The organism is Citrobacter sp. RHBSTW-00944, assembly GCF_013615435.1.
GTDB classification, from domain to species: Bacteria; Pseudomonadota; Gammaproteobacteria; order Enterobacterales; family Enterobacteriaceae; genus Citrobacter; species Citrobacter braakii.
Map to the genome: position 1 here is coordinate 3798598 of NZ_CP055418.1, position 230686 is coordinate 4029283.

Consider the following 230686-nt stretch of genomic DNA (forward strand, 5'->3'; position numbering starts at 1 on the left):
GGCATGGATGACGGTCGAGAATATCGATCTTAAAACCATCGGTTTCTTTTCTCTGGTCGGCCAGGCCTACGTGTTTAAGTTCCTCTGGTCTCCGCTAATGGACCGCTACACGCCGCCGTTTTTAGGTCGACGCCGTGGTTGGTTGCTGGCAACTCAGGTGCTGTTACTGATTTCTATCGCCGCGATGGGCTTTCTGGAGCCTGGCACGCAGCTACGCTGGATGGCCGCGCTTGCGGTGGTGATCGCGTTTTGCTCGGCATCGCAGGATATCGTCTTTGACGCATGGAAAACCGACGTGCTACCCGCCGAAGAACGCGGCACCGGCGCGGCTATCAGCGTGCTGGGCTATCGTTTAGGGATGCTGGTTTCCGGTGGGCTGGCTCTGTGGATGGCCGACCGCTGGCTGGGCTGGCAAGGAATGTACTGGCTGATGGCGGCGCTGCTGATACCTTGCATCATTGCTACCCTGCTAGCGCCCGAACCGACTGATGCCATTCCGGTGCCCAAAACGCTGGAGCAAGCGGTTGTGGCCCCGCTGCGCGACTTCTTTGGTCGTAACAACGCCTGGCTAATTCTGCTGCTTATCGTTCTGTATAAGCTCGGGGATGCCTTTGCCATGAGCCTGACTACAACCTTTTTAATCCGCGGCGTCGGATTTGATGCGGGTGAAGTTGGCGTGGTGAATAAAACGCTCGGACTGCTGGCAACCATCGTTGGCGCGCTGTACGGCGGGATCCTGATGCAACGCCTTTCGCTGTTTCGCGCATTGCTGATTTTCGGCATCCTGCAGGGGGCGTCGAATGCGGGCTACTGGTTATTGTCCATCACTGACAAACACATGTTCAGTATGGCCGCCGCCGTCTTCTTTGAAAACCTGTGTGGTGGCATGGGTACGGCAGCGTTTGTCGCCTTATTAATGACGCTGTGCAATAAGTCCTTCTCAGCGACCCAGTTCGCTCTGCTCTCCGCGCTTTCAGCCGTTGGTCGCGTTTACGTTGGCCCGGTAGCAGGTTGGTTTGTCGAAGCGCATGGGTGGCCAACGTTTTATTTGTTCTCTGTGTTTGCCGCTATCCCCGGCCTCATACTGCTGCTGGTTTGTCGTCAGACTCTGGAACATAGCTGGCAAAATGAGAGCTTCATTCCGCGCACGGAATTTCGTGGCGCGTACAGTCTGGCATTAATGACGTTGGTTGTGGGCTGCTGTCTGCTGGTGGTTTGGCTGCTGCTGTTAACCATGAACGCGCTGGATTACACCCACTTCTCCTTCCTGCCGGAACTGCTGGAAATCTCGGTGGTGGTCGCGGTCTGCGGGGTCGTTTTTGGTGGATTGCTGGATTATCTGGCACTGCGCAAAACCCGCCTGGCGTAAAAATCCACATTAATATCGCCGTTGTAATCACCCTGCGTAATTATAACGGCTAAATAAACAACAATTACTAAAAATATTATTTGTTATTTTGTGCGCCAAAGAATTTGGAAATTATTGACGCCTTTTATATATACTATTTCCCTTACTCGATTCAGCCACTACAGATTTATTTTTTGTTCTTCAATTGTCTTTTTATTGATAATCAATTGTTAAACAATTGTTTTATTTTCGTATTGGTTATACCAATTACCCTCAGCACGTCTCCCGCTTGCCCGCTTTCGTTATAACGTGATGTTGCAACAGGTTCTTAAAGTCAAAACGACATATATTGCAACATATGTGACATGCCCGGCAGAACCCAGTAACACAGATCCAAGGATGTTTACAGTAATGTAACCTTCCCGTAAAATGCCCTCACACTTTAAACGCCACCCGGTCCCGTGGAATTGAGGTCGTTAAATGAGACTCAGGAAATACAATAAAAGTTTGGGATGGTTGTCATTAATTGCAGGCACTGCATTACTCAGTGGCTGTAATTCTGCGCTGCTTGACCCTAAAGGACAGATTGGACTGGAACAACGTTCTCTGATACTGACGGCATTTGGCCTGATGTTGATTGTCGTTATTCCTGCCATCTTGATGGCTGTTGGTTTCGCCTGGAAGTATCGTGCAAGCAATAAAGATGCGAAGTACAGCCCGAACTGGTCACACTCCAATAAAGTGGAAGCTGTGGTCTGGACGGTGCCGATCTTAATCATCATTTTCCTTGCCGTACTGACCTGGAAAACCACTCACGCTCTTGAGCCAAGCAAACCGCTGGCGCATGACGAGAAGCCCATTACCATTGAAGTGGTTTCCATGGACTGGAAATGGTTCTTCATCTATCCGGAACAAGGTATCGCTACCGTGAATGAAATCGCCTTCCCGGCGAATACTCCGGTTGAGTTCAAAGTGACGTCCAACTCCGTGATGAACTCCTTCTTTATCCCGCGTCTGGGTAGCCAGATTTATGCCATGGCCGGTATGCAGACTCGACTGCATCTGATCGCCAACGAAGTCGGTACTTATGATGGTATCTCCGCAAGCTATAGCGGACCAGGCTTCTCCGGTATGAAGTTCAAGGCTATCGCAACAAAGGACCGCGCCGAATTCGACCAATGGGTTGCTAAAGCTAAACAGTCCACGAACACCATGAGCGACATGGCTGCGTTCGAAAAAGTGGCTGTGCCAAGCGAATACAACCAGGTGGAATACTTCTCCAACGTGAAACCAGATTTGTTTAAAGACGTTATTAACAAATTTATGGCTCACGGTAAGAGCATGGACATGACCCAACCCGAAGGTGAGCACAGCGCACACGAAGGAATGGAAGGCATGGACATGAGCCACGCGGAATCCGCTCACTAAGGGGCCGAGGAAGAATACGATGTTCGGAAAATTGACGCTGGATGCAGTGCCGTTCCATGAACCAATTGTCATGGTTACGATCGCTGCCATTATCATCGGTGGTGCGGCCTTACTGGGCCTAATCACTTACTTCGGTAAGTGGACCTACCTGTGGAAAGAGTGGCTAACTTCGGTTGACCACAAACGCCTTGGCATCATGTATGTCATTGTCGCAATCGTCATGTTGATTCGTGGCTTTGCCGACGCCATCATGATGCGTAGTCAGCAAGCGCTGGCTTCTGCAGGTGAAGCGGGCTTCCTGCCACCTCACCACTACGACCAGATCTTCACGGCTCACGGCGTGATTATGATCTTCTTCGTGGCAATGCCATTTGTTATCGGTCTGATGAACCTGGTGGTTCCGTTGCAGATCGGCGCACGTGACGTTGCATTCCCGTTCCTGAACAACCTGAGCTTCTGGTTCACCGTTGTCGGCGTAATCCTGGTTAACCTGTCTCTGGGCGTGGGTGAATTCGCACAGACCGGTTGGCTGGCGTACCCGCCACTCTCGGGAATAGAGTACAGTCCAAGCGTCGGGGTCGATTATTGGATATGGGCAGTCCAGTTGTCCGGTATTGGTACAACCCTAACCGGGATCAACTTCTTTGTGACCATCATTAAGATGCGTGCGCCAGGAATGACCATGTTCAAGATGCCGGTATTTAGCTGGGCATCGCTGTGTGCGAACATCCTGATTATCGCGTCTTTCCCAATCCTGACGGTTACCGTCGCGTTGCTGACCCTGGATCGCTATTTAGGCACCCATTTCTTTACCAACGATATGGGCGGCAACATGATGATGTACATCAACCTGATTTGGGCCTGGGGCCATCCGGAAGTGTACATTCTGGTTCTGCCGGTCTTCGGTGTGTTCTCCGAAATCGCTGCAACCTTCTCACGTAAACGTCTGTTTGGTTACACCTCACTGGTGTGGGCAACCGTGTGTATCACCGTTCTGTCGTTCGTTGTTTGGCTGCACCACTTCTTCACCATGGGTGCAGGCGCTAACGTAAACGCCTTCTTCGGTATTACCACCATGATTATCGCCATCCCGACCGGGGTGAAGATCTTCAACTGGCTGTTCACCATGTACCAGGGTCGTATCGTATTCCACTCAGCGATGCTGTGGACGATTGGCTTTATCGTTACCTTCTCAGTCGGCGGCATGACCGGCGTACTGCTGGCGGTTCCGGGTGCGGACTTCGTGCTGCACAACAGTCTGTTCCTGATTGCGCACTTCCATAACGTTATCATCGGCGGCGTCGTATTTGGATGCTTCGCAGGTATGACCTACTGGTGGCCAAAAGCGTTTGGCTTCACGCTGAACGAAACCTGGGGTAAACGCGCATTCTGGTTCTGGATCATCGGCTTCTTCGTGGCGTTTATGCCGCTGTATGTGCTGGGCTTTATGGGGATGACCCGTCGCCTCAGCCAGCAGATTGACCCGCAGTTCCATCCGATGCTGGTCGTTGCCGCCTGCGGTGCCGCACTGATTGCATTGGGTATCCTGTGCCAGCTGATTCAGATCTTCGTTTCTATTCGCGACCGCGAGCAGAACCGCGACCTGACCGGTGACCCATGGGGTGGTCGTACGCTGGAGTGGGCAACCTCTTCCCCGCCTCCGTTCTACAACTTTGCCGTTGTGCCGCACGTTCACGAGCGTGATGCCTTCTGGGAAATGAAAGAAAAAGGTGAAGCGTACAAGCAGCCTGCGCACTATGAAGAAATTCATATGCCGAAAAACAGCGGTGCCGGTATCGTCATTACCGCTTTCGCAACACTGTTTGGTTTCGCCATGATCTGGCATATCTGGTGGCTGGCGATTGCAAGCTTCGCAGGCATGATCATCAGCTGGATTGTGAAAAGCTTTGATGAAGACGTGGATTACTACGTGCCGGTCCCGGAAGTCGAAAAACTGGAAAACCAGCATTTCGATGAGATTACTAAGGCAGGGCTGAAAAATGGCAACTGATACTTTAACGCACGCGACTGCCCACGCGCACGAACACGGGCACCACGATGCAGGCCAGACCAAGATCTTCGGATTCTGGGTCTACCTGATGAGCGACTGCATTCTGTTCTCTATTCTGTTTGCAACCTATGCCGTTCTGGTGAACGGCACCGCTGGTGGCCCAACAGGTAAGGACATTTTTGAACTGCCGTTCGTTCTGGTTGAAACATTCCTGCTGTTATTCAGCTCTATTACTTACGGCATGGCGGCGATCGCCATGTACAAGAACAACAAGAGCCAGGTTATCTCCTGGCTGGCGTTGACCTTCTTGTTCGGTGCCGGATTCATCGGGATGGAACTCTATGAATTCCATCACCTGATTGTTAACGATATGGGTCCGGATCGCAGCGGCTTCCTGTCTGCGTTCTTCGCGCTGGTCGGCACGCACGGTCTGCACGTCACCTCCGGTCTTATCTGGATGGCGGTGCTGATGGTGCAAGTTGCTCGTCGCGGCCTGACCAGTACTAACCGTACCCGCATCATGTGCCTGAGCCTGTTCTGGCACTTCCTGGATGTGGTGTGGATCTGTGTGTTCACTGTTGTTTATCTGATGGGGGCGATGTAATGAGTCATTCTAACGAGAGCGGCGGCGCATCCCATGGCAGCGTAAAAACCTACATGACAGGTTTTATCCTGTCGATAATCCTGACGGTTATTCCGTTCTGGATGGTCATGACAGGTTCTGCCTCTCCTGCCGTCATTCTGGGAACTATTCTGGCAATGGCAGTGGTACAGATTCTGGTGCACCTGGTGTGCTTCCTGCACATGAATAGCAAATCTGATGAAGGTTGGAACATGACAGCCTTTGTCTTTACTGTGCTAATCATCGCCATCCTGGTTGTGGGCTCCATCTGGATTATGTGGAACCTTAACTACAACATGATGATGCACTAAGAGCGGCGATTATGATGTTTAAGCAATACCTGCAAGTAACAAAACCAGGCATCATCTTTGGCAACCTGATCTCGGTGATTGGGGGATTCCTGCTGGCCTCGAAAGGCAGCATTGATTATCCCCTGTTTATCTACACGTTGGTTGGGGTGTCACTGGTTGTGGCGTCGGGTTGTGTATTTAACAACTACATCGACAGGGATATCGACAGGAAGATGGAGAGGACCAAAAACCGCGTGCTGGTTAAAGGTCTGATTTCCCCTGCGGTCTCGCTGGTATACGCCACCCTGCTGGGTATTGCTGGCTTTATGCTGCTGTGGTTTGGCGCGAACCCTCTGGCCTGCTGGTTGGGGGTAATGGGCTTCGTGGTCTATGTGGGCGTCTATAGCCTGTACATGAAGCGCCATTCCGTTTATGGCACGCTGATTGGCTCACTCTCCGGCGCTGCGCCGCCGGTGATTGGCTACTGCGCCGTAACCGGTGAGTTCGATAGCGGTGCGCTGATTCTGCTGGCTATTTTCAGTCTGTGGCAGATGCCGCACTCTTACGCGATTGCGATTTTCCGCTTTAAGGATTATCAGGCAGCCAACATCCCGGTACTGCCGGTGGTGAAAGGTATTTCGGTCGCGAAGAACCATATCACGCTGTACATCGTGGCGTTTGCTATCGCCACGCTGATGCTAACCCTGGGCGGCTATGCTGGTTATAAATACCTGATTGTTGCTGCGGCGGTGAGTGTCTGGTGGTTGGGCATGGCGCTGCGCGGTTATAAAGTGGAAGATGACAGGGTCTGGGCACGCAAGCTGTTCGGTTTCTCCATCATCGCCATTACCGCGCTTTCCGTGATGATGTCCGTTGACTTTATGGTGCCAAACTCGCAGAACCTGCTGACTTACGTCTGGTAACGATCTGCTGATACGAAAAGGGTGCCTCCGGCACCCTTTTTTATTGGCAGGGATGTTATTCAGTCATAAAGCCATTTCCCCGCCTTTGCTGACTCTATAATCATCTCTACTGTCAAAGGCTTTAATTCAATTTCAGGAGGATCTTTTTTCCAGAAAGGGTATTCTTGTTCAATATAATTCCTTCCATCAAAGTTCGAATATTCAATATCAAAATGCTCAAATAAATCAGCTAAAAAATCATATGCATCTTCCGGAATAAACTGAAAATCATCCTCCAGGGTCCATTCTTTCGTGACCTGCTTAAGACCAGGCCTAAACCAACGTTCCCTGATTGGGTAATTCTTCATGATGTACTCAATAACTTCAGCTTCATAATTTCTCATCAGAAAGATGTCCACTGTATGCGATCTTTGGGTCGTGCGATGAGGTTGTATTTATCGCGGGTATGTTTTGTCACCGCGAACAAAAGCACGATTAACTGAGCATGCCCGACAAAAGGAACCCAACGGCCTATGTAAGTTGCTATTTGGTTTGTTGGAACCATCTTCAATTTGGAAAACTTCCCCATAGGAGCGTGTAGTCTTAAACCAAACGGGAACCGAGCCCCTTTCAGAAGTTTTCTACATAGAATTGATGCAATACTAGTGCCTGGAGTGTTCGTGGCTGCTGATAGTTTTCCTTTGACAGGAATAAATGGTTGACCGATCAAAACCAGCATAACAGCGTCCGTGGTGATACCTAATGAATCTGCCAACTGCTCAATGAATATCAAATCAAACAGTTCACCCGACGTTACGTTAGCGTGACCATGATACCAATAGGTTCCATTCGCCTCTTCAGTTGTGTCCATTCAATCCCCCATTATGCCGTCTGCCGGTCATTCCATGCGTCGGTATAGATAATGTTCCCGTCGCAATGCTTCCAGGTGATTTTTTCGTAGCGTAATTCTATGGTTTCAAGATGGTTATTATTCATGTCCTCTGGACCAGCCATCGAGGGAGAAACGGAGACAATCCGCACCCCTTCCAGAAACATATTGCAGTATTCAACTTCCTGACCGGCATCATTGATTTTGTACCAACGAATCTCTGCAGACTTAAGATTCTGACCAGAAGCGACAGCTTTGTATAAATACGGGCTGGAGTAGTCAAACTCTTTGACGATCATCATCGGTGAGTGTTGGCGTGTGCCTGTTGGCTTGCCTGTACCGTTATCAGTGGGAATAGACAAATTGTGATGAAAGCCTTTAAATTCAATACTGTATTCTCTTCCTTTTACATCACACCCGCCCTTAATCAGCGCACCACCATCGTCATAAATCCACATATTGCCCGGAATCGCCATTTTCCTTTTCCCTCTTTCCATTAGAAATAACCACCAAAAGACTACACCTGTAATTATCGCAAGTAAATTAGTTGCAGTTGTAATTATTTCAATTTTCCCACTACACAATTCCACATATCGTAGAGGTTTACCGCACTCCTTCCCCGCTTTACACTAGGCGCGAAATTAATACAGAGGTGGGAATGAACGATTACAAAATGACGCCCGGTGAGTTGCGCGCCACCTGGGGTTTAGGGACCGTATTCTCGTTGCGCATGCTTGGCATGTTTATGGTTCTGCCGGTTCTGACCACGTACGGTATGGCGCTACAGGGTGCCAGTGAAGCGCTAATTGGCCTTGCCATTGGCATTTATGGTCTGGCGCAAGCCGTGTTCCAGATCCCCTTTGGTCTGCTTTCTGACCGCATCGGTCGTAAGCCGCTTATCGTCGGCGGGCTGGCGGTGTTCGTTCTCGGCAGCGTGATTGCCGCCCTCTCCGATTCAATCTGGGGCATTATTCTCGGTCGCGCTTTGCAAGGCTCTGGCGCGATTGCCGCCGCCGTGATGGCGCTGCTTTCCGACTTAACCCGTGAGCAAAACCGTACCAAAGCGATGGCGTTTATCGGCGTCAGCTTTGGTATCACCTTCGCCATTGCGATGGTGCTAGGACCGATCGTTACCCATGCGCTGGGGCTACACGCGCTGTTCTGGATGATTGCAGCTCTTGCAACCACCGGCATCGTGCTGACTATTTGGGTCGTTCCCAATAGCACCAGCCACGTGCTGAACCGCGAATCTGGCATGGTAAAAGGCAGCTTCAGCAAAGTGCTGGCTGAGCCCAAACTGCTCAAGCTCAACTTTGGCATCATGTGTCTGCACATTTTGTTGATGTCCACTTTCGTCGCCTTACCGGGCCAACTGGCGAAAGCCGGTTTCCCCGCCGCAGAGCACTGGAAAATTTATCTGGTGACGATGCTGCTGTCCTTTGTTTCCGTGGTGCCGTTCATCATTTACGCAGAAGTGAAGCGGCGGATGAAGCGCGTATTCCTCGCCTGCGTGTTACTGATCCTTATCGCAGAGATTGTATTGTGGAGCGCTAACGTGCGTTTTTGGGGGCTGATTGCAGGCGTTCAGATATTCTTCCTCGCCTTCAACCTGATGGAGGCCCTCCTCCCCTCGCTTATCAGCAAAGAGTCTCCGGCTGGCTATAAAGGCACGGCGATGGGCGTTTACTCCACCAGCCAGTTTCTTGGCGTGGCGATTGGCGGTTCGCTCGGCGGTTGGGTGGTCGAAATGTTTGATGGTCAGGCGGTATTCCTGGCCGGCGCGCTTCTGGCGGCAATTTGGTTGTTGGTGGCAAGCACAATGAAAGAGCCGCCGTATGTCAGTAGCCTGCGAGTGGAAATCCCACCTAAGATTGCCGCAGATGACACCCTTAAGCAGCGTCTGCTGGCTAAAGAAGGGATAAGCGAAGTGTTAATTGTTGCGAAAGAGCATTCGGCTTACGTGAAAATCGACAGCAAAGTGACAAATCGATTTGAGGTTGAACAGGCCATCAGCCAGGCGTGAAGAGAGCCAGATGGCGACTATCGTTTGAGCCGGCCTACAAATAGCGTGTGCAACCTGTAGGCCGGATAAGCGTAGCGCCATCAGGCATTACGACTTAATCGCGGAAGTTCTTAAACTGGAACGGCTGGCCGAGATCGCCGCCGCGAACCAGCGCCATAACGGATTGCAGATCGTCACGCGCCTTGCCGGTCACGCGGATTTCTTCGCCCTGAATCTGCGCCTGCACCTTCAGTTTGCTGTCTTTGATCAGCTTAACGATTTTCTTTTGCACCGCGCTTTCAATGCCCTGTTTCAGCTTAGCTTCAACAAACCAGGTTTTACCGCTGTGCACGAAGGTTTCTGGTACGTCCAACGAAGTGCCTTCAATACCACGTTTCAGCAGCTTGGCACGTAAAATATCCAGCAACTGATTGACCTGGAAATCAGACTCGCTTAGCACCTTAATCGTCTTATTCGACTCGTTCAGCTCAAAAGTCGCTTCAACGCCACGAAAATCAAAGCGTGACTCCACTTCGCGGCTGGCGTTATCTACCGCGTTACGGGCTTCCTGAAGATCAACTTCAGAAACAATATCGAAAGATGGCATCTTTTCCTCTCCCTTCATTTTTGATGCGAAGCATAATACCTGCAAAGTTACACAACAGACAGCGCTATACTAGGCTGTATCCTTTAATTGTACGTGGTACTGATACCTGCGAACAATAATGGGGTACGGCCGATATGGATTAACACCTGGTGATGTTGCAGGTGAGGAGGAAGAATGAAAATTACCGTACTGGGATGTGGAGCGTTAGGACAGCTTTGGCTAACCACGCTGTGCAAACATGGACATGAGGTTCAGGGGTGGCTACGCGTACCGCAACCCTATTGCAGCGTTAACCTGATCGACACGGATGGGTCAGTATTCAATGAATCCCTGACGGCAAACGACCCCGATTTTTTGGCGAAAAGCGACCTGTTGCTTGTCACTCTGAAAGCCTGGCAGGTTTCTGATGCGGTCAAAGGCCTGGCCTCCATTCTGCCTGACACCACTCCCATTCTGCTGATTCACAACGGTATGGGGACGATTGAAGAGTTGCATAACATTAAGCAACCTCTATTGATGGGCACCACAACCCACGCGGCACGCCGTGACGGCAACGTGATCATTCATGTCGCTCAGGGAACAACAAGGATTGGTCCGGCGCGTGAACAAGACGGTGATTTCAGTTATCTGGCTGAAGTCCTGCAAGAGGTGCTGCCGGACGTCGCCTGGCACAACAATATTCGCGCTGAGTTGTGGCGTAAGCTGGCCGTCAACTGCGTCATTAACCCGCTGACCGCATTATGGGATTGCTCAAATGGAGAGTTACGCCATCATCCTGAAAAAATAGCGCTCATCTGCGAGGAGGTGGCGGCGGTCATTGAACGCGAAGGCCACCACACATCAGCAGATGATTTACGCTATTATGTTGAGCAAGTGATTGACAGTACGGCGGAAAATATCTCATCAATGCTGCAAGACATACATGCCCTGCGCCATACTGAGATCGACTACATTACCGGTTATTTGTTAAAACGCGCCCGCGCGCACGGCATCGCCGTCCCGGAAAATGCCCGCCTGTTTGAAATGGTTAAGAGAAAGGAAAGTGAGTATGAGCGCTCAAGCACTGGTATGTCTCGCCCCTGGTAGTGAAGAGACCGAAGCGGTCACCACTATCGATCTGCTGGTTCGCGGCGGAATTAAGGTCACGACTGCAAGCGTTGCCAGCGATGGCGGCCTGATGATCGTGTGCTCACGCGGCGTAAAACTACTGGCGGATGCGCCATTAGTGGAAGTTGCTGATGGGGATTTCGACATTATCGTGCTGCCCGGCGGTATTAAAGGCGCCGAGTGTTTTCGCGACAGCCCTCTGCTTGTCGAAACCGTGAAACAGTTTCATCGCTCCGGGCGCATTGTCGCGGCAATTTGCGCCGCTGCCGCCACAGTCCTCGTCCCACACAATATTTTCCCCATCGGTAACATGACCGGTTTTCCGGCGCTGAAAGACAATATTCCCACTGACCAGTGGCAGGATAAGCGCGTCGTATGGGATCCGCGCGTCAATCTGTTAACCAGCCAGGGACCGGGAACCTCAATCGATTTCGGTTTAAAAATCATTGATCTCCTGGTGAGTCGCGAAAAAGCTTACGAAGTGGCATCACAAATGGTGATGGCTGCGGGAATTTATAACTACTACGAGTAAATATGCTTACCGGATGGTTTCAACCATCCGGTAAAATATTTAAAACCAAGGCACTCCGCTCATAACGTTGCTATAAAACAACATTCTTCCCGCCAGTTCCCCCGTCGCCATTAATACTACCCACACCCAACTCTGTTGGCCGTAGTTCAGGCGCGATATTCCCCACACAGCAACGCAGATACTGGCAAATAGCTGCCACCATAGCAGAGGACTTGACGCATCAGCGCCAGGCACATGATAGCGAAACCACAACCCGCCTGCCGTCAACACGATTCCAATTACAATCCCTGCATTGCATGTCGTTGAAGAGGATTTATGCCAATAGCCACCGGCCACCGCCACACTCATAAAACCCAGCAATACTGCCGTTGCCAGGAAGCCAAGCGGCGTAGCTATGGTATGCCAAAGCGAGTGCAGCGCCATTTGGTAATACACCTGAGACGTCACAAAGATTGACACCAGGCCAACAAGCGCAGTCACACCACCCAGAAGATTCGCCCCTGGATGCCCAGGCTTGAGCCAACATAACGCTAACCAGCAAAATATCACGGCATTCAATACTATAAATGCCACTACTTCCCGGCTCAGCCAAGATATTCCCAACCCTGCCATTGCACGGTATGCGCCTGTAGGTGTTCCCAAGTGTGCAAGGGATGCCAAAGAACCCAGCACAGTGATGACCCAAAATAACAGCGCCAGCCGACGATATTCTTCAGCATTGAATTTCAGCGTACCAAAATTCTGACACAACGTTAGTGCCAGGACACCACCAATCCCCCATTGAGCAAAGACCGTAAAAAAGACTAATGGCAATTCATAGTGTTCCATTTCTCTCTCCTCAGTCCCGTGGCGCGATAATCACAATATTGGGCTTACTGATATTGTGATCAGGTAAGTTGTAGCGCTTCTCTAGTACCGTCCATTGGGTGGTATGCTCTTTGCGAAGATCTTCTATCTCGCCAAATCGTAAAACCCCCGCGGGACAAGATTCGACACAGCGTGGTTGTAAACCTTCATCCAGGCGTTCCGCACACAAATTACATTTACTGGTTTTTCCCTCTTCCGCATCGTAAACCGGTGCACTCCAGGGGCAGGCCATAATACACATCCGGCAACCGATACAACGTTCGTGGTCCTGTACAACAATCCCGTCAGCTCGTTTGGTATAAGTCCCGGCAGGGCACACTTTCATGCACTGAGGGTCATCGCAATGGTTACACGACATGCTGATAAAGGCTTGAGTATTAGGTTCATCTGTATTGTGCTCACGCACCCGCCGCCACAACACACCAAGCGGCGTCATATTTTCTGATTTGCAGGCCATGCTGCAGGTTTTACAGCCATAGCAGTTTTGCATATCAATAAGAAATCCATACTGTTTCGTCATGATTATGCCTCCCTTCTCACGTCAACTAACGTACTGTTACAACAGTGTCCATTGCCCAACAACTCGACCTGATCGTTGGTGACGTGGCTACTACTTCCCCCCTGTTGCTCCCACCAGCCGTTATCCAGGCTCACAACTCCCCGTTTTATATGCGTTGTAACATCGGCAATTGCTCTATGCTCTCCACGATGATTGAAAACAACAACCCACTCTCCGGCTTGGATCTGACGATTATGGGCATCTTCTGGATGAATCATAACGTTCGGGCGATTACGCTGAACCTCGAGGATCCATTCATTCATCCCGTGGCTCGAATGTACGCTACGTGCCAGTTTGCGCTGTACCGCCATTAACGGATAGTGGCTTGCCAGTTCAGGTGAACCTTTCACTGACTCTTTCACCTGTTTCCAGGTTACCACCGGCAGGAAGTCTTTTTTGGCCCACTCCTCGATATAAAAATGCGCCTTTCCAGTTGAGGTACGAAACTGCCCATCCTTAAAGGGGATCCAGTCTTCTTTAACGGGGCATACCGGCCCTTTTTTTAACATCTCACGGGTGATACCCGACCCTTTGAGGCAAGTATCAATGTAATGTTCAATGGGCTGATTAAAGACGTCTCCAAATCCAAAACGCTCGGCCAAGCGTGCGAAAATCCAATAATCCGGTTTAGCTTCTCCCGGTGGTTCCACCGCTTTCTCCATCAGTTGTACATAGTGGCTGCGTACCCCCGCCATTAAACTGACATCTTCAAAAATGGTCGTCACAGGCAGCACCAAATCGGCATACAGTGCAGACGAACTCATCAGATTGTCCGCCACCACGACAAATGGCACTTTTTTAAAGGCTTCTCTGACCTGATTTGTATTCGGCAACTGCGTCATCGCCCCCAGTGTCATGTTCCACCAGAATTTTATTGGATGAGGTTTTTCGTTAACGATCCAGTCCCCAATTTTAGAAATGGGGATCGATGGAATTTTGGCAGCATTTGGCGCAGGGGGGATAATGGGCGAAAATTTCGCCATTTGCCTGACCCCCCCCGCATCACAGACCCCTGCACCAGGCTTACCGATATTGCCGGTTATCAGCGCCAGATAAAATTGGCTGGCAGCAACATAAGTACCAAACTCAGTTCTCTGTGCACCAGACATATTCTGAACTATCATCGCAGGTTGCGTGGAAGCATAGTCTCTCGCCAGGCGTAATACCGTTTGCGCAGGCACATCCGTTTCCTGCTCAACTTTCTGTGTCGTCCAGGGCTTCGCCTGCGCCCAAACGTTATCCAGTACGGTAGTAAAATCGCTCCCGTTGGGCAGTTCATCATTTAGCAATGCAGGAAGAACGCCCGGCACATCATGTCGCTTCACGCTTTGTGTCAGAGTATCAAACACCAGATAACTGTCTGCATCATGCGGATCGGCTCGCATTAGTTTCTGCTTAGCATCCACCAAATAAACTGCGCCAGTATGTTTTCGCAGAAAATTCGCATCATAGCGCTTCTCCTGCATAATGATGTTGATCATCCCTAGTGCCAGCGCGATATCCGTTCCCGGCACAATAGGCACCCACTCATCCGCTTTTGCTGCGGTTTCGTTAAACCGGGGATCGATTACCACCATTCGCGCTCCGTTACGCTGCGCATTTGAATAATCTTTGAAGTAAGCATGCATCGTAACGGCCGGGTTGTTCCCCCAGCAAAGGATATAGCGACTTTCCTTTATTGTGTCGCGGGTATCAGCATACCGTAAGCCCACCATTGGCATCATCGCAGCGGTGACGGCTGCGCAGCATAACGAACCAACATGTTTTGTCGATCCACCAAGATAATCAAAAAATGCCTTCCCCATATCATTTTTGATAGAGTCCATATTCCCTGAAGCTGCTGTTAGCAACAGGCCTTTATTGCCATCGGTAGCGATCGTTTCTCTGATTTTCTTTTCAATAAGCTCAAGCGCGGCATCCCAAGAAATCGGCTTAAATTTTCCTTCACCTTTTTCTCCCGTACGCAGCAAGGGTTGCGTCAGTCGTAGCGGGTGATACACCCATTTCGTTCGGCTAATCCCTCGTAAACAACATTTCACGTTAAAGCCTTTTGTCGCTTCAATTTTCATCAAACGCTCTTTCCAGACATATGCCGTCAGGTTGCAATGCAAACATTCCATTGCACAGGTCGAACGAAATGTCTGGTAATCCGATTGCTGCAGACGAAACCGAGGCAGCGGTGCGCCATTGACCTGACGCAACCCTAGAAAGGTTGGACCTAATGAAGCCAGCCCCACCACACCTAGCCCTTTTAACAGGGTTCTTCTTTTTAAACGTATATTGCTCAAAGCATCCATGATCTTTCCCCCAATGAAGTCCATCATTAGTGAACTAAAATTCACTAATAATTAACTTGAGGTGAGTCATGATCTAATCATTTAGAGGTAACGATCTTTTTGAACTATGAAAGCAGCACTGCTTTCTGAACTCAATGATATAATCGAGGAGTATTTAATAAGAGAACGCATATGACTGAAACATCACAAGGGATTAATTCGGTTGATATAGCCGTCAGCATTTTGACATTTGTCGCCAGTCAGAATGGTCAAGCGAGGGCAATCGATATCGCTACTGGGTGTGGTTTGTCGAAAAGCCGTTTACATAAATATCTTATCTCACTTTGTCGCACCGGCATGCTATGCCAAAACGAAAAAGGGCTTTACTGCCTGGGAACAACCACACTGCAACTGACTGGAGGCCAAACCGGCGCACGCGATGCAATTGACGAGCTCAATACTATGCTGGTCACTTTTCGCGATACCTTTAACCACTCCACCGGGGTCGTCGTTGCTTCTGAAAATGGATTAATACTCAAACACTACAATCGCAGCTTTCGAAACGTCGATATCGATTTTCTGCCCAATACGCAGGTTCCACTTCATGCCAGTGCTGCTGGGCAAATTTTTATGAGCTTTTCTGATTATCAGGCGCAAAATCTGGCGCAGAAACAGTTGATTAGACAAATAATATCGCAGGGATACGCCGTGCGTTACAACCCAACTCAGGGGATCCCTGGAGCGCAATCTATCGCTTGTCCGCTTCAGAATAGTAAAGGTGAGCTCATTGCAATTGCTGTAACAATGGGTTTTTTTAGTGCCGAAGCCATTCCGCAAATTGCCAACCAACTGGTCAACAGCATCGCATCACTTCAGCCACAAGATTAGCGCAGCCCCGGCGCATAAAGCCGGGGCAGGCCTCAATTATGGGCGATATACCTTCACGTTTTCAAAGCCCTGCTCGCGCAGATACAGCGCCTGCAGACGGCTCATCACTCCGCGTTCACACCACAGCAGCCAGGTTTTACTCTGGTCCAGATCGCCGAATTTGGTGCTCAATTTGTAGAACGGCAGAGAAACGACGTCCACACCGTCAACCTTCAGCGGTTTGTCATCCTGTTCATCCACAGAGCGGATATCCAGAATCACATCGTTCGGGCCGAAGCCGCTCACGGTTTCCACTTCCACCACGGTCTGCTGCGTCTGCTGGGCGATATCACGAATATCGATATTGTTCGCTTCTTCAACCACTTTATCGAGGATAGAGAAATCGAAGTTTTCTTCTTCGGCCTCAATCTTCGCTTTAATCGCTTTCACCGTCGGGCTTTTTGAAATCACACCGCAGTATTCCGGCATGGTACGGGCAAAGTCCTCAGTACCAATTTCACGCGCCAGATTAATGATGTGCTCCTTATCATGGGAGATAAGCGGGCGCAGGATCAGGGTGTCAGAAACGTTATCGATCAGGCGCAGGTTGGTCAGCGTCTGGCTGGACACCTGGCCCAGCGCTTCACCGGTTACCAGCGCCTGTACGCCGTAGCGCTCAGCGACTTTCGACGCTGCACGTACCATCATACGTTTAAGGACCACGCCCATCTGACCGTCGTCGACTTTCTCCAGGATCTCGCCAACCACCGGCTCAAAGTTGATCGCGACAAAACGCACGCGATGCGAGCTACCAAAGCGGTTCCACAGATAATGCGCCACCTGGCGAACGCCGATTTCATGCGCTGCGCCGCCGAGATTAAAGAAGCAGTAGTGCACGCGGCAGCCGCGACGCATCAGCATATAGCTGGACACGCCGGAGTCGAAACCACCGGAAATCAGCGACAGTACATCTTCCTGCGTCCCGATCGGGAAACCGCCAATACCTTCATAGCGGCCTTTAACCAGCAGCAGACGGTCGTTTTCGATTTCAAGATTAACCGTCACGTCCGGCTTCGTCAGCTTCACGCGCGCGGATTCAATATGCTGGTTCAGTCCACCGCCAACATAGCGTTCCACCTCAATAGAGCTAAACTCATGCTTACCGCGACGCTTAACGCGTACGCAGAAGGTTTTGCCTTCCAGTTGATCGCGATACTGCACCAGCGCTTTCTCGAAAATATCGTGCATATCGGTAAACGGCACGTCTTCAACTTCGAGAATATGGTGGATCCCCGGAATACGGGTCAGCGCGTCGCGAATATCCAGGCGCTGGCTTTCATCTTTAGCGCGAACCTCAACGTGATCCCAGTGGCGGACAACGGCAAGGTCTTCATCATAGTGCTTTAAAACGTTACGAATGTTCCCTGTCAGAATTTTTATAAAGCGCAAACGCACAGATTGGCTTTTGATGGTGATTTCTGGGAACAATTTAATGATAAACTTCATGGCGGCAATGGTTCTTTGGCAAGTCTGAATGACTTGTAATGGAAAAAAATACAGCAGCCCATACCCTGCGGCTGCATCCAGGCGCGCAAGTATACCACCATCATGGTCATCCTGTGCACATCGCCTTACCATTGTGCGTTATTTGCTTATCAGTGCGAGTCCGTTACCATAGCCTTGTGCTGCCAATACAGAGAGTCAGACATTCATTATGCCGAAGAAAAATGAAGCGCCAGCCAGTTTTGAAACAGCGCTGAGCGACCTGGAACAGATTGTTACCCGTCTGGAAAGCGGCGACCTGCCGCTGGAAGAAGCGCTGAACGAATTTGAACGTGGCGTACAGTTAGCACGTCAGGGACAGGTCAAGTTGCAGCAGGCTGAACAGCGCGTACAAATCCTGCTGTCAGATACTGAAGACGCCGCCCTTACGCCTTTCACACCGGATAATGAGTAAATGGATTTTACGCAGCAGCTACAGGCTTGCGTTGAGCAGGCCAACCAGGCACTGAGCCGTTTTATCGCGCCATTGCCCTTTCAGAACACTCCCGTGGTCGAAACCATGCAATATGGCGCATTATTAGGCGGTAAACGTCTGCGCCCGTTTCTGGTGTACGCGACCGGTCAGATGTTTGGCGTCAGCCTGAGTACGCTTGATGCTCCCGCTGCCGCCGTCGAGTGTATCCATGCCTATTCGCTGATGCACGATGACTTACCCGCGATGGACGACGATGACCTGCGCCGCGGTCTGCCGACCTGCCACGTAAAATTTGGCGAGGCTAATGCGATCCTGGCCGGAGATGCGCTACAAACGCTGGCGTTCTCCATTATCAGCGACGCCCCGATGTCGGAAGTTTCTGACCGTGACCGCATCGCGATGATCTCTGAACTGGCCCAGGCCAGCGGTATCGCCGGTATGTGCGGCGGTCAGGCGTTGGATCTGGACGCTGAAGGCCATCAGGTAGAATTGGATGCGCTGGAGCGTATTCACCGCCATAAAACCGGGGCATTGATTCGCGCCGCCGTGCGTCTGGGTGCGTTAAGCGCTGGCGATAAAGGGCGAGAATGCCTGGCAATACTCGACAAGTACGCAGAAAGCATCGGTCTGGCCTTCCAGGTTCAGGATGACATCCTGGATGTGGTAGGCGATACTGCAACATTGGGTAAACGTCAGGGTGCTGACCAGCAGCTTGGCAAAAGTACCTATCCTGCACTTCTGGGTCTTGAGCAAGCCCAGAATAAAGCCCGGGATTTAATTGAGGATGCCCGCCAGTCGCTAAGTTTGCTGGCCGCACAGTCACTCGATACCTCGGCACTGGAAGCGCTAGCGGACTACATAATCCAGCGTGATAAATAAACCAACATATCCCATGAGCTTGCGATGAGTTTTGATATAGCCAAATACCCGACCCTGGCGCTGGTCGACTCCACTCAGGAGTTACGCCTGCTGCCAAAAGAGAGCCTGCCAAAGCTTTGCGACGAACTGCGCCGCTATTTGCTCGACAGCGTAAGCCGTTCCAGCGGGCACTTCGCCTCTGGTCTGGGCACGGTGGAACTCACCGTAGCGCTGCACTACGTCTACAACACCCCTTTTGACCAGTTAATCTGGGATGTGGGACATCAGGCTTACCCGCACAAAATTCTGACCGGCCGCCGCGATAAAATCGGCACCATTCGGCAGAAAGGCGGTTTGCATCCATTCCCATGGCGCGGTGAGAGCGAATATGACGTACTGAGCGTAGGGCACTCCTCAACCTCCATCAGCGCAGGTATCGGTATTGCGGTTGCCGCCGAGAAAGAAGGCAAGGAACGCCGTACCGTTTGTGTGATTGGGGACGGTGCGATCACCGCAGGCATGGCGTTTGAAGCGATGAACCACGCGGGTGATATTAAGCCCGACATGCTGGTTATCCTCAACGACAACGAAATGTCGATTTCAGAGAACGTCGGCGCGCTGAACAATCACCTGGCGCAACTGCTCTCAGGCAAACTCTACTCCTCGCTGCGCGAAGGCGGGAAGAAAGTGTTCTCCGGTGTACCACCGATTAAGGAACTGCTCAAACGTACCGAAGAGCACATCAAAGGCATGGTTGTACCGGGTACGCTGTTTGAAGAGCTGGGCTTTAACTATATTGGTCCGGTGGACGGTCACGACGTGCTGGGGCTTATCACCACGCTTAAGAACATGCGCGATCTCAAAGGTCCACAGTTCCTGCACATCATGACCAAAAAAGGTCGTGGCTACGAGCCGGCGGAAAAAGATCCGATTACGTTCCACGCGGTACCCAAATTCGATCCATCCAGCGGATGCCTGCCGAAAAGCAGCGGCGGCCTGCCGAGCTATTCAAAGATCTTCGGTGACTGGCTGTGTGAGACCGCGGCGAAAGACAATAAGCTGATGGCGATCACCCCGGCGATGCGCGAAGGCTCCGGTATGGTGGAATTCTCACGTAAGTTCCCGGATCGCTACTTCGATGTGGCGATTGCCGAGCAGCACGCGGTGACGTTTGCGGCCGGTCTGGCGATTGGCGGTTATAAGCCGGTCGTGGCTATTTACTCCACCTTCCTGCAACGCGCTTACGATCAGGTACTGCATGATGTCGCCATCCAGAAACTGCCGGTCCTGTTCGCCGTCGACCGGGCAGGTATCGTTGGCGCAGATGGACAAACCCACCAAGGGGCGTTCGACCTCTCTTTCCTGCGCTGCATCCCGGAAATGGTCATTATGACCCCAAGCGATGAGAACGAATGTCGCCAGATGCTGTTCACCGGCTATCACTACAACGACGGTCCAACGGTCGTACGTTATCCGCGCGGTAACGCGGTGGGTGTTGAGCTGGCGCCGCTGGAACATCTGCCAATCGGCAAAGGCATCGTGAAGCGTCACGGGGAGAAAGTGGCGATTCTCAACTTCGGCACCCTAATGCCGGAAGCCGCTCAGGTCGCAGAGTCACTGAACGCCACGCTGGTTGATATGCGCTTTGTGAAACCGTTGGATGAAACGTTGATCCTCGAAATGGCAGCCCAACACGAGGTGCTGGTCACCCTTGAAGAGAATGCCATTATGGGCGGCGCTGGTAGCGGCGTAAACGAAGTGCTGATGGCCCATCGCAAGCCTGTTCCGGTGCTGAACATTGGCCTGCCTGACTTCTTCATCCCGCAGGGGACTCAGGACGAGGCTCGCGCCGAACTGGGACTTAATGCCGCCGGAATTGAGGCCAAAATCAAGGCCTGGCTGGCATAATCCCCTCCCCGCTCCTGCTATGCTTAACTCATCACGAGCATAGCAGGAGTGGATTAATGAAATACAACACCTTAGGAAAAACCGACCTACGGGTCTCCCGCCTTTGCCTGGGTTGCATGACGTTTGGCGAGCCCAATCGCGGCAATCACGCCTGGACGCTACCTGAAGAAAGCAGCCGCCCGATAATCAAACACGCTCTTGAAGGCGGCATTAACTTTTTTGATACCGCCAACAGCTACTCCGCTGGTAGCAGCGAAGAGATTGTCGGCCGCGCGCTGCGTGATTTCGCCCGCCGCGAAGATGTCGTGGTCGCCACCAAGGTTTTTCACCAGGTTGATGATTTAGCGGAAGGATTATCCCGCGCACAAATCTTGCGCTCAATCGACGATAGCCTCAGACGCCTGGGTATGGACTATGTGGACATCCTGCAAATTCACCGCTGGGATTACAATACGCCTATCGAAGAAACGCTGGAGGCCCTTAACGACGTAGTGAAAGCCGGTAAAGCTCGCTATATTGGCGCCTCATCCATGCACGCGTCTCAGTTTGCTCAGGCGCTGGCTTTACAGAAACAACACGGCTGGGCGCAGTTCGTTAGCATGCAGGATCACTACAACCTGATCTACCGTGAAGAAGAACGCGAAATGCTGCCGCTTTGCTATCAGGAAGGCGTCGCGGTGATCCCTTGGAGTCCGCTGGCGCGTGGTCGCCTGACGCGCCCCTGGGGAGAAACGACCGCACGTCTGGTTTCTGATGAAGTCGGTAAAAATTTATACTCTGAGAGCGATGAAAACGACGCGCAAATTGCCGCGCGGCTGACCGGTGTCAGTGAGGAATTAGGCGTAACGCGTGCGCAGGTTGCGCTGGCCTGGCTGCTGAGCAAACCGGGGGTGGCAGCGCCGATTATCGGCACTTCACGCGAGGAACAGTTGGATGAGTTACTTAATGCGGTGGATTTGACGCTGAAGCCGGAGCAGATTGCCGAGCTGGAAACGCCGTACAAACAGCATCCGGTGGTCGGATTTAAATAATCTGGCATTGCCCGATGGCGCGCGCTTATCGGGCCTACGAAACCGCCATCGTGTTTCCAGGCCGGATAAGGCGTTTACGCTGCCATCCGGCAAACCTATTTAAATGATACCTACCGGCCAGTGATGGCCGATAAAATACAAAATTCCGGCAGAGAGTATTCCGGCCACAATATCATCAATCATGATCCCCGTACCGCCATGCACGTTGCGATCGAACCAACGGATCGGCCACGGCTTCCACATATCCAGAATACGGAAAATCACAAATCCGGCGGCAACCCACTGCCAGTCGTGGGTCGGCAGCGCCATCAGGGTTATCCACATCCCGACAAACTCGTCCCAGACAATGCTACCGTGATCGTGCACGCCCATATCTTTCGCCGTTTGATGGCACAGATAAACGCCGATACAGATAGACAACATGACCACCAGTGAATACAGCTGCCACGGCAGAAACGTCATTAAATACCAAAAAGGGATCGCCGCCAGCGATCCCATCGTGCCTGGAACAATTGGGCTCAGCCCGCTGCCAAAACCGGTGGCCAACAGGTGCCACGGATTGCGCATACTCAGGCGGCTTTTGGCGACATCTTTTTTAAGGCGCGGCAAAATGGTCATATCCTTTCCAGTCGAACGTGACGGGTTTTCCGTCGTGCGTAAAGTGAATGCCTTCCACGTCCGCGCTCATCTGCCCAATGCAGGTAAACGATGCGCCGAGATTCCCCAGCGCCACGTCCAGTGCGCCACGGTTAATTTCCGGTACGGTAAAGCATAACTCATAATCTTCACCACCCGAGAGCGCCCAGCGCAGGGCTTGTTCCGGCTCAACGTGTTGGGCAAATGCCGTAGAGTATGGCAACGCATCGACGTTAACCCGCGCCCCACAGCCGCAGGCATTGACGATATGCCCCAGATCGGAAATCAGGCCGTCGGAAATATCGATAGCCGCACTGGCCAGATCGCGCAGGGCTTGTCCCTGCAAAATACGCGGCGTTGGACGCAGATGACGTTTAAGCAGATAGTCTGCGTCTTTTGCATCTGCCACCTGCAAGCGATCCTGCAAAATCGCCAGCCCGGCCGCGCTGTCGCCCGGCGTACCGGTCACATAAATCCAGTCCCCCGGTTTCGCACCGGAGCGTTTTAAGGCCCGTCCAACAGGGACGTAGCCGTGGATACCCAGCGTCATCGACAGTGGCCCACGCGTGGTGTCACCACCTATCAGCTGCATATCATAGTAATTGAGGAGTTCAAACAGGCCATCGCTGAAGGCTTCAAGCCAGGCTTCATCGACGTCAGGCAGCGTGAGCGCCAGCGTCAGCCACGCAGGATCGGCTCCCATCGCCGCCAGATCGCTCAAATTCACCGCCAGCGCTTTCCAGGCGAGATCGGTGGGATCAATGTCGGGGAGGAAGTGGTTGCCTGCCACCAGCGTATCAGTGCTGATCGCCAGCGTCTGTTTTTCAGGGATGTTCAGAAGTGCGCAATCGTCACCAATACCGGTTTCGACATCAAGACGAGACGTTCTTACGCGGTCAAAATAACGGGCAATCAGGGAAAATTCGCCGCATGCCATACGTTATGCCTCAGCAGAAAAAAAAGAAAAAGCCGGGGGCAGCGGAATCAAGTTCCACCATCCAGCCGGCCTCGGGATTACTTTTTGTTGGGGCGAATCACAGGTGCTGCTTTATCCAGTACGCCGTTCACGAATTTATGGCTGTCTTCAGCGCCGAAGGTTTTCGCCAGTTCAATCGCTTCGTTGATGGCCACTTTGTACGGCACATCACTACGTTTAGACAGTTCAAACAGCGCAATACGCAGCACGGCTTTTTCTACCTGACCCAGCTCTTCCAACAGACGAGACAGATAAGGCTTCATTAATCCATCCAGGTACGCGCTGTTAGTCGCCACCCCGGACAGCAGTTCACGGAAATACAGAACGTCGACATCTTTTACGTCCTGTTCCGCCAGGAACTGGTATTCAACATCAGCGATGTCGTTCTGGGACAACTGCCAGGAGTAGAGCGCCTGGACGGCACACTCACGGGCGCGGCGACGAGCAGCAGGTTTCACGGATTTCCCCTTACAAAAATCAGGCCTTGATGGCTTTCAATACATTAATCATTTCAAGTGCAGTCAGTGCAGCTTCTGCGCCTTTGTTGCCAGCTTTAGTGCCAGCACGTTCGATGGCTTGTTCAATACTTTCGGTGGTCAGAACACCGAAGGCTACCGGAATGCCACTGTCCTGAGCGACATGCGCCAGGCCATTGCTTGCACCGCCAGCCACATATTCGAAGTGCGCGGTACCACCACGAATCACCGTACCTAACGCAATCACCGCGTCGTATTTACCGGATTTTGCAAGTACTGAGGCTGCCAGCGGCAGCTCATACGCGCCCGGAACCCAAACGACGGTAATGTTTTCATCTTTAACCTGACCAATACGTTTCAGGGCGTCGATCGCACCTTCCAGCAGGCTGTCATTGATAAAGTTGTTGAAACGCGCAATGGTGATGGCGACGCGAGCGTCCGGGGTAGCAACGTTAGCTTCAATAATGTTCATATTCTTCCTTCGGATTCACTAGACCCCGCAGGGGGGCGGATTTTATCATAATAATCTGTGCGCTGCTTCCCTTTCGAACCGGGAGATCATGCGCCCACTAAATGCAGGCAAAGGTCCGGACCTACATGGCGTATTTCGTTGAATTTGAAATGGGGGGCGTCAGCCAGTTTCTCAAGGCCTGGAAGCACACATAATCCTCGTGCATCGCTGCCTAACAGTTTAGGCGCAACATACACGATTAGCTCATCGACCAGACCGGCCTGTAATAACGCGCCCGCAAGCGTTGGACCAGCTTCAACCCAAATGCTGTTAATTTGCTGCTTGCCCAGTTGCATCATCAGCACCACCAGATCCAGATGTCCGTTATGTTCCGGCACCTTCAGACTGCGCACCGTCTCCGGCCAACTACGAGGATCATCTTTTGTCCGGGCAATCCAGGTTTCTCCAGGCTGTTGCACAATACGGTGTTCCGGCGTGACCTGATTCTGGCTATCAACAACAATGCGGATAGGCTGGCGCAGATTTTCCTGCGGGTAACTCGCCTGGGTTGACTCCCCAAGTTCCGACCAACGCACGGTAAGCTGAGGGTCGTCAGCCAACACCGTAGCGCTGCTGGTTAAGATGGCGTGGCTTTGCGCCCGTAATCGTTGCACATCGCGACGCGCCTGTGGCGAGGTTATCCACTGGCTTTCACCACTGGCCATCGCCGTACGCCCATCAAGCGACGCACCAAGTTTAAGCTGCACGTAGGGGAATCCCGTACGCATACGCTTGAGAAAGCCTTTATTAAGCTGCTCAACCTCGCTCATCATCAGCCCGTGACTGACGTCAATGCCCGCCTGCTGCAAACGGTAGAGACCACGACCTGCTACCTGCGGATTGGGATCCTGCATCGCTGCAACCACACGTGACACGCCTGCGGCAATCAGCGCATCGCAGCACGGGGGGGTACGACCATGATGGCTGCAGGGTTCAAGCGTTACATAGGCAGTCGCCCCTCGCGCTTTTTCTCCAGCCATGCGCAGAGCGTGGACTTCGGCATGCGGTTCGCCCGCGCGGTGATGATACCCTTCACCGACGATCTCCCCATCTTTGACAATCACGCAGCCCACGTTGGGATTGGGGTGAGTGGTAAAACGTCCGCGCGCAGCAAGCTTCAGCGCGCGCGCCATGTACAATTCATCCTGCATGGCTTAGTCCTGTAGGCGAGCAATCTCTTCGCCAAATTCTTTGATATCTTCGAAACTCCGGTAAACCGAGGCAAAGCGGATGTAGGCGACTTTATCGAGTTTTTTCAACTGCTCCATCACCAGGTTGCCGATCATCTTGCTCGGCACCTCACGCTCGCCAGTCGCACGCAGTTGTGATTTGATATGATTCAACGCCATTTCGACGTCATCTGAGCTGACCGGACGTTTCTCAAGCGCTCTGAGCATGCCGCTGCGCAGCTTATCTTCATTAAAGGGTTCACGCACATCGTTGCTTTTCACAACGCGTGGCATGACAAGTTCAGCCACTTCAAAAGTGGTGAAACGTTCGTTACAGACCAGACACTGCCGACGGCGGCGTACTGAGGAGCCCTCGCCTACAAGACGAGAGTCAATTACCTTAGTGTCTACGGCGAAACAGAATGGGCAATGCATACGGCGTCCTGTCCTCAGTGGTTAACAGAAATCTATTTTACCCTGAACTGGCGTGACAACAAAGGCGCAGCGCTTTTGAGACAAAGGATCGATGCCTTCGTGCTCGGTGCGCACTACCATTATGCTATCGCGACAATGAAGGAAGTAATCACAATGACAAGACGTTACCTAAGAATTCTCCTGGTGGGAAGTCTCTTTAGTCTTAGCGCATGCGCACAGCAAAGCGAAGTACGCCAGATGCATCAAAGCGTTAGCACGTTGAATAAAGAGATGACACAGCTAAATCAGGAAACGGTAAAAATTACACAACAAAATATGTTGAATGCCAAATCAACCAGCGGAGCCTATCTGCTGCCGGGTTCCAATACACCAGCCCGACTGGACAGCCAGATTGGCATGTTACGGATGTCACTTGTCAATATTGCGCCGAACGCCGACGGCACGCGGCTCACATTACGTATTCAGGGTGAATCCACTACGCCTTTACCCGCCTTTAGCGCCACCGTCGAGTATGGACAAATTCAGGGCACCACGGATAACTATCAGGAAGCGAACGTTCAGAACCAATTGGTAACTGCCCCGGCAAGTATCCTTGCTCCCAGCGACGTAGACATTCCGTTGCAAATAAATGGCCTCTCTCCGGACCTGTTAGGATTTGTTCGTATCCACGACATCCAGCCTGTTAATCAATAAACTTTTTTGCGGGACGTTTTGTGCGTTCCGCAACATCACTCCGGCCCGTTTTGTTACTCACCTGACATAACCGATATTTCTGGTAAAACTTGGCAACATTCATGGGAGCCAGTACAATTCGCCGCCTAAAGTAAGCAAACGTGAACGCAATCGATTACGTAAATGATAGAACTGTGAAACAACACATATTTTTGTGAACAATGATTTTTATAATAGGCTCCGAAGAAACACGAAATATTTAGAAACGCAATTTGCGCCTTTTTCACTCCCGAAAGGGATTTCAAACAGTGGCATACATATGAAAAAAACATTACTTGCAGCCGGTGCAGTGCTGGCGCTCTCCTCGTCTTTTACTGCCAACGCTGCAGAAAATGACAAACCGCAATATCTGTCCGACTGGTGGCACCAGAGCGTCAACGTGGTGGGTAGCTACCACACCCGTTTCTCCCCGAAACTGAACAATGACGTGTATCTGGAATACGAAGCGTTTGCCAAAAAAGACTGGTTTGACTTCTATGGCTACATCGATATTCCGAAAACCTTCGACTGGGGTAACGGCAACGATAAAGGCATCTGGTCTGACGGTTCCCCGCTGTTTATGGAAATCGAACCGCGTTTCTCCATCGATAAACTGACCGGTGCTGACCTGAGCTTTGGTCCGTTCAAAGAATGGTATTTCGCCAACAACTACATCTACGATATGGGTGATAACAAAGCCAGCCGCCAGAGCACCTGGTATATGGGTCTGGGTACCGATATCGATACCGGTCTGCCGATGGGTCTGTCCCTGAACGTGTATGCTAAATACCAGTGGCAGAACTATGGCGCATCCAACGAAAACGAGTGGGATGGCTACCGTTTCAAAGTGAAATACTTTGTGCCGATCACCCAGGTTTGGGGCGGCCAACTGACCTACATCGGCTTCACCAACTTCGACTGGGGCTCCGATTTGGGTGATGATCCGAACCGCACCAGCAACTCTATCGCTTCCAGCCACGTCCTGGCGCTGAACTACGATCACTGGCACTACTCCGTAGTAGCGCGTTACTTCCATAACGGCGGCCAGTGGAAAGGTGGAGATACTCTGAACTGGGGCGAAGGCGACTTCAGCGCGAAATCTACCGGTTGGGGTGGTTACCTGGTCGTAGGTTACAACTTCTAATCCTGCCAATTTATCGCAGACAAGCCAGCTTAACCGCTGGCTTTTTTATGGCTGGTCTTCACAGCGTACTTTACGTAAAAAGTCACTTAGCGAGCGATCTGCAGATTCACGAAAATGCCTGTCGAGCGGCGTGATCTTCAGACACCGATCAACACGAAAGCAGCGATAATCGTCACGTTTCTCACACCAGGCAACCAGCAACCAGTGCTCACCCCAGAAAAATAGCCCCAGCGGCTGAACGTCGCGCCAGGAGAGATTCCCGGACTCGTCGCGATAATGCAGCGCCAGCACCTGCTGCGCCGAAACCGCGCGATGTATGAGATCAAAAGCACTGCGTGAATGCGGCTGATTGCCAAAATCTGGCGCGAAAACCCGCGTTTGCTCGGCTCTGCGCCGACACTCTGGCGGCAATATCGCCAGCACTTTTTCCTGCGCGGATTCCAGCGCCTGTGAGAGTGAATCCCCACCCCATGTTTTCAGCAACCGAATCGCTACCATTAACGCTTCTGATTCGCGATGCGTTAACATCAACGGCGGCAGATCAAACCCCGCCATTAAGCGGTATCCACTGCCCACTTCTCCTTCTATGGGCACGCCGGATAAAGAGAGATCGCGGATATCGCGATAAATCGTCCGTTCAGAAACCTCAAGACGTTCTGCCAGCAGCGCCGCCGTTGTCACTCGCCTGCCACGCAGGATTTGTACAATCTGAAACAAGCGGTCGGCGCGTCTGGTCATTTTAATCCTCAGTCCTGAAAATATTACACGGGTTGATGTAAACCAACGCGATTGCCTTCGCTGTCAGTAAACAGCGCAATAGTGCCAATATCCTGCCCCAGTTCGAGCGGACCAAACACGCACTGGCCGCCAGCGGTGGCGACGCGTTTAAGCGTTGCAGCCAAATCGTCCGTATGCAGATAAATAATAGCGCCCTGCGCTGAAGGCGTAATACCGTCAAATTTAGCCAGCGCCCCGCCGGGAGCGGGATCCTGATGTGGAAATACGGCCAGCTCCGCGCTGTCCATATTCTCACGACGCAAAGAAACCTGCATCACTGGCTCATAAAAAGCAATGGCGCGCTCCATTTGTGCCACGGGGATTTCAAACCAGCTAATTACGTTATTCATACTTCCTCCTGCCTGTGTGGGTAATCTCAGAAGGACTATAAGACAGGGCTACTGACAGCATACTGTCAGTAGTATGGCGACCGGAAAAGATAATGGACTGCTAGCAAATCGCAGGCAAAAAAAATCCCGACCTTGCGATCGGGATTCCAGTATCTTCACTCTTAATAGTTTAAGGCAGAATTGACGGTTGATCCGCCCCTTCTTTCTCAACCTTCTGCTGCAGCATGTGCTCACGCTTCATACCCAGCTTCAGCGCCAGCGCCGATGCTACGTAGATAGAAGATGCAGTACCGATGGAAACACCGATCAGCATCGTCAGCGAGAAGCCTTCCAGTACCGGACCACCGAACAGGAACAGCATCAGAATAACCATCAACGTCGTACCGGACGTAATCAACGTACGGTGCAGCGTCTGAGTCAATGACACGTTAAAGATTTCGTAAGGCGTACCGCGACGAATTTTGCGGAAGTTTTCACGAATACGGTCAGATACGACGATACTGTCGTTCAGCGAGTAACCGATTACCGACATCAACGATGCGACGATAGTCAGATCAATCTCGATATGGAACAACGACAGGATCCCAAGTGTGATAATCACGTCGTGCGCCAGAGCGATAACTACCCCTGCCGCCAGTCGCCACTCAAAGCGGAAACCGACGTACACCAGGATAGATATTAACGCCGCCATCAGCGCCATTGCACCGGTTTGCGCCAGGTCGGCACCCACGCTCGGACCCACGAATTCAATTCGCTTCACCGCGGCGTTTTGGTTGGTGGATTCGTTAATCACACTCAACACTTTGCTGCCCAGTACCTGACCGCCGTCTGCGCCTTCAGTTGGCGGCATACGCACCATAATGTCGTGGCTGCTGCCGAAGTTCTGCAGAAGCGGATCAACAAAGCCCGCTTTCTCCAGCGCATCGCGCATCACGTCCATATCGGCCGGTTTTTCCAGCGTGATTTCAATTACCGTACCACCGGTGAAATCGAGACCCCAGTTAAACCCACGTACGCCCATCACCACGATGGCCGCAATCAGCAGGAAACCTGAAATGCCGAAAGCCCAGTAGTCCCAGCGCATAAAGTCCCAGACTTTACGGCCGTGGTTCAATTGTTCAACAGTATATTCCTGTGCCACTTCGCACTCCTCAGATTGACAGCTTTTTGACGCGCTTGCCGCCATACAACAGGTTTACGATGGCACGTGTACCGACAATCGCGGTAAACATCGACGTCGCCACACCAATACCGGTAGTAATCGCGAACCCTTTAATTGCCCCGGTGCCAACTGCGTACAGGATAATGACCTTAATCAGCGTCGTAATGTTCGCATCAAAGATGGAGCTAAATGCACCCGCATAACCTTCATTGATGGCCTGCTGCACCGAACGCCCATTACTCAACTCTTCTTTGATACGTTCGTTAATCAGTACGTTCGCATCGACCGCGACGGCAAGGGTTAAGACGATCCCCGCAATCCCCGGCATACTCAGCGTAGCGCCCGGCAGCAGCGACATAATACCGACAATCAGTACCAGGTTAGCAATCAGCGCACTGGTCGCGATCAGACCGAACTTCTTATAGAAGAAGATCATGAACAGGATAGACACCACCAGACCGGCCAGACACGCTTCCAGACCCTGTTTAATGTTCTGCATACCCAGGGTAGGACCGATGGTACGTTCTTCAACAATCTGAATCGGCGCAATCAACGCACCGGCACGTAACAGCAGAGAAAGCTGACGCGCTTCGTTCGGGTTGTTAATACCGGTGATACGGAAGCTGTTGCCCAGGCGAGACTGGATGTTGGCGATGTTAATCACCTCTTCCTGTTTCACCAGCACTGCGCGACCGTTGGCATCTTTTTTACCGCTGTCTTTGTACTCCACGAACAGGGTCGCCATCGGCTTACCGATGTTGTCCTTGGTGAAGTTGGACATGATGTTACCACCCGCGCTATCCAGCGAGATGTTAACCTGCGGCTGATTGTATTCGTCCTGGCTGGAAGTGGAGTCGGTGATATGATCACCGGTCAGGATCACGCGTTTGTACAGCACAACCGGCTGACCTTCACGAGACTGTTTCACTTCCGAATCACCCGGTACACGCCCGGATGCCGCAGCAGACTGGTCAACGTTGGTGTTGACCAGACGGAATTCCAGCGTCGCGGTAGCGCCCAGAATTTCTTTCGCACGCGCGGTATCCTGAATGCCTGGCAGTTCGACCACAATGCGGTCAGCACCCTGACGTTGGACCACCGGCTCAGCAACACCCAGTTGGTTAACACGATTACGCAGAATGTTGATGTTCTGCTGTACCGCGTATTCACGGGCTTCGCTCAGGCGCGCATCGGTCATCACCGCACGCAGAGCATTGCTGCCCTGGCTGGAAATAACCAGATCCTGGTGACGCTTGCTCAGGTAAGAGATAGCTTCATCACGGGCGCTGCTATCACGGAAGGTGATGCTCAGACCGTAGTTATCTTCTTTGCGAACGGTAGTATAAGGAATGCCTTTTTCACGCAGATCGCTGCGCAGGCTATCGATATTTTGTTCCTGCAACTTACTCAGCGCGGTGTCCATATCCACTTCCATCAGGAAGTGAACGCCGCCACGCAGGTCAAGACCGAGTTTCATCGGTTCTGCGTGAATGGCTGCCAGCCAGCGTGGAGTTGCCGGTGCAAGGTTAAGCGCCACGACGTATTGATCGCCCAATACGCCCATTAACACTTCACGTGCGCGCAGTTGGGTATCAGTGGAGTCGAAGCGCGCAAGAATAGCACCCTCTTCCAGAGCCACAGACTTAGGTGTGATTTTATCTTCTTGTAACGTTTTCTGGACCTGGATCAGCGTTTGCTCACTGGCGGCGGCACCGCGCACGCCAGTGATTTGAACAGCCGGATCCTCACCATACAGGTTGGGAAGCGCATAGAGCAGACCGACGACAATAACGACGATCAGCATGACATACTTCCACAAAGGATAACGGTTTAACACGGCAGTTCCCTTTGGGAAAACAATAAATTACAGCGCCTTCATGGTGCCTTTCGGCAGAACGGCAGCTACGAAATCACGTTTAATAACCACTTCAGTGGTGTCGTTCAGCGCGATAGCGATGTAGCCAGATTCTGCTACTTTGGTCACGCGACCCACCAGACCACCGTTAGTCAGCACTTCATCGCCTTTCGCAATGGAGTTCATCAGATTTTTGTGTTCTTTGGTGCGCTTTTGCTGCGGGCGCAGGATCATGAAGTAGAAAATCAGACCAAACACCACCAGCATCAGAATCAGAGACATCGGGCTGCCCTGCGCCGGAGCACCTGTTGCCGCTACCGCATCAGAAATAAAAAAGCTCATTCAAATTCCCTCATTATTAAAATTAATCAACGTTCACAGGTGGAACTGGTCTACCCTGACGTTGGTAAAAATCGGTCACGAAGCTCTCTAATTTACCCTCTTCAATAGCCTTGCGTAAACCCGCCATCAAACGCTGGTAGTAGCGAAGGTTATGAATCGTGTTGAGTCGCGCGCCCAATATTTCGTTGCAACGGTCGAGATGATGCAAGTAAGCGCGCGAATAATTGCGACAGGTGTAGCAATCACACTCAGCATCGAGCGGACTGGTGTCGCTTTTATGTTTCGCGTTACGAATTTTTACCACGCCGTCAGTCACAAACAAATGACCATTACGGGCATTTCGCGTTGGCATCACGCAGTCAAACATATCGATACCGCGACGTACGCCTTCAACCAGATCTTCTGGTTTGCCGACGCCCATCAGGTAACGAGGTTTATCTGCCGGAATCTGTGGGCATACATGCTCCAGGATGCGGTGCATATCTTCCTTCGGCTCACCGACAGCCAAACCGCCGACAGCGTAGCCATCAAAGCCGATGTCTACCAGACCTTTAACGGAGATATCACGTAAATCTTCGTAAACACTGCCCTGAATGATGCCAAAAAGCGCATTTTTGTTGCCGAGGCTATCAAAACGATCCCGACTGCGCTTCGCCCAACGCAGAGACATCTCCATCGAGCGTTTAGCATAGTCCCAGTCGGCCGGATACGGTGTACATTCGTCGAAGATCATGACGATATCGGAACCGAGATCGTATTGAATCTCCATTGATTTCTCGGGATCGAGGAAAATCGGATCGCCGTTGATCGGGTTACGGAAATGCACGCCCTGCTCGGTAATCTTACGGATATCACCCAGGCTGAAAACCTGGAAGCCGCCGGAATCGGTGAGGATTGGCCCTTTCCACTGCATAAAATCGTGCAGATCGCCATGCAGTTTCATGATTTCCTGTCCCGGGCGCAGCCACAGGTGGAAGGTGTTACCGAGGATAATCTGCGCGCCAGTTGCTTCAACTTCTTCCGGCGTCATGCCTTTCACAGTACCGTAAGTACCGACCGGCATAAAAGCAGGTGTTTCTACTACGCCACGATCAAAAACCAGGCGGCCGCGGCGAGCGCGACCGTCTGTGGTATCCAGTTCAAATTTCATCTTAACTCCTGCGTCAGAAAAACAGTCCGACGTTTTAAATACTCATATCGCGGATTTATTCCCCGACACGCTCAGAAATAGCCTGCGGATTGTACGTGATAAACATCGCATCACCGTAACTAAAAAAGCGATATTCCGCTTTTACCGCTTCATGATAGGCGTGCATGGTGTTTTTATAACCAGCAAACGCGGAAACCAGCATGATCAGCGTTGATTCCGGCAGGTGGAAGTTGGTTACCAGGGCATCAATCACCTGATATTTATAGCCAGGATAAATGAATATTTGCGTATCGCCGAAAAACGGCTCGATAAGGTCGTTTTTGGCCGCCTGTGCCGCGCTTTCCAGTGAACGTACGGAGGTGGTGCCCACCGCAATCACGCGGTTGCCGCGCGCTTTCGCCGCCAGCACAGCATCAACGACATCCTGCGGCACTTCCGCATATTCGGAGTGCATGATGTGATCTTCGATGGTGTCTACGCGCACCGGCTGGAAAGTCCCCGCGCCCACGTGCAGCGTGACGAACGCCATTTCAATGCCTTTATCGCGCAGCTTAGCCAGCAGCGGATCGTCAAAGTGCAGACCCGCAGTCGGCGCGGCGACCGCACCCGGTTTTTCGCTATACACGGTCTGATACAGCTCGCGGTCGGCGTCTTCATCCGGACGGTCAATATACGGTGGCAGCGGCATATGGCCGATGGCGTTAAGGATATCCAGCACGCTGCGCTCGTCGTTAAACTCGACTTCAAACAGCGCGTCATGGCGTGCCACCATCGTTGCTTTAATACTTTCGTCGTCGCCCAGCAGCAGCTCGGCCCCCGGCTTTGGCGCTTTCGAGGCGCGAATATGCGCCAGAATACGTTTGTCATCCAGCATACGCTCGACCAGCACTTCAATCTTGCCGCCGCTGGCTTTACGGCCAAACAGACGCGCCGGAATAACGCGGGTGTTGTTAAAGACCAGCAAATCGCCAGGGTTGAGCTTATCGAGCAAATCGGTGAAAGTACCGTGCGTCAGCGCGCCCGTCGGCCCGTCCAAAGACAGCAAGCGGCAACTACTGCGCTCAGCTTGCGGATAGTGGGCAATCAGGGATTCGGGTAGTTCAAAGGTGAAATCGGTAACGCGCATGACACTGACTCAGACTAAAATAAGAGGCGGGTAGTCTAGTGCCGGGGCGTCCTCCCTGCAACCTTTACCCCTCAAGTTAAAAGACATAATCTATACACAAAATCATTCAAGATGCATCGAGGCGGCAACTGAATGAGTCCCCGGGAGCTTACTCAAGTAAGTGACTGGGGTGAGTGAAGGCAGCCAACAAAGAGGCAGTTTGAAGGATGAAGTGGATATGAATTTTCTTGCACATTTGCATCTGGCTCACCTTGCCGACAGCTCGCTTTCCGGCAATTTGCTGGCCGACTTTGTCCGGGGCAATCCGGAAACGCACTATTCGCCTGACGTGGTAGAAGGCATCTTCATGCACCGTCGTATCGACGTGATGACCGATAACCTGCCGCAGGTGCGTGAAGCCAAAGAGTGGTTTCGCAGCGAAACGCGCCGTGTCGCGCCGATTACGCTGGACGTAATGTGGGATCATTTTCTGTCGCGCCACTGGTCGGAAATATCCCCCGACTTCCCGCTGGCGGACTTTGTGCGCTATGCTCGCACCCAGGTGACCACTATTTTGCCTGAATCGCCACCGCGCTTTATCAATTTAAACAACTATATATGGTCAGAGAAATGGCTTGAGCGCTATCGGGACATGGATTTTATCCAGAACGTCCTGAATGGCATGGCCAGCCGCCGCCCACGACTCGATGCCCTGCGTGACTCATGGTATGACCTGGATACGCATTACGATGCGTTAGAGGAACGGTTCTGGCAGTTTTATCCGCAAATGATGGAACAGGCGCAGCGTAAAACCCTTTGACTACAGCCCGTATTAGCCGCCGGATAAGCAGTAGCCGCCATCCGGTAAAAGATTGATAGACAAAACCTGTCTCATTGATTGCCAGCGCCTCTTTGTCTTATTCCCGAACACTCTCTATACTGGCCCGCGTTGCGTTCCAAAAACCCCTTAACATTGCAGGAGAATTATATGGTACTGGTAACTCGTCAGGCTCCGGATTTCACAGCAGCTGCGGTACTGGGTAGCGGTGAGATCGTTGAAAACTTCAACTTCAAACAGCATACCAACGGTAAAACTACCGTTCTGTTCTTCTGGCCGATGGACTTCACCTTCGTTTGCCCGTCTGAACTGATCGCTTTCGACAAACGTTACGAAGAATTCCAGAAGCGCGGCGTGGAAGTTGTTGGCGTTTCCTTCGACTCTGAATTTGTCCACAACGCATGGCGTAACACCCCTGTCGACAAAGGCGGCATCGGTGCAGTGAAATACGCAATGGTTGCTGACATCAAACGCGAAATCCAGAAAGCCTACGGCATCGAGCACCCGGAAGCGGGCGTTGCTCTGCGCGGTTCTTTCCTGATCGACGCTAACGGCGTTGTTCGCCACCAGGTGGTTAACGATCTGCCGCTGGGTCGTAACATCGACGAAATGCTGCGCATGGTTGACGCACTGCAGTTCCACGAAGAGCACGGCGACGTTTGCCCGGCACAGTGGGAAAAAGGTAAAGAAGGTATGAACGCGTCTCCGGACGGCGTAGCAAAATACCTGACCGAGAACGTTTCCAGCCTGTAATTGGCATGAATCGTAAGAGGCCCGCAAATGCGGGCCTCTTTTATTGGTTTATGTCGGATTACCCTTTTTCACTTCACGCCAGATTCGCCACGCCATAAGCGCCAGTACGGCGACCCCAAGAATTAACGCCCCCCACACCAACAGCGTTTTCCACTGGCTTTGTTGCTCAGCTACTGACGTTGCCGTCAATCGCGCTTCACCACCAAGCGCCACGCTCTCCTGAAGAGTCGCCCACGGTAGATAATCTATCTCCTGCGATTTACGCAGCGACGCCGGGATCAGCATATCGAGACCAACATCTGCCTTTTTCGCCGCCCGGTTTCCCCACGCCAGCATATAAGGCCCTTTGCCCTGCGTATTAAACACCAGTTGATAACTGTCGCGCATGCCGCTCAACTCAGGCAGCCTCTCTGGCAACCGGGCGTTAATAGTCGTCATCCGGACGGCCTCAACCAACTGACCGGAAAGACGAATATCTTCCGCACTCCTCCAGTCCAGATTGTAAAGCATGGTTTTTGTCAGCGGCTGCCAGGGCTCTTTTTCAGCGCTGCGCCAGGCCAGTTCCACCGGTAAAACACCTTCACTTTCCAGATCGATGCGAAGCGAGGTCAGCGGCTGGGGCTGCGCCCATCGCCAGACGGCTTCGTCATCCGAAACCTTAATCCCCTGGGCTTCAATCACGATACGCTCGGATTCCGGCTCGCTGCTGGCCGCTATCGCGCTCACGCTGTTTAACGTCAGCGCCGGACTTTGCGAGTCGAGGATCACCAGCAGGTAACGAGTCGCCTCCGCAGAGAGCGTGAGACTGGCGCTGATGGTGTCCATTTTCAGGCGATCGTTATCACGCGTCAGATCCATTAACGGCGCATCTTCCTGCACGGGTCGCCAGTAGCGCAAATCACTGCTTGCATAAACCGAGGCTTTCCCCTGCCAGTTGCCCGCCTGCGAGTCCCAGTTCAGGCGTAACTGCGCCAGTGAAAAGGCATCTTTCGTCTCTTCCGGGAGCGTCAGTAAATAGCTCTGGCCGAGCGCTTTGACATCATCACTTTGCAAATGAATCTCAATGCCGCTCTTCGAGCGTAAAACAATAGCGTCTCCGCCTCGTTGCCCCTCCTCACGCGGCGCAACCGGTGACATATCAAGCGGGAAAAAACGCAGCGCCACTGCCTCTGGCGTAACGGGCTGGGTTTTCTGCGCCACCAGAGTAAACGGCACCGTCTCCCCCAGATGGTTAAAGACCCGGACATCGCGCAAATCCGCCCAGGCGGTACCCGGATACACCGCCGGAGGTAGCGAAACGCGATACCACGGCGATGTGCCCGTAGTTTCCAGCGTCACCCCCGTTACGTAGTCCGCCGGAGACTCTTTCACTTCATCGCTGCTTACCGCCGCGCCTGTCGCGCCCAGCAGTACGCTGCATAACACCGCTTTCATCCATTTCATTTTTCTTCTCCTGCTTTGGGCGGTAATGGTGAAAAATACCCGATAATCAACACCAGAATGGCCACGCCGATAAACGCAACCGCGCGCGCCAGACCGCCGCCTCCTGCGCTGTCCACCAGCATCAGTTTCACAATGACTATCCCCAGCAATACCGCGCCACACAGCCATTCCCGACGCGAGCGGCGCCGGGTCGCCCGCAGCATCACCACCAATGCCGCCAGCATCCAGAACAGAGCAAAACAGGTTTGAATCAGCCGTGAATCCCATAGTGCGTCTACACGCCACGCAACCTCGCCATACCAGGACAATGCGCGCAGCAGCACACCATTGAGCCACCAAAAGCTGAGCGCCATCAGCGCCACAACCGGCCATGGGCGACATACCGAAAGCTGCACCGGGAAATAGCGTTCAGACGCGCGATAAAACACCACCAGGCCCAGTAGGGCAAAAGCTGCGCCCTCTTCCAGCGGGTTGAGCAACGGCAGATAAGTCTGACGATAAACTACGCCATCTTGTAAATTGGTCAGCACGAGCAGACCGACCAGCACCAGCACAACGGGAACCATCGCCTGAACAGAATAGAGGGTAGGCCAGATGCGAAACGGCCAGATTTGTCGATGAACAGACTGATAAATCAGGAAAATAAGCAGCCCGCCAGCCGCCATCATCAGGCCGCTACCCCACGCAGCCCTTCCCCACGGCAGCCCCTGCGCGAACCAGAACAGCTCAACCGCGAGCGCCAGTAAAATCATCCATAAGAACGATAAATGCGCCAGTCTGGAAAGCATTGGCGGTAATATTTGTGCGTCACGCCAGAGCAGCGCTATCGCAACAATTAGCGCCGCGCACCAGGCCAGATTCGGCCAGCCCGCCGCAAAAATCTGCTGTACAGCGATCTGATACATCAGCATCACCAGCATCATCGGCCACAGCAGCCATTTACTGGCATCCAGCTCCCGCCACGCCAGGCGACCCGCGATACTTCGCCAGCCCCAGCTCGATACCGCCATTAATGCCAGCACGCCAGACAGTACCCACCGATCCTGTTTCAGAGCGAGTTGCGATGCCGCAACGAGCGCAACAATCCAGAAAACCAAACCACCAGCGAGTAGCGCCCAACTGCCCTGCATCCAAATGTTGCGCCATAGCCATGCGGCAACCAGCCAACTGAGGCTGAGCACGGCAAAAATCAGCATGACTGAGAGCGCGGTTGTTCCGTTCGCCAGCGCCCATAGCGCGCTGCCCACGGCCAGCACGAGCAGCGCCGTACCGCTATAACTCATGCGCCGCTGCTGCTGGTGCACGCCCAGCCAGAGGATCCCCAGACCTTCCAGCGCCCAGGCCATCGCCGTCCAGCGGGCCGAAAGCGCCAGCGGGATAGCGAGTGTCGTAAACGCCCCCCCCAGCGCCAGCGCCGCTAGCACCAGCGGCCTTCCTGAAGAAGGATAGCGACGCAACGCCAGCCAGGCTAACGCCAGATAGAAACCACCGTAGCCCAACGCGCTGAGCGCCGGACCATATCCCATATGCCGGGTAATGGCGTACTGCATGCCAAAACCGACCAGCGGCGGCGCAAACAGCAGTACGCCGTCAATAATCTGTTTGCCTTTTTCCTGCGCCCGGAGCGACAACGCCACGCTCAGCACGCCAAAAATAATCGTGTTGGCGATCAGGAACAGTTGGCAACTCAGGTAATACTCTGGTCGATAGTCCTCCAGGCCCCATACCCCGCCAACGCCGAAGGTGAACAGCAGGCCAAGCAGATTAAGCTCCCGCCAGTGCTGCCAGATGCTGATGGCGAGAATGCCGACCGAGAGCAGAAGATAGAATGAGAAGAGCGCGACATGACTGCCGCCGCCGGTGGAAAGCAACAGCGGCGCAAGATAACCGCCAAGACTTGCCAGCATCGCCAGGCTGAGCGCCTTTTGCAGAATAGCCAGCCCCACACTCGCCGCACAAATCACCACCAGCAGCGCAAATGCCAGCGTCATTGGCAGCATTTGCCACAGCCGGAACGCGCCAAAGACGGTGAGATAGAGTGCTCCGGTAGCTCCCCCCTGTAATATCAGCGCATAGATCGGTTGCTTATGCCGCAGCCGCCAGCCCAACGCCAACAGCACAATAGCGAACAGCGCGGCCGCCACCAGACGCAGCTCCAGCGGAAACAGAGAATGTTCGACCGTATAACGCAGCAGGAAAGAAAGCCCCAAAAACAGGAGCAAAATACCGAGCTTTGCCAACGGGTTACCCTGCATAAACCAGCGCACCAGCGATGACATTACCCCGCCAAAAGCAGAAGGCCGCTCGACGTCGGGCGTAGATACCGCCGCATTATCCGGCTTCGGCTGTGAAGCCCACGGGTTAACGGGCTCAGGCGGCGGCTCAGTTACTGGCTCCGGCGATACGCTGCTCATCGCAGCCGTTGGCGCATCGGCAGGAACAATATCTTTTGCTGCCATTGGCTCAACGGCGCTGGTCTGCGCCACACCGCGCAGCTCCAGCTCCTCTACCCGACGGCGCAAGACCACCAGCTCAGAACGTACAGCCGCACTGCGTCTGAATGCCACGATCGCGAGGCCAGGAACTACTACCAGCGCGAAGAATAATACAATGCAGCCAAGGGTTAGCAGCTCATCCATGTTTCCACCTTCACTGTATAAAGACAGACCAGAATGACACAAATTGTTGCAGTTGCGCCATATCGGTTAACACGATGAACCGCTTTTCAGAATAGACAATCAGCCCCTGCGTTTGGCCAGGGGCTGTGATGAGGGATTAAAACGCGAAGCAGGAGCAGCCAAGCGCGCCCCAGAAAGCCCGGTCATCTGACACCGGAATTGCCGATTTACGCGCTATATCATGCTGATGACCGTGTACGCCGCAGCTGCCGCAGCACTGGTGCATCTGCACCATTGCGCCAATTTTCGCCGTAGCAGGCGGCGCTGAGCGATAGTGCCCCGGCACTTTTACCACCGGCGACCAGTCAGGTACAACCGGGATGGCCGGCGGCGCCAGCGGAGTGAAATGCCCGGCCGCATACACCACTTTGCCATCGACAATGGTCATTACCGACTCTATGCCTTTGATCTCTTCTTCCGGCACACTGAAGTAATCTTTAGACAGCACCACCAGGTCTGCCAGTTGGTCTTTCTCGATGCGCCCTTTCTTACCCTGTTCGCTGGAGAACCAGGCGCTACCGGCCGTCCACAATTCCAGCGCCACATCGCGCGGCAGGCGATTGTTATCATCGTACATCGCCATCCCTCCCACAGTACGGCCCGAAACCAGCCAGTAGAGCGCTGTCCACGGGTTGTAGCTGGCCACGCGGGTGGCATCAGTCCCCAGCCCTACCGGAACGTCAGCCGCCAGCATTTTCGCCACAGGCGGGGTATGTTTGACCGCATCTTTGCCGTAGCGATCGACAAAATATTCGCCCTGGAACGCCATACGGTGCTGAACAGCGATCCCGCCCCCCAGCGCTTTTACGCGCTCGATATTCCGTTCGGTAATCGTTTCAGCGTGATCGAAGAACCAGTGCAGGCCATTGAACGGGATATCGCGATTCACCTTCTCGAATACGTCGAGCATTCGGCTGATGGATTCATCGTAGGTGGCGTGCAGGCGGAACGGCCAGCGGTGCTCCACGAGGTGGCGCACCACGCGCTCCAGCTCATCGTCCATACCTTCCGGCAGATCCGGGCGTGGCTGGAGGAAGTCTTCAAAATCCGCGGCCGAGAAGACCAGCATTTCCCCTGCCCCATTGGCACGGTAGAAGTCGGTCCCCTGCCCTGGTTTGAGCATATCGGTCCAGCGTTCAAAGTCTTCCAGTTCCTGCTGCGGACGCTGGGTAAACAAGTTGTAGGCGATGCGCACCGTCATCTGTTTGTGGGCGTGTAACTGCTCAATTATCTCGTAATCTTCCGGGTAGTTCTGAAAACCACCGCCTGCATCGATGGCGCTGGTCAGCCCGAGACGGTTCAGCTCGCGCATAAACTGCCGGGTCGAGTTGACCTGCATTTCCAGCGGCAGTTTTGGTCCTTTTGCCAGCGTCGAATAAAGGATCATGGCGTTGGGTTTGGCGATCAGCATCCCGGTTGGGTTACCGTTGCTATCACGCACAATCTCACCACCCGCCGGGTCCGGCGTCGCCTTGGTGTAGCCGACTGCTTTCAGTGCGGCACGGTCCAGCAAAGCTCTGTCGTAGAGGTGCAGAACAAAAACTGGGGTATCCGGGGCCGCTTCATTCAGTTCTTCGAGGATTGGCATGCGACGTTCGGCAAACTGGAATTCGCTCCAGCCGCCCACCACGCGCACCCATTGCGGCGATGGCGTTCTTTCAGCCTGCTCTTTGAGCATGCGTAGCGCGTCCGCCAGCGACGGAACGCCTTCCCAACGCAATTCCAGGTTGTAATTCAGACCGCCGCGAATGAGGTGCAGGTGCGAATCGTTCAGGCCCGGGATCACCGTATGCCCTTGCAGATCGACAACCTGCGTCCCGTCGGTGGCAAAACTCATGATGCGATCGTGGCTACCGGTCGCCAGGATCTTACCATTGGCGATCGCCACCGCCTCGACCTGCGGGTTTTGTCTTTCGAGAGTATGAATTTTTCCGTGAGTCAGAATCAGTGTGGCAGTTTGAGACATAACAATCTCCTGAGAAACCGGTCAGGCTTTTTTCAGCCATCCGGCAAACAGACGGGTTACGATGGGCATCCAGAACCAGACCACCAGCGCAACCACACAGGCATCATTGATCAGATGCAGGAGTAACGAGCCCTTCATGGCAGGCAGCACAATGCCGGTCAACCACGGCACCAGATTGGTGCTGGGAAAAATCACCAGCAGGGTTATCAGAAACTGTTTCCAGCGCCTGGGCTGACGTACATGGGGCGCGGGCGGCGTAAACCAGAACGCCGCTTCGGTGCGGATTTCAGTTTTATCCCCTTCCGCCAGCAGCGGGGCAATCTCTTCGACCAGCACGCGGCGCGTATCGGACTGGGTCCAGTTATACAGATGCTCAAGCGTGTCGAAGCGGATAATGATGTTCCACAGATTGTTGCCATCTGCTGGACGAATCACATTCGCCCCCAGATGACCGGGAAACTCGGCCGCCACCGGCATGATTTTCCCCAGCCACTGCTCATACCGCTGCGCTTGTTCAGGCAGCAGGGTGTGGGAAATCACCAACGTCACATGTTTGTTCTGCGCCATAAAGGGTTCCTTGTTGAGAGGAAACAGGCCCGCTTAGGCCACGGAAGCAATACACAAAATCATTCATGGCGCATCGAAGCGGCAAGATTGTGTATCCCCGGAGGCTGACAAAGTGAGTGACCGGGGTACGCAAACGAAGCCTACAAAGAGGCAACATGAAGGATGAGGTGTATTTAGGCTTTACGTTCCGGCGCGCCATGCACCATGGTGTAGGCGTAATCCACGCCCATACCGTAGGCGCCGCTGTGCTCACGTACCAGATCCATGACGGCGTCGTAGGTTTCTTTGCGGGACCAGTCGCGCTGGTACTCGAGAAGAACCTGTTGCCAGGTCACAGGTACGGCACCCGCCTGTACCATGCGGTCGATAGAACGCTCGTGGGCATCCACGGACGTGCCGCCAGAAGTGTCAGTTACCACATAAACTTCGTAACCCGCTTCCAGCGCCATCAGCGCCGGGAAAGTCAGGCATACTTCGGTCCACAGCGCGGAGATAATCAATTTTTTACGCCCGGTCGCTTCCACGGCTTTCACAAACGCCGCATCTTCCCAGGAGTTCATCGAGGTGCGTTCAATTGGTTTCACATCAGGATGAACCGCTAAGGAAGGTGCGAACAAGTTCCTGATATGAGATCATCATATTCATCCGGAGCGCATCCCAGAGGGACATCATGAGCCATCAACTCACCTTCGCCGATAGTGAATTCAGCACTAAGCGCCGTCAGACCCGAAAAGAGATTTTCCTCTCCCGCATGGAGCAGATTCTGCCATGGCAGAATATGACCGCTGTCATCGAGCCGTTTTATCCCAAGGCGGGCAATGGCCGACGGCCCTATCCGCTGGAGACCATGCTGCGTATTCACTGCATGCAGCATTGGTACAACCTGAGCGACGGTGCCATGGAAGATGCCCTGTACGAAATCGCCTCCATGCGCCTGTTTGCCCGATTATCCCTGGATAGCGCCCTGCCGGATCGCACCACCATCATGAATTTCCGCCACCTGCTCGAGCAGCATCAACTGGCCCGTCAATTGTTCAAGACCATCAATCGCTGGCTGGCCGAAGCAGGCGTCATGATGACCCAAGGCACTTTGGTGGATGCCACCATCATTGAGGCACCCAGCTCTACCAAGAACAAAGAGCAGCAACGCGATCCGGAGATGCATCAGACCAAGAAAGGCAATCAGTGGCACTTTGGCATGAAGGCCCACATTGGTGTCGATGCCAAGAGTGGCCTGACCCACAGCCTGGTCACCACCGCGGCCAACGAGCATGACCTCAATCAGCTGGGTAATCTGCTTCATGGAGAGGAGCAATTTGTCTCAGCCGATGCCGGCTACCAAGGAGCGCCACAGCGCGAGGAGCTGGCCGAGGTGGATGTGGACTGGCTGATCGCCGAGCGTCCCGGCAGGGTAAAAACCTTGAAGCAGCATCCGCGCAAGAACAAAACGGCCATCAACATCGAATACATGAAAGCCAGCATCCGTGCCAGGGGGGAGCACCCGTTTCGCATCATCAAGCGGCAGTTCGGCTTCGTGAAAGCCAGATACAAGGGGCTGCTGAAAAACGATAACCAACTGGCGATGTTATTCACCCTGGCCAACCTGTTTCGGGTGGACCAAATGATACGTCAGTGGGAGAGATCTCAGTAAAAACCGGAAATAACGCCAGAAATGGTGGAAAAAATAGCCTAAATAGGCTGATTCGATGTGTTTGCGGGAAAAAAATCGGCCCAGATCCGCGAAATTTTAATCAGCGAGTCAGCTTGGGAAGAAATGACCTACTTATTCGCACCTTCCCTAATTCTCGACGCACTTGATAAACAGGGTTCATTTGCCGCGGCGGCGGAATCGCTGTTTAAAACCCCTGCAGCACTCAGCTATATGATTCAAAAGCTGGAAAGTGATTTGAATATCGAGTTGCTTGACCGTTCCGGTCACCGGGCAAAATTTACCGACACCGGTCAGATGATGCTGGAAAAGGGACGTTTGCTGCTGAGTGCGGCAAAAGATCTCGAAAAGCAGGCGGTGCAGCTGAATTCAGGCTGGGAAAAAGAGCTGGCGATTGCGCTGGACGACTCCTTCCCTTTCGCCTCGCTGTTGCCCATTATCGATGAATTTCACGCGCTGAATAAGCAAACCCGCCTTAACTTCACCCACCATACGCTGGCGGGCTCCTGGGAGGAGCTGACGCATAATGGAGCAGATATTATTTTGGGGGCGATTAATGAACCGCCTACGTCAGCGGCCTGGTCCTACAAAATGCTTGGCACGCTGGACAATGTGTTTGTCGTTGCGCCTGAGCATCCGCTGGCCGCAGCACCGGATGGCCTGACTAACGAACAACTGTGCCTGCACCGGGCGATTGTCATTAGCGACAGCGCCCGCTTTTGTCATCCGTTACAAACCAATCTGATGGAGGAGCAGGCGCAGATTCGCGTTGATGATTTCCATAGTAAGGTGATGCTACTGCGGGCCGGCTTGGGCTGCGGATTTCTCCCCCGCCATATTGCTAACCCGTGGCTTGCCACGGGCGAGCTGGTGGAAAAAACGGTCATCTCATTTCGCCAAAAAGACGTGGCCTATATGGCCTGGCGCAATAACCGCGATGGACTGGCGCAGCGCTGGTGGCGGGAAACGCTGCTGGCAAGCCCGGATGTTACGCGCTTATATCAATGACCCATCCACACCGAGGCGGAAATCGCCGGCAGCGTCAGGATATCCTCGGCAAGCACGCCTTTGCCCTCCTGGTGCTGCCATTGGCTGACGCTCAGTAATGGCGAGGCAGGCAGGACCACTTCACAGGCGTGGCCACGGTTAATCGCCACCAATACACGCTGGCGGTTTAGCACGCGTACAAACACCACCACGTTATCCTCGGCGTAAATCACCTGACAACCACCATGGCGCAGCGCCTGGCTCTGGTGGCGTAATGTTGCCAGCCGCTGATACAACGCCAGCAGGTTAGCGTCCTGTTTTTCAGGCTGCCACGGGAATGGTTTGCGACAAAACGGATCGTTGTTCCCATCCAGTCCCACTTCGTCACCGTAGTAAATACAGGGCACGCCAGGCCAGGTAAACAGCCACACCACCGCCAACGGTAAACGTGCGACGTCTTTACCGAGCAGAGATTTAAAACGGGCGGTATCGTGGCTGTCGAGCTGGTTGAACATCCGCAACTGCTGCTGATGTGACAAACCCGCGCGATAGTTATCCATCCACGCCATACAGGTCTGGGCGTCAATGAATTGCGGATCGCATGAGATATCGGTATTGGCGAGAAATCCCCATATCGGGAAGGTAAAACCGCGATAGTTCATGGCGGCATCTTCCGCGTCGGCCTGCAACCATTGGCGCGCGTCGCCAAAATGCTCGCCCACCACATACGCCTCTGACTGGGTCTCTTTCGCCGCCTGCGTAATTCCGGCCACGTGCTGCAGGTTGTTGTGCGCACCACCGGCCTCTCCCAGCATATGCACCACGTCAAGACGCCAGCCGTCCATACTCCACGGCGCTTTCAGCCAGTGGCGAACGATGCTGTCTTCGCCGCGATAAATTTCATTCACCAGGCTTTCAGAGGAAAAGTCCAGCTTGGGCAGGCTGGAATACCCCAGCCAGTCGAGCGCGACGCCGTCGGCTGAGAAATGATACCAGTCGCGCCATGGGGATTGCGGATTATGGCACGCGCCATCCGTTCCCCGATTATGTCGGTCAAACCAGGCGTGTGAATCGCCGCTATGGTTAAAAACACCGTCGAGAATCAGGCGCATCCCCTGCTGTTGGGTGGTGTGACGCAGGCGCAGCAGCGCCCTGTCGCCGCCAAACTGCGGATCAACATGACGGTAATCTTCGGTATCGTATTTATGCACGCTCGGCGCGGTAAATACCGGATTCAGGTACAGCGCCGTGACGCCTAACGTTTTCAGATACGGCAGCTTTTCGCTGATGCCGTCCAAATCGCCGCCATAAAACGTGGAGCCACCGGCCTGGGCCGTAAGCGGTTCATCCCACTCGCGCCGCACAATATCGTGTCCGGCAGCGTGGTGGTAATAGACGTTATCCTGAGTCGCTTCACGCGACTGGCTGCGGGCAAAACGGTCCGGGAAAATTTGGTAAAAAATCTGATCGGCGACCCACTGCGGACCGTTATCCGGCACATCAACAGCAAACTGCTCCAGACGCGCAGGCGGAAAACGGCTGAATCCCTGCGGGGTGAACCACAACTGACGATCGAGCCAAAGTAATTTAAAACTATAGCGTCGACGAGGCTGTCCGCTGGAGAGATCGATCGCCGCTCTCCACGCGGTCACGCCCGGCTGCGGCTGGCTGCGTTGCTTGTGCATACCCAGCAAAATCTCTTCGTTATCGTTTTCTGCGCGTAGCGTCACCCGCTGGGGTGGATTTTCCCCCGCCAGCCATAATGTAATCGTCAGTTGATCTTTGTTTTGCTTAACAAATGGGGCAACCGGAAGGTGCCAGGCGTTCAACATCACGTATCCCCTTTGATGATAATGACGTCACCTTGCCATAGCGAAGTGCAGGATCACTCATCATCTTAACGTTTATTGGGGGAGGAGTGCGGGGGAGGAGAAAATTGCCGGGTAACATTAAGCTACCCGGCAAAAATATTACTGCGCTTCAGCCAGTTGGCGCTCGCGACGGCGCTTGAAAACCCAGCCGGCAAGCAGCAGGATAATCCACGCAAAGCCGACGTATAGCGAAATGCGGGTATCCGGATGATAGCCGATAAGCGCGATGATAAAGACCAGGAAAATCAGGCCAATGACGGTCGTCACAACCCCCCCCGGCACTTTAAATTTCAGCGCCTTAACCTCTTCCGGCGGCAGACGACGACGGAAAGCAATTTGTGACAGCAGGATCATAATCCACACCCATACCGTTGCGAAGGTCGCCAGAGAGGCGATCACCAGGAAGACGTTTTCCGGCATGATGTAGTTAAGATACACCGCAAACAGCAGCGCGATAGTCATCACCATCACCGTCACCCATGGCACGCCACGACGCGACGTCTTGGCGAACATTTTCGGCGCGCTGCCCTGCTCCGCCATACCATGCAGCATACGCCCCACGCCAAAGACGTCAGAGTTGATGGCCGACAGCGACGCGGTCAGGACTACGAAGTTGAGGATCCCGGCGGCAAAGGTAATCCCCATATGCTGGAACGTCAGAACGAACGGGCTACCGTCAGTGCCGACCTGGTTCCACGGGTAAATAGACATGATGACGAACAGCGTCCCCACGTAAAACACGAGGATACGCATCGGTACGGAATTGATGGCGCGCGGAATAGATTTTTCCGGGTCTTTGGCTTCGCCAGCGGTAATCCCGATAATCTCAATCCCGCCGTAGGCGAACATCACCATTTGTAGCGACATCACCATGCCGAGCCAGCCGTTACTGAAGAAACCGCCGTTGCTCCACAGATTATGGATACCGGTAGGCTGTCCGCCGTTACCAATCCCCCAAATGATGATGCCAAAACCGGCGACAATCATGATGATAATGGTGGCGACTTTAAAGAACGAGAACCAAAATTCCAGCTCGCCAAACACCTTCACGCTCATCAGGTTGATGGCGCAGATAATCAATACCACGCTGAGTACCCAAATCCAGTGCGGTACGGCCGGGAACCAGACGCCCATGTAAATACCAAAGGCAGTCACATCGGCAATGGCGACAATCAGGATTTCAAAACAGTAGGTCCAGCCGGTTATGTAGCCTGCCAGCGGTCCGAGGTTTTCCTGCGCATAGCGCGAGAAGGAGCTGGCTGCAGGGTTATGAACGGACATTTCGCCCAGCGCGCGCATAATGATATACGCCGCTACGCCGCCGATAATATAGGCCAGCAACACGCTTGGCCCCGCCATTTTGATGGCATCGGCCGAGCCGTAGAACAGCCCAGTACCAATTGCTGAACCTAATGCCATAAAGCGAATGTGCCGGGTGCTCAGCCCACGCTTTAGCTTGTTATTACTTTCCATCGATTCCTAACCTGTTAACACAATAAAAAACCACGGGGCCATGTTAATAGCCCCGTGGTTAAAACTTATTGTCAGTGATATTAGTGTGCGCTGGAGGTCACTTGTCGACCCGCTGCACGATCCCAGATAACTGCCAGGACCACCATCACGACTGTTGGCATCAACCACGCCAGCCCCTGCTCCGCCAGCGGTAAACGCTGGGTCCAGGCCGGTAACACGTCGCCAATTGCAGAAGCTTTAATGCCATCAAGGATACCAAAAATCAGGCTGATAAACATCGCAGGTGCAATGACGCGGGAAGAATTATGCCACCATGAGCGGGTAAAACTTAATACAACCAGTGCGATACATGGCGGATAGATAGCCGTCAGCACCGGAATAGAGATCTGAATCAGATGGCTCAGACCCAGGTTAGAGACCACCATCGAGAAGCCGCCGAGGATAAATACCAGCGTACGATAAGACAGTGGAACGTACTGGGCAAAGAACTCTGCGCACGCGCAGGTCAGGCCAACAGCGGTGACCAGACAGGCGATGAAAATCAACGCCGCCAGCAGGAAGCTCCCTGCGCCACCAAAGGTGTGCTGAACATACGCATGCAGAATTGCCGCGCCGTTAGCAGACTGATCGACCAGAATTGCGCTATCTGAACCCAGACGGAACAGCGCGAGATACAGCAGCGTTAAGCCCACACCCGCCATCAAACCCGCCCAAACGGTATAACGGGTCAGCAGACGCGCTTCAGTAACGCCACGCGAGCGAGCGGCGTTGACGATAACAATACCAAATACCATCGCGCCCAGCGTATCCATGGTCAGATACCCGTTCACGAAGCCATTAGAAAACGCCGCAGTTTGATAGGCTTCCATCGCATTGCTGATCGGGCCTGCTGGCCAGACGATTGCGGCGACAGACAGGACCACCAGCGCCAGGATTTTCAGCGGAGCCAGGAAATTACCAACCGTATCCAGCAGTTTGCCCGGATACAGCGAAACCAGAATCACAATCGCGAAATAGACCACGCTGTAGATAAGCAGTGGCAGCGCGGAGTCACCGGTCAGCGGTGCAATCCCGACTTCGAAAGAGACCGTCGCGGTACGCGGCGTAGCAAATAACGGTCCAACAGCCAGATAGCACACGGTCGCCAGCAGCAAACCAGCGACTTTACCGATAGGCGTGCTCAGTCGGTCCACACCACCACCGACTTTCGCCAGCGCGACAACGGTAAGTACCGGCAGGCCAACGGCGGTAATCAAAAAGCCAAAAGCCGCAGTCCAGACGTGTTCACCTGCCTGCAAACCAACCATTGGGGGGAAGATGATGTTACCTGCACCAACGAACAGTGCAAATGTCATAAATCCCAAAGCGATAATATCGCGCGATTTTAACTGATGGGTCATAAAGTCTTACTGCCTGTGGATGTGGTGTTGAAAATAATAAATTTTTGCCTTTCCCTGGGGGACAATACAGCGGCATTTTTGCTCAATTCCAGCGGGAAACACTCCCAGACTGGCGCGGCGAAGAATAGTTTTTCGATTTACCGCGTAAATGCAGTCGGTATGACAGCACCTGGAGCGCAATTTAAACGCTTATAACGTTTTAAAGCAAGGTGGGATCCCAAAACCAGAACAATATAGCGATATGAAAAATGGGGTTAGCACAAAACACCATTTCATGGAAAAAGGTATGGGTAATAGTTCGAACAAAAAACAACCAAACGTCGTAAAATTCAGGATGGTTATATTGACCGCATAGAAAAAGCCAGCTTGCGCTGGCTTTTGGAAAGATTATCTTACGAATGCGCCTTAACCGTTAATTTTGGCAATTAAACGTTCCGGGATCACGAAACTAAATCGCGTCCCAACGCCTAGTTCGCTTTCGATATTCAAGCGACTGTCGTGATGATGCAGCGCATGCTTAACGATGGCCAGGCCAAGTCCGCTGCCGCCCGTTTGCCGCGATCGCGCCTTATCCACACGATAAAAACGTTCGGTTAAGCGTGGAATATGCTCGGCGGCAATGCCTGGACCGTTGTCTTCCACGCAAAACTCCGCCCCCGACGCCACATGCTGCCAGCGTACGGTAATGTGCGTTCCCGCTGGCGTATGGTTCACCGCGTTGTAGACGAGATTCGAGATAGCGCTACGCAACTGCTCCTCGTTACCCCGCACGTTCAGGCTGTTATCAACATCAAAGGTAAACGTATGTTTTTGCTGGCTCAGCGTTTGCGCTTCGTGTTCGAGCACGCGCAGCATCATGGGCACATCGACCTTCTCATTCAGCAGTAGCGTCGGAGCAGCCTCAATTTTTGACAGCGTCAGCAGCTGTTTCACCAGCCCTTCCATGCGATACGTTTGTTCGCGCATGGTATGCAGCGCTTTTTCACGCGTCGTCCCTTCCAGCGGATGCTCCTGCATCATTTCCAGGTACCCTTGTAACACCGTCAGAGGCGTACGCAGTTCATGGCTGGCGTTGGCGAAAAAGTTACGTCGTGAACCTTCCAGTTGATGCATCTGGGTAACGTCGCGCGCCACCATCAGCAGTTGCTTATCGGTATAGGGCATCACGCGAATTTCCAGATGCCGTCCGGTATTGAGTACCAGATTGATCGGTCGGCTAAAATCGCGCGTTTTCAGGTATTGTGTAAATTCCGGGTAGCGCAACAGGTTAAGAATATTTTGCCCGCTATCGTCCGGCCAGCGCAGTCCCAGAACCTGCTGGGCCAGTCCGTTACACCAGAAGATACCGCCTTCTTCAGTGGTCAGCACCACCGCGTCGGGTAGCGATTCCGCCCCGCTGCGAAAACGTTTAATCAGATTACCCAGTTCACGACGGCGCTTTTTGTTGCGCAGTTGCATTTGATGCAGCCCGTACAGCAACGGCTCCCAACTGCCTCGCCCCGGCGGCGGCGTCATGCTTCTGTCGACCCATAGCCACCAGGACAAACGTAATAAATTCCAGAAATGCCAGATAAGCAGGCCCGTTACCGACGCCAGTAAAAACCAGGGCAGGTAACCGAAAAAAGCGCTAAGGATAAATGCCGGTATGCAGCACAGGATCAGCTCCAGTACCAACCTTTTCCATGACAATCGTTCTAGCAAACGTCTTACTCCCTATACGGCCTAATCCTTCAGGCCCTGATTCTTGTCAGTCAGAAGCGGGTTGAAAAACGATATCCCGTCCCGCGAACCGTCTGCACCATACGATCGTGTCCGCTGTGCTCCAGCGCCTTACGTAAGCGGCGGATGTGCACATCCACTGTCCGGTCTTCCACGTACACATTAGTTCCCCAGACATGATTGAGGAGTTGCTCGCGACTGTAGACACGCTCGGGATGAGTCATAAAGAAGTGCAACAGTTTGAATTCGGTCGGCCCCATATCCAGCGGATCCTCGCCGGTCATCACGCGATGCGAGGTGGGATCAAGGCTTAGCCCCTGCATTTCTATAACCTCTTCCACCGCCATCGGTGAAATACGACGCAGAACTGCTTTAATACGCGCCACCAGCTCCTTGGGAGAAAAAGGCTTGGTAATATAGTCATCCGCGCCGGTTTCCAGCCCCCGGACACGATCTTCCTCTTCCCCCCTCGCCGTCAGCATCATCACCGGGATATCCCGCGTCATCGCTTCGCGCTTGAGATGTTTAATAAACTGTAGACCCGAGCCGCCTGGAAGCATCCAGTCAAGCAGGACGAGATCCGGCCAGGGTTCATTGAGTTGGTTCACAGCACTGTCATAGTCTTCGGCTTCAACGGGTTGAAATCCGTTTTGCTCGAGCACGAAGCAGACCATTTCACGAATTGGAGCTTCATCTTCTACGACCAGAATACGTCTCGCCATGATTTGCCCTGTTTGTAATTAAATCGTTTGCCATCAATACAGTGCCATTATGCGTCAGTTTTATGACAGATTTATGAAAAGATAGTCCAGGTTTAACGCAGCCCGGCGAATTATGACAGCCCGGAGACAAGATATTCCCACTCGTGAAGGGTTATAATCCCCGCCATTGTTTTACCGTCATGGAACTCTTATGCGCATCCTTCACACGTCTGACTGGCATCTGGGTCAAAATTTCTACAGCAAGAGCCGCGCCGCCGAGCATCAGGCCTTTCTCGACTGGCTGCTGGAAACGGCACAATCCCAGCAGGTGGATGCCATTATTGTGGCAGGCGATATTTTCGATACCGGCTCACCGCCAAGCTATGCCCGTGAGCTGTATAACCGTTTTGTCGTCAATCTGCAGCAAACCGGCTGTCATCTGGTGGTGCTGGCAGGCAACCACGACTCTGTCGCCACGCTCAATGAATCCCGCGATATTCTGGCGTTTCTCAACACCACGGTGGTTGCCAGCGCTGGCCATGGGCCGCAGATACTGCCGCTACGCGACGGTACGCCGGGGGCGATCCTGTGTCCGGTACCTTTTTTACGTCCGCGCGACATCATCACCAGCCAGGCCGGGCTGACAGGACAAGAAAAACAGCAGCATTTACTGGGCGCAATTACCGACTACTATCAGCAGCAGTATCAGGATGCCTGCACGCTGCGCGGCGACCACAATCTTCCCATCATTGCGACCGGGCATTTGACCACCGTCGGAGCCAGTAAAAGCGACGCCGTACGTGACATTTATATCGGTACGCTGGACGCCTTCCCGGCGCAAAACTTCCCACCGGCAGACTACATCGCGCTGGGACATATTCACCGGGCGCAGGTTATCGGCGGCACGGAACATATTCGCTACTGCGGCTCGCCGATTGCCCTCAGTTTTGACGAGTGCGGCAAAAGCAAATGTGTACATCTGGTGAGCTTTGACGCGGGGAAACTCAGCGCCGTTGAAAATCTCACCGTGCCGGTTACGCAGCAGCTTGCGGTACTGAAAGGCGATTTAGCCGCCATTACTACCCAGCTTGAGCAGTGGCGCGGCGTGCAGCAAGAGCCACCGGTGTGGCTGGATATTGAAATCACCACCGACGACTACCTGCATGATATGCAACGTAAGATCCAGGCCTTAACCGAAGATTTACCGGTAGAAGTGCTACTGGTGCGCCGCAGTCGTGAACAGCGCGAACGCATTATGGCCAATGAACGACGTGAAACGTTAAGCGAGCTGAGCGTGGCAGAGGTTTTTGACCGCCGCCTGGCGCTGGAAGAACTCGAAGAACCGCAGCGTGAGCGGCTTAACCAGCTGTTTAGCGCAACCTTACAAACGCTTGCCGGGGAGGCTGAAGCATGAAAATTCTCAGCCTGCGCCTGAAAAACCTCAACTCCCTGAAGGGAGAATGGAAAGTCGATTTTACGGCAGAACCGTTTGCCAGCAATGGGTTGTTCGCCATCACCGGACCAACGGGTGCGGGAAAAACGACCCTGCTGGACGCAATTTGCCTTGCGCTGTACCACGAAACGCCGCGCCTGAATACCGTGTCACAATCGCAAAACGACCTGATGACCCGCGACACCGCGGAGTGTCTGGCCGAGGTCGAGTTTGAGGTGCGGGGCGAAGCCTACCGCGCATTCTGGAGCCAGAACCGGGCGCGCAATCAGCCGGAGGGCAATCTGCAGGTCCCTCGCGTAGAGCTGGCCCGCTGCTCCGACGGTAAAATCCTCGCCGATAAGGTCAAAGATAAGCTGGAGATGACCGCCGAGCTTACCGGGCTGGATTACGGACGTTTTACCCGTTCGATGCTGCTGTCTCAGGGGCAGTTTGCCGCATTTCTCAATGCCAAACCGAAAGAGCGCGCCGAGCTGCTGGAAGAGCTGACCGGCACTGAGATCTACGGCCAAATCTCCGCCATGGTATTTGAAAAGCACAAATCAGCGCGTACGGAACTGGAAAAACTGCAGGCCCAGGCCAGCGGTGTTGCGCTGTTAGCGCCAGAGCAATTGCAATCCCTGACAGAAAGTTTGCAGGTACTTACTGACGAAGAAAAACAATATCTTACCTGCCAACAAGCCCAGCAGCAGCACCTCAACTGGCTCATGCGGCAAAATGAGCTACAGGCGGAGATAAACCGCCACCAGCAGGCATTACAGGCTGCACTTCAGGCGCAGGAAGACGCGCAGCCGCAACTGGCGGCGCTGAGTCTGGCACTCCCGGCCAGAGCGTTACGCCCACACTGGGAGCGAATCCAGGAACAAACGGCTACGATTGACCGTACGCGACAGAAGATTCAGGAAGTGAATGCTCGCTTACAAAGCAGCTTAGCGCTGCGCGGACGTATTCGTCAGCAGGCACAAACGCAGTCAGCCGCTATGCTCGCCGGACAGCAAACGTTAACCGACTGGTTGAAGGAACATGACCGCTTCCGTTTGTGGAGTAGCGAACTGGCAGGATGGAAAGCGCTGCTGGCCCAACAGTCCGACGCCAGCGCCCAACTGCGCCAGTGGCAGCAGTTGCGGGAGAACGACACGCGCAAGCTCGATGCGCTGGCGCTTCCCACGCTGACCCTTTCGGCACAACAGGTAACGGAAGCGCTGGCGCAACATGTGCAGCTTCGTCCGTTACGCCAGCGGCTGAGTAATCTGCACGGGCAAATCGCCCCGAAGCAAAAGCAACTGGCGCAGCTACGCGCCACGCTTGTGCAGCGTCAGCAGGAGCTGGCCCAGCGCAATGCGGTGCTTACAGAAAAGCGTCAGCGCTATAAAGATAAAAATCAGCAGCTTGCCGATGTGAGAATCATTTGCGAGCAGGAAGCCCGCATCAAAGATCTGGAAAGCCAGCGGGCACTATTGCAATCCGGCATGCCTTGCCCACTTTGCGGCTCCACCACGCACCCGGCGATTGAGCGCTATCAAACGCTCGAACTGAGTGTGAATCAGACACGGCGTGAAGCGCTGGAAAAAGAGGTCAAAACGCTTGCCGATGAGGGTTCAACGCTACGCGGTCAACTCGAGGCGATAACCCAGCAACTTCAGCGCGATGAACGCGAAGTACAAACGCTTTCTCAGGAAGAGCAAGCACTTACTCAAGAGTGGCAGACCGTCACCGCCAACCTCAACGTGACGCTGCAACCGCAGGATGACATCGCCCCGTGGCTTGCCGCCCAGGAAGAGCACGAGCAGCAGCTTCACCAGCTGAGTCTGCGTCATACCCTGCAAGCGCAAATCACCGCACACACAGAGCAGATTACTCAGCTCCAGCAGCATATTGACCAGCGTCAGGCAACGCTAACCGCCGAGCTGGCCCGTCATGGTCTGTCCCTTCCGGCCGAGGGTGAAGTCGCCTCATGGCTGAGCGAACGGGCGAACGAAGCGCAAATGTGGCAGCAGCGCCAGAACGAACTGACTGAATTACAGGCTCGAATCGCCCAGCTTGCGCCGGTGCTGGAAACGCTGCCTGAAACCGATGCGCTTGGTGAAAACATTGAGAATCTGTCGCTGGAAAACTGGCGGCAGGTGCACGACGATTGCCTCTCTTTACAGGGGCAGTGGCAAACCTTACAGCAGCAGGAGACGCAGGAGGTTCAGCGCGCTGCAGAAATTCAGGCGCAGTTTGATACCGCATTGCAGGCCAGCATCTTTGCCGATCGCGACGCCTTTGTTGCCGCCCTGCTGGATGAAGAGACCTTTAACCGCCTTGAACAATTGAAGCAATCACTGGAAGGCCAGCGACAGCAGGCGCAAACGCTGCTTAATCAGGCGCAGCAGGCGCTGGCGACTCATCAACAACAGCTACCAACCGGGGTGGATCTCACGCTCACCGTGCAACATCTTCACGACGCGCTGGCACAACTCACCCAGCAGCTACGGGAGAACACCACTCGTCAGGGCGAAATTCGCCAGCAGCTCAAGCAGGATGGTGAAAACCGCCAGCAGCAGCAGGCGCTGATGCTCGAGATTACGAAAGTCGCACAGCAGGTCGAAGACTGGGGCTATCTGAACGCGCTGATTGGCTCGAAAGAGGGAGATAAATTCCGCAAGTTTGCCCAGGGGCTGACGCTGGATAATCTGGTCTGGCTTGCCAACAACCAGTTGACCCGTCTGCACGGTCGCTATCTGTTGCAGCGCAAGGCCAGCGAAGCGCTGGAGCTGGAAGTGGTTGATACCTGGCAGGCCGATGCCGTGCGTGACACACGTACGCTTTCCGGCGGCGAGAGCTTCCTCGTGAGTCTGGCGCTGGCGCTGGCGTTGTCCGACCTGGTCAGCCACAAAACGCGAATTGACTCCCTGTTCCTCGACGAAGGTTTCGGCACGTTGGACAGCGAAACGCTGGATACCGCCCTGGATGCGCTCGATGCGCTCAACGCCACTGGCAAAACTATTGGTGTCATCAGCCACGTTGAAGCGATGAAAGAACGCATTCCGGTGCAGATCAAGGTCAAAAAAATCAACGGACTGGGCTACAGCAAACTCGATAAAATGTTTGCAGTTGATGCCTGATAGCATCTCAGCTCCAGAAGGCCGGATATGCGCCAGCGCCATCCGGCACAGCACATAGCACGATCGTGAATACACAAAGACGGATATGAAATGGCATTCCACTTCGCTTATCCGCAAGCTATCTCTATTGGCGGCGAACGTTCGCCGCTATGGCGCACATCGTGCGTCTTTCTTGTTGGCAGGTGGTATGAAAAAAGTCATTTTCTCTTTAGCTCTGGGGACATTTGGGCTGGGCATGGCCGAGTTTGGCATCATGGGTGTACTCACCGAGCTGGCGCGGGACGTGGGAATTTCCATCCCTGCTGCTGGCCATATGATTTCGTTTTACGCTTTTGGCGTGGTGCTGGGCGCGCCTATTATTGCGCTCTTTTCCAATCGCTTTTCTCTCAAGCATATTCTGCTGTTTCTGGTCACGCTGTGCGTGATCGGCAACGCCATCTTCACCCTCTCCTCCTCATATTTAATGCTGGCGGTGGGCAGGCTGGTTTCCGGCTTTCCACACGGCGCGTTTTTTGGCGTTGGCGCGATTATCCTGTCGAAGCTGGCCCGTCCGGGAAAAGTCACCGCCGCCGTCGCGGGCATGGTTTCGGGTATGACCGTTGCTAATCTGGTTGGCATTCCCATCGGCACCTGGCTGAGCCAGGAATTTAGCTGGCGCTACACGTTTCTGCTGATAGCCATCTTTAATATCGCCGTGATGGTCTCGATAACTTTTTGGATACCCAACATCAGCGATGAAGCAAAAGGGAAACTGCGCGAACAATTTCACTTTTTGAAAACCCCCGCCCCGTGGCTCATATTTTCCGCCACCATGTTTGGTAACGCCGGGGTTTTCGCCTGGTTCAGCTACGTCAAACCGTACATGATGTTCATCTCCGGCTTTTCCGAAGCGCTGATGACCTTCATCATGATGCTGGTAGGATTGGGGATGGTGTTGGGAAATCTGCTGAGCGGTCGCCTTTCTGGCCGCTATACGCCGCTGCGTATTGCGGTAATAACCGACTTTGTAATTGTGCTGGCTCTGCTGCTGCTCTTTGCCTTTGGCGGGATCAAAGCCGCGTCGCTGATCTTCGCCTTTATTTGCTGCGCGGGCCTGTTTGCCCTGTCGGCGCCGCTGCAAATTTTGCTGCTGCAAAATGCTAAAGGGGGTGAGCTGCTGGGTGCGGCAGGAGGGCAAATTGCCTTTAATCTCGGCAGCGCAATTGGCGCCTGGTGCGGTGGTATGATGCTGACGCTGGGCTTTGCCTACAACTACGTGACGTTGCCGGCGGCGCTGCTGTCGTTTTCTGCAATGTCGTCGCTGCTGCTCTACGGTCGCCTGAAGCGCAGCGTATCCCGGATGACTCCCGCTGCCGGATAGCCTCTGCGCTACCCGGCAACGCGAACATTACTCCTGCGGCCACAACCAGGCCGCGCCGCGCACGCCGCTGGAGTCACCGTGCAGCGCCTTGCGTAGAGGCGTTTCGCACTCGCCGCCAAAGACAAACTGTTTAATCAACGTTGGCACGTTTTGATACAGTCGGTCGACATTGCTCATTCCACCGCCCAGCACGATTACGTCCGGATCGAGAATATTCACCACATGTGCCAGTGATTTCGCCAGACGTAGCTCGTACCGACTCAACGCCTGTTCCGCCTGGGCATCCCGGGCATTAACAAGACTGATAATTTCACTGCCCTTGAGCGACTTACCGCTCAGACGCTGGTAGTCGGTGGCAAAACCGGTTCCGGAAATGAAGGTTTCAATACAGCCTTGCTTGCCGCAATAGCAGGGCACTTCCTGCCGATAACGCAGTTCGTCTTCGTCCATCCACGGCAGCGGATTATGCCCCCACTCGCCCGCAGTACCGTTCCCGCCCGTGTGCGCCCGGCCGTTCAGCGCCACTCCAGCGCCACATCCTGTACCGATAATCACCGCAAACACGGTTTGCGCCCCCGCCGCTGCACCATCAACGGCTTCAGAAACCGCCAGGCAGTTGGCATCATTTGCCAGCCGCACTTCGCGATTCAGACGCGTACTCAGGTCTTTGTCAAAAGGTTGCCCGTTAAGCCAGGTCGAGTTGGCATTCTTCACCACTCCGGTGTAGGGCGAAATTGAACCGGGAATGCCCATCCCGACGGTTCCCGACTGCCCGGTGGCCTTTTCCGCCATCTCCACCAGCGCGGCGATGGTTTCTATCGTTTGCCGATAATCATCACGCGGCGTGGGCAGGCGATGGCGAAAAAGCTGTTCGCCTGCATCGCCAAGCGCGATAACTTCCGTTTTCGTACCGCCTAAATCGATACCTATACGCACTGTTTGCTCCTCTTCCCGATTAACAATGCAAGCATAGCGACAATTCGCTATCATGCCCGCTGGATTTAACGACAAGGCCGTGGAAATTATCATGCTGTGGTTCAAAAATTTAATGGTTTACCGTCTTAGCCGCGATGTTTCTTTGCGTGCCGAAGAGATGGAAAAACAGCTGGCATCAATGACGTTCACCCCTTGCGGTAGCCAGGATATGGCAAAAATGGGCTGGGTTCCGCCGATGGGATCGCACAGCGATGCATTAACGCATACCGCCAATGGCCAAATTATTATCTGCGCCCGCAAAGAAGAAAAAATTCTGCCGTCGCCGGTTATCAAACAGGCGCTGGAAGCCAAAATTTTCAAACTGGAAGCTGAGCAAGGTCGCAAACTCAAGAAGACCGAAAAAGACTCGCTGAAAGATGAAGTTCTGCACTCATTGCTGCCGCGCGCCTTTAGCCGTTTCAGCCAGACGATGATGTGGATCGATACCGTCAACGATCTGATCATGGTTGATTGCGCGAGTGCGAAGAAAGCCGAAGATACGCTGGCGCTGCTGCGTAAGAGTCTCGGTTCGCTGCCGGTCGTTCCGCTGACGATGGAAAACCCCATTGAGCTGACGCTGACCGAATGGGTTCGCTCCGGCACAACGGCACAGGGATTCCAGTTGCTGGATGAAGCCGAACTAAAAGCGATCCTTGAAGACGGCGGCGTGATCCGCGCGAAAAAGCAGGATCTGGTCTGCGACGAAATCGCCGTGCATATCGAAGCGGGCAAACTGGTCACCAAGCTGGCCCTTGACTGGCAGCAGCGCATTCAGTTCGTGATGTGTGACGACGGCTCGATTAAGCGTTTGAAGTTTAGCGACGACCTGCGCGATCAGAACGAAGATATTGACCGCGAAGATTATGCTCAGCGTTTTGATGCCGATTTCATCCTGATGACGGGTGAACTGGCGGCGCTGATTAAAAGTCTGGTGGAAGGATTAGGCGGCGAAGCGCAACGTTAAGCCGTAATTACCGAATGGCGGCACAATGTCGCCATTCGTCATTTCTATGCTTACAGATAGCGGCAAAGATAGGATGTTGGCTCTGCCACCTGCAGATGAAACTCGCTGTTGCCCGGTACGTTGAACACGTCCCCTGCGGCATACACCTTCCACTCGGTTTCACCCGGCAGCAGCACGTTCAGTGCGCCGCTAACGACAGTCATCTCTTCAGGCGCCGCAGTACTAAAGGTATATTCGCCTTCAGCCATCACGCCAACACTGGCGCGGCCAGTACTGCTGCTGGTAAAACCGATCGATTTTACTTTGCCGGAAAAGTATTCATTACTTTGAAGCATACAACTGGCCCTATCTCGTGATTAAGTTGAGAACCAATATAGGGGGCTGACGTTCCACCTGTCACGCAAAATTACGCCAACAGTTCCGAAGCCAGTCGGGCAATCAACACATTAGACAGAAGAACCGGGACATCCAGCGATTTTTGCAGTAAATCGCGATGGCGTTGATTGAACCCCAGACAATCCAGCATGATCACATCCGCGCCTTGCTCCAGCAGTTCTTTCCCGGCATCAATCAATTGTTGTTCGCTACCTTCGATCGGATTCGCCACGGCATACACTGGTGGAGTTTGTAACACCTGCCATTTTTGCGTCTGGGCTTTGAGCAATTCGGTGACGGGGACAATAACCCCGACCTGATGCCCATCGACAATCGAGGCCACCAGCGGGGGGATAATACGTAACGGCTCCAATAGAATGCTATTGCGGGCGGTCAGGCGAGCGATTGAGGCGGTACTCATCAGCAGGATCACGTCAAAGCCCTGGTTATCCAGCACCTCCACGATACTTTGCAGCGAGCGCTCTACCTTCTGGCGTGAGACATGCGCAAGTTGGTGGTCGCTGAGCAGCGTTAATAAAGGCTCGTCACCGGGCGAAACGCCGTACTCAGCCATCACATCTTCTCGCCGCATCTGTCCAAGCAGACTGTGGTGAGTAATGTGCTGTTCATCGATATATTCCGTCAGGAGCGGTAACACCTCACACATCGGCACCACGCCAATCGTGAGGATAGCCAACGACGCACTCATTTGTTGCTCCACCATCTTCTTACTTTGCTGTGAAATCCCGGGCAAGTGCCGGTTGCTGACCTGCGCTACAAATGCTCAAAAGCGTAGCAGTTGATCGGCGGTGTATTGTGTAAAGATTCCAAATCATTCCGGTACTGGATTGTTATTGCTTAATTTTCAATTTTAACTGTATACGGCGAAATTTAAGAAAATGTGATGAACGCCCGTCCTGGCACTTTTCAGACTCGTGCCAGGACGGTGCTTAATATCAGGTTTTATCGGGGTCTTCGTAGCGTTTTTTGGCATCCATGGCTTCCTGCGCAGAAGGATGCTCACTGATCAACGTATTCGGTTTAGGGTGATCGGCTCGAAGTTGATACCAGGTTACCGTCTGGCCTGGCGTCCCCTTTTCAACCGTAACAATGGTCGCTTGACGTGGGTAAGGTGGTTTTGTCGGCATAGTTCTTCCTTTTCACTGGATGAACATTAAGTATAGACACCGCCCTGTAACCGTGGCGCTGCCTGCGCCAGTATCTCAAGAATGTCTTCCACCACCTGCGCAGGTTTATGGGTGGCATCAACGATGTAGTGCGCAGCTTCACGGTACAGAACATCGCGCTGGGCGAGCACTTCCTGCACCTCTTCAGTCAACGGCTTACCGGTTAAGGTTGGGCGCAATCCCTCTTCAGGCGTGGCCTCCAGACGATCAACCAGTACTGATACCGGCGCGCTTAAATAGATAACCACGCCGTGGCTGCGCATGTAATGACGATTAAATTCGGTAAGAATGATGCCGCCGCCGGTCGCAACAACCGTCGCCGGGGCTGTGACGGCCTGCAGAGCGCTCGTCTCCTGGGCACGAAACCCTTCCCATCCTTCCCTTTCGACGATCTCCGCCACGGTCATCTGCACGTGCGATTGCAACCAGCGATCGGTATCGACAAACTGGAAATCGATAGCCTTCGCCAGCGCCATACCGGTAGTTGTCTTACCACACCCCCGGGGGCCGACAAGATAAAGAGGTTGCGTCATTACAGAAATTCCCCAGGGAGCCGCGAGCGAGCGGGATCTGATGCGGTTAAAGATATAATCATATCACCAAACTAGTACATCGCCAAAACGTAAAGAAAAAATTACATACAGGGTAGAGATACCTATTAACCCCTACTATAACAAGAATTCACCATGAATAAAGTGTAAATAATAAATTACACGTTTTATTTTCTGCGCTGTACTTCCAGCCACCACTTATCAAGCTCAGCAGCAAAATGCTGCCTGTCTCGTGGTGAAAGGCTGTCCGGCCCGCCGGTCTGAATACCGCTGGCGCGTAGCGTATCCATAAAATCACGCATCATCAGACGCTCACGGATCGTGGCTTCGGTATAACGTTCACCGCGCGGATTAAGCGCCGCCGCACCTTTTTCAATGACTTCTGCCGCCAGCGGGATATCCGCCGTTATCACTAAATCACCGGCACTACACTGGCGCACAATCTCGTTATCCGCCACGTCAAACCCGGCGGGAACACGTAATGTGCGGATAAACCGCGAAGACGGGACGCGCAAACTTTGGTTTGCTACCAAAATAAGCGGCATCTGCATGCGCTCAGAAGCGCGGTACAAAATATCTTTAATCACATTCGGACACGCATCGGCATCCACCCATATTGTCATAATTTCTCCCCACTGATGTGCAGTTGCACATTGTCGCGTGCTTTTACTTGCAGGCAAAGTGCTGTTTATCCTTCTGCACATATTCAATCCGCGCTAAGCTTAGCTTTCCCAGGTAAAACAATGAATATCACGCATAGGGAGTGACAAAATGGACAAGAAAATCGGTTTTATCGGCTGCGGTAATATGGGCAAAGCGATACTTGGCGGCATGATCGCCAGCGGCCAGGTTCTCCCCGGACAAATCTGGGTTTACACCCCTTCCCCCGATAAAGTCGCTGCATTGCACGACCAGTACGGTATTAATGCGGCGCAGTCTGCGCAAGAGGTCGCGCAAATCGCTGACATCGTTTTTGGGGCCGTAAAACCAGGCATCATGATTAAAGTGCTGAGCGAAATTACCTCCAGCCTGAACAAAGACTCCCTGGTCGTCTCGATTGCCGCTGGCGTCACCCTCGATCAGCTCGCCCGCGCGCTGGGCCATGACCGTAAAATCATTCGCGCGATGCCAAACACGCCGTCACTGGTGAATGCCGGAATGACTTCCGTCACGCCGAACGCCTTAGTCACGCCAGAAGACACGGCCGACGTGCTGAATATCTTCCGCTGCTTTGGCGAAGCGGAAGTCATTGCGGAGGCAATGATTCATCCGGTCGTTGGCGTCAGTGGTTCAGCCCCGGCTTATGTGTTTATGTTTATTGAAGCGATGGCGGACGCCGCCGTGCAGGGTGGCATGCCTCGCGCGCAAGCTTATAAATTCGCGGCGCAGGCAGTAATGGGGTCGGCAAAGATGGTGCTGGATACGGGTAAACATCCCGGAGAACTGAAGGATATGGTGTGCTCGCCTGGCGGAACCACCATTGAAGCGGTACGCGTCCTGGAAGAACGAGGTTTTCGTTCATCAGTGATTGAAGCGATGATTAAGTGCATGGAGCAGTCGGAAAAACTCAGCCGCTCCTGAGTTAACACCGCCGGACGTCAGGCCGCCGCCTCAGTGCGGTTACGTCCGGAATTCTTTGCTTTGTAGAGCGCCATATCCGCCGACTTTAACCATTCTCGATAATGCTCGGTTTCTGCGGTCAGCGGCGCAACGCCCACGCTGATCCGCAGAGCAACCTGCGGCGCGCAGGATAAACGCAGTTGCCCAAGTCGTTCGTGAACGCGAGACATCGCCGCAATCGCGCTGGTTGCCGGCGTGCCGCACATAATCACCGCAAACTCATCACCGCCAAAGCGCCCGATCACGTCGCTACCGCGTAAGGTCATCTGCAACTGGCGGGTCAGCGCGACAATCGCCTGGTCCCCAATGTCATGACCCCAGGTATCATTGATGCTCTTAAAATGGTCGATATCGATAATCAGTAACGTGGCGTCACGCTGGTAGCGGCGGCAATTATCAAATTCATTACGCAGTAACAGTTCCCAATGGCGGCGGTTGTACACCCCAGTCATGCCATCTCGCGTACTCATCACCTGTAAACGGCGTTTATGTTCCGCCAGCTTGATGACCGTCTGGTAGCTGACCCAGGCAAACAGCAGCGGATAAATCACCAGCACCGGCAGCGTCAATAGCACGCTAAGTTGAGTACTGCTAAAAGCGACGGAGATATCGGTTAACTGTAACGTCACCAGACATGAAACAATCATCAAAACGGCGCCTGCGATGAATATTCGCATCCCGCCTGCGCCCATCAGGTTGATGCAGATAATCATCAGCAGCGCCGTGGATGGCAACAGGTTTACGCCCATAATCCCTATCCACATACCGGCAAGAATGGCATCGGCTTTTAAGTTGGTAAATTCGCTATGCAGAGGATCGTCGGCTTTGCTGGCCAACTGCCAGGCCAAATGCGGCCAGACAAACGCCCATCCCACCAGTAATAGCCACCAGCCACCGGTAATGGGCTGAGCAACTAATACCGACGCGATAGGGAAAAACATCCCCCCCAATCCCACCGCTCGCGGCAGCCTGATTCGTCGGGCGAATCGCAGACCGGAACGTTGGTGGTCATTTTGATGAAGCGATAAAAATGCTTCATTCGGGACGACCTTCTTTTGATAAAAGTTTTCATCATTCATTGTATTTGGGAATATTCTGAAACAAATTTCCCAAATTATAGGAAGGGGTCTGGTGGCGGAAGTATGATATTTCGGGTGAGCGATTTTACCTGCTCACCCGTAAGTGCTACGCAGATTTCTTCAGGCAAGCGCTCATAAATTTATTACGATCATCACCTTTCAGAGACTGCTCCGTCGCCTTAACGTTACATTCACGCATTTTTTGCTGCTGCGGCGTCAGGCTCTTTTCCTCCGGCGCAGATTTACTGTTTTTCAGGCAATCACTCATATATGTCTTACGCGCATCCCCTTTTAAGGTCTGCGCCGTTGCCTGCTGATTGCAGGTGGTCATACGCTGTTGTTGCGGGGTTAAAGTCTTCTCGGCAGCACCGACGGTAGTTAAAAAAATCAGACCAAAAAGCAGCGTCATTAATAATGTAATTTTCATAGCATCCTTCTTTTCTGAACGACAACACACAGGTAAGTTTGGCTGCTAACGATAAAAATACCACCCGGCGGCAAAAGTATTGCCGCCGGGCGTCGGGTTATTTCAGTCCTAACGCCGCTTTCATGGTGTAAAACAGGTCGGTTTGATCGGTCAGGCCGACCACATTCGCCGCATGCGGGCCATAGGCTGCAATTCGCAGTTGGCTGCCGGTGTGCTCCTGAGATTCCTCTTCAGAGTTGCCGTAGCTGATGGCCATAACCGCGCCATCTTTGGTGTTCAGCGCCTGGGTCAGGCCTGGTGCTTTGGTATCCGGCGCGACAATCTGGCTGGCATGTGCGTGGTCAGCGGTTACCACCACCAGGGTGTTGCCATCTTTCTTCGCAAAGGCAAGCGCGCGCTGTACCGCTTCGTCCAGATCGACCGTTTCGCCAATCTGTCCGCACGGGTTGGCGGCGTGGTCCTGTTTATCGATTGACGCCCCTTCCACTTGCAGGAAGAAACCTTTCTCATTTTTGCTTAACAACTCAATCGCTTTATCCGTCATCTGCGCCAGCGTTGGCACGCTGTCGTCACGCTTTGGATTTGGCGTACAGGTCACAACCGGCTTATCCAGATTGCCATGATAAGACGCTTTCGGACCTTCCCAGCGCACGGGCATATTGCCATCAGAGAACAGGCCCAGCAGCGGTTTATCCTGATTAGCTTCGGTAATCGCCGCCAGCGTCGCGGTATCACTCACCATCTGATAACCGCGGGCCAGGGCTTGTTCACGCAACGTTTTACCCTGCCACTCGCCTGCCGCAGCGGTTTCCGCAAACGTTTTTGCCCCGCCGCCCAGCGTAACGTCAGCCCTGGCATTCAGTAATTGTTCGGTGATGGACCCTTTACCGCCTTTTTCCAGCGCATTGGTTGGGCATTTTTCACCTGTCACGCCTGGGCCATAGCACTTACGCGAAGTCACATGGGCAACCAGCGCCGCCGGGGTAGCATCCTGCAATTCAGCGGTAGAAACGTTGCCCGTTGCCAGCCCCGCCGCTTTTGCCATTTCAAGAATTGTGGCGTGTTCTTTTTCATGAATATCAACGCCCAGCGCACCATTATAGGTTTTCACACCGGTGGTCCACGCCGTCGCGGATGCCGCAGAATCCGTCACATAATCGGGTTTACCCGTTTTCTTATCCAACGCATAGTGCGTGTATTGTCCGGTCAACGGTAAAGCATCAATTCCTTTAAAAAAGCCGCCTGCGCCTTCGGCATAATTTCGCGCGGCCGTTATTTCTGAGTCACCCATCCCATCGCCAATCAATAAAATAATATTTTTGGCAGGTTTATCGCTCAGAGATTCGCGCAGAGCCGCCGTTTGATCGGCAGACAATCGGCGGGCGCCGCCCGGCGTGGTGATATCACCCTGAGCGGCACGATTATCCATAACCGCTATGGCAGAGGTTTCTGCATTAATAACCGGGGTAAACAGCAAAGGTAACAGGGCAATAGCGAGTGCGCTTTGTTTCACTTTATTTTCTCCATGTATAAATACGGTAAAATTAAAACAAAGCGACTATAAGTATTTGATGTGACACTTTTATGATAATTTGTGGATGACGCACCACGGATTACTCAAAACGCTTTTGGCACACTCTCGCCAGCGTTATGAACGTTGGTCAGAAACGCAGGCATACGGCCTTCTCCAGCCAAAGCCCCTTCAATTTGGCGAATAAATATTTGCCGATCGTTACACGTCATATTGCGCAGCATTTCGATGATTACCTGCTCCAGCGTTTCAACCTGCGCCGTCAGTTCTTGCGACTCTTCTTCTTTTTGGGCGAGCTTAAGTAACAACTCAGTAACGAGATTTTTCATTTACGTATTCCCTTAACCAAATATAGGCCACGTTATCATTAAGACTCACAACTGCCTAGAGGATGAAAGTTGTATTTTCATAAGAAATAAAACGTTTTGCGAAAACAATCACAACACAAAATAAGGGAGAATGAGTCTTAGCGCAGAATTTCTCCATATAAAAGGATAAAGGGATTAATAATCACCTGGATATATAAATGCATAATGATGGATTAACAACGCTGACGGGCAGCGTTGTTAATCAGGTACTCAGCGTGCGCAGCGCCGACGTCGCAACGCGATAGCCAGTTGCCAAATGTTGATAAGCACAATGCACGCCGTGGCAATAAACACCCAGCGAAAGCCCGCCATTGCCGAAACCGTTGCCCCCATTAATGGCCCGGCTACGTTGCCGAGATACATAAATGACTGGTTATAACCAAAAATGCGCCCGGTTATCTGGTCGCTGGAGTATTTCACCAGCAGCGTCTGCACCGCGGGCAACATCGCGCCATCGGCAAAGCCGAGCAGAAAACGTAAGATCCCCAACTGCAACGGCGTAGTGACCCATGACATGGCGAAAAACAACACGACGGCGAAGATTAACGTTGCCATTAAAATCCGCTCGGTCCCAATACGATCGCCTAATTTACCTAGCCGGGGCGCAGAAATCAGCGCCGAGATGCCCGGAACCGAAGCAATCAGCCCGCTGAGAAAAGCAATATTAGAACTGTCTGGGACCATTGATTTAATAAACAGCGCCAGAATCGGCCCAATTGAGCCGTTACACAACTGGATCACCATCGTAGTAAAAAACAGGCTGATCACCAGCGCCGGATAAGGCAGCGAGGCAAAGACGGCCTTCCCACTCAGGCGTTCGCTTTTTTTGATTGTCGGGCGCACACCTTCTTTGATTAAGAACAGCGTGACCAGAAAACTCACTACCAGCAAGGCCGCGGTAATACAGAATACCGCCCGTAAGCCAACGTGGTCGGCAATAAAGCCCCCCATCAGTGGTCCGCCAATAACGCCGCTAATTTGCGCCGTCGAGAGCGTACTCAGCGCCCACCCGCTGCGTTCGCGCGGAACCTGTGAGGCTACCAGCGCCATCGCATTGGGAATATAGCCAGACGTTAACCCCATGACCCCACGCAGCAGAAAAAGCTGCCAGACGTTAGTGGCAAAGGCCTGCAGTAAAATCGCAATCGCCATGCCCAAAGAGGCCCGCAGCAGCATCAGCTTGCGTCCTTTACGGTCGGCTAAACTCCCCCACATCGGAGAGACGATGGCTGAAATCAGGAAGGTGACGCTAAACGTTAAGCCGGACCACATTGAGAGTGCTTCATGGGAGCTTACCCCCAGTTGGGAGATATAGAGCGGTAAAAAAGGTAGGATTTGGCTGATTGCCAGGCCGGTGAAAAAGCAACCGAACCATACGGAAATGAGGTTGACTCTCCAGGATTCCATAGGGACTCATAACGATAAGTAGCTGAAAACTGTGATTAGCTTAACAAATTACTTAGCAAAATAAGGGTCCACAGGTGCGATATATCACAGTTTAGGATTTTATCTTCCCGCTCATCATATTTGTGATATACCTCACATCAACCCCACAATATCAGCAGGGGTTTATGCTCCGCGTCCGTTCTGCGCGTTTGCGCTTATCTGTTCCTCTGTTGCCCATCAAAACAATCTGCCAGAAGCCGAGGAAACCTGCGTTTTGTCGTGGTAATGTATGTGCTTTGCATTCATGGAATGGGTTTTTAAGATGGCAAAGTTGCGGGTAGGAATCGTATTTGGTGGTAAATCAGCGGAACATGAAGTGTCATTGCAATCGGCAAAAAATATTGTCGATGCCATCGACAAGACTCGCTTTGACGTTGTGCTGTTAGGTATTGATAAGCAAGGACAATGGCACATTAGCGATGCCAGTAACTATCTGCTCAATTCAGATGATCCAGCGCATATTGCGCTGCGTCCTTCCGCGACCAGCCTGGCTCAGGTCCCGGGTAAACAAGAGCACCAGTTGATCGATGCGCAAAACGGTCAGCCACTGCCAACGGTCGATGTTATTTTCCCGATCGTACACGGCACGTTGGGTGAAGATGGCTCTCTGCAGGGTATGCTGCGCGTGGCGAATCTGCCGTTCGTCGGTTCTGATGTCCTGGGTTCTGCGGCCTGTATGGATAAAGACGTGACCAAACGTCTACTGCGCGATGCCGGATTAAACATCGCGCCATTTATTACGCTCACTCGCGCCAATCGCAACCGCATCAGCTTTGCCGAGGTGGAATCCCGCCTTGGCCTGCCGCTGTTTGTAAAACCAGCCAACCAGGGCTCGTCCGTTGGCGTCAGTAAAGTGACCAGCGAGGCGCAATACGATCAGGCCGTCGCGCTGGCATTTGAATTCGACCATAAAGTCGTGGTGGAACAAGGGATCAAGGGCCGCGAGATCGAATGCGCGGTGCTGGGCAACGATCAACCGCAGGCCAGTACCTGTGGCGAGATCGTGCTGAACAGTGATTTTTACGCTTACGACACCAAATACATTGACGATAACGGTGCCAAAGTGGTTGTTCCGGCAGCGATCGCACCGGAAGTGAACGATAAGATCCGCGGCATTGCCATTCAGGCTTATCAGGCGCTGGGCTGCGCCGGCATGGCGCGCGTGGACGTTTTCTTAACCGCAGAGAACGATGTTGTGATCAATGAGATCAACACGCTGCCGGGCTTTACCAACATCAGCATGTATCCAAAATTGTGGCAGGCGAGCGGCTTAGGCTATACCGATTTGATCACTCGCCTGATCGAACTGGCGCTGGAACGTCATGCGGCGGATAGCGCGTTGAAAACCAGTATGTAAACCCGCCTGGATGCCTGATCGATAGCTATTGGGCATCCTTTGCTTCTTCTTCATCTTCCACGCGGCGACGGATAATTAATCCGGCCAGCCAAAAGCTAATCACCCACGTCACCAACCCCACCGCATAGGTCTGCCATCCCTGCGCTTCAAAACCCAGTAAGCCGACCACACCGTTCAGAATAAAGATGAGCCCAATAGCGAAGGCATAGTAGTGCCAGTCTCGGCGGATTTTAACAGGCAGGTTCATAACGGCTCCGGTGGAAATACAACGTGAAAGCGCATCCTCGCACATTTCCTCATAGACGTCTGTGGCCTGTGCGGAATTTCTGAAATGTAACTTGATTTCACTTAAGGTTACTTAATTGTGACAATCAGCAAAAAACCGAGATCCAGGAATAATCTCTACCTGAAATTACCATCATTCTGATATTGACATTGCCGATCACCTGTCAGACTCACTGTCAGTTCCAGGCATCACGTCAAAAAAGCAGGTTATTTCCGGAGGTCTTTATGGCTGATTTTACGCTCTCAAAATCCCTGTTTAAGGGCAAGCATCGGGATACCTCCTCCCTGCCCGGCAACATTGCGTATGCCGTATTTGTGCTGTTTTGCTTTTGGGCAGGCGCGCAGGTTTTAAATCTGTTGGCCCACGCTCCCGGCATCTATGAACAGCTGATGCAGTTGCAAATGCAAGAGACAGGACGCCCACGAGTTGAAATTGGCTTAGGCGTCGGTACCCTTTTTGGGCTGGTCCCTTTCCTTGCCGGAAGTCTGATTCTTGGCGCCATCGCGGCATTCGTGCGCTGGCGCCGCCGTCATCATAACGATGACTGACCCATACATTTCGCCAGACGATCGTCCACGCGTTTCGCAAACCACGCGGTGGTCAGATTACGTGTAATCTTCGGGCTTTCCAGCTGAATGCCTGGCAGCATTTCACGGGGTAGCGCTTTCCCAGTCTTCGCCTCCGCCAGCTTATAGACCTTCTCGTACAGCGCGGTATCCTCAAAGGCCAGGCTGTCACCTTTTTGCAGTTGACGGTGGATCTCACTCTCGCTCATCCCCAGCTTTCCGGCCAGTTTACGTACCGCCAGCTCGGTTTTGCCCGGCTCGCTGCTGCCGTAGAGAATCAAGTCACCATCCATCGCCAGCTTCACTCCGCTGGCTTTACTGACCGCATTCTGGAAAGCTGCATTGCGGCTGGCATACCATCCCGCATTGAAATCGGCGAAACGGAAGATTGGCGCGCTGTAATTCGCCGGGTAGTTAAGCAGATGATACGTACCGAACCACAGCCCACCGCGGCGGCTGAACACTTCCTGACGAACTGTTCCCGCCATTTTCCACGGATACCCATCGGCGTGCTGTTCGGCAAACGCGATACTGACCTGCATTGGCCCACCGGTATGTACCGGATTAAGCGAACCAAACAGCGTCTGCCCCATCGGTACCATATTGATAAAATCATCAAAAATGGCGCTAAGCTGTTTTTCCGTTTTCACCGTATCCAGACGCTCGCTGTAGCTTTTCCCCGTTGGCGAGTTAATCTTCAGTGCGGTATGCACCACAAACTGCGGGATATGCATACGCTCGGCGCGCCGGTCGATCTCTTTCCAGGCGATTTTACTTAAGTTTGGAACGGCCGGATCCGCCTGATAGTTTGACTCCTGTTGCGCAACCGCCAGCACCGAACAGATATTTTCAACCGTCGGCGCCAGCTTCTGGCTTTCAAACGTCTTCGCTAAATCCTGCGCCCATGCGTCCCGGTCTTTCACGCTGGCGGGCATTTTCTGGCGCACCACGCTCGCCACATCGACGGCTTTCTCCCCTTTTTTTAGCGGCTGCGCGGGTTGGCTACTACATCCCACCAGCACCAGAGCGGCCAGACCGGACAAGGGGTAAAGACGGGAAACCGTCGACATAACATCTCCTTTTTTATTAACTAAGCGTATGGGTAACTTCCTGAATATCCTGGCCATCAAGCTCACGTTCAAAGCTGCGCAGACGCTTATAAATAGACATCAGTTCGACTAACGTTGTCCAGGAGTTAATCAAATACTGGAACGAACCGCGCACCTGGCCAAACACGTTGGTGATTTGCGTCATCAGGCCGAGCGTAATCGTACCGGCAACAATCGACGGGAACAGCAGGAACAAGCCGAAAACGTTATCAACCTGCAGGTATAGAATGCGGGCGATATTGAAGTACATATAGTGAAAATAGAGGCGGAAGTAGTTCTGGCGCACCGCATGGAACAGTTCACGCACCGTCGGCGGGGTCGCACGATTAGCGTCATCTTCACCGTAAACCAGTTCTTTACGGTAGGCCGCTTCCACGCGCTGGTTTTTAAACTCCAGCCCCGGAAGTTTGATGCCGACTACCGCCAGCAAGCCGGTTCCCATCAGCGACCAGACAATCGCGGCAATCACCAGGCCATAAGGAACATGTCCAACAATGGGCAGGTCCGGCACATGGGCTGAGAGTGTGACCAGGACAGGTAAGAAGGCAATCAGCGTCATAATCGCATTGATAAAGCTGACCCCCATATTTTCAAGCGTGGAGGCAAAACGCATGGTATCTTCCTGCACACGCTGCGCCGCGCCTTCAATATGACGCAGATGCTGCCAGTGCGCCATATAGTGTTCGTTCATTGCGGTACGCCAGCGGAATACATAGTGGCTAACGAAGAAGTTGTTCATCACCCCAATGACCACGGCAATCAGCGCAATGCCAAGAAAGATGCCTACTTCATGATAGAACTGCTCAATCTTCACCTTATGCGGCGCACTCAACGCGGACTGAATCAGATCATAGAATGGCGCATACCAGGCGTTGACGGCGACGCCAACTTCAACCAGAAACCAGGTCACGAAAATAATCAGCGACGTGCCCAGTATGGACCAGTACTGCCAGCGGTGCGGGCTGTAGATAAACCAGAACAGCGCGAACACACCAACACAAAGGATGTAATACGCATAAAAAATCAGGTAATCCAGTGACCAGAATCGGGCCGCGCTAATCGGTACGTCTCCCGACGCGCCGGTAATATGCGCAACCCAGGCTCCCCCACCTCCTTGCCAGAATACAACGGCGACCAGTGCCCAAATAAATGCCGAAATAAAGAACGGCCCCGGCTTTGGGAAAAAAGACTTAAACATAGTGCTCTCCTGCTAACTTCTTATCGTTATGACGACTGCTGTGTATTTGCCACCGTGGAGTGCGGCGGCCAGACGGCTTACGCCCAAAAACACAAGCTGAAACCGACAAGTGTGACCAAAACCGCGGCACTTAGTTCGCACCCGGGTATGAAGAATTGTTTCTGTGATTTTCACACTCGACAACGTTCCAGCAAGTGCAGATTATCACAGCGTGAGATCACAAAAGCGAACATCCGTAATCCGGGAAACGCTCGCGTTTACTCATCGTTACGTTTTTCACACTATCATTGGCTGATAAGCGCTTTGCAATACGCCGATGAGTAGTATAAATACGCATACGCACGACATCCTTTTTCACTTTCTCTAACTCATGGACACCACCGTTGAAACGTAGTCTGCTTTTTTCTGCCGCGCTGTGTGCGGCGTCATTGACATCTGTCCAGGCGGCACAGCCTATAACCGATCCGGTCTTCGCCTCTGATATCGTCGATCGTTATGCCGACCATATATTTTACGGCAGCGGTGCTACGGGGATGGCGCTCGTGGTGATTGATGGTAACCAGCGCGTATTTCGCAGCTTCGGCGAAACACGCCCTGGCAATAACGTCCATCCGCAGTTGGATTCCGTTATTCGAATTGCCTCTATTACTAAATTAATGACCAGCGAAATGCTGGTGAAATTACTCGATCAGGGTACGGTTAAACTCAACGATCCATTGAGCAAATATGCGCCGCCTGGCGCGCGCGTGCCAACTTATCAGGGCACGCCGATTACGCTGGTGAATCTGGCGACGCATACCAGCGCGCTGCCGCGCGAACAGCCTGGCGGTGCGGCGAAGCGCCCAGTGTTTGTCTGGCCAACCCGTGAACAGCGCTGGAGCTATCTCTCAACCGCCACGCTTAAAACCGCACCGGGCTCGCAGGCTTCTTATTCCAACCTGGCGTTTGACCTGCTGGCCGATGCGCTAGGAACCGCATCCGGAAAGCCTTATCCGCAGCTGTTTGAAGAAAAAATTACCCGTCCGCTGGGGATGAAAGACACCACCTTTACCCCATCCCCCGATCAATGCAGACGCCTGATGGTCGCGGAAAAAGGCGCCAGTCCTTGCAACAATACCCTGGCGGCAATGGGCAGCGGCGGTGTTTATTCAACGCCCGGCGATATGATGCGCTGGATGCAGCAGTATCTCTCATCTGATTTTTACCATCGTAGCCAGCAGGCCGACCGTATGCAGACGCTGATTTATCAGCGTACGCAGTTAACAAAAGTGATAGGGATGGATGTTCCGGGTAGAGCCGATGCGCTGGGTTTGGGCTGGGTCTATATGGCGCCGAAAAATGGGCGACCGGGAATTATTCAAAAAACCGGTGGCGGCGGCGGCTTCATTACCTATATGGCGATGATCCCGCAGCAAAACGTCGGGGCATTTATCGTGGTGACCCGCTCTCCGCTAACCCGCTTTACCAATATGAGCGACGGTATCAACGATCTGGTTGCTGAGCTGAGCGGGAACAAACCGCAGGTTATTCCTGCATCCTGACTTAATACTCAAAAGGCAAACGGTTAATGCTCACCAGTTTGCCTTTATTCATTTCAATGTAACCACCTTTACGCAATGCCGCGAGAACCTCAGCGACAACTGAGCGTGAAATTCGCGTGCGTTGGTGAATATAGTTCATGACGCCGATACGCGAACGCAGTACGTCGTCCCATTTTGTCATGGATATCAGCGTCGCGCGGATCTGATCGTAGGAGTTATTGCCGATCAGTTGCAGATCGCGCAACTCAAACATGGAGTTTTGCCATGCCAGCCAGCAAAAGGCTTCACGCCAAAGCTGGCATTGTTCAATTATATTTATCGTTTGCGAAGCAGGCAGGTGGTATCCTGTACAATTACTTTCGGTTATTAATTTGTATTGTACATCTGTTTTCATCACGCCATCAGAAAGGCCCATAATAAAAGGTGCCTGTGCAATCCCGACCAGCACGCTTTCCCCTCTACGCAAGGAAACAACACCACTTAAAATAACGAAAGTATCATCACTATTAATATCACCGGAATAAATTATTTCTTTATCGTTCTCACACTCAAAGTGTTTACCATATTTCGCTAAACATTTATCAAGCTTACCAAACTCAAGAAGAGGTTTATTTGAAGATAGCATGTGCGCATTCCTTGCAATAAATGCCCGTCAAATCCGTGACGGGCATTATTCTAAATTAAATTACCTTTTATTTCTCTGCGAGAAAGTTGTTACCAGGTATATTTAACACCAACGTTTGCAGACCAGTCTTGATCGACATCACCGCCACCGAGGTAATTAGCATCGGTGTACGCGCTGAAGTTCTTGGTGAAGCTGAACTGAGTACCCAGCCCAACGCGTACCGCAGAACCTTCTACGCCGTTGTCGATAGAATCACCGTTTACATCAGAATCGTTGTTAGAGTCGTCGTAAACGTAGGCCAGTTTGAAGTACGGGGTCAACGCCTGGTCATCGCTGTAGGCGAAGGTATAACCTGCATCTACACCAAGTTCATAACGCATGCTGTCATAAGACTGACCGTCAACTTTCATGTCGTTGCTCAGTTTATAGTCATCACCAGACTGGAACAGACCGGATACGCTACCGTAAGGGGTTACGTAACCTGCGTCACCCAGCTTCAGGTCATAACCCAGTTTCAAGCCAAAGCCCCAGGCATCAGAAGAGGTGCTGCCATCAACATACTGACCGTTGCTCATGCTGGCAGACAGATCGTTGTTGAAGTGGGAGTAGCTTAAGTTACTGTCAACAAAGATGTTGTTCACAAAACGAGCAGAAGAGTAGATATAGGCAGTCTGGCTATCCTGATCTACCTGACCGGTACGATCACTCATGTCACCTTTCGCGAAGCCTGCCGCAGCACCGACAATCCACTTAGCGTTGTTACCATCGATTTTGGAATCAACACCGACCATGATGCCGTTAACATCCTGATCATAGTTAATGTTGCCGTTATCCGCATCGAAGCTGCCGCCGAAGTAGCTCACCCATGCACCACCGTTATCTACCAGGCCATGACGCGCGTTAGTCAGACGAGTACCAACGGTGTCTTGTTCCAGGTTCCAGATATTGGTGTTGGCAGACGGAATGCTCAGCGCCATGTTCGCGTAGTCGGTCAGCTCCATCTGCTGCAGAACAACGGTGTTACCCTGCTGCTGAGCCTGATAGGTGTAAGCACCCAGGTCTGCTTTGTTGGCTGCAGAGAAGGTTGCGGTGCTGTTCGTGTCGTTAACGTAGATCAGCTCGTTACCGTTGTAATCAGCAACAGAACCTGCGCCAGTGGCGTTATCGATGCGAACTTTATAGTTACCGGTTGCCGCTGCTACGTGATCACCGTAGTTATCAACTTCAGACTGATCGCCTGAGGTGTCGGAATCGCCGTTACCGTTGATAGTCAGATGACCATCAGAGTTCATCGCGATCACGCCATAACCGTAGTTAGCCTGGCGCGTATCGTTGGTACGATCGTTGGTCAGGTCAGCATTCAACACATAGTTAGCGCTGTTGATGTCGAAAACACCCGCATTAACATGGTTGTAAGCGTCGGTGTAGCTGGTCAGATTCAGGGTATCAACCTGCAGCGCGTTTCCGGTGCTGTTGCCCACATCCAGAACGCCGTTGTTGGTGACGTTAATGGTATTGGCATACAGCGCGGCATTAAGCACATTCCAGCCTGCAGAGACATCATCAGCAATCGTTACGGTACTGTTGTCAATAGACAGCGTATTAGTCGCAACACGACCATCTTCATTGATGTTCAGTGCGGAAGCACCGGTCAGAGTGATGGAGTCAGAAACCAGCGCAGAATCACCCACGTTGACAACGGAACCGCTGTTGATGCTCAGAGTGTCAATCAGAGAAGTTTTGGTGGTATCCCACTGGGAAGCGCCGTTCAGCGTCACGTTGAACAGACCGCTCTGATAAACGGTATTGCCAACCACATGACCATTTTCGTCATAAGAGGTTGTGTCGCTATCGATACCGTAGGTTGAAGAAGGCCACAAGCTGTTGGCAGCGATATCAATCAGCGTAGCAGTGGCTTCAGTGCCCTCAGCATAGCTTTCGTAAACGCCATCACCATCAACGTCAACCTGATGGACGGACATTGCCGCACCAACCCACTTGCTGCCGTGGTTCAGGGTCAGATCCAGACGGTCAGTACCATCCCAGCCGTTGGTATCCAGATCGGCATCGGTATCTCGGTAAGTATCAGCACCGTTCGGGAAGAAGTTCTCATCAAAGTTGCTGGAGAACAGCACATCGCCCATCAGCGTAGCGTTATCAAACGTGGCGGTGGTCTGCATCGCGTTATCTGCATCGGGATGAGCAATAACCGCCAATGCGATATCATTCGCGTTCCAACCGTTACCGTTGTAGTCGCTCGCATTGCTGGTGTTACCAAACCAGCCGGATCTTCCTTCATCAGACCAGGAACCGGAGGTCAGGGTAGAGTCGGTAACAGCGATAGTGTTGTTAAACACTTCGCCGCTGTTTACGCCGGTGATGACGGTATTATCGTCAATATCTTCCCACTCATAACCTTGAGTCAGGGTAATACCCGCAACGTGAGAGTTGTTGGTGATAGACAGATCAACTTCTTGATCCAGAGTGATAGCCGTACCCAGGTTATAAACGTCGACAACGTGCGTATCAGCCACGTCATTATAGGTACCGTTGTAGGTATAATGTTCGTAGTTGTCATCGATAGTGGAGTTGATGACGTTCATCGCCAGACGATCGTAGTAATAGTCGGTACCCGTACGGTTAGTACAATCCGTGGTCATACATTCGGATGTCACCATACCGTGAATGGTACTGTTTTTAATCGTCAGGCTGTTATAATTGCCGTTGGTTGACAGTCCATCATCCAGATAATAAGTAGAAATAACGCCGTTGACAGTAGCGTTATTGATTACCGGATAAATATCACCGTTATAAATACTATCAGTGCCGTAATTGTTCCAACCGACATAGCCATCGAAGTAAACGTCATCAACATGTGATGCGTCATTATAATGGGTGAACGTTGTGTACGTCGCCCCAGAAATATCAGTAGAAGCATTCGCCTGAGAAGTGATTGCCAAAGTACAGGCTAATGCTAATTGTGAGACTACAAGTTTCTTTTTCCATGTGTGCATTTGTCATCCCTCCTCAGGGACGTAATATAGTTGATCCATCAATTATCAATGCAAAGAAAACATTTTATGTTTCGCGGGGACGATTATGCGGTTTCACAAAGGAAAGGTTCAATTATTCTTTGCTAGTCGTCCGAAACCGGACAACACTACGAATACCCTCGCCTCTGACACAAAAGACAAAAAAACTCATTCTTTCAATGAAATATCTCACAAGATATTTCTGAAACATATAATTAATAAATAACTTAGCACTCACCTAAACAAATAAACAATAAATGAAATGGAATTATTTCCACATCTATAAAAATAAACGCATCGATATTTAAAATAATAAAATAGAAACAAACAAAATAATGAATATGAATAATTTGCCATAAATGTGAATAAATTGCTCTAATGATTCAGCCTTCCACCATGGAAAATCCAGATATAACGCCAACTTTCGTAAACCACCCACCCTCAGGTTCGGGTATACTACGGCCTTCGATTCCACAAACATCAGGCATACCATGACAGACCTAATCCAACGCCCTCGCCGCCTGCGCAAATCACCTGCGCTGCGCGCTATGTTTGAAGAGACAACACTCAGCTTAAATGACCTGGTGTTGCCGATCTTTGTTGAAGAAGAACTCGACGATTACAAAGCTATCGAGGCCATGCCCGGCGTGATGCGCATTCCAGAGAAGCACCTGGCGCGCGAAATTGAACGCATTGCGAATGCAGGCATCCGCTCGGTCATGACCTTCGGCATTTCTCATCACACCGATGACACCGGCAGCGATGCCTGGAAAGAAGACGGTCTGGTGGCGCGCATGTCGCGTATCTGTAAGCAGACCGTACCGGAGATGATCGTCATGTCCGACACCTGCTTCTGTGAATACACCTCGCACGGTCACTGCGGCGTATTATGCGAGCACGGCGTTGATAACGATTTAACCCTTGCCAATCTCGGCAAACAGGCGGTCGTTGCCGCCGCTGCGGGCGCAGATTTCATCGCCCCTTCCGCCGCAATGGACGGCCAAGTGCAGGCGATTCGCCAGGCGCTGGATGCCGCGGGCTTTACCGATACCGCGATCATGTCCTACTCCACCAAATTTGCCTCTTCTTTCTATGGCCCATTCCGTGAAGCCGCAGGTACCGCGCTGAAAGGCGATCGTAAAACCTATCAGATGAACCCGATGAACCGTCGGGAAGCGATCCGCGAATCGCTGCTGGATGAAGCCCAGGGCGCAGACTGCCTGATGGTCAAACCGGCTGGCGCATACCTCGATATTCTGCGCGATATCCGCGAGCGCACCGAGCTGCCGATTGGCGCTTATCAGGTCAGCGGTGAATACGCGATGATCAAGTTTGCAGCCCTCGCGGGTGCAATAGATGAAGAGAAAGTGGTGCTGGAAAGCTTAGGCTCGATCAAACGCGCTGGCGCGGATCTGATCTTCAGCTACTTCGCACTGGATCTGGCTGAGAAAAAAATCCTGCGCTAATCACTTTGTTGCCTAATGACGGCTTCGCTTTACCGGACCTACAGGTCGTAGGCCCGGTAAATGAAGCGTCTCCGATAATCATCCCGCCCGAAAAAACGGCTTGTCTCCCAAAATTGTCGCCCGGTGCATAATGCGCCGCTGGGGCAGATAATCCGCATTCGCATAATGCTGCGTCACGCGATTATCCCAAATCGCCACATCGTTGGGCTGCCAACGCCAGCGCACCTGGAACTCCGGTTTAGTGATATGCGCGAACAAAAAGCGCAGTAACGCCTCGCTCTCTTTTTCCGTCACATCGACAATTCGCGTGGTAAATCCTTCATTCACGAACAGCGCCTGCTTCCCGCTCACTGGATGCGTGCGCACCACCGGATGCAGCAGGGGCGGATGCTTTGCCACCGCCTCCAGCCAGCGCTGATGCTCCTCTGGCGTCTGGCGGTATTTATATTCCTGGAAGGATTTACGAAAATCATGCTCTGCCCGCAGGCCGCTCAGCAACTGGCGAAACGGCTCAGATAATGCGTCATAAGCGGCAATCCCGCTGGTCCACAGGGTGTCTCCCCCGGTCGATGGCAGCTCTTTTGCCGCCAGAATCGCGCCCGCTGGCGGCGTGTCGATAAAGGTCACATCGGTGTGCCAGTTGTCGTTATCCGGCGGATTATCGTTATGAGTATCCAGCACGATAATCTCTTCAACCCCTTCGGCATGCGGATAGACAGGGTGAATATGCAGATCGCCAAAACGCAGCGCCAGCGCCCGCTGTTGTTGCGGCGTAATCACCTGCTCACGCAGAAACACCACCTGATGGCGCAGTACGGCGTGATAAAGCTGTTCAAACTGATTATCGCTCAGCGGGCGCGTCAAATCCGCACCGGTGATTTGTGCGCCAATGTTCGGCCCCAGCGGGGTAATGCTCAGACGTTCACTCATTGTACTTCTCCATGCCAGGGCGTCAGGCGGCGCTGAAGCGCGCGCAGACCCAGTTCTAAAATAAACGCGATAACGGCAATCACCGCGATCCCCGCCAGCACCACATCCGTTGCCAGAAACTCACCGGCTGACTGCACCATAAATCCTAAACCTCGCGTGGCGGCAATCAGCTCTGCTGCCACCAACGTCGACCAGCCCACGCCAAGCCCGATACGCAACCCTGTGAGTATCTCCGGCAATGCCCCCGGCAAAATAACAAACCACAGCACCTGCGTACGGCTGGCTCCCAGCGACTGTGCGGCACGCACTCTCACCTGCTGCGCGCTTTTAACCCCCGCCAGCGCCGACATCGCTACAGGGGCGAAAATCGCCAGATAGATCAGCAGGATCTTGGAGGTCTCACCAATGCCAAACCAGATCACCATCAGCGGCAAATAGGCCAATGGCGGAACCGGACGATACAGTTCAATGATCGGATCGAGAATGCCGCGCATCGTCGGACTCAGCCCCATAGCGATCCCAACCGGAACGCCGAGCAGTACCGCCGCCAGCAGCGCGATAACAATACGCGTCAGGCTCGCCGCCAGATGCTGCCACAGCGTGGCATCCATAAACCCCTGCGGCCCGGCAATAACCATCAGTTTTTGCAAAACCTGGCCCGGCGGGGGTAAAAACAGCGGACTGATTAACTGCAGCGCCGCCACCGTCCACCACACAGCCAGAATGACGACCAGCGTACCGAAGCTTAAGGTAATCTGCCGCGAGAACGGCCAGCGCCAATTCAGCGCGCGCTGGCGACGGGGTTTATCATTAATCACCACGCTCATGAGAATGCCTCCCGTTGTTCAAAGACACGACCTAACACATACTCGCGCATGGCGATAAACTGCGGGTCGGACTTAATGCTGCGGCTCGGCTCTCCGGCCACAAAGCGACGAGCGAAATTCAGCGGCAGACGCTCCAGTACCCGGCCAGGGCCTGGCGACAGCAATACCAGCTCCGTTGCCAAAAAAACGGCTTCTTCAATATCGTGGGTAATCAACAGCACCTGTTTGCCAGTCTCATGCCACAACTTCAGCAGCAGGGTTTGCATCTGCTCGCGGGTAAAGGCGTCGAGCGCGCCAAAGGGTTCATCCAGCAACAACAGCTGCGGGTTGGCAGCCAACGCCCTCGCAATGCCGACGCGCTGACGCTGACCACCAGAGAGCTGCCAGATAAAACGTTTTCCCGCATCCTCCAGCCCAACTTTCTGCAACATCTCCCGCGCGATTCGTTGACGTTGGGGCTTCTCCATCCCCGCCAGTTGCAGCCCGAAGGCCACGTTGTCCTGCACGTTGCGCCAGGGCAGCAGGCCTTCGTTCTGGAACACAACCCCGCGCTCTGCGCCTGGACCTTCAACTTTGTTGCCCGCCAGCATAATGCTGCCATGCTGATACGGCACAAACCCGGCAATCAGATTTAACAGCGTGGTTTTTCCGCAACCAGAAGGTCCGAGTACCACCAGCAGTTCGCCACTATCGAGCGTCAGGTTGATATCTTCCAGCACCGGTTTTCCACCGTAGCTGGCGGCAAGATGAGAGATTTGCAGCATCAGCGCCTCCTTATTTATTGCACGAAGCGATCGGTCACATACTGGCTGTAATCCGTCGCGACGGCGGGGACTTTGCCCTGCTCTTTGAGGAACTGCGCGGTGTCGATAATCGCTTTATTCACCGGGCCGGTTAGCTCAGCGGTTTGCTGTTGTGCCGTCAAATAGGTGTTACCTTTCACCAGGCCCGGCACATCCGCCTCCGGTACGCCACTCAAACGCGACAGTTTGCTGATATTCTCCGGCTGCTTCAGCCATTCATCGGGATTAGCGATATAAGGCTGCTGGGCGTCGATGGCGCTTTTGGCAAAGGCTTTCACCACCTCAGGATGCTTTTCGGCAAAATCTTTGCGCACCACCCACACGTCCAGCGTCGGTGCGCCCCACTCGCCAACCTGCGATGAGTCGGTTAATACCTTGCCATCTTTTTCCAGCGCGTTTACCGCAGGCGCCCAGACATAAGCACCATCAATATCTCCGCGCTGCCAGGCGGCAATAATCGCGGGTGGCTGCAGGTTCACAATCTCCACCTGCCCTGCTTTGATACCCCAGTGTTTCAACGCCGCCAGCAGGCTGTAATGGGTAGTGGAAATAAACGGCACGGCAATGCGCTTACCAATCAAATCTTGCGGTTTACTGATGTTTTTCTTCACCACCAGCGCTTCAGAATTGCCGAGTTTTGACGCCAGTAGGAAAACCTCAATAGGCACCTGCTGGCTGGCAGCGACCGCCAGCGGGCTGGAGCCAAGATTACCGATCTGCACATCACCGGATGCCAGCGCACGGACGATGCTCGCACCGCTGTCGAATTTGCGCCAGTCAACGGTAGCCCCGCTCTCTTTAGCAAAGGTGTTATCCGCCTGCGCCACTTTAGCGGGTTCAGCGGAGGTCTGATAAGCAACGGTGACGTTCACCGCCTGTGCCTGAAATGCGATGAATGCCAGTGCGGCAAGTAGTGCGTTACGCGATGAAATAGCCATGATTGTCTGCTCCCCTGTCTTGTTATGGGGGCAGTATTTCGTTGCGGCACAATTTGATAAAGGAATTAAAAATTCTGGCTAATAGCGATCTGTTTTTAGAAAAAAAGCGGCAATGCTTAGCCCGGAAATGCATTTGATTGCAGGCCGGCAAATTATTGCGATTTTGTTACATTCGTTACATATCCGCGCCACGGGGATTGCCAGCGCGGCGCTGGCAGGCATCATAGATGCCATTGTCAGGCAAGAGAGCAAGATCATGATTCATGTTGTGCTGGTGGATGACCATGTGGTGGTGCGTTCCGGCTTTGCGCAATTACTCAGTCTCGAAGACGATCTCAACGTTGCTGGCCAGTACAGCAGCGCGGCCCAGGCGTGGCCAGCATTACTGCATGATGACGTCAACGTTGCGGTAATGGATATCGCCATGCCGGATGAAAATGGCCTGAGCCTGTTAAAACGACTGCGGGCGCAAAAGCCCGGTTTTCGTGCCATTATTCTCAGCATCTATGACTCACCCACGTTTGTGCAAAGCGCACTGGATGCCGGTGCCAGCGGTTATCTGACCAAACGTTGCGGACCGGAGGAACTGGTGCAGGCGGTACGATCGGTTGGTACGGGCGGGCATTACCTGTGCGCCGACGCGCTACGGGCGCTACGCGGCGGCGAACAGCCCGCGCAGGTACTGGAGGTATTGACCCCGCGCGAGCGCGAAGTGTTTGATCTGCTGGTCAAAGGCGACAGCGTAAAAGAGATCGCCTTCAAGCTCGACCTCAGCCATAAAACGGTGCACGTTCATCGTGCGAACGTGCTGGGCAAACTGCAATGCCACAGCACCATCGATCTGGTGCATTTTGCACTCGACCACCAGTTGCTGACGGGGCATTAATGTCACGCAGCCTTCGTCATTGGGTTATTTCTCTGTTTATTCTGCTGGCCTGGGGATCGGGCTGGCTGATGCTGTGGACGCTGGGGTTTTACCTGACCCACAACGGCCAGCAGGCAGCGCTATTCCTGCCGCACGGCGTCTATCTCGCCCTGCTAATCCTGCTTTCTCGCCGTTACTGGCCCGCGCTGGTACTGCCGCCGGTGCTGATGCTGTTCTGGCTGCACAGCGAGCAATTAGTGAATGGCTATATCCTGCTGGCTGCGCCGTTGATTAGCCTGATCCCGGCGAGTATCGGCCAGTCATACTGGCACCGCTTCCCCCTTTACTGGCAGCGCTTAACGCTGCTGCTGGCCGCGGTGACGATCACGTCATTGCTCAATACCCTCCTGCTTTCACCGTTTATCCAAAGCCCGGCAACGTTAATTGGCCTGGCATCGTTTACTGGTGGCGTACTGCTGACGCCGTTTGTCTATCTGATCTATGAATTTCTGCGCCAGCAGCACCGCTATCATTTGCTCGGACTGGATACCACCAATCCCCCCCTGCGTACCTCGCTTATCATCTGGTGTAGTCTGTTTTTCATTATCGGCATAGGTACCCAGATGGTGCTGTCACCGGAGATCGAGCGCCTGCTGCTAATCGTGGTGTTCTTACCAAACGTGGTGATGGCGTGGAAATTTGGCTGGCAGGGCGGCGTGTTGTCCGGACTGCTCGGCAGTATGATGATCACCATCGCCCGGCAAATCGGCGTCGGGTTCAGCAATTTACTGGAGTTGGAGATTTTCCTCGCCACCCAGGCGCTGCTGGGCATAGGGCTGGGGATCGCTATCAGCCGCCAGCAGCATCTGGCGCAAAACCTGCACCATTATCGCCAGCGTCTGGAAGCCGAACTGGCAGCGCGACGCGCGCTGACCGAACAACTGATCCGCACCGAGGAAAATACGCGCAAAAGCCTGGCGCGGGAGCTACACGACGAAATTGGTCAGAACATCACCGCCATTCAAATTCAGTCGCAACTGGTCAAGCGCGCGCCGGGTCGCGAGCAAACGCTTGAAGCGGCAAATCAGATCAACGACCTTGCCCGGCGCATTCACCACTCCACCCGCCAACTGCTGCGCCAGCTACGACCGCCCGCGCTCGATGAACTGGCCTTTAAAGATGCACTGCATCATCTGGTGAATGAATTTGCCTTTGCCGAACGCGGCATTCGCTGTTGGTTTGACTATCAGCTTGAAAATACGCCAGAAAATGAAACGGTGCGTTTCACACTGTATCGCCTGCTGCAGGAGTTGCTCAATAACGTCTGTAAACATGCCGACGCCAGCGAAGTGTCGATTACGCTGCGCCAGCAGGAACACCGCGTATTTCTGCACGTCGCTGACAACGGTGTAGGTATTCTCGCGGAGAAAATCCCCGGGTTCGGTATCCAGGGGATGCGTGAGCGGGTCAGCGCCCTTGGCGGCGAACTGACGCTCGAATCGAACAACGGCACGCGGGTAATTGTTAACCTGCCCACAAATTTGCAACAAATCAGCCGTTAACCAGGAAAAAGTCTTAGTCACTGCGGACTTTATCTCATCCCATTTTGCTTTCACTTTCCTATAGTCAGCACAAACGGAGGCTGCCATGCATGCACGTGCATCACGCGAAACAGACCAACAATACCGGGCGCTACGCCCCCGGCTGCTGATGTGTATGGTGATTGGGTACGCCGCGTTTTATCTGACGCGCAAAAGTGTTAACTACGTCCTCCCGGCGCTGCAAACGGATCTGAGTCTGGATAAAGGCGATATCGGCCTGCTGGGATCGCTGTTTTATCTGACCTATGGCCTGTCAAAATTCACCGCCGGGCTATGGCACGACAGCCACGGACAGCGCGCGTTTATGGGCATTGGCCTGTTTGCCACCGGCGTTTTAAACGTGCTGTTCGCCTTTGGTGAATCGCTGACGCTGCTCCTGGTGGTCTGGACGCTGAACGGATTTTTTCAGGGCTGGGGCTGGCCGCCCTGCGCCCGACTATTGACCCACTGGTACTCGCGCAACGAACGCGGCTTCTGGTGGGGCTGCTGGAATATGTCGATCAACATCGGTGGGGCCATCATCCCGCTGATTAGCGTCTTTGCCGCCCACTGGTGGGGTTGGCAGGCAGCCATGCTGGCTCCGGGGATAATCAGCATGGCGTTAGGCATCTGGCTCACCCTGCAACTGAAAGGCACGCCCCGGGAAGAAGGCTTACCCACGGTTGGGGAATGGCGGCAAGACCCGCTGGAGTTGCGTCAGGAGCAGCAAAGCCCGCCGATGGGACTGTGGCAAATGTTACGCACCACCATGCTGAAGAACCCGATGATCTGGCTACTCGGCGTGTCATATGTGTTGGTCTATTTGATCCGCATAGCGCTCAACGACTGGGGCAACATCTGGCTGACGGAAAGCCACGGTGTGAACCTGCTCAGCGCCAATGCCACAGTAATGCTGTTTGAAGTCGGCGGCTTGCTGGGGGCGCTGTTTGCCGGATGGGGTTCGGATCTGCTGTTCAGCGGTCAGCGTGAGCCAATGATTTTGCTGTTCACACTGGGGCTGATGGTCTCCGTCGCCGCGCTGTGGCTGGCGCCGGTGCACCACTACGCGCTACTGGCAGTGTGTTTCTTTACCGTGGGCTTTTTTGTGTTTGGCCCACAGATGCTAATTGGCCTCGCGGCCGTGGAATGCGGACATAAGGCGGCAGCAGGTTCAATTACTGGTTTTCTCGGGCTGTTCGCCTATCTGGGGGCCGCGCTGGCGGGTTGGCCGCTGTCGCTGGTCATAGAACACTACGGCTGGTCGGGAATGTTCAGTTTGCTCTCGGTTGCCGCTGTCTTTATGGGTTTATTGCTGATGCCATTGCTCATTGCGGGCATTCCCCCTTCTCTCAGTCAAAGGATAAAACAATGAAACTGACGCTTACCTCTACCCTAATTGCCTCCGCTCTGACGCTGGCAGCCTTCAGCAGTGCAGCTCAGGCGCAGGGTCGTCTGGTGGTGTATTGCAGCGCTACCAACGAAATGTGCGAAACCGAAACCAAAGCCTTCGGTGAAAAATATGATGTGAAGACTTCATTCATTCGCAACGGCTCAGGCAGTACGCTGGCGAAAGTGGATGCCGAGAAGAAAAACCCGCAAGCGGATGTCTGGTACGGCGGTACGCTGGATCCACAGTCTCAGGCCGGTGAAATGGGCTTGCTGCAGCCGTATAAATCACCAAACCTCGAACAAATCATGGAGAAGTTCCGCGATCCGGCAAAAGTGAAGGGCAACCTATCCTCGGCGGTTTATGTCGGTATTCTGGGCTTTGGCGTCAATACCCAGCGCCTGAAAGAGAAAAACCTACCGGTGCCAAAATGCTGGAAGGATCTGACCAAACCGGAATACAAAGGCGAAATCCAGATTGCTGATCCGCAAAGCTCCGGTACCGCCTATACCGCACTGGCGACCTTTGCCCAACTGTGGGGGGAAGATCAGGCCTTTGACTACCTGAAACAGCTCAACGCCAACGTCTCCCAGTACACCAAATCCGGCATTGCCCCGGCGCGTAACGCCGCCCGTGGCGAAACGGCTATCGGCATCGGTTTCTTGCACGACTACTCACTGGAAAAAGAACAGGGCGCACCGCTGGAACTTGTCTCACCGTGCGAAGGTACCGGTTATGAAATCGGCGGTGTCAGCATCCTGAAAGGCGCGCGCAACCTAGATAACGCCAAACTGTTCGTTGACTGGGTACTGTCGAAAGACGCGCAGGAGCTGGCGTGGAAGAAAGGTAAATCCTATCAGATCCTGACCAACACCACCGCCGAGACGTCCCCTAACTCGCTGAAGCTCGACGACCTGAAGCTTATCAATTACGACATGGATAAGTACGGCTCGACCGACGTGCGTAAAGCCCTGATCAATAAGTGGGTCAGCGAAGTGAAGATGGGTAAATAACCCCAGATTTGCGTTCATTTGCCGGATACGGCCTCAACGCCATATCCGGCCTGAAATACCGGAACCGCTATGTCACACACACTTGCACTCCATCCCGTGAAAAAACGGGATGCGATATTTCTTTGGATTTTACTCGGCTGGCTGGCGTTTGCCCTGCTGCCGAGCTGGAGCCTGGACTACGGTCTGCTGGAATCGACGCGCGAAGAAATTCTCGCCGCCTACGGCTGGTCACAGTTCAATATCAGTTGGCTCTGGTATCTGCTGCCAAGCCTGCTGCTGGTGCGCCCGTTCCATGAAGCCAGACGCGAACAGCGCAGCCGCCATTATTTTGACGCGGGCTGGGCGTTTTTCTGTATGGCGTTTATCGTCGCCAGCGCGACTATTGAGGGACGCGGCTTAGGCTATGCCACCATCGTGCTGTTTGTGGCACTTGGCGCGATCATGACCCTGGCGCTCACCCGTTTGGAATGGCTGGGCGGCGACCGTTTCGTCATCGGCTCGCTCACCGCGATTGTCGCGCTGATCGGTATTTTTATCGTCTGGCCAAGTATCGCTATTTTCATTCCGATGTTCACCAACGACGCCGGGGAATTTGCTCCGCTGGCGTTTATGAATGTGCTGTCGCAGGCGCATATCATTCAGGTGATCCTCAACTCGATTATGCTGTCGATTGCCGTCGGCGTCGGCTGTACCTTCTTTGGCCTGGTGCTGGCTATCTACACCACCCGTATTGCGAAACGCAGCGCCATTATCGGACGTATTTTCTCGATTCTGCCGATCGTCACCCCGCCGTTTGTTGTGGGTTTAGGCGTAACGCTGATGATGGGGCGCTCCGGTTACATCACCGAATTTATGGTCGAATGGTTTGGTTTGACCAACACCAACTGGCTGTACGGTTTTACCGGCATCTGGCTGGCGCAGGTGCTGGCCTTCACTCCGATGGCGTTTATGATCCTCGACGGGGCGATCAAAACCATTCATCCGTCGCTGGAGGAGGCGTCATACACCCTGCGCGCCAGCCGCTGGCAAACCTTTAACGGCGTGTTTGTCCCGCTGCTAAAACCGGCGCTGGCAAACGCCTTTTTAATTGTGGTGGTGCAGTCGCTGGCCGACTTCAGTAACCCGCTGGTGCTTGGCGGTAACTTCGACGTGCTGGCAACGCAAATCTACTTCTACATCACCGGTTCCCAGCTCGACTACCAGGCCGCCAGTACGCTGGGTGCCTTCCTGTTACTGTTCTCGCTGCTGGTGTTCTGCGTGCAGTACATGTGGATTGGTAAACGCTCGTACGTCACCGTTTCCGGTAAATCCTATCGGGGCGACGTGCAGCCGCTGCCGGTAACGCTGGTATGGAGCGTGGTCGCGCTGCTGGCGGTGTGGATTGCCTTTAACGCCCTGCTCTACGGCAGCATTTTCTACGGCAGTTTCACCGTTAACTGGGGCGTGGACTACACCCTGACGCTGGCCAACTTTACCAAACTGTTCGGTCAGGGAATGAGCGACGGCGCGTGGCCTTCACTGCTCGACACCCTGCTCTACGCCGGGATTGCCGCGCCGATCACCGCTATCTTTGGCCTGCTGATCGCATGGGTTGTGGTGCGTCAGCAGTTTAAAGGCAAAAAGACCATCGAGTTCACCACTATGCTGTGCTTTGCCGTTCCGGGCACCGTAGCGGGCGTATCGTACATTCTGGCCTTTAACAGCGCCCCGGTATACCTCACCGGCACCGCCGCCATCGTGATTATCTCAATGGTGATGCGTAACGTCCCGGTCGGTATCCGGGCGGGCATTGCGGGCTTAGGCCAAATCGATAAATCGCTGGATGAAGCCTCGCTCAGTCTGCGTGCCGGTTCCCTGCGCACCATTACGCACATCCTGTTGCCGCTGCTGCGCCCGGCGATCCTCTCAGCGCTGATCTACAGCTTTGTGCGCGCCATTACCACCGTCAGCGCCATTGTGTTCCTCGTCACGCCGGATACCCGCGTGGCCACGGCCTACATCCTGAACCGCGTAGAAGACGGCGAATACGGCGTGGCGATTGCCTACGGTTCTATTTTAATCGTGGTGATGCTGGCGATTATTTTCATCTTTGACTGGCTGATCGGTGAATCACGTACCTCCCGTTCAAAAGCCAAAAACCAGGCGTAATGGAGCGCACTATGACTCAGAAAAATTTCGTTGAACTGCGCAACGTCACTAAACGATTTGGCAGCAACACGGTTATCGACAATATCAACCTCACCATTCCGCAGGGGCAAATGGTAACGCTGCTCGGCCCGTCCGGCTGCGGTAAAACCACCATCTTGCGTCTGGTTGCCGGGCTGGAAAAACCGAGCGAAGGACAAATTTTCATTGATGGCGAAGACGTTACCCATCGTTCTATTCAGCAGCGCGATATCTGTATGGTGTTTCAGTCATATGCCCTGTTCCCGCACATGTCGTTAGGGGAGAACATCGGTTATGGCCTGAAGATGCTCGGCGTGTCGCGCGCGGAGGTGAAAACCCGCGTCAAAGAGGCGCTGGCGATGGTGGATCTGGAAGGATTTGAAGACCGCTTTGTCGATCAGATCTCCGGCGGTCAGCAGCAGCGCGTGGCGCTGGCCCGTGCGTTGATCCTCAAACCGAAAGTGCTGCTGTTTGATGAACCGTTAAGTAACCTGGACGCCAACCTGCGTCGCAGCATGCGCGACAAAATCCGCGAGCTGCAAAAGCAGTTTGATATCACCTCGCTGTACGTCACCCACGATCAAAGCGAAGCCTTTGCGGTTTCCGATACCGTACTGGTGATGAACAAGGGACACATCATGCAGATCGGCTCGCCGCAGGATCTCTATCGCCAGCCCGCCTCCCGCTTTATGGCGAGCTTTATGGGCGATGCCAACCTGTTCCCGGCCACCTTCAGCGACAGATACGTTGATATCTACGGCTATCATCTGCCGCGCCCACTGCACTTTAGCGATCAAGGCGAGGGCATGGTAGGCGTGCGCCCGGAAGCGATCACCCTCAGCGACCGCGGCGAAGAGAGCCAGCGCTGCGTGATCCGCCACGTCGCGTATATGGGACCCCAATATGAGGTCACGGTGGAGTGGCACGGACAGGAGATTTTATTGCAGGTCAACGCTACGCGTCTGCAGCCGGACGTCGGCGAGCAGTATTATCTCGAAATCCATCCGTACGGCATGTTTGTGCTGGCGGATGCGGCATAAAGTGTTACCCATGTTTCCGGTTCATACCGTATCGCCATCCGGCAAAAATGCCCGATGGCGGCTTACGTCTTATCGGGCCTGAACTTGAACTTTTAACGCGGCAATATCCGCAGGCGTGGTGCGACAGCACCCGCCAATCAATCGTGCGCCAGCGGCCTGCCACTGTGGCAGATAATCCGCCAGTTGCGCACAAGACTCACCGTGATGATGCCAGGTTTTGCTCGCGGCATCGTACTGCTCGCCCGAATTCGGATACACCACCAGCGGCAGCGCCGTTAAGCCGTGTAAATGCTGCAACGCAGCGGTGGTGTTTTCCAGCGCAATGCAGTTAATGCCTAACGCCACCACCTGCGGATAATCCGCCAGCAACGCGACCACGTCACGCAGCGGCGTACCGTCGCTCAGGTGCTCGCTGTCACGCAGAGTAAATGAGAACCAGGCACGCGCACGCGGGTACGCGGTCAACAGCGCAGCCAGTGCGCCAATCTCGACAAAATTCGGCAGAGTTTCGCAGGCCAGCAGATCGGCCCCGGCATCCAGCAATGCTTCCACGCGCGGGCGATGAAACGCCTGGAACGCCTCGGCGCTGCGCTGGTAATCGCCACGGTATTCAGAGCCGTCCGCCAGATACGCGCCGTAAGGTCCGACAGATCCCGCCACCAACAGCGTGCCCGCTTGCGGGTTCTCTGCCAGATACGCTTCACGCGCTTTACGCGCCAGCTCCACGCTTTTGCCAATCAGCGCTTTCGACTGCGCTTCATCCAGGCCACGCGCGGCAAAGCCCGCCGGTGTCGCCTGATAGCTGGCGGTGATCGCGCATTGCGCCCCCGCCCGGTAATAATCAAGATGCACTTCGCGGATAAGCTCCGGGTTTTCTACCAGCACTTTGGCTGACCACAGGCTGTCGGCTAAGTTACACCCTCGCGCTTCCAGCTCCGTCGCCATCGCGCCATCCAGTAACAGGACATCCTGTTTCTCAAGGAGAGCGCGTAACGGATTATTCTGCGACATGTTCTGGCTCCTGTTTTGCGTTACGGGGTTGAGTAAGGAAATATGCACCATAGCACAACGCAACAAACGGTAACCCGCACCACAACGCAATTCTCTGCGCTGGATCGAATGCCAGCCCTACACAGGCCACCAGGCACAACACAAATCCCAATACCGGCACCAGCGGATACCACGGCGCACGATAATGTAATGCACTCAATGCCTTACCCTGTTGCAGATGACGGCGGCGAAAAACAAAGTGCGAGGCGCAGATGCTCAGCCACACCGCCACCACCGCAAACCCGGAGATTGCCGACAGCGCGACAAATACCGTGTCCGGGGCCACCACGCTGGAAAACAGCGCCAGTACGCCGCCGAGCATACTGACCGACAGCGCCGTCAGCGGCACGCCGTTTTTCGTTACTCGCCCAAAACAGGCTGGCAGCGTACGTTCATTCGACAGCGACCAGAGCATGCGCCCGGAGGCATACAGCCCGGAGTTCGCCGCAGAAAGAATGGCTGTCAGGATCACGAAGTTAAAAATATCGGCGGCGTACGGAATACCTACCTTCTCAAACACCAGCACAAACGGGCTTTTCTCCACGCCCGCCTGCTGCATCGGGATCAGCGCCGCCAGCACAAACACGGTGCCGATAAAGAAAATAATCAGTCGCGCGATGGTGGTACGAATCGCCACCGGGATCACCTTGCGCGGATTTTCCGTTTCACCGGCGGCAATACCGATAAGCTCAGTTCCCGAAAAAGCAAAGTTCACCGCCACCATAGTCATCAGGATCGGTAAGCCGCCATGCGGGAACCAACCTTCCGCCGTGATATTACTCAGCCCCGGCGCGGGCGAGCCATCCTGCATCGGGATAAAGCCAAAAATCGCCGCCCCACCAAGGATAATAAAGGCGATGATAGTGACCACTTTCACCAACGAGAACCAGAACTCCCCTTCGGCAAAAAAGCGCGTGGAGATAACGTTCAGGCCAAAAATAATCACACAGAACACCACGCACCAGACCCATACCGGCACCAGCGGAAACCAGTACTGCATACAGAATCCGGCAGCGGTAAAACTCGAACCAAGCGCCACGGTCCAGGTCAGCCAGTAGAGCCAGGCCACGGTATACCCCGTCGCCGGGCCGAGATAGCGCGAGGCATAGACGTGAAACGCCCCGGTCTCCGGCATCGCGACCGACAGCTCGCCCAGACACTGCATAACCAGCCAGACCACCAGCGCGCCAATCAGATAGGCCAGCAGCGTTCCCGCGGCCCCGGTAGTGGAGATGATGTAGCCGGTATTGAAGAATAACCCTGTGCCAATCACGCCGCCTAAGGAGAGCATAATCAGGTGACGCGTTTTCATCGTGCGCTTGAGTGGCGCATTTTGTTGTGTTGTTTGCATATAACCTTCCAAACGTATGGACATCTAAACATCCAAAGAAGGTGTGTTATACCGCGTTTGTTAACACAATGCAAAGTCAACCCTGCACCAGACGCAGATGACCGCGCCGGGCGCTTAATATCGGGTGGGGGTTAATTATCAAATATAAAAAGGGCCGCCAGCTCATAACGCCTCCGTTGCCAGGCTTTACATAAACTCTGGCAACGTCATCGCCGGCTGGCGTTCACCCGGAAGTGGGAACCGTATCTCCCCACTCATACAACCGAACGATTGTTTATGAGCCACTGGTCGGGATCGGCATCTGCGATTTACGGCTCATCAGGAAAAATACCGCCAGCCCTGCCAGTAAAATGCCCGGCGCAGAAGCTGCCATCACGCCTACCGTTCCAGTGCCGAGCGCTAACATTTTTCCTGCCAGCAGCGGGCCGCTCATCGCCCCCAGACGCCCAACGGCGACGGCGGTACCCACGCCTGTCGCGCGGATCTGCGTGCTGTAAAACAGCGGAGCCAGCGCATACAGCACGCTTTGTCCTCCAGTGGCAAACATCCCCGCCACAAATCCAGCCATCAGCATACCGCTCAATGACGACACCGTCCCCAGCGCCAGCAGCGAAGCCAACATCCCGGTGTAGATCAGAAGCGACATGACCACCGGGCGCAGTTTGTCCATTAACGCCCCGAGAATTAACGTGCCGCTGGCCGCACCGATTTGCAGAGCAAACATCACGCCAGCCGCCTGCGAGGGCTGAAAGCCCTGCTCCACCAGCAGCATCGGCAGCCAGTTGATCAGCATATACACCACCAGCAGGGTGAAGAAATAGCACAGCCACAGCAGCAGCGTGGCTGTCGCGGTAGCAGGTGCGAACAGGGCGCGCAACGGCGCGGCGGCCACCTGTGTTTGCTGGGCATAAATCTGTGATTCTGGCAGCCAGCGCATCAACAACGGCACCAGCAGCAGCGGGATCACTCCGCCAACCCAGAACACCGTTTGCCAGGCGGCGGCCAGACCGCTAAACCCGAGCGCCGCCGCTAACGCCGCGCCAATCGGCACGCCACAGTACATCAGGCTCACCGCCGTACCGCGAAAACGCGGGCCCGCCGCTTCGGAGGTCAGCGCGATCAGATTCGGCAACGCCGCGCCCAACCCGACGCCGGTCATCAGACGGGCAAACACCAGCGACGAGAAATCCCAGGAAATCGCCGTCGCCAGCGAGAACAGACCGAACAGCGCCACGGAGGCAATAAGAATGCGCTTGCGCCCATAGCGATCGGCCAGCATGCCGCCCACCAGCGCGCCGGGCAGCAGTCCGAGAATGCCCGCACTGAAGATCCAGCCCATCTGCATTTTATCCAGCGCAAACGCCTGGGCGATACCGACGGCAGCGATCCCGGCGGCCTGTAGATCCAGCCCTTCCATCAGGGCAACTAAAAAGCAAAGCCCGACGGTTAACGTCAGGCGGTAAGATGTGGGGGTACGGGTAGTCATAAGATGTACCTCAGAGGTCACGATGCAGGTGAGTCGCGGCTGATACGTTGCCAGCCGCGTAATCATTTTTATTTGCTATTGCGCAGATCCAGCGCCACGTCGACGATCATATCTTCCTGGCCGCCCACCATTCGGCGTTTGCCCAGCTCAACCAGAATATCGACCGCGCTCAGGCCATAACGCGCCGCCGCCACTTCGCAGTGACGCAAGAAGCTGGAGTACACCCCGGCATAGCCCAGTGCCAGCGTTTCGCGATCCACCCGCACCGGACGGTCCTGCAATGGACGCACCAGATCGTCGGCGGCGTCCATCAGCGCATACAGATCGGTGCCGTGCTGCCAGCCGAGCTTATCCGCAGCGGCGATAAACACTTCCAGCGGCGCGTTGCCCGCGCCAGCGCCCATACCCGCCAGGCTGGCGTCGATACGGTCGCAGCCCTCTTCCACCGCGGCAATCGAGTTCGCCACGCCGAGGCTCAGGTTGTGATGCGCATGCATTCCGGTTTCTGTCTCCGGCTTCAGCACCGCTTTCAGGGCGCGGAAGCGGGCGCGAATATCGCTCATATTCATCGCCCCGCCAGAATCGACCACGTAGATACACGTCGCGCCGTAGTTTTCCATCAGCTTCGCCTGCTGCGCCAGATTCTCCGGCGTGGTCATATGGCTCATCATCAGAAAGCCGACGGTATCCATGCCAAGCTCACGCGCGTACTGAATATGCTGGGCCGACACGTCCGCTTCGGTGCAGTGGGTCGCCACGCGCACTACTCGCGCGCCGGCCTGATACGCGTTTTTCAAGTCATGAAGAGTGCCGATGCCCGGCAGCAACAGCGTGGCGATCTTTGCGTGTTTGACCACGTCTGCTGCCGCTTCAATCCACTCGAGATCGCTGTGCGCGCCAAAGCCGTAGTTAAAGCTGGAACCTTGTAAACCGTCGCCGTGGGCCACCTCAATGGAATCAACCCGCGCGTCGTCCAGCGCTTTGGCAATCTGGCGTACGTTTTCCAGCGAATACTGGTGACGAATCGCATGCATACCGTCGCGCAGGGTCACGTCAGAGATATAGAGTTTTTTACCGTTCATGCTGCTTCTCCTGCCTGACGGGTGAGTGACTGCGCCATCTGCTCAGCGGTCGCCAGCGCGCTGGAAGTCATAATGTCGAGGTTGCCCGCGTAGGCGGGTAAATAGTGCGCCGCCCCTTCCACTTCCAGATACACCGCGGTTTTCAGCCCGGAAAACTGACCAATACCCGGCAGATTCACCGGTTTATCCTCCGGGATGACTTCAAACTGGACGCGCTGTTTCAGGCGATAGCCCGGCACATACGCCTGCACCGCCGCCGCCATGTCATTAATCGACGCTTCAACTTCAAGCTGAGAGGCCGCTTCGCTCAACACATACACCGTGTCGCGCATCATCAGCGGCGGCTCAGCCGGGTTAAGTACGATAATGGCTTTGCCTTTGGCCGCGCCCCCCACCACTTCAATCGCCTTCGAGGTGGTTTCGGTAAACTCGTCGATATTGGCGCGGGTGCCCGGTCCCGCAGATTTACTGGCGATCGAGGCGATAATTTCGGCGTAATGGACTTTTGCCACGCGAGAAATCGCCGCCACCATCGGGATGGTCGCCTGCCCGCCGCAGGTCACCATATTGACGTTCTGCTGGTTAACGTTGGCCTCCAGATTCACCACCGGGACGCAGTACGGGCCGATCGCTGCGGGCGTCAGGTCAATCAGACGGATCCCCGGTTTTACGGCGCGCAGCGCGGCGTCATTTTTCACGTGCGCGCCCGCGCTGGTGGCATCAAACACGATGTCGATGTCAGCGAATTCTGGCATCGCAAGAAGCCCCGTCACCCCTTCATGGGTGGTGGCAACGCCCATACGCCGGGCGCGTGCCAGACCGTCGGATTGCGGATCAATCCCCACCATCACCGCCATCTCCAGACGTACGCCGTGACGCAGAATTTTAATCATCAAATCGGTGCCGATGTTGCCAGAGCCGATAATGGCGACTTTACGCTTACTCATGACTGACTTCCTTTTGTAACCGCCGCTGAAAAGGTGGCGGCAACTGAACCAATACCGTCGATATGGGCTTCAAAACGATCGCCCGCATTCACCGCCACCATCGGGCCTAACGCCCCGGTGAGAATAATGTCCCCGGCACGCAGCGGCTCGCCGAGGCTGGCCATTTTGCGCGCCAGCCACACGGCGGCGTTGATCGGATGTCCCAGACATTCGCTACCGCGCCCGCTGGAAACCTCTTCGTTATTGCGCGTCATTTTCATCGCGCAGTTTTTCAGATCTAATCCTGCCGGACGTTGTGCCGGGCCGCCGACCACATACACGCCACAGGAGGCGTTATCCGCCACGGTATCAACAAACTTGATCGACCAGTCGCGAATACGGCTGCCGACCACTTCCAGCGCGGGTAGCACCCACTCGATGGCGTTGTACAGCTCGTCAAAGGTGGTATCGGCATTGGGCAGATCGCGGTTCAGCACCAGCGCAATCTCCGCTTCAATACGCGGTTGTAGCACGCGGGCAAACGCAATGGTGTCGTTGTCGCCGTAGCACATGTCGGCGAACAGCGTGCCGAAGTCCGGCTGATCGACGCCCAGCTGCTGTTGCACTTTCGGGTGCGTCAGCCCCACTTTGCGCCCGACGACGCGACGCCCTCGCGCCACGTCATACTGCACATTGATACGCTGAATGGCGTAGGCCGCTTCGGCGTTATCCACGCCGATCAGTTCACGCAACGGGGCGATAGCGTCCCCTTTTTCCTCAGCCTGACGTAAATCGGCGGCTAACTGCTCAAGATTAAGATTCGTCATGTCCGTTCCTTAAGGGCGTGCGAGGAAGTTCAGCACCAGCTGGTTAAAAGCATCCGCATGTTCCCACTGTGCCCAGTGCCCGCAGTCGCGGTAGATGTGCAGCTCAGACCCGGCAATCCCGGAGAGCAGGCGCAGGCCGGCGTCCATCGGCACGAAGCGGTCGTTGCGTCCCCAGACAATCAGGGTCTGGGCTTTGATTTCCCCCAGGCGCGGGCTGAAATCCGGAAACTGTTTCGGGTTGGCTTCAAGGCTGTGGACAAAGTTTTCCAGGTGATCGCGACGCGACAGCATGTTATTCAGACGCGCCTCAAACAGCGCCTCGGTCAAGTCGCTGGTGTCGAAGACAAAGATCTCCATCATCAGCTTCAGGTTCTCGATGGTCGGTTCGCGGTACAGCTGATTCAGGCGCTTGATGCCTTCGGTCGGCATCGGGGTAAACAGGCTCATGCCCCCCGTCCCGCCGCCCATCAGCACCAGCTTGCCAACACGCTCCGGCCAGCTCAGGGTGAACGCCACGGCACTGTGGCCCCCCATCGAGTTGCCCAGCAGATGGATTTTCTGAATATCCAACTGATCGACCACGCTTTTCAGGATGCGAGCATTAAGATCGGATCGCGAACCGCGGTTAACGATGCCATCGCTTTTGCCCCAGCCAGGATAATCCAGCAGGATCACCCGGTATCCAGCCTCCACCAGCGGATCGATATTGCGGCTGAAGTTCGCCCAGCCCGTCGCACCCGGACCAGATCCATGCAACAGCACGACGGTCTCTTCGCCCTGCCCACAGTCATTGAAATGCACGCGCAGCGTTTCGCCTGCTTCCTGCACCTGCAGAAAACGACTGGTTGCGGCTTCGGTTTGCGGTTGGTAAGTCATGATGTTCTCCTGCATATTCAGTTCTGTTTCAGTTCTGTTTCAGTTCTGTGTGGTGGCGCTCAGGGAGCCGAATCCAGCGATCCACTCTGGGATCGGGCGGTAATAACGGCCTTCGCTGCGCCAGTTGCCAAAGGCAGAAATAGCGGCGAAGGCAGCAACCCAGGTTTTAACTTCGTGCGTTGATTTGCCCGCCATCGCGGACAGTTCTTCGTTACTGACCGCGTCCAGCTCCTGCAAACGCCCCTGCTCAAGCAGCGTCATAAAGCGGTTATCCCAGACAGGGTTAAGCGGATGCAGCGTGTTTTGATCGGCCACAAACTTCTCAGCAGCGCTGATCACCCGCTGCTGGCGCAGCTCGCGCTCGTTTTCAGGTAGTTGTTTGCCGCTGCCGAGCAGGCGGTCGCGCATATGGGCATCAGCCTTCGCCAGCTCCGGGACCGGCGGCTGATGCGACAGGCCGCCGGAGCCTAAAAACAGCACACGCTGATTCAGCGAGCTGGCGAATCGGCCAATCGCTTCACCGAGCATGCGGGTACGCTGAAAGCCCGGCAGCGGCGTGGCGACGCCGTTAATAAACACTGGCAGCACCGGCACGTTATCCAGACCGCCGAGCAAAAACTCCAGCGGCTGCGCGAAGCCGTGATCGACCTGCATGTTGTAGGACACGGCGAGATCGATGCCGCTTTTCATTACCGCGTGGGCGCAGGCTTCAGCGAGATCTGTCGGCACCGGCAGTTCCCCCGCCGCGCTACCGAAATCGCCGATCGCCGTAGCGCCTACGCCTAAACAGAACGGCGGCATCACGTCGTAGAAAAATCCGTTGTAGTGATCGGGGGCAAACAGCACCACCAGTTCAGGGTCGAACGCCGCAATACGTGCTCGGGCGCTGGCGATCACACCGTTAACCTCGTCGAGCACGGCCTGCGCCGGGTCGACGTAACCCACCAGCGGCGAGTGGGAAAGACAGTGAAGATAAGCGTGCATATCAGGCCACCTTTTCAGCGGGAATGTGGGCATTAACGCGGGTGAGCGTCATCACCGACGCCAGTTTATTCAGGGTATTACCCAGGGTTTGCGGAATGGCGATGGCGGCCACAAAGCGGTCCGGGCGTATCACCACCAGCGCGGCGTTGTGCTGGGCAAACCACGTGCGCAGGCGGTTTTGCTTATCGCCAATGCGGGTAACGCCGTCGTGGTTATCCTGATCGGTTTGTATCTGTGTATCCGGCACCACCTGGATAAACTGCGTCCCCAGCGCCTGCCACTGTTGGATCTGCGCCTCGCTCATGCCCCACAGCGGGTTACAGCCCCAACCGATCACCGCGAAATTCGGTCCGATGACGTTGTCGAGCAGCGTCACTTCACCTGATTCCAGCGTTACCTTCGGCTGGATAAACATCTTGCCAACGGGGGAGGTTTTCGCGTCGCCTTCACGCACCAGCGCCCCGGCGTGGTACTGCGGCATCGGCTTAAAGCGCATTTCAAGGAAGTAGCATTTGACCGGCGGAATGTAGTTCAGCAGCCAGGAAACCCCGTCGCGCACCGCGCCGTGCCAGCGTTTCGGCGGCGCAAGTACGTTGCCTGCGGTCACCGAGAGATCGATCATCGCTTTGGCATGGTCGCGGCGCTCCTGCTGGTAGGTATCCAACAGCGCATCACCGGCTTTGCCCTCAATCACCAGCGCCAGTTTCCACGCCAGATTGAAAGCATCGCGCATGCCACTGTTGTACCCCTGCCCCTGCCAGACCGGCATAATGTGCGCCGCATCGCCCGCCAGCAGCACGCGGTCAATGCGAAAACGTTCGGCCAGACGTGCGTTATGGGTATATACGCGCTGGCGGATCAGCTCGACGTTGTCCGGGTTCGGCAGCACTTTGCTCAAAAGCTGGCGCATATTCTGCGGTTCGCTGAGCTGCGCTTCGGTTTCCCCTGGCATTACCATAAATTCAAAGCGGCGCACCGCGTGCGGCAGCGCGGCGGAGACATACGGGCGCACCGGATCGCAGCACAGATACACATGCGGCGTGCTGAGCGGATCGTTAGCGATATCCACCACAATCCACTGATTCGGCGCGGTTTTGCCTTCAAATGGCACATTCAGCGAACGCCTGACGTTGCTGGCCCCACCGTCGCAGGCCACCAGCCACTGAGCTTTCACCGTTTCACGCTGGCCATCCGGCGCTTTCAGGTTCAACGTCACTTCACCATTTTGCTGGCTGAAGGCTTCCAGTTCGCGGGAGAACAGGCAGCGCACGTTGGGAAAACGCGACAGCCCTTCCAGCATCACCGCATCCACCTGCGGCTGAATAAACGCGTTGCGGCGCGACCAGCCAAATTCGTCGGTCATCGGCTGGATATCAGCAAAACAGCGCCCTTTCGGGGTGAGAAAGCGCATCGCATGCCACGGCGTGGTGTGCGGCAGAACATTTTCGACCAGACCGACGGACTGCATGGTGCGCAGCGCTTCATCGTCAATGCCGATGGCGCGAGGATAGTCGATAAGGGTATCGAGCTTCTCCACCACCAGCACCTCAATGCCCATCTGGCCAAGATAGTTCGCCATCATCAGCCCTACCGGACCGGCTCCGGCAATCGCTACCTGCACGGTGTGCTGCACAGCGGGTTGGATATCTGGATTTATTGTTGTCATTTCAGAACCTCACTACTCGGACAAAATGCAATTGCAGACCCTGGTGAGGCGCAATTGTTTTTTTTGTTAAAAGAATGTGAATAATTTTTTATTGTGCGGTCAGTATAGAAGTGAGTTTTTGCGCTACAATCAAAACATGCCTGAATGTGCACTAAGTGCACAACGTTGTTTTAACTGTAGATTTATCAATAAATATGAAAAGTGACGACAGTACCGAATACAAAACCGTGCGCGGGTTAACGCGCGGACTAATGTTATTAAATATGTTAAATCGCCTCGACGGCGGGGCCAGCGTTGGCCTGCTGGCAGAGCTGAGCGGCCTGCACCGCACCACGGTCAGGCGACTACTGGAAACCCTGCAGGATGAGGGTTACGTCCGGCGCAGTCTGTCCGATGACAGCTTTCGCTTAACCATTAAGGTCCGTCAGCTCAGTGAGGGATTTCGTGACGAGCAGTGGATTTCTGCGCTCGCCGCCCCGCTGTTGGGAGATTTGCTGCGCGAGGTCATCTGGCCGACCGACGTTTCCACGCTGGATGTGGACGCGATGGTGGTGCGTGAAACCACCCATCGCTTCAGCCGCCTGTCGTTTCATCGGGCGATGGTCGGGCGTCGTTTGCCGCTGCTGAAAACCGCATCCGGCCTGACCTGGCTGGCATTTAGCCCGGAGAATGAACGTCAGGAACTGATTGAAATGCTGGCTTCACGACCAGGAGATGAGTTCCAGTTGGCGCGCGAACCGCTGAAGCTCGACGCCATTTTGAGCCGTGCGCGAAAAGACGGTTTTGGCCAGAACTTTCGCGGTTGGGATCAGGAGGAGAAAATCGCCTCCATCGCCGTCCCCATTCGCAGTGAACAGCGGGTGATCGGCTGCCTGAATCTGGTGTATATGGCCAGCGCCATGACCATCGAACAGGCCGCGGAAAAACATCTTCCGGCCTTACAAAAGGTGGCGAAACAGATAGAGGACGGCGTTGAGTCGCAGGAGATTTTGGTTGCCGGGAGGTGAGATGGATCACAGTTAAGCGGATCATCGGATTAATAGCTGAGATAACTCACTCACCAACCGATATAACACTGTGGCGTCTTGCCCTAAATATATCTTCATCACATAGTGTGCATTCGTTTTCTGCCAGGAGGCTGCATGTTAAAGGTCATTGCCGAAGATTTCATCAAACCTGAGTATATTGAAACCGTTCTCCCTTTGTACCGTGAGCTAATATCGGCGACGAAGAAAGAACCGCAATGCATTGCTTATGACCTCTATATTGATGAAAAAGATCCGGGGCATTTTATTTTTATCGAAGAATGGCCAAACCACGCGGCTCTCGATGAACATTGTGCCAGTGAGCATTTCCGGCGACTTGTGCCGTTAATCGATCAATACACGCGCCAGGAAGCACGTTACATACTGATGGATGACGTGGTAATTCCAGGTGCCTCGTCAAAATAAAAAAACAGAATGGAATTTGCTATTTGGCTCAAATGGATATTCCCTTCTGACAAAAATACGCATAAAAAAACCGAAACCCCGCTTCTGAAAAGAGCAGGATTTCGGTTTTCATTCACTCTGAAGGGCTTCAGACCTTAAGCAGTTTCACCGTCTCGTCGATGTCGATTTCATCTTCCGAGAAGATCAGCGTCGTGCCCTGGAAGGTGGTGATGGCCAGCTTTTTCAGCGTGCGCATTTCACCAGGCTTCACGTCTGATTTCGGTCGGATGCTGTTCATCAGCACACCAACGGACAGCACCGCATTTTCTTTGTCGATACGAGTCTCAGCAGGGACTTCTTCGCTGTAGACCAGGTAAGACTTGATCGCCGTGAGCTTCAGACGCTCGCCCGCGATATAGATGTATTTGCTGTCGGGTATGACTTTTACCGCGTAGGCAGATAAGCCTTTGTTGTTAGTGGTGGGCTCAAAGGTCACCGCCGCGTCTTTCTTGATCAGCTCAGGATTAGCAACCTTAATCACATGAAAATAGCGGTTGTCGCCGTTTTCATCTTTGATAAATCCAAAGCCTTTATCTTTAAACCACGTTGTGATTGTTCCGTTCATTGCTGTTTCCGCCTGATTAAACCTATTACTTGTAGAGTATACCTACTCAATTTGCGCGCAGTGTAAAACACAGGCCATGTCTTTGGCTACTCGTTACCCCAACGATTGAGGAACTCCGCGATATCATCGATACGCTGTGCGTCGACTCCGGCCTTGGTTGCCATCTCCTGCTGCGCTTCTTCGCTGATCTCTTCATTGTTCATCAAACGAGTGATCAACTGCTGGAAGTAGTGTGCCAGTGCGTCGCGTTCTGTATCGCTCACCGGCTTTGCAGCTTCAGTCGCGTATTCGTCGGCGATATCATAAAATTTTAGCGGAATGTCGTTGTTCATCGGGTGCTCCGGGGTAAATGCGTGTGCCAGCAGTTGCCTGCCGCGTCTGGTGTGAATGATAGCATTCTTATTTCATGGTTCGCGATCTGTTTTATTGGCTGCAATACGTTGCATATAAACACTATTTTCTGGAGTCGCTTCGTATTTAATAAATCAGCCCATATTTAAATGACGTTTTTTTCAGTACGAGATAATGGCTGCGAATTAAATAAAGAGTCGCAAAGGAAATATTCAATTACTTTAATTCTAATTACATTATCGATCTCTGCCATCTGCTATTGGCCCAATTTCATCGCTAGTCGCCCATTTGCCCACATTCATCTTCTGGGTAACAGTCTACGATGACACCACTGACCCAACATGTGGAGCAAACACCATGAACATCACGCAAATCCGTAACGCCACACAGCGCATCACCTTTGGCGGCGATTAGCCACGTTTTTGCGCCAGCCAGATGGTATGCCCGGCGCAGTGCGGATCTTCCATCACCATCTCTACCACCACAAAACCGTGCGCTGACAGCAATGCTCGGTATTCATCCGGCGCGAGGCTGGCGTGAAACAGCGACTCGCCCTCAAATTGCCCCATCGCGATACCGTTTTCCGTCCCGCTGGTAAACATCAGCGCGCTGCCGGGACGGCTGAGTCGGTCAAAAATCGGGAACATCTTTTGCTGATCCTGCTGAGTTAAATGGAAAAAGCTGTCCCAGGCGATCAGACCATCGAAAGTCTCGTTAAGTCCCAGCTCGCGCATATCCTGCTCCAGCCAGCGCTGTGCGGGAAAAGAGTGCCGGGCCCGCGCCAGCATCGCCGCAGAACCATCAATTCCCGTAAGCGGAAAGCCTTGCTGAATAAAATAACCAGCAATCGGCTGACCGTTGCCGCAGCCAATATCCACAATGCTGCCCTGCCCGCCCATCACGGTGATGAACTTATCCAGCCAGTTTTTCTCGAACAGTGCGCGTGAACGCTGGCTGGCAAAGGCCTCCGCATGACGTTGGTAGATGGACAGAATGTTGTTTGCCGCAGAGTCGCTCACGATGTCCTCACTTTTTTATTCTGTTAAGCATCACGACGATAAATCCTCCAGCACACGATCCGCAACCCTGGAATGCGCCTCGCAGAACCAATGCGCAAATACCCCAAAACCGTCCCGCTGTGGCATCATAGCGCGCAGATAACGTCATGACAGGGGTGATAAACGTGAAACCGGTAACGCTATACGATGTGGCAGACCATGCAGGAGTCTCTTACCAGACCGTCTCGCGCGTCGTGAATCAGGCCAGCCACGTTTCCGCAAAAACCCGACAGAAAGTTGAGGCCGCGATGGCGGAGCTCAATTACATCCCCAACCGTGTCGCACAGCAGCTGGCGGGCAAACAGACGCCGCTGATTGGCGTCGTGACGGCGAACCTTGCCCTGCACGCCCCCTCGCAAATCGTTGCCGCCATAAAATCCCGCGCCGACCAGTCCGGGGCCAGCGTGGTGATCGCCATGGTCGAACGTAGCGGCGTTGAGGCATGTAAAGCCGCAGTCCACAACCTGCTTTCTCAACGCGTAACCGGGCTTATCATCAACTACCCGTTGGATGAAGAAGACGCCATTGCCGTGGCTGCCGCCTGCGGTACGGTGCCGGTGCTGTTTCTCGATGTCTCTGATCAGACGCCAATTAACAGCGTGATTTTCTCCCATGACGACGGCGCACGTCTCGGCGTTGAACATTTGGTGCAGCATGGGCATCAGCGTATCGCCCTGCTGAGCGGGCCACACACTTCGGTTTCGGCAAGACTTCGCCATGCGGGGTGGCATAAATATCTGGCGCACTACCAGTTGCAACCCACCGCGGAGCTGGAAGGCGACTGGAGCGCGATGTCAGGTTTTCAGCAAACGCTGCATATGCTTAATGGTGGTAATCTCCCCACCGCCATGCTGGTCGCTAACGATCAAATGGCGCTGGGCGCGATGCGGGCGATCAGCGAGTTCGGTCTGCGGGTGGCGGTTGATATCTCGGTGATCGGCTACGATGACACCGAAGACAGCGCCTGCTACATCCCACCACTGACCACCATCAGGCAGGATTTTCCGTTACTGGGTGAAACCAGCGTCGACAGACTGCTGCAACTTCCCCGTGGGACCTCAAGCGTGGGCAACCAACTGCTGCCCGTAACCCTGGTTAAGCGCAATACGGTTCTGCCTCCCGATACGCAAACCCTCTCACCCCAGGTGCTGGCCGACTCACTGATCCAGCTAGCGCGGCAAGTTTCGCAGCTCACACCCAAATTGTGAACGCATAACAATTGTGTGAGTCAGTTCACTCATTGAGCGCCCCATCCTTTACAGTTGGGATCGCTTATTCGTATTTTGATTGAAATTGTGAGCGAATAACAAATTCAAACAGGATACCGTTATGAACCTGAACACAGATTCACTCTCCGCTGTACTGGCCCGCCGTGACTGGGAAAATCCCGGCATCACGCAGCTCAACCGTCTGGAGGCGCACCCGCCGTTTTGTAGCTGGCGCTCAGCGGATGATGCGCGCACCAATCAGCGATCAACTCAGTTACGCTCGCTGAATGGCAAGTGGCAGTTCGCCTGGTTTTCCGCGCCTGAGGCCGTGCCGGAAAGCTGGCTGACAAGCGATCTGCCACAGGCTGATACTATCAACGTCCCCTCTAACTGGCAGATGGACGGTTACGACGCGCCAATTTATACCAACGTCACCTACCCGATCCCGGTTAACCCCCCGTACGTTCCAGCGCAGAATCCGACAGGATGTTACTCGCTCACATTCAGTATCGAAGACGCGTGGTTAGATGAAGGTCAGACGCGCATTATTTTTGACGGGGTGAATTCCGCGTTTCATTTGTGGTGCAATGGTCGCTGGGTTGGCTACGGTCAGGACAGCCGCCTGCCGTCTGAATTCGATCTTAGCGATTATCTGCTGCCAGGCGAAAACCGCCTGGCTGTGATGGTGCTGCGCTGGAGCGACGGCAGTTATCTGGAAGACCAGGACATGTGGCGCATGAGCGGGATCTTTCGCGATGTATCTTTGCTGCATAAGCCCACTACGCAAATCCGCGACCTGCGCATTAACACCCGTTTTAACGACGATTTCAGCCGCGCCACGCTGGAAACAGAAGTCAGAGTGACGGGCAACGAGTGCGAAGATTTACGCGTCACCCTGCAATTGTGGGACGGTGAAACGCTCACTCACGAAACGACTTCCCCGCTCGGCAGCGAAATTATTGATGAACGCGGCGCTTATCATGATCGGGTTACCCTGCGTCTGAACGTCGAAAACCCGGCGCTGTGGAGTGCCGAAACGCCTAATCTGTACCGCGCTGTGGTCCAGTTACGTACCGCTGACGGAGTGCTGATTGAAGCGGAAGCCTGTGATGTCGGCTTTCGTCAGGTTCGTATTGAAAACGGCCTGCTGTTACTCAACGGTAAGCCGCTGTTGATTCGCGGCACCAACCGTCATGAGCACCATCCGGTCAACGGTCAGGTGATGGACGAGGCGACGATGGTGCAGGATATTCTGCTGATGAAGCAGAATAACTTTAACGCCGTGCGCTGCTCCCATTACCCGAACCATCCATTGTGGTACACCCTGTGCGATCGCTACGGCCTGTATGTGGTCGACGAAGCCAACATTGAAACCCACGGCATGGTGCCGATGAATCGCCTCACCGACGATCCCGCGTGGCTGCCAGCCATGAGCCAGCGCGTCACGCGCATGGTGCAACGCGATCGCAACCACCCGAGCATCATCATCTGGTCACTGGGCAATGAATCCGGGCATGGTTCCAATCATGACGCGCTCTACCGCTGGATAAAATCAGAAGATCCGTCCCGCCCGGTACAGTATGAAGGCGGCGGCGCAAATACCACGGCGACCGACATTATTTGCCCGATGTACGCCCGCGTCGATCAGGATCAGCCCTTCCCCGCGGTACCCAAATGGTCGATTAAAAAGTGGCTGTCGATGCCTGGCGAGCAGCGTCCGCTGATCCTCTGCGAATACGCCCACGCCATGGGCAACAGTTTTGGCGGCTTCGCCAAATACTGGCAAGCGTTCCGTCAATTTCCGCGCCTACAGGGCGGGTTTGTCTGGGACTGGGTAGATCAGTCGCTGATTAAATATGATGAGAACGGCAAGGCATGGTCTGCCTACGGTGGTGATTTTGGCGACACGCCTAACGATCGTCAGTTTTGCATGAACGGCCTGGTGTTCGCCGATCGCACCCCGCATCCGGCATTATACGAGGCCAAACATGTGCAGCAGTTTTTCCAGTTTACGCTGCTGCCGGGACCCAAACGCCAGATTGAAATAACCAGCGAATATCTGTTCCGCCACAGCGATAACGAAGTTCTGCACTGGTCGATTGCCCAGGATGGCAACCCGCTGGCCGCCGGAGAAATCGTGCTGGATATCGCCCCACAGAGTCGCCAGGTGATTACCCTGCCAGATGTCCCGCTGCCGGAAACCGCCGGCCAGTTATGGCTAACGGTACGCGTAGAGCAACCTCAGGCCACCGCATGGTCAGATTCCGGGCACATTAGCGCCTGGCAGCAATGGAAGCTGGAAGAGAAACTCAGCCTGGCGCCACGGCCAACTGCCCGTACCGCACCACAGCTGAACGTGAGCGAAAACACCTTTACTGTTGAGATCAACGACAAGCGCTGGCAATTCGACCGTCAGTCTGGCCTGCTGACACAGTACTGGATTGGCGACGCAGCCCAGCTGTTAACCCCGCTTACTGACCAGTTCACCCGCGCGCCGCTGGACAACGACATCGGCGTGAGCGAGTCAACCCGCATCGACCCTAACGCCTGGGTCGAACGCTGGAAAGCCGCCGGTCATTATCTGGTCGAAGCAACGTTACTGCACTGTGCTGCCGACACGCTAAGCCATGCGGTACTGATCGCCACCGAACATGCGTGGCAGTATCAGGGCGAAACGCTGTTCGTCAGCCGAAAAAGCTACCGTATTGACGGCAATGGTGAGATGCAGATAACGGTGGATGTCGACGTCGCCAGCGGCACGCCACATCCGGCCCGCATCGGCCTGAGCTGCCAGCTGGCGCAGGTCGCTGAGCGCGTGAACTGGTTAGGTCTCGGCCCACATGAGAACTACCCGGATCGTCTGAGCGCCGCCTGTTTTGATCGTTGGGATTTGTCACTTGATGAGATGTACACCCCGTATGTTTTCCCTGGCGAAAACGGTCTGCGCTGCAACACGCGTGAGCTACGCTACGGCGCGCATCAATGGCGAGGGGACTTCCTGTTCAACATCAGCCGCTTTAGCCAGAAGCAACTGATGGAAACCAGCCACCGCCATCTGCTGCAACCGGAGGCTGGTACCTGGGTCAATATTGATGGCTTCCATATGGGCGTGGGCGGTGACGACTCCTGGAGTCCTTCCGTTTCACCAGAGTTCCTGCTGAGTGCCGGACGCTACCACTACCAGCTGGTCTGGGGTCAAAAATAATAATAATCGGGCAGGTTCCCCCCTGCCCGCATTCATCGTAAGGAAGTCCATTATGTATTATTTGAAAAACACTAACTTTTGGATGTTCGGCTTCTTCTTTTTCTTTTACTTTTTCATTATGGGTGCCTATTTCCCCTTCTTCCCTATCTGGTTACACGATGTAAACCATATCAGTAAAGGTGACACCGGGATCATTTTCGCCTGTATTTCACTATTTTCGTTATTATTCCAGCCTGTTTTCGGACTGCTTTCCGATAAGCTTGGCCTGCGTAAACACCTGCTGTGGGTAATTACCGGAATGCTGGTAATGTTTGCCCCATTCTTTATTTACGTCTTTGGCCCGTTATTACAGGTTAATATTTTACTGGGTTCGATTGTCGGCGGGATTTACCTTGGCTTTATCTACAATGCCGGCGCCCCGGCGATTGAAGCCTATATTGAAAAAGCCAGCCGCCGAAGCAATTTTGAATTTGGTCGCGCGCGCATGTTTGGCTGCGTGGGCTGGGCGCTGTGCGCCTCAATTGCCGGGATTATGTTCACCATCAATAACCAGTTTGTCTTCTGGTTAGGTTCCGGCTGTGCGGTCATTCTGGCATTGCTGCTGCTCTTTTCAAAAACAGAGGTCCCCTCTTCTGCAAAAGTTGCGGATGCGGTAGGCGCCAACAACTCGGCATTCAGTCTGAAGCTGGCGCTGGAGTTATTTAAACAACCGAAACTCTGGTTCCTCTCCCTGTACGTGGTCGGCGTTTCCTGTACGTATGATGTGTTTGACCAGCAGTTCGCCAACTTCTTTACCTCGTTCTTTGCCACCGGCGAACAGGGTACCCGTGTGTTTGGCTACGTCACAACCATGGGGGAATTACTTAATGCCTCTATCATGTTCTTTGCGCCGCTGATTGTGAACCGCATTGGCGGAAAGAACGCCCTGCTGCTGGCCGGTACGATAATGTCGGTGCGGATCATCGGCTCCTCCTTCGCTACCTCTGCGCTGGAGGTCGTCATTCTCAAAACGCTGCATATGTTTGAAATACCGTTCCTGATCGTCGGTTGCTTCAAATACATCACCAGTCAGTTTGAAGTGCGCTTCTCGGCCACAATTTACCTGGTGTGCTTCTGTTTCTTCAAACAGTTAGCAATGATTTTCATGTCAGTTCTGGCCGGAAAAATGTATGAGAGCATTGGTTTCCAGGGGGCGTATCTGGTGCTTGGGATAATTGCGCTGAGCTTCACGTTGATTTCCGTATTTACCCTAAGTGGACCGGGGCCGTTTTCTCTGCTGCGTCGTCGCGAAAGCGTCACGCTGTAAAAGCCTCTTTGCCGGATACACCACTCACGTGGTTTATCCGGCCTTCGATGTGCCATCCTCACACGATGAGTCCTGACCTGGTGGTTTAAGTTCCGAGGACAACACGCCGCTTTTTTATCGTTATGGTAAAACGGGGCGAGAAGCCAGGTCATAGCATGAGCAAAAAGACGGTTGCGGTAACAACGCTCTTTATCAGCGTATTACTTACAGGATGTGGCAGCATTGATGCGCGCACGGCAGGCGAGGATTCAGATACGTATTACGTGGGTATGCGCCATGATATTGATAAACTAAAAAACCCGGGCGCTTACGATTATAACTATTTCGATTTAGCGCTGTTATTTGTTGATGTGCCGTTATCGTTCGTGGCCGATACGGTTTATGCGCCGTTTGATTACTATCACGGGCCGTATAAGAAAGTTGATTAACACGTAGGCCCGGTAAGCATTGCGCCACCGGGCATCACACGACGTTACTCCTCGATCGCCTGACGGATTTGCTGCAACGATGCGGGATCGTCAATGGTCGTTAGATCGCCAGGATCGCGGCCTTCGCAGATCGCCTGAATCGTCCGTCTGAGCATTTTGCCGGAGCGTGTTTTCGGCAGTTGCGACACAAACCAGACGTGCGCCGGACGACCAAAATTACCAATTTGACTGTCCACCAGCGCCATAATCGCCTTCTCTTCCGAATGGGCAATGTCGCTGTCTTCCAGACTGTCGCTCTGTTTTGGAATAACAAACGCGACCGCCACCTGCCCTTTCAGCGCATCCTTCACGCCAACTACCGCCACCTCGGAGACGTTTGGATAGCTGGAAATACTCTCCTCTATCTCGCGCGTCCCCAGCCGGTGTCCGGCCACGTTGATCACGTCATCCGTACGGCCCAGAATGAAGTAATAGCCATCGGCATCGCGAATGCCCCAGTCAAAGGTGGCGTACACCTGGCGGGAAAACAGCGACCAGTAGGTATTCACAAACCGCGCGTCATCCCCCCAGATAGTCTGAATACAGCCCGGCGGCAGCGGCCCTTCAATCACCAGCATCCCCTTCTCGTTCGCCGCACAAGGTTCACCGGTCACCTCATTGAGCAACTGCACGTTATAGCCGTACATCGGCACGCCAGGACTGCCCAGCCGCGACGGTCGGTCGTCCAGCCCGCGGGCGATAGCCATAATCGGCCAGCCGGATTCAGTCTGCCAGTAGTTGTCGATAACCGGGACGCCCAGCGTTTCCGTTACCCAACTGGCGGTCGGTTCATCCAGCGGCTCACCCGCCAGATACAGCACCTCCAGCGAGGAGAGATCGTGATTGCGGATTTGCGCGGTTGGGAATTTTTTCAGCACGCGGATGGCGGTCGGGGCCGAGAACATCCGGCTGACCTGATACTTCTCAAGAATTTTCCACCATACGCCGCAGTCCGGATACGTTGGCAGCCCTTCGTAAACCACCGTCGCCATCCCCGCCAGCAGCGGGGCATACACGATATAGGAATGCCCAACCACCCAGCCGATATCCGACGCGCAGAAGAACACGCCGCCCGCTTTGCCGCCGAAAATGGTGTCCATCGAGGTCGCCAGCGCGACCGCATAGCCACCAACATCGCGCTGGACGCCTTTCGGTTTACCGGTTGTCCCTGAGGTGTAGAGAATGCAGGACGTTTCGTTCGACTCCAGCCAGACAACCGGCACCCGTGCGCCGAGATGCTGTTGGCGTAGCGCGGCAAAGTCGAGGTCACGCCCCTCCACCCGCGCCATTTTCGCCAGACCGCGGTCGACCAGCACCACATGACGCGGCTGATGCTGAGCCTGATCGATCGCATCATCGAGTAGCTTTTTATAGGGCAGGATCTTGCCGCCGCGCGCCCCGGCATCCGCCGAAACGATAACCACTGGTCGGGCGTCGTCGATGCGCGCCGCCACGCTGTGCGAAGCAAAACCACCGAACACCACCGAATGGATCGCCCCAATGCGCGCGCAGGCCAGCAGCGTAATGTGCGCTTCGGCGATCATCGGCATATAAACCAGTACCCGATCCCCGCGCTGTACGCCGAGCGACAACAGCATCGCTGCCACAATATTCACTTCGTCATACAACTGACGAAAGGTAAACGTGCGTTCTTCTTCGGTTTCTGATGACACAGCAATCAGCGCCAGCGCCTCGGGCTGTTTCTCCAGCCAGCGGTCGATGGCGTTATGGCACAGGTTGGTCGTCCCGCCACAAAACCAGCGGGCAAACGGCGGATTGCTGTGGTCCAGTACCTGCGTATACGGCTGCTGCCAGTCAATACGCTGGGCCTGCTCGGCCCAGAACGACTCCGGCTGCGTAATAGAACGTTGATAAAACTCGCTATAAGACATAATGCTCTCCTGTTGAACTTACGCCTGATGAGTCGGGTTTCAGATAACAAACAAATCCATATACTCATTGACCGGCATCTGCTCCAGGCGAGTTCTGTCCAGGGAGACATCCAGAATGCGCTGCTGCTGACGGGTCGGGAACTGACGCGCCAGGTTGATTTTGAACTTCTCGACCAGCTTCGGCATCCCGTCGTTACGACGGCGCGCGTGGCCGATTGGGTACTCCACCACCACTTCTTCAAAACGTGAGCCGTCGGTGAATTCCAGGGTGATGGCATTCGCGATGGCGCGTTTTTCAGGATCGTGGTAATCGGCTGTAAAGGCCGGATCTTCAAAGCAGTTGATCTTCTCGCGCAGGGCATCAATGCGTTTGTCCTGCGCCACGCCGTCTTCATAATCTGCCGCGGTTAAACGCCCGAACAGCAGCGGAATGGCGACCATATACTGGATGCAGTGATCGCGATCCGCCGGGTTATTCAGCGGGCCTTTTTTATCGATGATGCGGATACAGGCTTCGTGCGTACGAATGGTCACTTTTTCGATATCCGCCGCCGTTTTCCCGGTAGCCTGTAGCTGCTCGTACAGCGTCATCGCCGCCTCTACCGCAGTCTGCGAGTGGAACTCGGCCGGGAAGGAGATTTTAAACAGCACGTTTTCCATCACATAAGAGCCGTACGGGCGCTGGAAGCGGAACGATTCGCCTTTGAAAGAGACGTCATAAAAGCCCCAGGTTTTCGCCGTCAGCGCAGACGGATACCCCATCTCACCGGTTTTCGCCATCAGTGCCAGACGTACCGCGCGCGAGGTTGCATCGCCAGCTGCCCAGGATTTACGCGTGCCGGTATTTGGCGCATGGCGATAGGTACGCAGCGACTGCCCGTCAACCCACGCCAGCGATACGGCGTTGAGAATTTCATCCCGGTTCAGGCCAAGCATCTCGGCGACCACCGCCGTGGAGGCCACTTTGACCAGCAGGACGTGATCGAGACCGACGCGGTTAAAAGAGTTTTCCAGCGCGATGCAGCCCTGAATTTCATGGGCTTTAATCATTCCGGTGAGCACTTTTTTCATGGTTAACGGCGCTTTCCCCACCGCTACCGCATTGCGTGACAGCCAGTCAGCCGTAGCCAGAATGCCGCCGAGGTTATCGGAAGGATGCCCCCATTCCGCGGCCAGCCAGGTATCGTTAAAGTCCAGCCAGCGGATCATCGCGCCGATGTTAAACGCCGCCTGCACCGGATCGAGCTGGAACTGGGTGCCCGGAACGCGCACGCCGTTCGGCACCACAGTCCCTGGGACTACCGGCCCCAGCAGTTTTTTACAGGCCGGATATTCCAGCGCTTCCAGGCCGCAGCCTAAGGTATCAAGCAGGCAATAATGCGCGGTGTCATACGCTACCGTCGAAGTGATCTCGTAATTCATGACGTAATCAACGATATCAACGATTTCACGGTCAAATTCCGGGCGGACGTTCGAAATATGTGCAGACATAACAAGGGTTCCTGTTTTTATATTTAGAGGTTTTGCATTAGCAACGCTGATCTATCGCGACAAAGACACGATCTTCCGGGCCGGTGTAATTGGCGGAAGGACGGATAATTTTGTTGTCCTGGCGCTGTTCGATGATGTGCGCCGCCCAGCCGGTGACGCGGGCGATGACAAACAGCGGTGTGAACATTTCGGTCGGGACGCCCATCATGTTGTAGGAGACTGCCGAGAACCAGTCGAGGTTGGGGAACATCTTTTTCGTTTCCCACATCACGTCTTCCAGACGGTCGGCGATGTTGTACATTTTCAGCGAACCGCCTTCCTGAGAAAGCTGTTTCGCCACGCGCTTTATCACCTGATGGCGCGGGTCGGCGATGGTGTAAACCGGATGACCAAAGCCAATCACCACTTCTTTGTTTTCAACGCGTTTACGGATATCCGCTTCCGCTTCGTCTGGCGTTTCGTAGCGCTGTTGGATCTCCAGCGATACTTCATTCGCCCCGCCGTGTTTCGGACCACGCAATGCGCCAATCGCGCCGATAATCGCGGAATACATATCGGATCCGGTCCCTGCAATCACGCGGCTGGTGAAGGTGGAGGCGTTGAATTCGTGTTCGGCATACAGCACCAGCGAAATATGCATCGCTTTTTCCCAGCTTCGCGACGGCTTTTCGCCATGCAGCAGATGCAGGAAGTGGCCGCCAATGGAATCATCGTCAGTTTCAGGCTGAATACGCTCGCCGTTATGGCTGTAGTGATACCAGTACAGGAGAATAGAACTGAGCGATGCCAGCAGCTTATCGGCAATATCGCGTGCGCCGGAGACGGTATGCCCTTCTTTTTCCGGCAACGTACAGCCCAGCGCGGAGACGCCGGTGCGCATCACGTCCATCGGGTGCGAGGCAGCAGGCAGCGCTTCCAGAACGGTACGCACGTTTGCGGGCAGCCCGCGCAGCGCTTTTAATTTGATTTTATAGGCGGTGAGCTCATCACGGGTGGGCAATTTCCCGTGGATCAGCAGGTGCGCGACTTCTTCAAATTCGCACTGCTGCGCCAGGTCGAGAATATCGTAGCCGCGATAGTGCAGGTCGTTACCGCTTTTGCCTACGGTACACAGCGCGGTATTTCCGGCGGCGACACCTGACAGCGCAACCGATTTTTTAGGTTTAATGACATGGGTACTATTTTGCAGGATCGTTGTGTCGCTCATGTTGTCCTCGTCATTTTTATAATATGTAGGGTACAAATTTATTGCCGGATGGCGGCTACGCCTTATCCGGCCTACGACGGTTACTTCTTGGTATACAACGCGTCGAGTTTCTCTTCGAACTGGTAGTAATTGATGCTTTCGTATAGCTCGTTGCGCGTCTGCATAATGTCGATAACGCTCTTTTGCGTTCCTTCCTGGCGCAGCACGTTGTAAACCTTTTCCGCAGCGCGGTTCATGGCGCGGAAGGCCGACAGTGGATACAGCGCCATCGCGACGTTCGCGCTGCGCAGTTCATCAGTGGTGAACAGTGGCGTAGCACCAAATTCGGTAATGTTGGCGAGGATCGGCACCTGTACCGCATCGGCAAACTGACGGTACATGGCAAGCTCGGTAATGGCTTCCGGGAACAACATATCCGCGCCTGCTTCGACGTACGCCTGGGCACGATCGATGGCGGCCTCTAATCCTTCCACCGCCAATGCATCGGTCCGCGCCATGATCACAAAGTTGGGATCGGTACGCGCATCCACGGCGGCGCGGATCCTGTCGACCATCTCTTCTTTCGAGACGATCGCCTTGTTCGGGCGATGGCCGCAGCGTTTGGCGCCGATCTGATCTTCAATATGCAGCGCGGCGGCACCGGCTTTGGAAATCGACTTCACGGTCCGCGCCACGTTGAAGGCTGACGATCCAAAACCGATATCCGCATCCACCAGCAATGGCAGCGGGCAAACATCAGTAATACGGCGAATATCGGTTAGCACATCATCAAGGGTAGAAATACCAAGATCCGGCAGACCCAGAGACCCAGCCGCGACGCCGCCGCCGGAGAGATAAATCGCCTGATATCCGGCGCGTTGGGCCAGCAGAGCGTGGTTGGCGTTGATGGTGCCAACGATTTGTAATGGGTTTTCTTTGCTGAGCGCGGCGCGAAACGCCTGCCCTGGGGAGTGTAGAGACATATCCCGTCCTTTGTTATCAACTTGTTATCGTTCGTTGATTTATTTAAAGCAAGGGGTATGCCAAAGACCTTAATTTTTAATTAATTTATATATTTACCTTTAAAAACAATATATTAAATTAAATCCTTGTATCTTTGTTGCACAAAAGCGTGTCAGCTATCGTTTCATGAAACGTTCCTTCACGTTTCATTGCAACATTTATGAAACGCAACTAAACCCTAATACTCGGTGCCTTACTTTTTAGGATGGTTATGGCTGATACGCATCTTCCGCCGCGGGTGAACGACGACAAACCGGTTATCTGGACCGTTTCGGTCACGCGCCTGTTCGAACTGTTTCGCGACATCAGCCTGGAGTTCGACCACCTGGCAACCATCACCCCTATTCAGCTTGGTTTTGAAAAAGCGGTGACGTATATCCGCAAGAAGTTAGCCACCGAGCGTTGTGATGCCATCATTGCCGCGGGTTCCAACGGGGCGTATCTGAAAAGCCGTTTATCGATTCCGGTGATCCTGATTAAACCCAGCGGGTTTGACGTGCTACAGGCGCTGGCCAAAGCGGGAAAGCTCACCTCGTCGATTGGCGTCATTACCTATCAGGAAACCCTCCCCGCGCTGCTCGCTTTTCAAAAAACCTTCAATTTGCAGCTTGAACAGCGCAGCTATATCACGGAAGAAGATGCCCGTGGGCAAATCAACGAGCTGAAGGCCAGCGGCACGCAGGCGGTCGTCGGCGCGGGGTTGATTACCGACCTGGCTGAAGAAGCAGGCATGACCGGCATCTTTATCTATTCGGCGGCCACCGTGCGCCAGGCCTTTGTCGATGCGCTCGATATGACTCGTCTGACGCTGCGCAGAAACGGTCCGTACGTTTCCGGCGATACGCTGCGCACCCGCTATGCGCTGGGGGATATGCGCGGTCACTCGGCACAGATGGAACAGGTGCGGCACACCATTATGCTTTATGCCCGTTCGCGTGCACCGGTGCTGATTCAGGGCGAAACAGGCACGGGCAAAGAACTGGCGGCGCAGGCAATTCATCGTGAGTTTTTCACCCGTCAGGAGAACCGGCGCGGTAAACCTTCGCCGCCGTTTGTTGCCGTCAACTGCGGGGCAATCACCGAATCATTACTGGAAGCGGAGCTGTTCGGCTATGAGGATGGCGCCTTTACCGGCTCCCGTCGGGGAGGACGCGCGGGCCTGTTTGAAATCGCCCACGGCGGAACGCTGTTTCTTGATGAGATAGGTGAAATGCCGCTGCCGTTACAAACCCGACTGCTGCGCGTGCTGGAAGAAAAAGAGGTCACCCGGGTCGGTGGACATCAGCCGATTCCGGTCGATGTACGAGTGATTAGCGCCACCCACTGTCATCTGGAGCAGGAGATAAAACAGGGAGAATTTCGCACCGATCTGTTTTATCGCCTGAGTATTTTGCGCCTCACGCTACCGCCGCTACGCGAGCGATTGCCCGATATCCTGCCGCTGGCGGAAGGCTTTTTAAAACAGTCGCTGGCGGAACTGGAGGTGCCGTTTTCTGAACCTGTGCGCAAAGGGCTGGGTCTGAGTCAACCGACGTTACTGAATTATGGCTGGCCTGGGAATATCCGTGAACTGCGTAATATGATGGAGCGCCTGGCGCTGTTTTTAAGCGTCGAGCCGCAGCCGGAGCTGAACGTACAATTCCTGCAGCAGCTGTTACCGGAACTGGCCGTTGCTGCTGACGCGCCGCAGGTATCCTCATTGCTCACGCCGCAGCAGGTGCTGGCGCAATTCAATGGCGATAAAACCGCGGCTGCACGATATCTCGGGGTAAGCCGAACCACCTTCTGGCGCAGATTAAAAGAAAACCCGCCGATACAATGACCGACGGGTATCGTGATTTTTACAGTAGCGTATTATTTTTTCTTGTAGATATTGGCTGTGCCATGGATTTTATTATCCGTTTGACCGGAGGTTAATACCACCACATCGGCCCCTTTCTCTTCTGCTTTCTTCAGCAGCTCTTCTTTAGCGTCTGAGACAGAAACTTCATTACTCGTTGAGATATCACCGATTTTTGTGTACTGCGACTCAACCTTTTCAAATTCAAGTTTTGTCATAAATTCCGCGGCATATGCGTTGGTCACGACAAAAGCTAATGCACCAATAAGTACTTTAATTCCAGTTTTCATAGACCAGCTCCAGGTTTTGTTATTACGCCATCATCGATCCCTGAACATTACATAACGCGATTCAAGGATGATTAATAACTAGTCCAGCCTGGATAAAAAATCCACATTCAGCAGGAATATATAGAGATTTTGCGGCGCAGAAAAAACCGGTCACCGGGTAGCAGTGCGTCAACCTGTTCAAAGTTTCAATAGCCAGTGTGAGTTGATCCTCAGAACAGGCAGCGCACTGAAATTATAGTGTTAACTTTATGAGAATCTGAGGAATTGTTGTCTATGGAACCTCTGCACGCCGTCGTACTCACCGTCAGCCTGTTTGTTTTAACTTTTTTTAACCCCGGCGCGAACCTGTTTGTGGTGGTGCAAACCAGCCTGGCGTCAGGGCGACGCGCGGGCGTGATAACCGGTCTGGGCGTCGCCTTAGGCGATGCGTTCTACTCCGGCCTCGGGCTCTTTGGCATGGCGACGCTTATTACTCAGTGTGAAGAGATTTTTTCGTTGATTAAGATTGTCGGCGGCGCCTATCTGCTGTGGTTTGCCTGGAACAGCATCCGGCATCAGGCGACACCGCAAATGCCAACGCTACAGCAGCCGCTTTCCGCCCCCTGGTATGTGTTTTTCCGCCGCGGGTTATTAACGGATTTATCTAATCCGCAAACCGTGCTGTTTTTTATTAGTATCTTCTCGGTCACCTTAAGCGCAGACACGCCAACGTGGGCCAGGTTGATGGCCTGGGCAGGCATTGTGTTGTCTTCCGTTATCTGGCGTATTTTTCTCAGCCAGGCGTTTTCGTTGCCCGCCGTGCGCCGTGCGTATGGCCGAATCCAACGGGTTGCCAGCCGGGTGATTGGCGCCATTATTGGTGTCTTCGCGCTCAGGCTTATTTATGAAGGTATTAGCCATCGATAAGAGAGTTTAACTTGACCATCGTGAGGTAATTGTCCGTAATACCGCCTGAATTTTTAATCGCACGTTGAGTGGCAGTAAGATGGAACAGGTTGAACCGGTAAACGACACATTACTCCTTACAGAATGGCAGGCGCTGTTACGTCAAACATCACCTGAAGTTCACACGCTCCTGACATCGTTAAGCGATGAAGAGATCCGCCATTTAGTAACCGTTTTTTATGACTATATGCTCTCCCATGCGGAGAGCGCATTGTTCCTCAATACAGAACAGGTCAGTACCCGCCTCAGCGGCAGCATGTTTGACTGGCTGCGCAGCGTACTTGGCAGCGCCCACGAAGATCTCTCACAACTGCTGGCCAAACAGCGCAAAATTGGTGTGGTGCATGCCCGTATCGGCCTGCCCATCGATCTGGTTAACCGCGGCGCGCGCAAGCTGAAAGATGAGCTGTACAGGGTGTTAAAAACAAAGGTGGATTCCACTCCCGCCTTGCTGAGCGATGCTATCTGTTTCAGCAGTCTGGCAATGGATACTGCGCTGGAGGCCATGACGGTCTCCTATTCCCCCAGTTTTCAAAACTCTATGCACACGCAGGAGCAGTACCGTCTACAGACTATTTACGATGACGTTAACGTCGAGCGCGAGCGGCAAATCCGTTCGTTTACCGACTGGGAAAACCAGTTTATTTATAACATCGCCACCGGAATGCCTTTCGGTGAGATGGTGTTTTTGGCGAATTCTGACTTCGGTATGTGGTTATCACATAAGGGAAAACATATCCTCGGCAACAGCAATCTGCTGAATAAGATGGAATCACTGATTGCAGAGATCGACAGTCGTCTGACAACAACCCTGTCGCATCAGCATCAGCCGACAGAACCCGAGCGGATGAGCTTATTGCAGGATGTACGCCAGCTATCGGCAAAAATCCATTTCCTGCTCGCCTCAATGTTCGACGCGCTGGTTAAGCAGGAAAATGGTAAAGATTCGCTGACCCAGTTGCTTAATCGCCGCTTTATTCCGACCATCATGCGGCGCGAGATCTCGCTGGCGTTACATACGCGTAAGCCTTTTACCCTGGCGATGCTGGATATCGACTACTTCAAGCAAATTAACGATAACTTCGGGCATAATACTGGCGATCTGACGCTCAAAAACGTCGCGGCGGTCATTTACGATCATATCCGCAGCAGCGATTACGTGTTCCGCTACGGTGGCGAAGAATTTATGATTCTGCTCGTCGAGTCAGATGAAACACAGGCCAGTATTATTCTGGAAACGCTGCGTATGAAAATTGCCGAGATGCGCATGTCAGCCTCAGCGACAGAAACGTTTTCTATTACCGTCAGTATTGGTATTGCCGAATATGACTATCATCCCGACTATAAACAGTTGGTTGATAAAGCCGATCGCGCACTTTATCTGGCGAAAAGTAATGGCCGCGACCGCGTTGAGGTTTATCAGGAATAATCGTTGCCCTGCAGAGAAATAAATACCCCGTTCAGGGTATTTATCTGACCTGTGATAAATATCGGGCTGTTATTATTTTTCAGGCATATTGGCATGAAGAAAATAACAGCCGCGTAATAAGATGCAAATCAAATACACCAAATCTGAATAGCGCTAGCATATCCCGGTGATGACGCCTTCTGAATGCAGAAGGGGAAATATGAGGGATACTATAAAACCATGAACGGGAAGATGAGAACGCGCTGGCAGCGCCGCCCAGGCACGACCGGGGGCAAACTGCCGTGGAATGACTGGCGCAACGCCAGCAGCTGGCGAAAAGCCACCCAGTTTCTCCTGCTGGCTATCAATATTTATATTGGCGTGGCGTTCTGGTATTGGGTCCGCTATTTCGAAACCGCCGGCACCAGCGTTTATATTCCAAGGCCCGGCGGTATTGAGGGATGGCTGCCGATAGCGGGTTTGATGAATTTCCGCTATACGCTAGAGACCGGTTTTCTTCCGCCCATCCATGCCGCCTCTATGCTGCTGTTAGTTGCGTTTATCCTGATTAGCCTGTTGTTAAAAAAAGCTTTCTGTTCATGGTTATGCCCGGTGGGGACGCTTTCCGAACTGCTCGGTAATCTGGGGAGAAAATTATTCGGTCGTAACTTTACGCTGCCGCGCTGGCTGGATATCCCGCTGCTCAGCCTGAAGTATCTGCTGCTGGGGTTTTTCTTGTATATCGCCCTGTCGATGCCCGCCCAGGGGATTCAGTACTTTCTGACGTCAGCCTATGGAATCATCATCGATGTGAAGATGCTCGATTTCTTTCGCCATATTGGCTCCGCCACGCTCATCTCCGTGGTGGTTATCAGCCTCCTGAGCCTGTTTATTCGCAACGCCTGGTGTCGTTATCTGTGTCCTTACGGCGCACTGCTTGGTCTGTTCTCGCTGTTCTCGCCGTTTAAAATCCGCCGCAACGCCGACAGTTGCATTGATTGCGGGAAATGCGCGAAAAATTGCCCATCGAAAATCCCGGTCGACAGACTGATTCAGGTGCGTACTGTGGAATGCACTGGCTGCATGACCTGTGTTGAATCCTGTCCGGTGGCTTCAACATTGAGCTTTTCCCTGCAGACACCGCCGGGTGCAAAAGGCAGCGGTAAAGCGTTATGGCGACAAACGGCACTGTCGGGTATTGCCATGACAATACTGGTGCTGGGGATTCTGTTTGCCACCATTGGTTATGCGGTATATGCCAATGTCTGGGATACGCCGGTGCCGGATCACCTGTATTTCCAGCTGATCCCGAAAGCAAAAATGATCGGCCATTAATTCTTTACCAGTATGTTCAAAACCCCTGCCAATTCTGGCAGGGTTTCCTGCCTGTAACGCCATTTTAAGACTATTGCACTTGTGTCATCGTGCCCCCGTTTATACAACCTTAAATATCACCCGTAATCATTTTTTCTATTATGTTATGGGCGACTGGGACCACAATAATGAACGGGATAACATCATGACTAAAATAAAACTGGCGCTGCTTTTACCTCTGTTTCTGGCGGGTTGTACGGTGAGCGATGGAGAATTAAGAAACGCTTACGCTCAGCGTTATCAGCAGCCCGCCGCTTATGTCGATATCTATAAACAGAAAATAGCAGGCATGGATATTAATGCGCTGGCCCAATATGCCGCAGCGGAAGATAAGAAAAAAATGCGTGGGCAGCCAAGACTGAAAATCGACGAACTCATTACCATTGAAAATGTGCAGGCGAAAGGAAACCGGGTGGTCTACGATTACTCGCTGTCCGAGAGCTGGCTGGCGCTGTCCGCAGATAAACAGCGTGAAAAGCAGACCAATATGAATAAAGACCTGATCTACCGTACCTGCTCGCTGGAAACGGTACGTCTGGCGCAGGCGAAAGGGTTGGAAGAAGAGCATAACTATTACAGCCAGTACCCAGACAAAGTCGCCTTTACCCTGAGAACCAGCGCGCAGATTTGTATGCAAAACGGTTTTACACAATAACCGCAATCCCCCAGCCTGATGGCGCTGCGCTTATCAGGCCTACACTTTGCACGCATCTGTAGGCTTGATAAGACGCCAGCGCCGCCATCCGGCTAAAAAACGATACTCAGAACTTCCATGAAACGCTGCCGACAATGCTACGCTCGGCGCCGAAGTAGCAGTATGAGAGCGAATTACAAGCTGCAACGTAGCGCTTGTCGGTCAGGTTGTTGACGTTCAACTGAGCGCTCAACCCTTTAATACCGATATTCGTTAAGTCGTAGCCAATTGCCATATCCACCAGCGTGTAGGACGGCAGGGTGTGAGTATTCAGGCGATCGCTGGCAATACCGTTGACATAACGTACGCCTGAGCCCAGCGTCAGGCCATCCAGCGGACCGCTTTTCACATCGTAGCTCAGCCAGGTACTGGCCTGGTTACGCGGCGCGTACACTGCACGTTTACCCTGCTCTTCCGGGCTGCTTTTCTTATAGCGAATGTCGGTATAGGTATACGCCGCCTGCAGACGGAAGCTCTCCGTCAGTTGGCTAATGGCCTCCAGCTCTACCCCTTCAGACTCAATTTCCCCAATCGAGCGGTACGGATCGGTCGGCTCTTCTTTGGTGGCGATATTCGTCTGATTGATACGGAATACCGACGCGCTGAACTGACTGTTGAGTCCTTCCGGCTCATATTTCAGCCCGGCTTCCCACTGCTTGCCTTTCATCGGCTCCAGCAGATTGCCGTTCTCATCGGCAAAGCTGGTTGGCGTAAAGGCGGTGGAATAACTCACATACGGCGCAAAGCCGTTATCGAACAAATAGAGCAGCGCAGCACGGGTGCTGAAGTTGTTTTTGTCCAGATCGCTACGGGTATCGTTGATCTTATCAATGTTAGAAACGCTGACCTGATCGTAGCGACCGCCGAGCGTAATACGCCAGCGATCCCATGACATCTGATCCTGCAAATAGTAGCCTGTCTGGCGCAGCTTGTGCTTCTCACGCGCATACATGTTGATGTAATCAGGCTGCGCGCCGTATACCGGGTTAAAGGCGTCAATCGGCGGGAATGCACCGTAGTAACCGGTGGTATTGTTGCTGCGATCCTGATAATCGATCCCCACCAGCACACGGTGGTTGACCTGCCAGGTATCAAAGCTGCCGTCGAGTTGGTTATCCAGCGTAATCGCTGACATTTTTTCATCGGAGCCGGAGTAGCCGCGGTTAAGCTCGGTTTCATTCAGCCAGCCCGCCGCATACACCTGATTCAGCTCAACGTCGGTATGCAGGTAGCGCAGTTTTTGCCGCACCGACCAGCCGTTATCAAACAGGTGCTCAACGTTGTAGCCCACCATGTTTTCACGGCGATCGTATTTGTCGTAATCATCCTCGCCTTCGTAAAAAGTGTTGGAGATCTTTTGCCCGTAATGTGGAACCACGGTGCCGTCATACGGCAGACCGGAGTGGCTTCCGCCTTCCGGGTCACGGTGCAGATAAGCCATCAGATCCAGACGCGTCTGGTCGGTGATGCGCCAGGTCAGGCTTGGCATCAGCGCATAACGTTCTTCTTTCAATGGACCAAACTGCGAGTCTGCGTAACGCGTCATTCCACTCAGTCGTGCCGCCACGCGATCGTTATCATCCAGCGCCCCAGTGACGTCAAACGCCGCGCCGCGCTGGTTATTGTTGCCAGCAAACAGTTTCACTTCTCCGCCAGCATCAAACGACGGCTTACGTGATGTCAGCGCGACAATACCGCCCGGAGAAGAACGGCCATACAGTACGGAAGCCGGGCCGCGTACCACTTCGATATCTTCGAGGAACCACGGATCGACCACCAGCGAGCTGTGTGAGTTGGTGTCCCCCATCATCTTCAGGCCATCGAGATAGACGTTGTCCAGGCTACCATCCGAGAAACCACGCAGCACAATATAGTCAAAGCGGTTGGAGGCACCAATCTGATTGCTGTACACCCCCGGCGTATAGCTTACGGCCTGGCGCACGCTGGTGGCGCCCTGCTCTTCAAACTGTTCACGGGTAATGATCGATACCGACTGAGGCGTTTCAAGATCCGGCGTGGCGAGCTTCGTGGCCCCGCTTTGCATTTGCGAGGTGACAACCACCGTATCGTTTTTTGTTGTTTCCTGCGCCAGCAGAGGAAAAGCCACGCTACCGGTCACCCATCCCACCACTAGCGCCAACCGAGTCTTCGCGAACATGAATATCTCCAAAGGCATGTCTAATTGTAAGTGAGAATTATTACCTTTTTGCTAACGGAGATAGCTATGCAGGATGCCAGGTTGCCTATGCGCAGTGCCAAATTGTCGGGAAGGCACGTGCGAAAAACGTAAAAATGGATTAGCAAAGTTTGAGCACATCGCCAGGCGAAAAGCCGTAACGACGCCGAAAAGCGGTGGAGAAGTTGGTAGCATGTTGATAACCCGACATCCAGGCCGCCTGCTGTACGCTGTATCCTTCCAGTAAATAGCCGCGTGCGCGTTCCAGACGGCAATCACGCAGGTAGTCAAAGACGGAACAGCCATAGGCCGCACGGAACTTGCTGCGCAGGCTGCTGGGGCTCATCGCCGCGCGTTGGGCCAGGGCATTGAGGGTGTAGTCATTCTCGGGACTCTGCTCCAGCAGACGACGAACGACCTCCAGCCGCTGCTGTTCACCGCTTGCCGCAAGCCGCTTGCCACTCTCGACCTGACACACGCTGAGGCCATGGCCGAACAGTTGTAATATCAGCCCTTCCAGCATCAGTTGGCGAGAAACATGGCCGATCGTGCTCCGCTGCGCATACTGCAGGCCGCTGAGTAAAAATCCCGGCACCTGCCAGATAAGCGTCGGCGTTTCGCATCTTTCCCACTCACGCATCAATGATTCGAGCAACCCCGTGCGCCACGCGCCGTCGGGATACAGACCGAGCGATAACGTGCGCAGTTTGCAGTCAGCATGATGGCGGGCACGCATCGTCTGATGCTCGCTCAGGCGTGAGCTAAACGCCATCCCGGAACGCACCACATGCTCCTGCCCGTTGAGCGTCAGGATGACGCAGCCTTCCAGAACCACCAGCATATACAGAGGACTGCTGTGGCGGGAGGTGGTTTCGTAGGGTTGTAGCACCTGCACATCAGAGTGCGTGACACACATCCCGCAGGGGAGCGTCATCTCCTCAACCTCACCCTGCAGAACGGGGCTGCAAGACGACAAATCCGGCTTTTGCGCCAGCAGAGGAAAGCGGTAATCGATCCCGTAACGCTCACCAAAATCCATAAACTCGCTGACGGAGAAGGTGCGGGCTACGCGTCTGGACGTATTCAGGGCGGTGGTGTTGTTCATGCTGTCTTCTGCACAGGAAATGGGATTAACGGTTGATAACTGAAGCAACATTACCATTACCTGTACAACACAACAATAATAATGAGAATTATTATCAATATGACGTACGCGATTTCATATCGCGCTGGAGAACGTCATTCCCGATATTCTTCTCGCGCAGCTCATCAGGCAACATTGACACCTAATGAGCTGCGGTCTGTGAGCCATATGCAGCTCAACCTTTCTCACTGTCATAAACGGGCACGTCAAACGCACCACGATACCCGCCGAGTTTGTACTCTACTTATTATGCTGAATTTCAGGCTGGTTTTCTTCCACCTGGAACACCGCCACAGCCTGGGATAGCATTGCCGACTGCTCTTCCACACTGCCTGTCGTGGCGGCTATCTCCTCAACCAGCGAGGCGTTTTGCTGAGTCACTTGCTCCATTTGCGTTACCGCAACCCGGATCTGTTCGATGCCGCGACTCTGTTCCCCTGAGGCTCCAGAGATATCTTCCATTAAGACATTAATGTTGCGTATTGCCTTCGCAATATCCGCCATCATGGCGCCACTGTTTTCGGCTATCTCTACCCCTTCCTTAACGCTAATTGCCGCTTTGGCAACCAGTTCACTGATTTCTTTCGCCGAGGAGGCGCTGCGCTGGGCAAGCGTTCGGACTTCACTCGCCACAACGGCAAACCCACGCCCGGACTCACCAGCGCGTGCAGCTTCCACCGCCGCGTTTAATGCCAGGATATTGGTTTGAAAAGCAATACTATCAATAACATTGGATATTTCGTTCACGCCTTGCGCATTACGGCTGATCAGGTGAATTTTCTCAACCATATCACTCATTAAACGCTCGCCACGCAATGCCATTTCCGTGCTTTCGCTGGTCATGACGGATGCCTGATGTGACTTATCAGTATTATTTTTTGTTGTGACTGAAATCTGTTCCATACTGGCCGCCGTTTCAACGACTGCCGCAGCCTGCTGTTCCGTTCTGGTTGATAAATCGGAATTACCGGAAGCAATTTCCTGCATACCGATATTAATAGACTCAACGCCATCGCGAATAGTGCTGACAGTCTCCCGTAGGCCTTTTTGCATATTATGCAAATTTAAGCACAGTATGCCGATTTCATTGTTACCCGATACCTTAACAGGATGGCTGAGATCGCCTTTACCAATCCGTGCAAAATGTTCAGAAACGATTTTTAAAGGCTGAATGATGGTCCGGTTCAACCAGAAATTACAGATAAAGAAGATAAGTACCGTAATGACCAGGATCACGGATACTTTCAGGATCGAGGTATTAAACTGAACGTGTGTTTGTGCAACGATCTTCTCACCAATCAGCATTGTTGATTTGTAATAATTCGTCACTTCGTTATCGAAATTTTTGCGAGCCGCGAGCAGTTCCGCATTAGCATTTTCTTGTGCATTAATAATACTGTTGCTGGAAAGCATCTGATTTAATGTATCAATAGACTTTTGCTCAGCATTCATTTGTTGCTCAAAAGCCGTTCTGATGACTTTACCGATTTGCGGATCGTCAGCCGTCAATCCAGGAATACCCCAGAAAATATCGAACTGTTTTCTGGCATACGCCATCTGCTCTTGCATTTGATTCACTGTCTGTCGGGCATCGGTCGCATTATGTTGTTGAATATTATCACGAACGCTTCTGACTTTATAAACAGCCTCAACGACCTTATGCAGGGTATCCTGCTCCTTAATGATGTTATGTAGTAATAACGTATTTTTTTGATTTCCTTTGAGATCAACTAACTCAAATCCATTGGAAAAGAACTGCATGAAGGTAAATAACAACAGTAATAATAACAGGCTGGTTTTAATTCTCATATTCTTTAACATTTAAACATCTCCATAACAATAAAAATCCCCTACGACTTAATTGTTATCGACACATCACGCAATACCTTAACCTGTAAAATGGTTAATTATTAGAAAGTTTCCGTATTCATTCTTAGGTAGTAAATTAATTACTCAGGGGGACATACTGCGATAAACAGCAGCCCTCTAACATTGGCAAAAATAAGGCCAAAACTATTCAACATTAATATTATTTATGGATATAAACGGTAATGTCTTTCTGACTATCGACAGGCACCCGCACCCAGGACAACGAATCGACGGTGATCGGTGCCATTTCATTTTCTAAACGTAACAACGGCGTGCTGGCGTCTGGCACACCTGTACTTTCAGTTATCTCGAGAACGCCCCGAAAAGAAATGGACACACTGTCTGGAATATCAGACAACCTTATCCATTCGTTGGCAATCACTAACTTTCGAGTAAACATTCGCTGTCCTTGGCGCGTGGTTTCTATCCGATAAATTTACAAGTTGATCAATCTATTCTTTGCATTAACAGCACATTGTTCACATCGCCAGTTAAGCATTACTTACCAGAAGAAAATGGAAGTGATAAAACTCATTTGAAACGTGCTTTACAAATTCAGCCGGAAGGTTATGTTTAATGAACGTTAACTTTGCAAACTCAACATCGCCATATACCCGGATACAGAAGGGTTTGACAATCTCACCCTGCACGCCAAAACACGCCTGCAGCCGAGTGTCATCCATAAAAATAAAATTACCTTCTCTTACCTTAATCTTTTCATGCAGATCTCGCCATTTCTCTGGCGTAAGCAGAAAGCTTTCCCAGCCATTATTTCTCAACACCTCAATCGTATGAGTAAACTTAAAATAGTCGTTCTGCATCGATACATCGCCACTCGAAGTCGAGTATAGATATTCTATTTTAAATTTAAGTTGTGCATTGAGGCTTTTTTTCTTGCCTTCATCAATTAGCCATTGAAGTTCATTGATTACGTTCCTTGAGAAGAGCTTTCTTTTTTTAGCGATGGCCAGCCATTGCATAATAAAAAGATGCTCTGACATTTTAGAATGAATCTTACGGTCCCGTATTGCGATACCAATTGCTACCAATGCACTCCAGGTAAACGCTTCCAGGTCATCCTGATAATGGTGTCGTAACGTACTAACTTTTCCTGAATCCCTTACCACTTAAACCTGCCCAAATAAATCATTATCACATGTAAATCTTGCATTATTTCATTTTAAAAAATACTACAACTAAAAACATCAAAATATGATCCAGATTAATTTATCCCTATGTAATAAAATTGCAAACTTAACACATCACTCTTATTAATCATTGATGCCCGGATGGCTCAGCGATAAATAATAAGAATTATACGATAAAGATAAAAACTAATAATACTCACAGGTTATCAATTCCACCTACTGTTAAAAATATGATCATCATAAAACTTCAAAAATTGCTGATTAGAAGAAATATCCTGATAGTTTTGACCAGACACCCCAGACAAACACCCATTTCAACGCTAAACAGCCATTAAACATCCTAATGGAATCGCATTCTATCCTCCGCTGAGCGACAGACAGCCTCACAGCAGCAGGCCAGGCTTTTTATACAGGTATCAGTAATATTAACGCGTTTAAATTTCGCCTAATTCAAAAAGCCAACATCCGGATTCAATGAACCGGAAGTTGGCTTGTCGCTGGTACGGTTAATAGAAAATACCGATGATCAGGGTGTGAGTAACGAACCCCACAATCAGCGGTACGGCGGTACGCTTCACCACATCGAATGGGGTTATTTTCGCTCCGCTGGAAACGGCAATCACGACGCCGGATACCGGTGAAATGGCCCGTCCCATATGCGATGCCTGCTGCATCGGCAGGATCATGGCAACGGCGTTAGCGCCCATACTGGCGGCAATTTGCGGGATGAGCTCAACGAAGGCGAGGAATGGCGCATTCCCCGACCCCATAATGATAGCCGCGGCCAGCGTCACTAGCGCAAATACTACCGCCATGGCAAACGGCGGTAATCCCACGTGTTCGGCCATCAGAATGAGCTGATCGATCGCACCGATGACTTTAATTCCGTGAGCAAAAACCCCTGCCGCAACCAACAGTCCAACCACACCGGTAAACGCAGTGCCCATTCCTTTCAGGAAATGGCTGAAACCTTCGCAGACCGACTTTAAATCACGCACTCGCAGCCATTCAATCAGCATACAGATGGTCATTGAAATGAGGACAATGGTGATAATATTCAGGTTGATACCCCTGACGAACATTTCAGATGACCCTACTGCCATCAGTATCGGAAGCATGGGGAGCAGTGCGTAAAAAGCCGGGGATTTTCCTGAATCAGTCACTTCTGCGCTACCGATTTCCCGCGGTAACGTCCCTGCTTTACGGTCGCAATGCCGCTGCCAGAAAAAATGGCACACACCGACAACCAGAACCGTCGCCAGCGCGGCGGGTCCCTGGTGGTAAACAACATATTCTACTACATCCATATTCACTGCTTTAGAGCCCCTGATAGCATCGATTGCCGTCGGGGTGTAAGCCACGCCAAGCGAAGTAGCAATGACCCCGGCAGCCGAGGCCGCTGAGAGCCCTAACCCCAGCATAATGGGGAACATCGTCCCCATCAGCAACACGGCAAGCCCGGTTGCAGAAGGAATGGCCAACTGCAGGAGGCTGGCGAGCAGGTAGGAGAAAAAGAGGAGCACATAGGGTGAACGCAGCGCCCGTAAGGGTTTCGTTACTACCCGCACGACCGCCTCATTTGCGCCGATATGATCCATGTAATGCGCAAATCCCATTAACGCCATGATCATCAGGCCGAGATCGGCGGCGCGCGTGCTGAAGAGATCGCGCATTACCTCGAAAGGATCGAGAAAGGAAATTCCCGTACTGGCAACCCCCTTCGGTAATACGGAACCCCATCCGGTTAACGCGGTGCAAATCATCAAGACTAAGCCCGCAATGAAGAGCACCGGTTCAGCGCGATAACCTTTCAGAATCAGACGCGCGACCACCACGATAACCAGAAGTGCGATTAACACCTGAATCATGACTGAGCTCTCCGCTGCGCGAACTCAGTATAAGTTTCCTCAATCACCGCCACCACCACATCACTGGCAGCCCGCAGAGAACGCACCGGCAGATACTCATAAATTGAATGGAAGTTATGAGCACCGGTAAAAATATTCGGGCACGGCAATCCTTTCTGCGACAGTACCGCGCCATCATACCCGCCACGCATGGCGACAGGTGCGGGCGTTATGCCGCATTTCTGATACGCGCGGAATGCAATATCAATCGGGTAGTGAGCGTCCCCCTGCAAACTGTTCAACACATTCGCGTAGCGATCGGCTAAATGACAGACCACGCTGTTTTCCCCCCACAGGGCACAGGTGCTGACGGCAAGCTGGCGAATAAACGCCATACGCGCCTTATAACCTTCTTCACTGAAATCGCGGATATCCAGCTTAAGTACCGTGCGGGCACTGTTACCCTGTAGCTGTTTTACCCAGTAATACCCTTCGCGCCCTTCCGTATATTCAGGCGCTTCTCCCCCTGGGAGCATGGCAATAAACTTATGCGCCATCAGCAGCGAATTCTTTAACTTACCTTTGGCCGACATCGGGTGTGCGGACTGGCCGGTAAAGATGATTTCCGCATCGCCCGCATTCCAGTTCTCGTAAACAAACTCACCGATACCGCAGCAATCCAGGGTATAGCCAAAATCAGCACCAAACGCGGCAACATCAAAGGCTTTTGCGCCACGCAAGCCCTGTTCCTCATCCGGGACAAAACCCACTTTTACCGGCCCATGTTTTATTTCTGGGTGTGCGACCAGATACTCAAGAGCATTCATAATCGCGGCGATGGCTGCTTTATCATCAGCGCCCAACAGACTGGTCCCGTCGGTCACCAGCAGGTCATCACCGATATAATTTTTCAGTTCCGGAAATTCACTTTCGCGCAGGTAAATATTCAGCTCTTTGTTCAGGCATAAATCCCCACCGTGATAATGCAGGCGCTGTGCTTTGGTGTCTGCCGTCTGTTCCGCACTGGTATCCAGATGACCAAAAAAAGAGACCACCGGGATCGTGTCATCAGTATTTGCAGGTAAGGTTGCCGTCACTATAGCGGTATCCCTGACCTCAATGTTTTCCATTCCTAATGCTTCAAGTTCTGCTGCAAGCAGTTTTGCCAGTTCCATTTGACCAGGAGAAGAAGGCATTATCCCATTAGCGCCATTTTCCCTTGATGTCGTGGTATTGATTTTCGTGTAGTTAATAAAGCGTTCAACAATATCCATTCCAGGAGATCCTTTAATGTATCATTTATGAGGTACTGCGAGAGGTGTTCTGCATGCAGCGTGGAGTAAATAATCTGAGAACCAAATAAAATCAGCGCTCATCCCAGAACGCTGATTTTATGGGCATTACGACAACGATTTATATAAAGGAAGATAAAAAGGCCAGTGATTATACCTGCGATTAAAAAACTCCTTTCTGATTGATAAAATCATATTCCCTGTCTATTTTTACTGCTATTTCCCATGGTGTTAAGCTAACAGAAGTCATAAACGGCATCCCTATACCTATGAGATAATAGAAATCATTTAGATTCCTGTACTCTGTACTGGCATAAGACATACCATCGCGATATTTTTTTAATGAACGAATACTGTATCAGCAACATGCAACCGTTTGCACCTCTCTACAAATAGCCACTTCGCGCACTAAAATCCGTGAACAAAATCACAATTACCTCAAAAGCAAAAAACTTCTATCGCGCTGAAAAAAAGGCAGTTATAAGGAAAGCTATATAATACCCACATAAACATAGCCAGAATTATACTATTCACTATGAAATAGATTCAGGCTGATACTATTTCAATATTGCCGTAGAGGTCAGTAGAGCTAAATCGTCGTAACCAATAATGTTGAATATCAATAACGACAATATTAAAATTTCTATTTATGACGATAAGCCAAATAATATGCAGGCAAAAAAAACCTCTCCCCCGAGAAGAGATTCAGGGCAGAGGTAATACGGGTGTTAAGGACATACTTATAGTTTTAATGATAACAGAAGCGCTTCTTGCAGGACCGAGTATACACACTTAGCCACGTTAAGAAAATTCTTAAAAACATTAAATTGCAAATTTCATTTAAAACCACAATTATGATAAAGGATCATTTATCAAAGAACAAAATTAACCAGCAAAAAGAGTAAACCATACTAATCAATGAGGTGATAAAAAAGCAATGCTGTATGGCTACCGATAGCGTTTCTGGCGACGCTGAAACATTAAATTAATTTAATGAATAAATGCGATTTACATAACGAGAATTAAAAAGTCATTAAATAAAAGAAATACAATTTTTCGTTACAGATCACACTTCCACTATAAGGAGGTTCCCCTACTGTTTCTTGCAGGTGGTGATGCTGCCAACTTACTGATTTAGTGTATGATGGTGTTTTTGAGGTGCTCCAGTGGCTTCTGTTTCTATCAGCTGTCCCTCCTGTTCAGCTACTGACGGGGTGGTGCGTAACGGCAAAAGCACTGCCGGACATCAGCGCTATCTCTGCTCTCACTGCCGTAAAACATGGCAACTGCAGTTCACTTACACCGCTTCTCAACCCGGTACGCACCAGAAAATCATTGATATGGCCATGAATGGCGTTGGATGCCGGGCAACCGCCCGCATTATGGGCGTTGGCCTCAACACGATTTTCCGCCATTTAAAAAACTCAGGCCGCAGTCGGTAACCTCGCGCATACAGCCGGGCAGTGACGTCATCGTCTGCGCGGAAATGGACGAACAGTGGGGATACGTCGGGGCTAAATCGCGCCAGCGCTGGCTGTTTTACGCGTATGACAGGCTCCGGAAGACGGTTGTTGCGCACGTATTCGGTGAACGCACTATGGCGACGCTGGGGCGTCTTATGAGCCTGCTGTCACCCTTTGACGTGGTGATATGGATGACGGATGGCTGGCCGCTGTATGAATCCCGCCTGAAGGGAAAGCTGCACGTAATCAGCAAGCGATATACGCAGCGAATTGAGCGGCATAACCTGAATCTGAGGCAGCACCTGGCACGGCTGGGACGGAAGTCGCTGTCGTTCTCAAAATCGGTGGAGCTGCATGACAAAGTCATCGGGCATTATCTGAACATAAAACACTATCAATAAGTTGGAGTCATTACCAAACAGCTGATACCTTTACTACGCCCTATTTACGAATAACACCATAGATAGGGCGCAGATCAACACATGCTTGCCTCATCAGTGTGGGCTACCGGACGCCCTGACCACAGATAAAACCGTCATCGAGGCAAATGCTTTGATGGCAACAGCACTTGCATCTCAAATCAAACTGGTAGTGACCTAATTCAGTATGCCACTACAATCCGCCAATATCTGGAACCAGAGGGAACAACCTCAAGATACAAACCAGCACCATCTGCCAGCTTGTAGGCCTTCTCTCTGGGTTTAGCTGCATCTACCTGTCGCGCATTTAGCTTCATTGGGGGCATCTCCTTGGACCGAACACAGAGAGCCCCCACTTATGCCCCCAACTGTGACTTGATTTCGGTTGAGTCCAGTTGATAACAGGAGATAAGATACGGGCTGTAAACCGCAATATACGGGCTTTGAGTTGATTTCGGTAGACCTTGGAAGAATTTGAAATGGTGCGATAATAGGAACCGACAAATAGCATCAATACCATGATTTTATTGATAAAAATAAAATCGAAAAACATTTCTATACACACCGCTATACACATTGACGGGTGCGTTCATTTTTCATACGAACTAAAGAACAGAAAAAAAACTTTTTTTTAGAAAAACTGTTCACACTGTTCACTAAACGTTTTTATTCATAAAATTCATATCGTTATGTAGTGAACGGTTGGTGAACAGTGAACACTTTACTGTTCACTTTAGCCGTTTCGCAGGTAAAAAAAGACCGGCGATTGCCGGTCAGGGTAGGTTATTTCGCTATAGGGTCATCGCATTTCGGTAACCAGTCGGCGTTGCTTTCTTCTCTTAGCGCCAGATTGGTCTGTATGCCCTGATTTTTACGGCGCTTCTCATAACTTAGCCCGTACTCTTTCAGCATGGCTGGCAGCCCCTTACCGAACATGGTGAGGCTCAGGGTATTCTTGTAGCCGTGAGCTTCCATATACGCCAGATAGGCATGATACAGATACAGGCGCGGCTGACGCGGAATGATGTTGGCATTGCCAATATACATACCCTCAGGCTCCGGCAGTGCTTCCAGATAGCCGCAAAAATCAAATGTCGGGTCGGCATCACGCTTGATGCTTAGAGCCTCGTCAGAGTTCTGCTGTAACTGGAGCAGTACGCGCGCGGTCATCGGGTCGCTGAACTTCTGCATTAGCTGTCGAACAATCACGGCCAGCTCACGGGCGATTTTATTCTTAAGCTGCGGGTCGCGTTCCTCCGGGGCAATCTGCTCCGGGAAATGCAGGATCACCCGGCGACGCGAGACACCGCCGCTGCGGTCAGTAAAGCGCATCGGGTTATTGTTCACGGCCAGAATCACCGCCGGAATATGGGTAGAGTACGCATCCTTGTATTTCGGGTCGACCGATACCGCATCCCCACCAGTGATGGCCTTAAGTCCTGCCCCGTCACCGCTCCACTTTTCCTGGTCAGGCAGACGGATGAGCGAGAAGCCAATCAGTGCGGCACGTTCACGCGGTGATTCCAGCGTTTCGATGGTCGCCGACGTGGCGTTATCTTCCCCAGCGAGCATCGTTGCAATTTCGGCCAGAATGCTTTTCCCGCTGCCACCCGGCCCGGTCACTTCGAGAAAGAGCTGCCAGTCGTAGCGGTTCGCCAGCACCATAAACAGCGCAGCCAGAATCACATCGCGTTTTTCCGGTCTGCCACCGGCAGCGCGGTCAAGCCAGCGCCAGAAATCCGGGGCGTGGGTTTCCAGTGTTTCACCCTCGACCGGCGGGGTAAAATCGACATCACAGAGCGTGCGCAGCCAGTGTGATTTATGGTGCGGGTTGAATGTGCCGGTGGCGGTATCGAGTACGCCGTTGCGAAAGCCAATCAGACGACGCGCCGGGGAGTCCTGCTGCGGAATAATCAGTTTCAGGGTCTCCACCACCGAGGCAATTTTCCCCGAAGAAAACGGCGCACGCAGGCGCTGGAATAATCCGGCCACGTCACGGGCAAAATCCGACGGCGGAATGATTTTCCATATACCGGCCTCATAACGGGACAGGAGCTGGCCGTTCGCATCCACGGCCAGCGCTTCGCCGTAATGCTCATGCACCCGCATCGCCTTTTCACTGGTGCTCATGGCGGTAAATTCCGCCTCGCTCATGGTAGAGAAAGGACTGTCAGCCGGTGGCCGGATGGCGTCATAAATCGCTTTCCGCGTCGCCTCTTCACCTTTCTGCATAAACGCATCATTCCAGTCACCAAACACCGGCGGCAGGGCAACAACGCCTTCGCAGGCTTCTGCGGCCGCTGCGGCTTTGGTCTGGCCGTCACCGTTGAGGTCGCGGTCGGCGGCCAGCACAATCTGACACGCCGGGTGCTTTTGTCGGGCAAGGCTCGCCAGAGAAAGGAGGTTCACGGAGGACAGCGCCACCATGACGGTTTCGCCGGTCAGGTGATGCACGGTGAGTGCGGTCGCATAGCCATCCGCTATCCACAGGCGTTTTCCGGCCTGTTTCTGCCCCTCAATGATATGACATGCCCCTTTTACTGCGCCGCCTTTCAGGGTGCGTTTGACACCGTCAGAATTGATAAGCTGTAGGTTAACCAGTGCACCGGTGCCGTCATGCAGCGGCACCACCACATCACCGGCGCGGAACGTCACGCCGCCGGTTTTATGCAGGGCGGTGAGCGTCAGACATTCCAGAACAGGGAAGCCCTTGTGGGTCAGGTAAGCGTTGCCGGTGGCCGGTCGGGTTTTCTCCATCAGTTTCGCGGCCAGCGAGGTCGCCGCTTTACGGTCGGCATCGGTTTCAGTCTCTGCGGCCGCAATCACCTTCGGGGCAACCGGTGACAGATTACCGGTGACAGTATTCACCTTTTGGGCGGCCTCTGAGGCAGAAATGTCGAATACCTTCTCAACCAGTTTAAGCCCGTCACCCGCGCCACACTGGTTACAGAACCACGTGCCGCGCCCCTCTTTATCGTCAAAGCGAAAACGGTCAGAGCCGCCGCATACCGGGCAGGCCTGATGCCGGTTTTTAATGACCTTCACACCCAGCGCCGGGAGAATGTGCGGCCAGTGGCCGCAGGCCTGTTTAACGGTTTCCGTTACGTTCATTTTCATTGTTTTTTTCTCCCTCAGTGCAGTACAGGCGATGTGATGTGACGGGCGCAAAGTTCATCCATCACGGCGAGCCCGAGAAAGGACAGTGACGGCGCGGCTTTCAGTGGTCCGGCTTCCATTAAATCTTCCAGTAATGCACAGGCAATCTGACGGCCTTCCTCCTCGCCGTGCTGGCGCAGATAGAAGCCCTCCAGCTCGGCTGAAATGGCGTTCTCCAGTGCGTCGAGGGTGAGGTGCGGGTAGCGGCGCTGATGTTCACACAGGGTCAGCCACGCACAAGCCACGGCGCGGCGATACAGTGCGGCACGTAATACGGGCGGTAATGGCTGTTTCATACGTTGCCCTCCCCGGTCAGCCAGCGCTGATTGCAGCGCTCGACCACGCCGTCGAGCTGGGCGGTCATGAGATAAATCACGGAGGTGAGCTGTAACTGCTGCACCGGGTCACGACGAACGGTCGCGCAATCCTGTTCCTGCATCAGATCGCCGACGAGCTGGCCGACGTTGCGCATATGCTCAAGGCATTCGAGGTCACGGGCGGTAATAGTGGTATTTCTCATGCGTGCACCTCCGCAACCGGCAGACGGCCAGCGAACGAGAGGACGTAATCACGAACAAGGGAAAGGCGTGCGGCGTGTTCATCACCGGCAACGGTGCGGAGCATACAGATACGGGGCTTACGGTCTGCGCGACGGACGGCGGCAAACACAAAGACAAACTGCGGGTGAGACGGAGTGAGGGTCGTAGCCATAAGGCAACCTCCTTCGAGTAGCAAATTATTGCTATCGCCGGAGTTTCCACGCTCAGTGGCGATAGCCCAGACGGGGGTGGAAATACCGGCCTCGAAGAATACCGGCCAGCCCGAGGGCTGCCCCGCCTGAGCTACCATTGACATGACAGCATGATATGCGATTGCGGACAGGAGACACAAAGTGACGTCTGCACGACGATCCGCACACCACGCCATTATCTGGCGCTCTGTGGCGTTAGTTGCGACACAAAAAAAGACGCATGGCGCGTCTGGTGTCGCCTTCGAGTTGCTCGGGTTTCCACGCCCGGCTGTCGATTTTGCGACAGCGGGAAAACTATACCTGGAAACGGCGAAAAGAAGCAAGCCAGAAAAAGGGGCTGTTTGCTGAACGGTCATCATCATGCGTCTTAGCCCCGGTTGCGTTCTGCAATGCGATCCGCCATCCATGCGGTGATTTCAGACTTCGCCCACGCCACGTTTTTTCCTCCGAGGCTGATTTGTTTCGGGAATGCCTCCCGACTGATGAGGTCATACACAGTCGAACGAGACAGGCCGCATAAATGCATCACTTCGGGCAGACGAATAAAACGCTCATGAACGGCGTCAGAGACCGGCATCAGAGGCGCGGCAGGGGCAGAAGACGGGGAAGAAAAAGCAGTGTGCATCGGGCTACCTCACAAAGTCCATACAGTGCCGGTCGTGTCCGTCCGGCTTCGGGTAGCTCTCTATTTTGTGAATATTTTCCCTCAGGGCAACAAGTCATTTTGCACCGCAAACCACTGCAACAAACCGTTAACAAGTGAGTGGCAAACGTTGGCCCTTCTTTGGCAAATGTTGGCAAACTGGTGGCCCAATCCCAATTACCTTTAATTATAGATATTTTACTTTTAATCGCTAAAAAGTCTAAATGGGCAGAGCATCGTAAAAGCAGAAAGGTGAACAGTAGTGAACAGTCGGTGAATAGTTACCTCTCAACTGTTCACCTCTTAATTTACTGTATTACTTATCTTTTTCTTTGGAGTGAATAGTAGTGAATAGTTATTAGTAAAAAAACAAATGGTGAGTATAGTTTTCCAGAGACCTTTCTCTGGCCAGCCGGGTTTTAAGGTCTGTTTGTGCCATTTTTGCCACAACGGCAATGAATCGTCTTGTTGTGTCTGGCGCGGCAGAATCTCCTCAGATTGAAACGAATAGGAGACCCGACATGACTCAGACCGCTGTTATTCCCGACTACCTTAAACCCGCAATGGATCGTCTTGAGACGGCCAGAGAGGCGCATCTCACCAATGCCCGACGTATGGACGAAACCACGACGGCCATCAGCCAGGTGCAATCGCAAAAAAATGAACTGGAGCAGGAAAACGGCACTGATTCCGGCGCATGGCGTACCGCCTTTCGTGCCGGTGGTGCTGTCATTACCGATGAGCTGAGACAACGCCATATAGAGCGCGTGACACGGCGTGAACTGGCGCAGGAATGTGACAACATGGCTGAAGTGCTTTCTTTCGAGCTGGATAGCCTCCGGGGAGCCTGTGACCGCACGGCCAGAGCATACCGTCAGGCACATCACAGCGCCCTCAGTCAGTATGCAGAGCATGAACTTGATGCAGCCCTGCGTGAAAGCTGCGGTGCGCTCGTCAGGGCAATGAAACTCAGCATACTGGTTAAAGAAAATCCGCTTGCCAACACCATCGGGCATCAGGGCTATGTCGAGCCAGAGCATGCCGTTATGCAGCAGGTGAAAACGTGGCTTGAGCAGGCGGTGAAGGGCTGCAATATCCGTCTGACTGATGAACCCGTGCTGTTTAAAACGGGTCTGTCGGCCTCCACTCTGCCGCATATGGAGCATGACGTTGCGACCACACCCGGCCAGCGCAAGGTCTGGCAGGAAAAAATGCGGGAACGTGAGGCCGACCTGAAAGCACGGGGATTACTGTCATGATGCGCTGCCCTTTCTGCCGCACGGCGGCCCACGTTCGCACCAGCCGCTATATGTCTGACAGCGTCAAAGAAAGTTACCTGCAGTGCCAGAATGTGCACTGCTCGGCGACATTCAAAACGCATGAGTCCATCTTTGAGGTGATCCGTTCCCCGGTCGTCGATGAGAAACCCGCACCGGTGCCGACAGCACCCGCAGCTCCACGTCAGGTGAAAGGCTGTTACAGCTCACCGTTCCGCCATTAATCAGGAGAGACAACCCGTGACCACCCTGACCTTACAGCAAGCCTATGAAGCCTGTCAGACAAACAAAACCGCATGGCTGAACCGTAGAACCGAACTGGCCGCTGCCGAGGAGGAATATCAGGCATTATTGCTGGATGACAACGCATCAGGCTCCCGCAGATTACAGTCGCTGCGCGACCGCATTGACGTAAAAAAATGGGAGGTTAATCAGGCCGCCGGTCGCTACATTTTCTCGCATGAGGAAGTGCAGCGCATCAGTATCCATAACCGGCTGCACGATTTTATGCAGCAGAACGGCGCAGAGCTGGTCGCCACACTGGCACCCGAGCTGATGGGAATTAAGAACCAGCCCACAATGATAAAAAACCGTGCGCTTGACCGTTCAGTAGCATACCTGCGCGAAGCTCTTTCCGTCTGGCTGGCCGCAGGAAATGACATTAATTATTCTGCACAGGATAAAGACATTTTAACGGCCATCGGATACAGGCCTGACGCGCCTTCGCGGGATGATAATCGTGAAAAATTCACCCCTGCACAGAGCATGATTTACACCCGTCGACGCGCCGAACTGGCCGAGCAGTAACCTGTCAAACAATCCCCGTAATTCCCGCCATTTTTCCCGAATTAAGCCATGCATCCAAAGGGTGCATGGTTTTGCATGCGTTTTCCCGTTCATGTACTCCCGACCAGCGCCAGTCCCGGCGCGGCCTGAGGCCGCCTTTGCACCTGCATTAAAAGCGGCACCTTAAGCGGGCAGGCGGGGCGGGGAGAGCATTGCGCGCCAGTATAGTTGACCATTTAAATTTTTTGAGATAGAAAAGCTTATCCGAAGATGCAATTAACTTTAGTCTTATGAATCCAATTTTTTCGAGGGAGGATAATTGGTGCAGGATAACACTTCAATTTCTTTATACATTTCCATCGGTGGCTTTATCATATCTTGCCTAGGGTTTTTAAATACAGTTCGCCAGTCAAGATACAATAGAAAAATAGAACGATTAAGAATTTATGACAAAATTTATTTCGATGTTTGCGACTTACTAATATTCGACTATAAAATAAAGTCGCAGAAAACATACATATCAGAAGATAAAGATTTAGAACAAGCAGTCAATCAATTCAGTCAGTTGCACTGGATTGAGCAAATATATGGCCCGGATAGTTATGAACATATAGAATTCAAGAGTAATTCAGACCAAGCCAGCTTTAGCAAAAAAGTATCAGAGGAATATTACAAATTTCAAAGAGAAAAAAACTCAGCATTATTATGGAATCAATCACCAGTTATGCATACTGATAATGAAGAATTTAACAATCGATTTAAACGTGTTATGACGCATATTAAAGAGAATATATCTCTATTTAGCAAACCAATTAGATTGGAATGGGAAAAAACAAGTTTAAGGGAACCCGAAGAAATAAAGATGGAATATATCGCACTTGAGCGAGTCAACAAATACTCCTGTGAAGAACTGGAAGAAAAAATTGACGACCCCTACCTTAAAATATTCCTGCTGATAAGATATGAACACAGACTGCTAAATAAACAGAGCACAGAAAAGCTATTGGATACTTTGTTCAATTTAAAATGGCATCTTTCAAAGCCATTAAGAAAAATCAAGAGAAAAATATCTTGTAAATTTAAATCATACTCAGAAGATTGATCCAAAGGCCTTAAAAAAGCCCTTGGATTGATCATAATTCATTTCCTATTATTTCTACGTGACTTTTTTTGCGCCTTTTTAATTCGTTTTATTCTTGCTTTATTGTTTTTTCCATCTCTTGAATTTTCTTTTTCAGGGTAGTCTCCTGGAAGAATGGGGAATTGGTAATCATGACCATCAATTCTTTTAACATTATCAGGAACTAAAGCTTGAAATTCATCTCTATCTTTTCGAGCTCTTTCGTAGTCATCCTCTGTCCACTGAGTTGAATCAATAAACACCATGTCTTCCCCTCCATTTCCCCCCATAGGTTCTGTGGCAACTCCAACTATATATTTCATATCTTGGAAAATTAGCTTTGCTGAAGCACAGTATATAGAGAGGATTTCTTTACGATATTTTCTATAATCATCATATGATGTGCAAAGTTCTGGCACCGGAACTACTAGCCAAACATACCCATTATCACTGTTACTAGGTGAGTTCAAAACTCTAACACCTCTATGTCCATGAGGGATAGAAGTGACTTTTTCAATTATTGCACTTGATAGTATACGCCTTGAAAATCTACTTTCGGATGCCATAACTCTTAGACCACGAGTCATGTCATCAAAAGAAAAATCCCCTTCAGACAATATTGTTCCACCAAGCATATGTTTCGCGAAATTTTCTATACAGGCGTCCCAAAAATAAGATTTAGAATTAAGTTCTTTCCCTCGAATAAATTGAGGAAGACTTTTTAGCGATCCATAGGCCCCCTCAACAATCAAAGCTGAAACTCCTTGCTCTATATAAAACCCCGGTTCACGCCCATCTTTAGCATTTATATAGTACCATGCTAAAAGTTCTTCCTCCCCCGCTGCCGAGTTTAGTCCTCCTGAAGCTATGAATTTTTCCTTCTTACTAAGATAATCTATAAAGTCAGCAATGGTATCAAGTTCAGAAAGTATAATATCTAAAGCAACCTCATCAAAAACATGAACATAAGGTTTGTCAGCAATGGGCTGACCGATCATAAACGGAGTATCAAAATGTTGGTTTCCCACTATGCGCGGGCATATAATCAAACTACCAGAACCGCCAGAATGCTCTTGAAATTTTTTTGATGCATTCTTGGCGACAGCAATTCGATGAACGATAATTTCTTCACACTTTGGCACTTTAATTGGAAAAGGGACATTACACTTAGCATCAAGAAATAACCTACCGGGTCTTTCTTTTAATGATGACTCGGCACCATAAAGTTGAACAGCGGATTTAATAACGGCCCTTTTAACCCAACGCCCCCAATCAACTTTTAAATCCCCAGAGTCCTTAAATGAAATATCTTTATCGGAAAATATTATAACATGATTTTCAAATACAACTAGAAGATCACAAAGCTCCTTCCCATCTCCCGATGCTGTCTTTTTTCCTTCATCAGTATAAACATTTGGATAACTCCATAAACTTAGGAAGGTTTTTTCACATAGCTTGGAAAGATATTTTTCAGAGTCATTTCCCCCGATATTTTTACTAATAACTTTTGAAGTTTGCATTTATTTCCCCTGTACGTTATCAGCATACCACTGCATCATAACTCTACGTTTATCTAAATACTGGGCATGGTTATAAGTTCCTCGGATACTGTTTTTATCAACATGAGCTAGTTGCATTTCTATCCAAGTCGATTCAAAGCCATGCTCATGCAAAATAGTAGACATTGAATGTCTGAATCCGTGCCCAGTGGCCTTGCCACCATAGCCAATGCGTTTGATTACTTGATTTACACTTGCCTCACTCATTGGCTTATTCGGATCATTTCGTCCCGGAAAAACATAACGATAGTTCCCTGTCATTATCTTGAGTTCGTTAAGTAAATCTAACGCTTGAGTCGACAATGGCACAAGGTGCGCCCTACGCATTTTCATCCTTTCAGCAGGAATTTCCCAAAGAGCGTTATCTAGATCAAATTCCGACCACGATGCAGCACGTAATTCAATCGTTCTTACACCCGTAATCATCAGTAATTTCGTGGCAATCAGGACAAGCCGACTTCCGGTGTAACAATTCAAAGCACGCAGGAAATCTGGTATCTCATCAGCCTTTAGGAACGGGAAGTGATTTGATTGGTGTACATCGAGGGCGCTTGAAAGATCCGCTGCCGGGTTAAACTCTGCCCTTCCAGTAGCAATGGCATAACGGAAAACTTCTGAGCATCGCTGCCGAACTTTGCGCATTTTTTCTAATGCACCGCGCTTTTCGATTTTACGCAGCACATTTAGCAGTTCTAGCGGTTTAATTTCGCCTACTGGTCTCGTACCCACATAAGGAAAAATGTCGTTCTGAAACGCTTCCATGATGTCTGACGCATAACCTGCCGACCATTTGGCAGACTTCATTTGATGCCACTCTGTCGCTATCTTTTCGAACGCGCTTTCAGACTCGGTTTGCAAAGCAATCTTCTGCTCTTTTCGAACCTCACTCGGATTCTTTCCTTCGGCGACCAGTTTTCGGGCATCGTCACGACGGGAACGGGCATCTGCAAGTGTGATCGTCGGATACACACCCAGCGAGATCATCTTGGGTTTACCGGCAAAGCGATAGCGGAACCGCCAACTCTTGCTTCCATTGGGTTCTATAAGCAATGACAGCCCTTGCCCATCTCCAAGTGTATAGGCTTTAGCTTCAGGCTTAGCGCGGCGAATCTGCATATCGTTTAAAGGCATGTGTATAGGAATCCAAGACCGAACAGGAACATATACACAATCCTATACACATTCCGTATCGGATTCTACTGGATGGTTACGGACGATGAGGGACTAAAAAGCAGTAAAATCGTTCTAAATCAGGGTGTTTATGGATGAATACGGACGTATGGGGAAGTTGAGATGGTGCCGATAATAGGAGTCGAACCTACGACCTTCGCATTACGAATGCGAAGTTTTTATATTTTAACTGCTTGAACAACCATCAGAAATCACAAATTTATCATTTTAAATCATAATATTAAAACAAAAAACCTGTTGATGTAAATTGATGAGTGTTGATGTTTATCCTTTCAATTTACTTACACCAGCCGTTACATTACTGTAAACCGTAATCCCCAACAGGAACCCTAAAAATGGCGCTTTCAAGACAAAAACTAACCTTCGAACGAATTCGAAGATTTACTTTACCTGAAGGGAAAAACCAAGTTTTCCTTTGGGATACGGACGTAACAAGCTTGGCATGTCGAGCAACTCGTGGAGCAAAAGCCTTTGTATTCCAAAGCCTGTATGCGGGAAAAACCCTTCGCATGACCATTGGCAACATTAACGATTGGAGGATTGATGATGCGAGGGCCGAAGCCAGGCGACTGCAAACATTAATCGATACTGGGATAGATCCGCGTATAGCTAAGGCGGAAAAAATTGCTGAAGCGGAATCACAGCAGGCTGAATCTCGTAAAACGAAGGCAACCTTTTCAAGCGCTTGGGAAGATTATCTTGATGAATTGAGAACCGGAATCAGCGCAAAAACTAAACGCCCCTACTCTGCACGCTACATTGCCGATCACGTTAACTTGTCCAGTCGTGGAGGCGAAAGTAAAAAAAGAGGCCGGGGCCCAACCTCACCTGGGCCACTGGCTAGCCTGCTCGACCGACCATTATCAGAACTAACACCAGAGAACATTGCCGAATGGCTAAGTACAGAGAGACAAAATCGGCCTACCGTCACTGCTCATGCCTACCGTCTGTTGCGTGCATTCATCAAATGGGCTAATTACCAGAAAAAATATCAGGGAATAATCGATGGCGATCTTGCACAAGATCATAACGTGAGAAAAATGGTTCCAATATCAGCGAGCAAAGCGGGAGATTGCTTACAAAAAGAACAGCTCAAAAGCTGGTTCAGTGCCGTGCGTAGCCTCAATAATCCCATTGCATCAGCCTATCTCCAAGTGCTTTTGCTCACCGGTGCACGGCGTGAAGAAATTTCCTCACTTCGCTGGTCTGACATAGATTTCAAATGGTCAAGCATGAGAATTAAAGACAAGATCGAAGGCGAGCGAATTATCCCCCTCACTCCCTATGTTTCTGACTTGTTACGCTCACTGATGGAGATCCCCAATCGTGGTACAAACGAGGAGAATTGGGTTTTCAGAAGTAACAGCAAAAGTGGCAAAATTATTGAACCGCGTTCAGCACATAATAGAGCATTAACTCGCGCGGAGTTACCACATATCAGCTTGCACGGATTGCGCCGTAGTTTTGGGACCCTCGCTGAATGGGTCGAAGTACCAACAGGTATTGTTGCGCAGATTATGGGCCATAAGCCTAGCGCTCTTGCTGAAAAGCACTATCGCCGCCGTCCATTAGATTTGCTAAGAAAATGGCATGAAAAAGTTGAATTATGGATCTTAGAAGAAGCAAAAATAAAAAACAACGTTGATAAGCGTTGATTTTATCAAATATCAACAACTTACATAAAATCACATGTGTTGACAGAAATTTTTTTTCAGTTATCTTTTATTACTGCTAACTACATTCACTCACTAAGCAGGAGATTAACTACAGTGACTAACCCAATAACTGTATCAAGAGAAGACCGAAGTGCGGAAATCAGAGCGAGATGGGGTTTACATCCGACTAAAAACAAAAGTTCTAATTTTTGGGAAACAACAATTCAGCGTTTTAATAATAGTAGTACTGACCGAATACTACCTCTTTGGCACCGTGTTTCAAAACTTTTAGTTGCTATTAGGAATGTAGTCAATACTATAACATGCCTTTTTCCACCAAAGGGGAATACTTCCCGCTCACGCCGAAGTTCAACAACGTCATCAAAAAACTCATCATCATCTTCATCGGATGGTAGTAGTAGCGACCCCGATCCCGATAGAGACCCCATATTCACCCCTTTTCATTTCATTCTTTCATCTCTGTTAAAAACAATGATCGTCTTATTTGCCCACATATCAAATGTTGGGGTGATGAAATGAGCGATATCAAACATCAAAAACCCTCTCAGTCACAACTAATTTCTACCCGCGAGTTAGCTAATATTATTGGCTATGAAGTACAAACTATTCGAGCTTGGCTTTGCAAAGACAAACTGCCTAATGGTTTACCGCGACCGAAGAAAATTAAAAACCGACACTATTGGTCACGTAAAGACATTGATAGATACCTATTAACCTTCTCAGTATATAGTAACTAATAGAGGCCTCCCCCGGCTATTCTAAAGAATAGCCGGGTTAGTTAATACAAACCTTCCATTAACAATGGGGGGAGATTAATACTATTTATCACATCTCACATTAACAAAATTCAAGGTCACATATGAAAAAACGCATCACTTTCAGCGTAAACAATAGTTCTACTATTGATGCAATTGACGACTATAGCAATGCAAAAGGATACTCCAGGTCAGAGGTGATATCATTTTTATTAAACGCCACAGTCCCAGCATTGAATAAAATAACATCGCAATATCATATAGCTCAAACTTTGGAGTCAACATTAGGCTGTATTTTTGAAGAGAAGGTCCCGTCAATAGCACGGGGGGAGCCAAAATTAACTTACGAAGAGTTTTTTCATTCCGTCTGGAACACTCACATTCGACACCGGAACGAGGTTGTCGATCAAGATTTTTATGCGCACAAAATACCTCATGATAAGATGGGTAAGAGCGAAAAAAAATTAATTCATGAAAAGCTCTCATACATTATAAAAAGGGCACTGTTGCAAAGTTAGCGATGAGGCAGCCTTTTGTCTTATTCAAAGGCCTTACATTTCAAAAACTCTGCTTACCAGGCGCATTTCGCCCAGGGGATCACCATAATAAAATGCTGAGGCCTGGCCTTTGCGTAGTGCACGCATCACCTCAATACCTTTGATGGTGGCGTAAGCCGTCTTCATGGATTTAAATCCCAGCGTGGCGCCGATTATCCGTTTCAGTTTGCCATGATCGCATTCAATCACGTTGTTCCGGTACTTAATCTGTCGGTGTTCAACGTCAGACGGGCACCGGCCTTCGCGTTTGAGCAGAGCAAGCGCGCGACCATAGGCGGGCGCTTTATCCGTGTTGATGAATCGCGGGATCTGCCACTTCTTCACGTTGTTGAGGATTTTACCCAGAAACCGGTATGCAGCTTTGCTGTTACGACGGGAGGAGAGATAAAAATCGACAGTGCGGCCCCGGCTGTCGACGGCCCGGTACAGATACGCCCAGCGGCCATTGACCTTCACGTAGGTTTCATCCATGTGCCACGGGCAAAGATCGGAAGGGTTACGCCAGTACCAGCGCAGCCGTTTTTCCATTTCAGGCGCATAACGCTGAACCCAGCGGTAAATCGTGGAGTGATCGACATTCACTCCGCGTTCAGCCAGCATCTCCTGCAGCTCACGGTAACTGATGCCGTATTTGCAGTACCAGCGTACGGCCCACAGAATGATGTCACGCTGAAAATGCCGGCCTTTGAATGGGTTCATGTGCAGCTCCATCAGCAAAAGGGGATGATAAGTTTATCACCACCGACTATTTGCAACAGTGCCGTTAAAGTTTACCGGACTGTTGCCGATAATCTTATTAACGTTGTGACAGCCCTCTACGCAACGGTAGACCCCATAGACATTGTCAGATTTCAGACCAGCCCTCACCGTCTGGTCTTTTTTGGCAGGACGCTTCGGGGTATTAAGTGGTCGTGTCTGACATACTCCATTCAGGCACACTGATACCGATAACAGATCTCGTTAATCAAAATATGATTCCTCATAAATAAGTCTGGAGGCACCAGTTATTTGTCAGGGACACCGGGGTCCGAAATAACCAGCTTCATTCACGGGTAATAAAATGAAAATCAAAGACTTTAGTGTGGGTATCAGGCTGGCTGGCAGCTTCAGCCTAATTCTGGTTCTTATCATGATCATGACAGTGACCGGAGTGGGGTACCTGAACTCTATGCTCACTTCCACCGAACGCGTGATGAATAATTATCTTCTGCAGGAGCGTATGGCGAATGAATGGCAGACCGGTATTGAATCAAACGGTGCGCTTGGACTGGTTCTGCTGACGTCGGGGGACCCGGATATCAGGACATATGCACAGCAGCGGATAGAGAAAACCCGTGCTCGCGTGGATATACTGCAGGATAAATTTAACAGGGAGCTTACTTCAGAGCAGGGTATTAAGCTGCTGAAAACCATTGGTGAAAAGCGTCAGGTGTATGCAGATACCCTGGTAAAAGCTCTTCAGATCAGTGAGCAGGGGGACCGTGAAGCCCTGAACCGCTTCATTCGGTCACAGCAATTACCGATCATAAATGACTACATGGCCAGTCTGCAGGCACTGGTGGAATACGAAAAAACAAGCATAGATAAAGCGGGTGAAGTTATCGCTGATAATGGTACGGCAGCCATACTGACACTGATCATCACTGGGTGTATGGCGCTTCTTCTGGGAGGTGTGCTGGCATGGCTGATCACCAGAAGCATTACCAGTCCGTTGATTTCAGCCGTCCGGATTGCCCGGGAAGTGGCGGAAGGTAACCTGTGTGTGGAGATTAAAGTGGACTCACAGGACCAGCTGGGGCAACTGATGCAGGCACTGCGTGATATGTGCGGGAGTCTGAGTAACACCGTCCGGGAAGTACGTCAGGGAGCGGACAATATTGCGCTGACTGCAGCAGAAATCAGCAGTGGTAATACAGACCTGTCAGCCCGCACCGAAGAGCAGGCTGCCGGTGTGGAACAGACGGCGGCCACTCTGGAACAACTGACGGCCACCATAAACAATACTGCCGGCAATACAGCACAGGTTTACCAGTTTGTGACAGAAACAACGGCCATTGTGAAACAGAATGGAGTGGTCATGAGTGAGGTGTCTTCCCGGATGCAGGAGATTTACGACACCTCGTCTGAAATGACAGCCATCATCCAGGTCATCGACGGGATTGCCTTCCAGACCAACATTCTCGCGCTTAATGCTGCCGTGGAAGCCGCACGCGCCGGCGAGTCCGGCCGTGGATTTGCGGTTGTGGCCGGAGAGGTTCGTAATCTGGCTCAGCGCAGTGCTTCTGCCGCGCGGGAAATAAAAGAGCTCATTGATGACTCCGTTTCCCGCATTGCATCCGGCCGTACCCTGGTTGAAAAAGCAGACAGGGAAATGGAGGATATCATCAGTAACGTCCAGAGCATGGAAGGGCTGATTGAGGAAATAGCCAAGGCCAGTCGTGAGCAGGGAGATGGTATTGCCCAGATTAACAGCGCCATGGGCCAGATAGACAGCACCACCCAACAAAATGCAGCTCTGGTGGAACAGTCTGCAGCCACTGCCGCTTCGTTGCAGAATCAGTCACGGATTCTGCAGGAGAAGGTGAGCGTATTTCGTCTCCGTGATAATAAAAAACGCGATGCTGAACGAAAAAATACCATAGTACCGACAATCAGCAACACCAGCCCGCAGAGTAAGGTTAAAGCGGTAAAGTCCGTTCGTGAAACGGAACAACACGCCAGCGAGAACTGGGAAACCTTCTGACCCCCGACAACAGCGGGATCCTGTCGTTCCCGTTTTGTCAGCCATAATCTCCCGGCATGGTGTTCGCACTGTGCCGGTTATTTACAGGCGACAGTAATAATGAGTGAAATAAATCCCCGTCAGGCTAAATATGCAGACATACATGCGAAACTGACCGACCGGATGCAGTCTGTCAGGGTCATCCTTGAACAGATGGAAGGACACGAGTACGCCGCAATCAGCACCTACATGAATAACATGGAAGCGATTGCCTGCTTTTACGAGGAGGCAGGGGAAAGTCTCAGTGAGCCAGACTTCCTGAACTACCTGAAACAAAACGACCTTAACCTGTTTATTGAAATTCTCTCTGTGGGACGCGCCATTTCACTGATGAAAAACCTGCTGGTGAATATAAGGTGGCTTGTAGTGGCACAGTAAATTTGGCCACCTGATTAAAGGTGATATTCTCACCTCAACACAAAACAGGTGACTTAATGAACAAGAAAACCAAACGTAGTTTCACCCCTGAGTTCAGGCTGGAATGTGCACAGCTGATTGTTGATAAGGGCTACTCATATCGACAGGCCAGTGAAGCGATGAATGTGGGTTCTACTACGCTTGAGAGCTGGGTACGCCAGCTCAGGAGAGAGCGCCAGGGGATTACGCCCTCTGCCACACCCATTACTCCAGACCAGCAACGTATCCGCGAGCTGGAAAAGCAGGTTCGCCGTCTGGAGGAGCAAAATACGATATTAAAAAAGGCTACTGTAGATTCAATTGGTCAACGCTACAGTTATGTGAAAACATGGGGTTGCGGAGGTTTTTTGAATGAGACGAACATTTACAGCAGAGGAAAAAGCCTCTGTTTTTGAACTATGGAAGAACGGAACAGGCTTCAGTGAAATGTAAGCGTCGTCTGAGTACCGTCTGGTCCCGAATCCAGGATCCTGTAACTTAAGCACCCACTTATTTTGCAGGTGGACACCTCATGCGCGCTAAAGAAAGACTTCCCCGGAAACACTATTCCCCTGAATTCAAAATGGAACTGGTCAGGCTGGCTCTTGAAGAAGAAGGCAGTATTGCCGCACTGGCCCGGAAACATGACGTCAATGATAACCTGCTCTTTAAATGGATAAGGCTCTGGCAGCGTGAAGGGCGGGTCTGTCGGCCCCGAAAAAACTCATCGTCGCTTCCTGCCCTGATACCCGTGCAGCTTCAGGCGGGCTCTTCTCTCCCAACCTTCGAACTACCATCCTGCTCTCCTCCCGCTACCTGCCACATAAAATGTCGGGGAGGAGAAATAACACTGACTCATCCCTCTGCTGAACTCATGAGCACTGTCCTGCGCGAACTGATGCGGGGGCCGGTATGATAAATCTTCCCGCAGGCACAAAAATCTGGCTGGTTGCCGGTATCACCGATATGCGCAACGGCTTCAATGGCCTCGCCGCAAAGGTGCAGACCGCGCTGAAAGATGACCCGATGTCCGGCCACGTCTTCATCTTCCGGGGACGCAGCGGCAGTCAGGTAAAACTGCTCTGGTCCACCGGCGATGGTCTGTGCCTGCTGACAAAGCGACTGGAACGTGGTCGCTTCGCCTGGCCCTCAGCCCGCGATGGCAAAGTGTTCCTGACGCCGGCGCAACTGGCGATGCTGATGGAAGGTATCGACTGGCGACAGCCAAAGCGGTTACTGACATCCCTGACCATGTTGTAGCGCTCTTTATCCTGGTTGTCGCAGAATAAGCCTGGTAAAATACAGGCTTATGAACGATACCTCTTCTGACGACATCCTTCTGCTGAAACAGCGCCTGGCCGAACAGGAAGCGTTGATCCACGCCCTGCAGGAAAAGCTGAGCAACCGGGAACGCGAAATAGACCATCTGCAGGCGCAACTGGATAAGCTGCGCCGGATGAACTTCGGCAGTCGTTCCGAAAAGGTATCCCGCCGTATCGCGCAAATGGAAGCTGACCTGAACCTGCTGCAGCAGGAAAGCGATACGCTGACCGGCCGGGTGGATGACCCGGCAGTGCAGCGCCCGCTGCGTCAGACCCGCACCCGCAAACCGTTCCCTGAGTCACTCCCACGGGATGAGAAGCGGCTGCTGCCGACTGAGCCGTGTTGCCCGGAGTGCGGTGGTTCGCTGAGTTACCTGGGTGAGGATGCCGCCGAACAGCTGGAGCTGATGCGCAGCGCCTTCCGGGTTATCCGGACAGTCCGTGAAAAGCATGCCTGCCGTCGGTGCGATCGCATCGTTCAGGCCCCGGCTCCTTCGCGCCCCATCGAACGGGGGATCGCCGGACCGGGGCTGCTGGCCCGAGTGCTGACCTCAAAGTATGCAGAGCACACACCGCTGTATCGCCAGTCGGAGATCTATGCCCGCCAGGGTGTAGTGTTGAGTCGTTCTGTACTGTCGGGCTGGGTGGATGCGTGTTGTCGTCTGCTGGCACCGCTGGATGAAGCCCTTCAGCACTATGTCCTGACCGACGGCAAACTCCATGCTGACGATACGCCTGTCCCGGTGCTGTTGCCGGGCAATAAGAAGACGAAGACCGGGCGCTTATGGACGTACGTTCGAGACGACCGCAACGCCGGATCAGCGCTGGCCCCCGCAGTGTGGTTCGCTTACAGCCCGGACAGAAAAGGTATCCACCCTCAGACCCATCTTGCAGGCTTCAGTGGCGTACTGCAGGCTGATGCCTACGCCGGGTTCAACGAGCTCTACCGCGACGGCCATATAAAGGAAGCCGCGTGCTGGGCCCATGCCCGCCGAAAAATCCACGATGTTCACGTCCGTACCCCGTCAGTCCTGACGGAGGAGGCGCTGAAACGGATCGGCGAGCTGTATGCCATCGAGTCGGAGATCAGAGGTAAAAGAGCAGAGGAACGGCAGGCAGTCCGGCACCAAAAAGTGCTGCCGCTGCTGGCGTCACTGGAGGGGTGGCTGCGGGAGAAACAGAAAACCCTCTCAAGGCACTCAGAACTGGCGAAGGCGTTCGGGTATGCGCTGAACCAGTGGCCGGCGCTGATCCGCTATGCAGAAGATGGCTGGGTGGAGGTGGATAATAACATTGCCGAAAACGCCCTACGACGGGTCAGTCTGGGGAGAAAAAACTGGCTGTTCTTCGGCTCGGATCATGGTGGTGAGCGCGGTGCGTCACTGTACAGTCTTATCGGGACGTGCAAATTAAACGGCGTGGATCCGGAACGCTATCTGCATTATGTACTTGATGTCATCGCCGACTGGCCTGTGAACCGGGTGGGTGCTCTGCTCCCGTGGCGGGTTACTCTGCCTGCCTGACCAGCTTCACTTCGTCAATACGGTTCTCACTGCACGCTTACAGTGAAATAGCGAATATCCTGGGTTCAAAACCCGGAACGATCTTCACTATGTTAAGGGATACTGGCGGCATAAAACCCCATGAGCGTAAGCGGGCTGTAGCTCACCTGACACTGTCTGAGCGCGAGGAGATACGAGCTGGTTTGTCAGCCAAAATGAGCATTCGTGCGATAGCTACTGCGCTGAATCGCAGTCCTTCGACGATCTCACGTGAAGTTCAGCGTAATCGGGGCAGACGCTATTACAAAGCTGTTGATGCTAATAACCGAGCCAACAGAATGGCGAAAAGGCCAAAACCGTGCTTACTGGATCAAAATTTACCATTGCGAAAGCTTGTTCTGGAAAAGCTGGAGATGAAATGGTCTCCAGAGCAAATATCAGGATGGTTAAGGCGAACAAAACCACGTCAAAAAACGCTGCGAATATCACCTGAGACAATTTATAAAACGCTGTACTTTCGTAGCCGTGAAGCGCTACACCACCTGAATATACAGCATCTGCGACGGTCGCATAGCCTTCGCCATGGCAGGCGTCATACCCGCAAAGGCGAAAGAGGTACGATTAACATAGTGAACGGAACACCAATTCACGAACGTTCCCGAAATATCGATAACAGACGCTCTCTGGGGCATTGGGAGGGCGATTTAGTCTCAGGTACAAAAAACTCTCATATAGCCACACTTGTAGACCGAAAATCACGTTATACGATCATCCTTAGACTCAGGGGCAAAGATTCTGTCTCAGTAAATCAGGCTCTTACCGACAAATTCCTGAGTTTACCGTCAGAACTCAGAAAATCACTGACATGGGACAGAGGAATGGAACTGGCCAGACATCTAGAATTTACTGTCAGCACCGGCGTTAAAGTTTACTTCTGCGATCCTCAGAGTCCTTGGCAGCGGGGAACAAATGAGAACACAAATGGGCTAATTCGGCAGTACTTTCCTAAAAAGACATGTCTTGCCCAATATACTCAACATGAACTAGATCTGGTTGCTGCTCAGCTAAACAACAGACCGAGAAAGACACTGAAGTTCAAAACACCGAAAGAGATAATTGAAAGGGGTGTTGCATTGACAGATTGAATCTACAACCGCGCTCTTGATGTCAGACTCCCTGAACAGTTCTCGATAATCGGGAAACTCAGAGCGCATTATCCTGTGGCCACACTCTGCCATGTGTTCGGGGTTCATCGCAGCAGCTACAGATACTGGAAAAACCGTCCTGAAAAACCAGACGGCAGACGGGCTGTATTACGCAGTCAGGTACTTGAGCTACATGGCATCAGCCACGGTTCGGCCGGAGGAAGAAGCATTGCCACAATGGCAACCCGGAGAGGCTACCAGATGGGACGCTGGCTTGCTGGCAGGCTCATGAAAGAGCTGGGGCTGGTCAGCTGTCAGCAGCCGACTCACCGGTATAAACGTGGTGGTCATGAACATGTTGCTATCCCTAACTACCTTGAACGGCAGTTCGCCGTGACCGAGCCAAATCAGGTGTGGTGCGGTGATGTGACCTATAGTGTGCCCGGAGTTCAGGGCGGGCATGGATGCTTAAATGAACCGCGAGTCTGTCTGGAATATTGAACCGGTAACTCACGATGAGAAACCCAACAATCCCACCGGGTGTGACGGTGGAGAACCTGAGCGGCAGTGACCTGCGGCATGCCCGCAGGGTGATGTAACCCGCTGACAACGGGGATTGAGGCGAGATCACTAAGCCGAGATGATCCTCAAGGTTAAGTACTGAAAGGCTGAAGAACATGAACCCGTTAATCCGCCTCTGTGGGTTGAAAACGTCACCACGGCCTACGTGATCTGACAGGCCGTGCAGGAGGAACTGGCAGTGATACGTAAGCACTGCCGGTCGAAGGTGTTTTGACATGTATGCGAAACACCGGGGCAGCAGCGTCTATCACGCTTGCGTTGCTGACCTCTGCCAACTTGCGGCAAGCAAGGATAAAGAGTGCGACGGGCAGCCTCCTCAGTATGCCTGAGTCCAGGCAGGTAAACCGGGGAAGGTCAGCGACGGATGTTAAGGGGGCATGGCTCCGATGACGCGCTGGCTGGCGGAGCTTCCGTAGTAGTCCGCGATGGGGAAAGCCCATTACATGGCGAAGGGAAGCAGTTTGAATGTGTTTGCGACGTGAATTAACTGACCTAACGAGGTGAAGACCTTTGATAATCAGCGAAATGCAACGCAAGCTTGCCACATGGGCAGTCACCGATCCGTCCCTACGGATTCAACGGCTGCTGCGTCTGATAACACAACCAGAATGGCTGGCTGAAGCGGCGCGGATCACGCTTTCATCAAAGGGGGCCCATACCCCCGGCGTTGATGGCGTGAACAAAACAATGCTACAGGCCAGACTGGCTGTTGAGCTGCAAATCCTCAGGGATGAATTACTCTCAGGCCACTACCAGCCCTTGCCCGCCAGACGGGTTTACATCCCTAAAAGCAACGGCAAACTGCGACCACTGGGTATCCCCGCGTTGCGGGATCGTATTGTTCAGCGGGCCATGCTGATGGCGATGGAGCCGATATGGGAGAGTGATTTTCATACGCTCTCATATGGCTTCCGGCCTGAGCGCAGTGTCCACCACGCGATCCGCACGGTGAAATTACAGCTCACAGACTGTGGTGAAACCCGGGGACGCTGGGTGATTGAAGGCGACCTGTCCAGTTACTTCGACACCGTACATCATCGACTGCTGATGAAGGCTGTACGCCGCAGGATCAGTGACGCACGTTTCATGACTCTGCTGTGGAAAACCATCAAGGCGGGACATATCGATGTCGGTCTCTTTCGGGCGGCCAGTGAAGGTGTGCCACAGGGCGGTGTTATATCGCCGCTATTATCGAACATCATGCTGAATGAGTTCGATCAATACCTGCATGAGCGCTACCTGAGCGGGAAAGCCAGAAAAGATCGGTGGTACTGGAATAACAGTATCCAACGGGGCCGAAGTACGGCGGTCAGAGAAAACTGGCAGTGGAAACCCGCGGTGGCGTACTGCCGCTATGCCGATGATTTTGTCCTCATCGTCAAAGGCACCAAAGCACAGGCGGAAGCCATCAGGGAGGAGTGTCGGGGTGTGCTCGAAGGCAGTCTGAAACTCAGGCTGAACATGGATAAGACTAAAATCACCCATGTTAATGACGGCTTTATCTTTCTGGGGCACAGGATCATTCGCAAACGCAGTCGTTATGGCGAGATGCGAGTGGTCTCAACGATCCCGCAGGAGAAAGCCAGAAACTTCGCCGCATCGCTGACAGCACTGTTATCAGGCAACTACAGTGAAAGCAAAGTCGATATGGCTGAACAACTCAACCGAAAACTGAAAGGCTGGGCCATGTTCTATCAGTTCGTTGATTTTAAGGCCAAAGTCTTCAGTTATATCGACCGTGTCGTGTTCTGGAAGCTGGCTCACTGGCTGGCCCGCAAATACCGTACAGGTATCGCTTCCCTGATGAGGTGGTGGTGTAAATCACCGAAACCGGGTCAGAGCAAAACGTGGGTTTTATTTGGTAAAACCAATCACGGCAAGCTCAGCGGCGAAATACTGTACCGGTTGGTGGGGCAAGGCAAGAAGCTGTTCCGCTGGCGGCTACCCGAAGGTAATCCCTATCTGAGGACGGAGACCAGAAACACGTATACATCGCGCTTTACAGAAGTGGCAATGGCGTTCGCCAGCATTTAAATGGAGAGCCGGATGCGCTGAAAGGTGCACGTCCGGTTCGGGGAGGAGAGGCAGGGAAATAGTCCGACTACGCCCTGCCTCTTACTCTACTCTGGACAGGCAAGCGTTGGGCTTACCTTGCTGTTGTTCTCGATCTGTTCGCAAGGAAACCTGAGGGTTGGGCAATGTCATTCTCACCGGACAGCAAGCTGACATCAAAGCGCTGGAAATTGCGTGGGAAGCTTGCGGTAAACCCGCCGGAGTGATGTTCCACAGTGACAGTAATAATGCCGGTGTCAGTCTTTACCACCACTCAGTTTGCCGTTTAACCCGATTGGTGTGATTACTGATGCAGTGAAGACCTTTCCGCATCACATCACTACAAATATTGATTTTTGATTGTTGGATTCGCACCAGATTTCACCTCTGTAGGGTATTCAAAAATGCTCAGTTATTACTGATGCCTAAACTGCAGCGTTGCGGGCAGGTAGCGTTGTAGCGTTTCGGGCGTATCGCCCTCGATCAATTGGCTTATCAGATCATAGCAGTGCCAGGCCAACTGGCGGTTATCCTGCTGTACGGTATCGATACGCAGCGACAGCGAATCATAAAGATAGTGATCGTCAAAGCTCGTCAGATGGATATCTGAGTCGAGTAAATGGTGCTGGCTCATATAGCGCAGTACCCCTTCGAGCAGTCCACAGGCGGCAGTGAACAGCGCCTTAGGCGGCCGCCCAAGTCGCGCGCAGAGTGCGGCGAACATCTCATAGCCTGAGCTCGGGTGGTAGTTACCGTTAATCACCCATTCCGGGCGCAGTGCAATACCCGCCTGAGCCAAACCCTGCGTGAAGCCGGTCAGACGATCGCGTGAAGGCGACAGACGCGACTGACCGCCTAAAAACCAGAACTCATCGCTATGCTTAGGTGCAATGCGGGAAATCAGTTCCGCCGTTGGGGTAATCGAATCAGTCATCACCAGCGGCAGCAGGCTTTCATTAGGACAACGGTCAAACAGCACTACTGGCAGTTGTTGGCTGAGCTTAAGATAGTCGGCATCGTTGTGCATACATGAAGCGACGATCAGACCGTCAACCTGGCGGGAAATCATGTTATTGACCACCACGCTCTCCTGACCGGGGTTTTCATCAGTACAAGAGATCAATAGCTGGACGCCTGCTTCGCGGCACAGCATTTCCAGCTCATGTGAAAAGACCGCAAAGCCGTGGTTGGTGATCTCCGGCACCACCAGTCCGATGGTGTGGCTGCGGTTGTCGCGCAGCGAGCGGGCGTGAATGCTTGGCTGATAGTGCTGCTCACGGGCAATCGCCAGTACTCGCTCACGCGTTTCCTGCGCCACACGCAGCTCCTTACCACGACCGTTCAGTACTAGGCTGGCGGTCGCTTTTGAGACGCCAGCCTGTTCGGCGATATCTTTAATGGTTACGCGTTTAGTTTTCATTACGACGCCATGAGCTTGAGGCAAAACGCTTATTCTACCATGCAAGTTCGCAGCGGCCAGTAGCAGAATGCGTCCGGTGTGATGCCAGAGAACATTAGCTGCCCTGAACAGGCCGGGAAGTAGCGGCAGCTCATCACTCCTTCGCCGCCGTTGATGAAAATCTCCACGCTAGACTGGTCGATGAAAATATGCAGCGAGCGGACGTCTCCGCGCCAGTAACGATAATGCTTCTCGTCGCTGGCCAGACTGGGTCGGGCCAGGCGGATCCCGCTGGCATCGCGTTCAAGGATTAATGCGCCGTCAAAATCGAGGCTCAAAATATCGTCCCCAGTGGTTTGTAGAACGATTTCCATCGGTGCCAGCGGCAGGGAGTTCCCTGCCCAGCCGTGCGCTTCGCCGCGCAGGGCGCTCAGCTCTCGTAGAGGACGTTGGTATAGCTGACCATCGATAAACTCCAGCTCACGCAGGCAGGTCATCTGATGGATCCAGCCGTTGGTGAGGGTCGGTTGAAGCATCTCTTCGCCCTCCGGCACGCCCATCCAGCCGACCAGCAGACGGCGGCCATCACTGGTAAGCATGGTTTGCGGGGCGTAAAACTCAAACCCTGCGTCCAATTCGTGCAGTTCGCCATGCTCGAAGGCCGCGCGGTGGTAGTCGAAATCGCCGCTCATCCACACTGCCGGGTAGGTGTTGAGATAGCGCTCTTTCTCACGAGGCACGCCCTGCGGGCAGCAAATCAGGACATGCTGGTCGCCGAGGGCAAACAGGTCCGGGCATTCCCACATATAGCCCGCGTCGTCCAGGCCATTGATGCCATAACCGGCGATTTCGCCCTGACTCGTCCACTCATGAAGGTCCGCTGAGCTGAATAACAACACCTTGCCACGCTTTTGCAAATCCTGTGCGCCCAGCACCATGTACCAGCGACCTTCGTGCTGCCAGACTTTCGGGTCACGCACGTGGCCGGTATAGCCCTCCGGCAGCGGTAATACCGGGCCGAGTTTGGTAAACGTGCCGTCGGCATTTTCCGTCGCCAGGCACTGCCACGCGGTTCGGCTGCCGTCGTCAAATTTTACGTTGCCGGTATAGCACAGGGTGAGCGTGCCCTGACTATCCACGGCGCTTCCGGAGTAGCAGCCGTTGCGGTCATACTCTTCATCCGGCATGAGCGCGATCGGCTCATGTTGCCAGTGCAGCAGGTCGGCAGAGCTCCAGTGCCCCCAGCACTTGAACTTATGATCGCAGGCGAGCGGGTTCCACTGATAAAACAGGTGATAACGTCCGGCAAATTCAATAAAGCCGTTGGGATCGTTCATCAGCCCGGTCACCGGCGCATGGTGCCAGCGGGGATAGTGGCTGTCGGCCAGCGCGCGCGGCTGGCCCTGCATAACAGCCTGCAAAATCGCAGGCAGGCGTGATGGATGTGACATTATTCAGCGTCCGTTTTGTATTTCAGTACCAGGGAGACGACAAAGGCGACGCCAAAGGCGATAACCATCCCGATAATGTAGTTCAGCAGCGAGCTGGCCTGCACGATAGCCATGCCAGGGATAGCCGTCAGGCCCACCGCGGTCATGTAAACATGCATGGATACCACCCACGCGCCGCCCACCGCGCCGCCAATCAGGGCTGCGATAAACGGTTTTACAAAGCGTAAGTTAATACCAAAAATCGCCGCTTCGGTGATGCCGAGCATGGCAGAAAACGCCGAGGGCAGGGTAATGGCTTTGATTTTGGCATCTTTCGTTTTGAACCACACCGCCAGACAAGCACCGCCCTGAGCGACGTTGGCCATCGCCCAAATCGGCAGCAGGAAGTTGACGCCGATGGATGGGTTGCCCAGCAGTCCCGCTTCGATGGCGTGGAAGCTGTGGTGAATACCGGTAATGACGATAACCGAATAGAGACCGCCAAACAGCAGTCCGGCCAGCCAACCGGCGTGGGTAATCAGGGTGCTAAGGACAAACGAAATACCGTCGCCAAGCGCGCGACCAGCCGGGCCGATAATCAGCAGGGCGATAAAACCGGAAATGATCACCGTCAGGAACGGCGTCAGGATCAGATCCAGTGCATCGGGGATCACGCGACGCAGCTGTTTCTCAACGATGCTCATAAACCACACCGCCAGCAGCACCGGGAACACCGTGCCCTGATAGCCGATCATGGCAATCTCAAGGCCGAAGAAGTTCATGGTGTGGAAACCGGCGGCCACACCCCAGGCGTTGGTGAGCGCCGGGTGAGTCAGGATGCCGCCAAGCGTCGCGCCAAGATAAGGATTACCACCGAACTCGCGGGCGGCGGTGAAGCCAATCAGGATCGGCAGAATAATAAACGCCGCTGAGCTGCACATATCCAGCATGATGTAGATGGCGTTACCCGGGTCGACCCAGCCGTACGTTTTAACCATCCCCAGAAGGCCCATCAACAGGCCGGAGGCGACGATAGCCGGGATGATCGGCACAAAGATGTTCGACAACAGGCGGGCAATGCGCTGGAAAGGATTCAGTTTTTTCGCCGCAATGTCGGCAGCTTCCGATTTGCTGGATTCGCCAATCCCTGCCGCCTGGATAAAGGCGGCGTAGACTTTGTTCACCACCCCGGTGCCGAAGATAATCTGCATCTGTCCGGCGTTACGGAAACAGCCCTTCACCCCATCAATTTTGCCGATGGCCTGCTGATCGGCCAGTGAGTCATCGACCAGCACCAGGCGCAGGCGTGTGGCACAGTGCGCGGCGCTGGCGATATTTTCCTTGCCTCCCAGAAGCGGAAGTAGCGAGCGGGAAATCTGTTCAAAATCCATAGTACCCTCTGAATGCGTATTGATTTTCGAGTTGTCGTCCCGTGGTAGCCGGAGCGCATTCTCTTCGTTGTTATTGTGTCCGGGGCGACGAAACGTATTTTGTCGCCCCGGCGGTTACTGTCGCCAGGTGTTAACCATCAAAACCAGGTTTCCATCTGCATCCCGAACGACCATTCGCCGCCCGATTTAAAACCACTGCTGCCCAGCGCGTCATCGCTGGCGTAATTATTGAGTTTTTTGCTCCAGTCCATCCACGAGGTGTAAAGACGGATTTCAGGACGGCTGAAGAAATCGCCGATGTCGCCAACCTTAAAGGTCGGGGCGAAGGTGAGCTTGTAGAAGCTGCCGTTTACCGCATGGCGATCGTTATAACCTTCAGGTTTGAGATCCATATACTGGTAACTGCCTTCATAAGCGAGGGCGAAGTTTTGATTGATCTCCTGGATCAGACGCATGTTGAGGGTTGCCCACTGGTAGCTGTCGCCATCGACATAACGGTCTTTACTGGTTTGTGCCAGTATCGCCGGGGCGATAAACCAGTTCTTGCTCAGTGGCGTGGTGCCGTAGCTGGCGAAGCGCCAGGTGTTAGCCCCCGAGCGTAACGCGCCGTCAGAGCCGACACCTTTAACTTCGGCACCCAGTCCGTGACCGTAGAGCAGGGCGGTTTTGCTGGCACCTTCACGCAGGCCGTAAAAACTGTCGTTGTGCAACCCGAGCAGCGCATGTACACCGGTATTTGCCGCATCGCCTTTGACCGGATTACCGTTGGTATCCTGGCGTTCGTCGTTGTCTTTTGCCCGCATCCCGCTGACCATCATCTGCACCGGCCCGATGAAATTGTTCATGCTGACGATGTAGTTCTGCACACTGTTGCTGGTATCAGCAATATCGCCGAAGTTACGCCCGTAAAGAGAGAAGTTGCTGCGAACGCTGTCGTTCCACCTGACATCGTAAATACCGCCGCCGGTACCGGCGAGGAACACGACATCCGAGTCGATCCAGTGAATGTCAAAGTTATCCCGGTCAAAGCGTTTCCCGGCCCACAGGGTGGAGCCTTTAAACGGCCCGTCGAAGGTGGGCAAGTTGCCCAGTTCAACAAAGGCCTGACGCACGTTCAAATCACTGGTGCTCGCCGTCCAGTCGTTATAAGTGGTTTGACCGTCGGCGACCATGACTTTGAAGCGGGTCGTTGCCCCGTTATCCAGGGTCTGCTTATGTTCAAGATTCATTTCAACATAGGTATCGGCCTGGTTTCCCAGGCGGCCAATAGCCCCACCGGTTTCCCCTGCTGGCGTCATGTAGGCTCCGGATTTGGTGCTGGCGCCGGAGTCATTCATTATCACGCCGGAGCGGGCGTAGCCGTGGAACTCAAACCCGCTTTTCTCATCGGCTTTTTTCTCCAGTTTGGCGGTACGCTGAGCCACTTCCTGAGTGCTGTCCTGGGTTTTTTGTTGCTGTGTCGTGAGCTGCTGTACTTTCTTCTCTGCCGACTCTGCGCGGGTTTCTGCCGTTTGCGCTCTGTTTTCGGCATCCTGTAAGCGTTTTTCCAGCGCAATTAAACGGGCTTCGATACTGCTGAGATCCGTTTGTGCATGGGCTGAGGCGGCGCCGGTTAGCAAAGCGATAAGAACCGCGAGTGTGCTTTTTCTGAACATATTGATTGCATCCCAAAAGGAAAATAAAAAATTGTGTGTTTTTACTAAACCGGTTTAGTTGCAATGTTAAGCACGACATTTAACATTTTGAAATTGATTTTGCTAAACCGGTTTAATAAGTGTGATGGATGCAACAAAGTGGACCGCGTACGACGGTATTTAGGATCAAATCTGGCGGTGTAGATCGCGCTGGTATGGCAGGGCAGTCATCGCGCCTTTCGCCAGGGTTGCCAGGGCACCGCAGGTTTGCGCCAGAGCGAGCGTTGGCTCCAGGGCATTGATATCCGCCGGCATCCCGTTGGCAGCAAGGCTGGCAAGCAGTCCGGCGACAAACGCATCGCCCGCACCGGTGGTATCCACGCTGACAACCGGTTTAGCGCTGAAATGGATAAACTGCTGCTGGAATGCGGCGATGACGCCCGCTTTACCCTGAGTCACCAGCAGTAATTCAGGCTGATAACGCTCAGTGATGCTGGCGATCCCCTGCGCGATATCATTACTCCCGCTGATGAGTATCAGCTCTTCTTCGGACAGTTTCACCACGTTCGCCAGACGCAGGGCGCGGTCGAGACAGGCGTGCAACAGGTTCTGATCTTGCCAGAGATCCAGGCGGATATTAGGGTCAAAGCTCACCCGGCCACCGGCACGTTTGATGTTCTCCATAGCCGCGAAGGTAGCACTGCGGCTGGGCTCGGCGCTGAGCGCGATGGAGCAGATGTGCAACCACTGTCCGGCGGCAAACTGTGGCAGGTCTTCTTCAGCCAGGAACAGGTCAGCGCTGGGGCGTACCATAAAGGTAAAGGTGCGTTCACCTTGGTCATCAAGGTCGACCACCACAGTGGACGTGCGGTGATGATCGTCAAGATACATATGGCTGACGTCGACCTGCTCCTGTTGCAGGGTATGACGCATGTAGCGGCCAAACGGGTCACCGCCGACGCGGCCGATAAATCCGCTGTTGCCGCCAAGGCGGGCAACCCCTACCGCCACGTTAGCCGGCGCGCCTCCAGGGCACTGTAGCAAGCGCCCTTCACTCTCCGGTAGCAGGTCCACCACTGCGTCGCCCAGAACCCAAACTTTTGCTTTCATGCTAAAACCCTCCAAGGCTAAACTTAATTAAACCGGTTTAGCATATTAAATCACAGTGAATGAGTGGGGGAAAGTTCCAGCCGGAAAAGCACTGCTCAGGGCATAAAAACGTGAGCCGCCTTACGAAATAGAATTGATTCGACAGCTGTGAAGACTTACGTCCTGGACACAAATGGATCCTGGATAAATTACCATGCAACTTGATGAAATTATCATGTTTTATCTTATTTACAGATAAATCAAAGGGCTTTTAACACCACACTTCTTGGCATAATGGTTAAGTGTAGTAATGCTCGCTCTGGATGGGTTTGCTTCTATGCTGCGCAGGTATTTGTAAGAAATACCCATTCTACTGGCGAGTTGTTGTCGCATCAGGCCAGCGAAACTGCGCAATTTCATCAGCGTTTCTGGAGGGTTTCCTTTAAAACTTCATCGACAAAACCGCTTTTTACCGTAGATACAGTAAGTGCCTCTTCTCTGCCATTATCCCAGCATCCAAGGTTACCGGGTTCTGATGTAGTCTGCCGATATGCAAGAAATGCAACGGCATCATGCTGGTTATGATGCTGTTTAATCTTCATTGTCACATGGACTATTCAGGGAGCGACAAGCGCTCCCACATGAAAACAGAACCACTCGTTTCATTTACGTGCTTCCTCAAAAGTAATCTCATACCCAATACTTCTGATTTAGTAGGGTTCTGATCATATCATGCAGCTCGATTGCGCTCAATTTGACGGTTTTCATCTTTACACAATGCTCGGTTATGATACTTTGTGATAGGCATGACAAGATCTGGCCGTAATTTTTTAGAAGTGAGTTTGCCCGCCACTTCACGGGACAGCATACATCCGGATAAAACCGGTAACAGGAAAGGCTCCACGCTGCATACGGAGGAAACAGAATTAATGAATGATAAATTGCCGCCCTGCGCTGATACCAGGGTGGAACGTGTCCGTCTTAAAGATGGGGATTACTTTTTCCCTGCTGAACCCGCCATAAAAGCGGATTCTTTGCGGACAAAATCGCTCCTTCATCGTTTTAACCACACCGATCCTGCTCATATTGATTCCCGCCTGCTACTGATGAAAGAGTTGCTGCCTGAATGTGGGGAAGGGGTATCTGTCACCACGTCTTTCCACTGCAGCAGGGGGTATAACATTCGTAAGCGTCGTCTCAGCACCGTCTGGCAGATCCTGAAATTCCTGAGAGGATAGTGGACACCAAATATGGTGGACACTATCCATGAAATCATTAACCACAGTGCGTAAAAAAAGCCCTAATTATCCCGTTGAGTTCAAAATCAAAATGGTTGAACTCTCGCATCGACCAGATATCCGAGTCTTTGCGTTTGCCAGCGAGGATAAGGAGTACCAACCGTTACTCGATGATATTCTGGATGGTCCAATGGTTGGGCGTTTTGATACTGAGGAAGCCGGAAAGGCTTTGATCGATGGTGGATTGATTGAGCGTTTGATGTCAACTATCATGCCCTTTATCACTTCAGAGGCCCCTCTACCCGATACGCATCTACGTCGGGAAACAACCTGGTATTATCCACTGGAAGCTATTCGCGAAACTGTTGTAAATGCACTGGCTCATCGTGACTGGACACGCTTTGTTGAGATAGAGATTGGCTTGTATAGCAATCGATTTGAAGTTATTAGCCCAGGGGCGCTGAATAATTCGATGTCGATTGAAAAGATGGTTACAGGTCAGCGATCACCACGCAATACGATTATTATGGAAGTCTTACGTGATTATGGTTACGTTGATTTCAGGGGGATGGGAGTCAGGACAAAGATTATTCCACTAACACAGGCCATGAGTGGCCAACTCCCTGAGTTTACTGCAACAGATGATTACTTGAAAACAATACTTTATCGCTCACCATCTTCTTGATATATAAGGTCTGGCCTTTCCATCCATAAGAAAGGCCATTGCTGTAAAAAATAAATTACCCGCGACTGCAGCCGAAGCTACGGTCGCCATCTCCATATGCTTTTGTATCGAGTTTAGCTAGGTAGTCGAGACGATTCAGTAATTTATTGTATTCTCCTTCAAAGTTAAAATCATTGACGTCTAAAATATAACGACAATTTTCAGGGTAGTGAACCAATCCCGGATAATCATCCAGTTCCAATCCCAGTGCGCTATACCATGCTCTTACAATCATCATCCTTAAATTTCTTTCAGCCTCATAATCACCTAAATGGTAATAAGCATCTTTATTAAAAAAAAGACCAAGGTGAAAGTGACATTTTCCTTCTTCGGAAAACTCCCGTGCCCAAACATGACGAACACGGTTTGGATATATTCTTTTGCCGTTAGCTGCTCTGGTTCTCTCATTGGCCTCCAACATGGCATTTAATGCATTACGGAAACGGGATATGGCACCAGGCTCTAGATTAGGAAAACAGCAAACAGTGTCACCTCTGTCTAAAATGGGTGGATAATGAACATCAACACGTAACGCCATTGTTCTGGGGAATTCACTGATAGCATCATTGACGACTCGTTCAATATGTTTTTTATAGGCGAGCACATGCTCACCATGGGAACCATGATATAATTCCATGTTTCGATCCTGTCGTTAGCCCTACGGCTTTGGATAGCCGTATATAGTAATATGATCAGACATAGCTGAATGTCTGTGGTTAGTTATATTAATTAACTATTAATAGTAATGACTGTTATATAATACCTTTCCAACAATAAAACTTGTTATCAACCCATTACCCATGCAGTAAAATAATTAAAAAGCAACTCTGCAATTATAATCACCCAAAGATGCCGTTATCCCAGTGTCTTTTTACCGTGGAAATACTTATTCCTAAGATCTTTGCCACCTTGGATTGAGAGTAATGCTTAGCCTTCTCACTCTGAATTAAATGGGAATATTTACTTCCTTCAGGCCTTCCTAGAATTTTCTTTGATTTTGCTTTGTTAGTAGGCATCTTTTACCCTCATCAAGCTATTAGGTACTAACTCCATACTGTCGAGATGTATGCAACTAAGTGGTTATGCTTAACATTGGTATCAGAAAGTATGGCTTACTTCACCGTTAAAGGGGTTAATAATGATGGCATCTCCTCCTTTCATCGCCTTTTGAGGTGTATCGCCTTCGGCAATCACAGGGACCATTACCGCTAGATCATTTGTGTAATAAATTGGTATCCAGCAATAGCATGATTGTTTAGGGGGAGTTTTATTTCTTTTCAATACTGCTTCAACTCCAAATGTAATAAGTTCAAAGATTGGCATAATCACAATGCTGCTCAAATCAAAAAAACAACCATCGTAGACTGTTTCCTTTATCAGTATGATATTAGATAACCCTCCTGCAATGAGATGTTTGTGGTTCACGCGCCGATCTGTGTAAATAAAAATTGCTTTTTTTACATTGAAACTTTTTATGGCACTGTTGCAAATAGTCGGTGGTGATAAACTTATCATCCCCTTTTGCTGATGGAGCTGCACATGAACCCATTCAAAGGCCGGCATTTTCAGCGTGACATCATTCTGTGGGCCGTACGCTGGTACTGCAAATACGGCATCAGTTACCGTGAGCTGCAGGAGATGCTGGCTGAACGCGGAGTGAATGTCGATCACTCCACGATTTACCGCTGGGTTCAGCGTTATGCGCCTGAAATGGAAAAACGGCTGCGCTGGTACTGGCGTAACCCTTCCGATCTTTGCCCGTGGCACATGGATGAAACCTACGTGAAGGTCAATGGCCGCTGGGCGTATCTGTACCGGGCCGTCGACAGCCGGGGCCGCACTGTCGATTTTTATCTCTCCTCCCGTCGTAACAGCAAAGCTGCATACCGGTTTCTGGGTAAAATCCTCAACAACGTGAAGAAGTGGCAGATCCCGCGATTCATCAACACGGATAAAGCGCCCGCCTATGGTCGCGCGCTTGCTCTGCTCAAACGCGAAGGCCGGTGCCCGTCTGACGTTGAACACCGACAGATTAAGTACCGGAACAACGTGATTGAATGCGATCATGGCAAACTGAAACGGATAATCGGCGCCACGCTGGGATTTAAATCCATGAAGACGGCTTACGCCACCATCAAAGGTATTGAGGTGATGCGTGCACTACGCAAAGGCCAGGCCTCAGCATTTTATTATGGTGATCCCCTGGGCGAAATGCGCCTGGTAAGCAGAGTTTTTGAAATGTAAGGCCTTTGAATAAGACAAAAGGCTGCCTCATCGCTAACTTTGCAACAGTGCCAGGTATTGCACCACGCATCGCCGCCTGGTACTGTGCGGCTGTGACATGATTCATATCCGGCGCATAGCGGGAGAGCAACATGCCGTAGCCCAGGTCACCTTCCAGTTCCCGGAATGCCTGCAACACATGCGGCTCACGATTGCCTTGCGATATTTCCTGCATTAACAGCCAGACCATACGTCCGCGTTGCAAGCGTGGGTAGGTTTCAGCCATCAAATTCTTCAGACCCGGCACGGGTTTATCTAATGAGTGAGTGGCGAGGATCCCTAGCAGCGCGGGAATTTTGATGGCAAAGGCGTTAGGCTCTTGATCCTGTTCCGGCCAGGCAACCACATGGAACGGTGCAGGTGCAGGTTCCGTTTGCCACTCCCCTTCCATCGCCGCCAGTTTTACCGGTTGTACTTGCGCGACTTCATACGCAGAACTGTCTCCGAGTTGCAGCGTGCCAATAATCGCCAGAGTACCGAAGACGGAACCGATGGCAAACGAGCGTAATGCGACATCGCGCTCCCGTCCGCGCAGTAAATACCAGGCGCTGATCGCCATAATAAACATGGCCGAGATTTTGTTGTTCTTTTAGAGCCTGAGGTTTAGCGTAAGCGGGAGCCAGCCTGTAAATACCATCACCATCGGGGACGATTCTGTCGCCCAGACGATTAAGATCACGATACAAAGTACGCTCACTGATGTTGAATTCGTCCATCATCTTCTTACGTGATACAAAACCGTACTGGTAAAGTTCTGCAATAATAGCGGTCATTCTTTGTACCATTACCTCATGCCCGCTCATGCGCGTTCTCCTTGTAATTTTTCCTTGAGATTACCAGTTGCTACTGACAGGGCATGTCAGTAGCGACTGGAGGATCATGTTTTCATATCGGCAAATTTCTCACATAACTTAAGGAGATTAAGTCGAAAAGTCAGTTAATGGATTTTGCGGTCAATAACATAATCAGTCTCCTGCAGGCAGTCGCGAGTAGCCACTCAGAGGTGAAAGAACAACTGACGTGTCAAGGCTTCAAAAGCGGAGTATGCTGAGATTCAGTCGATTAGAGCCAGGCTGAAAAAATCTTTATAGACTTAGTTTGTTTTGCCTCAGGACTGACTGCAGCCAAACGAGCGTTCATCTCGGCTGTATGACTTGGTGCGCTCCTTCGCAAAGTAGCTCAGACGGAAAGTGAGCTTATCGTAAACCGCACGATAGTCTGTGGCGTTGGCATCCAGATAATACAGGGGATTATCTGGGATGTGGACCAACGTTCGGTATTCGGGGTAAGGGCCTAGTTGCAAAGCGCTCAGCCAGGCTTCACGTATCAGGCTGGCTAATCCCGTTCCCCCTTCTCCATAGCTCCCAAGTCCATTGAATGTGTCTTTGTTCACGAAAAGTACCATGTGGTAATGGGACTTCTCGTTTATTTCTCCCACTTCCCGAACCCAGGCGTAACGCAACTGGCATGGGTAGCTCCTGATGCCATTCTTTATTTTATTTCGGTACCGAGCATCGATTTTTGCATTAAGCGATTCAATGAAACGGGATATCAGACCACTATTCCTATTACAGTTGTCATCAGGCAGACGTAGATCGACACGGACAGCCATTGTCCTTGGGTGTTGTGCTATAGCGTTATCAATTACACCCAGCATCCGTTGCAAATACGTTGTATTGAATGGGGCATGACGTTGGTCAAGATAAATATCATTAAGCATAATAGATTCCTGTGATCTGAATATCGGGCAGGACGGAACCTTACCCGCGATGGTTGAGGTAATTAGGTGGTATCAAATCTGGCTTATTGAGTTTGTGTTGGATGTTAGTTGGGTGATGCTGACTAAATTGCTTGGTGTGTATTGCGTAGGTGTGTATTACTGGAATATTGGGGTTTATGTACTGATATATATTAACAATCCGTCACGTATTAATACTCAACATTCAGGCCAGATACGGTTTGATATTTCATTGTGTTAAATTATTTACTCCGAAGTTAATGTCGTCTGAAAAAAATGATTAAGGGGTGGCTATAACTTATTTCAATCACGGTGCATGATCAGAGTGTCATTTAAAATTAAGCAGCAAAAAGGGCATGGAATTTGATAAACACAGTCCAAAATATTTAATTTCTGGAATCATTAATTTTAGCCTGCAACCACTCCTCCAGGTCGCTTTTTAACCAGCGAGAAGCTCTACCCATCTTAATGGGTTTCGGAAATACCCCTTCCTGTATCAACTTATAGAACCATTTATCACTCAGGCCAGTAAGGCGTGTGATAAACTTCATATCGATGAACTCATCTTCCATTAGTGCAGGTTTAGTTTTCATGCTGAGTGTCCCATTGCGAGAAGAGCACCGGAGCAGGCGATAACTAATTGTTCACGCCTTCTCCTCCACATGAATGGGGTGTGACGTAAAAAAAGATCTGGAAGGAGCAGTTGAGCTACCCAACTAAGAATGCATAGATACGGAAAACCTCGTGTAACGCTGTTCTCTGACCGTTACAATTTGACGGATGTCGAAACTTTGTAGAGTGCAATCATGAAAATTATTCAGAGTGGTGAGTTGATCAGTACTCTCCCCCAATTTACCAGAGGCAGAAAAATCACAGGAGGCAACCAGCCATTAATCACTTACTAATCAGTTAGTAATCACTACTTTATCATTAAAAAATCAGCAAAAAACCAGTCAACAGTCACCTTGCAGATGCCAAATCATCATGGTTCATTTATACTTTTGAAAGCATCGGACAGATGTGATATCACACTGGAGGGTACATGCTTAGGTATGACGAAGTGAGAGAGGAGTTCTTTTCCCTTTACGTTCTGAGTCTGTATTACAACGAAGATTACATTAAGCAGGCGAGTAATTTCGACACGCCTGAGGAATTTCAAAAACTCATTAATCATATATTGAACACTAAATTCCTATTCAATAATGAAGCAATACAAAGTGCGCGTACTTACTTGAAAAAACAGTTCCATTACAAAATCATTGACAAAGAGAAGTTCGATTGTTTCAAAGGTTCTGATAGAGGATCGTGGTTTGCCTTAATGTATATATATAACAACAGAATCAGTCCTGAAACCTCCTCGAGCGTGAATATCTTTGCACAAGATAATATTTACAACCCGAACTCAACTCCTGCATCCTTTTTTGAATTTGAAAACATTGATGAAATTAAAAATTTCTCACTTGATGAAGTACAAGCCGAAATGCAGATGGGAATCTCCCCTAGCAATAAAGAAAAAAATAGAGATACACCTGAAAAATACTCGCGTAGATTTTATTTAACATCTGGCGCAGATCCCGACAACTACAGCCCGAATACAACATCCGAACAAGAACGCATTTGTACTTTGATGAGGTTTATTGATTTAGCTCCTGTAAGTTTAAGTCAGAAAATTTCTTATTTTCGTAAGTTGCATGATAAATGGCTAGAGCAATATAATACATTCCTTACTGATTATGACTGGCTAGATAAAAAAGATGAAAAGCAAGCTATCTATTGCTGGGAGTATCTGAGAAATAAAAATATGACCCCCTTTTATTTAAAACCATATAACACTGCAATGAGAATACAGATGATCATTGCATGCATGGATAGTTGGGACACTGGAGTTGAAGAAAAATATTTCTTTATTCAGAAAATGAAGCATGCTTGGCAGCAGGCTGTTTCATCACGTAAAAAAGACAAAAAGTAGATCAAGTTAATAATTTTCAGATATATATCATCCCTTTGAACATACCAGATTAACGGTGAAATCTCACGATTCTGCCGTTTTTGTATTATTTTTCAGAGGAGTAGTAATGAACAATTCTGAAGGATTGAAGCCGTTTCAGCAATCGCTCGCTGGTCTGCCACAGTGGGTGTCTGAACGTATATTGCAGCAGATAAATCAGTTAACCCGCTACGAGCCAGTGATCGGCATTATGGGTAAAACCGGTGTTGGGAAGAGCAGTCTGTGCAATGCCCTGTTTGCCGGAGATATATCACCGGTCAGCGATGTGGCTGCATGTACCCGTGAGCCACTGCGCTTTCGCCTGCAAGTCGGCGACCGCTATATGACGCTGGTGGACCTGCCAGGCGTGGGCGAAAGTGGTGCTCGCGATACCGAGTATGCTGCGATGTACCGCGAACAACTCCCCCGGCTCGACCTGGTTCTGTGGCTGATTAAGGCCGATGACCGGGCGCTGGCGGTGGATGAACATTTTTATCATCAGGTGATTGGAGAGGTATACCGGCATAAGGTGCTGTTTGTTATCAGCCAGTCGGATAAGGCCGAACCCACCAGCGGTGGGGGACCGTTGTCCACGGCGCAGAAGCAGAATATCAGCCGTAAAATCTGTCTGCTGCATGAGCTGTTCCAGCCCGTACATCCGGTGTGTGCCGTGTCGGTCCGTCTTCAGTGGGGACTGCGGGTGATGGCCGAGCGAATGATTAAGTGCCTGCCACGTGAGGCCACCAGCCCGGTGGTGTCGCAACTCCAGTCTTCCTTTCGCACGACGGTAGTCCGGGAACAGGCTCGTAGCGATTTTGGTGAAACCGTCGGGGCCGTACTCGATAGCATCAGTGCCTTTCCCCTGATACCCGCCCCGGTACGGGCTGTCATTCAGGCCGTGCGCACCACCGTGGTCTCTGTGGCCCGCGCCGTCTGGGATTTCTTCTTCTGAGTATTTAATCCATCCCTGTTATTTCCCTGACCCTGTCGCCGATGCGACGGGGATCCCCTTTATTTGTTTTCCCGTTATGAGGAGTCTGCTTATGACCCGTCTGGCTTCGCGCTTTGGCGCTGCAAACATTATTCGTCGTGACCGTCCGTTAACCCGCGAGGAGCTGTTTCGCGTGGTGCCCAGTGTGTTCAGCGAGGACAAACACGAGTCCCGTAGTGAACGCTACACCTATATACCCACCATCTCCTTGCTGGACAGCCTGCAGCGAGAAGGCTTCCAGCCATTCTTTGCCTGTCAGACCCGTGTGCGTGATCCGGAGCGTCGCGAACACACCAAGCATATGCTGCGTCTACGGCGTGAGGGACAGATAACCGGTAAGCAGGTGCCGGAAATAATCCTGCTCAACTCTCACGATGGCAGCAGTTCGTACCAGATGCTGCCGGGACTATTTCGTGCGGTTTGTCAGAACGGGCTCGTCTGCGGTGAGTCGTTTGGCGAGGTGCGGGTGCCACACAAGGGGGACGTGGTGAGTCAGGTGATTGAAGGCGCGTATGAGGTGCTGGGGATTTTTGACCGGGTGGAGGAGAAACGGGATGCCATGCAGTCGTTGCTGTTGCCACCCCCGGCACAGCAGGCACTGGCAAAAGCCGCCCTCACATACCGCTTTGGTGAAGACCACCAGCCGGTGACTGAATCGCAGATCCTCTCCCCTCGCCGCTGGCAGGATGAGAGCAATGACCTGTGGACCACGTACCAGCGTATTCAGGAGAACCTGATTAAGGGCGGGCTCAGTGGCCGTAATGCCAAAGGAGGACGGTCACATACCCGTGCCGTTCGCGGTATCGACGGGGACGTGAAACTTAACCGGGCACTGTGGGTGATGGCGGAAGCGATGCTCACGCAACTGCAGTGACCGTTTAATGTTGCCGCCTTGTTAATATCGGACACCACCTGTCCGCATCGCACCGTGCTGGCGGTCCTCACTCACTGAGTGAATGGCCTGTAACCCCCGCTGCCTCTGGCTTTTGCAGAAATGAAAAATAGTTTCTGTGATGTCCATACCCTGTCCGACCCCCTCTTTAAAGTAATCACATCATTTTCAGTCAGTTAACTTTCACGGAGAACGTCTCATGACACAGGCAGAACGCCGCCATGACCGGCTGGCTGTCAGGCTGTCACTGATAATCAGCCGTCTGGTGGCAGGGGAAACACTGAGTGTGCGTAAGCTGGCCGCTGAGTTTGGTGTGTCGGTGCGCACGCTGCGGCGTGATTTTCGTGAGCGGCTGATGTATCTGGACCTGGAGTATCAGTCCGGATATTGCCGCTTACGTACTGCGGGCAGTGAGACGCAGATGGTGCCCGACGTGCTTATCTTTGCCCACCGCAGCGGGATGGCCGGTCTTTTCCCTGGCTTTGACCGTCGTCTGGTAAACGCACTGCTGATGTGCGATGAGTCTCCCTGCGTAATCGCACCCGCCAGTCCGGCTCCTTCGCCATCAGGCGCATTGTCTTTCTGGCGACTGATTCAGGCCATTACCGGGCGCAGGCGGGTGACGCTGATTGCCGAGGGGCAGCGCTGTGAGCGGCTGGCTCCCTGCCGGTTACTCATCCACCAGCAGGCCTGGTATCTGGTGGCAGAGCACGACGGACATATCGCCGTATTCACCCTGAATGAAATCCATCTGGTTCAGCCCCTGCAGGAGTCTTTTCGCCGCAACGACAGTCTGTGCAGTCTGGTTGAAGACCCGGTGTTTATTCAGGCCTTACCCCATTTTCGCTTTATCCAGCAGTCGCTGCTTGCGTTTGTTCCGGCCGACAGCCCACCGGAATAGTGCAGGTCTATCTCAACTCATCCGCAGGGAGAGCCTATGCCATTTATTGCCATTATCGCCATTGTTGTCATCGTCATCATTCTGAACAAAACCGGGGTGTCCGACAGCCTCACGGCCCTGACCCTTGCCACCGTTGCCGCACTGCTGACGGGCGGAGGGGCAGCCGGTGCGGCCAGTGTCGCACTGACACCGTTCGTCGGCGTGCCGGTGGGTATTTTCGTGGGCATTTATGTCTTTGCCAAAGTGGTTCGTCTGATTTCAGGAAAAAAATAATGAAACGTAAAACACTGCCTCTGCTGGCGCTGGTTGCCACCACTCTGTTTCTCATCGCATGCGATGACAGAAGTGATGACCTGAAGGCCATCAGTAAATTTAAGGACCTCACCCCACCGCGTTTCAGTGATGTGGTCAGCCACCAGGATGATGTCAGCGAAGAATGGTCACAGGTTGACTACTTATCCGGTCCCACCTTGCAGGTTTTACGTACCCGCCAGTCGCCCGATGGCTGCGAGGATGGCAGTTACTACTACCTCGTGGATATGCAGGAAAAAACCGTCCAGCCACTGATGAATGCGCTGTGTATTGCCGATAACATCAAACTGGAATACCAGGAGGTGACGGACCCGTATACCAAAGAAAAATACTTTGAGTACGCCCATGACGGCAAACTGATGGGGCGACTGCTGATACCCTCAAACCCTGAGAACCAGGAATAAAACAACGACAAAGGAGACAAGAATGACAATACTTTCACTAAGTCGGTTTATGCTGGCGGGTGTACTGCTCGCGAGCTTTAATGCCTCTGCTATCCCGGGGTTCTGGCAGCAGGGTTACGGTCAGGGCAATACGGAATACAGCGTGACCGAAGCCAGCGGAAAGACGTTTACCATCAACTGCACAGGGAACCCGGACCAGAATGGTTTCTATCAGCATTCAGTCTTTCTTACCCTTGCCGATGACAAGATGGTCAGTTCGCACGATGACGACACTACTATCACCGTAGTGATGGATCACCAGCAGTACATTATTCCGTCCAGCCTGGGCTGGCGTAACGGCGATAACGCCTGGTTTGACTTCATCAGCAATATCTCTGAGGCCGGGCAGTTCGACGTCTACGTCAATGACCACAAAGCAGGGACCTTCACTGCGGACCGGAAGAACGCTGAGAAAGTTCTGTCCACTCTCGGAGACTGCAGCAACGACTGATAGTAGTATCTTCCCCAGCAAATCCACCCCGACAGCTAGCAGGCTGCCGGGGTTTTCTTTTATCAGGAGCCCGAAAATGACCCAATCCGTGTTGCTGCCACCGGGGCCTTTCACCCGGAGACAAGCGCAAGCGGTCACTACCACGTACAGCAATATCACACTCGAAGACGACCAGGGCAGTCACTTCCGTCTGGTGGTTCGTGATACTGAAGGCCGGATGGTCTGGCGGGCATGGAACTTTGAGCCGGATGCCGGTGAAGGTCTTAACCGCTATATCCGCACCTCAGGCATCCGTACAGACACGGCCACCCGCTGATCGCGAAGCATTTACCCGCATTCACCTCCCCGAACACACTTTATATCCCCATACGCCAGCCATCGCCGCTGGCGTTTTTATTGACGGAGACATACCCATGACAACACAGACGCAGCACGACCTCGCACCCGCTAACCAACCCGAATTTGAACTGACCGTCACGCAGGTACCCGATGAACAGCGTATCGATTTCTGGCCACAGTACTTTGGCGCTATCCCGCAGTGGCTACTCCTGGAGCCGCATATCTTCGCCTGGATGGACCGCTTCTGTGAGGGCTACAGCGGTGGTATCTGGTCGTTCTACACCCTCAGCAATGGCGGCGCATTTATGTCCCCCGAGCCTGACAACGATGAGACATGGCGTCTGTTTAACTGCCTGAACGGTAACGATGCCCAAATGAGTGCAGAAGCAGCAGGTATTGCTGTCTGCCTGATTGCGTATAGCCACCATGCCTGCCGTACAGAATGTGACGCGATGACCGCACACTATTACCGCCTGCGGGAGTATGCCATGCAACATCCAGAGGCTCACGCCATTCTGCGTATTATCGACTGACCGAAGGAGCAACAGATGAAACAGCTTTCCTTTTTACCCGGCGAGATGACGCCACAGGACCGGCGTCTCATTCAGCGAGCGCTCAGGGCTCTGGACCGCCACCTGCATGAGCCCGGCGTAGCCTTCACCTCTACCCACGCCGTACGTGAATGGCTGCGACTGCATATGGCCGCGCTTGAGCGGGAAGAGTTCCGGGTGTTGTATCTGGACAACCAGAATCAGTTGATTGCCCATGAAACGCTCTTCACCGGCACGATTAACCGCACCGAGGTGCATCCCCGGGAGGTGGTCAAACGTGCTCTGCACTTCAACGCGGCGGCGGTGATACTCGCGCATAACCATCCTTCCGGCGAGACGACACCTAGCCAGGCCGACAAAACCCTCACGCAGCGACTGGTTCAGGTGCTTCAGCTGGTGGATATCCGTGTCCCTGACCATCTGATTGTCGGTGGCAGGCAAATCTATTCGTTCGCAGAACACGGTCTGTTGTGAGGTATGACATGAAAATTATCAGTAAACGCCGGGCAATGACGATATACCGCCAGCATCCTGAGTCCCGGATCTTTCGCTACTGCACCGGCAAATACCAGTGGCACGGTAGCGTCTGTCATTACACCGGCAGGGACGTTCCGGATATCGCCGGAGTCCTCGCGGTATACGCCGAACGCCGCCAGGACCGCAATGGGCCCTATACCTGCCTGATGAGCATCACCCTGAACTGGCAATAGTGGAGAACTGTAATGAGCAACCCTACCAGGGGCCTGCAGCGGGCTATCACGCCGCGCCTGGGAGCCCGTCTGGTGCAGGAGGGTAACCGACTGCACTATCTGGCTGACAGGGCCAGCATCACCGGCAGGTTCAGTGACACCGAATGCCGGAAGCTGGATGAAACATGCCCGCACTTTATCCGCCATATGGAGTCGATGCTAACCACCGGTGAACTCAGTCCCCAACACGCCCACTGCGTCACCCTGTACCACAACGGTTTCACCTGCGAAGCCGATACTCTTGGCAGTTGCGGCTACGTATACATCGCCATTTACCCCACTCAGAGTTAATTACCTTCACGAGAGTAAACATGAAAACTTTACCTGCAACAACTCAGCGGGCGGCGAAGCCCTGCCTGTCACCCGTGGCTGTCTGGCAAATGTTACTGACACGTCTGCTGGAACAGCACTATGGTCTGACAATAAACGACACGCCATTCTGCAATGAGGCTGTGATTAAGGAACACATCGATGCCGGTATCACCCTAGCCGATGCCGTGAATTTTCTGGTGGAAAAATACGAACTGGTGCGTATCGACAGGAAGGGATTTAACTGGCAGGAACAATCCCCTTATCTCCGGGCTGTAGACATTCTGCGAGCACGGCAGGCAACTGGCTTGTTGCGGCAAAGCCGTAACAACGTAGTACGATGAACATTGCGTACAACCTTCCCGATTTACATTTCTGAACTTCCTCCCTTGTTTACCTATTGCGTAATGCGCCTGCTACTACCCGGCAGGCGCGTTATCTTTTTACGGACAAACAATCATGCAACCAGAAGTTGAAGTATTAACCGATCATAATGAGCTAATTTGTTCGAGCTTTATTGAACACATTGCCAACACATTAAATTTAGGAGTAGTGTACAACTAAACCTGCAGCCAAGGATGTATAGTGAGCGAAGCCCTATCAGGCCTTTTTGGTCAGTAGATAAGATTGATCTTCGTTGATAGAATTTACTTACACCAGCTGTTACATTAAGATAATTTTTTGGTGGGAGAATGATAAGATCTTACGTAACAATTTGATTTTAATGGTGCCGATAATAGGAGTCGAACCTACGACCTTCGCATTACGAATTAGTAGAATCACATTTAACTAACTGTTTTATATGTACATCTCCGCATTCACATTGCACAACTCGATGGCACATGAGGCAAGAAAGGGAATGACGTTTTACGGCGTGTGACACAAAAATGACACACGATAAGAATACATCCACAGCACGTATGGCATATCGCGCACTGTGGACATTTAGCATTACTCTAAAGCAGGGAATCTTTTATACAGCGTAGAGATCCCTACATTAAACTGAATTGAAATTTCCTGCCGAGATTCACCGTCCATGATGAGCCTTCCCATCTCTTTCCACTGTTCATCAGTAAACTTCGGCCTACGTCCACCGACTCGCCCTTTTGCTCTGGCGACGGCCAGACCAGCTAAAGTTCTCTCACTGTTAAGGTCTGACTCGTACTGTGCCGCAGAAAGAATATTGCGGAAATTGTAGCGCCCGCTGGCGGTTTTCAGATCTACACCATCGGTAATACTGCGGAAGTTGATACCCTTTTCCTGCAACTGCTGGAACATCAGCAACGCATGCAGGACGTTGCGCCCGATCCTGTCCAGCTTCCAGACCACCAGTTCATCCCCAGCCTGCATAGTGGTGATCAGCCGCTTCAGTACCGGACGATTAGATTTTCTCCCGCTTGCATGCTCTTCAAAAATGTGATCACATCCTGATAACTCAAGGGCAGAGCGCTGAAGTTCAGTATCCTGATGGTTTGTAGATACTCGGGCATAGCCGTAAATCATGGGAATTTCTCCTGTTATGAAAACAGGAGAAACGGCGAAATATCGCCAGGTTATCAGGGGTTATAAAAAAGGTTCCTATACAGGTTTAGCAGGCCATTCTGGATTTTCTGTGTCAACCCGCATCAGCTGGACCCGGTAGGTTCGCCATGCATTGTGCGCCCCGGTTTCTGCATCAGTAGCTATGCCCAAATCTACCGCGTCCTGAAGTGGGGCGATCATACGGGTAGCTTCTGCAATAAGCGCCTGTTTCTTAGCATCAGCTTCTGTTTTTAACTCTTCTTTCGATTTCTGATATTCGACCAGTTCGCCACCGATAAATCGCTGCTTATCGATATCAATCGCTTTAACGCTAAGCTCTGCAACATAAAAACCGGTCGGGTCTGGAAGTTGCGAAACATCGCGAGTGAACGCTGAAATACGACCGCCATCGTCGTAGAGGATTTTTAGCGTATCTTCAGCAAAGTTTTTCTGTTGTTCGTACCAGTCGCCGTCCGCGTTTCTGGAATAGCTGACATTCCCGTACAGCGGTTCAACTGGCGTGTAGCGTTCAAATTTTTTACTGAGTGACATTGACCCACGCTCCATTAATTAAAGCCTGCAGAGTTGCGACTTTTACCTTGTTAAGTACCCATGCGCCGCCACCTGCCGTTGGAGTGATATAAATACCCACAACAATTTCCGAGATTGAAAAATTAATCCAGGCATCCGCAGATGTAACGGTTACTTCACGTGGACTCGAAAGACGCAATCCCGAGACAGACTCCCCCGCCAGCGCCATTGTTCCAGCTTTATCAGGAATGGTGATCTTCTGGCCGCTCCACCCATGAATTGAGGCCTCATTATTGGCGGCGTAGAGAGAAACCGAGCCAATTTCACTTGCATCCTTTATTTCAAGACCATATTTGGCTTTTATTGCATCACTAAAAATCTGAGGCGTTTTTGCGCTCTTATCCGCGTAATTCCCTTTGGGTTGTAATTTGTCGATTCCGAATGCCGCCTTCACACCATCGACTGTTGTTTCGCCTGTTCCCCCTTGCTCTATTGTCAGCGCGACCGGGGCATTTGACTCACCATTCCACATCCCCCAGATAGTATCTGAGACCATGAGAAACTTTTTCAGGTCGGGGGAGTAAATCTTAGTGGAACGTGGGTCGGGTTTAATTGTTTGCAAACCAAGGTATGTGAGAATGTCAGCAATAGTATTTTTCCCAATAATGTCACGGCCAACAGAAGTTAAATCAGTCTGCGCTGCTGTATCATTTCCAGTGAAATATGGGAGTTTATTTGCACCTGTTGCGAGCCCAGCTAATGCCGACAGCGTGGCATCAAGCGCCTGGAAATCTTTCCCGAAAGCGGTCCCCATTTTGGATATAAACCCGTTCAGGTCTCCATCATCAAGCACATCCAGCCCGCTTTTGTTGGCGGTGTACTGCGCCAACGCTGCCGCGATAAAGCTGGCTTGCCGAATAGCTTTGTTGACCTGTGCGCTGGATGCTTTACCTGCCGTAAACCCTGAAAGCAGAGCCGGAAGTGCTTCCCAGTCAGCTTGTGAGGTGACGTTAGCGTTCGGATCAAGCGCGAAAGGTTTAAAGTTGTTTATTGCCATTAGAGTATTGTCCCCCATGCTCCAACATCGAACCCGCCGATGTATTCGTTATCCATATCAAACCCAAAGAATTTAGAGCCTTCTGACGGTGTTTCTACCGAAGGCGTTTCAACATCACCGGCCCATACGCCAGCTGCTTTAACGGTGAGATAGCCCTGTTTGATAGCGGCGATCAGTTCGAGAGACACATCAGAAATATCAGTTTCAGGGAAAACCCAGACCGAAATCGTCATGTCCTGGTTGTCGACGATCTGCATCTTCAAGCCAGAGCCCGCAGTTGCAGCGTCCAGAATGGGTGGCAGCGAGTCGTTCCGCCCGTCCCAGTTATTGATAGCTATTTTCGCTTTCAGAATGATGCGGTAGGTGTCATCGCTCAGCGACGTATAGCCCGAATCCGGGTCATATGGTCCCTGCCATACGCCCTGGTCATATCCAAGCCCTTCTGTGTCCCAACTAAAATAAACGCCGGTAATCGGCTGGCTGACTATGCGGCTTCGCCCAATCCAGAGCCCGAGCGTGTCGAGTTGCACGCCGACCGCCGTATCGATATCGAAGGCTGTTACAAGCCCTGACATAGTGCCGGACACATCAATCAGCGGGCGGGTGCTCAGATCTATATGGTCAAAAAAGAGTGGCTTGGTAGCGTGGTAGTTAGTGATCAGTTCGGTGTATTTGCTCATGAGGTCACCGTGATACTGATATTCGCAGTGCTACAGGACGCAGAAGCATCATAGGCAATATCAATGTTTGATGCCGATACGCTGCCAGACGATTTACCGATCAGCAGGTCGGTAATATCGTAATAGCGGGCATTCCCGCCGCTCACCACGCCAAGGTTTGCCGGGGAATAAATACGGCTCAGCAGAACGTCGTCGCCAATTGTCAGGCCATTAATATAGTCGGCAACAGCCTGTTTGATCTGCTCGCCGATTTGAGATGTATACCCGGTAAAAACTTTCAGGGTAATGGCTACGAAAATTGGCACATCGGTAGAGCGTGAAAAACTGATGACGTGAGGATTACCGTAAGTATCCGGCACTGTGACAGAAGTTGTCCCGTAGGTTGCCGTTCCCTGCCCTTTATTCCCCCTGATGGTCTGGGCTATTTCGGTAACATCCCCACCATCGACGATGGCGGAAATCGAGTGTGGCGGCAGCCCATTGCTGTCGGTTGCCCCCGTGTCGTTCTCATACAGTTTGTGACGTGTCACGCCAGCAATGTTAGCGATTGCACCGTCGACGCCTTCAAACGGTGTGACCGATGGTAGCGCGACGCTTTGCCCCTGCCGAATGCGCAGCTCTGCGTCGGTTTCAGCTGGTGAACCGACAGTAGCCGCAGCCGGGTTGGTTACCGACACCCAGCCGCGAGTCGGTGTATTAATGGTGGTGATAGTCCCGGCCATCGCCGCAACCGAACCGCTATTCGCACATGTGGCCGTCACCAGCACAGTACCGTCAACGCCGATCGATACACTCGCGGGAAAATTCCAGATAATGCCGTTTTTATCCCGTGCGGAGCCATTCGTGATAGTAGTGCCCGCCGTACCGGTTAACAGAAGGTCAGCAGTAGAGTTTGTCGCTACTTTTCGCGTGATCCCGTTAATTTTCACGTTACTGCTAAGCGCTGCGGCCTGCGCTGTCGTCGGTGAAAACGAGTTGTAGATCTCAATAGCGGTATTGTTAGCGTCATGCACGGCAAGAGCCACCAGCGCGACCATTTGCCCATCTTTACTGTCTGGTTCGAGGTAGGCATCACTACCGTAAATCTGCCTGAAATAGCTGCTCAGTGTATCTAGGATTGTCTGGTAATCAGGCGCACTAATCCCCTGGGCGGTTACCGTTGCCGATAGCCCCAGCGTGTCGAGGTTCAAAGCCATTTATGCCTCGCTTGTTACAGTCGTCTGGCCGTAGATTGTGTCAATGGAGGAAGTGAAAGTGACGCGGCGGCTGGTGCCGTCATAATTGGTATCGAAGGAAAGAATCGACAGAACGCCCGGCGTGTCCTGTATGCGTTCGCGTATAGCCAGGATGTATACATCTGATCGCTGTTTACCAAGCACTGACTGAACATACGGCGTGCCTTCCGTCAGATCGAGAAACCACTGACCTCGCCACAGCTCGAAACGGGTTTTTACGGCCAGGGCGACACACTCCGGACTGTCGATAAGGAAGGTGTCGTCACCCTGCCCGAAAGTGTAATCGCCGTCAGCATCTTCTCGTCGGTATCGCATTATTGCGGCCCCCCGGTAGCTCCCCCGCCAGTCTGAACTCCGCCATGTTTATGCGTGGCTACACTGATACCAGAAGCTGTTACGTCATTCGTTACCGTCACCGGCCCAAGCATCGTCGCAGTACCGCCGCTTTCTCCCATTCCCTGAGACAGGTTACCGTTAATCGTTACGTTGCCGTTCAGCGTGATAGTCGGGGATGTGATTGTCGTTCCACCTTCAGCCGTAGCCGTAAGCTGGCCCGGCGTTTTAATGGTGATGTTATGTCCTGCGGCGACCTCTACGAACGCCGCGCCATCATCGGTTCGCAGCTGCGCGGCGCTAGTACTGATACCGCTGATTTTCTGTGCTTGCGACTGCGGGCCAACGATGGCGAACGCATCAGACAAGTCATGCTGGCGCGGGTCGACGGTCTCCTGAACGCCGCCGCTCTGCCACCAGAAATCTATGCATCGGTCAGCAAAGATCAGCAGACACTCGTCGCCTTCTTTTACCGGAAAGGTCAGCGTGCAACCGCCGCCGCGCGGAAAGATAACCGGCACATCCACCAGCGGTTTTAATTCGGTAGAGCCATCGCCAACAATACCGCGAAGCGCCACCTCTACTGTGCAGGTAACAGTATTAGGATCGAACGACTGAATGATGCCAGGCATCGCTACGCGCATCTGGGTAGACACCGAATCGGCAATGGCCTGCGCGGTCTGCTGCTCTCCGCCGATCTGTGATTGAGTTGGAATTGGCATAAAAACCCCATAAAAAAAGCCGCTGTATGCGGCTTACTAAAAATATATATTTCAACCTATCTTATAAAGGTCAACTAACTTTAAAAAACCACCACTACCACAAGCTGTAAACCTAATAAAATAAGGTTCACCAATATTAATCATGCTATTAACTATATCGTTATCATTTTTTGATAACTCTTCAAAGCCCGTGGGAATGACAAAAAATTTACTACCAACACCTTGGAATCTGATTAATTTTATAGTGGCTCCACTATCAGAATATTGTGTTCCTTTTGCCACTGCCAAACCTTCATGAAGTTCACACCCTTCAAGATTGGCGTCGCTCAGCCCCTTCACTGACTGGCTACCCGTCAATTGATCATAACTTATCTTAACTTCTGCATTCGCAATGAAAGATGTAAGTACCATCCCTAGCATAAGTAAAATTCGAATCATTTTTTCCTCGACGCAACAGTCAGTTAACTTTTATACAATCGTAAGTAGCATATTGACGTGGTGCATCCATATTTGCTTGCAGCCACTGAGCATTCAGGATTGCTTTACCATTACGGCCAATAAACTCCATGCCTACCCATCGTCCGGGTTGATTTGTAGCTAAACGCCATTCAATTTTGACGTTGTTATAATCACCGTCATTTTTAAGAAATGTCACTTTTTGCGATTCTGGTTTAGCTCCGTTTACGCGAGCAAAGCCATCATCAGCCCAATGGATTTTGAAATCACCACACTGAGAATCAGCAATAGCCTGGAAAGAAAATAATGCTGCAATGGTAAAAATTACGAGTTTCACATCCCGTACCTCAGTAGTTTGTTTTTTGCATAGCACTAGTATTAACTAAATCACGGCTGCCACGCGCGAAACACATCAAATCCATGTACCACGCCTGACCTCTGGTGTCACCAGTATAATCGATAGCTTTGACGATATAAACGCCATCCGTCGCAATGCTGGCTGCCTGTGACGTTGTGCCTGTCAGCACACGGTTGCCGTTCTCTTCTGTTTCGGTGATGCGACCGGGCGACTGTGCGATTTCGCTATTGCCGAGCGCGGCGCGGTACACCGAAGCCTGATCGAGCTGGATAAGACCATTAATGCGGATGTTCGGGTTTATCAGGCACCGCACGTTTACGCCGCCGCCCATCGTTTGTTGCGGCATACCGATCAGGCCAGTATCTGCATTCAACAAAATAGCTTCGTGAATATATTTATCCTCCGGCACCATCTGGACCTGACCATCCACCAGCTGCCATGTCGCTTTGCACTGCGCAGCAATATTATCCATCACGTTACGGGTGGATGAGTAAATCGCGCGGCCACGAGGAAACACAGTATCAGGAAAGTCGCCGGTAATGCCCTGCGTCACGCCGAACGCGTTGAAATCCTGCATCGTCGCCCGGTGCAGATCCGCAACGGTATAGCCAGCGGCAAGCGTGGTGATGGTGGTCGCATAAAGGAACGCTTCGTGATCACCAATAGCCTGAATCAACACCCAGGAATCGGTAATGTTGTCCTTCCCGGTGACGGTGAAGCGAATATCACCGTCAAAAATCAGGCCGTAGTTCTGACCGTTCACCTGCCCTATCTGGTCTGGTGAAATCTCCCGGGCGACACCAACCTGGCTCGCATCAACATCCGGCGCTATACCGTCATATCCGGCAATGATGCGAATTTTGGCAAACTCCTGCCCCAGTATCTTGTTCGTGGTATCGGTCGAAAGGTTGTAAATTTTCACGTTTGCCACGCGCGGCCAGCGTGTATCTGCCCATTCGATCTGGAACGTGACCTTAAAATCTGACAGAGAAACGCCCTGCCCGTTCTGGTCCAACAGCTGCAACTCAAAATGGCGCATCCAGTTAAGAGACATTTCTACTCCTGTACGAAAATGAGGTGGCTGTATGTTCCGAGGTTGGTTTTGGTGGGCTCGTCTGGTGCGCCCTTATCGGTCGCCACCACCAGCGCGCCATCAATGCCAAGCTGTGGATATTGTCGTAACAGGTTCACGCCAGTCAGTAGAGGTACGCCAGAGAGAAGCGCGGCACCGCCGCTATCCATCACGTCCATAATCCAGCCAGCCGCATCACGCCAGATGATCCTGAGCGTATACGTGGTATTGCCCAGCAAAACGCGGAACTGCTGATTGTCAGGAGAAAGCGGTATTTCGTTAAACTGCATATCATCCCCCGAATGCTGATGTAACGCTTCCACCCAGCTGGCTCAGCAAGGATTCGTTTGGCGGTGTAGTGGATTTCGTCCCGGAATTCTGCACCGCCGATGTGCTGACGCCATCCTGCATATCTGATTTATCTGCAACGCTAACGCTCTGCGTTTTCGACATGATCACTTCACGCAGGGTAAGCGTGCAGTTCAGCACGTTCTCGCTGGTTTTGTCCGTTGTCACCTCGATGGCGCGCACCAGCATATTGCTGTACACCCGCTTCCCGGTCACCACATCGAACGGCACCCGGGAGGACTGGAGATCCAGCAGTTGCTGATAGGTCTCTTTCGGGCTCAGTCCGGCGCTGAGGCCGATTGAAGATGTATCAATGAAGTCCAGCAACGAACCGCCCCCAGCGAAGCCGCATTCCATTGTGACTTCGCTGGGGCGCTTATACGCATGATCGGCAATGAAACCCGAGGCGCTATTCGTTGTTGGCTTCTCCACCGGGTGCTCAGTAATTTCGAGCGCATCAGAATGCTTTTCGGAGACGACCACGCTGGGAATTAATATGCCAATTCGCCGGGATTGCTGGCGAAAAATCGCTGATAAAATATCCATTATCTCGGTCCTGCGGGGAGTTGCTGGGTTAACTGTGAATTCACGCCCTTTTGACGATCAACAGTCAAACGGGCAGCCTCGCGCGGATCGGAAACGCCGTGGATGTTAATATTCGTTTCCTGCTGAATCACCGGGGCGCTGGTGGGCATGTTGCTCATTACTTTCGGAATGTAGTTGCGCGTTTCCTGCGGCATTAGCCCCATTCCATAACGCTTAACATTCCCGATCCCCCAGTTATATGATGCCAGTGCTTTGCTAAGGTCTCCGCCGTTCTTCCGCAACAGCTGGCTGAGGTACTTAGCTGCGGCCTGAGCTGACTTTTGCGGGTCGAATACATCGTTTCCGCGAAGGCCCATGTCTCGCGCCGTGCCATCCATGAACTGGAACAGACCTTTAGCGCCAGCGCCTGAAACGGCGAACTGATTACCGCCAGATTCCGTTATGGCCACACTGCGCAATAACCCCTCCGGAAGCCGGTAGAGCTGTTCCAGGTTGGTAAGCATCGGCTGCATCCATCCCAGCAGTTCAGAGCCTGCTTTGGTTGGCTGTGGCCGCTTAACTGACTGGCCGAGCTGTTCAGGCTCATCATCACCGAACCAGCCGCGCACCGTTCGGCCCACGCTGCGAGGATCGAATCCCCAGTGCTCTTTAATCCAGTCGGCGGTACCGTTGGCGCTGTCTGTTACCATCGGCATCGCTGACGGATTTTCGCTGCCCTGATTTAGCAGCTGTTTGCCTATACTAGCGGCCTGCGCCCAGTTGCCATCTTTTATGGCATTCAGCAAATCAGCGATCATGTTCAGCATCTTGCCGAACTCACCCATTTGCGAAATGAAGTTGCTAAAATCCCACTTTAGGGACCATGACTTGGGGTCAATACCGAGCAACTTAGCCAGCGCTTTTGTCAGGTCCGTAACAGTCTTTTTCAGGTCACCAATCATTTTGACGGCCTGATCAATTTCAGTCTTCCATTTCCCCCAGTCAATCAGGCTTTTGCCACCTTCTTTCCACGTCTGGTAATCATCCAAGAGCAGACCAAGTGCAATAATAAGCGTCGTTATCATGCCCAAGGGTGATGACATGAAAGCGGTATTTAGCAGCCGCCATGCAACCAACAGCCCACTGAACAATGCGATAAGCTGCTGCGTGGCTGGGTTCAGCTTTTTGAACCAGGCGATCACACCCTCAACAGCTTGCCCAGTTCGCCATAACACGCGGGTAATCGCGTCACCTGCCCAGAGAATTCCTTTGATGATCTTCGTGATGACCGCTTCAATCTTCGGCCAGTTGTCGAGTATCTGCCTGCGGAAGTTATCAATACTGCCAGCAAGGCCACCAGCTAGGTTAGAGCCAATCTTGTCTTTCGCCTGTCCAAGCGTCATCGTCAGATTACGCATGGAGGTCATGAAAATATTGGACTGTTTAGCCGCTGACTCAGCATTAAAACCAATACGCTTTGCCGTCAACGCGTACTCAGAACTGAGCTGCCCCATCCCTCTGCGCATCGCCATCAGCGTGTTTTCATCGATGCCAAGCATCTGCGCGTATTGTTTCGCGCGGTAATACGGCATGTTGTTGAGCTTTTGCCCAACGCCAGTAAAGATGGCCGCAGTATCACGCATCTTTCCGCTGGCATCGCGGGTCTGTACGCCCAGACGGTTCAGGAACCCTTCCGCCCCCGGATTGCTACGCATGAAACCAGCCAACCCTTCAAGAGAGGACATGGCCGACTCGGCGCTGGCACCGGTTTGCGATGCGGCATAGCCCAGCGCTTTGATGCCCTGGACGCTGGCCCCCGTCCGCTGGGATGCCCAGTAAATTTTATCCAGACCATTCGCAATCTGGGTGGTAAATCCGACAATGCTCAGCGCTGCGCCTTCCACCACCGCGCCGACCTTCAGAACGTTCGCGGTAACGCCTTTCAGCACAGCTTCGAACTTATTAGCGCCAGCCTGATCGATATCGAACCCCAGCGAAACAAGGAAGTCTTTAATCGTATCTGCGTTACCGCTCATTGGCCGCTCTCCATTTATCTACCCGGGCGTCGTTATCCTCGCGCATGTCGAGGTAGTCATTGAGAAGCGCGATGCGGCAAAGGTCTACCGCACCGCTGTTAAGGTCTTTCTGGTCAATATGGAAGGCAATCGCCGGACGAAGAATAAAATCTTCACCGCCCGGCAGGCTGTTGAAGGTTATTCCGCTGGCGGGGTGGGCGTCTCGCTGGTAGGGAGTCCTTGCAAAAAATTTCCCAGCGAGTCGGCGACCACCCGCGCCACCAGTTGCAGCATGGTCAGCAGGTCGATATCGTCAAACGCCATTTCGCCATGCTGGCATACCGGCACCCAGCCTTTCATGTGCTCGCGTGAAACAACGGAAAGGCAGGGGAACAGGATAGCGTCCACATCGCCATCACTCAGATCGGACACAGCATTAGCAATTTTGGGCAGGATAGTAGCCATCGCGCCTTCGGTGTCTTTGCTGCTGATCTTCTCCTGAACGCTCCGGAAGTCAGAAACCATCCCGGCCAGCACCGGCAACAGCTTTCGGGACACCTTCAGCTGTTCGAAAACGCTGAGCTTTGCAGTGCGATATTTCACGCCTTTAATTTCGAATTCCATGCGTTAAAACTCCCCGAGCAGCTGGTCAATCTTGCCGCAGTCGAACACCCAGGCAACAGTCCCGCCCTCTTTGGCGTTATTGAAATCAGGCTGTTTCTGGAATGCACACGAACGCGCAGTAGAAATATCACCCGATGCCGTGTTGCGAATGACGATCACGTTATTGCCCCAGGTGGCAGAGGACTGGCTTTGCGCGTTATACGCCAGAGACAGCTTCTTGTTCACGGGGGAGGTTTTCAGCAGCGTCACCGTAATGGTGCCTGACTTATCGGCGTGCAGGCTGTGCATCACTTCGCCATCGGCACCGATGGTCATGGTGTTCTTGTTGCCGCCCATGGTCTGGGTGATACCTTCCTCAGAGTTCGCAGAACCCTGACCAAGATCGATAACGCCGGTCGGCCCGGTGAGCGACGCGGTTACATCGAGAAAAGAATAAGTTGCCATTTATCGCTCCTTAGCGAACCACGTTGATCTGCACATCGGCATAATGAACTGCGCCAGCCAGCTTACAGGCCACCTGAATTAAAGGTGCTTTGCGCGCTTCGCGGTCGGCCTGCGCCTGTTCTGACAGAGGTTGCGCATACACGTAATAGCCTTTGGTCAGCGTATCGCCGGAATTCAGTTGTCCGATAGGGCCACCATTCCACACGCCAGCCGCTACCAGACCGTTCGTGACGGACTGATCCATGGACTGTTCAACGTTGGAAAGCAGACGGGTCACACCGGCATCAGTCTGCGGAATTTTGGTGGTGCTGGTGTAAAGCAGGTTATAGAGGTTGGTCTGAACGTAGTTCTGCAACCAGTCGAGCCCGTGGCGCTCGTCGAAGAAGTCGCCGTTCGCCATGACACCCTGTTGCAGGATCGCCGTGTCGTTGGCGTAGTACACGAACACGTTCGCATTCTTCGCATCCACAGCCGCCGCCTGGCCTACCGTCAGCGTTTCGTAGGTTACGCTTGGTTCCTGTTTGAATTTCAGGGTAATGGTGGTATTGCTGCCGTTGAAATTGACAGTAAACGCGCGACCGAAAGCTGAAACCGCCGCATAAGGGCTGCTGGTGGAATACTGAATAAAGGTCCGGGAATACTTGCCAGCCTTTAATTTTGACGCAACATCGGTCGTCGAGGTCGTATTGATAATCTCGGCATCGGCAGAGGTTACCCCGAAAATGCGGCTCAGACTGGACGCTTCGATGAGTTTAGCAACCTCAATCACGTCGTCAGCATCAAGCACATCACCGCCATCAGCAACATCATCAGCGACAACCAGCCCATACCAGTTGGTATATTGCAGGCAGGCATTAACAGCTTGCACGATGGTTTCCACGCTTCCACCTTCGGAAGAGGTCAGCGTCTTCGCCCAGCGGCCAACATAAACCTGCGTCGGCTTCGGCGACTGGCTGAAAAATACCTGCGCCGCTTTATATTCCGGGCTGTCGACTCCGAAGTCTTCGCCAATGTCCTCAACGGAAGCATAAAGGCGAATGCGCTCCTGCACCGGAATGACAGTGGAAGAACCGAGGATCAGCAGCGCGCCGAAGTTACGACCAGTAGCCGCTTTCGGCGAGATGATCACATCAACGTTTACAGCGTTGGATACAGGTAAGCCCTGCGTCATAGTTTATTCTCCAAAAAAGGTGACTGGCGCTTCCACCAGCGATTTGATGCCGTACTCGCGCACAACCTTCCGCCGCAGGCGAACCGTCATGTCGTAGCGGCGAACCCATTGCTGGTTGATAAGCTCGGGGAAAGGGGTCAGACCGGTATAGTCGCCCAGGGATAAACCGAGCGCGTTCAGCTCAGCATTATTTTGCGGGACAGATATGCCATCGCGAAAACGGGACGCATAAGACATACCAGCCGGGCCATAGAACGACGCCATGCACTCGAACGTTTCATGCCGCCAGAGCTGAGCGCCCTCGTCGGTCTGATTGGTGAATACAGGGTTGTTATCAATGAGCAACCCGGTAACGCCAAACGCGCACCAGTTCGTTTCAACGGGTGGCAGTGGCGGCTGATTTTTCTGCCAGCGCGGACGAACCATTCCAGACGGCAAGCCGGAAACATTGCGCATCCACTGGCTTAACAGCCTGTCTAGCGCTTCGTCATAATCCGGATCGCCGCTGGTGGGTGTCAGCCAGCCGCGCTCTGTGCTGGTGTTATTGCTCAACGGGAGTTCCCCCATCAAACGGCAGTAATTCGCAATGTGCCTGGACGAAGCCAGCACCGTAAGCCGTGTACGGGTCAACGAATGTCACACGATAATCACGGTTCTGGTACGTCACGATATCGGCGTCACGGCCAGTCTGCCCCTGCGTCAGCCGCTCAGTTGTCACGATGAGAATCGCGCCACTGATAACCTGGCCGGACTGCATACGTCGGTTTTCGAGAGAGCGGTCAACGGTAACAACTCCGGCAAACTGCGTTTTAACTTCGCTGTCGCTGCCGATCCCGTCCTCGTCCACCGTTTGCGCGCGACGCGTTACCCACAGGTTGAAGTCGCAAAAATCGGGGTCAAAAAGTACGTCTGTTACATCAAGAGTCGGCATCTTTATCCCTCACAATATGGGTAATAGCTCTGCGATATTGCCCGGTGTCGATTAGCGGTTTCACCAGATCGGTTCCAGGAGACTCACCAGCAGCGCGCCGCGCAAGTTCCTCTTTTGCCCCTTTGCGCCCACGGCGTGCGCGTGCTTCAACGGTGCTATCAGCAAGCGGTGTAAAGCCGGTAATGGTCATGTAACGCCTGACGCCATTCGCGGCCAGCGTTCCGGCGCGGTTAAGCGCTCTTTCCGCACCCGCCGCATTTCCATCAAGCGCAGCCTGCGCCGCTGCTTTGAGCTGCGGCACCGTCTGTTCCTCTACGGATTTAACGCCGGGGATCAGGTGCGGGCGTGGGGGTATGTTTTGCGCTGGTGAGCCGTATTCGTTGACGTAACCGATCCCGGCATTACCAAACGGAACATCCTCACGCTCGCTGTCTTCTTCCGGGATGCCCACCAGCACATCCTTTTTGGTTAGCGACCGGAGCGCATCCAGAATGGCCTGAGCGTTATCAACCCTCGTTGTTACACCACTTTTGAAACTCATAGCTGGCGACCGCCCGCACCGAACATCGTGATCAGCTGATAAAATTCAGCGCCATATCGGGTGTTATTCCAGAAGCCTGCGTCAGGGTTTAGCGTCGCGCTGGTGTCATAGCTGACGCTTACCTTGTCAACGGACTTGGAGGACTGAACACCATTGGTTGAACCGCCCGGCCCGCCAACCAGCATTGCCCGGCTATCTGCCGCCCATAGCGTCATGTAGTGAGCCACGAACAACTCGGCAAAGTACGGAAACAACTCTTTGCCGGTGACGTTTTCACTCAGCAGCACATCGGCCAGATTCAGACGAAACTGGATTTGCGCTTCGGGATATTTGGCAGGGTCAGCAAACTGCGGGAAGTCGCGGCGAAAATCACTTACTGTTGGCAGGCTTTGATTCTTTGGCATCTTTCGCCCCATTACCGCCAGTCTGGGCGGCAGCAATCTGCGCTTGCAGGCTGTCGTTCTGCTCTTGCAGCTTGAGCAGCGCTTCTTTCAGATCGGCAATCAGCTGATCTTTATCGACAATCTGCTTATCTTTGTCGGCAATCTGCGCTTGCAGGCTGTCGATAATGGGTTGCAGATCATCGGTGTCGCTAATCACGCTTTCGGAAAGCTCAGAGTGCGCCTGGGTGAACCAGTGAGACGCGACCTCTTCCGGTACGTTATGCCGCCCCCGGCCAAACTCCTGTTTTGACTGATCGCCGAGCGTCAGCGTAAACGGGGTGTGAACATGGATGGTAACCAGCTTTTCTTTCGCCATTTTCAGTTTCCTTCTGGCCCCTTTCGGGGCCGTTCTGGTTATCAGATACCGTCCACGTAGGACAGGGTTTCTTTGTACACTGGCTCAACCGCACCGAGCTTGCCGTAGTAGGTCGCAATCTGATACAGACCGCGATACTGGACAGGAACGCTCTGCAACGGCACCAGCGGATAGCGCACGTATTTCTTGTCGTTGGTGTAGGCGACCATACGGTCTTTACCGCCAACTCCGCGCCCTTTCAGCCATTTGACCGCTTTGATTTCCAGCGGAACGCCGTTCTGGTGGAAAGCGATAGTGTTCACGGCCAGATAGGTCAGCAGTGACTGGTTACCCGCTTCGGAAACCTTACGGCTCGCCAGCAGTGAATACTGCTCTGGCGGAATGCGCAGATCAGAAGGCACGACGGAATAACCGGATGCTGCCCAGGCATTCGACAGAACGCTGTTCACGCTATCGAGAATCTCGTCGTTGGTGGAGTTCGCCCAGGTCTTCGGCGCATTGTTCAGCGTCACACCGACAAGGTTTGCCAGCCCTTTCAGGCCGAGCGCATCATCGCCAATGTAAACCTGCTCGTCGTTGTCCATCTGCCATTTGAGCTGCATCCCGTCGTACTTCTGGGTATCAATCGGGCGACCTACCTGCTGAGCTGCTGCCAGCTCTACAACGGTCCAGCCCAGTTCCATTCCCCAGAGGTTCAGCGGATTGCCGTCTTTGCCGATATCAACATTCACGCCAGCAATAGCAGTGGAGTCTTTGCCTACCCAGTTTTTACCGTTCGGATTTGCGCCAGTACCAGCAGCGCCAAAACTGGTGTTAGTCCAGCTGGAAATGTCATCTGCGATAGAAACGTCTTCACGCAGCTGAATATCGCGGGTCCAGGTGTAACCCACCAGCGGCAGGTTCAGCGTCTGGTCGAGTCGCTCCAGCTCCCCGATGAGAAAGGCACCAGAGCTATCAACGGTTGCCTGATCAAAAGTAATCATTCGTCTGTTCCTTAAATCTTCCAGGAGATTTCTGCATTGCCGTTAGCGTCACCGGCCCCTGTGAATTCGGCGTTGGTCAGCGCCACGTTTTTGCCACTGACGGACGTGGACATGAAGCCGCCCAGCGGCACTTTTATGGATTCATCAGTGGAGACGACAACGTATACCGGGGCGCCTTTTTTGATGGTGCTGGCATCAAAATCAGAACCGAGATTAACGGTCATGTAGCCACGCTTCATGGCGTCACCCGGGAAGTTCTTATCCGTCCCCACCTGGCGAACCATGTCTGGCTGCGATGTGGTCGGATACGGACGAACGTAGATCCCCTTCACCTTGTCGGCGGTGTCACCGTCCGCCAGCGGCACGAAAAAGCCGTCAGCGTCATATTTGCCAGCCAGACCATAGGCAGCGAAGGCGTTAGCGGATTTAAGGATCACCGGTTCGACGGTTAAGTCCTGCGGGCGAGAGATAGCCCCGGCAATGCCAACAGGCATCCGGTACAGATATGCAGTCATTGGATTATCCTTTGCGGTTAGACCAGAAGTCGGCGTTTTGTTTGTTCAGGGAAGCGATGCTGGTCATGCCCATATTTGGACGTTGTGCATCGCCCGTGGTGCTGCGGGTGTTTCGCCCTTTGGCAATCTCAGACACGGCGTTAAACGCCATATCTACCGATTGCTTGGGCAATTTGCGGATATCCGCATCACCGACAACCTGGCGAACCAGTGTTTTGTCAGCGGCAGCCAGCACATCACGTTTGAACGCGGTCGGTTTCACCTTACGGCTCAGATCGATACCCGGGACGATAACCTCGGCACGATAGGCAGAGTCACCGGTAATCGTGGTTTCCTCTTCGTCGTCCTCGCCGTCGCCGGTCGGATCTTTTTTGTCTTTTTCGTCAGGCTTATTGTCGTTATCGCCCGTCGCAGTTCCTTCGAGCTTAGCCAGCAGGGCTTTGAGCAAGGTTTTGATATCGTCCTCGCCGTCGCCGGTTGGCTCTCCGCCCATTTCCGGCTTTTTGTCCGGCAATGGTTGCTGCGGTGAAAGGTTAATGTTGAGGTTAACGCCGCTCGGCAGATCCCCTTCGTCACCCGTTACCGCCGCTGGCGCAGAGTCCAGCAGTTCGTTCATGGTGTCAGCGTCACCCGTTTTGATGGCCGTGCGCATGCGGGTCCACCAGCTTTTCTTTTGATTTGCCATTGTGTCTCTGTCTCCAATTGCACAACGATTTCCGGCTCTGCCTTTAGGGACAAGAGCCACATGGTTTCCGGTAATATCGACCTGCTCGGCTTTACCTGGCTCGGTCTGCTCGTACTCCGCGTCATAGCCACATGACACCTGTCGCAGACCATCCTCAATAAGCTGAATGGCGTTTTCGTCTTTGACGATAAGGTCAGCCAGCATTAAATCTGACTGCTCGCCAGTGCCACGCCTGATGTTCTGAAGATGCCCGTTTGCCAGCTCTTTCCAGTTCTGCGGGTTCACCAAACGGACATTACCGTCTTCGTCTTCCGGATGAAGGATGGTGATACTCATCCCTTCAAAAGAGGCAAGCGTCGCCGGGTGGAATACCTGCTCTGGTGATCGTGTTACGACGATTTCACCATGCTTGTCAGGCTCAAGATTTGGCAGGTCAGCCGCGCTATACAGCTGAGTTCCTGTTCTGGCTACGGGGACGTCTTTGCAAAGCAATGAGCCGTCAGCCAGGCGATAGCGAGTCTCCCCCAGTTGGGTGTAGAAGAAATATTTCATCCATCCGCCGCCTTAGTGGATTTAATAAACTCACGCAGCAGATGCTTTATCTGACGCGCATTACCACGACCTATAAGTTGGCAGCGCTTTGCTCTATCACCAACAGATTGATAAATAGCCTCTACGCCATTGTATTTAGCAGTGATGCGCGTAGCTTCGCTGGCCTGTTCTTTCAGGAAATAGATTGTTTTTTCCATGGGTTACCTGCAATTCAGGCGAGATAGGGATGAGGTGTCGGGAATACGATTTCTTTGTAGCAACGGCAGTTAGGTAACTCCCCGGCGTGACCGGTCATGCCGTCAAGCGTTGGAGGTCGGCCCCATTCGACAAACTTCCCTTCCATCTCTCGATGAGAATGCCGGACGTCGCCATCTTCGGCTGTACGCCAGATATAACCATTCGAGCCGATTGACAGCGCACGCGCCTGATCCAGTGCACCGGTTGCGCGCCCAAGCTCAGTCCGGGCGATAAGGTTCGCTCGTGAGCGTGACACGTCACCGGAAGCAGCTATCTCTTTCGCGAATGGTTCAGCGCGGCCACCAGCCACAACGGCCTCGATGGCCTTGTTCTGAATATCATACACCCGATCGGCGGCCTCAAGAGGCAGTGACTTGATGTACTTAATTTGCTCGGCGACGATGGATTTCATCACCTGGCCTACCGGTGCGCGGTCAACCATATTGCGCAGCTCTGCGCTGATGTTCCGGCTGTGCTGACGCCACTGCTTTTCATTCTGGCGCGCAATGTCGGCGGTAAAGTTCTCAGCAACCTTCGTCGCCCAGGGGGTGATGATTTCGCTGTAGCGATCCAGCGCATCCATTATTTCGGTGACGCTATCGTTTGAACCATCGTAGCGCCCATTTACGATATCCCCGACCGCCCGCGCTATCTGCCGTAGGCTCGTTCGATATCGGATCTCCGCCTGGCGACTCTGGCGGTTTGTCGCCAAGTTCGCCGATGCCTGGCGGCGCTTCGTCTTCGGCATTCTCTATGTCCTCGTCGGTAATGGATGCCCCGATACCGGTGACGTCAGAGTTTTCGCGCAGGTCGGTCATTGCCGCCTTACGCGTCATCAATCCGTCGCCCAGCGCGGTGCTGATCGCGGTGGTGGTGTTTACGGCCACCGTTGAGCGGTCAACGTCAGACATTTGCCATAGCGGGTTAAACTCAAACGTGAAATCGTCCGGCAGCGGCTTACCGAGTTCCGAGCGGTGCATAATGTCCAGTATCCGACGCATCGGCAGTCGTAAGCGGCGCTCCTGCAATGAGCTCACCCGGTCGTAATAGTTGGCGAGGTCTGCGTCACCAGTAGAGAAGCCTTTCGGGGACTGCCCAAACAGACGCACCAGCGGGATACCAACGGCACCGCTAATCTGCTCAGCAAACTGCGAAAGAATGTCATCCAGACCGCTGAAGCTGTACTGGTGGGTTTCGAACTTATCCCGCGAGTCCATGAGCGTCATGCCTTCATTGCTCTGGAACTGACGGATCAGGTCGATGTTCTTCAGCAACGCTTCGAACGCAGGGCCACCAAGTGCGATAAGCTCGCGCAGCTTCTCCACGCTGTAGGTACGCAGATGCGCTTTGTAGACCAGCTGCGCCGCGCCGACAGTGGCGCTGTCGAACGCAGTAAGCCGATCCCAGATACGCTCTACAACCGACATTCCCCATTCGTTCTCTGTCATCTTCTGCTGGAATGGCAGCGTCACCCCGTCGAAGCGAATCAGGCGACTGTGATGGATGCGCCAGGCCGGGATGCCCGTTGCAGTGGTCACCACGTCGTAAAACTCAGGCTTGCCGAGGTCCGGCCCCATCTCTTTAATGCGGCGGGTCAGCACCGGGTTAATCATCCAGCGGTCGAGCGGGAGAATACCCTTAAACTTGCCTTCTCCAATGGTTTCGAGCCGCAGCGGGGTCATTGGTGCCTGCCCCTCAATCATGATGAAGCCCACCGCGCCGCCGTAGAGACGCGACCATTTCAGCACGTCGTTCAGCGCATCCCAGATCTGCAACTCATCCAGCTGCGCTTCCAGGGTGCCACGGTCTTTGGCGTCAATCTCCGAAGTGATGCGAATGCCTTTCCGGGTCATATCGTCCGGGATAGCGTCGACCGCTTCGCCGATAACCCACGATCCGCGATATGACCATTCCACCAGCATGCGGTTGCGGCTGGTGAAGTTCGCCCGGTAGGTCGATGCTGAGTGCTGGTTAGGCGTCTGCATCCCCACGCGGGCGACAAAGTTTTCATAGCCATCAGCGGTGGCCTGCGCCGTTCGCTGAGAGGCTTGCTTGTTTCGTGCCATCAGGCCTGTCTCCCTAGCAGCTCCCAGATGTTCAGGGCTGAATTCATTGGCGCGTAGCTGATCATCACCGAGTCGGCGAGGTTCGGCGACTTGGTGCCGTCAGGCTGTTTATCAACAACGATTTTCCCCACACCGTTAATGGAATAGGTCGGTTGCGACAGCTCGATGATGAGTTTGTCTTTGCTCGCCATGGCGCTGCTGATTGAGATAATTTCGTCCGGGTTGTAGGCCATTCCCTCAACCACGGCGCGATAGGTGTTCTGGAAAAGCTTGCGTAATTGCCACCAGCTCTGGGCCTTGGCGTTAGCAAAGAAGTCCTTGTTCAGGCGGGCGGCCTGTCCGTTGTCGCCGCGCACCGCTTCGTCGTCCGGATCAAACACCGCGCCGCTACCGCGAAACGGTGTGGCGAGTATTGACGGTCGGCGCGCAGCGTTACGCAGTTCGTTGATGGCGCGTGCATCGCCGCGAACGCCAGCGCCCAGGCCGTCCTCGTCGAAGCGAAATTCTTCGAGGTTGTCCTGTTCGCAAAAGCCGAAGACCTTCTCAACGGACTGGTAAATGTCGCTGCCCACGCCGGACCATTCCCGCACGTTCTCCAGGAGGAAGCCGTGACGGGTCGAAAAGGCGTTTTTGTCCCGGCCTTCGTCGGCGACGTCCATCGCGCCCAGGCGTTTGCCCGTTGGCTGGATGCCCAGCTTAATATGAGCGTCGACGGCAGCCTGTACCCAATCGGACGGGATCAGGACGCCTTCCGCAGATGCGCTGTAGTTCAGGTCAAGTTCCTGCGCTACCACCACCGGATTGTCGATTTTCTCGCATTCCCTGCGATACCACTCTTCATCCTTGCGCGGGTCATTTCGCCAGTGGAATGTGAATACCGGTATCTTCCCGCCGTGACGCTTCTGCGCGAACGGGTTCGCCATGCCGTTAACCGAGCTCAGGTCGATACGGCAGCGGGTGGTTTGCGACAGCGCCGCGTCAATCAGCAGAGGACGCTGGAGGAATGCAGCCTCATCCACCAGGTAGAGGGTGGTACGGTCACCACGACCGATATTGTCGCCAGCCTCGCCTTTGATGACCGCGCCAGTATCGGGAAACTCAACGCGCATGTACGGCGCGTGCTTCTTCTCGTCCCACGAACCGCGAAACTCGACGGGCAGCGTTTCCACGAACTTGCGCGCCTTCCAGAACAGCGCCTTCGGGTCTCCGGTGCTGTCGACGTATTCCTCTTTACGGGAGCCGAAGCCGATGACCATTTCTTTGTTGAAGAGGCAGAGCGAGCAAGCCAGCCCGATCGCCGTCCAGCTGAGCCCCATTTCGCGACTCTTTTCGGTGATGCCGTTCTCCAGCCGTTCGCGCAGCTCCATGATCCAGTGAATCCATTCTTCCTGTTTCGGGAACAGCAGAAAAGGGATGGTGACCGGCAGGCCATAATCGATGTTACGCGGGTCAGTCGTCATACCCCAGTCGATGATGAACTGTGCCGGGTTGGTGCGGTAAAACTGCTTTAGCGCTGGCAGCATTTCAGGGTTCTGGCGAATGCGCTGTAAGCGCTCCATCCGCCATTCAAAAACCATCTGGTAATCAGGGTTTCTGAAATCGAATTCAAACGGGAGAGGCATGATCACCCCATCATCTTGCGGTAAATCTCTGCGGCCTGATCTGCGGTGAGGTTGGTCGTCTCGGTCTTGATCGGGCCGCCATCCTTGCCAGTGCTTTCAACCTTCAGCTTATTGGTGTAAGCGTCGCCAACCTCTTTCGCGGCCTGTTCAATCAGCTGCGCCGTCAGGGAGAAGTTTTTCATCCCCTCGGTTTTGGTTGCCATGCGGTCAAGCACGCGGAGGCGATAGGATTTGTTCGCGATCGGAATGTCGCTGGTTTCGGTCAGGAACCGTTCGCGCGTCGCGTGGAACATCTCGATCCACTTTTTGGCGAGCGTCTTACCGCTGGCCTTCGTGGGGTCGTGAGATTCAGCCTGCTGGCGGGTGATCTTGATCCCGAATTCTTTTTGGACAGCCTCGACCACCTGCGATGGCGTGTCATAGCACGCAAGCGACTGAATGATGAAGGCTTTCACATCAGGTTTTAATGCAGCCATAAATCACCATTCGTCTTATACAGTCCAGTATTTAAGCCAGTCGCAGCATGCACGTCCCGCACGCTCTGGCAATATCGAGATGAGCAACCTCCGCTGGCTGATTCGCCGCATCAATCATTTCCTGCACGTCCCGGCTTGCACCGTAACGGCGAACCACGCCCACAAACTCTTCCACGTCATGGCCGCGCAGCTTCAGCTTTGGCTGCCCTTCCTGCGTGAACTTCGGCGCGCCAAATTCATCTGTCGCCTGGCAGATGTGATAAAGCTCGTGCTCTATCAGCGCGCAGAATTCCAGATCGGAACATTGCGAACAGTAATCGGCGGCCAGCGTGATGATGAACTGCGGCACCCTGCCGAACCATTCATACATCTGCTGCTCCATCCGCGCTTTCTGCCAGCCTCCTGCCCGCATTGCCACTTCTTCCGCCTGCCCAAGCACGGAGCGCCCTTTCTTCTCGAAAGCGTTCGATGCCCAGAGAAAGCACAGATCCGCTTCAAGCAAATGCTGGTGGTCAGGGTTGTAGAGGTCACCCTCATCGCTCAGGATGTGCTGATTCAGCCACTCGCCAACGTCATTAGCGGGCATAATGCTGATGTACGGCTTCGGGTCAGGTGGCATCGTAAAATGCGCTGGTGGGTGTGGTCTGTTCATGAATAATTCCAGTGCTCCATTATCGAAGCCCCTCAGTGAAGGGCTTCTGTAATGTCAGTCCCGGACGAACGTAACCTTTGTGGTTATCATTCGCCGCACAAGGCGCGTCGCTTCGCGTTGCATTTCATCAATTACTTTTGGCGTCAGCGGCTGACGAGCATATTTGCGCTCAATTTCTGCAAAAATCCCGTTCAGCGCCTCGCTGTCTGGTGGGATAACTTCAACGTTTAATCGTGCCATCGGTTTGTTCTGCCCTGTTGTCCTCGAAAGTTCTGATATCAGCCTTATCCCTGTTGCACTGCGCCAGCGCTGATAGCAACGCGACATTCAGGTTAAGACTTGCTCCCCACGTAAACGGGTCGGGTAAATCTGGCTGGGGTGTTTCAGCCGTCAGGCTGGCTGGTAACGGAACTACCGGAACCGGCACGTAGACCGTTCGCGTATTCGTGCATCCGCTTAACTGCGCCAGCAGGCACAACACGAACAGCACAATCATCATCCGCAACAGCAGCTTTGATATCGTTCTCGGCTCTCTGTGACTCCAGTGCGATCTGCTGTTTGGCATGTTGGTTTGTCTCCAGAATGATGTTCGTTATCGCTACGGTGCGCAGTACATTCGCGGTGATGGTCTCAGAGGAATCAGCACGCTGTTCTGCATCGTCAGCGCGACGCTGTTCCTCCAGAAATTTTCCATGGTAGTGATCCGCTGACCAGACAAGACCGCCTGCAATACAGGCGATAAACGTCACTATGAGCACCCAATAACTCATTTTCATACCAGCAGCGCCGCCCGCGCTTTGTTGTAGCGGATCTTGCGGTCATCAATGCCATTCAGTCCGCCGTTAATGATGCGCGTAACACGAGTAATATCGGCACCGTAGGCCATGCACCCTTTGGATGTGTAGAACCAGGCGGCAGAGCGTGCTGCCTGAAGTTCCTGTTCGAGCTGTTCAGGTGAAGTAACGAGGTCTAACTTCAGCGCCGCCCCGCAGGTGCGATAATTGTCGAGGCCAGTGATTTGAATTAACCCTCTGCCGCGATATTTCCAGCCGTCGCCGGGTGCTTTGTTACCCAGGCGGTTGCTATACACCAGATTGGCGATGGCATCCTGGCGGGCTGCGTGTTCGGTTGTTCTGCCAAGCGCATCAGCTTGCTGCTGTGTGATCCTCTTTCCGAAGGTCGCCACCAGCGCAGATGGTGTGTAGTTCAAATTTTCAACTACAGCGCTAAAGCCACCTGACTCATGACCGACTTGAGCGATGAACATGGCCTGATCCGCAGGTGCTGTAATGCCAAATTCTTTCATCGCCGCATCTACTGGCTGAAACCAGCGCGCAGCCAACCCGGCGCTGATACCAGCCGCCATTTGAAATTGAGATTGATTCATTTATTTTCCTCAGTGCTGCCAACTCCGGCGCGTCTGGCAACGATAGCGAGCGCCATGTCACGCAGTCTGTCCGCTCCAACAAACCCGACGAGCGCACCAACGAATGCCCCTGAATTAGCAGGCAGCCCCAGGTATTCCAGCAATGCGGAAACAGCCAGCGCGAATATGCCGCAGATTAGCGCGCCAGTGGCGGTGTAGAGTTTCGGCTTCCCTGCGCGTATGTCGATAAGCGCGGAGATGCCCAGAGCGCATAACCCGGCGTAAACTGACGGCAGATATAGCGCGATCCATTTCATGGTTTGTTCAAAAATCCCGTGAGAGCTATTCATAGGTTCACCTCGCCTGTTTGCGGGTGCTGTGTGCGAAACTGGAATAAACCCAAATGCAATGGGCTAAGAGGGGACTAAACGCGGCGGAAAGCGTACGAAGCGACGCCCTTGCGCCCTAACTGGCATTCGATGGTGTTCTGTTCGGCGCATTTGAAGCCCTGTTCAGCAAACCAGCGCTTAATACCGTCGTCAGTGAAATACCAGATGTGCTCGTTCTTCCTGAAATGGTGCGAGCGAAGAATGTCTCCGGCATCAGTAAAAATGGGGATCGACACGAAAACAAACTCTGTAGCCTGCTGTACCGCCAGCTCCGGCTCGTCGATGTGCTCCAGTACATCCCACATCGTCAGCGCGCGCCACTGACTGGCGTAGAGGTCAGCGAATGCGCCCCGCTCGTTCAGCCAGGTGATACCAGCCGGATTAACGTCATACCCAAGCGTTCCCGGTCGGGTAGAGACGAACTGACCGGCACCGATACCAACGTCGAGAACAGGACCGTGAAAATGGCTCGCCACCAACTCAATACGGGATTGCGTTAAGGCTCTGCCCGTTTCGGTGTCGGCCAGCTGCTGATACTTCGCGAAATACTGCTCGTCATACGGGCGTGACGCTGGAACCGGATAACGACCGATGCCCAGCTCCGGGAGGAATACCAGCCCGCTGTTCAGTTCCTGATAAAACGACTTCATTCAGCCAGGCCTCGAATTTTGAATCAAAGTTGGAGATGCGTTTGTCGCAATGGTGATCCCACGCTTCGCAGCGACAATAATTGTCCGGGATAGCCCAGCCAACACGGGATAAATCCATCGCCGGATCGGTGACTATTTCGGGAGCGTTATGCCCACCGCGCCCACCAGCGACAACGTAAACAGGTGTTTTGTACGCAATGGCAGCGGGCAGCGCCCAGCCAACAGGCGTAATCACGACAGCGGCATGCTCAACCAGGCGCATCAGCTCTTTGATATTGAGCTCGCCAGCGTGCATTTTCAGATCCGCCTCTGGTTCTTCACCCACCAGCCACTCTTCCCCGTCCTGCAAATCCGCAACGCTAATCACGCAGAAATGTTGCCGCAGGATTCTCGATGCGCGCAGGAGGTAATCGGGGTCAGGGTTTCGGGAGTCGCTACGCCATTCAGAACGAACCGTTGCCGGACGGATAACGGCGATCGGCTTTTGGTGCGTAAACTGCGCCGGGCCAAAGGATGGCAAATCAAGCGCTGCTGGCGTTACGCCGAACTGGCGGCGCATGGCATCGAATATCGAACCGCGCCGCAGATCATCCGGGCCGTAAAATATTCGCTTCGTCTGGCGTGGCGATGGCGGCAGATAAAACTTTGCGGAGCTGCGAAACTCATTTTTACGCTGCGTTCTCAGAGTGGTATCACTTCGGACAGCTTTAACTGGCAGGTCTTCGTAAAGTTCCGGCCATGCCGTCTTAATGAATGTCCCCGCAGGCAGCTGTTTGACGAAAGCGCGCTGGTAAATGGTGTCTCCCATTCCCAGCATGCCATCGATGTAAATCGGAGGATTCAGCATGTAACCTCGCTTATCGCCGCTTCAAGAGGTAAACGACGAAAGCAATTAAGCGCCGTCTGGCGGCTGCTGTTGATGATATTTACGCTTCCACGCAGCTGCGCCGCAACTCGTGCAAACTCGCTATGCCAGCGCTTTACGTTCGCTGCTGTCGGGTTATCAAGAGCTGTATGATCGCCGTGCCAGTGACTACCGTTTGAGATTGAGCAATCGAAGCCCAGCAGGATGACGCTACTGGCACCCAGCCAGTGAGCGAACAGGATCGCTCTCTGCCCAGAATTGAATGTGCCGCTGGTATCTGTCGGGAAGATGTTCACGCCGTATCGGGTGTGTGCTCTCCGGTTACATGACCAGCGTTCGGGGCCATCGGGCAGCGCGGGAATATTCACATCCCACCAGCGCAGATCGCCAGCGTAAATGTGAGTGCATTCCGGTATGGCTCGCCATGATGAATTAACCGCTATCACAGGAAGCCCTGAGCGTGCAGCTATTTGACAGTCAACGGGAGTAAGGGACGGGCCAGAAGCGCAGATGATCGCCGTGTGCATACGTTATTCACCCGGTGGCATTGAGCCAATAAAAAAGCCCCTGCATTTCTGCAAGGGCTTAAATGTGGTTCCCACCGCTCCGCGCAATGCATCTCCGCTGGTGGGTAAGCTCTTTCGCCTTTGACGTCCGAGCATATCTGAATTATGCAGTTTCAAAACTCGTTTTCAAGTCTTTTTCGCAAGTTTTTGCATTTTCGAAGCCTAATTCATCTTTTAACGTGAAGAAGACAGCAGAGTTGAACAACTCAATACACCAGCGCACACGGTCAATACATTGCTTTTCGGTCAGAAACGGCGCGTAGTAATACTGCATCCATCGTGCCATGCCATTGATGGTTTTCCGCCAGGTGTAATAGTCCTTCCCTATCTCATAGACGGGATTCCCCGGCTTGAAGGACTTCAGGATGATAGCCTCCATGAATGCAGCTTCCTCCTGATCCCCGGCGTTGCCGATCAGGTCAGAAAGTGATTTCTTCGGCCAGATGATGGCTTTAGCCTGCTCAAACAACGCATCTCCGGTATAGCCAATTTTACGCAGACCAGACAGTACGGTAGCGATCCGCTCCTGCTGTTCGCCAGTCCAGCCGGTCAATATCATTGACCACATACCACCGCCACCTGAAAGGTGTTCTGTTCCGCTGCCTCCATACATGCCGCCCCAGTGGTTCAGCAACGAACGAACCCAACGGCTTTGCGATGGTGTCAGTCGGCGGTATTTCCCCAGGTAAGATCTGCGTGGTGCTGCTGCCAGCGTCACCCAGGCGTTTTGCGGGTTGGTACGCTCAACAGACGCTTTCTGGTAATTGTTAATGTCGGTGCGTGTCATTGTCCGTTCTCCCGAATGATGATCTGGCCTTTCTCGCCCCATAGCTTTGTAATGCGACAATCCCAGACACTGGAATCATCATCAAACAGGGCATCCATCAGTGCTTTAAGCATGTTGTCGCAGTCTGGTTTTGACTGGTGCGGCTTGCCGTTGAGCTGTTCACGCTTCTTTTTGCTCCAGCTCGGAGGCATTGGCATAACGAAGGTGATATGCGCGCCGGACTCAGGGAGATTGATTTTGCGCAGACGTGCTTCATCGCAGAATGCGCGGTAACGCATGACCGCAGGCCGTGTTTTCCATTTGTCGGCGCGGGTCATGCGGGGCTTGCCGATCGGGGTGATATCGTAAATTTTCATGCAGGCACCACCAGCCCAAGTCGGGCGATCTGTATAACGGTCAGAACGATAGCGCGGTCCATCAGCTGGCGGCGTTCGTCGCGCGATAGCTTGCTTCCGTTGTCTATGCTGTCGTGGCAGCAAACGCAGATCGCCGCCGTGGCGCAATCATCAGCTTTCAGGCCCATGCCTTTGCCTTCATTGCGATGCGCTACCTGCGTCCCCCACGAACCGCATAACACGCACTGTTCGATCTGCCCGACAGCAGCGAGCCATTTTTTGCTGCGATAGGTTTTCTGACTGGGGTTATTTCGCATTGCTGTCCCCCCAACGCTTTGCCCACTCGATTTCATTGCGGGATTGTTCGCTGAAGGTGACGCCCTGCTGGGTGCCGAACCAGTAAATCGTCTCAATGACTTCGACCATCTGAGGAATGGTCATTTTGCTGGTGCGCTGGCCGAACATCACGACGCCGCCATCAAGCCCAGGGGCCATTCGCTGTTCCTGCTTTTTGGTTTTTGCCACCAGCGCGGTGATCAGGTCTTTCCAGTCGTCGGAGTCATATTTATTGCCGAACCAGAGAACCTGGTCGGAAAGGTCTTTCAGGAGCGGCCACATCTTGCGGTTTTGAATAGCGGTGCGCGTCGACTCTTTGACGTCGAGTATCAGCGGGCGCTTGCTGTCGACCGGCAACTGACGAATGTAGTTGATAGCGTTCTGCTTGACGCTTTCGCTAACGAGGTGGAATTGTTGGCTCACGCGTCACCCCCGAAGAGGTTAAGCGACAGATACGACAAATCGCTGACGTCGGATAACGTCAGGCGATTGTGTTTAAGCTGGTGGTGCTGCGCCATGGTGTTCTCCGTGGCGCGAATGTCCGGGTGTCAGTTGTTCAGGCTGACAGGGATATTATGGCTGGGCGTTGTGGCAAAAGCAATTTAACGCCGACAAAAAAAGCCTCCGAAGAGGCTTGTATGTTATTGATTCCATTGTGACATGTCACACTGCTAATTTGGTTTCGTGCCAGCCACGCGTAACCCAGCATTGCGAATCACCGTCGCACGGGCACGACTTAACTGGCAGCGCATCGCCGCATTTACCGCAGCGGTTCGCGCTGATTGACTTGATGCGCCCACGAACGCGAGCATCGTCCTGGCGAATCAGCATCGCAACGTATTCGCTCATTTCATACGGAGCTCTCCCCGGGCGGCGTGATGCACAATTGCGCTCCAGCATCTCCAGTTCCTGCGTATCAAGTATGAGCTCAAATTTACGCCCGCCAGCAGCAGCTTGCCGGGCTCGCTGGGCGGCTTTGCGTTCAGCGGCAGATTTAGCCATGACCGGACTCCTGAATAGCGGCACGACAGGCTTGTTCAACATGTGTGCGTACCATTGCCCGGCAACCTTCCTCATTGTCGGCATAAGTTGCCATAATTCCATTTACTGCCGCGCTGATCACAGAATCAGGTACTGGCTGCGGCGCTGGCTTAATATGCTGGCGCGGCTCTCCGTCCTTCGGCTCAGGCCACTGGCGCGCCATGTTCACTTTCAGCTTTTCTTCCATCGCTGCTGTGATTTCGCCGTCAGATATACCGGCGCGCCGCTGGGCATCCCACAAGAGAAATTGGAGATCCGCCCACTCGGATAAATCATCTGGCGCGGCGGCTGCCTCCAGCGCTTCTTTCGCAAGGTGTTTCAGCGGACCGATTGGGCCAACATCACCAAAGGTTTCGTGTGACCATGCAGCGTGCCGATCACGTATCAATCTGCGTAATTGCGCCGATGATGCCGACTCGCCGATATTGATGGTGATGCGTGGTTGCATAGGCGGCACCTTCGGCCCTTTTGCTGGTGGAAATTTATCAGCCATCAGTATTCTCCCCAGCTATATTCTGATGCAATCGGCCCCGGCTGGTTGGCAGCGAGGAATATATCGCTATCCGGCAATTTTTCGACCTTACAGCGATATCCCTCGGAAATGATCCCGGCTTCACGAAGACCGGCAAGACACAGGCGCGCTGTTTCTTCTGCGAGCTGAATCTTGCTAATCTGGTGGGTTTTGCGACGAACAAATGCCTGTAAAGCCTCTTCCATGGTGTAATGGTAACTGGAGCGATCAGCACCTTTTAGGCAGCGTTTAACATGGTATTTCTGGTTGGCTGGCTGCCCACCGGTCCGGTATTTAATAAGCTGCTCATTGGTCATGTACGGCATATCTTCGACATGCCAGAAAGTCTTCTCTGTCTCGCGAATGATTACGCGCTTCCACAAAGTGACGATCGGGCGGCCTTCGCTGTCGTTCCCGTCATGGTAGCGATAGCAGTATTTTTTGCCTTCGGTGATTCTGTTCATGCGGCACCTTCCTGAATATCAAGACCTTTGGATTCAATGCGCTTATGGCGATCCCAAAACCACTGGTGAAGTTCCATCAACTCTTTGTCGAGTGGTGCGTATTCGCGGTCAAAATAGGCCTGAGCGTCTTTCTCGCCCTCGTTGGGTAGCTCGCCGGGACCAAGCAGGGTGTTAAAAATCCATGCCATCCCGTTCTTGGCGTCGCCGGTGGTGCGCCAGTCGATAACCGCCGCTTTCATCACAAGCAGGTTCTTACCGAACATCCGATCAAGCTCTTTGAAGCGATTGCGGATGTATTCGTTCTCGTCTTTCAGTTGGGCGTTCTGCTTCTCTGCGTCAGCCAACACATCAGCGCGAGCACGCTGCACATCCAGCTGCGTCGCCAGTTCGCGCACCAGCGCGGCAGACTCAGCGCAATGCAGATCTTTCGCCAGCGCATGCCCGGCAGCTACGAGTTCTTTGGTTTTGTTGGTCATGCCGCGTTCTCCTGATGAATGATTTCCAGATCCAGCTTTTGAGCCAGAGCGTGTTCCGCTTTTGCGCCTGCGGAGTTCTGCCAGCCGGACAGCAGGAAAATACCGTCAGCGCAGCGGAGCATTGCGAGACAAATATCCATGTACTCTGGCTGGCTCAGGCCATCGGGAAGCGTCGCGGGGTTTAACACCACATGGCCTTCCGAAGCCAGGCGCATAGCCTCAAAATGGAACGCAGGGCGGTTATATTTCGGGATGCCGGTCATTGGCCCAGCAATGTAAATTTTCATCAAAATTCCCTCTTTTTGTTGGGCCTGGCATCATTCGCGCGGCGTTTCTGCTCAGCAGCAGCCTGGTCACAGTCGTAGATCGCACCGTTACGCTGGTCACAATAAACAACGCCAGTCGGGCCGTGGCGGTTCAGGCGCAACAGCAATTCGGTAGCCGCCTGATCTGCGTTTTCGTCGTATGCGCCTTCGCGGTAAATGCCGATCCAGTAATCGCAATCCTGCTCAATCTGCCCGGTATCGCGGGAGTCACTCGGCATAGGACGTTTGTTGGTACGCTTCTCCAGATCGCGGTTCAGCTGGGTAAGCAGCACCACGATGCAGTTCAGTTCCTTCGCCAGGTTCTTCAGCCCCTTCGTGATAATCCCGTAGGCCAGATCGTTACGGTCAGCCTTGTCTGCGGTCATCAGGGTCAGGTAGTCCACCAGCACCATGCCGACAGCGCCGCGTTCGCGTTTAATGCGGCGTGACTCTGCGACGATGTGCGCCAGCGTGATCCCGGGCGTGTCGTCGACGTAAAGGTTTCCGGTCTGGGCCAGACGTCCACCAGCGGCAAAAGCCATTGCCACCTGCGCGTCGTCGTACCGATCGCCATAAAACACGTCGGTATTCACGCGACTGACCTGCCCGATCATGCGCTCCACAATCTGCTTATCCGGCATTTCGAGGCTAAACATCAGCGCGGGGAGCTGCTCAACTTCGGCACAGTTGACGGCCAGCTGGCTATACAGCGTGGTTTTACCCATCTTCGGACGTGCGCCGATCACCATCAGAGCGCCTTTAACCAGTCCTTTCGGTTGCAGCAGGTCATCCAGCGAGCCAATCCCCGTCGACAGTCCACGCGTTGCGTCTGAGTCGCTCCAGCGCGCTTCCACCTCGTCCACCCAGTCGCCCATCACTTCCGAAAACTCGCGGAGCCCCCGGCGGTTACCGGTTTTCGCGTAGTCAGCGATATCAGTGAACAGGGTCTGAATAGCGTCAAACTTCTGGCTGGTGGTCATCCCGTTGCGGGAATACAGCAGCTCGGTGGCGCTGTTCAGCTTGTCAATGCCGTAACGCTCCATGGCTTTCTCGCGCACCAGCATGGCGTAGTGAACGATGTTCGCCGCGCTGGGAGTGTTTTTGGATATCTCGGCCATGTAAGCGAAGCCACCAGCCTGCTCGCCAAGCCCTTTAGATTCCAGCGACTCAATCAGGGTGATCAGGTCGATAGGCTTCTGGTTGGCTGCCAGCTCCCGCATCTCGGCGAAAATCACCTGGTGGGGGCGGATGTAGAACGATTCTGGTTTGAGCATCGACATGGCGGTCTGGCAGCGATCGCTACCGCTATCCAGCATCATGCCGCCCAGCACACTTTGTTCGGCTTCGATGTTCTGCGGGATCATGTTCATGTCGGTCATAGCGCTTTCTCCCTGGTTTTCAGCAGGGTGTCAGAGCGCAACAGATAATCGAAACTGGCGCGCCAGCCTCTGTCGTTCTCACCGAAGTAAAACTTTGGTGCTCGCTCAGCGAAAGCGGCGAAGTAATTCTCCACCGCCTCGACGGTTGGCTCTTTCAGTTCGGTCAGCAGGCGTTTGATAGCACGGCGACGTTTGTCGTTTAGTGCCTCTGCCTGGGGAAGGCGGTCTCCCAGGGTGGTGTTGTATGCAGACAGCACCGCCTGGTAGTCGATCTGAGTTTTCTTTGTGACAGGTTTTTCTTCCTGCCCGACACACTCCCCCTCTGGGGGTTGGGGGGTATTTATATTGTCTTTGGTAAGACTGTTTAGGGTGTCGGGTGATTTCGCCCAATTCAAAACCTCTTTTCGCCCAACGTTTTGGGTAGTTCCGCCCAACCTTTTGGGTGATTTTTTTGGTGTCTTATTGAGAACCCATTTATCAATGCTTACGTTAACGCTTACCAGCTTGAACCCACCCACTTTACGCAGATTAATAATCCTGCGTTCTGCTAGAACATTCAGGGCAGCCGCTACATCCGAATCATCCAGGCCGGTCACATCAGCCAGATATGTATTTGTTACCTTGTCCTCTGACTTATTCCAGCCAAAGGTGCAGTAGATAACGGCATCCAGAACCTGATGTTCACGGCCTGCAAGTTTCAGTTTTGGCTTAAGCTTTCCGATGCTGGTAGCAATACGCATGTACCCGTCATCAAGACTCGCCACTTTACTCTCCAATACCTCACGCTGAGGCTGGTAGTCTGCTAACTTAACGACGCCCATTTTTCACTCCTGATGTAGCCAGAGCCAGACGGATCACGCCAACCAGACGTTCAGCGAACGCCCTGTTTTTTGACGCGGCGACCACCAGCCCATCAGGGGAATCCTGAAGGCGTCGTTCCTCATTTTCCTGGTACTTTTTGCGCTTTGGCATTAGAATTGACCTCGCAATTTACTCACGTTTGTTGCACCTGAGAGCCGCTTGTGTTGACGCACAGCGGCTTTCGCCTTTTCAGAACAGGCACGGCTGGGCGTTCCGTTTAACTTTTCGCTTCTCAAAGCGGTCAGCGGGTAACTGCTGCTTCTCCGCCCACAGCTTTGCGTGCCGTAAAACATCATCAAAAATCTTCCCTTTCCTGCTTGCCTGACTCATGCGCTTGTACATGTCAACAGCCTGGAACGCCCCCCCCTGAGCCACCGCCAGAGAGAAACCGAGCTTCAGCAGTTCTTCACGCACATGCTTTTCGATGAATTCGATATGGTTCATGGCTTAATCCCACCCCAGCGGACCCGGCCTTGCCCGTTCGGCTTTCAGCCCGATATCAGCGAGCGTTTCGACTGAGGCCAGGTATTCACGCGAAACCAGCACCGCTTCCGGTGGCGCGGCCTGAATACCCAGGAAGGCCAGCTCTTTCGCCATGGTGCTGAAATGCCCTTCGGCTTTACGCCTGCTGGCCGTCGACTCGCTGATGCCCATATGCTCGGCGTAAGACTTCTGACCCACTGATGCAAGCCGGTTGAGCAGGACGCTTTCGATCTCAACCTGATTGATAACTGGCGGGTCTAACTTTCGTGCGATTGCGTTCTCCATTGGTGATACTCCTGTACGTGTTTAGTTCGCCAAATTTCTTGTTTCGACGAATACCAGACTCTCCTTTGATACAGGAGGCTGGCTGTGGAAATTCTGAGTGGCGTCTTCGATAGCCTTCGCTTTCTCTGGTGATGCTCTTCGGTTTCCATAGGCAATCTGATCAAGATAACCAGTAGTGGTTTTCGCAAGTGCAGCCAGAGCAGACCATTCAGCACCAGTAGCGCCTTTACGCCAGCGAAGAAGTTCGTTTGACATGTGTTTCTCCAAGATCAGTTAACAAAAAGGAGTTTAGCGTTATGCTAAATCTTGCGCAAGATGTATTTAGCAATTTGCATATTTATCATTCTGCTAAAATGACCGATCATGGTGGGATGGAAAATAAAGAGATCAGAAAAGCCAATTTAGAAGCGCTTCTTGAAGAGAGACAGCGGGATTCCGGTATGTCAAAGGCCCAGTTTGCTGAGTCTATAGATACCAGTCCGGCCACTCTTAGCCAGCTAATGGGTGACAATCCAAATAGAAATATTGGCGACAAGATGGCGAGAAAAATTGAAAGCGCCTTAAATCTGCCGTTTGGCTGGATGGATGTCCTGCACAATCAAGTTAATGAATCTAACGTAACTTACCGAGGCGTGAATGATGTTCGAGGGAGTTTCCCTGTGATCAGTTGGGTGAGCGCAGGTCAGTGGATGGAGGCGGTAGAACCGTATCATAGAAGGGCTATAGATCGCTGGTATGATACAACGGTTGAATGTTCTGAAGATTCCTTCTGGCTTGATGTTCGCGGTGACTCCATGACAGCTCCAGTTGGATTAAGCCTTCCGGAAGGGGCTGCAATTCTTATCGACCCAGAAGTCGAGCCAATCAATGGAAAGTTGGTTGTTGCTAAACTGGAAGGTGACAATGAAGTCACCTTTAAAAAGCTAGTCATCGATGCCGGTAGGCGCTTCCTTAAGCCCCTCAATCCTCAGTACCCAATGATCGAGATTAATGGCAACTGTAAGATTATTGGTGTTGTTGTCGATGCAAAAATATTGAACATACCGTAAATCATAAGATTCAACAAACCCGCCTTTGAGCGGGTTTTTTTATGTCCAAATCATAGCAACCTGCAAAATATAATTCCTTTTAAAACAATATGCTAAATTACATTAAAAAATAATTTAGCATTTAGCTATTGCTGATAATTTAGCATTGCGCTAAATTCATCTCATCCAAACAACGCATTCAAACGCGAATGCCCGGGTAAAAGTTCTGGCAGCCGGGAAGACGGCAAGGGGATGAGATGAAAACTAACCACGCAGTACCAAACAACGGTCGTGCAGTCGTCATGCGCAACAGTCGCACCGGCGCAGCATGGCGGGTTTCCTACGACTACCGCGACGGCACCTACTGGCACGAACCGCAGGGCAATCTGCGCAACATTCGCCGCCCTTATGCCTCATGCACCATCGAACCAAATCTTGTACCTGCGGGGACTCACTGATGGGAGCCCTGTACGCATTAGTGCTGACCATCACCATGACGAACGGTGATTACCAGGACGCTGTTGTCGGTATTTTCGACAATCAGCAGCAATGTGAAGCGGCAGCGAGTGAGCAAATGGGCGTCACTAACTGCTATCCAGTCGAAGGCATCATTCACGCTGACGAAACGCCAGCGGGTTATGACGCGAAATTTTGAGGGATAAGGGATGTGCAACTGCATTAATGAGGTCGGTGCTCAGATCGAAGCGCGACTGAAAGAGAAGGTTCCGGAAGGTGCTGAAGTAAGCGAAAGCACTTTTGATACCGGTTGGGATAATCAGGTTCTTTCTCTTTCCGAAGGCAAACTGTTTGTGATGCTGAAATACAAACTGGCGTACCGGGCCAAAAAGAAAAACGGCGAAATGGCTAAAAACCTGAACCGCCTGGAAACCAACGTAAAAATGAGTTTCTGCCCGTTCTGCGGCGAATCGCAGGGCTGACACCACCAGCATAACCGAATTTAACCGAATGGTCGGCTATTAAAGCGACAGGATTGTTACACCCAAAATTTAAGGATCAGCAATGTTCGACTTAATTAAGTACCTCGTTAAAAACGATATTCAGCACACTGTTTCCGATAACGGGAATATTACCGTCACCCACAATCTAGATCTGGAAGATGTTAGCGGCGTCGACGCCTTGCCGGACAATCTGACCGTGGGCGGCTGGCTCGACCTGGAAGGCACCAGCATCACCGCGCTGCCGGACAATCTGACCGTGGGCGGCTGGCTCGACCTGGAAGGCACCAGCATCACCGCGCTGCCGGACAATCTGACCGTGGGCGGCTCGCTCTACCTGCGCGGCACCAGCATCACCGCGCTGCCGGACAATCTGACCGTGGGCGGCTCGCTCTACCTGCGCGGCACCAGCATCACCGCGCTGCCGGACAATCTGACCGTGGGCGGCTCGCTCGACCTGGAAGGCACCAGCATCACCGCGCTGCCGGACAATCTGACCGTGGGCGGCTCGCTCTACCTGCGCCCGGAGAAGATCACGAACGTTTCTTACCGTGAAAACTGCGGTTACTCCAGCCGTACCATCTTCGCTATGTGGACCGGCAAAGAGTTTCGGATCGCCGCTGGTTGCTTCTTCGGTTCCATCGAGCAGTTCGAACAGGCAGTAGACGACAAGTATGACGGCAATGCAGCCGAAGCATACAAAAAGGCCGGGCGTGATTGTGTGGCAGAACTGACAGAAAAGCTCAATCCGAAAGACTGAATTGATTCCGGCAGCCTCCACGGTGCCGGGCTTCCAGAACAGGAGAAAAAGCGATGCGCTCCGAAAACCAACAGCAAGCCATGAACCTTATCGCGCTGCTGTGCCTGATGTACCACTTATCGCCAGCTGACCTTGAGGCCATCGCCCACCAGCTCGCGCACTTCGATGCAGTTTGTGATTACAGAACACAGGGGATTAATAATGCTGCGTGTCATTGATACCGAAACGACAGGGCTGGAAGGCGGCCCGGAAACCGTGGTGGAAATCGCCAGCGTCGATATTGTCGATGGTGTGATCTGCAACCCAATGAGCGACCTCGTTAAGCCAGGCGTGGCGATCGGTTTTGAGGCCATGGCTATTCACCATATCACCGAAGACATGGTGGAAGGCGCGCCGCTGCTCAGTGAAGTAATTGGCCGCTATCTGGGGGCTGATGCCTACGTCGCTCACAACGCGAAGTTCGACAAATCCAAGCTGCCGCAGATTGATGCGCCGTGGATCTGCACCGCCAAGCTGGCGCGTTCGCTCCTGCCGGAGCACAAGAGCCACAGTAACCAGTACCTGCGTTACAGCCTCGGGCTGAAACCGGAAGTACCGGAAGGGCTTTACGCCCACCGCGCGCTGTATGACTGCTACGTCACCGCCGAATTGTTGCTCTATATGGGCCGCCTGGCGAAATGGACGATGGGCGAAATGCGGGCCATCTCCAATAACCCTTCCCTGCTGCATGCGCTCCGCTTCGGTAAGCATAAAGGCGTCCCGTTCGCAGAGCTGGCAAAAACAGAACCGGGTTACCTGCGCTGGCTCGTTGCCAACAGCGACGACGAAGACGTGCTGTTTACGGCTGAACACTGGCTGAGCGGGGGTAAATGATGGGTACTCCAGTGCTGATCCTCGGTGATTCTGGCGCGGGCAAGTCCTACAGCCTGCGCAACTTCAATCCGGACGATGTGATGCTGCTCCAGTGCATCCCCAAAATGCTGCCGTTCAAGTCTGCGGGCTGGAAACTTCACGGCAAGCTGCTGCCAGACGGAAGCAAACAGCGCGGTAACGTTCTGCGCTCGGATAACTGGGAAACGGTGCTGGACACCATCTATCGCATGGTGCAGTCGAAAACGCGCCGCGTCCTGATCATCGACGATTTCCAGGTGGTCATGCAGCACGAAAACATGAACCGCGCGTACCAGACCGGCTATGCCAAGTTCACCGAAATGGCAGATCACATCTGGCGAATCATCATGGCGGCCACCGAACTGCCGGACGACTTCCGCGTTTATTTCCTGGCTCACACCGAAGAGACCGAGGGAAAGATCCGCATGAAGACTACCGGAAAGATGCTCAACGAAAAGCTGACGCCAGAGGGCTATTTCTCCATCGTGCTGCGCGCCATCAAGAAGGACGGCAAACACGTCTTTCTCATCAAAGGCGATGACAACGACACCGCCAAAGCACCGCCTGACCTGTTCCCTGATCAGACGGAAATGGACAACGACCTCCACGCCGTAGACGTGGCTATCACCGAATTTATGACCGAATTGTAACTCTGAGGAATTAACGATGAACCAACCAATGACTTTTATGTGGAACAACGAAACTGCTGAGATGGCGAAGAAAGCTGGCGCAACAGGCGGGATCAGCGAAACCGGCGCTTACGAGGGCGAAATCGTTTCTGCGGTGTACACCTTCGGGAAAGATGGCAGCCAGTCCCAGGCGCTCGAACTGAGCCTGGATTCCAACGGGCTCAAGGCGAATTTCCTGCGCATTAACTTCCTCGGCAAAGACGGCCAGCAGACTTTCGGCATGGGGCTGGTATCAGCGCTGATGTGGGTCGCCCAGGTCAAACAGGCGCAACCGCAGCAGGTACAGGGCCAAAACGGCATCGAATGGCACTGCCCGGCACTGGTTGGCAAAAAGGTGGGCCTGTTCCTCCAGAAGGTGCTGTACACCAAAAACGACGGCGGCGACGGCTACAAGTTCGAAGTGCGCCACGTTTTCCAGCCAGGGACACGTAAAACCTACGCCGAGCACGCTGAAAATGCCCCGGCAGAAGCGATCGCCGCGCTTGAACTGTCGATGAAGGATAAGGACGAACGTATCCACGGCGGCGCGCAGTTCTCTGGCCCGCGCAATGCCCAACATGGCGGTAACCCTTATGCAAATCAGACTGGCGGCGCACCACAGTCTCGCTTGCAGCAGAACAGCGGTCAGCCACCGGTCGACTTTGACGACGATATCCCATTTGCGCCGATTGGTCTCCCGTTCCCTTCTCACTCTATCTATGCGCTATGACGCACGCGCAGGACGAAATCAGGGTTGGCGCGGTGCGCCATCCCATGTTGAAGAATTAAATGTTAGAGGACGGAAGCATGAGCAAAATTGGTGACTATTTCTTTGAATTCCCGGCATCAAGAGGTTTACAGGGAAATACGGTTGTGTTGATGATGACAGTCCCAGCGCGCGCGCTAACTCGCGTTCTGGCATCAGATAACCACGGCAATACGCTTGAGCGTTCTCAGCGAGAACTCAATCCAGCACGTGCGAAGAAGTTTTATGAGTACCTGCGAACAGCTTACGAGAAAAAAGAGCCGTTCATCATCCCGCCGCTGGTTGGAAACTGCGACTCACTCATTGAGTTCGAAGAGTTTGGCAATACGAATGTGGGTGTCGCGCGATTCCCAATGGATGCGGAGATTAAACTGTTTGACGGTCAGCATCGCGCCGCAGGCATTGCGGAGTTCTGCCGCACTTACGGAGAGCCTATTCACATCCCAATGATGCTGACACACCAACTGCCGCTCAAAACGCGCCAGCAGTTCTTTTCCGACATCAACAACAACGTATCGAAGCCATCAGCGGCCATCAATATGGCCTATAACGGTAGGGATAAAATTGCTCAAGATATGGTTTCGTTTTTGTCATCCCATGCCGTGTTCTCAGAAATAACAGACTTTGAACACAACGTGGTTCCGGCGAAAAGCGATCTCTGGATTAGCTTCAAACCCCTGAGTGATGCAACTGCAAAATTCTCTGGCAATGGGGATGAGCTTGCTACTAGTGACATCTATGACATTTGGGAGGCATGGCTCAAGCTAACAGCCATCGAGGGAATTAGGCATGGTTGTACGCCTGCTGAATATAAGCGGGATTACATCCAGTTCCACGCGGTGATGATCAATGCGTTTGGCTACGCAATGCAGGAACTACTACGGCATCGCCCTGCACACATCATTGTGCAGATGATTGAGGAGTTAGTAAATAATTCCACTATGAGTGAGTTGGAGAATTTCTTCCTCATTTCATCCTGGTCCGGTGTCTGCGCCAGCACTGAAAAAGATAGAGCGACGGTTATTGCCAGCGTTGCTTCACAAAAAGCTGCTTCGGTGAGACTAATCCAAGCTATTACGGCAAAGAGCTTTGAGGTCGCAGCATGAGATACGGCTCTGTTTGCAGTGGAGCTGCGGCGATGCCCATAGAAGAACCGGCGCTGCGCAGCTGGCAGCGCCCGTTCCTTAAATGGGCTGGCGGCAAATATTCGCTGCTGCCGGAACTGGATCGCCTGATCCCCGCAGGTAAACGCCTTATTGAGCCTTTTGTGGGTGGCGGCTCGGTGTTCCTTAACTCAGACAAGCACGAACGCTTCCTTCTGGCTGACGTCAACGCTGACCTGATTAACCTGTATCAGATGCTGGCGGTTGTTCCCGACTCGGTGATCTATGAGGCAATGAAGGCATTCAGGCATCTGAATGATGCCGAAAACTATACGGAAATTCGTCAAGCATTCAACGCGCAGCGGCTGGATGCGGTCGAGCGCGCAGCAGCATTCCTTTATCTCAACCGGCACTGCTTCAACGGCCTGATCCGTTATAACCTGCACGGTTTTTTTAACGTCGGCTTTGGGAAATATAAAGCACCATATTTCCCGGAAGAAGAGATCAAGGCATTTAAGCGGAAGGCTCACTCATGCGTATTCATGAATGCAGGCTTCAGGCGCACGCTCGCGCTGGCAGGTGATGGTGACGTCATTTACTGCGATCCGCCTTATGAGCCGCTGCCCGGCACCGCTGGTTTCACTAACTACGCGGCTGGTGGGTTCTCATGGGATAGCCAGGTAGAGCTTGCGGAAAGCTGTGTGGCAGCCCACCAGCGGGGGGCAAAAGTGGTGATCAGCAATTCTACCGCTCCGCGCGTAATTGAACTTTACGAACAGCACGGCTTCACGCTGTACCGCGTCAGTGCTCGCCGGGCTATATCCAGCAAAGGCAACACCCGCGAAACAGCGAGTGATGTCGTAGCCACTTTGGGAGTGCAGTGATGATGAAGCTGATTAATCGCAGTAAGCAATCACCTATTGGTCGCCGCGCTTGCGATGTTGCGCTGGCGACGCACCACGCAAAATATGGCGATTACGGCAGGCAGAAGCACCAGACAAATTACACCGTTGAGGTGGATGGCATGAAGGTCACCGTCGAAGTCGTCAACCGGGCCACCAGCTATGTCGCCACAGCAATGATCGGCGTTCGTAAACTTCGAAACCTGCCAGCACAGGCACACTGAATAACAATGACGGCCCCGACTGGGGCCACTGGAGAACATCGATGGACGAAGAAGTATTTACCAGAGATGAGGCCGCCGCCTTCCTTAAAGTGGATAAAGGCACGATTGCCCAGTGGATAAAGTCCGGTCGCCTGGCTGCTACCCGAAAAAATCCACATAAGAAAAAAAGCCCATACCTGATCTGCAAAACAGACTGTATTGCGGCAGTGAAGAACCCGATCCACAATCAACCCGTGAATGCGGTTGATGTGCAGGAGGATAAAGCATGTCAATCAAACAACGTGCCGGTACGTGGCACTGCGACTTCGTTACGCCTGGTGGAAGTCGAATTAGACGGTCTCTTGGGACAACGGACAAAAGGCAAGCGCAGGAGCTCTATGATCAGCTGAAAGCTGAAGCATGGCGAGTTGATAAGATGGGGGAGTTTAAGCCGCGAACGTTTGATGAAGCGTGCGTTCGCTGGCTTAACGAAAAGCAGCACAAGAAAAGCCTGGACGATGACAAAAGCCGGATCGGATTCTGGAGGATGCACTTCAAAGGAATGGACCTGTCAGCAATCACGGAAGACAGGATCTTGTCGGCGGTGAGTTCGATGGTTAATCGCAAACATCGAATGAACTGGGAGGCTAAACGGGACAGCCTGCTGCGAAGAGGTAAGCCGGTTCCTGAATTCAAGGATAAACCAGCGTCGCTGGCGACGAAGGCGACGCACCTTGCTTTCATCCGGGCGCTGTTACGATGCGCGGCCAACGAATGGCGATGGATAGCCAAAGCGCCGAACATCAAATGCCCGGTGCCGAAAAATAAGCGTATTCGCTGGCTAACCAAAGAGGAAGCGGCGAACCTGATCCGGGAGCTTCCCGAGCATATGAAGCCAGTTGTTATTTTTGCACTGGCGACGGGGCTGCGCAGGTCGAACATCACAGATCTGGAGTGGTCGCAAATTGATATGCAGAGGAAGGTCGCGTGGATTCACCCCGAGGACGCGAAAGCAGGAAGGGCGATTGGGGTCGCCCTGAACGAATCGGCCTGTAAGGTGCTGCGGGAGCAGCTGGGGAAACATAACCGGTGGGTCTTTGTTCACACTGAATCATCCGTTCGCCCGGATGGAACGAGAACAAAGGCGGTGCGCAAAATGCGGTCTGATGCTAACACGGCATGGCGCGCAGCGTTAAGGCGGGCGGGAATAGAAAATTTCCGCTTCCATGACCTGCGGCACACCTGGGCAAGCTGGCTTGTGCAGTCCGGCGTGCCACTCAGTGCGCTACAGGAAATGGGCGGGTGGGAAAGTATCGAGATGGTGCAGCGTTATGCACATCTGGCACCGAATCACCTGACGCAGCATGCCATGCAAATCGACTCATTCCTGGCGGGGAATGGCACAAATATGGCACAAGGCGCTTTTGCTGAACTGGTGAATATCGCGTGAACCCGCGTGGTTAGTGGTGCCGATAATAGGAGTCGAACCTACGACCTTCGCATTACGAATGCGCTGCTCTACCAACTGAGCTATATCGGCCCTGAAAAGGACATGTCCACGAATGTGAGCACGGGGTAGAAGGTTAAAACTAACCGGGCGATGCGTCAATGGCCTTGCGAATCAAACGCCTATTTTTGCATCATCCGGTTTCAATTACGCACGAATCGTGTCGTTACAGGCATGCTTATACGTGGTCGGGTATTACTATAACCAGCGGCGAACGTGTTGTTCATAGCGCTCCCACTCCAGCCCGAAATGTTTTCGCAGTTGTTCCTCTTCAAAGTCGATATGCAATCTGGCAACCGCCAGCATAAACACCGGTACAGCCAGTACTCCAGTCAGGCTACCGATGCAAAGAGCAAAGGCCAACTGGATTCCACTCATACCAAGGTAGATCGGGTTGCGGCTCCAGGCATAACATCCGCCGGTAACAAGCGTGGTCGATTTATGTGCATGCAGCGGATTCAGGGTCGTACGTTTCATCCGCATCTGCCACGCGGTATGCAATATCACCAACAGACTGACGCCGGCCAGCAATGTGCTTATCACGATATTCACCCCGCCGAATGTGAAACGCGGACTCGCCGTCAGCACATCCGCAACGAGAAAAAGTACTAAGATAAGAGGCGGCGGAAACCAGACTCTTAATTTTGTCAGGAAATGACGCATGACCAGGAACTCACCTCGGCATCGGTTTAATTAACGCTGATACCGCTATAAATACCCCGTATTAGATACATAAACAAACGATGCCTCACTCACAACAGACTGTCGCCTTCACCAGACAGGCGGGAGTTGTCGTACTCACCTCGACAAAAATACCTGCATCAGAGGCATCCGCCCCTGATGTTCCCGAAAGGCTTTACGTTGAGAAAGTAGAATCCGACGCTGATTCAAAAAAATCTAAAGACTGCTTGTAGTAACGCATAAAATCATCAAACGTCACTGGCGGTAAAAATTGATAACCCTGCAGGTAATCAACATTATTTTTCCCCAACCATTGCTGCTGATAGCCATGTTCAACGCCTTCCGCCACCATGCGTAACCCCAGGAGTTCGGAAAGGTGAATGATTGACTCGAGCATAGGGATATGTTGCTCAACTTCTTTAATCGCTTTGATAAACGTTTTATCAATTTTTATAACATCCAGGTCTAACTCATTGAGATAACAAAGGTTAGCGTATCCCGTCCCAAAATCATCTAAAGCAAACAGAACCCCTCTGTTTCGCAACGATCGTATCAGTTCTTTGATTGCAGGAGTAATAGTGAGAGTCTGGTTTTCAGTTATTTCAATCATCAATTTTATCGGTAGCCTTTGCGTTATTTCCATAAAATTAAGACACTCCCAATAAAAGACGGGGTTACTTAAACCTGATGGACTCACATTAAAAGAGACGAATAAAGTTTTATTGAAATCCTCGCTTCCGTCGACCAGATTACGCGCGACGGCGTTCATTAAATAGCTCGTTAACTCATTCATTAAGCCACATTTTTCAGCCAGCGGTATAAACTCACGCTGAGAAATAGCATAATTATCCCCCTGTGGCCAACGAGCCAAAACCTCAACACCACAGACATCTTCGTTTATATTTACGATGGGTTGAAAATAAGGAATGATTTCTTCATTCCTTATTGCCATACTCAGTCGACCAGAATCTGAGACATCATATGCTTCGCCGTATATTACATTCTTACCAGAATGACTGTTCGTCGAGGAACCTTCATGCAATAGATTATTCCTGGTTAAAAAAATGATAGTTTCATTAAAATGAGAAAATCCCAGACGAGCGGTAATGCGTTCCCGATATCGATACACTGACTTAATTGTTATCGAGTTAGCATGACAAAAATCGTGCAATTTTTCCTTTGTGAAAGATGCATACAGCATTTTCTCTTCAAACTCAGTCAAATGAAAAGTAAATATCGCTGAACCTTTAGTGACTTCCACAACCTCATTGGGTGCCATTAGATTGGCTCTCAACTGAGAAATCAGCTGATCCGATAGTTCCCGTCCATTAATGAATGCATACTCCTCGTACCCCCGATTAATAGAACGATTTTCATTCATCCGAAGAACAATACAGTTTATATTGATAAACTGCGTGCTATTTCTCTGAAACCACTTCCTGACCTGGAATAATGGTAACCGGTTATCGATCACCAGTAAACAGGATGGATACCGTGGAATAATTGACTGTGAACCAGAAATAAATGCCCGCGCATCGACCAACACCAGATTTGGCAACCACGCTTTTATCCCTGAGAAAAGAAAAATATCATAACTGAGCAGAAAAACCTTTTTCGTATTCATAGTTACCACCAACTTAAATTTATGGCATGGCAGGTCCCTCGTTTTATACACGAGAGAATATACAACACCTTTAGCCTCCAGAAATTACAATGCAGTCCGCGAAATAACTTTATCCATAAGTCATCTCACGCAGTTTCAGAATTTATAATCACGCTTATCCATATGAATATTACCATTAAATGTTAAGGCCATTTTAATTATTGAAAAAGGAAAAATCCTAATTCTTCATCAATACAAATCCTATTGCTCATTTTCACTGTAAGACAAAATAAAAAACCACGAACACTAAAAACGACAAAATATAAAACTACTAAAACCGTAAGGATAACATATTATTGTTACTTATGCTGCCCGACAAACCATTAACGTACGTCGCAGATCTCTGATCGCATAGACATTTTTGGCGATATGGATGATCTTATAATAAAAAATTTCCTGTCGTGACATGAGTTGTTCGGTAACGTCATCAGGAACATTATCATTTTTATTTTTAACAATAGCTACACGACGGGTCTGCAGGTAACCATCACGATCTTTACCAATAAAATTCAGGATAACATTACGATCTACAGCATAATTTTTACCCTGAATATTGAGGCTTCCTACCTGAGATACCCGCCCTTCGGTAGCAGAAGAAATACGAAAAACCAGCAGAACTTCACCTTCAATTTTTACACCCTGAGTTTGCGCCTCCAGATGCAGGTAAGTTTTTGCCGAGCAGGTCAGCGTCTCAGGTTCTTGATGGCGATATAAAAAATATGCTGTTATCGCTGCAAGAAAGATTGCCCCACTAATAAACAAAATTTTCACATTCACGGACAACCCCTCCTTTCTCTAACGTACAAATCCCAAGCAAATTCACTCTAAGATCATTGCCGGCTGATAAATTATTATCATCATAAAAAACAATTGTTTTCTTGCCATCATGACAAGCCGCATTTACTTTTCGCCACATATCAGAAGATAAAAATGCTTTCGTTTTATCAGCATTATTGTCATCGGCAGTATAAAGTTCACAATCATCTATTGCCCTGATATAGATAAAATTTTTGGAGCTTGAATTAAGTGCTGAAAATATAAAAATAGCGCTTCCAAGAAATGCAAATAATAAAATGAACAGAATAATATTTTTACGTTTTGGTCTTACGGATGAGTTCACCGTCTCAGTTACCGAACGCACAGTTTCATCTTCACAGGAAGATGACGATTCACCGCTGATCGAAGCATGGAACAAAAATCCCTGCCGGGGCAGCGTTTCAATGGGATTACCCGCCCCCAGCTCACTAAATGCTTTTCGCAAAATACTGATGCTTTTATTAAGACTATGACCCGATGGGGCCATGCCATGCTTTTTCCACACTTCTTCAATGATAAACTCGCGGTGGACTTGTTGATTTTTATGGGCAATGAATAGCTCAAGTAGTCTCGCGGTAGATGCCGAAAGAATTATTGTCGTATCGCGATGTTTCAGGCTTTTTCTGGTGGAATCATACTCAACCTGTTCATTAATTATACTGTTCATACTACCTGACTCTTAATTACCGTGACGTTGAGTGCAAATGACTAAAATTTCATCTGTGCCGAGCTGATTACTGCATTGTATAAAGACAGTTACAGTATAGGTTCGATATCTAACCATGACATATCGGATCAGAATTAATGTTTACTATTGATTGAGTTTGAAGCACCCCTGACCTACTGGTATGTATTTCTGCAATGCAACGATAAATTTCCGGTTTTTTGATTTCAATTCGCTACTACGCCAGGTTTCACCCGGCAACACATAACGCATGGTGGCTTCATCATCGGTTGAGTTGCACCCCAGGTGTACGATGATTTTAAAAAAAGTATTCCCGGTGTTTTTCAGTGTTCCGTTTGCCTCATCAATGGTGTAGGCCAGATTCATTTTTCTCGGGCGAACAACCAATATGGTGTCCATAGCGATCACCGGGAGAGCCTGCCCTCCTTTCCCTTGATTACGCTCGGTAAACAGCGTTATCGGCATTTCACGAAACAGAATTCGGTAATAGCGTTCTTTATCATCCTGCGGTCCACGGTAGAAAATCTTAAAAAACTCACTCGCCTGCGGAGCCAGTGAAAAATTCAGCGGCGTAAACAGAAGTTCGCCTTCAGCAATGGCACTTCTGTTTTCACCTCCCGGTCCGGGCTTATCAATTTTTACTGCGCCAATACTGTACAAATTCTGTTTCTGGCTATCGTTATAGATCCGTTTGCTGATAAATGATTTATCCGATGGCATCTCATAAATGATCGACTCCAGGTAGACAGCCTGTGCGGAGAATATAGTCAACCCGGAAAGTAAGATAAATACCCATCTAAACACCAAACGGCAGCGGTTCATGGCGTCACTCCCACCCAATTCGCCGTGACTTTTATCTCTCCACTAGCACTGACAACACCTTCCCAATCTGTTCCGGAAACAGTTAACATCGACCGTGAATCATTCATTGGGAAAAGCAGTTTCAAATCAGTAGTATAATAGCTTCCATCGTCATTGTTATTTGCGTCCCAGGGCGTCTGTTGCCACTGCGCATCGCTCATATTGATTGCTGCTTCACTACAGCTATTTCGTTTCTTCACCACGCCCCCCGACTGACTGTTGTACTGCAGAAAGGCGGGGATTGGGACTGACAGCCCGCCTTGAGGGGAGGTAAACAGACAGTAAGGCACACTGTTTATTGTCGTACTTTCTCCGATAACTTGCGCGGTAATGCTATCAGCCTGACGAGGACCGGAGACTGTCACGGTGTAATCTATTTCTATAGGAGCGGCGTCGCCAATCGTGCCACTGCCGCTCGCAGAAGCGGTGTTGTCTGAAGAGACGATACTGATCCCATACTCCTTCGGCACAATATTGATCTGTAGCGAAGGCGTAAACTGGTAGTGCCCTGACTCAGGTGTTAAGCCATTATAAAAACCGAAGGTAAACGGTTGAGTGTTAGTAATGCTGATTCCTGAATCGACGAGTTTTTTCAGGAATACCTTTGACAGAAAAATATATATGTACTCTCCAGAGGTCGTGAAAACGTTGTAATAAGCAGTTGAAGTACCATAGTTATACCAGTTTGAACCATTCCCGGAGTATTTCACGGTGGCCGGTCCAGGCGTAAAACCAAGCATCGCCGTGTCGACATAAGCGCGAAACGTCAGAGAGGCGGTCAGATTGGCGGTTTGTTGCAGGTTATAATTTACCATTTTGCAAATCACGCCGTCTTCTCTGCCTACCACGCCAAGCTCGCAATAACCAGAGTCTTTGGTGATGCTCGGCGTACCGTCGCTGGCAACCCAAAGTTCCTGAAATGCATTAGTCGATACCAGTGACAGATGACCACGTTTGGTTAACGTATAATTGACGTAATTCCATAATCCTTTCGATTGATCTTTGCAACGTTGCCCGGAAGAATAATCATAATCTACGGAAGTATAACAACGGTTGAACACATAGGTTTCGCTGCTACCGGTAGGCACATTGCGAAAGTACTCATAGGCAGTATCCGTCAGGGAAGCGAATCCGTAGGCGCCACCAATAACACCTGCGACAGATCCCACCTGCGCATGATAAAAACCGTTTTTATCAGTGCCTTGCCCGGCAATAAATCCAGTTGATGGACACTGGCTGCCGCTATAACAACGGATCCCCCGAAAAGGCCCGTTAATCGGGGAATTATCAATCCACATGTCCTGATAATAATTTCCTGGCGCAGTCCAGATGACAAAACCTAAATACCCGAGACTCACCTGAGAGGTACCGTATTTTATCCATGTGTTTGAACCGCTGAAACGCGGATCGAGTGCGGAGGGGGTGATAAAGTATTCACTATCAATGGCATTTTCAATAAACAAATAGTTATTACTGACTGAGCCGGAAGATACTGCATTTAAAGCCAAAGCAGGCGCAGGCGTGAAACTCCCCACGGCACAGATTACAGTAGCTACTTTAATTAATACTTTCATTTTATTACCTCTGCGCCATCGTGGTTTGCGTGGCACATTTCACATCACCAACCCACGCTGCGCCGCGTGCTTTTTCCAAATCGAGATCGGCTTCGCATAGGCTGCCATTGGCTGAAATTAACGTGATGACTGGATACTTCTTATCGATATCGATAGCAAACTCCCCTTTTTCATCCGTACGCGTTTTACCGATGTGATTATGAATATCGGTGTTTGCAGCCAACTGCCCATCGGGATAACGAATACGTCCGAATACGGTGACCATACTTTTCACTTCAGGGTTGATAACACCCACGTTACCCGGATATAGCGTCAGTTCCTGTTTGCGCCCTGAAACAATATCAAAGCTGTCTTCAGAGTTTTTATCATTGAGGATCTCCAGCTTGTACTGAGCATAAGGCGGCAGTGCAATGAAATTGGATTTACCGCTGAGAAGATAATTTCGGTTATTAATCTTCGCAGCCAGTTTCCCTTCGCCGGTCAAATCGGTTTTCACAATAATGCCTGACCTTTGCCTCTCTTTACTCAGACCGAAATCTTTTCCTGCCCACGCCAGGGAACCTTGAGAAGAGAAGTTCATATTGGTGGAGTTGTCCGCAGAACGCGTTACCGATACGGTGCCGGCGTTATATTTCGTGTCATAACTCAGATTGCCGTTTACCGAGTAATTATTGTCGTAATACTGCTCGCCACTCAGGCGTGTCGAAGCCGACAATCCGACCGATTTAATGGGGCCTTCAGCATACTGCTTGCGCGCGCTGAGATTACCCTGAGTGCTGCCATAGCGATCCCGGGAGACGCCCATGCTCATCCAGGACGCCAACGGCAACGATAAATCCAGGCTGACATAACGTTCCTGTCGCCCATCGTCATTCCGGTTGTTGTAGTAATAACGCTGAATACCTGCGCGCAACCCAACCGTGGCATACTTGCCTGAATAAAGGTTCGTGCTGTAGTCCAGGTTACGGTATTTATTTCCCGAGTAGCGATTCTCCGTCTGACTCACGGTAAGCGAGCCGCCATGAGGAATAAACTTCCCCAGGTTAAGAGTGCCACCAATGGAATAATTGTCACGCTCCTGCATGGGCAGACGGTCGCCAATTTTACTGTCTTCACGAGATGCCCAAAGGGAACCATATCCCTCGGGGATATTGAGATTGATATTACTGATGTTTCGCCATGACGAATCGTTCGCTACCAGCGTCTGATTGCCAATGCTTACGTATTCATTCACATTGAGCGTGACATCCGTTTCATTAACCGCATTGTTGCCAAAACCGTAGAGCGTAGATTTCAGGCCCAGCCCCGACAATATAGCCAGCGTCACCGATGCGGCACCGCCGGCAATCCAGGTCTGCTCATTGCCTAAATCCTGATAGTGGTTTCGCTTATAACTCACACGGTCATAATCCAGTGAGCCACCAAACAGTTGCCATGAGAGCTGATCAATTCCGGCAGCCTGCTGGCGGGCAAAGATTTTATTAACCCGACTGATACGACTATTAATTGTCCGGCCATTGACCACGATATCTACCGTGACGTCATAAACACCATACGGGAAACGACTGGTATCAATTTCATAACTGCCCATATTAAAGTTCTGTACGCTGAGCAAACGCCCGTCACGAAATACATGAACCTCGCCAGCGGCTGGCAAAAATACGGTAATTGGCGTGAGCGAAAGCGAGGTATTCTCAACAACCGTACTTCCTTTGTTTCCGTAGCTTACGCCGTAAATTTTCCCACCATTCAGCGCATTCAGGCTGGCAATAGACTGGACATTCCAGGTGTCGAG

The 230686-nt window shown here is 52.5% G+C and carries 236 protein-coding genes, 1 tRNA gene and 13 pseudogenes (2 of these 250 running past the window's edge); 94 read left to right on the plus strand and 156 right to left on the minus strand.

Annotated features, from left to right (window positions below; all coding sequences use genetic code 11):
* The 6 genes from ampG to cyoE all read left to right on the plus strand — a co-directional run.
* Positions 1–1369 carry the 3' portion of a muropeptide MFS transporter AmpG gene (gene ampG / locus HV334_RS18290; RefSeq protein ID WP_153690667.1) on the plus strand. Its footprint begins 107 nt before the window's first position, so 1369 of the gene's 1476 nt are visible here — the last part of the coding sequence; its start codon lies off the left edge, out of view; it ends in the stop codon at positions 1367–1369.
* 459 nt (positions 1370–1828) lie between these two features.
* Positions 1829–2776: a cytochrome o ubiquinol oxidase subunit II gene (gene cyoA / locus HV334_RS18295; protein ID WP_003847580.1), complete on the plus strand. Its 948-nt coding sequence runs from the start codon at positions 1829–1831 to the stop codon at positions 2774–2776.
* Positions 2777–2795: 19 nt separating this feature from the next.
* The gene (gene cyoB, locus HV334_RS18300; RefSeq protein WP_003831008.1) at positions 2796–4787 is read left to right on the plus strand and encodes a cytochrome o ubiquinol oxidase subunit I; all 1992 of its coding nucleotides are present in this window, start codon (positions 2796–2798) and stop codon (positions 4785–4787) included.
* On the plus strand, positions 4777–5391 hold the full coding sequence (locus HV334_RS18305; protein WP_181220745.1) for a cytochrome o ubiquinol oxidase subunit III: 615 nt from the start codon (positions 4777–4779) through the stop codon (positions 5389–5391). Before cyoB ends, HV334_RS18305 begins: the two co-directional genes overlap by 11 nt.
* Positions 5391–5720 (plus strand): cytochrome o ubiquinol oxidase subunit IV, encoded by a 330-nt coding sequence (locus tag HV334_RS18310; RefSeq protein WP_003831006.1) that lies wholly within the window; start codon positions 5391–5393, stop codon positions 5718–5720. Before HV334_RS18305 ends, HV334_RS18310 begins: the two co-directional genes overlap by 1 nt.
* Positions 5721–5731: 11 nt before the next feature.
* Complete coding sequence (gene cyoE, locus HV334_RS18315; protein WP_003831005.1) at positions 5732–6622, plus strand: heme o synthase; 891 nt, start codon at positions 5732–5734, stop codon at positions 6620–6622.
* 59 nt (positions 6623–6681) lie between these two features.
* Here the strand turns inward: cyoE and HV334_RS18320 are convergent, their stop codons facing one another.
* The 3 genes from HV334_RS18320 to tssD are packed head-to-tail and all read right to left on the minus strand — an operon-like array spanning position 6682 to position 7966.
* Positions 6682–7005, minus strand: a complete 324-nt coding sequence (locus HV334_RS18320) for a DUF1493 family protein (protein WP_016152048.1) — start codon at positions 7003–7005, stop codon at positions 6682–6684.
* Complete coding sequence (locus HV334_RS18325; protein WP_181220746.1) at positions 7005–7472, minus strand: STM2901 family protein; 468 nt, start codon at positions 7470–7472, stop codon at positions 7005–7007. Before HV334_RS18325 ends, HV334_RS18320 begins: the two co-directional genes overlap by 1 nt.
* Before the next feature lie 11 nt (positions 7473–7483).
* Positions 7484–7966 (minus strand): type VI secretion system tube protein TssD, encoded by a 483-nt coding sequence (tssD, locus tag HV334_RS18330; RefSeq protein ID WP_181220747.1) that lies wholly within the window; start codon positions 7964–7966, stop codon positions 7484–7486.
* A 182-nt stretch (positions 7967–8148) separates the two neighbouring features.
* Between tssD and HV334_RS18335 the strand changes: the two genes are divergently transcribed.
* Positions 8149–9513: an MFS transporter gene (locus HV334_RS18335; protein ID WP_181220748.1), complete on the plus strand. Its 1365-nt coding sequence runs from the start codon at positions 8149–8151 to the stop codon at positions 9511–9513.
* 94 nt (positions 9514–9607) lie between these two features.
* Here the strand turns inward: HV334_RS18335 and HV334_RS18340 are convergent, their stop codons facing one another.
* Positions 9608–10099, minus strand: coding sequence for a YajQ family cyclic di-GMP-binding protein (locus HV334_RS18340; protein WP_003831002.1), 492 nt, complete (start codon positions 10097–10099; stop codon positions 9608–9610).
* A 174-nt stretch (positions 10100–10273) separates the two neighbouring features.
* On the opposite strand from HV334_RS18340, the gene panE reads away from it, so the two are divergent.
* Positions 10274–11185, plus strand: a complete 912-nt coding sequence (gene panE, locus HV334_RS18345) for a 2-dehydropantoate 2-reductase (protein ID WP_047416891.1) — start codon at positions 10274–10276, stop codon at positions 11183–11185.
* Positions 11148–11738, plus strand: a complete 591-nt coding sequence (yajL, locus tag HV334_RS18350) for a protein deglycase YajL (protein WP_181220749.1) — start codon at positions 11148–11150, stop codon at positions 11736–11738. Before panE ends, yajL begins: the two co-directional genes overlap by 38 nt.
* A 39-nt stretch (positions 11739–11777) precedes the next feature.
* Here yajL and HV334_RS18355 read toward each other — a convergent pair whose 3' ends face one another.
* Genes HV334_RS18355 through HV334_RS18365 form a run of 3 tightly spaced genes read right to left on the minus strand, consistent with a single transcriptional unit; the run spans position 11778 to position 15461 of the window.
* A complete protein-coding gene (locus HV334_RS18355; RefSeq protein WP_131347885.1) occupies positions 11778–12566 on the minus strand; it encodes a DmsC/YnfH family molybdoenzyme membrane anchor subunit in 789 nt (262 codons plus the stop codon).
* Between the two features lie 10 nt (positions 12567–12576).
* Complete coding sequence (locus HV334_RS18360; RefSeq protein WP_165499997.1) at positions 12577–13125, minus strand: 4Fe-4S dicluster domain-containing protein; 549 nt, start codon at positions 13123–13125, stop codon at positions 12577–12579.
* Between the two features lie 2 nt (positions 13126–13127).
* On the minus strand, positions 13128–15461 hold the full coding sequence (locus tag HV334_RS18365; protein ID WP_181220750.1) for a molybdopterin-dependent oxidoreductase: 2334 nt from the start codon (positions 15459–15461) through the stop codon (positions 13128–13130).
* A 171-nt stretch (positions 15462–15632) separates the two neighbouring features.
* On the opposite strand from HV334_RS18365, the gene HV334_RS18370 reads away from it, so the two are divergent.
* The gene (locus HV334_RS18370) at positions 15633–16328 is read left to right on the plus strand and encodes a helix-turn-helix domain-containing protein (RefSeq protein ID WP_181220751.1); all 696 of its coding nucleotides are present in this window, start codon (positions 15633–15635) and stop codon (positions 16326–16328) included.
* 36 nt (positions 16329–16364) lie between these two features.
* Here HV334_RS18370 and thiI read toward each other — a convergent pair whose 3' ends face one another.
* On the minus strand, positions 16365–17813 hold the full coding sequence (gene thiI, locus HV334_RS18375; protein ID WP_005125147.1) for a tRNA uracil 4-sulfurtransferase ThiI: 1449 nt from the start codon (positions 17811–17813) through the stop codon (positions 16365–16367).
* A gap of 208 nt (positions 17814–18021) precedes the next feature.
* Here thiI and xseB point away from each other — a divergent pair, with 208 nt between their 5' ends.
* Genes xseB through yajO form a run of 4 tightly spaced genes read left to right on the plus strand, consistent with a single transcriptional unit; the run spans position 18022 to position 22082 of the window.
* A complete protein-coding gene (gene xseB / locus HV334_RS18380) occupies positions 18022–18264 on the plus strand; it encodes an exodeoxyribonuclease VII small subunit (RefSeq protein ID WP_016152040.1) in 243 nt (80 codons plus the stop codon).
* Positions 18265–19164, plus strand: a complete 900-nt coding sequence (gene ispA, locus HV334_RS18385) for a (2E,6E)-farnesyl diphosphate synthase (RefSeq protein ID WP_181220752.1) — start codon at positions 18265–18267, stop codon at positions 19162–19164.
* A gap of 24 nt (positions 19165–19188) precedes the next feature.
* Positions 19189–21051, plus strand: a complete 1863-nt coding sequence (gene dxs / locus HV334_RS18390) for a 1-deoxy-D-xylulose-5-phosphate synthase (RefSeq protein ID WP_049281998.1) — start codon at positions 19189–19191, stop codon at positions 21049–21051.
* A gap of 56 nt (positions 21052–21107) precedes the next feature.
* Entirely contained in the window at positions 21108–22082 is a 975-nt protein-coding gene (gene yajO / locus HV334_RS18395; RefSeq protein WP_047357693.1) for a 1-deoxyxylulose-5-phosphate synthase YajO, read from the plus strand.
* A gap of 99 nt (positions 22083–22181) precedes the next feature.
* Here the strand turns inward: yajO and pgpA are convergent, their stop codons facing one another.
* The 6 genes from pgpA to nrdR form a co-directional block, all read right to left on the minus strand.
* On the minus strand, positions 22182–22700 hold the full coding sequence (gene pgpA / locus HV334_RS18400) for a phosphatidylglycerophosphatase A (RefSeq protein ID WP_016152036.1): 519 nt from the start codon (positions 22698–22700) through the stop codon (positions 22182–22184).
* Positions 22678–23655, minus strand: a complete 978-nt coding sequence (gene thiL, locus HV334_RS18405; RefSeq protein ID WP_131347879.1) for a thiamine-phosphate kinase — start codon at positions 23653–23655, stop codon at positions 22678–22680. Before thiL ends, pgpA begins: the two co-directional genes overlap by 23 nt.
* 77 nt (positions 23656–23732) lie before the next feature.
* Positions 23733–24152, minus strand: a complete 420-nt coding sequence (gene nusB / locus HV334_RS18410; RefSeq protein ID WP_000801129.1) for a transcription antitermination factor NusB — start codon at positions 24150–24152, stop codon at positions 23733–23735.
* A gap of 19 nt (positions 24153–24171) precedes the next feature.
* Positions 24172–24642: a 6,7-dimethyl-8-ribityllumazine synthase gene (gene ribE, locus HV334_RS18415; RefSeq protein ID WP_016152034.1), complete on the minus strand. Its 471-nt coding sequence runs from the start codon at positions 24640–24642 to the stop codon at positions 24172–24174.
* An 86-nt stretch (positions 24643–24728) separates the two neighbouring features.
* The gene (gene ribD, locus HV334_RS18420; protein WP_047501929.1) at positions 24729–25832 is read right to left on the minus strand and encodes a bifunctional diaminohydroxyphosphoribosylaminopyrimidine deaminase/5-amino-6-(5-phosphoribosylamino)uracil reductase RibD; all 1104 of its coding nucleotides are present in this window, start codon (positions 25830–25832) and stop codon (positions 24729–24731) included.
* 3 nt (positions 25833–25835) lie between these two features.
* Complete coding sequence (gene nrdR / locus HV334_RS18425) at positions 25836–26285, minus strand: transcriptional regulator NrdR (protein WP_016152032.1); 450 nt, start codon at positions 26283–26285, stop codon at positions 25836–25838.
* Between the two features lie 153 nt (positions 26286–26438).
* Between nrdR and HV334_RS18430 the strand changes: the two genes are divergently transcribed.
* Both HV334_RS18430 and HV334_RS18435 read left to right on the plus strand, forming a co-directional pair.
* Complete coding sequence (locus HV334_RS18430) at positions 26439–26978, plus strand: DUF3251 domain-containing protein (protein WP_181220753.1); 540 nt, start codon at positions 26439–26441, stop codon at positions 26976–26978.
* 298 nt (positions 26979–27276) lie between these two features.
* Entirely contained in the window at positions 27277–28140 is an 864-nt protein-coding gene (locus HV334_RS18435) for a nucleoside-specific channel-forming protein Tsx (protein ID WP_003021561.1), read from the plus strand.
* Positions 28141–28185: 45 nt separating this feature from the next.
* Here the strand turns inward: HV334_RS18435 and HV334_RS18440 are convergent, their stop codons facing one another.
* From HV334_RS18440 to queA, 7 genes are all read right to left on the minus strand, one after another.
* On the minus strand, positions 28186–28878 hold the full coding sequence (locus HV334_RS18440) for a YafY family protein (RefSeq protein WP_016155852.1): 693 nt from the start codon (positions 28876–28878) through the stop codon (positions 28186–28188).
* A 23-nt stretch (positions 28879–28901) separates the two neighbouring features.
* On the minus strand, positions 28902–29267 hold the full coding sequence (locus HV334_RS18445; protein WP_181220754.1) for a VOC family protein: 366 nt from the start codon (positions 29265–29267) through the stop codon (positions 28902–28904).
* A gap of 169 nt (positions 29268–29436) precedes the next feature.
* Entirely contained in the window at positions 29437–30408 is a 972-nt protein-coding gene (secF, locus tag HV334_RS18450) for a protein translocase subunit SecF (RefSeq protein ID WP_003021550.1), read from the minus strand.
* 10 nt (positions 30409–30418) lie between these two features.
* Positions 30419–32266, minus strand: a complete 1848-nt coding sequence (secD, locus tag HV334_RS18455; RefSeq protein ID WP_003021547.1) for a protein translocase subunit SecD — start codon at positions 32264–32266, stop codon at positions 30419–30421.
* Between the two features lie 27 nt (positions 32267–32293).
* Positions 32294–32626 carry a preprotein translocase subunit YajC gene (gene yajC / locus HV334_RS18460; protein ID WP_003021544.1) on the minus strand — a complete coding sequence of 111 codons (333 nt, stop codon included), beginning with the start codon at positions 32624–32626 and terminating at the stop codon, positions 32294–32296.
* A 22-nt stretch (positions 32627–32648) separates the two neighbouring features.
* Positions 32649–33776, minus strand: coding sequence for a tRNA guanosine(34) transglycosylase Tgt (tgt, locus tag HV334_RS18465; RefSeq protein ID WP_003021535.1), 1128 nt, complete (start codon positions 33774–33776; stop codon positions 32649–32651).
* Positions 33777–33831: 55 nt separating this feature from the next.
* Positions 33832–34902, minus strand: coding sequence for a tRNA preQ1(34) S-adenosylmethionine ribosyltransferase-isomerase QueA (queA, locus tag HV334_RS18470; RefSeq protein WP_003021529.1), 1071 nt, complete (start codon positions 34900–34902; stop codon positions 33832–33834).
* Positions 34903–35119: 217 nt separating this feature from the next.
* Between queA and acpH the strand changes: the two genes are divergently transcribed.
* Together acpH and HV334_RS18480 are read left to right on the plus strand one after the other, a co-directional pair.
* A complete protein-coding gene (gene acpH / locus HV334_RS18475; RefSeq protein WP_016152027.1) occupies positions 35120–35701 on the plus strand; it encodes an ACP phosphodiesterase in 582 nt (193 codons plus the stop codon).
* 168 nt (positions 35702–35869) lie between these two features.
* On the plus strand, positions 35870–36472 hold the full coding sequence (locus HV334_RS18480; RefSeq protein WP_003021524.1) for a peroxiredoxin: 603 nt from the start codon (positions 35870–35872) through the stop codon (positions 36470–36472).
* 48 nt (positions 36473–36520) lie between these two features.
* Here HV334_RS18480 and HV334_RS18485 read toward each other — a convergent pair whose 3' ends face one another.
* From HV334_RS18485 to HV334_RS18505, 5 genes and pseudogenes are all read right to left on the minus strand, one after another.
* Positions 36521–37915, minus strand: coding sequence for a DUF3999 domain-containing protein (locus HV334_RS18485; protein ID WP_181220755.1), 1395 nt, complete (start codon positions 37913–37915; stop codon positions 36521–36523).
* Positions 37912–40554 carry a DUF2339 domain-containing protein gene (locus HV334_RS18490; RefSeq protein WP_181220756.1) on the minus strand — a complete coding sequence of 881 codons (2643 nt, stop codon included), beginning with the start codon at positions 40552–40554 and terminating at the stop codon, positions 37912–37914. The genes HV334_RS18485 and HV334_RS18490 overlap by 4 nt, the downstream gene beginning before the upstream one ends.
* 136 nt (positions 40555–40690) lie before the next feature.
* Positions 40691–42559 carry an amidohydrolase gene (locus HV334_RS18495; RefSeq protein ID WP_181220757.1) on the minus strand — a complete coding sequence of 623 codons (1869 nt, stop codon included), beginning with the start codon at positions 42557–42559 and terminating at the stop codon, positions 40691–40693.
* Positions 42560–42580: 21 nt separating this feature from the next.
* Positions 42581–43126 carry an antibiotic biosynthesis monooxygenase gene (locus HV334_RS18500; RefSeq protein ID WP_016152022.1) on the minus strand — a complete coding sequence of 182 codons (546 nt, stop codon included), beginning with the start codon at positions 43124–43126 and terminating at the stop codon, positions 42581–42583.
* A gap of 173 nt (positions 43127–43299) precedes the next feature.
* Positions 43300–43728 (minus strand): annotated as a pseudogene (locus HV334_RS18505) (isochorismatase family protein); the annotation flags it as partial.
* Between the two features lie 68 nt (positions 43729–43796).
* Here HV334_RS18505 and HV334_RS18510 point away from each other — a divergent pair.
* The 3 genes from HV334_RS18510 to HV334_RS18515 are packed head-to-tail and all read left to right on the plus strand — an operon-like array spanning position 43797 to position 45803.
* Entirely contained in the window at positions 43797–44777 is a 981-nt protein-coding gene (locus HV334_RS18510) for an IS5-like element ISKpn26 family transposase (protein WP_020899206.1), read from the plus strand.
* On the plus strand, positions 44759–44944 hold the full coding sequence (locus HV334_RS25505; protein WP_345943266.1) for a hypothetical protein: 186 nt from the start codon (positions 44759–44761) through the stop codon (positions 44942–44944). The genes HV334_RS18510 and HV334_RS25505 overlap by 19 nt, the downstream gene beginning before the upstream one ends.
* The gene (locus HV334_RS18515) at positions 44901–45803 is read left to right on the plus strand and encodes a LysR family transcriptional regulator (protein ID WP_181220758.1); all 903 of its coding nucleotides are present in this window, start codon (positions 44901–44903) and stop codon (positions 45801–45803) included. The genes HV334_RS25505 and HV334_RS18515 overlap by 44 nt, the downstream gene beginning before the upstream one ends.
* Here the strand turns inward: HV334_RS18515 and malZ are convergent.
* The 5 genes from malZ to phoB form a co-directional block, all read right to left on the minus strand.
* The gene (gene malZ, locus HV334_RS18520) at positions 45797–47614 is read right to left on the minus strand and encodes a maltodextrin glucosidase (RefSeq protein ID WP_181220759.1); all 1818 of its coding nucleotides are present in this window, start codon (positions 47612–47614) and stop codon (positions 45797–45799) included. The two genes, HV334_RS18515 and malZ, sit on opposite strands and share 7 nt — an antisense overlap.
* A 138-nt stretch (positions 47615–47752) precedes the next feature.
* Positions 47753–49126, minus strand: a complete 1374-nt coding sequence (proY, locus tag HV334_RS18525; protein ID WP_016152018.1) for a proline-specific permease ProY — start codon at positions 49124–49126, stop codon at positions 47753–47755.
* A gap of 80 nt (positions 49127–49206) precedes the next feature.
* Positions 49207–50526, minus strand: a complete 1320-nt coding sequence (gene brnQ / locus HV334_RS18530; RefSeq protein WP_016152017.1) for a branched-chain amino acid transporter carrier protein BrnQ — start codon at positions 50524–50526, stop codon at positions 49207–49209.
* Positions 50527–50931: 405 nt separating this feature from the next.
* Positions 50932–52227 (minus strand): phosphate regulon sensor histidine kinase PhoR, encoded by a 1296-nt coding sequence (gene phoR, locus HV334_RS18535; protein WP_181220760.1) that lies wholly within the window; start codon positions 52225–52227, stop codon positions 50932–50934.
* A 50-nt stretch (positions 52228–52277) separates the two neighbouring features.
* Entirely contained in the window at positions 52278–52967 is a 690-nt protein-coding gene (gene phoB, locus HV334_RS18540; protein WP_003021496.1) for a phosphate response regulator transcription factor PhoB, read from the minus strand.
* A gap of 190 nt (positions 52968–53157) precedes the next feature.
* Here phoB and sbcD point away from each other — a divergent pair, with 190 nt between their 5' ends.
* From sbcD to araJ, 3 genes are all read left to right on the plus strand, one after another.
* Entirely contained in the window at positions 53158–54360 is a 1203-nt protein-coding gene (sbcD, locus tag HV334_RS18545) for an exonuclease subunit SbcD (RefSeq protein ID WP_016152015.1), read from the plus strand.
* Positions 54357–57503 carry an exonuclease subunit SbcC gene (sbcC, locus tag HV334_RS18550; protein WP_181220761.1) on the plus strand — a complete coding sequence of 1049 codons (3147 nt, stop codon included), beginning with the start codon at positions 54357–54359 and terminating at the stop codon, positions 57501–57503. Before sbcD ends, sbcC begins: the two co-directional genes overlap by 4 nt.
* Before the next feature lie 187 nt (positions 57504–57690).
* On the plus strand, positions 57691–58863 hold the full coding sequence (araJ, locus tag HV334_RS18555; RefSeq protein ID WP_181220762.1) for an MFS transporter AraJ: 1173 nt from the start codon (positions 57691–57693) through the stop codon (positions 58861–58863).
* A gap of 27 nt (positions 58864–58890) precedes the next feature.
* On the opposite strand, the gene mak is transcribed toward araJ, so the two are convergent.
* The gene (gene mak, locus HV334_RS18560) at positions 58891–59799 is read right to left on the minus strand and encodes a fructokinase (RefSeq protein WP_016155842.1); all 909 of its coding nucleotides are present in this window, start codon (positions 59797–59799) and stop codon (positions 58891–58893) included.
* Between the two features lie 91 nt (positions 59800–59890).
* Between mak and rdgC the strand changes: the two genes are divergently transcribed.
* On the plus strand, positions 59891–60802 hold the full coding sequence (gene rdgC / locus HV334_RS18565; protein ID WP_181220763.1) for a recombination-associated protein RdgC: 912 nt from the start codon (positions 59891–59893) through the stop codon (positions 60800–60802).
* Positions 60803–60852: 50 nt separating this feature from the next.
* Here rdgC and ppnP read toward each other — a convergent pair whose 3' ends face one another.
* From ppnP to HV334_RS18590, 5 genes are all read right to left on the minus strand, one after another.
* The gene (ppnP, locus tag HV334_RS18570; RefSeq protein ID WP_016152010.1) at positions 60853–61137 is read right to left on the minus strand and encodes a pyrimidine/purine nucleoside phosphorylase; all 285 of its coding nucleotides are present in this window, start codon (positions 61135–61137) and stop codon (positions 60853–60855) included.
* Between the two features lie 71 nt (positions 61138–61208).
* Positions 61209–61886 carry an AroM family protein gene (locus HV334_RS18575; RefSeq protein ID WP_153690678.1) on the minus strand — a complete coding sequence of 226 codons (678 nt, stop codon included), beginning with the start codon at positions 61884–61886 and terminating at the stop codon, positions 61209–61211.
* A 247-nt stretch (positions 61887–62133) separates the two neighbouring features.
* Entirely contained in the window at positions 62134–62325 is a 192-nt protein-coding gene (gene yaiA / locus HV334_RS18580; protein WP_016152008.1) for a protein YaiA, read from the minus strand.
* 26 nt (positions 62326–62351) lie between these two features.
* Positions 62352–62897, minus strand: coding sequence for a shikimate kinase AroL (gene aroL, locus HV334_RS18585; protein ID WP_016155838.1), 546 nt, complete (start codon positions 62895–62897; stop codon positions 62352–62354).
* Positions 62898–63082: 185 nt separating this feature from the next.
* Positions 63083–63538: a YaiI/YqxD family protein gene (locus HV334_RS18590; RefSeq protein WP_016155837.1), complete on the minus strand. Its 456-nt coding sequence runs from the start codon at positions 63536–63538 to the stop codon at positions 63083–63085.
* A 148-nt stretch (positions 63539–63686) separates the two neighbouring features.
* Here HV334_RS18590 and proC point away from each other — a divergent pair, with 148 nt between their 5' ends.
* Positions 63687–64496: a pyrroline-5-carboxylate reductase gene (gene proC / locus HV334_RS18595; RefSeq protein ID WP_016152005.1), complete on the plus strand. Its 810-nt coding sequence runs from the start codon at positions 63687–63689 to the stop codon at positions 64494–64496.
* Between the two features lie 17 nt (positions 64497–64513).
* Here the strand turns inward: proC and adrA are convergent, their stop codons facing one another.
* The 5 genes from adrA to HV334_RS18620 form a co-directional block, all read right to left on the minus strand.
* Positions 64514–65629, minus strand: a complete 1116-nt coding sequence (gene adrA / locus HV334_RS18600) for a diguanylate cyclase AdrA (protein WP_181221921.1) — start codon at positions 65627–65629, stop codon at positions 64514–64516.
* A gap of 91 nt (positions 65630–65720) precedes the next feature.
* Entirely contained in the window at positions 65721–66041 is a 321-nt protein-coding gene (gene psiF, locus HV334_RS18605; protein ID WP_003830956.1) for a phosphate starvation-inducible protein PsiF, read from the minus strand.
* Between the two features lie 97 nt (positions 66042–66138).
* Positions 66139–67554, minus strand: a complete 1416-nt coding sequence (phoA, locus tag HV334_RS18610; protein WP_181220764.1) for an alkaline phosphatase — start codon at positions 67552–67554, stop codon at positions 66139–66141.
* 104 nt (positions 67555–67658) lie between these two features.
* Positions 67659–67901 carry a sigma-S stabilization anti-adapter protein IraP gene (locus HV334_RS18615; RefSeq protein WP_016152002.1) on the minus strand — a complete coding sequence of 81 codons (243 nt, stop codon included), beginning with the start codon at positions 67899–67901 and terminating at the stop codon, positions 67659–67661.
* Positions 67902–68150: 249 nt separating this feature from the next.
* A complete protein-coding gene (locus HV334_RS18620) occupies positions 68151–69347 on the minus strand; it encodes a multidrug efflux MFS transporter (protein WP_046275379.1) in 1197 nt (398 codons plus the stop codon).
* A 301-nt stretch (positions 69348–69648) separates the two neighbouring features.
* Here HV334_RS18620 and ddlA point away from each other — a divergent pair, with 301 nt between their 5' ends.
* Complete coding sequence (gene ddlA / locus HV334_RS18625; RefSeq protein ID WP_181220765.1) at positions 69649–70743, plus strand: D-alanine--D-alanine ligase; 1095 nt, start codon at positions 69649–69651, stop codon at positions 70741–70743.
* A 25-nt stretch (positions 70744–70768) separates the two neighbouring features.
* Here the strand turns inward: ddlA and HV334_RS18630 are convergent, their stop codons facing one another.
* Positions 70769–70990, minus strand: a complete 222-nt coding sequence (locus HV334_RS18630) for a DUF2754 domain-containing protein (RefSeq protein ID WP_019076140.1) — start codon at positions 70988–70990, stop codon at positions 70769–70771.
* A 263-nt stretch (positions 70991–71253) separates the two neighbouring features.
* Here HV334_RS18630 and HV334_RS18635 point away from each other — a divergent pair, with 263 nt between their 5' ends.
* Positions 71254–71577, plus strand: a complete 324-nt coding sequence (locus tag HV334_RS18635) for a DUF2755 family protein (RefSeq protein ID WP_016151998.1) — start codon at positions 71254–71256, stop codon at positions 71575–71577.
* On the opposite strand, the gene HV334_RS18640 is transcribed toward HV334_RS18635, so the two are convergent.
* Together HV334_RS18640 and sbmA are read right to left on the minus strand one after the other, a co-directional pair.
* Positions 71562–72665 carry a DUF1615 domain-containing protein gene (locus HV334_RS18640; protein ID WP_181220766.1) on the minus strand — a complete coding sequence of 368 codons (1104 nt, stop codon included), beginning with the start codon at positions 72663–72665 and terminating at the stop codon, positions 71562–71564. The two genes, HV334_RS18635 and HV334_RS18640, sit on opposite strands and share 16 nt — an antisense overlap.
* A 16-nt stretch (positions 72666–72681) precedes the next feature.
* Complete coding sequence (sbmA, locus tag HV334_RS18645) at positions 72682–73902, minus strand: peptide antibiotic transporter SbmA (protein WP_049282012.1); 1221 nt, start codon at positions 73900–73902, stop codon at positions 72682–72684.
* Positions 73903–74285: 383 nt separating this feature from the next.
* On the opposite strand from sbmA, the gene ampH reads away from it, so the two are divergent.
* Positions 74286–75443, plus strand: a complete 1158-nt coding sequence (gene ampH / locus HV334_RS18650; RefSeq protein ID WP_047497838.1) for a D-alanyl-D-alanine-carboxypeptidase/endopeptidase AmpH — start codon at positions 74286–74288, stop codon at positions 75441–75443.
* A 1-nt stretch (position 75444) separates the two neighbouring features.
* Here ampH and iprA read toward each other — a convergent pair whose 3' ends face one another.
* Together iprA and ehaB are read right to left on the minus strand one after the other, a co-directional pair.
* Positions 75445–76068: a hydrogen peroxide resistance inhibitor IprA gene (gene iprA / locus HV334_RS18655; RefSeq protein WP_047497841.1), complete on the minus strand. Its 624-nt coding sequence runs from the start codon at positions 76066–76068 to the stop codon at positions 75445–75447.
* A gap of 89 nt (positions 76069–76157) precedes the next feature.
* Entirely contained in the window at positions 76158–79082 is a 2925-nt protein-coding gene (gene ehaB / locus HV334_RS18660; protein ID WP_181220767.1) for an autotransporter adhesin EhaB, read from the minus strand.
* A gap of 509 nt (positions 79083–79591) precedes the next feature.
* Here ehaB and hemB point away from each other — a divergent pair.
* The gene (gene hemB / locus HV334_RS18665; RefSeq protein WP_016151991.1) at positions 79592–80566 is read left to right on the plus strand and encodes a porphobilinogen synthase; all 975 of its coding nucleotides are present in this window, start codon (positions 79592–79594) and stop codon (positions 80564–80566) included.
* A gap of 78 nt (positions 80567–80644) precedes the next feature.
* Here hemB and tauD read toward each other — a convergent pair whose 3' ends face one another.
* Genes tauD through tauA form a run of 4 tightly spaced genes read right to left on the minus strand, consistent with a single transcriptional unit; the run spans position 80645 to position 84064 of the window.
* Complete coding sequence (gene tauD, locus HV334_RS18670; RefSeq protein WP_047497850.1) at positions 80645–81496, minus strand: taurine dioxygenase; 852 nt, start codon at positions 81494–81496, stop codon at positions 80645–80647.
* Positions 81493–82323, minus strand: a complete 831-nt coding sequence (tauC, locus tag HV334_RS18675) for a taurine ABC transporter permease TauC (RefSeq protein ID WP_016155826.1) — start codon at positions 82321–82323, stop codon at positions 81493–81495. The genes tauD and tauC overlap by 4 nt, the downstream gene beginning before the upstream one ends.
* Entirely contained in the window at positions 82320–83087 is a 768-nt protein-coding gene (tauB, locus tag HV334_RS18680; RefSeq protein WP_016155825.1) for a taurine ABC transporter ATP-binding subunit, read from the minus strand. Before tauB ends, tauC begins: the two co-directional genes overlap by 4 nt.
* Before the next feature lie 14 nt (positions 83088–83101).
* The gene (tauA, locus tag HV334_RS18685; RefSeq protein ID WP_049042255.1) at positions 83102–84064 is read right to left on the minus strand and encodes a taurine ABC transporter substrate-binding protein; all 963 of its coding nucleotides are present in this window, start codon (positions 84062–84064) and stop codon (positions 83102–83104) included.
* Positions 84065–84320: 256 nt separating this feature from the next.
* Between tauA and HV334_RS18690 the strand changes: the two genes are divergently transcribed.
* From HV334_RS18690 to fbpC, 6 genes are all read left to right on the plus strand, one after another.
* A complete protein-coding gene (locus HV334_RS18690; RefSeq protein ID WP_181221922.1) occupies positions 84321–84950 on the plus strand; it encodes a response regulator transcription factor in 630 nt (209 codons plus the stop codon).
* On the plus strand, positions 84950–86491 hold the full coding sequence (locus HV334_RS18695; RefSeq protein ID WP_016155822.1) for an MASE1 domain-containing protein: 1542 nt from the start codon (positions 84950–84952) through the stop codon (positions 86489–86491). The genes HV334_RS18690 and HV334_RS18695 overlap by 1 nt, the downstream gene beginning before the upstream one ends.
* Before the next feature lie 85 nt (positions 86492–86576).
* Positions 86577–87881: an MFS transporter family glucose-6-phosphate receptor UhpC gene (gene uhpC, locus HV334_RS18700; protein ID WP_181220768.1), complete on the plus strand. Its 1305-nt coding sequence runs from the start codon at positions 86577–86579 to the stop codon at positions 87879–87881.
* On the plus strand, positions 87878–88909 hold the full coding sequence (locus tag HV334_RS18705) for an ABC transporter substrate-binding protein (protein WP_016151983.1): 1032 nt from the start codon (positions 87878–87880) through the stop codon (positions 88907–88909). Before uhpC ends, HV334_RS18705 begins: the two co-directional genes overlap by 4 nt.
* Before the next feature lie 69 nt (positions 88910–88978).
* Complete coding sequence (locus tag HV334_RS18710) at positions 88979–91057, plus strand: iron ABC transporter permease (protein WP_019076131.1); 2079 nt, start codon at positions 88979–88981, stop codon at positions 91055–91057.
* 11 nt (positions 91058–91068) lie between these two features.
* Positions 91069–92115, plus strand: a complete 1047-nt coding sequence (fbpC, locus tag HV334_RS18715; protein WP_181220769.1) for a ferric ABC transporter ATP-binding protein — start codon at positions 91069–91071, stop codon at positions 92113–92115.
* A gap of 69 nt (positions 92116–92184) precedes the next feature.
* Here the strand turns inward: fbpC and mmuM are convergent, their stop codons facing one another.
* From mmuM to HV334_RS18760, 9 genes are all read right to left on the minus strand, one after another.
* Positions 92185–93126: a homocysteine S-methyltransferase gene (gene mmuM, locus HV334_RS18720; RefSeq protein ID WP_181220770.1), complete on the minus strand. Its 942-nt coding sequence runs from the start codon at positions 93124–93126 to the stop codon at positions 92185–92187.
* Entirely contained in the window at positions 93113–94516 is a 1404-nt protein-coding gene (gene mmuP, locus HV334_RS18725; protein ID WP_181220771.1) for an S-methylmethionine permease, read from the minus strand. Before mmuP ends, mmuM begins: the two co-directional genes overlap by 14 nt.
* A 274-nt stretch (positions 94517–94790) precedes the next feature.
* Positions 94791–96002, minus strand: coding sequence for a 3-(3-hydroxy-phenyl)propionate transporter MhpT (mhpT, locus tag HV334_RS18730; protein WP_181220772.1), 1212 nt, complete (start codon positions 96000–96002; stop codon positions 94791–94793).
* A gap of 68 nt (positions 96003–96070) precedes the next feature.
* Complete coding sequence (gene mhpE, locus HV334_RS18735; protein ID WP_016151976.1) at positions 96071–97084, minus strand: 4-hydroxy-2-oxovalerate aldolase; 1014 nt, start codon at positions 97082–97084, stop codon at positions 96071–96073.
* Positions 97081–98031, minus strand: coding sequence for an acetaldehyde dehydrogenase (mhpF, locus tag HV334_RS18740; RefSeq protein ID WP_181220773.1), 951 nt, complete (start codon positions 98029–98031; stop codon positions 97081–97083). The genes mhpE and mhpF overlap by 4 nt, the downstream gene beginning before the upstream one ends.
* A complete protein-coding gene (gene mhpD / locus HV334_RS18745; RefSeq protein ID WP_016151974.1) occupies positions 98028–98837 on the minus strand; it encodes a 2-keto-4-pentenoate hydratase in 810 nt (269 codons plus the stop codon). The genes mhpF and mhpD overlap by 4 nt, the downstream gene beginning before the upstream one ends.
* A gap of 9 nt (positions 98838–98846) precedes the next feature.
* Positions 98847–99713 carry a 2-hydroxy-6-oxonona-2,4-dienedioate hydrolase gene (gene mhpC, locus HV334_RS18750; RefSeq protein WP_181220774.1) on the minus strand — a complete coding sequence of 289 codons (867 nt, stop codon included), beginning with the start codon at positions 99711–99713 and terminating at the stop codon, positions 98847–98849.
* 39 nt (positions 99714–99752) lie between these two features.
* Positions 99753–100697 carry a 2,3-dihydroxyphenylpropionate/2,3-dihydroxicinnamic acid 1,2-dioxygenase gene (gene mhpB, locus HV334_RS18755; RefSeq protein WP_016151972.1) on the minus strand — a complete coding sequence of 315 codons (945 nt, stop codon included), beginning with the start codon at positions 100695–100697 and terminating at the stop codon, positions 99753–99755.
* 1 nt (position 100698) lies between these two features.
* Positions 100699–102363 (minus strand): bifunctional 3-(3-hydroxy-phenyl)propionate/3-hydroxycinnamic acid hydroxylase, encoded by a 1665-nt coding sequence (locus tag HV334_RS18760; RefSeq protein WP_181220775.1) that lies wholly within the window; start codon positions 102361–102363, stop codon positions 100699–100701.
* Between the two features lie 194 nt (positions 102364–102557).
* Here HV334_RS18760 and HV334_RS18765 point away from each other — a divergent pair, with 194 nt between their 5' ends.
* Together HV334_RS18765 and HV334_RS18770 are read left to right on the plus strand one after the other, a co-directional pair.
* Positions 102558–103370, plus strand: a complete 813-nt coding sequence (locus tag HV334_RS18765) for a DNA-binding transcriptional regulator (RefSeq protein WP_080860313.1) — start codon at positions 102558–102560, stop codon at positions 103368–103370.
* A 135-nt stretch (positions 103371–103505) separates the two neighbouring features.
* Positions 103506–103814 (plus strand): putative quinol monooxygenase, encoded by a 309-nt coding sequence (locus tag HV334_RS18770; RefSeq protein ID WP_019076121.1) that lies wholly within the window; start codon positions 103506–103508, stop codon positions 103812–103814.
* 127 nt (positions 103815–103941) lie between these two features.
* On the opposite strand, the gene HV334_RS18775 is transcribed toward HV334_RS18770, so the two are convergent.
* From HV334_RS18775 to HV334_RS18785, 3 genes are all read right to left on the minus strand, one after another.
* Positions 103942–104418 (minus strand): cold shock domain-containing protein, encoded by a 477-nt coding sequence (locus tag HV334_RS18775; RefSeq protein WP_016151966.1) that lies wholly within the window; start codon positions 104416–104418, stop codon positions 103942–103944.
* 86 nt (positions 104419–104504) lie between these two features.
* Positions 104505–104750 carry a YmjA family protein gene (locus tag HV334_RS18780; RefSeq protein ID WP_053390019.1) on the minus strand — a complete coding sequence of 82 codons (246 nt, stop codon included), beginning with the start codon at positions 104748–104750 and terminating at the stop codon, positions 104505–104507.
* A 429-nt stretch (positions 104751–105179) separates the two neighbouring features.
* On the minus strand, positions 105180–105788 hold the full coding sequence (locus HV334_RS18785) for a class I SAM-dependent methyltransferase (RefSeq protein WP_181220776.1): 609 nt from the start codon (positions 105786–105788) through the stop codon (positions 105180–105182).
* Positions 105789–105952: 164 nt separating this feature from the next.
* On the opposite strand from HV334_RS18785, the gene HV334_RS18790 reads away from it, so the two are divergent.
* The 4 genes from HV334_RS18790 to HV334_RS18805 all read left to right on the plus strand — a co-directional run bounded on the left by HV334_RS18790 (position 105953) and on the right by HV334_RS18805 (position 111974).
* A complete protein-coding gene (locus HV334_RS18790; protein ID WP_047497888.1) occupies positions 105953–107035 on the plus strand; it encodes a LacI family DNA-binding transcriptional regulator in 1083 nt (360 codons plus the stop codon).
* 121 nt (positions 107036–107156) lie between these two features.
* Positions 107157–110240, plus strand: a complete 3084-nt coding sequence (locus HV334_RS18795; protein WP_181220777.1) for a beta-galactosidase — start codon at positions 107157–107159, stop codon at positions 110238–110240.
* 52 nt (positions 110241–110292) lie between these two features.
* On the plus strand, positions 110293–111546 hold the full coding sequence (locus tag HV334_RS18800) for an MFS transporter (protein ID WP_016151951.1): 1254 nt from the start codon (positions 110293–110295) through the stop codon (positions 111544–111546).
* A 155-nt stretch (positions 111547–111701) separates the two neighbouring features.
* A complete protein-coding gene (locus tag HV334_RS18805; RefSeq protein WP_016151950.1) occupies positions 111702–111974 on the plus strand; it encodes a YceK/YidQ family lipoprotein in 273 nt (90 codons plus the stop codon).
* 44 nt (positions 111975–112018) lie between these two features.
* On the opposite strand, the gene prpE is transcribed toward HV334_RS18805, so the two are convergent.
* The 4 genes from prpE to prpB all read right to left on the minus strand — a co-directional run bounded on the left by prpE (position 112019) and on the right by prpB (position 117565).
* Complete coding sequence (gene prpE / locus HV334_RS18810) at positions 112019–113905, minus strand: propionate--CoA ligase (RefSeq protein WP_181220778.1); 1887 nt, start codon at positions 113903–113905, stop codon at positions 112019–112021.
* A 39-nt stretch (positions 113906–113944) separates the two neighbouring features.
* Positions 113945–115396 (minus strand): bifunctional 2-methylcitrate dehydratase/aconitate hydratase, encoded by a 1452-nt coding sequence (locus tag HV334_RS18815; protein ID WP_181220779.1) that lies wholly within the window; start codon positions 115394–115396, stop codon positions 113945–113947.
* 37 nt (positions 115397–115433) lie between these two features.
* A complete protein-coding gene (gene prpC, locus HV334_RS18820; protein WP_047497899.1) occupies positions 115434–116603 on the minus strand; it encodes a 2-methylcitrate synthase in 1170 nt (389 codons plus the stop codon).
* Positions 116604–116683: 80 nt separating this feature from the next.
* Positions 116684–117565: a methylisocitrate lyase gene (gene prpB / locus HV334_RS18825; RefSeq protein ID WP_016151946.1), complete on the minus strand. Its 882-nt coding sequence runs from the start codon at positions 117563–117565 to the stop codon at positions 116684–116686.
* 251 nt (positions 117566–117816) lie between these two features.
* Here prpB and prpR point away from each other — a divergent pair, with 251 nt between their 5' ends.
* Positions 117817–119427, plus strand: coding sequence for a propionate catabolism operon regulatory protein PrpR (gene prpR / locus HV334_RS18830; RefSeq protein WP_181220780.1), 1611 nt, complete (start codon positions 117817–117819; stop codon positions 119425–119427).
* Between the two features lie 32 nt (positions 119428–119459).
* On the opposite strand, the gene yahO is transcribed toward prpR, so the two are convergent.
* Positions 119460–119735 (minus strand): DUF1471 family periplasmic protein YahO, encoded by a 276-nt coding sequence (gene yahO, locus HV334_RS18835; protein WP_016151944.1) that lies wholly within the window; start codon positions 119733–119735, stop codon positions 119460–119462.
* A gap of 273 nt (positions 119736–120008) precedes the next feature.
* Here yahO and HV334_RS18840 point away from each other — a divergent pair, with 273 nt between their 5' ends.
* The 4 genes from HV334_RS18840 to HV334_RS18855 all read left to right on the plus strand — a co-directional run bounded on the left by HV334_RS18840 (position 120009) and on the right by HV334_RS18855 (position 124117).
* Entirely contained in the window at positions 120009–120641 is a 633-nt protein-coding gene (locus HV334_RS18840; protein ID WP_016151943.1) for a LysE family transporter, read from the plus strand.
* A 79-nt stretch (positions 120642–120720) separates the two neighbouring features.
* Entirely contained in the window at positions 120721–122109 is a 1389-nt protein-coding gene (locus tag HV334_RS18845; protein ID WP_181220781.1) for a diguanylate cyclase, read from the plus strand.
* Between the two features lie 219 nt (positions 122110–122328).
* Entirely contained in the window at positions 122329–123423 is a 1095-nt protein-coding gene (locus tag HV334_RS18850; RefSeq protein ID WP_047499123.1) for a 4Fe-4S binding protein, read from the plus strand.
* Positions 123424–123607: 184 nt separating this feature from the next.
* Entirely contained in the window at positions 123608–124117 is a 510-nt protein-coding gene (locus HV334_RS18855; protein WP_249415029.1) for a hypothetical protein, read from the plus strand.
* Between the two features lie 106 nt (positions 124118–124223).
* On the opposite strand, the gene foxA is transcribed toward HV334_RS18855, so the two are convergent.
* From foxA to pepT, 7 genes are all read right to left on the minus strand, one after another.
* A complete protein-coding gene (gene foxA, locus HV334_RS18860) occupies positions 124224–126332 on the minus strand; it encodes a ferrioxamine B receptor FoxA (protein WP_103847871.1) in 2109 nt (702 codons plus the stop codon).
* A gap of 121 nt (positions 126333–126453) precedes the next feature.
* Entirely contained in the window at positions 126454–127437 is a 984-nt protein-coding gene (locus HV334_RS18865; RefSeq protein ID WP_032931274.1) for a helix-turn-helix transcriptional regulator, read from the minus strand.
* Between the two features lie 279 nt (positions 127438–127716).
* The gene (locus tag HV334_RS18870; RefSeq protein ID WP_181220783.1) at positions 127717–129297 is read right to left on the minus strand and encodes a methyl-accepting chemotaxis protein; all 1581 of its coding nucleotides are present in this window, start codon (positions 129295–129297) and stop codon (positions 127717–127719) included.
* A gap of 208 nt (positions 129298–129505) precedes the next feature.
* On the minus strand, positions 129506–129745 hold the full coding sequence (locus HV334_RS18875) for a hypothetical protein (protein ID WP_016151936.1): 240 nt from the start codon (positions 129743–129745) through the stop codon (positions 129506–129508).
* 91 nt (positions 129746–129836) lie between these two features.
* Positions 129837–130472: a DUF2913 family protein gene (locus HV334_RS18880; protein ID WP_016151935.1), complete on the minus strand. Its 636-nt coding sequence runs from the start codon at positions 130470–130472 to the stop codon at positions 129837–129839.
* A 527-nt stretch (positions 130473–130999) separates the two neighbouring features.
* Positions 131000–132361: a C4-dicarboxylate transporter DcuC gene (gene dcuC, locus HV334_RS18885; protein WP_016151934.1), complete on the minus strand. Its 1362-nt coding sequence runs from the start codon at positions 132359–132361 to the stop codon at positions 131000–131002.
* On the minus strand, positions 132358–133614 hold the full coding sequence (gene pepT, locus HV334_RS18890; RefSeq protein ID WP_016155790.1) for a peptidase T: 1257 nt from the start codon (positions 133612–133614) through the stop codon (positions 132358–132360). Before pepT ends, dcuC begins: the two co-directional genes overlap by 4 nt.
* A gap of 1184 nt (positions 133615–134798) precedes the next feature.
* Here pepT and HV334_RS18895 point away from each other — a divergent pair.
* Both HV334_RS18895 and HV334_RS25345 read left to right on the plus strand, forming a co-directional pair.
* A protein-coding gene (locus tag HV334_RS18895; protein ID WP_095033700.1) for an IS1-like element IS1B family transposase occupies positions 134799–135496 on the plus strand; the annotation gives its coding sequence in 2 pieces (ribosomal slippage) (positions 134799–135048 and positions 135048–135496; 699 coding nt in all).
* 115 nt (positions 135497–135611) lie between these two features.
* Positions 135612–135683 (plus strand): annotated as a pseudogene (locus tag HV334_RS25345) (transposase); the annotation flags it as partial.
* Positions 135684–135711: 28 nt separating this feature from the next.
* Here the strand turns inward: HV334_RS25345 and HV334_RS25350 are convergent.
* The 6 genes and pseudogenes from HV334_RS25350 to HV334_RS18920 all read right to left on the minus strand — a co-directional run.
* Positions 135712–135831, minus strand: a pseudogene (locus HV334_RS25350) (Arm DNA-binding domain-containing protein); the annotation flags it as partial.
* Between the two features lie 466 nt (positions 135832–136297).
* Positions 136298–138631 (minus strand): primase-helicase zinc-binding domain-containing protein, encoded by a 2334-nt coding sequence (locus tag HV334_RS18900; RefSeq protein WP_181220784.1) that lies wholly within the window; start codon positions 138629–138631, stop codon positions 136298–136300.
* A gap of 14 nt (positions 138632–138645) precedes the next feature.
* On the minus strand, positions 138646–138966 hold the full coding sequence (locus tag HV334_RS18905) for a DUF5375 domain-containing protein (RefSeq protein ID WP_063941034.1): 321 nt from the start codon (positions 138964–138966) through the stop codon (positions 138646–138648).
* The gene (locus HV334_RS18910) at positions 138963–139190 is read right to left on the minus strand and encodes a hypothetical protein (RefSeq protein WP_063941033.1); all 228 of its coding nucleotides are present in this window, start codon (positions 139188–139190) and stop codon (positions 138963–138965) included. The genes HV334_RS18905 and HV334_RS18910 overlap by 4 nt, the downstream gene beginning before the upstream one ends.
* Positions 139187–139783 (minus strand): host cell division inhibitor Icd-like protein, encoded by a 597-nt coding sequence (locus tag HV334_RS18915; protein WP_181220785.1) that lies wholly within the window; start codon positions 139781–139783, stop codon positions 139187–139189. Before HV334_RS18915 ends, HV334_RS18910 begins: the two co-directional genes overlap by 4 nt.
* 5 nt (positions 139784–139788) lie before the next feature.
* A complete protein-coding gene (locus HV334_RS18920) occupies positions 139789–140046 on the minus strand; it encodes an AlpA family transcriptional regulator (RefSeq protein WP_000556586.1) in 258 nt (85 codons plus the stop codon).
* A gap of 539 nt (positions 140047–140585) precedes the next feature.
* Between HV334_RS18920 and HV334_RS18925 the strand changes: the two genes are divergently transcribed.
* The 4 genes from HV334_RS18925 (at position 140586) to HV334_RS18940 (ending at position 143229) form a co-directional block, all read left to right on the plus strand.
* The gene (locus tag HV334_RS18925) at positions 140586–141323 is read left to right on the plus strand and encodes a hypothetical protein (protein WP_063941031.1); all 738 of its coding nucleotides are present in this window, start codon (positions 140586–140588) and stop codon (positions 141321–141323) included.
* Positions 141320–141565 carry an ogr/Delta-like zinc finger family protein gene (locus tag HV334_RS18930; protein ID WP_000984204.1) on the plus strand — a complete coding sequence of 82 codons (246 nt, stop codon included), beginning with the start codon at positions 141320–141322 and terminating at the stop codon, positions 141563–141565. Before HV334_RS18925 ends, HV334_RS18930 begins: the two co-directional genes overlap by 4 nt.
* 16 nt (positions 141566–141581) lie before the next feature.
* Complete coding sequence (locus HV334_RS18935; RefSeq protein ID WP_063941030.1) at positions 141582–142148, plus strand: phage polarity suppression protein; 567 nt, start codon at positions 141582–141584, stop codon at positions 142146–142148.
* 301 nt (positions 142149–142449) lie between these two features.
* On the plus strand, positions 142450–143229 hold the full coding sequence (locus HV334_RS18940; RefSeq protein ID WP_181220786.1) for a hypothetical protein: 780 nt from the start codon (positions 142450–142452) through the stop codon (positions 143227–143229).
* Between the two features lie 38 nt (positions 143230–143267).
* Here HV334_RS18940 and HV334_RS18945 read toward each other — a convergent pair whose 3' ends face one another.
* Together HV334_RS18945 and HV334_RS18950 are read right to left on the minus strand one after the other, a co-directional pair.
* Entirely contained in the window at positions 143268–144767 is a 1500-nt protein-coding gene (locus tag HV334_RS18945; protein WP_181220787.1) for a hypothetical protein, read from the minus strand.
* A complete protein-coding gene (locus HV334_RS18950; RefSeq protein ID WP_181220788.1) occupies positions 144768–145937 on the minus strand; it encodes an integrase arm-type DNA-binding domain-containing protein in 1170 nt (389 codons plus the stop codon). It abuts the gene before it with no gap.
* 320 nt (positions 145938–146257) lie between these two features.
* Between HV334_RS18950 and HV334_RS18955 the strand changes: the two are divergent.
* A pseudogene (locus tag HV334_RS18955) lies at positions 146258–147652 on the plus strand (integrase family protein).
* Between the two features lie 880 nt (positions 147653–148532).
* Positions 148533–148946, plus strand: a complete 414-nt coding sequence (locus HV334_RS18960) for a hypothetical protein (RefSeq protein WP_249415030.1) — start codon at positions 148533–148535, stop codon at positions 148944–148946.
* Positions 148947–148979: 33 nt separating this feature from the next.
* On the opposite strand, the gene HV334_RS18965 is transcribed toward HV334_RS18960, so the two are convergent.
* On the minus strand, positions 148980–149684 hold the full coding sequence (locus HV334_RS18965) for an IS6-like element IS26 family transposase (RefSeq protein WP_001067855.1): 705 nt from the start codon (positions 149682–149684) through the stop codon (positions 148980–148982).
* 361 nt (positions 149685–150045) lie between these two features.
* Here HV334_RS18965 and HV334_RS18970 point away from each other — a divergent pair, with 361 nt between their 5' ends.
* The 9 genes and pseudogenes from HV334_RS18970 to HV334_RS25355 form a co-directional block, all read left to right on the plus strand.
* Positions 150046–151728 carry a methyl-accepting chemotaxis protein gene (locus HV334_RS18970; protein ID WP_103283513.1) on the plus strand — a complete coding sequence of 561 codons (1683 nt, stop codon included), beginning with the start codon at positions 150046–150048 and terminating at the stop codon, positions 151726–151728.
* Positions 151729–151827: 99 nt separating this feature from the next.
* Entirely contained in the window at positions 151828–152145 is a 318-nt protein-coding gene (locus tag HV334_RS18975) for a hypothetical protein (RefSeq protein ID WP_086550888.1), read from the plus strand.
* A gap of 20 nt (positions 152146–152165) precedes the next feature.
* Positions 152166–152468: pseudogene (locus HV334_RS18980) on the plus strand (transposase); the annotation flags it as partial.
* Positions 152469–153075: 607 nt separating this feature from the next.
* Complete coding sequence (gene tnpB / locus HV334_RS18990; RefSeq protein WP_000609174.1) at positions 153076–153423, plus strand: IS66 family insertion sequence element accessory protein TnpB; 348 nt, start codon at positions 153076–153078, stop codon at positions 153421–153423.
* A gap of 49 nt (positions 153424–153472) precedes the next feature.
* On the plus strand, positions 153473–155008 hold the full coding sequence (locus HV334_RS18995) for an IS66 family transposase (RefSeq protein WP_001000409.1): 1536 nt from the start codon (positions 153473–153475) through the stop codon (positions 155006–155008).
* Positions 155009–155046: 38 nt separating this feature from the next.
* Positions 155047–156132: pseudogene (locus HV334_RS19000) on the plus strand (IS30-like element IS30 family transposase); the annotation flags it as partial.
* Between the two features lie 9 nt (positions 156133–156141).
* Positions 156142–156567, plus strand: a pseudogene (locus HV334_RS19005) (IS3 family transposase); the annotation flags it as partial.
* Positions 156568–157239: 672 nt separating this feature from the next.
* Positions 157240–158748 (plus strand): group II intron reverse transcriptase/maturase, encoded by a 1509-nt coding sequence (ltrA, locus tag HV334_RS19010; RefSeq protein WP_001189123.1) that lies wholly within the window; start codon positions 157240–157242, stop codon positions 158746–158748.
* Between the two features lie 80 nt (positions 158749–158828).
* Positions 158829–159007 (plus strand): annotated as a pseudogene (locus HV334_RS25355) (DDE-type integrase/transposase/recombinase); the annotation flags it as partial.
* Between the two features lie 174 nt (positions 159008–159181).
* Here HV334_RS25355 and HV334_RS19020 read toward each other — a convergent pair.
* The 5 genes from HV334_RS19020 to HV334_RS19040 all read right to left on the minus strand — a co-directional run bounded on the left by HV334_RS19020 (position 159182) and on the right by HV334_RS19040 (position 165730).
* Entirely contained in the window at positions 159182–160186 is a 1005-nt protein-coding gene (locus HV334_RS19020; RefSeq protein ID WP_003029591.1) for a LacI family DNA-binding transcriptional regulator, read from the minus strand.
* A 29-nt stretch (positions 160187–160215) separates the two neighbouring features.
* Entirely contained in the window at positions 160216–161616 is a 1401-nt protein-coding gene (locus HV334_RS19025) for a sucrose-6-phosphate hydrolase (RefSeq protein WP_003029589.1), read from the minus strand.
* Positions 161616–162986, minus strand: a complete 1371-nt coding sequence (locus HV334_RS19030) for a sucrose-specific PTS transporter subunit IIBC (protein WP_000345204.1) — start codon at positions 162984–162986, stop codon at positions 161616–161618. The genes HV334_RS19025 and HV334_RS19030 overlap by 1 nt, the downstream gene beginning before the upstream one ends.
* 137 nt (positions 162987–163123) lie before the next feature.
* A complete protein-coding gene (locus HV334_RS19035; RefSeq protein ID WP_003029587.1) occupies positions 163124–164641 on the minus strand; it encodes a carbohydrate porin in 1518 nt (505 codons plus the stop codon).
* A 165-nt stretch (positions 164642–164806) separates the two neighbouring features.
* Complete coding sequence (locus HV334_RS19040; protein WP_003029584.1) at positions 164807–165730, minus strand: aminoimidazole riboside kinase; 924 nt, start codon at positions 165728–165730, stop codon at positions 164807–164809.
* Between the two features lie 908 nt (positions 165731–166638).
* Between HV334_RS19040 and HV334_RS19050 the strand changes: the two genes are divergently transcribed.
* Positions 166639–166947, plus strand: coding sequence for a maltose acetyltransferase domain-containing protein (locus HV334_RS19050; protein ID WP_003029582.1), 309 nt, complete (start codon positions 166639–166641; stop codon positions 166945–166947).
* 28 nt (positions 166948–166975) lie between these two features.
* On the plus strand, positions 166976–167632 hold the full coding sequence (locus HV334_RS19055) for an ATP-binding protein (RefSeq protein ID WP_003029581.1): 657 nt from the start codon (positions 166976–166978) through the stop codon (positions 167630–167632).
* 55 nt (positions 167633–167687) lie between these two features.
* On the opposite strand, the gene HV334_RS19060 is transcribed toward HV334_RS19055, so the two are convergent.
* Together HV334_RS19060 and HV334_RS19065 are read right to left on the minus strand one after the other, a co-directional pair.
* Complete coding sequence (locus HV334_RS19060) at positions 167688–168308, minus strand: inovirus Gp2 family protein (protein WP_008321072.1); 621 nt, start codon at positions 168306–168308, stop codon at positions 167688–167690.
* 461 nt (positions 168309–168769) lie between these two features.
* A complete protein-coding gene (locus tag HV334_RS19065) occupies positions 168770–169210 on the minus strand; it encodes a hypothetical protein (protein WP_249415031.1) in 441 nt (146 codons plus the stop codon).
* On the opposite strand from HV334_RS19065, the gene HV334_RS19070 reads away from it, so the two are divergent.
* Complete coding sequence (locus tag HV334_RS19070; RefSeq protein ID WP_001067855.1) at positions 169211–169915, plus strand: IS6-like element IS26 family transposase; 705 nt, start codon at positions 169211–169213, stop codon at positions 169913–169915.
* A gap of 52 nt (positions 169916–169967) precedes the next feature.
* On the opposite strand, the pseudogene HV334_RS19075 reads toward HV334_RS19070, so the two are convergent.
* From HV334_RS19075 to HV334_RS19085, 3 genes and pseudogenes are all read right to left on the minus strand, one after another.
* Positions 169968–170525, minus strand: a pseudogene (locus HV334_RS19075) (cytochrome ubiquinol oxidase subunit I); the annotation flags it as partial.
* A 537-nt stretch (positions 170526–171062) separates the two neighbouring features.
* Positions 171063–171674 carry an inovirus Gp2 family protein gene (locus HV334_RS19080; RefSeq protein WP_008325050.1) on the minus strand — a complete coding sequence of 204 codons (612 nt, stop codon included), beginning with the start codon at positions 171672–171674 and terminating at the stop codon, positions 171063–171065.
* Between the two features lie 404 nt (positions 171675–172078).
* A complete protein-coding gene (locus HV334_RS19085; protein WP_032654816.1) occupies positions 172079–172285 on the minus strand; it encodes an AlpA family phage regulatory protein in 207 nt (68 codons plus the stop codon).
* A 449-nt stretch (positions 172286–172734) separates the two neighbouring features.
* On the opposite strand from HV334_RS19085, the gene HV334_RS19090 reads away from it, so the two are divergent.
* The 13 genes from HV334_RS19090 (at position 172735) to ykfI (ending at position 179961) form a co-directional block, all read left to right on the plus strand.
* Positions 172735–173661: a hypothetical protein gene (locus HV334_RS19090; protein WP_032654813.1), complete on the plus strand. Its 927-nt coding sequence runs from the start codon at positions 172735–172737 to the stop codon at positions 173659–173661.
* Positions 173662–173767: 106 nt separating this feature from the next.
* Positions 173768–174631, plus strand: coding sequence for a GTPase family protein (locus HV334_RS19095; protein ID WP_001548935.1), 864 nt, complete (start codon positions 173768–173770; stop codon positions 174629–174631).
* A gap of 91 nt (positions 174632–174722) precedes the next feature.
* A complete protein-coding gene (locus HV334_RS19100; RefSeq protein WP_032654809.1) occupies positions 174723–175544 on the plus strand; it encodes a DUF932 domain-containing protein in 822 nt (273 codons plus the stop codon).
* 217 nt (positions 175545–175761) lie between these two features.
* Entirely contained in the window at positions 175762–176463 is a 702-nt protein-coding gene (locus HV334_RS19105) for a WYL domain-containing protein (protein ID WP_008324530.1), read from the plus strand.
* Positions 176464–176499: 36 nt separating this feature from the next.
* Positions 176500–176736, plus strand: a complete 237-nt coding sequence (gene ypjK, locus HV334_RS19110) for a protein YpjK (RefSeq protein WP_001115854.1) — start codon at positions 176500–176502, stop codon at positions 176734–176736.
* On the plus strand, positions 176736–177179 hold the full coding sequence (locus HV334_RS19115) for a YfjS/YafY family lipoprotein (protein WP_001547764.1): 444 nt from the start codon (positions 176736–176738) through the stop codon (positions 177177–177179). The genes ypjK and HV334_RS19115 overlap by 1 nt, the downstream gene beginning before the upstream one ends.
* 22 nt (positions 177180–177201) lie before the next feature.
* Positions 177202–177669 (plus strand): protein YkfB, encoded by a 468-nt coding sequence (ykfB, locus tag HV334_RS19120; protein WP_001547765.1) that lies wholly within the window; start codon positions 177202–177204, stop codon positions 177667–177669.
* A 76-nt stretch (positions 177670–177745) separates the two neighbouring features.
* On the plus strand, positions 177746–177985 hold the full coding sequence (locus HV334_RS19125) for a DUF905 family protein (RefSeq protein ID WP_000194654.1): 240 nt from the start codon (positions 177746–177748) through the stop codon (positions 177983–177985).
* Between the two features lie 97 nt (positions 177986–178082).
* Positions 178083–178541, plus strand: coding sequence for an antirestriction protein (locus HV334_RS19130; protein ID WP_001548150.1), 459 nt, complete (start codon positions 178083–178085; stop codon positions 178539–178541).
* A gap of 15 nt (positions 178542–178556) precedes the next feature.
* Entirely contained in the window at positions 178557–179033 is a 477-nt protein-coding gene (locus HV334_RS19135; RefSeq protein WP_000811693.1) for a RadC family protein, read from the plus strand.
* 8 nt (positions 179034–179041) lie between these two features.
* Entirely contained in the window at positions 179042–179269 is a 228-nt protein-coding gene (locus HV334_RS19140; protein WP_008324517.1) for a DUF987 domain-containing protein, read from the plus strand.
* A gap of 12 nt (positions 179270–179281) precedes the next feature.
* Entirely contained in the window at positions 179282–179599 is a 318-nt protein-coding gene (locus HV334_RS19145; protein WP_008324516.1) for a type IV toxin-antitoxin system YeeU family antitoxin, read from the plus strand.
* Positions 179600–179619: 20 nt separating this feature from the next.
* The gene (gene ykfI, locus HV334_RS19150) at positions 179620–179961 is read left to right on the plus strand and encodes a type IV toxin-antitoxin system toxin YkfI (protein ID WP_008324514.1); all 342 of its coding nucleotides are present in this window, start codon (positions 179620–179622) and stop codon (positions 179959–179961) included.
* Positions 179962–180568: 607 nt separating this feature from the next.
* Here the strand turns inward: ykfI and HV334_RS19155 are convergent.
* The 54 genes and pseudogenes from HV334_RS19155 to HV334_RS19410 all read right to left on the minus strand — a co-directional run bounded on the left by HV334_RS19155 (position 180569) and on the right by HV334_RS19410 (position 214082).
* The gene (locus tag HV334_RS19155; RefSeq protein WP_147191751.1) at positions 180569–181120 is read right to left on the minus strand and encodes a recombinase family protein; all 552 of its coding nucleotides are present in this window, start codon (positions 181118–181120) and stop codon (positions 180569–180571) included.
* A gap of 75 nt (positions 181121–181195) precedes the next feature.
* Positions 181196–181690: a tail fiber assembly protein gene (locus HV334_RS19160; protein WP_063085551.1), complete on the minus strand. Its 495-nt coding sequence runs from the start codon at positions 181688–181690 to the stop codon at positions 181196–181198.
* Positions 181677–182726, minus strand: coding sequence for a hypothetical protein (locus HV334_RS25360; RefSeq protein WP_249415032.1), 1050 nt, complete (start codon positions 182724–182726; stop codon positions 181677–181679). The genes HV334_RS19160 and HV334_RS25360 overlap by 14 nt, the downstream gene beginning before the upstream one ends.
* Positions 182726–183406, minus strand: a complete 681-nt coding sequence (locus HV334_RS19170) for a DUF2612 domain-containing protein (RefSeq protein WP_174335145.1) — start codon at positions 183404–183406, stop codon at positions 182726–182728. The genes HV334_RS25360 and HV334_RS19170 overlap by 1 nt, the downstream gene beginning before the upstream one ends.
* Positions 183403–184602, minus strand: coding sequence for a baseplate J/gp47 family protein (locus HV334_RS19175; RefSeq protein WP_181220789.1), 1200 nt, complete (start codon positions 184600–184602; stop codon positions 183403–183405). The genes HV334_RS19170 and HV334_RS19175 overlap by 4 nt, the downstream gene beginning before the upstream one ends.
* Complete coding sequence (locus tag HV334_RS19180; RefSeq protein ID WP_181220790.1) at positions 184603–184956, minus strand: hypothetical protein; 354 nt, start codon at positions 184954–184956, stop codon at positions 184603–184605.
* A complete protein-coding gene (locus HV334_RS19185; RefSeq protein WP_181220791.1) occupies positions 184956–185696 on the minus strand; it encodes a phage baseplate assembly protein V in 741 nt (246 codons plus the stop codon). Before HV334_RS19185 ends, HV334_RS19180 begins: the two co-directional genes overlap by 1 nt.
* 51 nt (positions 185697–185747) lie before the next feature.
* Positions 185748–186134 (minus strand): hypothetical protein, encoded by a 387-nt coding sequence (locus HV334_RS19190; RefSeq protein ID WP_150182975.1) that lies wholly within the window; start codon positions 186132–186134, stop codon positions 185748–185750.
* 19 nt (positions 186135–186153) lie between these two features.
* The gene (locus tag HV334_RS19195; protein WP_097585075.1) at positions 186154–186489 is read right to left on the minus strand and encodes a hypothetical protein; all 336 of its coding nucleotides are present in this window, start codon (positions 186487–186489) and stop codon (positions 186154–186156) included.
* A gap of 10 nt (positions 186490–186499) precedes the next feature.
* Positions 186500–187564, minus strand: coding sequence for a hypothetical protein (locus HV334_RS19200; protein WP_181220792.1), 1065 nt, complete (start codon positions 187562–187564; stop codon positions 186500–186502).
* 2 nt (positions 187565–187566) lie between these two features.
* Entirely contained in the window at positions 187567–187872 is a 306-nt protein-coding gene (locus HV334_RS19205) for a hypothetical protein (protein WP_001160174.1), read from the minus strand.
* A 1-nt stretch (position 187873) separates the two neighbouring features.
* On the minus strand, positions 187874–188476 hold the full coding sequence (locus HV334_RS19210) for a phage baseplate protein (protein ID WP_181220793.1): 603 nt from the start codon (positions 188474–188476) through the stop codon (positions 187874–187876).
* Complete coding sequence (locus tag HV334_RS19215) at positions 188476–190491, minus strand: transglycosylase SLT domain-containing protein (protein WP_181220794.1); 2016 nt, start codon at positions 190489–190491, stop codon at positions 188476–188478. The genes HV334_RS19210 and HV334_RS19215 overlap by 1 nt, the downstream gene beginning before the upstream one ends.
* Positions 190481–190621, minus strand: coding sequence for a lytic transglycosylase (locus HV334_RS25365; protein WP_121927017.1), 141 nt, complete (start codon positions 190619–190621; stop codon positions 190481–190483). Before HV334_RS25365 ends, HV334_RS19215 begins: the two co-directional genes overlap by 11 nt.
* A gap of 47 nt (positions 190622–190668) precedes the next feature.
* The gene (locus tag HV334_RS19220; RefSeq protein ID WP_000393957.1) at positions 190669–191094 is read right to left on the minus strand and encodes a phage tail assembly chaperone; all 426 of its coding nucleotides are present in this window, start codon (positions 191092–191094) and stop codon (positions 190669–190671) included.
* Between the two features lie 3 nt (positions 191095–191097).
* Positions 191098–191538 carry a DUF3277 family protein gene (locus HV334_RS19225; protein ID WP_000257257.1) on the minus strand — a complete coding sequence of 147 codons (441 nt, stop codon included), beginning with the start codon at positions 191536–191538 and terminating at the stop codon, positions 191098–191100.
* A 10-nt stretch (positions 191539–191548) separates the two neighbouring features.
* Positions 191549–192709, minus strand: coding sequence for a DUF3383 family protein (locus HV334_RS19230; protein WP_181220795.1), 1161 nt, complete (start codon positions 192707–192709; stop codon positions 191549–191551).
* Positions 192710–192712: 3 nt separating this feature from the next.
* Positions 192713–193276 carry a hypothetical protein gene (locus tag HV334_RS19235; protein ID WP_172750710.1) on the minus strand — a complete coding sequence of 188 codons (564 nt, stop codon included), beginning with the start codon at positions 193274–193276 and terminating at the stop codon, positions 192713–192715.
* A complete protein-coding gene (locus HV334_RS19240; protein ID WP_001515083.1) occupies positions 193251–193640 on the minus strand; it encodes a hypothetical protein in 390 nt (129 codons plus the stop codon). Before HV334_RS19240 ends, HV334_RS19235 begins: the two co-directional genes overlap by 26 nt.
* Entirely contained in the window at positions 193627–194181 is a 555-nt protein-coding gene (locus tag HV334_RS19245) for a hypothetical protein (protein ID WP_000008739.1), read from the minus strand. The genes HV334_RS19240 and HV334_RS19245 overlap by 14 nt, the downstream gene beginning before the upstream one ends.
* Entirely contained in the window at positions 194178–194585 is a 408-nt protein-coding gene (locus HV334_RS19250) for a DUF4054 domain-containing protein (protein WP_021241727.1), read from the minus strand. Before HV334_RS19250 ends, HV334_RS19245 begins: the two co-directional genes overlap by 4 nt.
* On the minus strand, positions 194551–194940 hold the full coding sequence (locus tag HV334_RS19255) for a hypothetical protein (RefSeq protein WP_006120171.1): 390 nt from the start codon (positions 194938–194940) through the stop codon (positions 194551–194553). Before HV334_RS19255 ends, HV334_RS19250 begins: the two co-directional genes overlap by 35 nt.
* Before the next feature lie 41 nt (positions 194941–194981).
* A complete protein-coding gene (locus HV334_RS19260) occupies positions 194982–195923 on the minus strand; it encodes a DUF2184 domain-containing protein (RefSeq protein WP_048219608.1) in 942 nt (313 codons plus the stop codon).
* 11 nt (positions 195924–195934) lie between these two features.
* Complete coding sequence (locus HV334_RS19265) at positions 195935–196438, minus strand: hypothetical protein (RefSeq protein WP_061549423.1); 504 nt, start codon at positions 196436–196438, stop codon at positions 195935–195937.
* 4 nt (positions 196439–196442) lie between these two features.
* A complete protein-coding gene (locus tag HV334_RS19270) occupies positions 196443–197675 on the minus strand; it encodes a DUF2213 domain-containing protein (protein ID WP_049040995.1) in 1233 nt (410 codons plus the stop codon).
* Complete coding sequence (locus tag HV334_RS19275) at positions 197672–197872, minus strand: hypothetical protein (protein WP_049040992.1); 201 nt, start codon at positions 197870–197872, stop codon at positions 197672–197674. Before HV334_RS19275 ends, HV334_RS19270 begins: the two co-directional genes overlap by 4 nt.
* Positions 197873–197886: 14 nt before the next feature.
* Positions 197887–198495 carry a phage minor head protein gene (locus HV334_RS19280; protein ID WP_230320568.1) on the minus strand — a complete coding sequence of 203 codons (609 nt, stop codon included), beginning with the start codon at positions 198493–198495 and terminating at the stop codon, positions 197887–197889.
* Between the two features lie 13 nt (positions 198496–198508).
* On the minus strand, positions 198509–199978 hold the full coding sequence (locus HV334_RS19285) for a DUF1073 domain-containing protein (RefSeq protein WP_063145293.1): 1470 nt from the start codon (positions 199976–199978) through the stop codon (positions 198509–198511).
* The gene (locus tag HV334_RS19290; RefSeq protein WP_181220796.1) at positions 199978–201600 is read right to left on the minus strand and encodes a TerL protein; all 1623 of its coding nucleotides are present in this window, start codon (positions 201598–201600) and stop codon (positions 199978–199980) included. The genes HV334_RS19285 and HV334_RS19290 overlap by 1 nt, the downstream gene beginning before the upstream one ends.
* Positions 201601–201602: 2 nt before the next feature.
* Complete coding sequence (locus HV334_RS19295; protein WP_016243561.1) at positions 201603–202076, minus strand: DUF2280 domain-containing protein; 474 nt, start codon at positions 202074–202076, stop codon at positions 201603–201605.
* A gap of 31 nt (positions 202077–202107) precedes the next feature.
* Positions 202108–202728 carry a putative metallopeptidase gene (locus HV334_RS19300; protein ID WP_021241733.1) on the minus strand — a complete coding sequence of 207 codons (621 nt, stop codon included), beginning with the start codon at positions 202726–202728 and terminating at the stop codon, positions 202108–202110.
* 54 nt (positions 202729–202782) lie between these two features.
* Positions 202783–202968 carry a hypothetical protein gene (locus tag HV334_RS19305; protein ID WP_021241734.1) on the minus strand — a complete coding sequence of 62 codons (186 nt, stop codon included), beginning with the start codon at positions 202966–202968 and terminating at the stop codon, positions 202783–202785.
* Entirely contained in the window at positions 202949–203227 is a 279-nt protein-coding gene (locus tag HV334_RS25370; RefSeq protein ID WP_230320567.1) for a hypothetical protein, read from the minus strand. Before HV334_RS25370 ends, HV334_RS19305 begins: the two co-directional genes overlap by 20 nt.
* Positions 203112–203504: a hypothetical protein gene (locus tag HV334_RS19310; protein WP_031275084.1), complete on the minus strand. Its 393-nt coding sequence runs from the start codon at positions 203502–203504 to the stop codon at positions 203112–203114. Before HV334_RS19310 ends, HV334_RS25370 begins: the two co-directional genes overlap by 116 nt.
* Positions 203501–204115: a glycoside hydrolase family 19 protein gene (locus tag HV334_RS19315; RefSeq protein ID WP_031275085.1), complete on the minus strand. Its 615-nt coding sequence runs from the start codon at positions 204113–204115 to the stop codon at positions 203501–203503. Before HV334_RS19315 ends, HV334_RS19310 begins: the two co-directional genes overlap by 4 nt.
* Positions 204112–204444, minus strand: coding sequence for a phage holin, lambda family (locus HV334_RS19320; protein ID WP_021241738.1), 333 nt, complete (start codon positions 204442–204444; stop codon positions 204112–204114). The genes HV334_RS19315 and HV334_RS19320 overlap by 4 nt, the downstream gene beginning before the upstream one ends.
* Positions 204445–204518: 74 nt before the next feature.
* Positions 204519–205133 carry a methyltransferase domain-containing protein gene (locus HV334_RS19325; protein WP_021241739.1) on the minus strand — a complete coding sequence of 205 codons (615 nt, stop codon included), beginning with the start codon at positions 205131–205133 and terminating at the stop codon, positions 204519–204521.
* On the minus strand, positions 205039–205980 hold the full coding sequence (locus HV334_RS19330; protein ID WP_181220797.1) for a hypothetical protein: 942 nt from the start codon (positions 205978–205980) through the stop codon (positions 205039–205041). Before HV334_RS19330 ends, HV334_RS19325 begins: the two co-directional genes overlap by 95 nt.
* Positions 205974–206444 carry a hypothetical protein gene (locus HV334_RS19335; RefSeq protein WP_247753614.1) on the minus strand — a complete coding sequence of 157 codons (471 nt, stop codon included), beginning with the start codon at positions 206442–206444 and terminating at the stop codon, positions 205974–205976. The genes HV334_RS19330 and HV334_RS19335 overlap by 7 nt, the downstream gene beginning before the upstream one ends.
* 223 nt (positions 206445–206667) lie before the next feature.
* The gene (locus tag HV334_RS19340) at positions 206668–207351 is read right to left on the minus strand and encodes a hypothetical protein (protein ID WP_047063814.1); all 684 of its coding nucleotides are present in this window, start codon (positions 207349–207351) and stop codon (positions 206668–206670) included.
* On the minus strand, positions 207348–207707 hold the full coding sequence (locus tag HV334_RS19345) for a RusA family crossover junction endodeoxyribonuclease (RefSeq protein WP_000708246.1): 360 nt from the start codon (positions 207705–207707) through the stop codon (positions 207348–207350). The genes HV334_RS19340 and HV334_RS19345 overlap by 4 nt, the downstream gene beginning before the upstream one ends.
* Positions 207704–208003 (minus strand): DUF1364 family protein, encoded by a 300-nt coding sequence (locus tag HV334_RS19350; protein WP_001245609.1) that lies wholly within the window; start codon positions 208001–208003, stop codon positions 207704–207706. The genes HV334_RS19345 and HV334_RS19350 overlap by 4 nt, the downstream gene beginning before the upstream one ends.
* Positions 207993–208445: a recombination protein NinB gene (locus HV334_RS19355; RefSeq protein ID WP_047063812.1), complete on the minus strand. Its 453-nt coding sequence runs from the start codon at positions 208443–208445 to the stop codon at positions 207993–207995. Before HV334_RS19355 ends, HV334_RS19350 begins: the two co-directional genes overlap by 11 nt.
* Positions 208446–208685: 240 nt before the next feature.
* Positions 208686–209024 (minus strand): hypothetical protein, encoded by a 339-nt coding sequence (locus HV334_RS19360; RefSeq protein WP_021241747.1) that lies wholly within the window; start codon positions 209022–209024, stop codon positions 208686–208688.
* Positions 209025–209154: 130 nt separating this feature from the next.
* A pseudogene (locus HV334_RS25375) lies at positions 209155–209436 on the minus strand (dATP/dGTP pyrophosphohydrolase domain-containing protein); the annotation flags it as partial.
* Positions 209437–209555: 119 nt separating this feature from the next.
* Positions 209556–210038: a hypothetical protein gene (locus tag HV334_RS19370; RefSeq protein ID WP_021241750.1), complete on the minus strand. Its 483-nt coding sequence runs from the start codon at positions 210036–210038 to the stop codon at positions 209556–209558.
* Positions 210035–210373, minus strand: a pseudogene (locus HV334_RS19375) (ead/Ea22-like family protein); the annotation flags it as partial. The gene HV334_RS19370 and the pseudogene HV334_RS19375, both read right to left, overlap by 4 nt.
* A 137-nt stretch (positions 210374–210510) precedes the next feature.
* Positions 210511–210801, minus strand: a complete 291-nt coding sequence (locus HV334_RS19380; RefSeq protein ID WP_047063808.1) for a DUF4406 domain-containing protein — start codon at positions 210799–210801, stop codon at positions 210511–210513.
* On the minus strand, positions 210801–212198 hold the full coding sequence (locus tag HV334_RS19385) for a DnaB-like helicase C-terminal domain-containing protein (RefSeq protein WP_047063806.1): 1398 nt from the start codon (positions 212196–212198) through the stop codon (positions 210801–210803). Before HV334_RS19385 ends, HV334_RS19380 begins: the two co-directional genes overlap by 1 nt.
* Positions 212195–213019, minus strand: coding sequence for a replication protein (locus tag HV334_RS19390; protein WP_181220800.1), 825 nt, complete (start codon positions 213017–213019; stop codon positions 212195–212197). Before HV334_RS19390 ends, HV334_RS19385 begins: the two co-directional genes overlap by 4 nt.
* Positions 213006–213170 carry a hypothetical protein gene (locus tag HV334_RS19395; protein ID WP_021241755.1) on the minus strand — a complete coding sequence of 55 codons (165 nt, stop codon included), beginning with the start codon at positions 213168–213170 and terminating at the stop codon, positions 213006–213008. Before HV334_RS19395 ends, HV334_RS19390 begins: the two co-directional genes overlap by 14 nt.
* 78 nt (positions 213171–213248) lie before the next feature.
* On the minus strand, positions 213249–213503 hold the full coding sequence (locus tag HV334_RS19400; RefSeq protein WP_181221944.1) for a hypothetical protein: 255 nt from the start codon (positions 213501–213503) through the stop codon (positions 213249–213251).
* Between the two features lie 3 nt (positions 213504–213506).
* Positions 213507–213827, minus strand: coding sequence for a CII family transcriptional regulator (locus tag HV334_RS19405; protein WP_171845757.1), 321 nt, complete (start codon positions 213825–213827; stop codon positions 213507–213509).
* Between the two features lie 21 nt (positions 213828–213848).
* On the minus strand, positions 213849–214082 hold the full coding sequence (locus HV334_RS19410; protein WP_171845758.1) for a transcriptional regulator: 234 nt from the start codon (positions 214080–214082) through the stop codon (positions 213849–213851).
* A gap of 41 nt (positions 214083–214123) precedes the next feature.
* On the opposite strand from HV334_RS19410, the gene HV334_RS19415 reads away from it, so the two are divergent.
* From HV334_RS19415 to HV334_RS19480, 14 genes and pseudogenes are all read left to right on the plus strand, one after another.
* A complete protein-coding gene (locus tag HV334_RS19415; RefSeq protein ID WP_181220801.1) occupies positions 214124–214876 on the plus strand; it encodes a LexA family transcriptional regulator in 753 nt (250 codons plus the stop codon).
* A 236-nt stretch (positions 214877–215112) separates the two neighbouring features.
* Positions 215113–215313, plus strand: a complete 201-nt coding sequence (locus HV334_RS19420) for a hypothetical protein (protein WP_181221946.1) — start codon at positions 215113–215115, stop codon at positions 215311–215313.
* The gene (locus HV334_RS19425; RefSeq protein ID WP_000501155.1) at positions 215313–215510 is read left to right on the plus strand and encodes a DUF1482 family protein; all 198 of its coding nucleotides are present in this window, start codon (positions 215313–215315) and stop codon (positions 215508–215510) included. Before HV334_RS19420 ends, HV334_RS19425 begins: the two co-directional genes overlap by 1 nt.
* Positions 215511–215520: 10 nt before the next feature.
* Positions 215521–215793 (plus strand): hypothetical protein, encoded by a 273-nt coding sequence (locus HV334_RS19430; protein WP_021241758.1) that lies wholly within the window; start codon positions 215521–215523, stop codon positions 215791–215793.
* An 82-nt stretch (positions 215794–215875) separates the two neighbouring features.
* Positions 215876–216571: a hypothetical protein gene (locus HV334_RS19435; RefSeq protein WP_181220802.1), complete on the plus strand. Its 696-nt coding sequence runs from the start codon at positions 215876–215878 to the stop codon at positions 216569–216571.
* A gap of 53 nt (positions 216572–216624) precedes the next feature.
* Entirely contained in the window at positions 216625–216789 is a 165-nt protein-coding gene (locus tag HV334_RS19440; RefSeq protein WP_021242892.1) for a hypothetical protein, read from the plus strand.
* Positions 216773–217444 (plus strand): exodeoxyribonuclease X, encoded by a 672-nt coding sequence (gene exoX / locus HV334_RS19445; protein WP_021242891.1) that lies wholly within the window; start codon positions 216773–216775, stop codon positions 217442–217444. Before HV334_RS19440 ends, exoX begins: the two co-directional genes overlap by 17 nt.
* Positions 217444–218112, plus strand: coding sequence for an AAA family ATPase (locus HV334_RS19450; RefSeq protein ID WP_000537165.1), 669 nt, complete (start codon positions 217444–217446; stop codon positions 218110–218112). Before exoX ends, HV334_RS19450 begins: the two co-directional genes overlap by 1 nt.
* 16 nt (positions 218113–218128) lie before the next feature.
* Positions 218129–218860: a hypothetical protein gene (locus HV334_RS19455; protein WP_127663788.1), complete on the plus strand. Its 732-nt coding sequence runs from the start codon at positions 218129–218131 to the stop codon at positions 218858–218860.
* A 77-nt stretch (positions 218861–218937) separates the two neighbouring features.
* On the plus strand, positions 218938–220002 hold the full coding sequence (locus tag HV334_RS19460; RefSeq protein ID WP_181220803.1) for a DGQHR domain-containing protein: 1065 nt from the start codon (positions 218938–218940) through the stop codon (positions 220000–220002).
* Entirely contained in the window at positions 219999–220883 is an 885-nt protein-coding gene (locus tag HV334_RS19465; protein ID WP_181220804.1) for a Dam family site-specific DNA-(adenine-N6)-methyltransferase, read from the plus strand. The genes HV334_RS19460 and HV334_RS19465 overlap by 4 nt, the downstream gene beginning before the upstream one ends.
* Before the next feature lie 2 nt (positions 220884–220885).
* Entirely contained in the window at positions 220886–221125 is a 240-nt protein-coding gene (locus HV334_RS19470; RefSeq protein ID WP_181221923.1) for a DUF4060 family protein, read from the plus strand.
* A 41-nt stretch (positions 221126–221166) separates the two neighbouring features.
* Positions 221167–221514: a helix-turn-helix domain-containing protein gene (locus tag HV334_RS19475; RefSeq protein ID WP_072011928.1), complete on the plus strand. Its 348-nt coding sequence runs from the start codon at positions 221167–221169 to the stop codon at positions 221512–221514.
* Positions 221397–222488, plus strand: a pseudogene (locus tag HV334_RS19480) (site-specific integrase); the annotation flags it as partial. The gene HV334_RS19475 and the pseudogene HV334_RS19480, both read left to right, overlap by 118 nt.
* A gap of 80 nt (positions 222489–222568) precedes the next feature.
* On the opposite strand, the gene HV334_RS19485 reads toward HV334_RS19480, so the two are convergent.
* The 8 genes and pseudogenes from HV334_RS19485 to HV334_RS19520 form a co-directional block, all read right to left on the minus strand.
* Positions 222569–222644 (minus strand) — tRNA-Thr (locus tag HV334_RS19485).
* Between the two features lie 165 nt (positions 222645–222809).
* Positions 222810–223154 (minus strand): isoprenylcysteine carboxylmethyltransferase family protein, encoded by a 345-nt coding sequence (locus HV334_RS19490; protein WP_249415033.1) that lies wholly within the window; start codon positions 223152–223154, stop codon positions 222810–222812.
* Positions 223155–223467: 313 nt separating this feature from the next.
* Positions 223468–224916, minus strand: coding sequence for an EAL domain-containing protein (locus HV334_RS19495; protein ID WP_049281691.1), 1449 nt, complete (start codon positions 224914–224916; stop codon positions 223468–223470).
* Between the two features lie 342 nt (positions 224917–225258).
* A complete protein-coding gene (locus tag HV334_RS19500) occupies positions 225259–225732 on the minus strand; it encodes a hypothetical protein (protein ID WP_047498186.1) in 474 nt (157 codons plus the stop codon).
* Positions 225707–226438, minus strand: coding sequence for a winged helix-turn-helix domain-containing protein (locus tag HV334_RS19505; protein ID WP_141874846.1), 732 nt, complete (start codon positions 226436–226438; stop codon positions 225707–225709). The genes HV334_RS19500 and HV334_RS19505 overlap by 26 nt, the downstream gene beginning before the upstream one ends.
* Before the next feature lie 144 nt (positions 226439–226582).
* Complete coding sequence (locus HV334_RS19510) at positions 226583–227278, minus strand: fimbria/pilus periplasmic chaperone (RefSeq protein ID WP_181220805.1); 696 nt, start codon at positions 227276–227278, stop codon at positions 226583–226585.
* Complete coding sequence (locus HV334_RS19515) at positions 227275–228891, minus strand: fimbrial protein (RefSeq protein WP_181220806.1); 1617 nt, start codon at positions 228889–228891, stop codon at positions 227275–227277. The genes HV334_RS19510 and HV334_RS19515 overlap by 4 nt, the downstream gene beginning before the upstream one ends.
* 4 nt (positions 228892–228895) lie before the next feature.
* A pseudogene (locus HV334_RS19520) lies at positions 228896–230686 on the minus strand (CS1-pili formation C-terminal domain-containing protein) (its annotated part continues 447 nt past the right edge of the window); the annotation flags it as partial.

Excerpts from the sequence above, each read along its gene's own strand:
- HV334_RS19125 (WP_000194654.1), top strand. The coding sequence starts at position 177,746 with ATGACCCAATCCGTGTTGCTGCCACCGGGGCCTTTCACCCGGAGACAA.
- HV334_RS19145 (WP_008324516.1), top strand. The coding sequence starts at position 179,282 with ATGAGCAACCCTACCAGGGGCCTGCAGCGGGCTATCACGCCGCGCCTG.
- HV334_RS19315 (WP_031275085.1), bottom strand. The coding sequence starts at position 204,115 with ATGAATCAATCTCAATTTCAAATGGCGGCTGGTATCAGCGCCGGGTTG.
- tauB (WP_016155825.1), bottom strand. The coding sequence starts at position 83,087 with ATGCTGCAAATCTCTCATCTTGCCGCCAGCTACGGTGGAAAACCGGTG.
- tgt (WP_003021535.1), bottom strand. The coding sequence starts at position 33,776 with ATGAAATTTGAACTGGATACCACAGACGGTCGCGCTCGCCGCGGCCGC.
- rdgC (WP_181220763.1), top strand. The coding sequence starts at position 59,891 with ATGCTGTGGTTCAAAAATTTAATGGTTTACCGTCTTAGCCGCGATGTT.
- sbcD (WP_016152015.1), top strand. The coding sequence starts at position 53,158 with ATGCGCATCCTTCACACGTCTGACTGGCATCTGGGTCAAAATTTCTAC.
- iprA (WP_047497841.1), bottom strand. The coding sequence starts at position 76,068 with ATGCTATCTTCAAATAAACCTCTTCTTGAGTTTGGTAAGCTTGATAAA.
- HV334_RS18925 (WP_063941031.1), top strand. The coding sequence starts at position 140,586 with ATGACTCAGACCGCTGTTATTCCCGACTACCTTAAACCCGCAATGGAT.
- tssD (WP_181220747.1), bottom strand. The coding sequence starts at position 7,966 with ATGGCGATTCCGGGCAATATGTGGATTTATGACGATGGTGGTGCGCTG.
- HV334_RS18635 (WP_016151998.1), top strand. The coding sequence starts at position 71,254 with ATGGCTGATTTTACGCTCTCAAAATCCCTGTTTAAGGGCAAGCATCGG.
- HV334_RS18435 (WP_003021561.1), top strand. The coding sequence starts at position 27,277 with ATGAAAAAAACATTACTTGCAGCCGGTGCAGTGCTGGCGCTCTCCTCG.
- HV334_RS19215 (WP_181220794.1), bottom strand. The coding sequence starts at position 190,491 with ATGAGCGGTAACGCAGATACGATTAAAGACTTCCTTGTTTCGCTGGGG.
- HV334_RS19460 (WP_181220803.1), top strand. The coding sequence starts at position 218,938 with ATGAGCAAAATTGGTGACTATTTCTTTGAATTCCCGGCATCAAGAGGT.
- HV334_RS19170 (WP_174335145.1), bottom strand. The coding sequence starts at position 183,406 with ATGAGCAAATACACCGAACTGATCACTAACTACCACGCTACCAAGCCA.
- HV334_RS18360 (WP_165499997.1), bottom strand. The coding sequence starts at position 13,125 with ATGACGAAACAGTATGGATTTCTTATTGATATGCAAAACTGCTATGGC.
- nrdR (WP_016152032.1), bottom strand. The coding sequence starts at position 26,285 with ATGCATTGCCCATTCTGTTTCGCCGTAGACACTAAGGTAATTGACTCT.
- ispA (WP_181220752.1), top strand. The coding sequence starts at position 18,265 with ATGGATTTTACGCAGCAGCTACAGGCTTGCGTTGAGCAGGCCAACCAG.
- pepT (WP_016155790.1), bottom strand. The coding sequence starts at position 133,614 with ATGGATATTGTTGAACGCTTTATTAACTACACGAAAATCAATACCACG.
- HV334_RS25370 (WP_230320567.1), bottom strand. The coding sequence starts at position 203,227 with ATGATGATTGTGCTGTTCGTGTTGTGCCTGCTGGCGCAGTTAAGCGGA.
- ribE (WP_016152034.1), bottom strand. The coding sequence starts at position 24,642 with ATGAACATTATTGAAGCTAACGTTGCTACCCCGGACGCTCGCGTCGCC.
- HV334_RS19305 (WP_021241734.1), bottom strand. The coding sequence starts at position 202,968 with ATGGCACGATTAAACGTTGAAGTTATCCCACCAGACAGCGAGGCGCTG.
- HV334_RS18970 (WP_103283513.1), top strand. The coding sequence starts at position 150,046 with ATGAAAATCAAAGACTTTAGTGTGGGTATCAGGCTGGCTGGCAGCTTC.
- mhpB (WP_016151972.1), bottom strand. The coding sequence starts at position 100,697 with ATGCACGCTTATCTTCACTGTCTTTCCCACTCGCCGCTGGTGGGTTAC.
- mhpT (WP_181220772.1), bottom strand. The coding sequence starts at position 96,002 with ATGACTACCCGTACCCCCACATCTTACCGCCTGACGTTAACCGTCGGG.
- HV334_RS18760 (WP_181220775.1), bottom strand. The coding sequence starts at position 102,363 with ATGACAACAATAAATCCAGATATCCAACCCGCTGTGCAGCACACCGTG.
- HV334_RS19055 (WP_003029581.1), top strand. The coding sequence starts at position 166,976 with ATGAAATCATTAACCACAGTGCGTAAAAAAAGCCCTAATTATCCCGTT.
- HV334_RS19085 (WP_032654816.1), bottom strand. The coding sequence starts at position 172,285 with ATGAAAACTAAACCTGCACTAATGGAAGATGAGTTCATCGATATGAAG.
- HV334_RS18495 (WP_181220757.1), bottom strand. The coding sequence starts at position 42,559 with ATGTCTCAAACTGCCACACTGATTCTGACTCACGGAAAAATTCATACT.
- HV334_RS19300 (WP_021241733.1), bottom strand. The coding sequence starts at position 202,728 with ATGAACAGACCACACCCACCAGCGCATTTTACGATGCCACCTGACCCG.
- HV334_RS18355 (WP_131347885.1), bottom strand. The coding sequence starts at position 12,566 with ATGGAACACTATGAATTGCCATTAGTCTTTTTTACGGTCTTTGCTCAA.
- HV334_RS19135 (WP_000811693.1), top strand. The coding sequence starts at position 178,557 with ATGAAACAGCTTTCCTTTTTACCCGGCGAGATGACGCCACAGGACCGG.
- HV334_RS19450 (WP_000537165.1), top strand. The coding sequence starts at position 217,444 with ATGGGTACTCCAGTGCTGATCCTCGGTGATTCTGGCGCGGGCAAGTCC.
- cyoB (WP_003831008.1), top strand. The coding sequence starts at position 2,796 with ATGTTCGGAAAATTGACGCTGGATGCAGTGCCGTTCCATGAACCAATT.
- HV334_RS18900 (WP_181220784.1), bottom strand. The coding sequence starts at position 138,631 with ATGAAAATGAACGTAACGGAAACCGTTAAACAGGCCTGCGGCCACTGG.
- HV334_RS18515 (WP_181220758.1), top strand. The coding sequence starts at position 44,901 with ATGACCTACTTATTCGCACCTTCCCTAATTCTCGACGCACTTGATAAA.
- HV334_RS25360 (WP_249415032.1), bottom strand. The coding sequence starts at position 182,726 with ATGGCAATAAACAACTTTAAACCTTTCGCGCTTGATCCGAACGCTAAC.
- HV334_RS19210 (WP_181220793.1), bottom strand. The coding sequence starts at position 188,476 with ATGGATATTTTATCAGCGATTTTTCGCCAGCAATCCCGGCGAATTGGC.
- HV334_RS19425 (WP_000501155.1), top strand. The coding sequence starts at position 215,313 with ATGGGAGCCCTGTACGCATTAGTGCTGACCATCACCATGACGAACGGT.
- HV334_RS18920 (WP_000556586.1), bottom strand. The coding sequence starts at position 140,046 with ATGCACACTGCTTTTTCTTCCCCGTCTTCTGCCCCTGCCGCGCCTCTG.
- HV334_RS19470 (WP_181221923.1), top strand. The coding sequence starts at position 220,886 with ATGAAGCTGATTAATCGCAGTAAGCAATCACCTATTGGTCGCCGCGCT.
- hemB (WP_016151991.1), top strand. The coding sequence starts at position 79,592 with ATGACAGACCTAATCCAACGCCCTCGCCGCCTGCGCAAATCACCTGCG.
- HV334_RS19435 (WP_181220802.1), top strand. The coding sequence starts at position 215,876 with ATGTTCGACTTAATTAAGTACCTCGTTAAAAACGATATTCAGCACACT.
- HV334_RS19090 (WP_032654813.1), top strand. The coding sequence starts at position 172,735 with ATGCTTAGGTATGACGAAGTGAGAGAGGAGTTCTTTTCCCTTTACGTT.
- yajC (WP_003021544.1), bottom strand. The coding sequence starts at position 32,626 with ATGAGCTTTTTTATTTCTGATGCGGTAGCGGCAACAGGTGCTCCGGCG.
- HV334_RS18710 (WP_019076131.1), top strand. The coding sequence starts at position 88,979 with ATGTCACACACACTTGCACTCCATCCCGTGAAAAAACGGGATGCGATA.
- prpE (WP_181220778.1), bottom strand. The coding sequence starts at position 113,905 with ATGTCTTATAGCGAGTTTTATCAACGTTCTATTACGCAGCCGGAGTCG.
- cyoA (WP_003847580.1), top strand. The coding sequence starts at position 1,829 with ATGAGACTCAGGAAATACAATAAAAGTTTGGGATGGTTGTCATTAATT.
- sbmA (WP_049282012.1), bottom strand. The coding sequence starts at position 73,902 with ATGTTTAAGTCTTTTTTCCCAAAGCCGGGGCCGTTCTTTATTTCGGCA.
- HV334_RS19265 (WP_061549423.1), bottom strand. The coding sequence starts at position 196,438 with ATGACTGCATATCTGTACCGGATGCCTGTTGGCATTGCCGGGGCTATC.
- HV334_RS18370 (WP_181220751.1), top strand. The coding sequence starts at position 15,633 with ATGACTGAAACATCACAAGGGATTAATTCGGTTGATATAGCCGTCAGC.
- HV334_RS19325 (WP_021241739.1), bottom strand. The coding sequence starts at position 205,133 with ATGAAGTCGTTTTATCAGGAACTGAACAGCGGGCTGGTATTCCTCCCG.
- ltrA (WP_001189123.1), top strand. The coding sequence starts at position 157,240 with ATGCAACGCAAGCTTGCCACATGGGCAGTCACCGATCCGTCCCTACGG.
- HV334_RS19385 (WP_047063806.1), bottom strand. The coding sequence starts at position 212,198 with ATGACCGACATGAACATGATCCCGCAGAACATCGAAGCCGAACAAAGT.
- HV334_RS19235 (WP_172750710.1), bottom strand. The coding sequence starts at position 193,276 with ATGGGGGAACTCCCGTTGAGCAATAACACCAGCACAGAGCGCGGCTGG.
- HV334_RS18910 (WP_063941033.1), bottom strand. The coding sequence starts at position 139,190 with ATGAGAAATACCACTATTACCGCCCGTGACCTCGAATGCCTTGAGCAT.
- HV334_RS18775 (WP_016151966.1), bottom strand. The coding sequence starts at position 104,418 with ATGAACGGAACAATCACAACGTGGTTTAAAGATAAAGGCTTTGGATTT.
- tauD (WP_047497850.1), bottom strand. The coding sequence starts at position 81,496 with ATGAGTGAACGTCTGAGCATTACCCCGCTGGGGCCGAACATTGGCGCA.
- HV334_RS18615 (WP_016152002.1), bottom strand. The coding sequence starts at position 67,901 with ATGAAAAATCTCGTTACTGAGTTGTTACTTAAGCTCGCCCAAAAAGAA.
- HV334_RS18640 (WP_181220766.1), bottom strand. The coding sequence starts at position 72,665 with ATGTCGACGGTTTCCCGTCTTTACCCCTTGTCCGGTCTGGCCGCTCTG.
- yajO (WP_047357693.1), top strand. The coding sequence starts at position 21,108 with ATGAAATACAACACCTTAGGAAAAACCGACCTACGGGTCTCCCGCCTT.
- HV334_RS18915 (WP_181220785.1), bottom strand. The coding sequence starts at position 139,783 with ATGATGATGACCGTTCAGCAAACAGCCCCTTTTTCTGGCTTGCTTCTT.
- HV334_RS19080 (WP_008325050.1), bottom strand. The coding sequence starts at position 171,674 with ATGCTTAATGATATTTATCTTGACCAACGTCATGCCCCATTCAATACA.
- HV334_RS19220 (WP_000393957.1), bottom strand. The coding sequence starts at position 191,094 with ATGGAATTCGAAATTAAAGGCGTGAAATATCGCACTGCAAAGCTCAGC.
- HV334_RS19025 (WP_003029589.1), bottom strand. The coding sequence starts at position 161,616 with ATGTCACATCCATCACGCCTGCCTGCGATTTTGCAGGCTGTTATGCAG.
- HV334_RS19320 (WP_021241738.1), bottom strand. The coding sequence starts at position 204,444 with ATGAATAGCTCTCACGGGATTTTTGAACAAACCATGAAATGGATCGCG.
- HV334_RS18805 (WP_016151950.1), top strand. The coding sequence starts at position 111,702 with ATGAGCAAAAAGACGGTTGCGGTAACAACGCTCTTTATCAGCGTATTA.
- HV334_RS19225 (WP_000257257.1), bottom strand. The coding sequence starts at position 191,538 with ATGGCAACTTATTCTTTTCTCGATGTAACCGCGTCGCTCACCGGGCCG.
- HV334_RS19180 (WP_181220790.1), bottom strand. The coding sequence starts at position 184,956 with ATGCGATACCGACGAGAAGATGCTGACGGCGATTACACTTTCGGGCAG.
- HV334_RS18320 (WP_016152048.1), bottom strand. The coding sequence starts at position 7,005 with ATGAGAAATTATGAAGCTGAAGTTATTGAGTACATCATGAAGAATTAC.
- HV334_RS18695 (WP_016155822.1), top strand. The coding sequence starts at position 84,950 with ATGTCACGCAGCCTTCGTCATTGGGTTATTTCTCTGTTTATTCTGCTG.
- HV334_RS18945 (WP_181220787.1), bottom strand. The coding sequence starts at position 144,767 with ATGCAAACTTCAAAAGTTATTAGTAAAAATATCGGGGGAAATGACTCT.
- yaiA (WP_016152008.1), bottom strand. The coding sequence starts at position 62,325 with ATGCCGACAAAACCACCTTACCCACGTCAAGCGACCATTGTTACGGTT.
- thiI (WP_005125147.1), bottom strand. The coding sequence starts at position 17,813 with ATGAAGTTTATCATTAAATTGTTCCCAGAAATCACCATCAAAAGCCAA.
- queA (WP_003021529.1), bottom strand. The coding sequence starts at position 34,902 with ATGCGCGTTACCGATTTCACCTTTGAACTACCCGAATCCCTGATTGCC.
- HV334_RS19360 (WP_021241747.1), bottom strand. The coding sequence starts at position 209,024 with ATGGCTAAATCTGCCGCTGAACGCAAAGCCGCCCAGCGAGCCCGGCAA.
- HV334_RS19390 (WP_181220800.1), bottom strand. The coding sequence starts at position 213,019 with ATGGGCGTCGTTAAGTTAGCAGACTACCAGCCTCAGCGTGAGGTATTG.
- HV334_RS19185 (WP_181220791.1), bottom strand. The coding sequence starts at position 185,696 with ATGCCAATTCCAACTCAATCACAGATCGGCGGAGAGCAGCAGACCGCG.
- HV334_RS19140 (WP_008324517.1), top strand. The coding sequence starts at position 179,042 with ATGAAAATTATCAGTAAACGCCGGGCAATGACGATATACCGCCAGCAT.
- HV334_RS18855 (WP_249415029.1), top strand. The coding sequence starts at position 123,608 with ATGACTAAAATAAAACTGGCGCTGCTTTTACCTCTGTTTCTGGCGGGT.
- HV334_RS19130 (WP_001548150.1), top strand. The coding sequence starts at position 178,083 with ATGACAACACAGACGCAGCACGACCTCGCACCCGCTAACCAACCCGAA.
- HV334_RS19310 (WP_031275084.1), bottom strand. The coding sequence starts at position 203,504 with ATGAAAATGAGTTATTGGGTGCTCATAGTGACGTTTATCGCCTGTATT.
- HV334_RS19345 (WP_000708246.1), bottom strand. The coding sequence starts at position 207,707 with ATGAAAATTTACGATATCACCCCGATCGGCAAGCCCCGCATGACCCGC.
- HV334_RS18975 (WP_086550888.1), top strand. The coding sequence starts at position 151,828 with ATGAGTGAAATAAATCCCCGTCAGGCTAAATATGCAGACATACATGCG.
- HV334_RS19285 (WP_063145293.1), bottom strand. The coding sequence starts at position 199,978 with ATGGCACGAAACAAGCAAGCCTCTCAGCGAACGGCGCAGGCCACCGCT.
- HV334_RS19160 (WP_063085551.1), bottom strand. The coding sequence starts at position 181,690 with ATGTCACTCAGTAAAAAATTTGAACGCTACACGCCAGTTGAACCGCTG.
- HV334_RS18575 (WP_153690678.1), bottom strand. The coding sequence starts at position 61,886 with ATGAGTGCGTCGTTGGCTATCCTCACGATTGGCGTGGTGCCGATGTGT.
- HV334_RS18865 (WP_032931274.1), bottom strand. The coding sequence starts at position 127,437 with ATGAACAACACCACCGCCCTGAATACGTCCAGACGCGTAGCCCGCACC.
- HV334_RS18780 (WP_053390019.1), bottom strand. The coding sequence starts at position 104,750 with ATGAACAACGACATTCCGCTAAAATTTTATGATATCGCCGACGAATAC.
- HV334_RS19060 (WP_008321072.1), bottom strand. The coding sequence starts at position 168,308 with ATGGAATTATATCATGGTTCCCATGGTGAGCATGTGCTCGCCTATAAA.
- HV334_RS19275 (WP_049040992.1), bottom strand. The coding sequence starts at position 197,872 with ATGGAAAAAACAATCTATTTCCTGAAAGAACAGGCCAGCGAAGCTACG.
- ehaB (WP_181220767.1), bottom strand. The coding sequence starts at position 79,082 with ATGCACACATGGAAAAAGAAACTTGTAGTCTCACAATTAGCATTAGCC.
- brnQ (WP_016152017.1), bottom strand. The coding sequence starts at position 50,526 with ATGACCCATCAGTTAAAATCGCGCGATATTATCGCTTTGGGATTTATG.
- HV334_RS19475 (WP_072011928.1), top strand. The coding sequence starts at position 221,167 with ATGGACGAAGAAGTATTTACCAGAGATGAGGCCGCCGCCTTCCTTAAA.
- HV334_RS18590 (WP_016155837.1), bottom strand. The coding sequence starts at position 63,538 with ATGACAATATGGGTGGATGCCGATGCGTGTCCGAATGTGATTAAAGAT.
- HV334_RS19380 (WP_047063808.1), bottom strand. The coding sequence starts at position 210,801 with ATGAAAATTTACATTGCTGGGCCAATGACCGGCATCCCGAAATATAAC.
- HV334_RS19100 (WP_032654809.1), top strand. The coding sequence starts at position 174,723 with ATGACCCGTCTGGCTTCGCGCTTTGGCGCTGCAAACATTATTCGTCGT.
- HV334_RS19270 (WP_049040995.1), bottom strand. The coding sequence starts at position 197,675 with ATGAAATATTTCTTCTACACCCAACTGGGGGAGACTCGCTATCGCCTG.
- HV334_RS19440 (WP_021242892.1), top strand. The coding sequence starts at position 216,625 with ATGCGCTCCGAAAACCAACAGCAAGCCATGAACCTTATCGCGCTGCTG.
- prpC (WP_047497899.1), bottom strand. The coding sequence starts at position 116,603 with ATGAGCGACACAACGATCCTGCAAAATAGTACCCATGTCATTAAACCT.
- araJ (WP_181220762.1), top strand. The coding sequence starts at position 57,691 with ATGAAAAAAGTCATTTTCTCTTTAGCTCTGGGGACATTTGGGCTGGGC.
- HV334_RS19105 (WP_008324530.1), top strand. The coding sequence starts at position 175,762 with ATGACACAGGCAGAACGCCGCCATGACCGGCTGGCTGTCAGGCTGTCA.
- HV334_RS19350 (WP_001245609.1), bottom strand. The coding sequence starts at position 208,003 with ATGCGAAATAACCCCAGTCAGAAAACCTATCGCAGCAAAAAATGGCTC.
- HV334_RS19280 (WP_230320568.1), bottom strand. The coding sequence starts at position 198,495 with ATGGATGCGCTGGATCGCTACAGCGAAATCATCACCCCCTGGGCGACG.
- acpH (WP_016152027.1), top strand. The coding sequence starts at position 35,120 with ATGAATTTTCTTGCACATTTGCATCTGGCTCACCTTGCCGACAGCTCG.
- ppnP (WP_016152010.1), bottom strand. The coding sequence starts at position 61,137 with ATGCTTCAAAGTAATGAATACTTTTCCGGCAAAGTAAAATCGATCGGT.
- HV334_RS18445 (WP_181220754.1), bottom strand. The coding sequence starts at position 29,267 with ATGAATAACGTAATTAGCTGGTTTGAAATCCCCGTGGCACAAATGGAG.
- fbpC (WP_181220769.1), top strand. The coding sequence starts at position 91,069 with ATGACTCAGAAAAATTTCGTTGAACTGCGCAACGTCACTAAACGATTT.
- HV334_RS19245 (WP_000008739.1), bottom strand. The coding sequence starts at position 194,181 with ATGAGTTTCAAAAGTGGTGTAACAACGAGGGTTGATAACGCTCAGGCC.
- HV334_RS19240 (WP_001515083.1), bottom strand. The coding sequence starts at position 193,640 with ATGCCGACTCTTGATGTAACAGACGTACTTTTTGACCCCGATTTTTGC.
- HV334_RS19340 (WP_047063814.1), bottom strand. The coding sequence starts at position 207,351 with ATGACACGCACCGACATTAACAATTACCAGAAAGCGTCTGTTGAGCGT.
- HV334_RS19370 (WP_021241750.1), bottom strand. The coding sequence starts at position 210,038 with ATGAACAGAATCACCGAAGGCAAAAAATACTGCTATCGCTACCATGAC.
- HV334_RS19330 (WP_181220797.1), bottom strand. The coding sequence starts at position 205,980 with ATGCTGAATCCTCCGATTTACATCGATGGCATGCTGGGAATGGGAGAC.
- malZ (WP_181220759.1), bottom strand. The coding sequence starts at position 47,614 with ATGTTGAACGCCTGGCACCTTCCGGTTGCCCCATTTGTTAAGCAAAAC.
- HV334_RS19205 (WP_001160174.1), bottom strand. The coding sequence starts at position 187,872 with ATGCAGTTTAACGAAATACCGCTTTCTCCTGACAATCAGCAGTTCCGC.
- HV334_RS18440 (WP_016155852.1), bottom strand. The coding sequence starts at position 28,878 with ATGACCAGACGCGCCGACCGCTTGTTTCAGATTGTACAAATCCTGCGT.
- uhpC (WP_181220768.1), top strand. The coding sequence starts at position 86,577 with ATGCATGCACGTGCATCACGCGAAACAGACCAACAATACCGGGCGCTA.
- HV334_RS18490 (WP_181220756.1), bottom strand. The coding sequence starts at position 40,554 with ATGGATGAGCTGCTAACCCTTGGCTGCATTGTATTATTCTTCGCGCTG.
- HV334_RS19020 (WP_003029591.1), bottom strand. The coding sequence starts at position 160,186 with ATGAAAACTAAACGCGTAACCATTAAAGATATCGCCGAACAGGCTGGC.
- HV334_RS19230 (WP_181220795.1), bottom strand. The coding sequence starts at position 192,709 with ATGACGCAGGGCTTACCTGTATCCAACGCTGTAAACGTTGATGTGATC.
- exoX (WP_021242891.1), top strand. The coding sequence starts at position 216,773 with ATGCTGCGTGTCATTGATACCGAAACGACAGGGCTGGAAGGCGGCCCG.
- yahO (WP_016151944.1), bottom strand. The coding sequence starts at position 119,735 with ATGAAAACTGGAATTAAAGTACTTATTGGTGCATTAGCTTTTGTCGTG.
- HV334_RS18840 (WP_016151943.1), top strand. The coding sequence starts at position 120,009 with ATGGAACCTCTGCACGCCGTCGTACTCACCGTCAGCCTGTTTGTTTTA.
- HV334_RS18930 (WP_000984204.1), top strand. The coding sequence starts at position 141,320 with ATGATGCGCTGCCCTTTCTGCCGCACGGCGGCCCACGTTCGCACCAGC.
- HV334_RS19510 (WP_181220805.1), bottom strand. The coding sequence starts at position 227,278 with ATGAACCGCTGCCGTTTGGTGTTTAGATGGGTATTTATCTTACTTTCC.
- ykfI (WP_008324514.1), top strand. The coding sequence starts at position 179,620 with ATGAAAACTTTACCTGCAACAACTCAGCGGGCGGCGAAGCCCTGCCTG.
- HV334_RS18325 (WP_181220746.1), bottom strand. The coding sequence starts at position 7,472 with ATGGACACAACTGAAGAGGCGAATGGAACCTATTGGTATCATGGTCAC.
- HV334_RS18770 (WP_019076121.1), top strand. The coding sequence starts at position 103,506 with ATGTTAAAGGTCATTGCCGAAGATTTCATCAAACCTGAGTATATTGAA.
- HV334_RS19495 (WP_049281691.1), bottom strand. The coding sequence starts at position 224,916 with ATGAATACGAAAAAGGTTTTTCTGCTCAGTTATGATATTTTTCTTTTC.
- HV334_RS18950 (WP_181220788.1), bottom strand. The coding sequence starts at position 145,937 with ATGCCTTTAAACGATATGCAGATTCGCCGCGCTAAGCCTGAAGCTAAA.
- HV334_RS19050 (WP_003029582.1), top strand. The coding sequence starts at position 166,639 with ATGAATGATAAATTGCCGCCCTGCGCTGATACCAGGGTGGAACGTGTC.
- mhpE (WP_016151976.1), bottom strand. The coding sequence starts at position 97,084 with ATGAACGGTAAAAAACTCTATATCTCTGACGTGACCCTGCGCGACGGT.
- HV334_RS18310 (WP_003831006.1), top strand. The coding sequence starts at position 5,391 with ATGAGTCATTCTAACGAGAGCGGCGGCGCATCCCATGGCAGCGTAAAA.
- HV334_RS19415 (WP_181220801.1), top strand. The coding sequence starts at position 214,124 with ATGCTAAATCTTGCGCAAGATGTATTTAGCAATTTGCATATTTATCAT.
- HV334_RS19155 (WP_147191751.1), bottom strand. The coding sequence starts at position 181,120 with ATGATTTACGGCTATGCCCGAGTATCTACAAACCATCAGGATACTGAA.
- HV334_RS18365 (WP_181220750.1), bottom strand. The coding sequence starts at position 15,461 with ATGGATGCTTTGAGCAATATACGTTTAAAAAGAAGAACCCTGTTAAAA.
- HV334_RS19070 (WP_001067855.1), top strand. The coding sequence starts at position 169,211 with ATGAACCCATTCAAAGGCCGGCATTTTCAGCGTGACATCATTCTGTGG.
- ddlA (WP_181220765.1), top strand. The coding sequence starts at position 69,649 with ATGGCAAAGTTGCGGGTAGGAATCGTATTTGGTGGTAAATCAGCGGAA.
- HV334_RS18485 (WP_181220755.1), bottom strand. The coding sequence starts at position 37,915 with ATGAAATGGATGAAAGCGGTGTTATGCAGCGTACTGCTGGGCGCGACA.
- tauC (WP_016155826.1), bottom strand. The coding sequence starts at position 82,323 with ATGAGCGTGGTGATTAATGATAAACCCCGTCGCCAGCGCGCGCTGAAT.
- tauA (WP_049042255.1), bottom strand. The coding sequence starts at position 84,064 with ATGGCTATTTCATCGCGTAACGCACTACTTGCCGCACTGGCATTCATC.
- HV334_RS19095 (WP_001548935.1), top strand. The coding sequence starts at position 173,768 with ATGAACAATTCTGAAGGATTGAAGCCGTTTCAGCAATCGCTCGCTGGT.
- HV334_RS18850 (WP_047499123.1), top strand. The coding sequence starts at position 122,329 with ATGAACGGGAAGATGAGAACGCGCTGGCAGCGCCGCCCAGGCACGACC.
- psiF (WP_003830956.1), bottom strand. The coding sequence starts at position 66,041 with ATGAAAATTACATTATTAATGACGCTGCTTTTTGGTCTGATTTTTTTA.
- HV334_RS19115 (WP_001547764.1), top strand. The coding sequence starts at position 176,736 with ATGAAACGTAAAACACTGCCTCTGCTGGCGCTGGTTGCCACCACTCTG.
- HV334_RS19030 (WP_000345204.1), bottom strand. The coding sequence starts at position 162,986 with ATGGATTTTGAACAGATTTCCCGCTCGCTACTTCCGCTTCTGGGAGGC.
- HV334_RS18905 (WP_063941034.1), bottom strand. The coding sequence starts at position 138,966 with ATGAAACAGCCATTACCGCCCGTATTACGTGCCGCACTGTATCGCCGC.
- sbcC (WP_181220761.1), top strand. The coding sequence starts at position 54,357 with ATGAAAATTCTCAGCCTGCGCCTGAAAAACCTCAACTCCCTGAAGGGA.
- HV334_RS18995 (WP_001000409.1), top strand. The coding sequence starts at position 153,473 with ATGAACGATACCTCTTCTGACGACATCCTTCTGCTGAAACAGCGCCTG.
- HV334_RS19505 (WP_141874846.1), bottom strand. The coding sequence starts at position 226,438 with ATGAACAGTATAATTAATGAACAGGTTGAGTATGATTCCACCAGAAAA.
- HV334_RS19410 (WP_171845758.1), bottom strand. The coding sequence starts at position 214,082 with ATGTCAAACGAACTTCTTCGCTGGCGTAAAGGCGCTACTGGTGCTGAA.
- ypjK (WP_001115854.1), top strand. The coding sequence starts at position 176,500 with ATGCCATTTATTGCCATTATCGCCATTGTTGTCATCGTCATCATTCTG.
- HV334_RS19255 (WP_006120171.1), bottom strand. The coding sequence starts at position 194,940 with ATGGCGAAAGAAAAGCTGGTTACCATCCATGTTCACACCCCGTTTACG.
- mhpC (WP_181220774.1), bottom strand. The coding sequence starts at position 99,713 with ATGACTTACCAACCGCAAACCGAAGCCGCAACCAGTCGTTTTCTGCAG.
- HV334_RS18305 (WP_181220745.1), top strand. The coding sequence starts at position 4,777 with ATGGCAACTGATACTTTAACGCACGCGACTGCCCACGCGCACGAACAC.
- tnpB (WP_000609174.1), top strand. The coding sequence starts at position 153,076 with ATGATAAATCTTCCCGCAGGCACAAAAATCTGGCTGGTTGCCGGTATC.
- HV334_RS18795 (WP_181220777.1), top strand. The coding sequence starts at position 107,157 with ATGAACCTGAACACAGATTCACTCTCCGCTGTACTGGCCCGCCGTGAC.
- mhpD (WP_016151974.1), bottom strand. The coding sequence starts at position 98,837 with ATGACGAATCTTAATCTTGAGCAGTTAGCCGCCGATTTACGTCAGGCT.
- HV334_RS18705 (WP_016151983.1), top strand. The coding sequence starts at position 87,878 with ATGAAACTGACGCTTACCTCTACCCTAATTGCCTCCGCTCTGACGCTG.
- prpR (WP_181220780.1), top strand. The coding sequence starts at position 117,817 with ATGGCTGATACGCATCTTCCGCCGCGGGTGAACGACGACAAACCGGTT.
- HV334_RS18630 (WP_019076140.1), bottom strand. The coding sequence starts at position 70,990 with ATGAACCTGCCTGTTAAAATCCGCCGAGACTGGCACTACTATGCCTTC.
- HV334_RS19290 (WP_181220796.1), bottom strand. The coding sequence starts at position 201,600 with ATGCCTCTCCCGTTTGAATTCGATTTCAGAAACCCTGATTACCAGATG.
- HV334_RS19295 (WP_016243561.1), bottom strand. The coding sequence starts at position 202,076 with ATGGCTGCATTAAAACCTGATGTGAAAGCCTTCATCATTCAGTCGCTT.
- HV334_RS18620 (WP_046275379.1), bottom strand. The coding sequence starts at position 69,347 with ATGGAATCCTGGAGAGTCAACCTCATTTCCGTATGGTTCGGTTGCTTT.
- HV334_RS19200 (WP_181220792.1), bottom strand. The coding sequence starts at position 187,564 with ATGTCTCTTAACTGGATGCGCCATTTTGAGTTGCAGCTGTTGGACCAG.
- HV334_RS18335 (WP_181220748.1), top strand. The coding sequence starts at position 8,149 with ATGAACGATTACAAAATGACGCCCGGTGAGTTGCGCGCCACCTGGGGT.
- HV334_RS19175 (WP_181220789.1), bottom strand. The coding sequence starts at position 184,602 with ATGGCTTTGAACCTCGACACGCTGGGGCTATCGGCAACGGTAACCGCC.
- HV334_RS19430 (WP_021241758.1), top strand. The coding sequence starts at position 215,521 with ATGTGCAACTGCATTAATGAGGTCGGTGCTCAGATCGAAGCGCGACTG.
- HV334_RS19035 (WP_003029587.1), bottom strand. The coding sequence starts at position 164,641 with ATGTTCAGAAAAAGCACACTCGCGGTTCTTATCGCTTTGCTAACCGGC.
- dcuC (WP_016151934.1), bottom strand. The coding sequence starts at position 132,361 with ATGATTCAGGTGTTAATCGCACTTCTGGTTATCGTGGTGGTCGCGCGT.
- HV334_RS19190 (WP_150182975.1), bottom strand. The coding sequence starts at position 186,134 with ATGATTCGAATTTTACTTATGCTAGGGATGGTACTTACATCTTTCATT.
- HV334_RS19515 (WP_181220806.1), bottom strand. The coding sequence starts at position 228,891 with ATGAAAGTATTAATTAAAGTAGCTACTGTAATCTGTGCCGTGGGGAGT.
- HV334_RS18875 (WP_016151936.1), bottom strand. The coding sequence starts at position 129,745 with ATGTTTACTCGAAAGTTAGTGATTGCCAACGAATGGATAAGGTTGTCT.
- HV334_RS18500 (WP_016152022.1), bottom strand. The coding sequence starts at position 43,126 with ATGGCGCAGAACAAACATGTGACGTTGGTGATTTCCCACACCCTGCTG.
- proC (WP_016152005.1), top strand. The coding sequence starts at position 63,687 with ATGGACAAGAAAATCGGTTTTATCGGCTGCGGTAATATGGGCAAAGCG.
- xseB (WP_016152040.1), top strand. The coding sequence starts at position 18,022 with ATGCCGAAGAAAAATGAAGCGCCAGCCAGTTTTGAAACAGCGCTGAGC.
- HV334_RS18965 (WP_001067855.1), bottom strand. The coding sequence starts at position 149,684 with ATGAACCCATTCAAAGGCCGGCATTTTCAGCGTGACATCATTCTGTGG.
- HV334_RS18480 (WP_003021524.1), top strand. The coding sequence starts at position 35,870 with ATGGTACTGGTAACTCGTCAGGCTCCGGATTTCACAGCAGCTGCGGTA.
- foxA (WP_103847871.1), bottom strand. The coding sequence starts at position 126,332 with ATGCCTTTGGAGATATTCATGTTCGCGAAGACTCGGTTGGCGCTAGTG.
- panE (WP_047416891.1), top strand. The coding sequence starts at position 10,274 with ATGAAAATTACCGTACTGGGATGTGGAGCGTTAGGACAGCTTTGGCTA.
- pgpA (WP_016152036.1), bottom strand. The coding sequence starts at position 22,700 with ATGACCATTTTGCCGCGCCTTAAAAAAGATGTCGCCAAAAGCCGCCTG.
- HV334_RS18510 (WP_020899206.1), top strand. The coding sequence starts at position 43,797 with ATGAGCCATCAACTCACCTTCGCCGATAGTGAATTCAGCACTAAGCGC.
- mmuM (WP_181220770.1), bottom strand. The coding sequence starts at position 93,126 with ATGTCGCAGAATAATCCGTTACGCGCTCTCCTTGAGAAACAGGATGTC.
- HV334_RS19465 (WP_181220804.1), top strand. The coding sequence starts at position 219,999 with ATGAGATACGGCTCTGTTTGCAGTGGAGCTGCGGCGATGCCCATAGAA.
- ykfB (WP_001547765.1), top strand. The coding sequence starts at position 177,202 with ATGACAATACTTTCACTAAGTCGGTTTATGCTGGCGGGTGTACTGCTC.
- HV334_RS18430 (WP_181220753.1), top strand. The coding sequence starts at position 26,439 with ATGACAAGACGTTACCTAAGAATTCTCCTGGTGGGAAGTCTCTTTAGT.
- cyoE (WP_003831005.1), top strand. The coding sequence starts at position 5,732 with ATGATGTTTAAGCAATACCTGCAAGTAACAAAACCAGGCATCATCTTT.
- thiL (WP_131347879.1), bottom strand. The coding sequence starts at position 23,655 with ATGGCATGCGGCGAATTTTCCCTGATTGCCCGTTATTTTGACCGCGTA.
- HV334_RS18765 (WP_080860313.1), top strand. The coding sequence starts at position 102,558 with ATGAAAAGTGACGACAGTACCGAATACAAAACCGTGCGCGGGTTAACG.
- mmuP (WP_181220771.1), bottom strand. The coding sequence starts at position 94,516 with ATGCAAACAACACAACAAAATGCGCCACTCAAGCGCACGATGAAAACG.
- mhpF (WP_181220773.1), bottom strand. The coding sequence starts at position 98,031 with ATGAGTAAGCGTAAAGTCGCCATTATCGGCTCTGGCAACATCGGCACC.
- aroL (WP_016155838.1), bottom strand. The coding sequence starts at position 62,897 with ATGACGCAACCTCTTTATCTTGTCGGCCCCCGGGGGTGTGGTAAGACA.
- HV334_RS19400 (WP_181221944.1), bottom strand. The coding sequence starts at position 213,503 with ATGAACCATATCGAATTCATCGAAAAGCATGTGCGTGAAGAACTGCTG.
- HV334_RS19405 (WP_171845757.1), bottom strand. The coding sequence starts at position 213,827 with ATGGAGAACGCAATCGCACGAAAGTTAGACCCGCCAGTTATCAATCAG.
- yajL (WP_181220749.1), top strand. The coding sequence starts at position 11,148 with ATGAGCGCTCAAGCACTGGTATGTCTCGCCCCTGGTAGTGAAGAGACC.
- HV334_RS18800 (WP_016151951.1), top strand. The coding sequence starts at position 110,293 with ATGTATTATTTGAAAAACACTAACTTTTGGATGTTCGGCTTCTTCTTT.
- HV334_RS18960 (WP_249415030.1), top strand. The coding sequence starts at position 148,533 with ATGAAAAAACGCATCACTTTCAGCGTAAACAATAGTTCTACTATTGAT.
- dxs (WP_049281998.1), top strand. The coding sequence starts at position 19,189 with ATGAGTTTTGATATAGCCAAATACCCGACCCTGGCGCTGGTCGACTCC.
- phoB (WP_003021496.1), bottom strand. The coding sequence starts at position 52,967 with ATGGCGAGACGTATTCTGGTCGTAGAAGATGAAGCTCCAATTCGTGAA.
- HV334_RS18870 (WP_181220783.1), bottom strand. The coding sequence starts at position 129,297 with ATGTTAAAGAATATGAGAATTAAAACCAGCCTGTTATTATTACTGTTG.
- HV334_RS18690 (WP_181221922.1), top strand. The coding sequence starts at position 84,321 with ATGATTCATGTTGTGCTGGTGGATGACCATGTGGTGGTGCGTTCCGGC.
- HV334_RS19250 (WP_021241727.1), bottom strand. The coding sequence starts at position 194,585 with ATGCCAAAGAATCAAAGCCTGCCAACAGTAAGTGATTTTCGCCGCGAC.
- HV334_RS19395 (WP_021241755.1), bottom strand. The coding sequence starts at position 213,170 with ATGCCAAAGCGCAAAAAGTACCAGGAAAATGAGGAACGACGCCTTCAG.
- HV334_RS18815 (WP_181220779.1), bottom strand. The coding sequence starts at position 115,396 with ATGTCTGCACATATTTCGAACGTCCGCCCGGAATTTGACCGTGAAATC.
- HV334_RS19455 (WP_127663788.1), top strand. The coding sequence starts at position 218,129 with ATGAACCAACCAATGACTTTTATGTGGAACAACGAAACTGCTGAGATG.
- prpB (WP_016151946.1), bottom strand. The coding sequence starts at position 117,565 with ATGTCTCTACACTCCCCAGGGCAGGCGTTTCGCGCCGCGCTCAGCAAA.
- HV334_RS18845 (WP_181220781.1), top strand. The coding sequence starts at position 120,721 with ATGGAACAGGTTGAACCGGTAAACGACACATTACTCCTTACAGAATGG.
- HV334_RS19420 (WP_181221946.1), top strand. The coding sequence starts at position 215,113 with ATGAAAACTAACCACGCAGTACCAAACAACGGTCGTGCAGTCGTCATG.
- HV334_RS18340 (WP_003831002.1), bottom strand. The coding sequence starts at position 10,099 with ATGCCATCTTTCGATATTGTTTCTGAAGTTGATCTTCAGGAAGCCCGT.
- ribD (WP_047501929.1), bottom strand. The coding sequence starts at position 25,832 with ATGCAGGATGAATTGTACATGGCGCGCGCGCTGAAGCTTGCTGCGCGC.
- proY (WP_016152018.1), bottom strand. The coding sequence starts at position 49,126 with ATGGAAAGTAATAACAAGCTAAAGCGTGGGCTGAGCACCCGGCACATT.
- HV334_RS19040 (WP_003029584.1), bottom strand. The coding sequence starts at position 165,730 with ATGAAAGCAAAAGTTTGGGTTCTGGGCGACGCAGTGGTGGACCTGCTA.
- HV334_RS19260 (WP_048219608.1), bottom strand. The coding sequence starts at position 195,923 with ATGATTACTTTTGATCAGGCAACCGTTGATAGCTCTGGTGCCTTTCTC.